Source organism: Enterobacter sp. 50588862, assembly GCF_001462935.1.
Taxonomy (GTDB): domain Bacteria; phylum Pseudomonadota; class Gammaproteobacteria; order Enterobacterales; family Enterobacteriaceae; genus Enterobacter; species Enterobacter bugandensis.
This window is the reverse complement of the sequence record NZ_LNHM01000021.1, coordinates 1-230,686: the sequence shown is the minus strand read 5'-3', so window position 1 is coordinate 230,686 and position 230,686 is coordinate 1. Positions and strand designations below refer to the sequence as shown.

The window sequence follows — 230,686 nt, the reverse complement described above, 5'->3', positions numbered from 1 at the left end:
ATGGCCTTACGGTGTTCTGCCAGGCGATCGACACCATCGACTTTCAGCACCATGTTGATGATGTCGATTTCGATGATCTCTTTGCCATCAATGGTCAGCTGGTAGTAGGCGCACTCGGTGGACATTTTGGTGGTGCCGCTCTCGCCCTGCTTGTTTTCACCGCCATCAAACTCTTTATGACGACCGCGCATGACGATTTCGACGGCGGAAATTTCGCCGGTGTCATCGCGCTGATAAGAGCCGGTAAAGCGCAGCGGCACGCTGTCCGCGCCCGGAGAGGCATACTGCGCCCACAGCGCGGCGTCCGGCAGACCGCCAACGGTCCACTCCAGCGCCAGGGCATCATCGTCCAGGCCGAGATCGACAGAGACCGAGCCGGGCATACCGCCGCCGCGATACTTCTCCAGCTTGCGGGTAAGCTTCGGCAAGGTGACGGACTCAACAACGCCCATGTAGCTCAGGCCATCGTTGAACATATTCAGATATTTCAGTTTGCGTGGTAACGCCATGCTTCAGCTCCTTAGCTATTAACCGAATCTGACAGGTCTGCCAGATAGGTATCGGTGATGCGCTGGCGCAGGGTCAGATTTTCCAGCGGCGGGACAGGGGTGTAGTCATAATCGATATACAGTTTCCCCGCTTTCAGGGTTGATGCGTCGTTCGACTCAGGGTCATACCAGCAGGAGCCGTCGACGATATAGCCGTTGGTTTTCAGCTCGCGGAACTTGGCATTAATACCGGACACGATGTCGCGGATAAGCGTTGGCGTGATGGGTTTATCCATCGCCCACGCGTGCGCTTCCGCCATGGTATCGGCCAGCACCTGCGCGGTACGGGTGTAGTTTTCAAAGACGAATAACGGATCGTCTGAGCAGGTGCGGTTACCCCAGAATTTGAAGCCGTCGTTGCGAATCAGCGTGGTGACGCCAGCCTGGTTAAGCAGGTTCGCGTCGGTGGCCTGTTCCTGCAGATCCCAGGAGACCGAAGCGCTTACGCCAGTGACGCCGTTAACGCCAACGTTTGACAGGGTTTTATGCCAGCCCATTGTCTGATCGATTTTGGCACGCAGGCCAAGCGCACGGGCGGTCGCCCAGGCCATTGTCGTCGCATTCGTAGTGGTATCCCACGCCAGAAAATCAGGGTGGATAACCATCAGCTCGCGCTGGCTAAAGTTTTTGCGGTAGTTGATCGCCTCAGAAATGGTTTTGCACCCCCATGCGCTGACATAGCCAAACGCGCGCAGGCTCTGGCACGTGGCGGCCAGAGCGGTCGCCACTTCCTGAGAGTCCAGCCCCGGTATGCCGAGAATGCGTGGCTTAACGCCGGTCACCGTTTTCGCCGTGAGAAGCGCCTTCAGACCGGTGTATTTACCGTTTTCATCAGTGGTACCGATGATGTTGGAAACGGTCTGTTTGCGGGCCTCTTCCGGGGTCTCTGCAGTGCCTTCAGCCACGCGAACAACCACAACAACCGGTTTACACTGGTCGGCGATCGCCTGCAGAGAAGCGGACAGCGTCCCCGCTTTGCCGGCTTTCGCAATCGCGCTTTGCACGTTGGTAATGAGCACGGGCTCGTTTAAAGGAAATGTCTTGTCGTCAGCATCGCTGGCCGTACAGACCATGCCGATGATTGCCGTCGAGACGGTGGAAATGGTGCGGGTGCCATCGTTGATTTCGATAACTTCCACGCCGTGGTGATAGTCGCCCATCCGGTTAACTCCTTCGTTTAGTGGTGAGGCTAGTTTCTCTTGGGCGGGGGAGTTATGAAACGTAATGACGTTGGAGGTAAGACAGCACAACGCACAGTGAGTGGTTGACCCGCGCGGGAAAGGTGACCGCTCATTTTGAGCGATCAATCATGAGTCATTGTTCGTCGATAACCATGATTAATGATTGAATATTATCGATATCGTTGCGCCAATAACGATGGTTATGACGATTTTACTGTGGTTAACAGATGGTCGGACTGCAAGGTGGATTTTTGGTTATTACTAGCTGCAATTCTTTGTCGGTGATGAAACAGAAGAATATGAGGAATGTCCCTATGAATAAGAAATAGCCCGCATGATGCGGACTATTTCTTTAAAATAACCAACCGATTAAACAGAAATCCACACAGGAGTTTTAGGCCAGTCAGGTGTACTGAGGTCAACCCCCGTCAGTTCAACAACGTATTTTTTCAGTTCTTCCAGTTGTATTCTTTCTTCCTCGGTGGCAATCCCCAAATCAACTGCAGACTGCAGCGGAAAAGCGCGAACCGCCGCCTCTCGTTGCCTGTTCAATAGCTCTCTGCGATTAGTCGCGAGGGTTTCTTCTGGTGTTCTGACCGGTGCGGTTACAGTGATCCATTCCATCTGTTTACTCTCGACGTTGTAACCGGGGGCGCAGTTAACGGGAGCAGCACCGACAAATTTTTCATGCTCTGAATCACTGACCCGAACAAGGTCATCCGGCAGAGCGTTAACAGACTTGTAATAGCGCAGACTTTTTATCGGATAGAAGCCGCGCGTTTTATTGCTGAATAACTGACTATGCATAAACTAATATCCTGTTACGACAAAAGAGAAATAACCGCTCATATTCCGCGTGTGAAGAGTGAAAGCACTTGCACTTAAAGGGTTAGCTGTCCAGTAAGAATCTCTGTCACTCCCCCCTGTTCCGCTGAAAGAGCCACCTATTGCGAGGATTCCGTTAGGAAAAGCAGCCGGAAGATAAACAGTGACATCCGGGTTGGAATTGGAGTTGGAAGCAACCCCGCCAATACACTGCATGAACACCTGACCGTTGCCGTGACGGTAATAGGCAGAGTTGTTTCCGGTGGTGGTCGACCCTGACTGGTTCGGTGGCGGGTTGTTCGAAGAATAAACCCTTACCTGCCCGCCGGATTCAAACACCCCCTGACCCGCAACGATATTGCCTCCGCTGTTAATTTGCCCAGCAGCAAGAATTGAGTCGCCGCTATAAAGCCGTTGGGGTGCATTGAATGTTCCGTTTGCATCAAAAGAATACAGGGCTCCACTGCCAGAATCCCCAATGATATGAACGACTGCGGAACCAAAATCATTTTTACCCGATCGTAATATGCCAAAACTAACAGAAGCGCCATATCCATGACCACTCGTTACAGACGTTCCTTTCACGATCGGAAGGTATACCGAATTATCTTTAGCGGTAGTGTATCCACCAACAAAAAACGGTGCTGAGCCATTAGTATATTGATGTGCAAATGCCCCACCTCCCTGCCAGTATTCCGGCTTAGTGGCGTAATACTTTGCACCATCGAGATAATCAACGCTTCCCCCGTAGTTTGTGAGAACTTTCGTCCAGCTCCCCCAGTATCCGTTATCTCCATTTAAGGTACGGAATTTTAGCTGTTTACCGCCATCACTATAAGACGCAGCATATTGCACCCGATAGTTACCACCCAGTCCTCCCACATCAAGAATTGTCGCCTCATAGCCAGGTGAATAGGCAGCACTGGCATAACAGAAACTTACGGAATTAGCAGGAAGACCGCTTGCGTCTTTAATCTCTCTGCTCGCTTCGGCAGCCGCAGACCGTATAGCAAGCGCACCACCGTTAACCACCACGCGCCCGGGCGTGATGTCGTCACGACTATCCTGGGCATTTTTACCAGCAGCAGTACCCAGACTGTTTTTCAGCTTTATGAGATCATCACTGACAGTCTTCACAGACTTTGATGTGGCCGCAAGCGTCTCTGAAGCACTATCGGTCGCACTGCTAAGCTGAACAATCCCCTTTTGTCCGGTAGTCGCATCCTGAGCCGTATACTTACCACGGGCAAGGTCGTAGGCAGCCTTAACCGCTTTCGGCGTTGCCGCCAGCGCTTCAGAGGAGCTATCAGTCGCACTACTAAGCTGAGTAAACCCTTTAGCCGTTAGCGTGGCATCAGGATGGCGACGAGACTGCTCATGCTCTTCAAGCTTCTCATCAACGTACTCCTGGGTCGCCATTACCGTAGACGTATCTATCGAGAGTTCGACTGACTCAATGTCGCTTACCATGATGACCATACGCACGGTCTGCGCACGTCCGGATCCTTCCGCCAACAACGGCTTATAGCTTTCAGCCATGTTCCCAACGGCAATTAGTGTCCCGGTGTCATCATAGAGGCCCATTTCTCGCATCCAGAAACCACCGGTTTCAGGCGGAATGAGCAGTTCCGCGATCACATAATTTTGATGCTTGTTATCCTGGCTGATTTTATTCAGCGCATGGCGCCAGACTTCATTAACCAGCTTCGTCTGCCCGGCATCAGGCACCGGCAACGTGCCACCACCGTCACCCACCGCCATCGCCGTAAAATTCACTTTATTGCCGTTCGGGACGGTCGCTGCAGCCAGTTTTTCGGCACCGGCTTTGGTGATAACCGTTTTATATTTCACTGTCATTGTGCTCTCACTTATCCGGGATAAACCGTGATGATGTCGCCGTCATAGCCCAAGGCGCCGGTATAGAGATAACCCGGAATGTCCTGGATGATATTCAGGCCAATAAGGTGGCGGCTGGCAGGCTTTGCATCAGCAACCAGCCTCTCCATTTCGTAATACATTTCCTCGTTAATACCGGTGTCCAGCACGCCAATATCAAGGCGGAAAGTGCCGGGCGGATCGTTGGTTTCCCACCACTCGGTGACGTTAATCAGATAGCCAAGCGGCTCCACCACGCGACGCACGGCGCCAATCGTCCCTTTGTGGGCATGGATAAACCACGCCGCGCGGATCACGTCCCGCTTGGTGGCTTCCGGCCAGCTCTCGTCCCAGCGGTCAACCGAAAATGCCCATGCCAGCCACGGCAGCAAATTCGCCGGGCAGGTATCCACATTCCAGAGGTGGCGCAACGGAACGGGCGTATTTTCGATGTCCGCACAGGCGCGCGCTGCCGCGACCTCAAGGGGCGATGAGCCAACCGGTAAAAGGCGGGTGTTACTCATCGTTCCCTCCCACGGTTACGCTGTAGTGGCTGCACCATGAGGCCTGGGTTTCATCAAGCACGATGTCAGCCGCGGGTGCGGTCAGTTCCACCCGCTGCACCCCTTCTACGTGAAGAGCGGCATAAATGGCGGACTTGCGAATATCGCGTCCAAGACGATGCTGAGCCGTGATATAGGCCTGTAACCGGGTTCTTGCCGCGTTGAGTACCGGCTCGCTTTCGGGGCCGGGAAAAAGGAAAAGCGATGCTTCGATGCTGTAATCAACTATTTTGGCCGACTGGACGGTAACGCGGTCGGCAACCGGCCTGATGTCTTCATCGTTTAGGGCGTTACGAACAATAGCGATCAGCTCTTCAGACGCTATGCCGTTATTCTCCCGGGAGAGAACGGAAATCGTGACGTTCGCCGGCTGCGGGCTGATGACGGAGATGTCCGCTACCCGGCCATCGGCACTGCGGCCATGGAACTGGTACGCGCCCGTCGAACCGGCCACGCTCAGCCCTTCCGGCGCCTGCTGGATGCGCAGACGAAAATCGGTATCGGACTCCATCACAGCCGGCGTGGGTGGGAACGTGGTGTCGTCGGCAGGGGCGATCACCAGACGCGCAAGGTTAGCGTTTGCCCCAATCTGGTCCAGATCGCTGCCCGCTGCATAGGCCAACATGACCGCACGCGCGGCCTCGTTAACCCGCTGACGCCACATGACTTCCCGGTAGGCATTCTCCTGCAGGAGCTTCACAATCGGCTCTGACTCCAGCGTCAGCGTCCGCGCAATCGCCTCTCGTTCCTCTTCGGGATAGAGCGAGACAAAGGTGGCCTTTCGTTCTGCCAACAGCGTTTCATAATCCACCTCTTCCACGACATCAGGCGCGGCGAGCTGGCTCAGATCAACAATAGCCATAGCGTTTAACTCAGTGAAATGGTGATAGAAAAGGATTGTCCGGAGGTCGGGCGCGTGCCGGTGATATCGACATACAACGTCCCGTCGTTCTCCGAACGCTCGAAAGTGATTGCCGTCAGGCTTATCCGCGGCTCCCATTTCTGGATGGCGGAATAGCATGCGGACATGATTTGCAGACGCAGCGCAGGGCTCTGCGGCCTGTCGATCATCGCCGCCAGCAGCGAGCCGTAATCCCTGCGCATGACCCGCGAGCCAATCGGCGTGACCAGAATGTCGCGCACGCTTTGCCGGATGTGTTCAGCTTCTGAAATGCTCAGCCCGGTCTGCCTGTTCATTCCCCTGTATCGCACCGTCATTGTGTCCCCTTAGTCCAGCTTCCGCCGCTTTGCACGCTGCCGTGCGCGTGGTTGTCCACCTGCACCCCGTTGGAGGTGAATTTACCGCCGGAATGCTCAATATTTCCGGCCATCACACCGCCCTGCTGCACTTCAAGAGAGGCGGTAATTAACTTGTTGGTACACACCACTTCAGGCGTATCCAGCGTGATGCGGGAAGTTGACGTCACCCGCACCTCCGGCACGGTGGCGGTCAGCGATTCCGAGGCGGTAATGTCGGCCGTTTTAATGCCAGTAACCGTCAGCGCCCCGCGTTCGGGTTCGTACTCGATCACCGCGCCGTCAGGGAACGATACATGGAGCGCGTCAGACGACCCGGACGGGGCCGGATGGTCGTCCGAGAAAATGCCGGGCAGCACAAAGGCGGTATCAAGCTCGCCTCCGATGGCCAGCAGCAGCACCTGCTCGCCCTCGGAAGGCGCCCACCAGACGCGCGAACGTCCCGCACGACAGGTTAGCCAGTTCAGCCAGGTAGTTTTCATCCCGCCGGTCTGGACACGACAAAGCCCTCTGTTGAGGTCAACCTCGGTCACAACACCGATACGAATCAGATTGCGGATCGCGCGAGCGATACCGTTCATGGAAGTTAATGTATTCATGAGAAGAGAATGCCGTTCAGGAGGAACGGCAGCAACGAGACGGGGTTTTATGCGGGATGAAACAACACGGCGCGGGGGAAATTACGCCTCCCACTGGCTGACCAGCTCACCGTTGATGTACAACGACGTCGGACGCGTGACGGGCTCCGGCAGCGGCGGTTCGGGGGAATACGTCGCGTACAGAGCGCTCTGATCCTGGGCAACAAGCATGCGCTCGGTTAATTGCAAACTGATGCTGATATCCATCGTATCGTCATCGTTTAAGACGATCGTGAAGGAACATCCGTTTTTACGGCCTTCATCAAGGGTAAAAATGTCCGGCTGGTTTTCCCGAAGCCAGGCCAGCACGGGAACGAACAATCCCTCGCTGTCGCCTTTGAAACCGCTGACCTTTGCATTCAGTTGATAGTGTTTTTCAAAGGAGAGCGAGGAGGCCAGGCGGGCGTCAATATGCCCGCTTCCGACCGACATCTGCAGGCGTTCCGGGCTAGCGTTCAGTTGGGGGATCGCGTCAATTAATGCCTGGCGCAGGCTCTTGAGTTTGTGCATCGAATTTATCCTGACAGTTTTTAATGGTTTCAACCTGCAGCGCGCAGGCGATAAGGGCATACTCAAGCCTGCGAATATCCGCGCTGAGATCGCCGTTAGTGGCGGGTTCGCTGCCCGGCATCGGGCAGAGGCTCACCTTCGGGCAGGCGTGGTAAACAATGGGCTGCGGAGGCGCAGGCGGTGCGGGTGTGCAACCTGCGGATAGCATCAGGCAGCCGAGCGTTATACCAACGGCGTAACGCTTCATTTTCATTAAGTAATCTCCCGATAGTCGCTTCCCGTTTCGCGCTCTCCTCACCCGCAGTGACAAGCGCCTCACGGAGCCTGACCTGGGCGTTTTCGTTTGATCGGGCAATCCGTTGCGACAGGGACAGCTGATGGTTAAGCGTGGCGAGGGCATTTTTTTGTTCGCTGGCGACCCGGTTAGCCGTAGCTAAGGAACGGGACAGGGTCAGGTTGTCGTGACGGAGCCACAGCGTGATGGCCAGCAGTCCGGCCAGCGCCAGCATGAGGGCTCTCATGGCAACCCCTTCGTGCACCATGCCTTCTCGCGGACACGGCGATTTTCGAGCCCGGTATTTTTAACGCCGTTGACGTACACCCAGCGGGTAAGCTGCTCGCACGCCTGTGACCACTGTTTACGCTTGATAAAGGACACCAGCGTCGAACGGCAGGCAGCGCCTGCGCCGACATTAAACGTGAAGCTCACCAGCGCGTCGTAGACCCGAGGCGGCATCTCCACCGGCGCGCACGCCGCCAGCCGCCGCTCCACGTTGAGCATATCAGCGACCAGGTTTGCCGCGACCTCGCGTTCGGTAATGTCCCGCGTGGGCACAACGTTTGCCGTGTGGCCAATGCCTGACGTCCACACCCCGGCACTACACCGGTAGGGCGTGAGGCGGCATCCTTCAAGATCGGCAATCAACGCCAGCCCCTCCGGAGACGTTTTCAGTAACCGAAAATCAGGCATCAGCACCGCCAGGGCCAGCACGCCGGCGACGCTGCAACGCTTAATGATTGAGTTCACGAATGCTCTTCTTATCGAGGCCAAGAGATTTGAGATAGCGCCAGGTTTTTCGCTTAAACCAGTAATTCGTCAGCGCGGTAAAAATGGCGCAAAGACTTCCCACGTACAGCGCGACTTTGTCAGGAGACATCGCCCCGAACCAGGCCAGCGCCACGGCCAGCCAGTAGGCGATAAACGTGGTGATTTTCTCCAGGCTCAGTCCCATAGGTTTACGGATTCTTTTGTGGGGGCGCTATCCACCTCCGGCATCTCTACCGGCGTTCCGTGAGGCAAGATAACCCCTAACTCCGCGAGGCCAGAGTTGGCCTTCAGAACGGCTTCAACGACGCCAGCCGTGCGCCCATAAAAGCGGGCGCAAACGGCATCAAGCGTGTCCCCCTGCATTGCATAGATCTTCATCAGTCGCTCCCAACATCCGGTTTCCAGGTACTGAAGAGTTTCCCGGGCCAGCAGGCTTTTCGCTATCGCTGACGGATGGACGCTCGCGGACACAACAAACCATCCGAGGGAAGCGAAGCGCGGTTCAATGGGAACGTAAAAATCTAATGAGGGTGTTCGGTCCGGGTAATAAAACCGGGTTTAGCGCCAGCTCTCGTCTTCCCAGACTTCCCGGAGAATAGTGTCCAGCGCCTCGCGATCGGCCTCTTTTTCAAGCCCCTGGAGCTCTACCCCCGTCACCGAGCCTACTCTCACGGTCACCCTCGTTGACGGAAACAGGGACCCTATTCTGCGGGTCAGTTCGCACTGAAAGGCTTCGGCGACGGACTGGCCAGCCAGCCGATCTTTATCGAGAGTAATGTTCACCCGAACGTTACTCTCTTTTTTGATTCGTTCCGGAACAGGCGATGCCGAGAAAACAACGGTAAAGGCGTTGTTCTTGATTAAGTTTCCCCGCGCAATCTCAGCAATCAAATTCAGGGCAATCTCACGATCTCTTTCCTGACACGTTCCTTCTGTCGTCAGCCGAGCAATCATCTCGACTCGTTCAATCATGACCTGCTCGTTCAACTCTCTGTCCACACAACCTCCACCACGAGATACTGTATAAACATACAGTATCATGTATTCATAAAAAGAGTGAAGCGAAAAATCAGAACCTTTAACGGTATGTACATGATATCGATAAAGATTAGCGTACTCGCCTGGTTAACAAATCCGTTAAATACCCAATACGTTCAAGGATTTTCCGCGCCTTTTCCTGATAAGAACACGCTGCAGGAAATAGCGTTCCGTCAGCTGCGCCCCTGCACCATTTGTCGTTAAAACGGCTAACGCCTCCGGCCATAAGATGCAGGGCCTCGCCCCGGCTGATGGCTATCCCGGTGGCGAGCCGTATCTCGTCAATCACCTTCTCTGGTACCCCGTTCTGCGGGTCGCTCGCGAAAACGATGGGCGACGTAGCGCCGGGGCGGATGAATTTGATGCGTTCGGTTAATGCCCGTCTCGCACGCCGGCTTAGGGGCTGAGACAGATCGTCCTGCGTACAGTTATTGACAGAACTCCGAGAGGGCTCAGGCGCATTCTTAATTTCCGAGGCTCTCTTCGGCACAATTTTCCACTGGGTGAGCCGGGTGACAATCGGGCTGCCCGCGCCGACGGCGGAGTCGTACACGCCACGAATACGGACCGTTTCCTCGCCGTACTGGTTAAACCCGGCGCGCGGTCCATACAGCGTGCGCACCTGTAAATCATCGCGACGGACAAACGGCCCTCCCTGCGCAGTAACGTAACCCGCCCAGTCACCGGCGTCGGCGGCATCATGGACGGCGGCAAACTCAACGCTCAAGCCGCGCGCGGCCTCAGTATCCGCCATACGTCGCAGCTCGCGGTAGACCGTTACCGGCGCGCCGCCGATGAACTGAAACTGACGAATGTGCCAGCGTCCCGCCCAGGCCGAAACGGCGGACGCCGTCTCCTTCAGAAGCCCGCCGCTTTCGTTATCGGTCTCGCCATCGAGCGCATAGCCGTCGATATTCTTTGAGATGTATTTGGCTATGTAACCGGTAGCACTGCCTTTCTTAGGATCGATCGCTTCCGCGTGAAAGCGCGCTCTTATGGCACTTTCGCTCTGCAGCTCAACAGCATCCTCCTGCCGCGCGTAATCCCCGATAATCTGGCGAACGCAGTCAACATCTTCCGGCAGCATAAACATCAGCATGTGCCAGTGGGGCGTACCGTCGTGATGGGGTTCCGCAACGCGGATACCAAAAATACGTCGCCCGTCCCGGTGGAGTTTTGCCCGGATACGTGCCCAGAGACGGGTAAAGTAGCCTTGCGTATCCGCCGGGCTGGCCCCGTTCCACTTAGCGTTGGGGTAGCCCGATTTCACGGTCGCGTGATACTGCGCGGGCGCGGTTAAGGTATAGAACTCGCCCACGTAGCCCAGCGCCTCACAGATATTTTCAAACCCGCGGATGCGGGTCATCAGTTCACAGCGGCGTATCGCCGGGTTAGACACCGAGGTATCGTATTTTTTAATCAGGCTGATGCGGTTGCCCTCTTCATCTTCAAGCTCCATGCCCTTGAGAAATTCGCGGGTGCGGCGCTTCTGCTCGCGCCACTCGGTCACGCAGCGCCTGCTCGCATACGCCGTTCTCTTTTTGCTGACGTTGCCGAGGGCAATCTGCAAATGCTCGCGCCAGGCCGCCGCGATACGGCGCAGGCGCCCGCGCCACCACACCTCGGAAAACATGCGGATCACCGCCGAGGCAACGTCATCTTTGTTGAAAAACGTCTTTGACACCCGTTCCCAGTGGGGAGGCGAAACGTTGAACTGCCGGGCGATCAGTCCGGCGCGCTGGTACCAGACGTAAAGCGTCCGGTATTCGCCCATCTCAGCATCGTTAATATTCGCCAGCTCGCCGCGAATAAAGCTGGCGATATCTGCGGCCAGCAGGTCGATGTCCGCGCGGGACATATCCGGAAGACGGTTATAGCGCATAACCAGCTCAACCATCCTCGAAGCGAGGTATTGCAGAATCTGGGTGTCGAAATGGTCATTAAACACGGCCCTGGAGACCGTATTGTGCAGGCCCTTGCAGGCATAGCGTTCAGAGACCAGACGCAGGCGGGGCAACATCCTTTTGCAGAAGCGGATCGAGAAAGCATTAGCCTTCAGGCTGCCCTGATGCTGCTCGAGGGCGTCAATCGTGCGCCAGACCTCGAAGCGCACGCAGTCAGGCTGCTGTGAGAGGGCAATTCTTGCCTGCTGCAGCGCCGCGAAGAGGCGATCGCGACGCTGCTGTTGGGTGTGCGTGAGGTAAGGGCTGGCAATGGCCGACCGTGGAGCGTTCCACGGATAAGCAAATGACGTCGCCAACTCATCCTCCCCGGACGTGTTTATTTTTCATCTCCGCGATCTCCTGGCATGTGATGCACAAGGCCACTCCAGGTACCGCCTTTCGACGCGCCTCAGGTATCGGCGCATCGCAGTCCTCGCACAGAATACGCGAAGGCGATGCGGGTCGCCTGCGGGCGCTGTTAATGTGGCGCTCTCTGTCTTCCTGCTCACGCGCCTGCGCAAGATCGATAAAATCGGCCATCAGTGCAGCTCCTGTGATTCACGCTCGTAGCGGGCTGCCTCGTGGCACAGCAGTTCGGCAACGTCCTCTCCGCTCATGCCGGTTTTGTAGATATGGCTCGCCAGCGCCTCCAGGTGCAGGGAGACCGCGAGGGCTCGCGCGCATCGTTCCTCTGTTTTAGCCTCCATCAGCAGGCGTTTCAGTTCTTCACTTCCGATCGGATAGGGGCGGTTTTCACTGTTTCGCATCACGCGTTCTCCTTAATTTCAGGCAATAGGCTGCCCGGCGGGTTTACGCCATTAGGTTTTTGGTTGGGTTATATCGGCATGGTCAGCCGTTCAGGAAATAAACTCACAACGGCACGAAAATGATTCATGGCGTTAATTAGCGCCCGTTTCTCTTGGGTCGTCAGCTCGCTGATATCGCACTCATGACGGGCAACAGGTAATCTCGCCAGGTAAAAGATGGCGGCCAGCGCCCTGCTGTTCTCCTCAAAACAGGGATCGCGCTTATCGCGCAGCTCGGCCATAAACCGTGCCAGCTCTTTTCCGCTATCGCTCCCGTATCGGGCGCGCAGTTCAGCGACGTGGTTAAGCCCGTTAAGACGTGCTCCCACGCTAAGTGGAACCCTTGCATGGGCAGCTTCTATCGCCATATCTCCCCTCGCATAAATTCACGCACGCTAATGTGCTGAAAACGCTCATAGCACGGCATTTTCCGCCGTTTGATGATTGCGATTTCACAAACCATGCTGCAAAATTCCCATTTTGATAATGTCTGCAATCATTAGCCTCTGTTTGCCAACTTCTGCCGCTGATTGCTCGAATTTGCAATGATATTAATACCCAATTGAGTATTAGTAAACACCCAAAGGAATATATTTTGATACTGGATTCTCAAGTGAATAATGAAGAGTTACTCGATAGAATCTGTCAGGTATATGGTTTCACGCAGAAAATCCAGCTGGCCCGGCACTTTAATATCGCCGCCAGCTCGCTTCAGAACCGCTACGCGCGCGGTACCATCTCTTACGACTTCGCGGTTCAGTGCGCGCTGGACACCGGTGCCAGCTTGCGCTGGCTGATGACCGGGCAAGGTGCGCAGTTTGAAGGTAACCCCGCATCGGGCGATCCGGTTTCAGTTTCGGCATTCACACTCAGTGATGGTAAGCTGGAAGAAAATACCATTTTGAGCATCGATGCCAGTTTCTTTAGCAAACCGCTGGCTCGCGGCATCGCTGTTCGGGCGGAGGGAAAGCTTCACTTTATCGAAAAAGAGGCGTCGTTAACCGACGGCCTTTGGCTGGTCGAGATTGAAGGCACCGCCAGCATCCGCGACTTAACGCTGTTACCGGGCAAAAAACTTCACGTAGCGGGCGGTAAAGTTCCATTTGAGTGCGGTATCAACGAGATAAAAACGGTGGGTCGCGTGGTGGGGATCTACAGCGAGGTTATTTAAGGGACAGAGCGGGAAACAGTGAAAACGAAGCCATTTTGCGTATTCGCTCTCCTGCTCATATCTCGTACCTCACAAACTGCAAATCTAAAGAAATCCCCCATCGCGCCGATCATCATCCGTGTGTATTATTTCCTGTAGCTTTTACAACAACTACCCTTAACTCAAATACTTAAGCGCCAAAGCGAAAGGCATCATGAGCACACCGATCAAACGGCTAGAAATCATTAAAAATGCCATTGAACTGGAAGATGACGACATCATCCAGAGCCAGCTGACACGCCTGAAAAATGAAGCGTTTGACGATGAGCTACAGGCAATCGTCGTTGCGCTTGAGGAGAAGAACTACACCTCTGCGATGGCGGCCATAACCGCCTGGCTGCAGGGCCAACGCGCCGTGACCCAGTGGCGTGACCCACAGGTAGCCGCCAGCAAGCTGGAGCTGAAGGCGCTGGAAGAGCGTCTGCGCGATCTGATTGACCGCCGCAACGCGCGCGTGCAGCAGCTTGATGAGTTCAACGATCTCTATTTCTCCCGCCTCGGACCGCTGATGCAGCAGATCCTCGCCCTGCGTAAAACGCTGGCGGAGCTGAACCTGCGTCGTCAGCAGGCGGAGGCACGTCGTCGCGAGGAGGATTACCGCCGCTGTCAGCGCTATATGGCGCAGGCGGTGGAGGTGCTGGCGACGCTTACCCAGCGCTGGCGCGATCTCCCGGCTGACTCCGTCCAGGCCGCTCAGGCGCGTAAGCATCTGGAGCAGCAAAGCAATCTGATTGCCAACCTGCTGGCCGAAGCGCTCGAACTGGAAAGCGGCTTAACGCGCGAAGAAGAGCCCGCGCGTCAGGCGCGCGACGAGGCCAACGAAGAGTACGAGAAGTATCGCGAACAGCATCACGATGCCGAAGTGCGGCTGCGCAAGGGCAAACATCTCTCGGAAGAAGATCAGAACGAACTCAAGCGCCTCTGGCGGCAGGCGAGCAAGCTCTGCCATCCGGATTTAGTCGCAGACGATCTGAAAGAGGAAGCCAACGCGATGATGGTGCAGCTCAACCAGGCCAAACAGCGCGGCGACGTCAAAACCATTCGCTCGCTGGTGGCCCGCCTGCAGCAGGGGTTCGAGCCATTGATGGCGAGCGACAGGCTGAACGATCTGGAGCGTATCCGCAAAAAAATGGCGCAGGTCCGCGAGCAAATCGACACCTTAGTGAACGAGCTGGCGGAGCTGGAAAAAGAGGAGTCCTGGCTGCTGGTATCGTCGCTGAGCAATATGGAAGCGTACTTTGCTCAGCAGGAGAAAGCGCTAAAAGAGGTATGCGCCTCGCTCGAACACCAGGTTAACGAAGCGCAAATGGATTCGGCAGCCTGATTATTTAGCGTGCCAGTATGCGCTGGCACGCACCAGATGCTGGTCAATCGCGTTGGTTTCAAACTGGCGGCTCAGGCTTTTTACCACCTTCCCTTCTCCGGTCAGCCAGATAAAGTAATCCTCCTCCGGCACGGCCAGCGCCGCCAGACGGTCAGCCACTGCCTGCTCGCTGTGGCCCACCACCCAGGTGATGTTGAAATCACTCAGGTGCGCCAGATAGTCCTTATAAGATTCGTCACCTACAGTCACCACCGCGTGAATCTCCGGACAAACCGGCAGTTTAGCAATGCTCTCTAAACGTCGACGCAGCGCCGGCATGCCGGACTCGTCGCACACGTACAGCTGCCAGGCGTAATCCTCCGGCACTACCAGCGAACCGCGCGGGCCGCCGATCGTCAACCTGTCGCCCACCTTCGCCTCGACTGCCCAGCCGCTGGCAATCCCGCCGTCATGAATGAAGAAATCGAGCGCCAGCTCATGATTTGCCTCATCGTACAGCGGCGTATAGTCACGCGCCTGTGGACGTACGCCGTCGCCCCAGTCGATGCCTTCATCAGTGACCTTCGGCGGGACAAACGTGGTGCCAGGTGCAGGGAAAAAGACTTTGGTGTGGTCGTCGAAGCCGCGGGAGCTAAAGCCCTCCAGCGCCTCGCCGCCTAAAACAATGCGCTGAAAGCCTGCGCTAACGCGTTCAACGCGGCGCACCGTCAGCTCGCGAAAGCGCAGGTCATTACGCACGCGCTGTGGGTAACGGGTAGATGCCATTTTTAGCCTCTTCTCTGGTAAATACGATATATCGGAATTGATTTTCAAATGATAATGATTACTAATCAGTAAAAAAGCAAGATTTTTTAGATTGCATCTGAATATATCTTAGATATAGTTTAGATATATCAAATTAAGAGACATAACATGCGACATGAACACGACGCCGGTGGACGCCGACCGCGCTTTTTCGGCCACGGCGACCTGCGACTGGTGATTCTGGATATCCTGACCCGCAGCGCCAGCCACGGCTATGAGCTGATCAAAGAGATCGAGAACCTGACCCAGGGGAACTACACGCCGAGCCCCGGTGTGATCTACCCGACGCTGGATTATCTGCAGGATCAAACCTTTATCACTATTACGGAAGAAGAGAGCGGTCGTAAGAAGATTGCGATTACCGCTGAAGGACAACGCTGGCTGGACGAAAACCGGGAACAGCTGGAACAGATCCAGGTGCGTATTAAGGCGCGCAGCGTCGGCTTTGAGCTGCGCAAAAACCCGCAGATGAAGCGGGCGCTGGATAACTTTAAAGCGGTGTTAGACCTGAAGGTAAATCAGGGAGAGCTCAGCGACGCGCAGCTCAAGCAGATTATCGGCATAATCGACCGCGCAGCGCTGGAGATCTCCCAGCTGGATTAAGCCGGCGCGTGCTCGCTCACTCGGAATACGCGTACCAGCTCTTTCAGGTGCATCGCCTGCTCGTTAAGGGATGCCGCCGCCGCGACGGACTCCTCCACCAGCGCAGAGTTCTGCTGGGTGGTGGCATCAATCAGGCCAATCGCGCTGTTGATCTGCGAGATCCCTTCCGTCTGCTCGTGGCTGGCCTGGCGGATCTCGCGCAGGATCGTGTCCATCTCCTCCACGTTGCCGACCATGCCATTGATCAACGCGCTCGCTTTTTCCACCAGATTCATCCCGTCCTGGGTCTGGCTGGTGGAGCTCTCGATCAGCTCGCGAATTTCACTGGCAGACGACGCGCTCTTCTGGGCAAGCTGGCGAACCTCACCGGCAACCACCGCGAAGCCGCGGCCGTGCTCGCCCGCACGCGCCGCTTCCACCGCCGCGTTCAGCGCCAGAATGTTGGTCTGGAACGCAATGGCGTCGATCAGGTCGATAATGTCGGACATCCGGTTCGACGTCTCGTTAATCAGGCGCATTTTGCTGGTCACCTGCTTCATCATATCCCCGTTGTTTTTGACCACCGTGGCGGCATCTGCCGAGAGATTAGTCGCTTCCCCGGTGTGCGAGGCGGTGTTTTTCACCGTCGCGGTGATCTGCTCCATCGAGGCGGCGGTCTGTTCAACGGAACTTGCCTGCTCCTCGGTGCGCGCGGCAAGATCCTGGTTACCGGCGACAATCTGCGCGGCTGCGCTGGAGATATTCTCCGAGCCTGTTTGCACCTGCTGCACAATATCCAGCAGGCGGTTTTTCATCTCCATCAGCGCGTGCAGCAATAGGCCCGTTTCGTCTTTGCCGTGCGGCGTGATGCTGCCCGTCAGGTCGCCCTCTGAAATGGCATTGGCAAAATTCACCGCCTCGCCGAGTGGGCGGGTAATAGCGCGCACGATAAACCAGCCAATCAGGCTGCCAGCGGCGACGCTAAAGAGGGTGATCAGGATCAGCAGCAGTCGGCTGGACCTGAAGTCTCCTTCCACCTGCGCCCCCGCGCTCTGCATCTCATGGTTCTGAATCGCAATCAGCTCCTGCACTTTAGCTTTATAGGCCTGCTGCACGGTGAGGGTATGGGTCATCATCTCCTGGATAGCACCCGCACGGTCATTATTCTGCACCGCCTGCAAAATGCGATAGCGCGAGTCCAGATACTGCTGACGAACGTCGCGGATCTCGGCAAGGACCTGCTGCGATTTCGGGTCCTGCAACACCGTATTCAGCTCGCCCAAAATCACCGTGATATGCTCGCTGATCTCTTTAAGATGCTGCTGCGACTGTGCCGTGTACGTTCCCTGTTCATCCAGCAGCATGAGCTGCTGAGTGCTAATAAATTCCTGGAAGTTGTCGATTAACTGGTTCGCTTTAACCGTGGTGGGATAATCATGGGTAATGATGGATTGCATCCCGTTGTTAGCCCGGTTCAGGCTCAGTAAGGACATACTGGCGCTGATCACCATCAGGACAATAAAGAATCCAAACGCCAGAAATAATTTCGTGCCGATCTTTACGTCATGTAAGAACATATTTACTCCATCGATGTGATTATTTCTCAGACGATCGCTGTTATCGGTAACGAATCCGCTAACTTTATGACTTTGATCGTTTTTTTATTTCATAACCATCACAATGGATAGGTAGAGACTATTAATTCCGCCCCATCGATCGTTACCAGACCACCAGAACAGGGTTTTGCAAAATAGCATCGGGGAAAACTGACTTAGGCAGGAATAAATAACTGAGGCAATTTCTTTAGTTACTTAATATCTCATTAACAATAAATAACATTAATAGTCACAATCACAAATAAAAAAGCCGTTTATTCCTTACGGTATAAACGACTTTTCCGGAACATTACTGGCTCAATGGAGCACCGTCACCGCATCCTTAAGACGCCCGGCGCGGTGTTTCACCATGGCAGAGATGTGCGCGCTCTCCTCGACCAGGTCGGCATTTTTTTGCGTAATGCTGTCCAGTTCCGCCACCGCGCGGGTTAGCTCTGACAACCCGGTCGCCTGTTCGGACGTCGAGTGGCTGATCTGCGCGATGAGCTGCGTGACGTTTTTCACCTGCTCGACAATGTCATCCATCGTGCGGCCTGCGGCGTGCACCTGCTCGGAGCCGGACTGTACCCTGCTGGCGCTGGCATCAATCAGCTTGCGGATATCGTTAGCCGCATTCGCGCTGCGGCTGGCAAGGTGGCGAACTTCCCCCGCGACCACGGCAAAGCCTTTCCCCTGCTCGCCGGCTCTTGCCGCTTCAACGGCCGCATTCAGCGCCAGGATATTGGTCTGGAAAGCGATGTCGTTAATCAGGGAGGTAATCGAGCCGATGCGCTGCGTGCTATCGGCGATGTCATCCATCGTTTTCACCACGGTCTGCATCGCGTTGCCGCCTTTCGTCGCCGCGCTGCTCGCGGCGACGGAGAGTTTGTCCACTTCGGCGGCGGTTTCTGAGTTGCTCTGAACGGAAGCGGCCATCTGGTTCATCGTTGCGACGGTCTGCTGCACGTTCGCCACGGTCTGACGCGTACGATCGTTCAGCGCTTCGTTCCCCTGCGCCAGCCTGTCGCTGCCGTCACGGACGCTCATCACCTGGCTTGAGACGTCATTGATGAGCCAGCGGCACATCAGCCCCAGTTGTCCTACCGCGCGCAGGGTCAGCCCCAGCTCGTCGCTGCGGTTCAGATGCTGCACGCTGTTGCGCTCGCCGGTCGCCACCTTCAGCGCCTGATGCGCGACGTTTTCGATCGGGCGGACAATTTGCTGCTCAAACAGCAGCGTTCCCAGCAGCGTTATCACGGCGGCCGCGGCGAGCGGCACCCAGCCTGCGGAGGTGGTCACCAGGGTAGCGGCAAGCGCGGCAAAGAGCACCGCCATCACGCTGCGTACGCGCCAGCGTAGCGGCATGGAAGGAAGTTTACCCAACCAGCCCTTACGCACCACCAGTCCTTTTTGGATGCGTTTTTTACAGCTCCCGTTATTCAGCGCCCGGTAGAGCGGCTCTACGGCAGCGATCTCTTCCTCCGTGGCTTTGGTGCGGATCGACATATACCCCGTCACCTGCCCATTCCGCACCATCGGTACCGCATTCGCGCGCACCCAGTAATGATCGCCATTCTTACGTCGGTTTTTGACAATGCCACTCCACGGCTCACCCTGCTGCAGGGTGTACCACATATCGGCAAACGCCGCTTTTGGCATGTCGGGATGGCGCACCAGATTGTGCGGCTGGCCCATCAACTCATCAAGCTGATAGCCGCTCACCTGCACAAAGGTGTCGTTCGCATGGGTCATATAGCTGTGGACGTCGGTGGTCGACATTAAGGTGGTGTCATCGTCCAGAGGATAATTATTCTGGGTGACACAGGAAGGAGAAGACATGACGGGCATTCCTTGCAGGTTATTCGAATGTTAATTTTGTGGTTTATTGTTTTTTCGGCGGTAAACAATTTATCTTTAGTTGTTAAACTTGATGGAGATCGCAGATTTCACTTAAACCGCACTTTTTGTGAGATTTTATAATTCATTGATTCCAAATACTTTCGCAAAGAAATTACCTATAAAGCATGACCTGTTAACGCCCACTTAAGCCGCAAGCCATGCACTCCTTTAGTGCAATTGCCTTTTTATGCACCTGAGAATGCGGGTTGCCCTGTACCCCTAAATCCCGTTTCGATTGCTCCGGCATGATTAAATATTGCGCAACATAATTTTAACCTGGCGTTTATCCCGATTTTCGTTAAGTCATCTGAAGTGGCGTAATCCCTGCAATACTTAACTCAGTATCATGTGATACGCGATCCCCGGGAGCATATTTTGAACAGGTTACCTTCCAGCGCCTCGGCTCTTGCCTGTACCGCGCACGCACTGAATCTCATTGAGAAGCGAACGCTCGATCATGAGGAGATGAAACAACTTAACCGAGAGGTCATTGATTACTTTAAAGAGCATGTGAATCCTGGTTTTCTGGAGTATCGCAAATCTGTTACCGCCGGCGGGGATTACGGAGCCGTAGAGTGGCAAGCGGGAAGTCTCAACACGCTTGTCGACACCCAGGGACAGGAGTTTATAGATTGCCTGGGTGGTTTCGGTATCTTTAACGTGGGGCACCGTAATCCAGTAGTGGTTTCCGCCGTACAGAATCAACTTGCGAAACAACCTCTCCATAGCCAGGAACTGCTCGACCCGCTTCGCGCCATGCTCGCGAAAACGCTGGCGGCCTTAACGCCCGGCAAGCTGAAATACAGCTTCTTCAGCAACAGCGGCACCGAGTCGGTCGAAGCGGCGATTAAGCTCGCCAAAGCGTACCAGTCGCCGCGCGGGAAATTTACCTTTATCGCCACCAGCGGCGCGTTCCACGGGAAATCCCTGGGCGCACTGTCGGCGACCGCCAAATCCACCTTCCGCAAACCGTTTATGCCGCTGCTGCCGGGCTTCCGCCACGTGCCGTTCGGTGACATTAACGCCATGCGCACCGTGCTGAGTGAATGCCGCAAAACCGGCGACGACGTGGCGGCGGTGATCCTGGAGCCGATTCAGGGCGAAGGCGGCGTCATCCTGCCTCCGCAGGGCTATCTGCCCGCCGTGCGACAGCTGTGCGATGAGTTTGGCGCGCTGCTGATCTTCGACGAGGTCCAGACCGGGATGGGGCGCACGGGCAAGATGTTTGCCTGCGAGCATGAGAACGTTCAGCCGGACATCCTGTGCCTGGCGAAAGCGTTGGGCGGCGGCGTGATGCCAATAGGTGCGACGGTGGCGACGGAAGAGGTCTTCTCTGTGCTGTTCGACAACCCGTTCCTGCATACCACCACCTTTGGCGGTAACCCGCTGGCCTGCGCGGCGGCGCTGGCGACCATCAACGTGCTGCTGGAGCAAAACCTGCCTGCGCAGGCGGAGCAGAAAGGCGACATGCTGCTGGACGGCTTCCGCCAGCTGGGCCGGGAATACCCGGACCTGGTGCAGGAGGCCCGCGGCAAAGGGATGCTGATGGCAATTGAATTTGTTGATAACGAAATCGGCTACAGCTTCGCGAGCGAGATGTTCCGCCAGCGGGTGCTGGTGGCCGGGACGCTCAACAACTCGAAAACCATCCGCATTGAGCCACCGCTGACGCTCACCGTTGAGCAGTGTGAGCAGGTGCTGAAAGCGGCGCGCAAAGCGCTGGCAGCCCTGCGCGTGAGCGTGGCAGAGGCGTAATAATGAGCCCCCCTATTTAGTGGGGGCTCCTGTTATTTCTTAACGTAATAAAATAATCATTACGGCAACATTTACCACAACCGTAAATAAATCAGGGACTGATAATAGTTATTCAAACGGTATTCGTATGCCTCGCTACTGATATCACCGATTTCACATATTATATATTCACATAAATTAATATAACTCCGGCAAATAGGTTCCCATAGATTAAGATTATTTTAATCATAAATTAAGAAGTTCTAATAAAAAACACCGAACAAATCGATTGCATTACCTTCGATACATTTCTACCATGTAAATATTAAATTATAAATTATAAATTTCGATATCAAAATATCTAATATAATATTTTTACTGTTGATATTTTTGGATGTATAGCAAGGCCCTTCTGGTATTCCAGATATTATTAACGTTAATTTTGTTTTAAAAGGATTTCTATGAAGAAGCAATTGTTGGGTATGGCTGTGACTACAGCGTTGTTGGGCGGCCTGGCGATGAACGCTCAGGCTGATACCGTAACCGTCTCCGGCGGTACGGTGAACTTCGTCGGTCAGGTGGTTAACGCCGCGTGTTCCGTTGCGGCTGATTCCGTCGATCAGACCGTCATTTTGAGCCAGGTTCGCACTGTCAAACTGACCGCTGCCGGTATGCAGGCAAATCAAAAAGAAGATTTCAGCATCGTGCTGGAAGATTGCGACACGACCGTCAGCCAAAACGCTGCGGTTATCTTTAACGGCCAACAGGATGCCGCTCAGGTTGGCTCCCTGGCGAATACCGCAGGCGCAGGTGCCGCCACCAACGTTGCTCTGCAACTGTTTGGCCCAGATGGCAACACGCTGAAGCTGGGTGAGACGTCCTCCTCCACAAAACTCATCAACGGCGAAAATATCATTCCTCTGAGCGTGGACTACATCGCGACGGGAGCCGCAACACCCGGTAACGTCTCATCCACGGCAACATTCCAGATGGTTTACTCCTGATTCGCTAACGTCTGTGACACCTCTCTGACGGAGAGGTGTTACGCGTTCAATGGAAATTTAGCGAATGATGAAGTATGCCACTCAATACGTATTACTCGCTCTGGGCCTGATAGCGTGTACTTCAGGGCATGCTTTGGCGAGTGAAGATGGGCAGGTCACCTTTATGGGTCAGGTCGTTAATGCCGCCTGTACCGTGAACACCGACAGCCAGGATCTGGTCGTTCACATGGGGCAGGTACGTAGCAGCCAGTTCATCTCGACCGGGGACTGGGCTATGCCGACGCCTTTTCAAATCAAACTTGAAGAGTGTGATGCCAGCGTAAGCCAACGTGCCGGCGTACTGTTTTACGGAGAGACGGCGTTAAAAGATCCCCAGATCTTTCATGCCGGTAAGGGTGCAGGGGCCGCGAAGGGTATTGGGATAGGTATTTTTGATGCGACAGGTCATCTGCTCATTCCGGGTACCACGCCCCTCTGGAAAGCTCCCCTCCGAGGGGGTGAGAACGTGCTGAGATTCATCGCGAAATATCGGTCGACAGCCCCTCACGTGCAGGCAGGAAATGCCGATGCGCAGATCTGGTTTAACGTCATCTATCAATAAAATGCATAAAGTCGTCTCATTGAGAGAATAAAGAGAAAATGAAAGGATTCATGATTAATCAATTACGTGCTGGCTTATTCATGGCCGCAACGTTTACGCTTACAGCAGGTATGACACCTGATGCAAATGCCGGCGGCATCGCCCTGGGAGCCACTCGTGTCATTTATCCTCAGGGTGATAAACAGGCATCACTACCTGTTATTAACTCGTCAAGTAATAATACATTCCTGATTCAGACTTGGGTGGCCAATGCTGATGGTGTAAAATCTTCTGATTTTATTATTACCCCACCGCTGTTTGTTATACACCCTAAAAAAGAAAATACGTTACGTATTATGTATGCGGGGCCGGACCTGCCCACCGATCGTGAAAGCGTATTTTATCTTAACAGTAAAGCAATTCCCTCTATTGATAAAAGTAAGCTGAATGGGAACACGCTGCAGATTGCCACGCAAAGCGTAATAAAACTGTTTGTCCGTCCGAAAAAATTGGCGTCTCTCTCCGCCGATGCGCCCAAAACACTCTCCTGCCAGACAGCCAACGGCCAGGTGTCCATTAAAAATCCGTCCCCCTATTACGTTTCGCTTGTGCAGTTTTTCGTCGGTGATACACAACTGCCAAATTCGATGGTGGCCCCCTTCAACACCCTTACCCTGCCTGTTCCAGGCGGCGGTGCCGGGCGCGTCAGGTTCCAGACGGTGAATGATTTTGGCGCTAATACGCCCGCACAAACGTGTTCTTGATAGCAGACTGGAAAACACGATCTGCATGCAGACAAAAAGTGCCTTGCCATGGATAGCAGGAAAAGTAGATGAAGCGTAACGATTCACCGGCTCCAGACACAGCCTATTTAACCTCGCTGACGCCCGTGGCAGTAGCCGTTACGGCACTCCTCGCACTTACCGAAGCGCGCGCTGAGTATTTTTTCAATCCTGCCTTCTTGTCAGGCGATCCTTCAGCAGTTGCCGATCTGTCGCGTTTTTCCACTAACGGTCAGGCGCCCGGCGTCTACCGCGTGGATATATGGCTGAATGAGCACTTTATCGCTACGCGCGATATCACCTTCGATGCCCGGAAAGTGGAAGACAGTGCCCCGGCAAAATCGACGGATGACACTGGCCTTGTCGCCTGCCTGTCGGCGAAGTCTCTTGAGAATATGGGGGTCAACCTTCAGGCTCTCTCTTTACAGGCATCGGCTCAAAAAGATAACTGTACTGATGTGGCGGGTGCCATTCCAGATGCCAGCACCACGTTTGATTTTGAAAAGCTCAGACTGGATATCAGCATCCCCCAGGTTGCCATGAGAAACAATGCGCGAGGCTATATTCCTCCCGACCAGTGGGATGAGGGGATTAACGCGCTCCTGCTTAATTATAATTTTTCCGGATCGCGCAGTCGCGATCGCGGAACCGATAATGGGACCAGCAACAACGCTTTTCTCGGCCTTAACAGCGGTTTAAATATCGGCCCGTGGCGTTTGCGTGACAATGTCTCCTGGAACCATTCCAGTAGCGCTCAGGGCAAAAGCGATAGCTGGCAGCATATCAGCACCTATGCGGAGCGTACGGTCGTCCCCCTTCAGGGAAGGCTAACGCTGGGAGACAGCTATACCCCCTCAGATGTCTTTGACAGCCTGCCCTTCCGCGGTGCGCAAATTGCCTCTGATGACAATATGCTGCCGGACAGCATGAAGGGCTTTGCGCCAACCATTCGCGGAATCGCGAAAAGTCATGCCCAGGTAACCATCAGGCAGAACGGCTACGTCATTTATCAAAGCTACGTGCCGCCCGGCGCATTCGCGATCAACGACCTTTTCCCCACCTCATCCAGCGGTGACTTGATGGTCGAAGTCAAAGAGGCAGACGGCAGCATCAATAGCTACTCCGTGCCCTATTCCGCCGTGCCCATTCTTCAGCGCGAAGGACGACTAAAATACGCCCTGACGGCGGCTGAATACCGTAGCAGCGGTAGCCAGCAGGATGACGTTGAGTTTATTCAGGGCTCTCTGATCTGGGGGCTTCCTCACGGTCTTACCGCGTACGGCGGATCGCAATTGACCCGGAACTACACTGCCGCCGCATTGGGCGCAGGGCTGAACATGGGCGAGGCGGGTGCCCTCTCTGTTGACGTGACGCACGCAAAAAGCCGCCTCGCCGATGATAGCAGTCACTCCGGACAGTCCATTCGTTTTCTGTACGCGAAATCCTTAAACGCCATTGGCACAAACTTTCAGCTGCTGGGCTATCGCTACTCCACCTCCGGGTTTTACACCCTGGATGAAACCGCCTACAGACAAATGCGGGGCTATAAAGGCGACGCTCAGGAGGAGGATAACGCGCAAACCCTCTGGATGGATTACTACAACCTTTACTACACCAAACGCGGCAAGGTGCAGTTCAATCTCTCTCAGCAATTGCCTGGTTCGGGCTCTGTTTATGTTACCGGTAGCCAGCAAAGCTACTGGCACACGGATGAGAAAAATACGCTATTGCAGATTGGATACAGCGGAACCTGGGCAGACGTCTCCTGGAGCCTCTCCTATAACTACAATAAGGCCCCCGGCATGACGGGAAGTGATGAAATCTACGCGCTGAATGTATCGCTGCCATTAAGCCAGTGGTTAGCCCCGCAGAATGAAGTGGGACAAAAACATAATTATGCCTATGCAACCTATAGCCTGAGCACGAACAAACAGGGTGACACGTCCCAGAACGCAGGCATAAACGGCACGCTGCTGGAGGACAACAACCTCAGCTACAGCGTGCAGCAAGGCTATACCCGCCATGGCTCGCACGCTCAGGGGGCGAGCAGCATGGAATACGACAGCGCATACGGTAATGCCAGCGTCGGGTATAACTATAGCCAAAACGGGGACTATCAGCAGGTCAACTACGGGTTAAAAGGCGGCGTTATCGCGCACCGCAACGGCATCACCCTGAGCCAGCCTCTGGGCGATACCAACGTACTCATTGCTGCGCCAGGAGCAAAAGAGGTCAAGATTGAAAATGAACCCGGCATCCACACGGACTGGCGTGGTTATGCCGTTGTTCCCTACGCCTCGTCCTATCGCCTCAATCGCATGGCACTGGATACCAACTCGCTGGCCGACGATGTGGATATTGACGATGCGGTGACGCACGTTGTGCCGACACGAGGTGCTGTTGTGCGCGCGACGTTCAAAGCGCGCCCCGGTACGCGCGCCTTAATGACCCTGCTCTATCGTGGAAAACCCGTTCCTTTCGGCGCCATGGTGACCCGCGACGACGGTGGCAGCAACACGATTGTCGGTGAAGAGGGTGAGACCTATCTGTCCGGCCTGAACCCAACAGGAACGCTGAATATTCAATGGGGAGAAGGTGCAAACCGGCAGTGTACGGCGAGATATCAACTACCGGAAAGCAAAGCGCCGCTGGTACGGCTGAAAATGGAGTGTTTATAAATGAAGCTATGGATAATGTTAATCAGCGTAGCGGGGCTGGCGTTTAGCGGTAATGGCCTCGCCAAAACCTGCGTTAACGCCAATGGCAGCATTTCCATCGTTAACTACGACCTGACCACTACACTCACGACCGATCAGAATCGCCCCGGTAGCGGTACAGAATTAGAGAAAAGTCAGGATGTTAATATCGGTGCAAGATGTCCGGCGGGGGACTGGGACAAACGAACCTATCGTACTTACCTGAGCCCGTATCCCGTCATCAAAACCGAAGGCGAATGGAAGTATCTGCAGCTTGATCCGGATTACATCATTGGGGCCATGAAAATTCACGATGCCACCATCGGCGATTTCTATCCGCCAGTTGAATATGTGCATATGGGCGGCCATGACGAAGTCGATACGGGAGGGGTATTCCCCGTCAACGACAATCATCTTGTGTTCAGGCTGCAAATTGTAAAACCCTTTATCGGCACCGTCGTGATCCCCTCAAGGCTCATGTTTAACGTCTATATCACCACAACGGATCATGAGCCGGTTAATACGGTTGTTTATAAAATCATCTACAGCGGGGTGATTAGCGTTCCGCAAAACTGCGTCATCAACGCCGGGCAAACCGTCACGGTGGATCTGGGTAAACTCTACCACGGTGATTTCAGACAGGCGGGGCAGATGCCCGATAATGTCCGTCCAAAAACCTTTAACGTTCCGGTCGAATGCAATGGGGACGTTGAATCTCCCGCGCAGTTAACGCTGCGCTTAACGGGCACGGCGGACAGTCGTTATCCACAGGCGCTGGCTACGGACAATCCGGACGTGGGGGTCGTCGTTACCCGTGAGGACGGCACGCCCCTTACGCCGAACGTCTTTTCAAGTAACGCGCCCTTCGAGACGGATATCTCTGGAAAAGCCAACGTGACGCTGCAAGCGTATCCAATCAGCACCACGGGTCTTTCTCCCGAGCTGGGTGTTTTCACCGCTCTGGCACTGTTACGCATTGATTTCGCCTGAGGATAAATGATGAATATTACCTGGAAAAAAGGGCTGTATCTGACAGCCCTGTTATTCACCCCGTTCGTCATGGCTGACGGCAGTTATAACCTTCACGTTTTCGGTACCATTGTGGGTGAATCCTGCAATGTCGATACGCAAAGCGTGGAGCAGACTGTCGACATGGGCGAGTTTTCCGTAGGCAATTTTCCCGTACCGGGCTCCACCACTCCCCCGAAAAAATTCGATATCAGTCTCAAAGGCTGTACCGCTGCGATTACCGATACTCAGGTGTGGTTTACCGGACAGGCGGATCGGGACAATCCCTCTCTGCTGGCGCTTTCAGATACCGGTAAAGGCCACCTCTCAACCATGGCGACCGGTCTGGGCGTAGAGCTTCTGGATAGCACTCTCACGCCCATCGATATTAACAACACCGAATCTGCCCACTATCCGCTCGCGCCGGGGGACAATCTGTTGACCTTCTTTTTACGCTACAAATCCACCTTGCCCACCGTCACATCAGGCGAAGCCACGGCGGTGATGTATTTCGATCTGCTGTATCAGTGAGGCACCGCGTGAAACCCTTCATCAGATTAGCTTTACTTAGCGTATCTCTGACACTGTTCCCGCTGGCCGAAGCAAGGTCGCATGACGGAACGATTTATATTACGGGAACGATAAAAAACAAAACCTGCGTCATTTCCCCCGACTCAGAACATCTGGTCGTTACCATGACGCAGGTTAATGCCACCCAGCTTGAGAAGGCTAAAAATGAGACACCGTATGAGCGGTTCACGATTAACGTCGAGCAGTGCGGGGCGGGGCTTAACACCATTACTACCCGTTTCGAAGGAACACCTGACGGACTGAACAACGCGCTTTTGGCGCTTACCGAGGCGCAAGATAGCGCCACTGGTGTCGCAATCGGCCTTTTCAACACCGATAAATCCTCGCTGCCGCTGAGCGGAGAGAGCCTACCCTTTGTGCTTACCGGAAATCAAACGACCGCCGAGCTCGTTTTCTTTGCCCGCTATCTCGCCGTCACGGATACCGTCACCCCAGGTACCGCAAACGCGGCAGCAACCTTTGTTTTGACTTATGCATAAATTTGTCATGTCGGCGAAAATATTCGCGATTTCACTGATGATTGTGTTGCTGGTCAACGCGCAGGGACATGCGGGCGTAGTTGTTGGTGGAACCCGGTTTATCATTCAGCAAAGAGATAAATCAACCACCGTCCCGGTGCGCAACAAGTCGGACATACCTTACCTTGTTACTGTCCGAATCTCTCCCGGTGGAAAATGGCCCGGCGCAGAAGCGCCCGGGTCTGCGGGCCGTTCGCTGGTGGTTATACCACCGCTGTTTGCCATAAAACCCGGACATGAACATATTATCCGCCTGCTGCAGGCAGAGGCTGACCTGCCAGCCGATCGCGAATCGCTCTTTACGCTTAACATCGCCAGTATTCCGTCAGCCCATGAGGGCAGTCGGGATGTGCAGATAGCGGTACGTTCGGCGTTTAAGCTGCTCTATCGCCCGGAGGGATTAAAAGGAAACCCCGATCGCGCCTATCGGGAAATACGCTGGTCTTACTCCGATGAGGGATTAATCGCGACGAATCCTACCCCGTATTACGTGACGCTTTTCCAGACCGTCATCAACGGCACGCCCGTTGTTAACGCTGGTGTTGTTGCTCCCTTCAGCCAACGAAAAACCGAATGGTGCCGTCGCGCACCGCGCTGCGAGATACGCTGGCAAACCCTCAATGACGCCGGGCGGGTGTTGCCCATGATGGTTCAGACGCTGCATTGATGAGCCCGGTGCAATCGAGATTGTCGACAACGAAATCGGCTACAGCTTCGCGGGCGTGATGTTCCGCCAGCGGGTGCTGGAGTCCGGGACGCTCAACAACTCGAAAACCATCCGCATTGAGCCACTACTGACACTAACGATTGAGCAGTGTGAGCAGGAGCTGGAAGCAGCGCTCAGGGTGAGTGTGGAAGAGGCGTAATATCGCCCCCCTCCGCAGGAGGGGGTGTTTAATGACCCGTCTGGCAGAATACGATATCATTCCTGCAATATCGGCTATCTTCTCCTGAGGGACCATGCGCTATTTTTTCCTGGAATGGGTCAATCCTTTCGAAATCATGATGCTTAACTCGCTTGCTAAGGATCATCCCGTAAAGCAAATTAATCGCATTATGCGACGCTACAAATCGATCAATGCCCTACTGCCAGGCGAGGCGTTAAAAAAATGGCATAAGCGCACGCACTGTGCCGTTAAATTATCGGCAATCAAGCGGGATGATATCGCGATTTGTAATGGCTACAGCGTCTTTCCGTTCCTGGATTATGTCGCCAGCATGCCATGTAAAAAAGTGTTGATTCTGCGCGACTCCGTTGATGCCCTGACGCGCAAACGTCGTCTTCTTGGGCAACTGGCGCAGGATGCGGATTACATCGAGACCGTTCGGCCCATATTTGATGCTATTTATAGCTTCGATCCTGCTGATTGCGAACGCTATAACTTGCGTGCTATAGAGCAGTTTTTGCCATTTAGCTGGCAAGAAATCCAGCAATTTCAAAAAGAGAGCGCAGCTGAAAATAAAAGCTGTTTTTTTGTCGGTGGCTATGAACCCATTCGGGCAGATGTTCTTCGTACCCTGACACCGGTACTTGAAAATAGCGGTTATGAGACAGATTTTTATCTGCTGGATAAGTACAATAATCAGGATAACTACCCCGGTAATTGTCAGAATAAAAAACTCAGCTATCTGGACAATATTAAAAAAGCCAAACACTGCTCAATTATGCTGGAAATAAACAAACCTGAGCAAAATGGTTTAACACTCCGCGCACTGGAAGCGCTGGTTCTGAATAAGAAGCTGATCACCACCAATGCGTCGATTAAAACGATGGCACTGTACGATCCTGCCCGTATTTTTATTTATAACGGTGCCAATACCGAGGGTCTGGACGCGTTTCTTCAAAGCGAGCTGCCTGCCAGAGATGAAAAACTCCTCAGACAATACAGTGCAGACAGTCTGCTCGCTACGTTGCAGAATCATCATTCCTGAAAGACGTTCGCCCGGTAGCGTAGCGCCACCGGGCTGTTTTTTAACGGTGAAACTCCGCCACAGTCATAGTGAAGCGCAGCACGCTCTCCCCTTCGTTCGCATAGCCGTGCGCCGCTTCGGTTTTCGCCACCGCCGACGCGCCAGCATTCACCTGTGTAACCGTCTCATCCACCGTCAGCGTCAATACGCCTTCGTTCACGTGCAGCAGCTCAAAGGTTCCCGCCGGATGCCCTGTCGAGGTGAAAGACTCCCCCGGATGCATCTCCCACTGCCACAGCTCAATCATGTCCGGGCCCGCGGTGCCCGCCAGGAGCCTGGCGTAACCGCCCTGTGCGCCCTGCCACAGAACCGGGATCGCCGCTTCTTCGATAATGTGCACCAGCGGCTCGCTGGAGACGTTAACGATATCCGCCACGGAGATGCCAAGCGCGGCGGCCAGCTTGCACAAAATGGCGATGCTGGGGTTGGCGGCCCCTTTCTCGATCTCCACCAGCATGCCTTTGCTGACGCTGGCGCGACGGGATAGCTCGTCGAGCGACAGCTTTTTCTCTTTCCGCCAGTTGCGGATGCGGTTCGCCACGGCCAGGCTTACCTGGGCAACATCGGAACCCAAATCAGTCATTATATTGACTTTATCTGTCATTGGTCACTACCATGGTATAAAACAGTCAATACAGGATTATTTATGTCTCTCGTTACGCCGTCAATAGATTCGCGTCTTGCCGGGATTGCCCCTGGCTTTCGGGCGCTGAGCATTCTGGTTGAAGCTGCGCCGATTACCTACCCGGAGGTTGCGCCCGCCGCGCTGGCGCAGGCCTGCCAGCAGATGTTGAATGATGATGTGCCGTGGGCTAATGCACACCTATCGGACTGGGATAACGTATTCAAAGCCTTCGGCGCGAAACCGAAACGTACGCCCTGCTCGGCCGCGGCCCTGCGCAAGCGGGTACTGAAAGACGGTTCGCTGCCGTCGCTGGATCCGGTCGTGGATATCTATAACGCGGTGAGCATTCGCTACGCCATTCCGGTGGGTGGGGAAAATCTCGCGGCGTACTCGGGCGCGCCGCGTCTGACGCTGGCCGACGGCAGCGAGCCGTTTGATACATTTAAAGAGGGAGAGCCGATGGTGGAACATCCGGAACCGGGCGAGGTTATCTGGCGTGACGATCTCGGCGTCACCTGCCGCCGCTGGAACTGGCGACAGGGGATACGGACCCGCCTGGACAGCCAGGCGCAATCGATGTGGTTTATCCTTGAAAGCCTGCCGTCGATGCCGCTTGCGGCACTGGAAGAGGCAGGGCAAGAGCTGGTCAACAATTTGCAGCAGTTGATGCCGGGGGCAACGGTGCAGGTGAAGCTGCTGGAGCTGGCCTGAACAGCGCCACCGGGCAAAGCCGCTACTCGGGCAACAATCCCACAAAGCTGCGTTTTTTGCGCGGCTCCGACATCAGCTCCTCGAGCTTATCCACGCACGCCTGATAGTGCGGCGTTTGCTTATGCGCCAGCACCGCCTCTTCGTCTTTATAGGCCTCGTAGATAAAGAAGCGGGTTTTCACCCGCGGGTCCTGCAATACGTCAAAGCGCAGGTTTCCCGGCTCCTTGATGGCCCCCTCGTGGTTGGCGCGAAACACCTCAAGAAACTCGTCCACCCGCTCGGGCTTGATGTTAATTTCAACCAGCGTCACGTTCATTTTGCTTCTCCCTGTTTCTCGTCCTGCCAGAACTGGAACGCCTCCCGGGCGCTCACGTTCTCGTGAACCACTTTTTTCACCGCTTTCAGCATGGCGAGCGGCGCGCTGGACTGGAAGATATTGCGTCCCATGTCCACGCCGGACGCCCCCTGATCAATCGCCCGCCAGCACATCTCCAGCGCCTCGAGCTCCGGCAGCTTTTTGCCCCCGGCGATGACGATCGGCACCGGGCAGCTGGCGGTCACTTTTTCAAAGCCCTCGTCCACGTAGTAGGTTTTGACGAACTGCGCCCCCATCTCGGCGGCGATGCGGCTGGCGAGCGAGAAGTAGCGCGCGTCACGCGCCATCTCCTTGCCGACGCCCGTTACCGCCAGCGTTGGCATGCCGTAGCGCGCCCCTGCATCGACAAGCTTGATGATGTTGTTGATAGATTGATGCTCAAACTCGCTTCCGATGTACACCTGCGCCGCCACCGCGCAGACGTTCAGGCGCAGGGCATCTTCCATCGCCACCGCCACGCACTCGTTCGACAGCTCGCCCAGAATGGAGTTACCGCCGGAGGCGCGCAGCACCACCGGTTTGTTTGTCGCGGCGGGCACCTGGCTTCGCAGAATGCCGCGGGTACACATCAGCACGTCTGTTTCACCGAACAGCGGCGCAATGGAGAGATCGATACGCTCAAGGCCGGTGGTCGGCCCCTGAAAGTAGCCGTGGTCAAAGGCCAGCATTACCGTGCGGTTGCTCTGCGGGTTAAAGATGCGCGCCAGGCGGGACTGCATGCCCCAGTCCAGCGAGCCGCAGCCCTTCAGCGTGAACGGCACATTCTGCTGCGGCGTGCCGATGCCAAAATCCTTGCCGTCTTTGATGTCGTCTAAATCAGCCATTTGCTCCCCCGTCAGAAATCGTATTTGCTGATGTTTTCTTTGGTGAACACCACCCGCTCCGGCAGCAGCACGATGCCGTTGCCCTTCGCCTCATACTGATAGCCCTGCACGCTGTTCGGCTCCACCTTCAGCGTCCCGATATCTTTCACGTCCACGCTGTCGCCGACGTTAAGATCGCCTTTTTTCAGCAGGCGATCGGCGACATTGACCGCAATTTTGCCCTGTTGCACCACGTCCCACAGGCCGAAGGCCTTCACCGTGCCGCGCTCAACGTACGGACGCATGACTTTCGGCGTGCTGAAGCCGACAATCGCCACCCCTTCCCGCTTCAGGTTTTCCGCCGCCTGCGCCGCCGCCGGCAGCGCGTTGGCGTCCGGGGCGATAATCGCATCCAGATCCGGATACGCTTTTAAGATCCCCTCGGCGGTTTGCAGGGATTTGGTGGCGTCGTTATAGCCAAACTGGGTGGTCACGATCTGCCACTGGGGGTGATCTTTCTCGATTTTGGCCTTCGCCTCTTTCACCCACTGGTTCTGGTCGGTGACGGTGGGGCTGGAGTAGAAGAACGCCACTTTCGCGTTCGGTTTGGTGACCTGCTTGCCCGCCATCTCTACCAGCAGGCCGCCCAGCTGTTCCGGCGTCCCCTGGTTGATATAAATGCTGCGGCACTCCGGTTTCGTGTCGGAATCCCAGGTCAGCACCTTCACGCCGCGCTGCATCGCGCGCTTCAGCGCCGGGCAGAGGCCGTCCGGCGACACGGCGGAGACGATAATGGCGTTATAGCCCTGGTTGACGAAGTTGTTGATGAGCTGCACCTGGCCGGAAACGCTCGGCTCTGTCGGGCCATCGTAGGTCACGTCCACGCCAAGATCTTTCCCCGCCTCTTTCGCGCCGTTGCCGCCGCTGGTGAAGAAACCCACGCCCACCAGCTTGGGGATAAAGGCAATGCGGTCCGCCGCCTGCGCCGAAGCGAAGCTGAGGGCCATTGCCAGGACGAGCAGTTTTGTTTTCATCTTACGCTCCGGATAGTTTTCTGAAGAGAGATCGCACCCATTCGCGGTGCAGACTTAGCGAACGTCCCATCACCACCACAACCAGCAGCGCCCCCGACAGCGCGCTCGACACCTGGTTGGGGATGCCGACCATCTGTAATCCCTGCTGGAGATACCCCACCAGCAGCGCCGCCAGCGCCGTACCCAGCACCGACCCTGAACCGCCGTAAATATTTGCCCCGCCGAGTACGGCGGCGGTGAGCGCGGGCATCAGCAAATCGCGCCCCAGATCCGAACGCGCAGAGCCGAAATAGGAGACCATCGCCAGCGCGGCCACCGCCGACGCCACGCCGACCAGACCGTACAGCGCGTAGGGCATGCCATTCACCGACAGCGCCGCATAGCGCGCCGCACGCGGGTTTTGCCCAATCAAAAACAGATGGCGGCCAAAGCGCCCGCGATGGGTAATCAGCCAGAAGAAGGCGGTAATCACCGCGAACAGCACCAGCGGGATCGGCAGCCCCAGCACCGTGAGGTTAGCAAAGGCGGTAAAGCTGTCCGGGAAGCCGCCGATGCCCTCATAGCCCGTCGCCCCCGCCATGCCGGAGAGCAGCAGCGCCCCGCCGCCGTAGAGGTAGAGCGTGCCGAGGGTAATGACTAAAGGGCTAATGCCGGTGTAGTGGATCAGCGCCGCATTCACCAGCCCACACAGCAGGCCAAGCAGCAGCGTCAGCGGAACGGCGATCGTCATGGGCCACCCCGCCTGCATCATCACCCCCAGCGCGATGGCGCACAGGCCGATGGTGGAGCCCAGCGAAATGTCGATCCCGCCGCTGATAATCACCAGCGTCAGCGGCAGCGCCACGATGCCGATGCAGATGAAATCGCTGGTGCTGAACAGCAGCATGTTGATATCAAGCATGCGCGGATTGATGGCGCCAAAGAGCAGGATCTCCAGCACCAGCAATATCAGCAGCGCGCTTTCCCAGTTAAGCCTCATTTACGCCACCTCTTTTTTGCGTTTGGGAAACGGGGTGACGTGCTTTCCCCCTTTGTTACCCGGCTGGAAGCGACCGTACTTCAGCGCCCGCTGATGCCTTGAAAGCGCCTGACGCAGGCGTCCGTCAAGTACCAGCACGCCCAGCAGCACCAGCCCGGCGATAAAGTCGTTCCACCATGCCGGGAGTCTGAACAGCACCAGCACGGTATCGATTTGGGTGAGGAAGAAAGCCCCAAGCAGAGCACCGATCAGCGTGCCGGTGCCACCCAAAAGCGAGATCCCCCCGAGGACGCAGGCGGCGATAGCCTTCATCTCCAGCCCGCTGCCGGTCTGGTTGGGCACAAAGCCAATCTGCGCGGCAAAGACGATCCCGGCGCAGGCCGCCAGCACGCCGTTCAGGGTAAAGGCAATCATGCGGGTGCGGTTCACCGCCACGCCCAGCTGTCGCGCGGCGGCGAGGTTATCCCCCACCGCGTAGAAATCACGCCCGAACGCGGTGCGCGACAGCGTCCACGCGCCGGTGGCCGCGATGATCAACACCACCATGCCGAGCGGCGAAATGCCGACGGCGGCAGGCTCAGAGAGAGATTTCAGTCCCGGCGGCAGCCCCTCAATCCACTTTCCGCCGGTCCAGAGCAGCATCGCCCCGCGGTAAAGCCCCAGCGTGCCGAGGGTGGCGACAATCGCAGGGATGCGCAGCCCCACCACCAGCACGCCGTTGAACGCCCCGGCCAGCGCGCCGATGGACAGCGCGAAGAGAATGGAAACGGGCAGGCTGTAGCCGCTATTAAGCGCCACGCCGACGGCAATGGCGGACAGCCCGACGGTTGAGCCCACAGAGACGTCAATATTGCGGGTCAGCATCACCAGCGCCGCGCCGATCGCCAGCAGGATCAGGATCTGCGCGCTGGCGAAGATCATCCCCAGCGTTTGCAGGCTGAAGTAGGACGGATTCAGCGCCACCAGCACGGCGAACAGCGCCAGAATGGCAAGAAACGCGCTCAGCTCGCGGTTTTTGAGTAAGATCTTCATGATTGTCCTCCAAACGCCAGCGCCATCATCCGATCGAGGCTGACGGCGTGGCGCGGCAGCTCGCCGCTGAGTACGCCCTGATGCATCACCAGCACGCGGTCCGCGAGGCCGGGGAATTCATCGAGATCGCTTGAGATCATCAGCACCGCAACATTCTGCGCCGCCACGCTTTTGATGAGCTGGTAGATATCGGCGCGCGCCGACACGTCCACGCCGCGCGTCGGTTCATCGACGATCAACAATAAAGGATTGGCCTCCAGACAGCGTGCCAGCAGCACCTTCTGCTGGTTGCCGCCGGAGAGCGTGCGCACGGTTTGATCTGCATGGTTGAGCTTGATCCCCAGCGCCCGGTGATAGCGCTCCACCACCGCAGACTCCCGCTTTCGCTGCTGCCAGAGCGACGGCTCGTTCAGCGCCACCGTGTTCCAGCGGACAGGCGCGTCGAGAAACAGGCCGGACACCTGCCTGTCTTCCGGCAGATAAACCAGGCCTTTTTGCAGGCGTGAATTTACCGGATCGTCGGTGATCTCCTGGTTCTCCAGCCAGACGCGCCCCCCGCGCACAGGCCGCAGGCCATAGAGCGTTTCGGCAAACTCGGTGCGCCCGGAGCCCACCAGCCCGGCCAGGCCGACAATCTCCCCGGGGTAGATCTCAAGGCTGAGATCGATAAACCCCTCCCCGGTAAGATCCTCCACCCGCAGCACCGGGAAATCCTGCGCCTGGGTGCGGCGGTTGCCCGGCAGCGCCAGCCACAGCTTTTGCGTATCGCTGAGGGATTTCTCACGGCTTATCGGCGTCATGGCGGCGATCAGGGCGCTGTCGTCAAACTGGGCGGTTTCGCCGCTGAGCACCACCGCGCCGTCGCGCATCACCGAAACGTGGCTCGACAGCGTGCGGATTTCCGGCAGCTTATGCGAGATAAAGACAATCCCGACGCCGAGCGCCTGTAAGGCGCGGATCTGGCGAAACAGCCGTTCGGTTTCGCCGGGCGTCAGCGAGGCCGTGGGCTCGTCGAGGATCAGAATTCTGGCGTTGCGCATCAGCCCGCGCAGGATCTCAACCATCTGCTGGTCCGCCACTTCCAGGGTGCTGGCCATTGCGTCGAGATTAAGCTGACATTGCAGCTGCTGGAGTTTCTCCGCCAGCCGCTTTTCCCGATCGCGCTCGCGCGGCAGGCGGAACAGGATGTTTTCCCTCACGGTCAGGTTGGGGAAAAGCAGAGGCTCCTGCGGCACCAGATAAATGCCTAACCGGTGCGCCTGCGCCGGGGTAAGCCGTGCAAAAGACTCGCCCGCAACCGAAAGTTCACCGCTATCCGGCGTTTCCACCCCAGCGATAATCTTCATTAGCGTCGATTTTCCCGCGCCGTTACCGCCCATCAGCGCGTGCACCTGCCCCGCAAGCAGCGTGAAATCAATGCCTTTTAAGACCGGCACGCCTGAGAACTGCTTGCTGATATTTCGCGCTTTGAGAAGTGGTGTCATCATCGCTCCGCTATTGAACAAATGATTTTTAGATTTAATAATGTTCAAAAGCGTAGACGGTGAACTATATTTACAACCGTGCAGGGATCACAGTTTTATCGATTGAGATTCAGATTAACCAGAAACGATCTAAAAGATCCGTTTTGCCGCGTGGCTCACATTTTCACGCCGCGCCATTACGAACATATGATCTAAATTTTTATAAGAGTTCAACTATGAGCGATAAACGCACTGCGGAAGAAGGACGGTTTGCCGGGCTGGCACTGGCGGAAGAGGAGCTGGTGGCGCGCGTGGCCTGGTGCTATTACCACGACGGATTGACCCAGAACGACATCGGTGAACGGCTCGGGCTACCGCGTTTGAAGATTTCCCGCCTGCTGGAGAAGGGCCGCCAGTCCGGGGTTATCCGCGTGCAGATCAACTCCCGCTACGAGGGCTGTCTGGCGCTGGAGACCGAGCTACAGCAGCGCTTTGGCCTGAAGCTGGTGCGCGTAATGCCCGCTCTGAATACCCCGCCGATGAACGTGCGGCTCGGCATTGGCGCGGCGCAGTCGCTGATGGGCGTGCTGGAGCCCGGCCAGCTGCTGGCGGTGGGGTTTGGTGAAACCACCATGAGCAGCCTGCAGCACCTGAGCGGCTTTATCAGCTCACAGCAGATCCGCCTGGTGACGCTCTCCGGCGGCGTCGGGCCATATATGACCGGTATCGGACAGCTGGACGCGGCCTGCAGCGTCAGCATGATCCCCGCCCCGCTTCGCGTGTCTTCCGCCGAAGTGGCCGGGATCTTAAAACGCGAAACCAGCGTGCGGGACGTGATCCTCGCCGCCACCGCCGCTGACGTGGCGGTGGTCGGTATTGGTTCAGTAAACCAGCGCCGTAACGCCACGATCCTGCGCTCCGGCTACATCAGCGAAGGTGAACAGCTGATGTATGCCCGCAAAGGCGCGGTCGGCGACATTCTCGGCTATTTCCTCAATGCCGATGGGGAGTGCGTCGAGGAGCTGGAGATCCACAAAGAATTACTCGGCGTCTCGCTTGATGAGCTGGCGCAACTGCCCACCATCGTCGGCGTGGCCGGAGGGGAAGAGAAAGCCGATGCGATTTATGCCGCACTGAAGGGTCGCCGTATTAATGGCCTGGTGACGGAAGAGACGACAGCCCGCGCGGTGCTGGCTCTGGCCGAATAAGAGTCGCCCTGCGCTAATAGCGAGGCAAGCTCATGAGTTACCTTTTAGCGTTAGATGCAGGGACAGGCAGCGTTCGCGCCGTGATTTTCGATTTACAGGGCAACCAGATTGCCGTCGGCCAGGCCGAATGGAAGCACCTGAGCGTGGAGAACGTGCCGGGGTCGATGGAGTTCGATCTCGACACCAACTGGCGGCTGGCCTGCCGGTGCATTCAGCAGGCGCTGGAGCGCGCGCGCCTGAGCGCGGCGGATATTCAGTCCGTCGCCTGCTGTTCGATGCGCGAAGGGATCGTGCTGTACGACCGCAGCGGCGAGGCCATCTGGGCCTGTGCCAACGTCGACGCCCGCGCCAGCCGCGAGGTGGCTGAACTCAAAGAGATCCATGACAACCGTTTTGAATCCGAAGTGTATGACGTCTCAGGGCAAACGCTGGCGCTGAGCGCCATGCCCCGCCTGCTGTGGCTGGCGCACCATCGCCCGGACATCTACCGCAAGGCCGCGACAATCACCATGATCAGCGACTGGCTGGCGGCGAAGCTTTCCGGCGAGCTGGCGGTCGACCCGTCGAACGCGGGCACGACGGGCATGCTGGATCTCTTCTCCCGCGACTGGCGTCCGGCGCTGCTCGACATGGCCGGGCTGCGCGCAGATATTCTCTCTCCGGTAAAAGAGACCGGCACCGTGCTGGGTGCCATTACCCATGAAGCCGCGCAGCAGAGCGGCCTGCGCGAAGGCACGCCGGTAGTGATGGGCGGCGGCGACGTGCAGCTGGGCTGTCTGGGGCTGGGCGTGGTTCGCGCCGGACAAACGGCGGTGCTGGGCGGCACCTTCTGGCAGCAGGTGGTCAATCTGCCACAGGTACGCACCGACCCCGACATGAACATCCGCGTGAATCCGCACGTCATCCCCGGCATGGCGCAGGCGGAGTCGATCAGCTTCTTTACCGGGCTGACCATGCGCTGGTTCCGCGACGCCTTCTGCGCGGAGGAAAAGCTGATTGCCGAACGAATGGGAATGGACACCTATTCCCTGCTGGAAGAGATGGCAAGCCGCGTACCGGCGGGCTCCCACGGGGTAATGCCGATATTCTCCGACGCGATGCATTTTAAGCAGTGGTACCACGCCGCACCGTCGTTTATTAACCTCTCCATCGACCCGGAAAAGTGCAACAAAGCGACGCTGTTCCGCGCCCTGGAGGAGAACGCGGCAATCGTCTCGGCCTGTAACCTGACGCAGATTTCGCGCTTCTCCGGCGTGACGTTTGATAGCCTGGTGTTTGCGGGCGGCGGCGCAAAGGGCGCCCTGTGGAGCCAGATTTTAAGCGACGTCACCGGCCTACCGGTGCGCGTGCCGGAAGTGAAAGAGGCGACGGCGCTCGGCTGCGCGATTGCGGCAGGTGCTGGCGCGGGGCTGTTTGCGGATATGGCCTCGACGGGCGAGCGGCTGGTGAAGTGGAGCCGGGAGTTTACGCCGAACCCGGCGCACCGCGAGCTGTATGACGGCATGATGCAGAAATGGCAGGCGGTGTACGCGGATCAGCTCGGGCTGGTGGACAGCGGGCTGACCACGTCGATGTGGCAGGCGCCGGGGTTAGCGCGGGCAGCGACGCCGTAAATAACGCCGGATGGCGCTTCGCTTATCCGTCCTGGGGTTTTGTAGCCCCGGTAAGCGTAGCGCCACCGGGGAAGTTCTTTGAGATCTATCACAATCATTCGATCCCGCTTTTACCTTTCTGCTGCCGCTGGCTAAATTAGTAACTCATCCGACCACATAACAATAATTTTACACTGGAAGAGACTATGAGCCGCTACCCGTCGCTATTCGCCCCCCTCGATCTGGGGTTTACCACCCTCAAAAACCGCGTGCTGATGGGCTCGATGCACACCGGGCTGGAAGAGCGTCCGGACGGAGCCGAGCGCCTGGCGGCCTTCTATGCCGAACGCGCCCGCCACGGGGTGGCGCTGATTGTCACCGGCGGCGTAGCCCCTGCCCCTTCAGGCGTGACGATGGAGGGCGGCGCAGTTCTGAATGATGCGACACAGCTGCCGCATCACCGCATTGTCACGGACGCGGTGCATAACGAAGGCGGCAAAATCGCCCTGCAAATTCTGCACACCGGGCGCTACAGCTATCAGCCAAAGCTGGTTGCGCCATCGGCTATTCAGGCGCCGATTAACCGCTTTACCCCTCACGCCCTCAGCCACGACGAGATCCTGGCGCTGATCGACGATTTTGCCCGCTGCGCCGCGCTGGCGCGTGAGGCGGGCTACGACGGCGTGGAGGTGATGGGCTCTGAAGGCTATCTGATTAACGAATTCCTCGCCGCACGCACCAACCAGCGCGACGACGAATGGGGCGGTGACTATGCCCGCCGGATGCGCTTTGCCGTGGAGGTGGTGCGCGCGGTGCGCGAACGTGCGGGCGCGGACTTTATAATTATCTTCCGCCTGTCGATGCTCGACCTGGTGGAGGGCGGCGGCACGTTCGACGAAACCGTGCAGCTGGCGCAGGCGATTGAAGCCGCAGGTGCCACCATCATCAACACCGGGATTGGCTGGCACGAAGCGCGCATCCCGACCATCGCCACGCCGGTGCCGCGCGCGGCGTTCAGCTGGGTAACGCGCAAGCTGAAGGGCAAAGTCTCCGTTCCGCTGGTCACCACTAACCGCATTAACGACCCGCAGGTGGCGGACGATGTGATCTCACGCGGCGACGCCGATATGGTATCGATGGCGCGTCCGTTCCTCGCGGACTCCGAACTGCTCTCCAAAGCGCAAAGCGGCCGTGCGGATGAGATCAACACCTGCATCGGCTGTAACCAGGCCTGTCTGGATCAAATATTCGCCGGCAAAGTCACCTCATGCCTGGTGAACCCCCGCGCCTGCCATGAAACCAAAATGCCGGTGGTTGCGACAGTCAATAAAAAACGCCTGGCCGTGGTGGGCGCTGGCCCCGCTGGGCTGGCGTTTGCGGTGAATGCCGCCTCGCGCGGGCACAGCGTGACGCTGTTTGATGCCGCCGGTGAAATTGGCGGGCAGTTTAATATCGCCAAACAGATCCCCGGCAAAGAGGAGTTCTATGAAACGCTGCGCTACTACCGCCGGATGATCGATCTGACGGGTGTTGATCTGCGGCTTAACCAGCTTGTCAGCGCGGCGGATCTGATCGGTTTCGACGAGGTGATCCTCGCGAGCGGGATCGCACCGCGCACGCCTGCAATCGAGGGTATCGATCATCCGAAGGTGTTGAGCTATCTGGACGTATTGCGTGACAAAGCGCCCGTTGGCGAGAAGGTCGCGATTATCGGCTGCGGCGGGATCGGCTTTGATACCGCGATGTATTTAAGCCAGCCGGGCGAGGCCACCAGCCAGAACATCGCCGAGTTTTGCGTAGAATGGGGCATTGATACCAGCCTGAGCCAGTCCGGCGGATTACGGCCGGAAGGGCCGCAGCTGCCGAAAAGCCCGCGCCAGATCGTGATGCTCCAGCGTAAGGCCAGCAAGCCGGGTGAAGGGCTGGGCAAAACCACGGGCTGGATCCACCGCGCCACCCTGCTCTCGCGCGGGGTGAAGATGATCCCGGGGGTGAGCTACCAGAAGATCGACGACGACGGGCTGCATGTGCTGATCGGTGGTGAACCGCAGCTGCTGCGCGTGGATCATGTGATTTTGTGCGCCGGACAGGAGCCAAAGCGCGATCTGGCCGATCCGCTGCGCGAAGCGGGTAAAACGGTGCATTTGATCGGCGGGTGCGACGTGGCGATGGAGCTGGATGCGCGGCGGGCGATTGCGCAGGGCACCCAGCTTGCACTGGTTATTTAGCGACGGCGACCCAGCTTCACCGCTTTCAGCACCACAAACTTGTTATTGGTCGCAATGGTGACGCAGTTGCCGAAAATCTTCTTCAGCTTGTGGAAGTAGTCCAGGTGGCGGTTCGCCACGATATACAGCTCGCCGTTGATTTTCAGGCAGCGGCGCGCGTGGTGGAACATCTCCCACGCGACGTTATCCGTCAGGGCGTGCTTCTGGTGGAACGGCGGGTTGCAGAACACTGCGTTGAAGCGGAACGGCTCTACGCCGGAGAGCGCGTTGTTGATCATAAACTCGCAGCGGTCCAGCGCGTCCGGCATGTTGGTTTCCACGTTCAGACGGCTGGAGGCCACCGCCATTGGCGACTCGTCGCTGAACACCACGCTGGCGTCCGGATTCTTCGCCAGCAGCGTCAGGCCAATCACGCCGTTGCCGCAGCCCAGGTCGACAATTTCACCTTCCAGATTTTCCGGCAGATGTTCGATAAAGAAACGTGCGCCAATATCCAGCCCGGTGCGGGAGAAGACGTTCGCATGGTTATGGATGGTCCAGTCGGTGCCTTCCAGTTTCCAGCTCAGCGTCTCAGGCGCGTCGGCCAGCTCCGGCGCGCTGAAAGTGCAGTTGATCAGGCGCGCTTTTTTCCAGGCCAGCGTCGTGGTGGTTGGGCCGAGCACTTTCTCGAACAGCTCCAGCGTCGAGGTGTGAATATCGCGCGCTTTGGCACCCGCGATAATGCGCGTATCCGGCGTGACGACCTTGCGCAGCGCGCGAAGCTGCTGCTCCAGCAGCGCCATGGTTTTTGGCACTTTGATCAGCACCACGCCCGGCGCCTGCGGGTAGTCCGCGGTGCTGTCGAGGAACTTCACGCTGGACTCGTCGATGTCGTTATGGCGCAGGTTTTCACGCGTCGCCAGCTCGCTTAAATAGGAATCGCCAATGCTGTACGGCGTGTGCTCTGCCAGGGCGCAGCCCAGGGCACCAAACGCGTCATTCAGGATCAGAACCGGGCCGCGGATTTCAGTCTCATCCAACTGCTGCAGCAGATATTCATCTGCCGCTTCCCACGCCTGAAGCGGGTTTACGTCGTCCGTTTCCGGGAAACGTTTAAGGTTGAGTGAACGGAAACCGTTGTCTAAGTGGCTCATCGGCCCTCCTGAATGGTAAAATTTGGCGTATCCCTGAAAAGGGTGCGTGAGTATACCCGTTTTCGCATTAATTTGGGCTTTTGATGAACCAACTTACTTATCTCCAGGGCTATCCGGAGCATTTACTGACTCAGGTTCGCAGCCTGATTGCCGAGCAGAAGCTCGGCGCGGTGCTGGAAAAACGCTATCCCGGCACGCACGATTTCGCGACTGATAAGGCCCTCTGGCAGTATACGCAGGATCTGAAAAGCCGGTATCTGAAGAGCGCGCCGCCGATCAACAAGGTGATGTACGACAACAAGATCCACGTGCTGAAAAACGCGCTCGGTCTGCACACCGCCATCTCCCGCGTGCAGGGCGGCAAGCTGAAGGCTAAGGCGGAGATCCGCGTGGCGACGGTGTTTCGTAACGCGCCGGAAGCCTTTCTGCGGATGATCGTGGTGCATGAGCTGGCGCACCTGAAAGAGATAGAGCACGACAAAGCGTTCTATTCCCTGTGCTGCCACATGGAGCCGCAGTATCACCAGCTGGAGTTTGATACCCGCCTGTGGCTTACGCATTTATCGTTAAATGGTAATGCGGAATAGCGCACTGGTTTTGCAATAATCCCGTGCTACAGTGGCTAAAGGTTCCCCGCTACGGAGTACGTAAACGTTTATGATACGTTTCGCAGTCATTGGAACGAACTGGATCACGCGCCAGTTCGTCGACGCCGCCCACGAAACCGGCAAACTTAAACTCACCGCAGTCTATTCCCGCAGCCTTGAGCAGGCGCAGAGCTTTGCTAACGACTACCTCGTCGAGCATCTCTTCACCTCCCTGGATGAAATGGCGCAAAGCGACGCCATTGACGCGGTTTATATCGCCAGCCCGAACTCCCTGCACTTCCCGCAAACGGCGCTGTTTCTCAGCCACAAAAAGCACGTGATTTGCGAGAAGCCGCTGGCCTCGAATATTGAGGAAGTGGAAGCGGCCATTGCGCTTGCCCGCGAAAACCAGGTGGTGCTGTTCGAAGCGTTCAAAACCGCCAGCCTGCCGAATTTCCTTCTGCTGCAGCAGTCCCTGCCGAAAATTGGCAAAGTGCGCAAAGCCTTTATCAACTACTGCCAGTATTCGTCGCGCTATCAGCGCTATCTGGACGGCGAGAATCCGAATACCTTTAACCCGGCCTTCTCAAACGGCTCGATTATGGATATCGGTTTTTACTGCCTGGCCTCTGCCGTAGCGCTGTGGGGCGAGCCGCACGGCGTTACGGCCACCGCCAGCCTGCTGGATAGCGGCGTGGATGCACACGGTTTGGTGGTGCTGGATTACGGTGATTTCAGCGTCACGCTGCAGCACTCCAAGGTGAGCGATTCCGTGTTGCCGAGCGAAATTCAGGGCGAAGCCGGGTCGCTGGTCATCGAGAAGATCTCCGAATGCCAGAAGGTGAGCTTCGTGCCGCGCGGCGGCAAAGCGCAGGAACTGACGCAGCCTCAGCATATTAACACTATGCTCTATGAGGCAGAGGTCTTCGCCCGTCTGGTGGAAGACAACGAAGTGAATCACCCAGGCCTTGCGGTAAGCCGCACCACGGCGAAGCTGCAAACCGAGATCCGCCGCCAGACCGGCGTGGTGTTCCCGGCAGACGGCGTCGGCGCGGAAGCGATCGCGTAAAGCTGTGTAATGAAACGGCGCAGGCCATTGACGAAACCGATGGTCTGACATATTTTGTTACCTGCAAAGGGGAGTAACTTCTTCGCCGGTGGATCGTCATTACGATGCGTAAAATATGCATCCGGTCGCCGGGCAACCTTCGTGGTTGTAAGTGAGACCTTGCCGGAAGGCGAGGTCTATGCATAAAAAGCTAACGGCTATCGTCTTCTGACCATGGCCGTTTTTGTTTTTTATGTGTAAGGAAAATAGTATGCATTCTGTCGGCACTCCAATGCTGTGGGGCGGATTCGCGGTTGTCGTGCTCATCATGCTGGCGATCGACCTCTTTTTGCAGGGTCGTCGCGGCGAGCACGGCATGAGCGTTAAGCAGGCCGCCGTCTGGTCGCTGGTCTGGGTTACCCTCTCGCTCCTCTTTTGCGCCGCCTTCTGGTGGTACCTGGCCTCGACTGAAGGCCGTGCGGTGGCCGATCCTCAGGCGCTCGCCTTCCTCACCGGTTATCTGATTGAAAAAGCCCTGGCGGTTGATAACGTCTTCGTCTGGCTGATGCTGTTCAGCTACTTTGCTGTGCCTGCAGCCTTGCAGCGCCGCGTGCTGGTCTACGGCGTGCTGGGTGCCATTGTCCTGCGTACCATCATGATCTTCGCCGGCAGCTGGCTAATTACCCAGTTCGAATGGCTGCTGTACGTGTTCGGCGCGTTCCTGCTGTTCACCGGGGTCAAGATGGCGCTGGCGAAAGAAGACGATACCGGTATCGGTGATAAGCCGCTGGTGAAGTGGATCCGCGGCCATCTGCGCATGACGGACAAGATCGAGAGCGAGCACTTCTTCGTGCGTAAGAACGGCCTGCTGTTTGCTACCCCGCTGCTGCTGGTGCTGATTCTGGTCGAGCTGAGCGACGTGATTTTCGCGGTAGACAGCATCCCGGCAATCTTCGCGGTGACGACTGATCCGTTCATCGTGCTGACCTCTAACCTGTTTGCGATCCTCGGCCTGCGTGCGATGTACTTCCTGCTGGCAGGCGCGGCAGAGCGCTTCTCGATGCTGAAGTACGGTCTGTCGGTGATCCTGGTGTTTATCGGTATCAAGATGCTGATCGTGGATTTCTACCACATCCCGATCGCCATTTCGCTTGGCGTGGTGTTCGGCATTCTGCTGGTGACGCTGGTTATCAATACCTGGGTTAACCGCCAGCACGATAAAAAGCAGCAGGCGGAGTAATCCCCTCACCCTAACCCTCTCCTCAAAGGGGAGAGGGTTAACACACTTTTGTGACTCAATAGTTAAAAAATATGATGTGATACGTAAAATCCAGCATTTTACGCTTCCCTCCGCAGACACTTTCCCTATACTCGACCAGGCAAACATTTACTTACATCCGGACATAAATGTGACTAAGAGCACAGCCGGGATGGAACGCAATTTCACTTAAGGAACACTCATGACGATATCCTCATCGGGCCTGCTTGCGCGCCTGTCGCGCGGCAGCCTTGTTAAGCAAATACTGATTGGACTGGTGCTCGGCGTCGCGCTGGCACTGATCTCAAAACCTGCCGCCGAAGCCACTGGCCTGCTCGGCACGCTGTTCGTCGGCGCGCTGAAAGCGGTCGCGCCGGTTCTGGTTTTAACGCTGGTGATGGCCTCAATCGCCAACCACCAGCAGGGGCAGAAAACCAATATTCGCCCGATTCTGTGGATGTATCTGCTGGGTACGTTCTCAGCCGCGCTGACGGCGGTTGTCGTTAGCTTTATCTTCCCGTCCACGCTGCAGTTGACCACCGGCGCCACCGACATCACGCCGCCCGCGGGTATTGTTGAGGTGATGCACGGCCTGCTGATGAGTATTGTCGCCAATCCGATCCATGCCCTGATTAACGCGAACTACATCGGGATCCTGGTATGGGCCGTCGGCCTCGGCTTCGCTCTGCGCCACAGCAACGACACGACCAAAAACCTGGTTAACGATCTTTCTCACGCCGTCACGTTTATCGTGACGGTGGTCATCCGCTTTGCGCCGATTGGTATTTTCGGTCTGGTAGCATCCACGCTGGCAACCACTGGTTTCGGCGCGCTGTGGGGCTATGCGCAGCTGCTGCTGGTGCTGATTGGCTGTATGGCCGTCGTGGCACTGGTGATTAATCCGCTGCTGGTGTTCCTGCAGACCCGACGTAATCCTTACCCGCTGGTGCTGATGTGCCTGCGCGAAAGCGGCGTGACCGCTTTCTTCACCCGCAGCTCGGCGGCAAACATTCCGGTCAACATGTCCCTGTGTGAGAAGCTGAATCTGGACCGAGATACTTACTCCGTATCCATTCCGCTGGGCGCGACCGTCAACATGGCGGGAGCGGCCATCACCATCACGGTGCTGACGCTGGCCGCGGTGAATACGCTGGGTATTCCGGTGGATCTGCCCACCGCGCTGCTGCTGAGCGTGGTGGCCTCGCTGTGTGCCTGCGGCGCATCCGGCGTGGCGGGCGGTTCGCTGCTGCTGATCCCGCTGGCGTGTAATATGTTCGGCATCCCGAACGAGATCGCCATGCAGGTGGTTGCGGTGGGCTTTATCATCGGCGTATTGCAGGACTCCTGCGAAACCGCGATCAACTCCTCCACCGACGTGATGTTTACCGCCGCCGTGTGCCAGGCGGAAGACGCGCGTTTAGCGAAGAACGCCCTGCGAGGTTAAAAAGAAAAAGCCCGGTGGCGGCTACGCCTTACCGGGCCTGCAGGGTTCAGTAGGTCGGGTAAGCGCTAGCGCCACCCGACAAAACACTTAAAGCGTCACACCACTCTTAAAGATCGCCAGCTCGCGGAAGTCGTTCTTCTCGTTACAGGTCTGCCTGCCGTTAGCAAACTCCACGATAGTGTCCACGAACTCCGTCAGCAGCTGCGGCATCGCTTTGCCGTGGATCAGCTGGCCTGCGTCGAAGTCGATCCAGTGCTTTTTCTTCGTCGCCAGCTCGCTGTTGGTGGCGATTTTCACCGTCGGCACAAAACCGCCGTACGGCGTACCGCGACCGGTGCTGAACAACACCATGTGACAACCCGCCCCCGCCAGCGCGCTGGTGGCGACCGCATCGTTGCCCGGTGCGCTCAGCAGGTTCAGGCCGTGGGTTTTCAGGCGTTCACCGTAGCGCAGAACGTCCACCACCTGGCTGGCCCCCGCTTTCTGGGTGCAGCCGAGGGATTTCTCCTCCAGCGTGGTGATTCCGCCCGCCTTGTTCCCCGGCGACGGGTTCTCGTAAATCGGCTGATTGTGGGCAATGAAGTACTGTTTGAAGTCGTTCACCATGGTGACGGTCTTCTCAAACGTCTCTTCGTCGCGGCAGTGGCTCATCAGAATGCGCTCCGCGCCAAACATTTCCGGCACTTCGGTCAGCACCGTGGTGCCGCCGTTGGCAATCACGTAATCCGAGAAGCGGCCCAGCATTGGGTTAGCGGTAATGCCGGAAAGACCGTCAGACCCGCCGCACTCCAGGCCAAACTTCAGTTCGCTCAGCCTCCCCGGCTCGCGCCTGTCGTGGCGCATCACCTCATACAATTGATGCAGCTGCTCAACGCCCGCTTCCACTTCGTCGTCCTGATGCTGGCACACCATGAAGTGCACGCGCGCAGGATCGAATTCTCCCAGCGTGTCGCGGAAGGCGTCGACCTGGTTGTTCTCGCAGCCGAGGCCGATCACCAGCACCGCGCCCGCATTCGGGTGGCGCACCATGTTTTGCAGCATGGTGCGGGTGTTAATGTGGTCGTCACCCAGCTGGGAGCAGCCGTAGGTGTGGCTGAACAGATGTACCCCGTCGATGCCCTCGGCATCGTGGGTCTCCTTCAGAAAGCGGGTCTGGATCTGACGCGCAATGCCGTTCACGCAGCCGACGGTCGGCAGGATCCACAGCTCGTTGCGGATCCCTACATCACCGTTTGCGCGACGGTAGATTTGCACCTCACGATCCCCCGCCTGCACGCCTGCCTTCGGTAGTTCAGGCTGATAGCTGTACTCGTCCAGATCGCTGAGATTGGTGCGGGTATTGTGGGAATGAATATATTCACCCGGCGCAATATCCGCCAGCGCATGGCCGATGGGCAAACCGTACTTCACCACGTTCTCCCCTTTTGCAATAGGGATCAGGGCAAACTTATGTCCACGTCCAATGGCCTGGCGCAACGTGACCGACTGGTTATCGAAGGCTACTTCCGTGCCTTCGGTTAAATCTGCCAGCGCGACGGCCACGTTATCCAGCGAATGGATTTTGATGTATTGCATATCAACCTCAGACGGCCTTAGTTCAGTTCAATGGCGAAGTAGTCACGTGCATTGTTAAAGCAGATGTTTTTCACCATGTCGCCCAGCAGCTGGAGATCCGCTGGCGCTTCGCCCGCATGCACCCAGCGGCCAATCATCTGGCACAGAATGCGGCGGAAATATTCATGACGGGTATAGGACAGGAAGCTGCGGCTGTCGGTCAGCATACCCACGAAGCGGCTTAACAGACCGAGCTGCGCCAGCTGCGTCATCTGACGCTCCATGCCGTCTTTCTGATCGTTGAACCACCAGCCGGATCCGAACTGCATCTTGCCCGGCATACCTTCGCCCTGGAAGTTGCCCACCATGGTGCCCAGCACTTCGTTATCGCGCGGGTTCAGGCAGTAGAGAATGGTTTTCGGCAGCAGGTTTTGCTCGTTCTGTTTGCTCAGCAGTTTTGACAGCTCTTCCGCCAGCGGGCGGTCGTTGATGGAGTCAAAGCCCACGTCCGCGCCCAGCAGTTTGAACTGGCGCTGGTTGTTATTGCGCAGCGCGCCGATGTGGTACTGCTGTACCCAGCCGCGACGCGCGTATTCCGCACCGAGGAATACCAGTACCGCCGTTTTGAACTGCGCCACTTCGTGCTCGCTAAGCGATTCACCGGAGAGGCGACGCGCCAGGATGCTGTCCAGTTCAGCTTCGTTGGATTCCGCGAACAGCACCACGTCCAGCGCATGGTCAGAGACTTTACAGCCGTGCGCCGCGAAGTGGTCCAGGCGTTTGGTCAGCGCGGTTTGCAGATCGGCGAAACGACGGATGTCGGTATCGGACACTTCCGCCAACTTCGCCATATAGTCGTTGAACGTGGCCTGCTCAATATTGAAGGCTTTGTCCGGGCGCCAGCTTGGCAGCACTTTAATGTCAAAAGAGGCGTCTTTGGCGACAACGGCATGATGCTCCAGGGAGTCAATCGGATCGTCGGTGGTGCCCACCATCTTCACGTTCATCTGCTTCATGATGCCGCGCGCGGAGAAGTTATCCTGCGCCAGCAGTTCGTTGCACTGGTCCCAGATTTCATCCGCCGTAGCGGGAGAAAGCAGCTTGCCGGTGATGCCAAACGGACGGCGTAGTTCGAGGTGCGTCCAGTGGTAAAGCGGGTTGCCGATAGTGTGCGGAACGGTCGCCGCCCAGGCGTCGAACTTCTCGCGATCGGTCGCGTCGCCGGTACACAGGCGCTCGGCCACGCCGTTGGTGCGCATTGCGCGCCATTTATAGTGGTCACCCTTCAGCCAGATATCATACAGGTTTTTGAAGCGGTAATTTTCGGCAACCTGCTGCGGCGGTAAGTGGCAGTGGTAGTCGAAAATCGGCTGGTCTTTAGCGTAGTCGTGGTACAGGCGGCGGGCAAATTCGGTATCTAACAGAAAATCGTCGGTCATAAACGGCGTCATTATCGTCTTCCTCATTACGGGAGCGTCAGAAAGCGTATGTTCATATGCTGCAAAGTTATCACACCAATTTCCACCCACCGAAGCTTTTTTCGTGAGTGAGATCAATAAACGCTAACAAATAAATTACCCTCAATGGAGTAAACCCTTCTACAGGCCGCGCCGTTTCTGGCTTTGCGCGCAGCGATTAATGTCCCTACAAAGAATCATACATTTGTGATGTCACTCACCTTTTAAAGTTGTATGACAAGTTATCGTTTCGCCGTCGCAAACACTAAGCCGACGGAATGCGTTACCGGTGTGAGACACATCGGATTTAACGGTACGGATACCGACTTATGCACGCTTACTTATGGCAAGGTTCGGGCCGTTCCGGGACATTCTCCCGGCTACGCCCCTCCCGTTACACAACTGCTCCCGGCAACGGTTGAGAGGTTGCCGTGCTCTGGCGCGGAAATAACATAACGATGAGGTTTTAGATGCGTAAAATTAAAGGGTTACGTTGGTATATGATCGCACTGGTGACGCTGGGCACCGTGCTGGGCTACCTGACACGTAACACCGTGGCAGCCGCGGCGCCGACGTTGATGGAAGAGCTGCATATCTCCACGCAGCAATACTCTTACATCATCGCGGCCTATTCTGCCGCTTACACCGTCATGCAGCCTGTTGCTGGGTATGTTCTCGATATTCTGGGTACCAAAATCGGCTATGCCTTCTTCGCCATCGCCTGGGCGGTATTCTGCGGTGCAACCGCACTGGCAGGCAGCTGGGGCGGCCTGGCGCTGGCCCGTGGCGCGGTCGGTGCGGCAGAAGCCGCAATGATCCCGGCGGGGCTGAAAGCCAGCTCTGAGTGGTTCCCGGCAAAAGAGCGTTCCATCGCGGTGGGCTACTTCAACGTGGGCTCGTCCATCGGCGCAATGATTGCGCCGCCGCTGGTGGTGTGGGCCATCGTGATGCACAGCTGGCAGATGGCATTCATTATCTCTGGCGTGCTGAGCTTCGCCTGGGCAATGGCGTGGCTGGTTTTCTATAAACACCCGCGCGATCAGAAAAAACTCTCCGAGGAAGAACGCGAATACATTATTGGTGGTCAGGAAGCGCAGCATCAGACCAACAATGGCAAGAAGATGTCCGTCTGGCAGATCCTGGGCACCCGTCAGTTCTGGGGTATCGCCCTGCCGCGCTTCCTGGCTGAACCGGCCTGGGGTACCTTTAACGCGTGGATCCCACTGTTTATGTTTAAAGTCTACGGCTTTAACCTGAAAGAGATCGCGATGTTCGCCTGGATGCCGATGCTGTTCGCTGACCTGGGCTGTATTGTAGGCGGCTACCTGCCGCCGCTGTTCCAGCGCTGGTTTGGGGTGAACCTGATTGTTTCCCGTAAGATGGTGGTGACCATGGGCGCCCTGCTGATGATTGGCCCGGGCATGATCGGCCTGTTCACCAGTCCGTATGTGGCTATCGCCCTGCTGTGCATCGGTGGGTTTGCGCACCAGTCCCTGTCCGGCGCGCTGATTACGCTCTCGTCTGACGTCTTCGGCCGTAACGAAGTGGCCACCGCCAACGGCCTGACCGGGATGGCCGCCTGGACCGCGAGTACGATGTTCGCGCTGGTCGTCGGCGCGCTGGCGGATACCATCGGCTTCAGCCCGCTGTTCGCGGTGCTGGCAATCTTCGACCTGATGGGCGCGGTGGTTATCTGGACGGTGCTGAAAAGCAAATCCGCAGAGGAGCTGGCGAAAGAGTCCCTCGGGCGACCGGCTACGCAGAGTTAGCGAAAATGCGTTTCACCGAAGCCGCCCCCGGGCGGCTTTTTTAATGGCAAAATCTGGAGAGTATTCCGTGAAAGTGGTATAACAAATCATCTGCCGTACCCTGCCTGGAGCGCATATGGAAATCACCGAACCACGTCGTTTATATCAACAACTTGCTGCCGAGCTGAAAGATCGCATCGAGCAAGGGGTCTATCTTGTCGGTGATAAACTTCCCGCCGAGCGCTTTATCGCGGATGAAAAAAGCGTAAGCCGAACCGTGGTGCGCGAAGCGATTATCATGCTGGAAGTGGAAGGCTACGTTGAGGTACGCAAAGGTTCCGGCATTCACGTTATTTCTAATCAGCCTAAACACTCTCCGGTGGCGGATGAAAGTCTAGAATTCGCCAGCTACGGTCCGTTTGAGCTGCTCCAGGCTCGCCAGCTGATCGAAAGCAATATTGCCGAATTTGCCGCCACGCAGGTGACCAAGCAGGACATCATGAAGCTGATGGAGATCCAGGAGAACGCTCGCAAGGAAAAATGTTTCCGTGATTCCGAGTGGGACCTGCAGTTTCACGTTCAGGTCGCCCTGGCAACCCAAAATACAGCGCTGGCGGCAATCGTTGAGAAAATGTGGACTCAGCGCGTTCACAACCCGTACTGGAAAAAACTGCACGATCATATTGATTCGCGTACCGTGGACAACTGGTGTGACGACCACGATCAAATTCTTAAGGCGCTGATTCGTAAAGATCCCCACGCCGCGAAGCTCGCCATGTGGCAGCACCTGGAAAACACCAAGCAGATGCTCTTCAATGAAACCAGTGACGACTTCGAATTTAACGCTGACCGTTATCTTTTTGCCGATAATCCTGTCGTTCATCTCGATACGGCCCCGAGCGGCGCAAAATAGGCGACCTTTCTACCGGCAGGCGCTTCGCTGCGCCTCCCCGCCTGAATGGGTAAGCAAAACATATATAGTGTCAGCCTTTGTAAAATCCCTCGCTCACTTTCAGGGCTTACGCCAAAATCACCTCACCCTGCAAATTCTGTGACGCAGAACGTTGGGCTTTGTTACAATTGGATTCACTTCGTTATTTTGAAAGTTAGTGCTTGCTAACCAGCCAATTAACAGGGAACAGTGTTGGCCACACCGCAATGTGTCCGCGAGCGACCATAATGAAATCACAACAATGTCGCCGTGCTGTTTGTCCCGGATAACAGGCGAGACGTTAACCGATTTCCAGGAACACTGAATGGAACTTTTGACCCAACTGCTGCATGCCCTTTGGGCGCAGGATTTTGAAACGCTGGCCAACCCTTCCATGATTGGCATGCTCTATTTTGTCTTGTTTATGATTCTGTTCCTTGAGAATGGTTTGCTGCCTGCAGCCTTCTTGCCGGGTGACAGTTTGCTGGTGCTTGTCGGCGTGCTGTGTGCCAAAGGCGCAATGGCGTTCCCGCAAACCATTTTATTACTGACCGTCGCGGCCAGCCTTGGCTGCTGGGTGAGCTATATCCAGGGAAGATGGCTGGGCAATACCCGAATAGTACAGAACTGGCTTTCCCATCTGCCTGCGCACTATCACCAGCGGGCACACCACCTGTTCCATAAGCATGGGCTTTCCGCGCTGCTGATTGGCCGCTTTATCGCCTTTGTGCGCACCCTGCTGCCCACCATTGCCGGGCTGTCCGGGTTGAGCAGCGCACGCTTCCAGTTCTTCAACTGGATGAGCGGCCTGTTATGGGTTCTGATCCTGACGACGCTGGGCTATGCGCTGGGTAAGACGCCGGTCTTCATGAAATATGAAGATCAGCTGATGTCCTGCCTGATGCTGCTGCCTGTTGTTCTGCTGGTCTTCGGCCTGATCGGCTCGCTGGTTGTCCTGTGGAAGAAAAAATACGGAGCGCGAGGTTAACGATGGTTATCTCACCGCTCGCCATGCGCCGCTTTGCCTGTGCCTTTATTGCACTGGTGATGCTCAGCGCCGTACTGCTGGCCTGGAACACGCTTTCACATCAGGACGCTACGCTGGCCATTCGCCCGGTAAACCAGGGGGGCGGTGTGCCTGACGGTTTTTCTGTCTGGCATCATCTGGATGCAAACGGCATCCGCTTTAAAAGCATCACCCCGCAGGACGATGTTTTACTGATTAAGTTTGATTCCCGTGCGCAGAGCGCTGCCGCGAAAGCGGTTCTTGACCGTACGCTGCCGCACGGCTATATCATTGCCCAGCAGGAAGATGACAACCCGCCAGCCGCGTGGTTATCATTGATTCGCGATACGTCGCATCGGTTTGGATAACTTCCTGGATTCCGAATCTTTTCACTCACTTTGGTGAATCCCCCGTTTACTTACTATGCTTAAGTACGCGGAGCACCCCTCAAATGTACTCCGCATCATTTTGGATAGCGGCTAACCCCGCAGCACAATGGAAGGTTTCGATAATGAAATTCCGCATGACCCTGGCTCTGGCCCTTTTTTCTTTAAGCACAACGACCTTCGCAAACTCTCTCTGTCAGGAGAAAGAACAGGATATTCAGCGTGAGATCGGTTATGCCGAAAAGCATAACAATCAGCACCGTGTTGATGGTCTCAAAAAAGCGCTGAGCGAAGTGAAAGCGAACTGTTCAGACAGCAAGCTGCGTGCCGATCACCAAAAGAAAATCGCTGAACAGAAGGACGAGATAGCCGAGCGCCGTCAAGACCTGCAGGAAGCGAAAGAGAAAGGGGATGCGGAAAAAATTGCTAAGCGCGAGAAGAAGTTGAAAGAGGCGCAGGACGACCTGAAAGCGCTGGAAGCTCGCGATTATTGAGTTAACGGAAATCTCAACAGGAGAGAATCATGTCAAAAGATACGACGTCTGAACATCTGCGCGCTGAACTGAAATCCCTGGCCGATACCCTTGAAGAGGTGCTGAACTCCTCTGCCGATAAGTCGAAAGAAGAAGTAAGCAAGCTGCGCAGTAAAGCGGAGCAGGCGCTGAAAGAGAGCCGCTACCGCCTGGGTGAAACCGGTGATGCACTGGCGAAACAGACCCGTGAAGCGGCTGCGCGTGCAGATGAATATGTGCGCGACAATCCATGGACGGGAGTTGGTATTGGTGCCGCAGTGGGTGTGGTACTGGGTGTCCTGCTGACGCGTCGTTGATATGGAAGATCCTCGTCACGCACAAGGGCCTGCTAATAACGTCCTCGGCATCGGCCAGCGTATTTTAACGACGCTGGTTGGGATTGCCGAAACGCGCGTCCGGCTGGCAGTGGTCGAACTGGAAGAGGAGAAAGCGAACCTCTTCCAGATGCTGCTGATGCTCGGGCTGACCATGCTCTTCGCCGCGTTTGGTCTGATGAGCCTGATGGTGTTAATCATCTGGGCCATTGACCCGCAGTATCGACTTAACGCGATGATTGCCACGACCGTCGTTCTGCTGGTCGCGGCGCTGATTGGCGGCATATGGACGATGCGTAAAGCGCGCAGGTCCACTTTCCTGCGCCACACGCGCCAGGAACTGGCTAACGATCGCGCCCTGCTGGAGGATGACAAGCCGTGAGCGATAAAGCGGAACGTCAGAAGCGAAAAGCGTACCTGTTAAGTCAGATCCAGCAGCAGCGGCTGGATCTGTCTGCCAGCCGCCGTGACTGGATCGACGCGACGCGACGGTTTGACCGAGGCTGGAATACCTTCCTGAGCCTGCGTTCGTGGGCGCTGGTCGGCAGCAGCGTGATGGCTATCTGGACGGTTCGTCATCCGAATATGCTCATCCGCTGGGCCCGACGCGGTTTTGGTGCCTGGAGCGCCTGGCGTCTGGTCAAGGCAACGTTGCGGCAACAACAGCTGCGGTGATAAACGCAAAACGGTAACTCAGGTTACCGTTTTTTGTTTTTGCCCTTCTCCCCGTGGGCTGAGGGCACCAGCGCGCACCTGCCCTTACTCAATATCTTTGAAGAAGATTGACAGTTTTCCTTGCTAACAATTGCTACCCGCCCCGTTTACACTCCTCTCCATCGACAGCAGAACCGCGGTATCTACCCGGAATTGCAGACAAATAATGTTCAGCCGCTTATGTGGTTTCCTGGAGAGTAAAATGAAAAAATTAGAAGATGTTGGTGTACTGGTCGCGCGTATTCTGATGCCTATTCTGTTTATCGTGGCAGGCTGGGGCAAAATCACGGGATATGCGGGTACCCAGCAGTATATGGAAGCCATGGGCGTTCCGGGGTTCCTGCTGCCGCTGACCATTCTGCTTGAGTTTGGCGGCGGCCTGGCGGTTCTGTTCGGCTTCCTGACCCGCACCACAGCGCTGTTTACCGCAGGCTTCACCCTGCTGACGGCGTTCATCTTCCACAGCAACTTTGCGGAAGGCGTGAACTCTCTGATGTTCATGAAAAACCTGACCATCGCGGGTGGCTTCCTGCTGCTGGCGATCACCGGCCCAGGCGCATACAGCATCGACCGCGTTCTGAATAAGAAATGGTAAGCACGCTATACTGAATAAACACAAAGCGAGGAGACATCTCCTCGCTTTTGCTATCTGACGGAGGAGTAAAAAATGGGACAACTCGTAGACGGCGTCTGGCAGGATGTCTGGTATGACACCAAATCCACCGGTGGACGCTTTAAGCGCTCTGTTTCGGCCTTCCGTAACTGGCTGACCGCCGACGGCGCACCCGGCCCGAGTGGCGAAGGGGGCTTCGCGGCTGAGAAAGATCGTTATCATCTTTATGTTTCCCTCGCCTGCCCGTGGGCGCACCGCACGCTGATCGTGCGCAAGCTAAAAGGCCTCGAATCCTTCATTCCGGTTTCAGTCGTCAACCCATTGATGCTGGAAAACGGCTGGACGTTCGACAGTGATTTCCCCGCCGCGACCGGTGATGACCTGTATCACCACGATTTCCTCTACCAGCTCTACCTGCGCGCCGATCCGCACTACACCGGACGCGTGACCGTACCGGTGCTGTGGGACAAGAAAAACCAGACGATCGTCAGCAATGAGTCCGCGGAAATCATCCGCATGTTCAATACCGCGTTTGATGCGCACGGCGCCCGCGCCGGGGATTACTACCCGGTTGAACTGCGGGATAAGATTGACGAGCTGAACAGCTGGATTTACGACAACGTCAACAACGGTGTCTATAAGGCCGGTTTCGCCACCAGCCAGGAAGCCTATGACGAAGCGGTCGGAAAGGTGTTTGAATCGCTGGAGCGCCTGGAGCAGATCCTGGGCCAGCATCGCTACCTGACGGGCAATCGCCTGACGGAAGCGGACATTCGCCTGTGGACCACGCTGGTTCGCTTTGACCCGGTCTATGTCACCCACTTTAAGTGCGATAAACACCGCATCAGCGACTACCTGAACCTGTATGGTTTCCTGCGAGACATCTACCAGATGCCGGGCATCGCGGAGACGGTCGACTTCGACCATATTCGCATCCACTATTTCCGCAGCCACAAGACCATCAACCCGACGGGCATCATCTCCATTGGCCCGTGGCAGGATCTGGATGAACCGCACGGGCGCGACGTGCGTTTCGGATAATTATTTAGGGAATCAATTGATTCCCTTTTTTAATTCACAGCATACATCTATCCTTACCTCGATCGCTTAGAAAACAAGTGATTGACTGATTAAGAGGCAAGGAAAATGGACTGGTATTTAAAAGTACTGCGCAACTACGTTGGATTTGGTGGCCGCGCCCGCCGCAAAGAGTACTGGATGTTCGTTCTGGTGAACTTCGTCCTGATTATGGTGCTGGGCATCGTAGATAAAATCCTCGGCTGGGAGCGCGCCGGCGGTGAAGGCGTACTCACTACGATTTATGGCTTGCTGGTTTTGCTGCCTTCATGGGCCGTGCTGTTTCGTCGTCTCCACGACACCGATCGTTCGGCGTGGTGGCTGCTGTTGCTGTTGATCCCGCTTGTCGGCTGGATCGTGATTTTAATTTTCAACTGTCAGAGCGGGACGCCGGGCGAAAACCGCTTTGGTCCGGATCCTAAGATCGGCGCGTAAATTACTGCCCGGTGGCGCTTACGCTTACCGGGCCTGCTCGCTTATTTGTTGTGATGCGCAAAGAGCTTTGGAATTTCGCGCAGGCACCACGATTTGGCTTCGCCCATGCTGTCGCGGCGCCACGCCATAATAATGTCCACTTCGCTGGTGTACTCCGGGCTCACCACCCTCAGTCGCCCTTCCGCAATATCTTTTTCGACAAACGGGTAGGGCATCGTCGCCACGCCCAAACCGGCCAGCAGCGCCTGCCGCTTGTTTTCCAGTGACGTGACCGTCAGACGCGGCTGTTTATCCAGCAGCTGAACCGTCAGCACCGGACGCTCGCGCGCGGTATCCGCCACCGCCACGCCGCGGTACTTCACGCGCGTCACTTCAGAGAGCGGCTCCGGCTCCTGGTGAATCGGGTGATCCGGCGCGGCGACGTAAACGTTCATGACGCTGTAGAGCTTGCGCGAGTTGATTTCTGACGATGAGCGGAAATGCATGTCAGGCGCAATGACGATATCCGCCCTGCCCGTCTCCAGACGCTCCCACGCCCCGGCCAGCACCTCGGTGATGATCGACAGCTGCGTATTGGCCTTCGCCGCCAGGCGGTCCACCAGCGGGAACAGCGCTTCGGTCGGCACCAGCGCTTCGGTGACTAACGTCAGGTGGGTTTCCCAACCTCGCGCCAGCGCTTCGGCATCCGTGGTGAGCTTGTCCGCCGCTTCCAGCAGCACACGACCTCGCTCCAGCAGCATCCGCCCCACGTTGGTGAATTTTGTTCGATGACCGGAGCGATCGAAGAGCACGACGTCCAGCTCTTCCTCCAGTTTTTGCATGGTGTAGCTTAGCGCAGACGGAACGCGCCCCAGTTCATCTGCCGCCGCGGCAAAGCTGCCGCGCCGGTCAATCGCGTCCATGACGCGAAGCGCCTCAAGCGTCAATGCTCTCTCTTTAGCCATCTCGTTCTCATTCAGGAAATTTGAACATACCAGGCAGAATATCTGGCTAACAATGCAGCGTCCATACCTTTACCATTGTTTTAGTGTAAAGAGAGGTCAAGTTTATGATTACGACAAGAACAGCGAAACAGTGCGGACAAGCCGATTTCGGTTGGCTGCAGGCCCGCTACACCTTTTCCTTTGGACACTACTTTGACCCTAAACTCCTCGGTTACGCTTCACTGCGCGTGTTGAACCAGGAAGTGCTCGCCCCGGGCGCCTCCTTCCAGCCGCGTACGTATCCGAAAGTCGATATCCTGAACCTGATCCTGGAAGGCGAGGCAGAATACCGCGATAGCGAGGGCAATCATATCCAGGCAAAGGCTGGCGAAGCGTTGTTAATTTCCACGCAGCCGGGCATCAGCTACAGCGAGCATAACCTCAGCAAAGACAAAACGCTGACGCGCATGCAGCTGTGGCTCGACGCCTGCCCTGAGCGAGAAAACCCGCTGGTGCAGAAAATAGATCTGAAGGGCGATAAACAGCAGCTGATTGCCTCGCCTGACGGCAGCAAGGACAGCTTGCAGCTGCGACAGCAGGTATGGCTGCACCATATCGAACTGAAAAAAGGTGAACAGGCAAGCTTCCAGCTGCACGGCCCGCGCGCCTATTTGCAGTCCATTCACGGTACGGTGCATGCGGTAACGCACGCGGAAGAGAAAGAAGCGCTCACCTGCGGCGACGGGGCGTTTATTCGTGACGAAGCGAATATCACCCTGGTGGCAGATACGCCGCTGCGCGCGCTGCTGATTGATTTGCCGGTGTAAGAGTTGCTCGATCGGTCCCTCTCCCCTTTGGGAAGAGGGACGAATGCCAATCGCTACACCTTACTCGCCATAATCTCAATAATCTGCCGGTCCGTTGCCTGCATTGAGCGGCACGCCAGCGCGCACAGGTTAGAGATAGACTGTTCCACGTCGTGGGCCACAATTCCTTCGTTACCCGTCACGCCCGACTCATCCAGCGCCATCATCACGGCTTTCCAGGCGCTGGTGACGCTGGTCGAGACTTTCATGGCGCAGCTGTTAGACGCCCCGTCGCAGATCATCCCGCTGATGTCACCGATCATACTGCCGATGGCCATTGCAATCGTCTGATAGCTTCCGCCCATCAGCCACGCCATCCCTGCTGCGGCCCCCATACCGGCCGTTGTCGCCGCACACAGCGCGGACAAACGTGGAAGCTGGTAATGAATGTAGATAGCCGACAGATGCGAGAGCATCAGCGCCCGCGCCAGCCGTTCGTCATCGGCCTGAACATGTTCAGCGGCCACGACAACCGGCATGGTGGCTGTAATTCCCTGATTCCCGGAGCCCGAGTTGCTCATCGCCGGCAGCGTCGCACCGCCCATGCGGGCATCCGAGGCCGCACTGGTGCGGATAACGATGTCTGAACCCAGATCCTGCGCCATCCATCCGCGTGCGCGCTGCTTAATGAGGGTCGCGCCAATGTGTAGCCCCCACTTCCCGCTAAGCCCTTCACGAGAGAGCGCGTCGTTCAGTTGCCCTGCTTCCAGGATAAAGCGGATCGCCTCGGACGGTACCTGCTCCACAAACTCCAGGATCTGCGAGAGCGTGGTGTTCGACAGTACCGCCAGCGGATCGTTACTTACCTCGGCCTGCCGCTCGTCAAGACTGAAGCGCGTTTCGCCGTGACAAACCACCTCCACCACGCGGGTATGTCCGCCCGCAATGGTCACCATGGCCGAGGCCTCACCGGCGTAGACGCAGGCACGTGAATAGAGGATCTCATCGCACGGCTCCTGCAATTTCACCTGCACCAGACCGGCGTTAAGCATTGCTTTGGCCCGCGCCAGCGCATCGGCGGTGACATCTTTCAGCACCTCCAGCCCCGCCTGCGCATTGCCACCAATGGCACCCAGCGCCGCCGCAATGGGCAACCCGACCATGCCGGTGCCCGGCACCGTTACGCCAAGCCCGTTCTTCATCAGATTCGGCGATACCCACGCCTCAATCTTCGTGACGTCGCCAGGCAGTTGCTCTGCGGCAATCGCACAGGCCAGCGCCAGAGAAATAGGTTCGGTACACCCAAGTGCAGGTTTCACTTCTTCCTGCACCGCGCGAATAAATTGGTTCCATAAAGTTTGAGTTTGCTCAGACATCGTTACGACCTTATTTGCCCTCAGGAGAACGCGAGGAAAGGAGAAACACAAAGCAGCAGTCCGGTGATGACGATAATCACCAGCGATACGCCCTTATATTTATGCAGCGCCGGTACCTTGTAGACCAGCCACGCAGGGATCAGGCAGCCCACCATGCCGAAGATGGGGCTACAGATAGAGGTGAAGCTCAGTACCGGCGCGTTTAACACGATCGCGCTCCAGGCCAGCAGGATAGCGAACAGCATGATCCCGCGCTGGACGATGCTTTCATTAATACGTTCAGCCGGCATTTTACGGCGCAGGATATTCATCACGATCCCCTGCGTGGCTTCGCGGAAGCCGAGATAGACGCCGAAGAAGGCGGTCATCACGGCAAAAATATTGAGGATCACGCTGACGATTTTGACCCAGCCCGCGCCGTCACCGCTGATAAACTGCGCCGCAATCGCCAGGGCGGAAATGTTCTGCTCGTAGGCTTTCACCGCTTCGTCGTGTCCCATCGCCATGGTGAAAGAGACGGCGTAGAAGAAGACCGTGACAAACAGTATGCCAAAGGCGATATTCATCGCCCGCAGCGCCTTATGACGCGCCACCTCAACGGATTTTTCCCGTGAACGATAGGAAATCACCATCGGGCTTAATGTCTGGATAAACAGAATGGAGGTTAAGGTAAAGGGCAGCGTAATAATGGCATTTTTTATCAGCAACCCCATCGGCGGCAGCATGCCCACGTTGGCTAAATGCCAGAGGCCGATCATCGAAAGCCCCAGCGCCGCCACCACAAATAATTTGGTCAGCACCATCAGACTGGAGACTTTAAACAGCAGCTTTTCACCGCGCGAAGAGATGGCGACCAGAATACAGATCAGGAATAAGCCGTAGAAGGGATTTTCCGACAGCAACCCCTCGGTGACACCGAAGGTGTGCAAATAGGATGCGCTGTCGTTGGTGATAGCCGTGGAATAGACAAACATCCAGATGACCAGCATCACGAAATAAAGTGCACCTAATAAGATGCCCCAGTTTTTACCTAAATAACCGCTAATCACGCTCGGGTAGTCTTTACATTCCGGGGATTCCGCCAGCGTATTAATAAATAATCGCTGGAAGAGGTACATGGCCGGATAGCCAATAATCGAGGAGAGCAAAAAGACCCACAGCCCCATTAATCCAACCTGCACCGGAAGAAAAACGATACCCGCGCCGATAGCCATCCCGATACTCATGATGACCCAGCCCGTGTCGGTGCTGTCGAATTTGATCGCCTCTCGCCATTCGCTTTCGCTCATTCCCGCCCGCCTTGCCGCAGGGGAATCACTCACAATCACACTGCTGTTTGTTGCCATATTCATTGGGCACTCGCTTATTTTGTAGGGTAAACAGTTGTTTTTATTAGGTTCCGATCGCCAGCGATTGCGAGTCAGAGAGTGCAGGTGTGTGTTGTTGGTGTGGGAAGATCATATCCGGAGAGAGGGAGAAAAAAGTCACATAATTAATATGGTTTTTCTGCATTTAGAGAAAAATTTTCTCCTTATTTTGGAAATATTAAAAATAAAACCCAAATGTGATTCAGCTCAAAGAAGTAAGTTATCCTGGGAATGGCGCTTTATCAGAATTTATAAAGGTGTACGTAACATCTCCACATCAGAGTTATTTTTGAATTTCCCGGATACTACCGATGAACAATTCGATGGATTAAAGTGAATCGCCATGGCGTGTCGGCGGTGTCAGTCCAGTCAGATTGAGCTACGTGAGCTGCGCCGATTTTATATCCTCGGCATTAGTGCCCTGAGGATAAAAAATATGACAACCATATGATACTTTATAAATTAAATATCATTAAAAAATATTAAACATCATCAATGCGGCACCATTTTTTATTTCTTCACAATTCAAAATAATATAACCATTAAAATACCAGTATTAAGTTTATTAAAATATGTAAATACTCTTGCTGTTTATTTTTGCATAACTACAATGCTTCCGTCTGCATTTCAAACATATTGTTGATGTTAGATGAATAAATTTTGATATTTACGCACAAGCTTAAACATGATAATTGTAAAGGAAATTCCTATGAAAAGATCTTACGTTCACGCATCTGTTCTTTGTGTATTATCTTTTATTATTTCACCAGTGGCATCTTATGCTCACAGCAGTCATAATTCTGATGGGATCAGCATCGAAACGTTACTGGAGACCGAGAAGTCCTGGGATGGAGTGGAATACGCGCCTTATCCAGCAGGTACACCGCAGCTTTCTGTGCTGAAAATCACTATTTCGCCGAATACAAGTCTTGACTGGCATGAACATCCCATGCCGAACGCCGCCTATGTAGAAAAAGGCGCTTTAACCGTTGAAAAACAGGCAACGGGTAAAACCCGTACTCTGCAGGCGGGAGAGGTGCTACCAGAGATGGTTGATAGTGCACACAGGGGCTACACAGGTCCGGAAGGAGCCACGCTGGTGGTATTCTATGCCGGGAAAAAAGGGCTTCCACTGTCAAAGCCCGTTAAATAAATTCTGTCTTTTAAATCGCCCATTTCTTCCGACATGACGAGAAGAAAACAGTCCCTCACTTGCACTTACTTGTACCGGAAGTGACGTGGGGGCTGTTGATTCGGACTTGACGCCATGCAATGGCCATACAAAATTACTATCAATTAATGAGATTTATCTGGCTGTATTGTTAATTCGCAGCCACAAATTATGCTCACGCCAAAAAGCGTAACTACAAACAAGAATGACCAGAGCAGAATCCAGGACATTCGCATTCCAGAACATTCTGACGATCTGAGTGCTCACAATATCCATGAATCCTTCAGAATAGAGGGGGGGCTTGCTTATTTTGAACGTAATAAGCCAAAGAACGCAAATCAGAGCAAAACGAAAAGCAATCCACGCGATGAGGGGCATCATGAAAGCATGACCTTTAGTGAATTTGCCCCGATGAGTCAGGAATAAAAAATATAATAGTGGAGTCAACGCGGGAAGAATTCCCATGGAATAGTGTACTATTTGCTCCCAGACAGGGATTTGCCATTGCTGCAATACTTTTAATGACAAAAAGATCTCTGAGGGAAATGCACGATAAAGTAATGAAAAACAAACCAGTCCCCATATCAGAGCAATCCTGTAACGATGAGTCATCGATGCATTACCTCCCGGATAAAGCTGGCGACTCAATAGTGCCAGCATGTATAAAAATGATATCAAACCTTAAGTATGACGAAAACCGGCCAAAAGAACCAATTTAGATATATACATCAATATAGCTGGTTATCTTCTTGATGTGATCTATCTGTTCTTCTCCGTTTTGTTTTGGTGTAGATTCTGCTTTTTTCTGCTGTGCTTCTTCAACTTGTTGTCTCTGGAGCTGGCCAAGCTGTTCATAAAGATGTGCTAGCTGCTGACTAAGCTCTGCCATTCTGCGTTCTTTTTCTTCAGTAGTCTCATCTATCTCACCACTGGCAATACCTTCAACATAATTCTGGATTTCTTTTGTTAAGGCCTCGATCTGCGCCTCTACCTGCTTGATTTTTGATGCTGAATTGTTCCTGCCCGGGCTGGCTTCAGCGTGTATGGCCTGCCTAAGTTGTTGTCCATTTGAGATCGCCGTCATAAGTTCTCCTTTATCTTAGAAAAGAGTGGTGGTCGTTTCTGAATTACATCGGCAACAACGACAACATCATAAATAATTCTATTGCTCCTTGTACCGAAGCGATTTTAAATGTTTTGTGGATTTATTTGATTTTTTATATTCAGCCAGAGGCAGCTTGTCGCTCGAACCATACCGACGCTTGCAGGTAAACGCTCACTGCTCATGGGTATGGGTTCCCCTGTTTAAGTCTTCTTAGATGACGCTGAGGTGCCTGTTAAATCCGTGGCGCTCCCGTTTTTCAAGACTGGATGAATATGTGTGAGTAATTACATAAACAATTTTGTATGTTTAGCGGGCAAAAAAATGCCCCCTGCGCTGAGGGGGCATGAGACCTGAATGTCGTCAGATTGCCTGCGTAAACGTCCTCGAAATCACGTCCTGCTGCTGCTCGCGCGTCAGAGCGTTAAACCGTACCGCATACCCCGAAACGCGGATGGTCAGGTTCGGGTAGTTCTCCGGATGGGCAATGGCATCCAGCAGCATCTCCCGGTTCATGACGTTGACGTTCAGGTGCTGCCCGCCCTCAATAGACGCTTCGTGATGGAAGTACCCATCCAGCAGCCCCACCAGGTTGGTTTTGCGCACCAGTTCATCCTTGCCCAGCGCCTGCGGCACAATGGAGAAGGTATAGGAAATCCCGTCTTTGGCGTAGGTAAACGGCAGCTTGGCGACCGACGTTAGCGAAGCCACCGCCCCTTTCCTGTCGCGACCGTGCATCGGGTTGGCGCCAGGCGCAAACGGCGTACCGCCGCGGCGTCCGTCCGGCGTGGTGCCCGTTTTCTGGCCGTAGACCACGTTGGAGGTGATAGTCAGGATCGACTGAGTCGGCACCGCGTTGCGATACGTCGGCAGCGCCTGGATCTTCTTCATAAATCGCTCCACCAGGTCGCAGGCGATGCTGTCCACGCGATCGTCATTATTACCGTACTGCGGATAGTCCCCTTCGATGACGAAGTCCACCGCCAGGCCGTTGTGGTCGCGCACTGGTTTCACCGTGGCGTACTTAATCGCCGACAGGGAATCCGCCGCCACCGACAGCCCGGCAATGCCGCAGGCCATGGTGCGATAGACGTCACGATCGTGCAGCGCCATCAGCGAGGCTTCGTAACTGTACTTATCATGCATGTAGTGAATGAGATTCAGCGCGCTGATGTACTGCACCGCCAGCCAGTCCATAAAGTGATCGAGGCTCGCCATCACGGTGTCGTAATCCAGCACCTCATCCAGCAGCGGCTCGGTTTTCGGGCCGACCTGGATCTTCAGCTTCTCGTCCACCCCGCCGTTGATCGCGTACAGCAGCGTTTTAGCAAGGTTGGCGCGTGCGCCAAAGAACTGCATCTGCTTGCCGATCACCATCGGGCTGACGCAGCAGGCAATGGCGTAGTCGTCGCTGTTGAAGTCGGCGCGCATAAGATCGTCGTTCTCATACTGCAGCGACGAGGTGACGATCGACACCTGCGCGGCGTATTTCTTAAACGCGATCGGCAGCTGTTCAGACCAGAGGATAGTCAGGTTCGGCTCCGGCGCGGGCCCCATGGTGTGCAGGGTATGCAGGTAGCGGAAGCTGTTTTTTGTCACCAGCGTACGGCCATCCAGCCCCATGCCGCCGATCACTTCCGTGGCCCAGATCGGATCGCCGGAGAAGAGCGTGTCGAACTCCGGCGTGCGCAGGAAGCGCACCATGCGGATCTTCATGATGAAGTGGTCGATCAGCTCCTGGGCCTGCACCTCGTTCAGCCTTCCTGCCTGCATGTCGCGCTCAATGTAGATATCAAGGAACGAGGCCGTGCGCCCCAGCGACATCGCCCCGCCGTTCTGGGATTTCACTGCGGCAAGGTAGGCAAAGTAGACCCACTGCACCGCTTCCTGCGCGTTCATCGCCGGACGTGAAATATCAAAGCCATAGTTCGCCGCCATCTGCTGGATCTGCAGCAACGCACGCTTATGCTCCGCCAGTTCCTCGCGCAGGCGGATCGTCGCCTCCAGATCTTCGCCGCGCTCCAGCCTCCCCTGCAGATCGGCAAACTGCAGTTCACGCTCGCGCACCAGATAGCTGATGCCGTACAGCGCCACGCGGCGGTAGTCGCCGATAATGCGCCCGCGCCCGTAGCCGTCCGGCAGACCGGTCAGCACGCCAGATTTACGGCAGCGCATCATCTCCGGGGAGTAAACGTCAAACACGCCCTGGTTGTGGGTTTTACGCAGGTCGGTAAACAGGTATTCGAACTGCGGATCCATTTCCCGCCCGTAGGCTTCGAAAGAGCTGCGGATCATGTTGATCCCGCCGTACGGATGCAGGGCACGCTTGAGCGGCTTGTCGGTTTGCAGGCCGACGATCGTCTCAAGATCCTGGTCGATATAGCCCGGTCCGTGGGCGGTAATGGTGGTGGCAATGTTGGTGTCGAAATCCACCGGGGCGTGGGTGGCATTCTCCTGGCGAATGCCGACCATCACCTTCTGCCACAGCGCCGTCGTTGCTGGCGTCGCCTGCGCGAGGAAAGCTTCATCGCCTTCATAAGGGGTGTAGTTATGCTGAATAAAATCGCGGACGTTAACGGCGTTTTTCCATTCTTCACCGCGAAACCCGGCCCATGCGTCGCTGTAGGGTGCGACGCCCGTATCGATTGTTACTTTCATCAGATTCTCGCTTTATCAGGCGTAAGCCGCAGCCGGGGTGACCTTCCCAAGACGGAGGGCGTCCAGCGCGATCATTTTTTCTTCGTTGGTAGGGATAACCGCGCAGGTCACGCGGGACGACTCGGTGGAGATGACGCGCTCACCCGCGCTGCCCGGCAGAGCGTTTTTCGCCTCGTCGAGCGCGATGCCAAACACCTTCAGATGTTCCGCCACCAGCGCGCGGATCAGCGTGGAGTTTTCACCGATGCCGCCAGTGAAGATCACGCCATCCAGACGGTGCAGAGACGCGGCGTGACCGGCGATATGCCGCGCTATGCGGTGGACAAAGGTCTTTATCGCCAGCTGCGCCCGGTCATTGCCGTCATGCCAGGCTTTCTCCAGCGCGCGTAAATCGGAGGAGATACCGGAGATGCCAAGCAACCCGGACTCTTTGTTGACCACGCGCTCCAGATCCTCGAACGACTGGCCGGTCTGCTGGGCAATCCACGCCATTGCGCCGAAGTCCACGTCGCCGCAGCGCGTGCCCATCACCAGCCCTTCCAGCGGCGTCATCCCCATCGAGGTATCGACGCTTTTACCGTTGCGCACCGCGCAGATGGACGCCCCGTTGCCGAGATGGGCAATCACCAGGCCGCTGTCATCGGGGGACAGCCCGAGGAGCGCGTGCGCCTGCCCGGACACGTAGCGGTGAGAGGTGCCGTGGAAGCCGTAGCGGCGCACGCCCAGCTCTTCAAAATAGCGGTACGGCAGACCGTACAGATACGCCTGCGGCGCCATGGTCTGATGGAAACTGGTGTCAAATACCGCCACCTGCTGCACGCCGGGGAACAGGCGCTCTGCGGCTTCCACGCCGCTCAGGTTGGCGTAGTTATGCAGCGGCGCCAGCGGGGAAACCAGGCGGATCTGCTCAATGACCTCTTCCGTGATCAGGGTCGACTCGCTGAAGAGATCGCCGCCGTGAGCGATGCGGTGGCCAATCAGGGCCACGCTGCTCATCAGGTCGCGTTTCTCCAGCTCGAGGGCGATGGCGGCCAGCGCCCCTTCGTAGTCCTGGTGAGCCAGTCTGACTGGCTCACCCCCGTTCACGGAAATAAAGGCTTTTTCAGTGTTGATGCCGTCCGCAATGCCCGTCAGCAGGGCATCGCAGCCTGCTGCGTCCAGCACCGAAAACTTAACGGAGGACGATCCGCAGTTAATAACCAGTACTACCGGAAATTCAGTCATGTGTTACTCCGCTCTTCCTGAGCTTTGGCTTAAAACAGTTTGTAGACGATGTTCAGAATGGTCAGCAGGCCGACCACGGTCACGAAGATGTTCTCGGTCCGGCCTTTGTATTTCGCCAGCGCTGGCGCCTTGCGGATAGCGTACATCGGCAGCAGACACAGCAGAGAGGCGATAATTGGCGCCCCCATGGCTTCAATAAGGTCGAGGATGTTCGGGTTGGCGTAGGCCACAATCCAGGTGGAGCCCATGATGAAAATCATGCTGATGGTGTTCAGTTTGCCGACGGAGACGCTCTTCTTATCGCCTTTGTAGCCGAACTTGAGGATCAGGCCATTCAGCCCCTCCAGCGTGCCCAGGTAGTGGCCGAAGAAGGATTTAAAGATAGCGACCAGCGCGATGATGGAGGCGCCGTATTCCAGCACCGTGGCGAACGTGGATTTACTGCCCGACATCGAGGCAAAGTGGTTCGCCAGGTAAGAGAGCACCGGAATGTTCTGCGCTTTGGCATCCGCCATGTTCTGCGGAGAGAGCGTAAACAGGCAGCTAAAGGCGAAGAACATCACCACCGCCACCATCAGCAGGCTGGCGCGACCGATGATTTTGGAACATTTCTGCTCGGTGAATTCTTTCCCGAACTTCGGCTCGTACTCTTCGCGCTTGGAGACTACAAACGAGGAGACGATGGGCGAGAAGTTAAAGGAGAAGACCATGATGGAGATCCCCAGCCACACCGTGACCAGAATGCCGTCATGACCGGTAAAAGCGATATCGCTCAGGTTGACCTGGTCGATCACCGCCGAGTTCCAGTACGGGATCAGCGACAGGGAAATCAGCACCAGGCTGGCAATGAACGGGAACACCAGGTAGCTCATCACCTTCACCATCAGGTCTTTCCCGAACCAGATCACAAAGGCCATCAGCAGCAGCAGGAGCAGCGCTACCACGCCGCGGTTCAGCGCAGGCATCTGGAGTTGGTTTTCCCAGAAGGTCATAAAGGTGTTAGTAATGGTGACGCCGTAAATCCACAGCAGCGGGCAAATGGCGAAGAAGTAGAGGAAGGTGATCACCACCCCACCGGTTTTCCCGAAGTGCTCTTCCACCGTCTCGGTGATGTTGCTGGAGACGTTGCTGCCGGACAAACAGAGGCGCGCCAGCGCGCGGTGGCAGTAAAACGCAATCGGGAAGGCGAGTACCAGCATCAGCAGGATGGGGATCAGTCCGCCAAAGCCTGCGCGAATGGGAAAGAACAGCACACCTGCGCCAATGGCGGTACCAAACAGGCCGAGCGTCCATGTGGTGTCAGACTTACGCCAGGAGGACGTTTTTGTCTGGCCAACGATAATGCTTTCTGTGTTGCTCATAGGTCACCTTTATGCGTCAACGAAGCCGGTAATTTGGGAAACACGGGAGAGATCGATATTGCCGCCGGAAATAATGCAGACGGATTTACGGCCCTGAATATAGTGGTCAAGCTTGCCGCTTAATAACGCCGCGCAGGCCAGCGCGCCCGCACCTTCCGTCACCACTTTATTTCGCTGAATAAGGGCAATCATGCTGTTGCGAATATCGTCTTCACTCACCAGCACAATGTCATCGACCAGTTCACGAACAATTTCGAAGGTTAATTTACCCGGACGAGACACGTCGCAGCCGTCGGCTAATGTGCCGGTAACGCGATGGTTGGTTATTTCTCCGGCCTGCCAGGAAGCCGCCATGCCGTGAACGTTTTCAGACTGTACGCCGATAATATTGATTGTCGGGTTGATGGATTTAATTGCTGTCGCAATACCGGCAATTAACCCGCCGCCGCCGATAGGAACAATCACGTTATCCACGTCGTATAAATCTTCGAGGATTTCCAGGCCGATGGTGCCCTGGCCGGCAATGACTTTCGCATCGTCATAAGGCGGGATAAAAATGCGCCCCTCCATCTCGACGATTTCGCTCACCTTAGCGATGGTGTCGTTGAAGTTCTCGCCGTGTAGCACCACTTCGGCGGAGTAGTCGCGGGTAGCGGCGACCTTGGATTTTGGCGCGCCCATCGGCATCACCACTTTGCCGTCGATACCGAGCATGGCGCAGGAGAGCGACACCCCCTGAGCGTGGTTTCCTGCGGAGCAGGCCACTACCCCTTTGCGTTTTTCTGCATCCGTCAACGAACTTAACTTATTAAACGCCCCGCGTATTTTAAACGAACCGGTACGCTGCATATTTTCAAACTTAAGAAATATCTCACCCTTACAGCGTTCGCTGAGATAATTTGAGCGCGGCATGCCGGTTTTATAAATTTTTCCCGCCAGGCGTTTTCTGGCGTCCTGAATATCTTCAATGGTCACCGGGAGATCGTAAGTAATGTGCATAATATCCTCGTTATAATAATTCATTGTTTTCAGGCAAAGTCAGGGTATCAGAGCGTTAAAAAGCGTCGCTCCGGGTGTTTTAAAACTTAATTATTTCTATCGTCGTTTATCGATATCCATCGACGAATATTGTTTTGCCAGTTCAACTAATACTGACGCCGATTTTTTAATACTGTAATTTTTCGACCACACGGCGGCATAGCGCGCCACGGGTAATTCATCTTCCACCGGCAGGACGATAAACTGGTCCGAGCCGAACGGCGCAATCATGTCGCGGGGGATCACCGTCAGATAATCGGCATTCAGGACAAGGTTATAAATGGTGACGACGGAATCGGTCTGGACGATGTTTTCAATGCTGATGTGGTTGTCTTGCAGGGTGGTCAGGAGTTCGTTGTAGTAGCCCATATCGGTTTGCGGCATCACCCACTGCTCATGCGTAAGTGATGCCAGTCTGGTCGGGCCGGTGCACGTTCGTGATTTACTCGCCACCAGCACAAACTCAGATTCAAACAGTGGCTCAACGTGAAGATCCTGAAGCAACATTCCGTCGCTCAGCGTGCCGATGGCAAAATCCAGCCGACCGTCGCGAATGGCGGGCAGGAATGAAGAGAGCTGCGCTTCATACATGGAGACGCGCGCTTTCGGGAACACTTCCCTGAATTTTTTGATCATCTCAGACAGGAAGGTGAAGCCTATCAGCGACGGATAACCAAAGGAGACGTCCATAACGGTACTAAAACTGAGGCTGTTAATCTCGCTCACCATGTTTTTCATTTCGCGGGTGATCGACTCAGCGTATGACAGCAGCACCTGACCAGCGGCAGTGAGTTTTACGCCGGTGTTTTTACGCACCATCACTTCCACCCCGAAGTAGGATTCGATGTCGCTGATGATTTTGCTGACGGCGGGTTGCGTCAGGCCTAGTTGTCTTGCGGCAGAACCTATGGAGCCACTTTTAATGACTTCCTGAAATACCACGAGGTGCTGAGTTTTCGGTAGAATAATAGTATTCATAATATTCTGCGCTTATTTCCCTATGACGCAGCGGATTCTACCCAATAATGTTTCAGGGGGTATGTGCTGTTACTCACAATTTGCTTCCCCGCGCATTTTACGGGCACAACAAGAACCTAAAAAACACTTTACAATCAATATCATAAAAAATTAAAAGCACACCATTACGCTGATATCGATCAATAAAATCAGCAGTAATAAATTTATTTTATGGCGATAACCTTGATAAATTTCTCTGCGTTAAATAAATCAATAAAGACGAACTTTCAGACAATTAAAGGCCAATAAATAACCGTTATTCCTTTTAAACATTCTTTCAAATTATCAAATTTTGCAGAGGATTTTTGGACAGCTTTTTATAAACAGTGGAATACGTCACACATTCATAGCCTGAATGTTTTTAATTTCAATATGTTTATATCAAATAAGAAAATATTTGCGATCGTTCAGTTAACATTCGCAACAAATTAACAATACTGTAAATTCACCATTTTTTAGGGTGAAATTTTGTGATAACGATCGTTTGCGGTAGGCATAGCGATGCCCGAAAGGGTCATGCAGTCAAATGTGCTTAATGTCGCAAATATGAGAATTGATGTCGTTTGTGCGAGTTGCCGGGTGGCGATGCGCATACCTGGGCTACAAAACTCTAAAAGCAAAAACCCCGCCGAAGCGGGGTTCTGTAAGAAGTTGAAGCTGACCGATAAGCCGGGTTCTGTCGTGGACAGTCATTCATCTAGGCCAGCAATCGCTCACTGGCTCAAGCAGCCTACCCGGGTTCAGTACGGGCCGTACCATGTGAACCCCTATTTGGCCTTGCTCCGGGTGGAGTTTACCGTGCCACGGACTGTTACCAGCCGCGCGGTGCGCTCTTACCGCACCCTTTCACCCTTACCTGATCCCGCTTGCGCGGGCCATCGGCGGTTTGCTCTCTGTTGCACTGGTCGTGGGTTTCCCCCCCAGGCGTTACCTGGCACCCTGCCCTATGGAGCCCGGACTTTCCTCCCCTCCGCCCGTCTCCCCCGAAAGGGACGACGACGAAGCGGCGACTGTCTGGTCAGCTTCGGCGCGCAGTATAGAGGGTTTGCGCGCCGCTGTCACCCTCAGGTGCGGGCAAGATGCTATTAACGCGCCACTTCCACCTTCGCCAGTTTTTCGTAGTAGCACGCAATCGCGCTGTGATCGGCCGTACCCAGGCCATCCGCACGCAGCGCCTGCATCATCTCCATAACCGCAGCGGTCAGCGGTAGCTGTGCACCCACGCCGTGAGACGTATCCAGCGCGTTCGCCAGATCTTTGATGTGCAGATCAATGCGGAAACCGGGTTTGAAATTACGATCCATCACCATCGGCGCTTTGGCATCCAGCACCGTACTGCCCGCCAGACCGCCACGGATTGCCTGATAAACCAAGTCCGGATTGACGCCCGCCTTCGTTGCCAGCGTCAGCGCTTCAGACATGGCGGCAATGTTCAGCGCCACAATCACCTGGTTCGCGAGCTTGGTAACGTTGCCCGCGCCAATGTCTCCGGTATGCACTACGGAGCCCGCCATCGCCTTCATCAGGTCATAGTATTTGTCGAACACGGCCTTATCGCCGCCCACCATCACCGACAGGGTACCGTCGATGGCTTTCGGCTCGCCGCCGCTGACGGGCGCATCCAGCATCTCTACGCCCTTCGCTTTTAACGCCTCGCTGATTTCACGGCTCGCGAGCGGGGCGATAGAGCTCATATCAATCAGCACCAGGCCCGGCTTCGCACCCTCGATGATGCCGTTCTCCCCAAGCGCGACCTCTTTGACGTGAGGGGAATTTGGCAGCATGGTGATGATGACATCGCACTGCTCAGCAATGGCTTTAGGGGTAGTAGCTGTTTCCGCGCCCGCCGCCATCACCTCAGCCACAGACTGTGGATTGTGATCGGATACCACCAGTGAGTAACCCGCTTTAATCAGGTTCTTACTCATTGGTTTACCCATGATCCCAAGACCAATAAAACCCACTTTCAGCGTCATAATCTGTTTCCTCAATGATGGTTATTTTTTAAAAGCGTCCGCTAATTTCTGCGTCGCTGAGCGGAACACGCCGAGGTCGCTGCCGACGGCAACGAACGTGGCTCCCCACTCCAGGTAGCGGCGGGCATCGGCTTCAACCGGCGCCAGAATGCCGCACGGTTTGCCGTGCGCTTTGGCGCGGGCAAAGATGTGCTGTATTGCGCGCTGTACGTCCGGGTGGCTGGCGTTACCCAGATGCCCAAACGCCGCAGCCAGATCGCTTGGACCGACGAAGATACCGTCCACGCCGTCTGTGGCTGCAATCGCATCGACGTTATCAACGCCCTGCTGGCTTTCAATCTGAACCAGAATAGTGATGTTGCTATTAGACTGGGCGAAATAGTCCGGCACGGTGCCAAACATGTTGGCGCGGTGTGATACCGAGACGCCGCGAATCCCTTCCGGCGGATAGCGCGTTGAGGCCACGGCCAGCGCCGCCTGTTCTTCCGTTTCCACAAACGGGATCAGGAAATTGTAGAAACCGATATCCAGCAGACGCTTGATAATCACCGGCTCGTTAGTTGGCACGCGCACCACCGGAGTGCTGGGGCTACCTTTCAGCGCCATCAGCTGCGGAATAAAGGTGCTGATATCGTTCGGCGCGTGTTCGCCGTCCAGCACCAGCCAGTCGAATCCGGCCAGGCCTAACACTTCGGTGCTGATAGGGTTTGCCAGCGCGGACCAACAGCCAATCTGAATCTGGTGCGCCGCGAGGGCAGCTTTAAACTTATTCGGGAAAATATCGTTATTCATCACTTAACCCTTTTTTAATTCCGCAGTTTTCGCCAGTAATATTTATTCCAGAACAGATTCTTTATATTTATTTATCTGACTGAATGGTGGCGTTATAAAATCGTCATTCAGTATAATCGGCTCTATACGTCAGCACATTGTTTTGATGCTCAAGTATTGCGTTACATCTCAATGCTATTTTGAGCATATGCACAAAGCAGTGGGCGCTAATGCACAGAATCAAGGATTAGTCCGCCTGAAACGATCGCGATCACATTTTCACTTTTCTTCTCCTGACATGCTTTATTTCTACGTTAAGAAAACGATTATCCAACGAGTTATTTTTCATAGCTGAAACTTTGCCGGAGAAGAGTGAATAATGACCGATATTGTAATTAGAGAGGCACCCCCGACGGCGTTTTATATTAAGGTTCACGATACGGATAACGTGGCGATTATTGTCAACGACAATGGCTTAAAAGCAGGCACCCGCTTCCCGGACGGGCTGGAGCTGATTGAGCATATTCCGCAGGGGCACAAGGTCGCGTTGGTCGATATTCCTGCCCACGGTGAAATCGTACGCTACGGCGAAGTCATCGGCTATGCGGTAAGCGCTATCCCGCAGGGTAGCTGGATTGAGGAGTCGCTGGTGGCGCTGCCAGAAGCACCGCCGCTGAATACGCTTCCGCTGGCGACCCGCGTTCCTGAAGCTTTGCCGCCGCTGGAGGGCTATACCTTTGAAGGCTACCGCAATGCGGACGGTAGCGTCGGCACCAAAAACCTGCTCGGCATTACCACCAGCGTGCACTGCGTGGCGGGCGTGGTGGATTACGTGGTGAAAATCATAGAACGCGATCTGCTGCCAAAGTACCCGAACGTCGACGGCGTAGTGGGTCTTAACCACCTGTACGGCTGCGGCGTAGCGATCAATGCGCCCGCGGCGGTCGTGCCGATCCGTACTATCCACAATATCGCCCTGAATCCGAACTTTGGCGGCGAGGTGATGGTTATTGGCCTCGGCTGTGAAAAATTGCAGCCAGAGCGCCTGCTGCAGGGCACCGAAGATGTCAAAGCCATCCCGGCTGACGGGGCCAGCATCGTGCGCCTGCAGGACGAGCGCCACGTTGGTTTTCGTTCAATGGTCGACGATATTTTGCAGGTAGCAGAGCATCATCTGGACAAACTCAACCGCCGCCAGCGCGAAACGTGTCCGGCGTCGGAACTGGTGGTGGGAACACAATGCGGCGGCAGCGATGCGTTTTCCGGCGTGACGGCCAACCCGGCAGTGGGCTATGCGTCCGATCTGCTGGTTCGCTGCGGCGCCACGGTGATGTTCTCCGAGGTAACCGAAGTGCGTGACGCCATCCATCTGCTGACGCCGCGCGCCGTCAACGAAGAGGTGGGCAAACGCCTGCTGGAAGAGATGGCCTGGTACGATAACTATCTCGATATGGGCCAAACAGACCGCAGCGCTAACCCGTCGCCGGGCAACAAAACAGGCGGCCTGGCCAACGTGGTGGAAAAAGCCCTCGGTTCGATTGCCAAATCCGGCCAGAGCGCGATTGTGGAAGTGCTCTCTCCGGGCCAGCGGCCAACCAGGCGCGGCCTTATTTATGCGGCAACACCTGCCAGCGATTTTGTGTGCGGCACCCAGCAGGTGGCGTCCGGCATTACGGTGCAGGTCTTTACCACCGGGCGCGGCACGCCGTACGGGCTGATGGCGGTCCCGGTGATCAAGATGGCGACCCGCACCGAGCTGGCAAACCGCTGGTATGACTTAATGGATATCAACGCGGGCACCATCGCCACCGGGGAAGAGAGTATTGAGGACGTGGGCTGGAATCTGTTCCATTTTATTCTGGACGTAGCGAGCGGGAGGAAGAAAACTTTCTCGGACCAGTGGGGATTGCATAACCAGCTGGCGGTGTTTAACCCGGCGCCGGTGACGTGATGGCCCCTCAGCCTTCCCTCTCCCCATAGGGGAGAGGGAAAAAAATCTTAAACCAGCACCACTTCAATCCCGCTTTTCCGTAATCCTTCCAGACTCTCCGCCGGAATGCCTTCATCGACGATAATCATATCAATCCGTTGTGTATCAATGATTTTATGCAGGCTTGAGCGGTTAAATTTGCTGGAGTCTGTGACCACAATAATGCGCTCTGCCACCTCGCACATTTTGCGGTTCAGACGGGCTTCGTCCTCGTTGTGCGTGCTCACGCCGCGATCGAGATCGATGGCGTCAACGCCCAGGAACAGCAGGTCGAAATGGTAATTCTGTAGCGACTGTTCTGCCTGGTCACCGTAGAAAGATTGCGACTGACGGCGCAGATGCCCGCCGGTCATCAGCAATTCCACCCCTTCCGCTTCCAGCAACGCATTCGCCACGTTCATCCCGTTGGTCATCGCAATCACGTCCGTGTGCTGGCGCAGCATGCGGGCGATTTCAAACGTTGTGGTGCCGGAATCCAGAATAATTCGGTGCCCGGGTTTGACCAGCGCGGCTGCGGCCTGCGCGATGCTGCGCTTCACCGCCGTATTCAGCGAGCTTTTATCCTCAACGGAAGGCTCGATGCCAGGCGCATTCCCTTCGCAGATCAGCGCCCCGCCGTAGGCACGAACGGCGATGCCCTGCTTTTCCAGGAAGGCCAGATCGTTACGGATCGTCACCGTCGATACGCCGTACAGATGTGAAAGATCGTTAACCTGCACGCTTCCCTGCGCCCGCAACCGCTGAATGATCTGCTCCCGCCTTTCACTGGTGCCGGTGATGCGCTTCTCTGCGGATGAATCGCTGCTGCTCATACGAGATCCTTAATCAATAAACTTTCATTTCATTTCGTTTTGTCTATTAACGCCTTTCTTTTTAGCGAATGCAAGCGCTGTCTGGAGGACATACGCAAGCCTGTGAACAGCTGAAACCTTTCATTATGTTTCTTTTGTGAAACAGATCGGAAAACCATTATCTTTCGTTTTATTTTTACACCGCCATAATGCAGGATTAAATGAAACAAAACGAAAGATAAAAATCATTACCATCCGAAATGGAGAGGAAAGTGAAACATCTGACAGAAATGGTGGAACAACATAAACGGGGGAATGCAAACGGGATTTACGCCGTCTGTTCCGCACATCCACTGGTACTTGAAGCTGCCATTCGTTACGCCCATTCACGCCAAACGCCACTGCTGATTGAAGCCACCTCAAACCAGGTGGATCAGTTTGGCGGCTATACCGGCATGACGCCCGCCGACTTTCACGGGTTTGTCTGCCAGTTGGCGGACTCGCTTGGTTTCCCGACGTCGCAGCTGATCCTCGGCGGCGATCATTTAGGGCCCAACCGCTGGCAAAACCTGCCGGCTTTGCAGGCGATGGCGAACGCCGACGATCTGATCAGGCACTACGTGGCAGCCGGATTTAAAAAAATTCACCTCGATTGCAGCATGTCCTGTGAAGACGATCCGGTTCCTTTAACCGATGCGATCGTTGCCGGGCGCGCCGCACGTCTGGCAAAAATTGCCGAAACAACCTGTCTTGAGCAATTTGGTGTAGCCGATCTGGTCTACGTTATCGGCACGGAAGTTCCGGTTCCCGGCGGCGCGCATGAAACGCTGACCGAGCTTGAGGTCACGACGCCAGAGGCGGCGCGCGCCACGCTTGAGGCACACCGCCACGCATTCGAGAAGGAAGGGTTAAGCGACATCTGGCCGCGCATTATTGGCCTGGTGGTTCAGCCCGGCGTTGAGTTCGATCATGCGCACGTTTGTGACTATCAGCCACATAAAGCCGTCGCGCTGAGCAAGATGGTTGAAGCCTATAACACGCTGGTATTTGAAGCACACTCTACCGATTACCAGACGCAACAGGCACTGCGCCAGCTGGTGAACGATCACTTCGCTATTTTAAAAGTCGGCCCTGCCCTGACCTTTGCCCTGCGTGAAGCGCTGTTCTCACTGGCCGCCATTGAAGAAGAACTGCTGCCGGCGAAAGCCAGCTCGGGCCTACGTCACGTTCTGGAAAACGTGATGCTCGATCGCCCGGAATACTGGCAAAGCCACTATCACGGTGACGGCAACGCCCGACGCCTGGCCCGCGGCTACAGCTACTCCGACCGCGTGCGCTATTACTGGCCGGACAGCCAGATTGACGATGCTTTTGAACGACTGGTGCGCAATCTGGCAGACGAACCCATTCCGCTGCCGCTTATCAGCCAGTATTTGCCGTTGCAGTACAGCAAAGTTCGCGAGGGCGCTCTCAAGTCAACGCCGCGGGAACTCATCATTGACCACATTCAGGACATACTCCAGCAGTACCATGCCGCCTGCGAAGGCGTAACGACTCCACACGCATAATTAAAAAGAGGAAAACGCTATGCCAAACATTGTCTTATGCCGCATTGATGAACGCCTGATCCACGGACAGGTGGGCGTGCAGTGGGTGGGGTTTGCGGGGGCAAACCTGGTGCTGGTGGCAAATGACGAGGTTGCAGACGATCCGGTTCAACAAAACCTGATGGAAATGGTGCTCGCGGAAGGGATCGCCGTGCGTTTCTGGTCGCTGCAAAAAGTGATCGACAATATTCACCGCGCCGCTGACCGTCAGAAAATTCTGCTGGTCTGCAAATCACCCGCCGATTTTCTGGAGCTGGTTGAAGGCGGCGTGCCCATCACCCGTATCAATGTCGGAAACATGCACTACGCCAGTGGCAAACAGCAAATTGCCAAAACGGTCTCTGTCGACGCGAACGATATCGCTGCGTTCAACGGCCTGAAAGCGGCCGGGGTGGAATGCTTTGTTCAGGGCGTCCCAACAGAGACCGCTTTGGATCTCTTTAAACTGCTTTGAGGGATTCACAATGGAAATCAGTCTGTTGCAGGCTTTCGCGCTGGGGCTTCTTGCCTTTATCGCGGGCCTGGATATGTTTAACGGCTTAACACACATGCACCGCCCGGTGGTGCTTGGTCCTCTGGTCGGCCTGATACTGGGCGATCTGCATACCGGGATCCTGACCGGCGGTACCTTAGAGCTGGTCTGGATGGGTCTGGCGCCGCTGGCGGGCGCGCAGCCGCCAAACGTGATTATCGGCACCATCGTCGGCACCACGTTTGCCATCACCACGGGCGTGAAGCCGGATGTCGCCGTTGGGGTCGCGGTGCCGTTTGCCGTGGCGGTGCAGATGGGTATCACCTTCCTCTTCTCCGTGATGTCCGGCGTAATGTCCCGCTGCGATCGCATGGCGGCCAACGCGGACACCGACGGCATAGAGCGAGTCAACTATCTGGCGCTGCTGGCGCTCGGCATTTTTTATTTTCTGTGCGCGTTTCTGCCCATCTACTTTGGCGCTGAACACGCGAAAACCGCCATTGCTATCCTGCCGGAGCGTCTGATTGACGGTCTCGGCGTCGCGGGCGGCATCATGCCAGCGATCGGCTTCGCCGTGCTGCTGAAAATCATGATGAAAAACGTTTACATCCCTTATTTCATTATCGGTTTTGTCGCCGCAGCCTGGCTGAAGCTTCCGGTACTGGCGATTGCCGCAGCGGCGCTGGCGATGGCGCTGATCGACCTGCTGCGTAAATCGCCTGAACCGACGGCGCCCGCGGCCCAGAAAGAGGAATTTGAAGATGGCATCTAATCAAACCACCCTGCCGGGCGCGTCTGTCAGTGAAGAGACGCTGCTGAGCGGCGTGAATGAAAACGTCTATGAAGACCAGACCATTGGCGCGGAGCTGACCAAAAAAGACATTAACCGCGTGGCCTGGCGCTCCATGCTGCTGCAGGCCTCGTTTAACTATGAACGTATGCAGGCCTCCGGCTGGCTGTACGGGCTGCTGCCCGCGCTGAAAAAGATCCACACCAATAAGCGGGACCTGGCGCGGGCGATGAAAGGTCATATGGGCTTCTTTAACACCCACCCGTTTCTGGTGACCTTCGTTATCGGCATTATTCTGGCAATGGAGCGTTCCAAGCAGGATGTAAACAGCATTCAGAGCACCAAAATTGCGGTCGGAGCCCCGCTCGGAGGCATTGGTGACGCCATGTTCTGGCTGACCCTGTTACCCATCTGCGGCGGTATTGGTGCCAGCCTGGCGCTGCAAGGCTCCATTCTTGGCGCGGTAGTTTTTATCGTGCTGTTCAACGTGGTACATCTCGGCTTGCGCTTTGGCCTGGCGCACTACGCATACCGAATGGGCGTTGCCGCCATTCCGCTGATCAAAGCCAACACCAAAAAGGTGGGCCATGCGGCCTCTATTGTCGGGATGACGGTGATCGGCGCGCTGGTGGCAACCTATGTACGCCTCAATACCACCCTTGAAATTAAGGCGGGTGATGCCGTCGTCAAACTGCAAACCGACGTGATCGACAAGCTGATGCCCGCGTTCCTGCCGCTGGTCTACACCCTGACCATGTTCTGGCTGGTACGCCGCGGCTGGAGCCCGCTGCGGCTGATCGGTATCACCGTGGTGCTGGGCGTTGTCGGTAAATTCTGTCACTTCCTGTAAAAGCAAAGAGGTTGCGATGTTAGGCATTATTTTGACGGGTCACGGCGGTTTTGCCAGCGGGCTTGAGCAGGCGATGAAGCAGATCCTCGGCGAGCAGCCGCAGCTTATCGCCATCGATTTTCCGGAAACCTCTACCACCGCGCGGCTGACCGCTCAGCTTGAGCAGGCGGTGAGCGAACTCGATGCAGAGCACGATGTTGTGTTTCTTACCGACCTGCTCGGCGGCACGCCGTTTCGCGTGGCGTCAACGCTCGCGATGCAAAGACCGGGCAGCGAAGTCATCACCGGCACTAACCTGCAGCTATTGCTGGAGATGGTGCTGGAGCGCGACGGATTAAGCAGCGAAGCGTTTCGTCTGCAGGCGCTGGAGTGCGGACACCGCGGCCTGACGAGCCTGGCGGACGAGCTGGGGCGCTGTCGCGAGGAAGCTCCGGCTGAGGAAGGGATATGAGCCAGCTGCTGCGCGCGCATCGTCTACTCACCGAACAGGGATGGCTGGATGACCACCAGCTACGCATTGAAAGCGGCGCGGTTGCGGCGATTGAACCCATCCCGGCGGGCGTTACGGCGCGCGATGCGGAGCTGCTTTGCCCGGCCTATATCGATACGCACGTCCACGGCGGCGCGGGTGTGGACGTCATGGATGATGCGCCCGACGCGCTGGATACCCTGGCGATGCATAAAGCGCGTGAAGGCGTGGGCGCATTTCTGCCCACCACCGTCACCGCGCCGCTGGAGATTATCCACGCCGCGCTGATGCGTATTGCCCGGCACAGTCACTCCGGAGGCCCCGGCGCGCAGATCCTGGGCAGTTATCTGGAAGGACCGTACTTTACGCCGCAGAACAAAGGAGCGCATCCGCCGGAGCTGTTCCGGGAGCTGGATATCGCCGAGCTGGATGCACTGATCGCGGTTTCTGATAACACGCTACGGGTAGTGGCGCTCGCGCCAGAAAAGCCCGGCGCGCTGCAGGCGATTCGCCATCTTAAACGGCGCGGTATACGCGTGATGCTGGGCCACAGCGCTGCCACGTACCAGCAAACTCTCGCCGCGTTTGACGCGGGTGCCGACGGGCTGGTGCACTGTTACAACGGCATGACGGGGCTGCACCACAGAGAGCCCGGCATGGTCGGCGCAGGGCTTACGGACCAACGGGCGTGGCTGGAGCTGATTGCCGACGGCCACCACGTCCATCCGGGGGCGATGCGCTTATGCTGCTGCTGCGCGCAGGATCGCGTGGTGCTGATTACCGATGCCATGCAGGCGGCAGGTATGCCGGACGGACGGTACACGCTCTGTGGTGAAGAGGTCTCGATGCAAAACGGCGTGGTTCGAACCCGCTCCGGCGGGCTGGCGGGTAGCACGCTGTCGCTGGATGCCGCGGTCAGGAATATGGTGGAGTATGCGGGCGTAACCGCCGAAGACGCTATCCATATGGCCTCGCTGCACCCTGCCCGCCTGCTGGGCGTTGATGGTCAGCTTGGATCCTTAGCCCCGGGTAAACGTGCCAATATCATTGCGCTGGACGGGGGTTTACATCTCCGGCAGATCTGGATTCAGGGCCAGGCTCTCCCCCTTTAGCCCTTTCATTGTGTCTCGTGTTGGCTTTACGGCAGCAAACCGTAAGGCCTTTCTTTTCCTTTCCTTAAATTTTCCCTTTCCTTTCACGATCACACTTTTCGTTTTATTTCTTTTCTTCCATTGAAGTTTCGATTTCTTTTCTATAGATTTTATTTAACTGCTTAAGTGAACAAGTGAAACGAAACGAAAGATAGCGACACGATTGCCAGCGTCTGATGTGGAATTCACACGACTAAGGACTGAGTTATGCCACAAACCACTACCGCCGCGACAACCGGCACCTGGACCGAGGAAGAGATCCGCCAGCAGCCTGCCAGCTGGATCCGCTCGCTCAACAACATCGATAGCCTGCGCGCTTCGATCGACAGTTTCCTGACGCCGCTGCTGCGCAAGCACGATCTGCGGATCGTCCTGACCGGCGCGGGCACGTCCGCGTTTATCGGCGATATCATTGCGCCATGGCTTGCGAGCCACACCGGGAAAAACTTTGCCGCCGTTCCAACGACCGATCTGGTTACTAATCCGATGGATTACTTCAGTCCGGCACATCCGCTGCTGCTGATATCGTTTGCCCGCTCCGGCAACAGCCCGGAAAGCGTCGCGGCCGTTGAGCTGGCAAACCAGTTCGTGCCGGAGTGCTACCACCTGTCGATTACCTGCAACGAGGCGGGGAGCCTGTACCAGAACGCCGTCGACAGCGATAACGCCTTTGCCCTGCTGATGCCTGCCGAAACGCACGATCGCGGGTTTGCGATGACCAGCAGCATCACCACCATGATGGCAAGCTGTCTGGCCGTGTTCGCCCCGGAAACGATCAATAGCCACACCTTCCGCGACATCGCCGATCGCTGTCAGGCGATCCTCACTACACTCGGCGATTTCAGCCACGGCGTCTTTGGCAATGAAGCATGGAAACGCGTTGTCTATCTGGGAAGCGGCGGCCTGCAGGGCGCGGCGCGCGAATCGGCGCTGAAGGTGCTGGAGCTGACGGCGGGCAAGCTGGCGGCATTTTACGACTCCCCGACGGGGTTCCGTCACGGGCCTAAGTCTCTGGTCGATAACGAAACGCTGGTGGTGGTGTTTATTTCCAGCCATCCATATACGCGTCAGTACGATCTGGATCTGCTTGCTGAGCTGCGCCGCGATCGCCAGGCCCTGCGCGTCGTCGCCATCGCCGCTGAAAACGATCCGGTCATTGAAGCGGGTCCGCACATTCTGCTGCCGCCTTCACGTCCGTTTATCGATATGGAACAGGCGTTCTGCTTCCTGATGTATGCCCAAGTCTTTGCACTCACCCAGTCGATCAGCGTAGGCAATACGCCCGATACGCCATCCGCCAGCGGGACGGTTAACCGCGTGGTGCAGGGCGTTGTTATTCACCCGTGGCAGGCTTAAGAGGATCTGATTATGAGTATTATCTCGACCAAATATCTTCTGCAGGACGCGCAGGCAAAAGGCTACGCCGTTCCGGCGTTCAACATCCACAACGCGGAGACGATCCAGGCGATCCTTGAAGTGTGCAGCGAAATGCGATCGCCGGTGATCCTCGCGGGCACGCCGGGCACCTTTAAACACATTGCGCTGGAAGAGATCTACGCCCTGTGCAGCGCGTATTCCCTCACTTATGACATGCCGCTGGCGTTGCATCTCGACCACCACGAATCACTGGACGATATTCGCCGCAAGGTCAACGCGGGCGTGCGGAGCGCGATGATCGACGGCAGCCATTATCCGTTTGAACAAAACGTGAAGCTGGTGAAGTCGGTGGTCGATTTCTGCCACCTCAACGACTGCAGCGTCGAAGCCGAGCTGGGCCGCCTGGGCGGTGTGGAAGATGACATGAGCGTGGACGCCGAAAGCGCGTTCCTCACCGATCCGCAGGAGGCGAAACGCTTCGTCGAACTAACCGGCGTCGATAGCCTTGCTGTCGCCATCGGCACCGCGCACGGCCTGTATACCAAACGCCCGAAAATCGACTTCCAGCGGCTGGCGGAAATCCGCGAAGTGGTCACCGTGCCGCTGGTGCTGCACGGCGCGAGCGATGTGCCGGATGAGGATGTGCGTCGCACCATCGAGCTGGGCGTGTGCAAAGTCAACGTGGCCACTGAACTGAAAATTGCCTTCTCTGACGCGGTTAAAGCCTGGTTTGCTGAAAACCCGCAGGGTAACGATCCGCGCTTCTACATGCGGGTCGGCATGGACGCCATGAAAGAGGTGGTCAGAAGCAAGATCGCCGTTTGCGGCTCGGCAAACCGGCTCCTGCTTCCGGCCGAAGCCTGATCCCATCGCGCATTACGTCAATACCTAAAAAATAACTATAAGCCTCGCAAATATGAAGGCGCGTCCTTAAGCCGGACAGCGCCTTCCATTATCCTAAAAATCCGAGGAGTCCCTACATGACACAGGAAAAGTCGTTTAAATCGAAAGCGTGGGAATTTTTCCAAAGCCTGGGAAAGACGTTTATGTTCCCGGTCTCTCTGCTGGCCTTCATGGGGTTGCTGCTGGGTATCGGTAGCTCCGTCACCAGCCCTTCCACTATTAAAAGTTTTCCCTTTCTGGGCGGTGAGTTAACGCAGCTGACCTTTGGCTTTATCGCCATGGTGGGCGGCTTCGCCTTTACCTATCTGCCGCTGATGTTTGCCATGGCGATCCCGATGGGCCTCGCTAAACGGAACAAGGCCGTGGGCGCCTTTGCCGGGTTTGTTGGCTATATGCTGATGAACATGAGCATCAACTACTACCTGACTGCCACCCACCAGCTTGCCGACGCCGCCACCATGAGACAGGTAGGTCAATCTATCGTGCTGGGGATCCAGACCCTGGAGATGGGTGTGCTGGGCGGCATTGTAGTTGGGGTGATTACCTATTTCCTGCACGAGCGTTTTCAGGACACGGTGCTGCATGACGCCTTTGCCTTCTTTAGCGGCATTCGTTTCGTGCCCATCATTACCGCGCTCACGCTGTCGCTGGTCGGACTGTTTATCCCGCTGCTGTGGGAATACGTGGCGCTGGGGATTGCCGGAATTGGCCATATCATTCAGAGCACCAGCGTTTTCGGACCGTTCCTGTACGGTGTAGGGGTGCTGCTGCTTAAACCCTTTGGTCTGCACCATATCCTGCTGGCCATGGTGCGCTTCACGCCAGCAGGCGGCATTGAAATGGTCAACGGTCACGAAGTGGCCGGCGCGCTGAATATCTTCTACGCCGAGCTGAAAGCCGGACTGCCGTTTAGCCCGCACGTGACCGCGTTTCTGTCACAAGGCTTTATGCCGACCTTTATCTTTGGCTTACCTGCCGTGGCGTACGCCATCTACCGCACCGCGCGCCCGGAAAACCGCCCGGTGATTAAGGGGCTACTGCTTTCCGGCGTGCTGGTTTCCGTCGTCACCGGTATTTCAGAGCCGATTGAGTTCCTGTTCCTGTTTATCGCCCCCGCGCTTTACGTCTTCCATATCGTGATGTCGGGCCTGGCGCTGATGGTGATGGCCCTGCTGGGGGTAACCATCGGCAACACCGACGGCGGGATTTTGGATCTGCTGATCTTCGGCGTCATGCAGGGGATGTCGACCAAATGGTACCTGCTGTTCCCGGTGGGCATTGCCTGGTTTGCTATCTACTTCTTCGTCTTTCGCTGGTACATCCTCAAACACGATATCAAGACGCCGGGACGTGAAGTGGACGCGCAGGGTGCGCAGCAGGCCGTCGAAGCCAACACCCGCGCGCGCGGAAAATCGAAATACGATCATGGGATTATCCTGCGCGCACTCGGTGGCAAAGAGAACATCGAGTCGCTCGATAACTGCATCACCCGCTTGCGTCTGGTGGTGAAAGAGATGGGCCTTATCGATCAGCTGGCGCTGAAAGCGGCTGGCGCCCTGTCAGTGGTAGTGCTGGATGCCCACAGCGTTCAGGTGATCATCGGCCCGCAGGTGCAGAGCGTCAAAACCGGCATTGAAGCCTTAATCTAACAGGGGGTTGTTGTGTTTGATTTCGACAAAATCATCGAGCGTAAAAGCGATAAGTGCCGCAAATGGGACCATGCGTTTGTCCGCTCGCGCTTTGGTGATGTCCCGGAGGGGTTTATCCCGCTGTGGATCGCAGATATGGATTTCACCTCGCCACCGGCCGTGATTGAAGGCTTCCAGCGCATCGTGGAGCACGGCACCTTTGGCTATACCTGGTGCTTCGACGAATTTTACGACGCGGTGATGGCCTTCCAGCGCACGCGTCATCAGGTTGAGGTGGAGAAGTCGTGGATCACCCTGACCTACGGCACCGTCTCCACGCTGCATTACACGGTCCAGGCGTTTTGTACGCCTGGCGATAGCGTGATGATGAACACACCGGTCTACGACCCGTTTGCGATGGCGGCACAGCGCCAGGGCGTGCGGGTGCTTGCTAACCCGCTGTGCGTGAAGGAAAACCGCTATCAGCTGGATTTTAATCTGATAGAAGATCAGCTCAAAACCCACCGTCCAAAACTGTGGTTCTTCTGCTCGCCGCATAACCCTTCGGGCAGGATCTGGCGCGCGGATGAGATACGCCAGGTGTCCGAGCTCTGTAAACGCTACGGCACGATTCTGGTAGTCGATGAGGTTCACGCCGAGCACATTCTGGACGGCACATTCGTCAGCTGTCTGACCTCTGGCTGTGCCGCGCTGGACAACCTGATCGTGCTGACGTCGCCAAATAAAGCCTTCAATCTGGGCGGGCTAAAAACGTCTTATTCGATGATCCCGGACGATTCGCTGCGCCAGCGCTTCCGCCAGCAGCTTGAGAAGAACTCGATTACCTCACCCAATATGTTCGGCGTTTGGGGAATTATCCTGGCCTACCAGCACGGCCTGCCGTGGCTCGACGCGCTGAACGAGTATCTGCATGGCAACGCCCGCTACCTTGCGGACGCTATTCAGACCCATTTTCCGGCGTGGAAGATGATGAACCCCGAATCGTCGTATCTGGCCTGGATAGACGTAAGCGCCGACGAGCGCAGCGCCACAGAGTTGACCCAACATTTCGCCCAACAGGCCGGTGTCGTGATTGAAGACGGCAGCCACTACGTGCAAAACGGCGAAAACTACCTGCGGATTAACTTCGGCACCCAGCGCTACTGGCTGGAGCAATCCATCAACCGAATGCTGAAGCATTACTGATTAGGATCTTAACTGATGAAAAAAGTGCTCACTCTCTCGCTGCTGGCTCTCTCTGTTTCTCATGGCGCTCTGGCCGCGAACTACGCGCTCAATAACGACAATATTGCCCTCTCGTTTGATGACGCAAACGCAACGGTCGTGGTTAAGGACAGCAAGGCTAACCATCCGCTCACGCCGCAGGAGCTGTTCTTTCTGACGCTGCCGGATGAGACAAAAATCCACACCGCGGATTTCACCATCAAGCACGTCGAAAAGCAGGACAACGCCATTGTCATCGACTTTACCCATCCGGACTTTAACGTAACGGTGAAGCTGAACCTGGTGAAGGGGAAATACGCCAGTATCGACTACACCGTTGCCGCCGTGGGCCAGCCGCGAGACGTGGCGAAAATTACCTTCTTCCCGACCAAAAAGCAGTCTCAGGCACCCTATGTTGACGGGGCGATCAACAGCTCGCCGATCGTTGCGGACTCATTCTTTATTATGCCGGACAAACCCATCGTTAACACTTACGCCTATGAAGCGACCACCAACCTCAACGTCGAGCTGAAAACGCCGATCCAGCCAGAGTCGCCGGTCAGCTTTACCACCTGGTTCGGCACCTTCCCGGAAATCAGCCAGCTACGACGCAGCGTGAACCAGTTTATTGATGCCGTACGTCCGCGACCGTACAAGCCTTATCTGCACTACAACAGCTGGATGGATATCGGCTTTTTCAATCCGTACACCGAACAGGATGTACTGGGGCGGATGGACGAGTGGAATAAGGAGTTTATTACCGGACGCGGCGTGGCGCTGGACGCCTTCCTGCTGGACGACGGCTGGGATGACCTAACCGGGCGCTGGCTGTTTGGCCCGGCATTCAGCAACGGTTTTGGCAAGGTACGGGAAAAAGCCGACAGCCTGCACAGCTCGGTCGGACTGTGGCTCTCGCCGTGGGGAGGCTACAACAAGCCGCGCGACGTTCGCGTCTCGCATGCAAAAGAGTATGGGTTCGAAACCGTCGACGGGAAGCTGGCGCTGTCAGGACCGAACTACTTTAAGAACTTCAATGAGCAGATCGTTAAGCTTATCAAAAACGAACACATTACCTCATTCAAGCTGGACGGGATGGGTAACGCAAATTCGCATATCAAGGGCAGCCCGTATGCCTCCGATTTTGACGCCTCTATCGCCCTGCTGCACAACATGCGCAGCGCCAACCCGAATCTGTTTATCAACCTGACGACAGGTACCAACGCCAGCCCGTCCTGGCTGTTCTACGCCGATTCTATCTGGCGCCAGGGCGATGACATCAACCTGTACGGCCCCGGCACGCCGGTTCAGCAGTGGATGACCTACCGCGATGCGGAAACGTACCGCTCCATTGTGCGCAAAGGCCCGCTGTTCCCGCTGAACTCGCTGATGTACCACGGGATCGTCAGCGCAGAAAATGCCTATTACGGGCTGGAAAAAGTACAAACGGACAGCGATTTTGCCGATCAGGTCTGGAGCTACTTCGCGACCGGCACGCAGCTGCAGGAGCTGTATATCACCCCGTCAATGCTGAACAAGGCGAAGTGGGATACCCTGGCGCAGGCGGCGAAGTGGTCGCGGGATAACGCCAGCGTGCTGGTGGATACGCACTGGATTGGTGGTGATCCAACAGCACTGCAGATTTACGGCTGGGCATCCTGGAGCAGGGACAAAGCGATTCTCGGCTTGCGTAACCCGTCGGATAAGCCGCAAAGCTACTTCCTGGATTTGGCGAAAGATTTCGAAATCCCGACAGGAAACGCGGCGCAATTTCGTCTGAGAGCGGTGTACGGCAGTAATTCAACCGTACCGGAGGAGTACAAAAACGCGGTGGTGATTACGCTGCAGCCGCTGGAAACGCTGGTGTTTGAGGCGATGCCTGGTAAATAAAACCTTTTCATCTGGCAGGTTAAGTCATGACCTGCCAGCTTCCCCCTTTCCTTGCCCCCAGGCGTTTTAATTTACCTTTTGTTTGCAAAGAATGGAGATAACGTTCCGCAGTGCGGGAAGCCACGCCCAGTGCAGAGGCCAACATTACCGCAGTCATTTGCGGCTGAACGGTAAGAAGCTCAAGGATGGACTTTTCCTTTTCCGACAGTTCTTCCGACATTTTTTCCGACATTTTTTCCGACATGATGGACGACATACCTATGCCTTCCCGCAAAGCTTCGGTCATATTTTGCAGCATAAATTCCACGAATGCCGTGCAATCACTGGCCCGATCGCATTGCCCTAAAATCTGGTAATAGCGCGCTTGCTGGAAGTGAATGAGCGTCTCAACGGGCAGCCATGCAAGTTCGGCGCGCCACTGGCTTAAGATCAACGTTTGCCACAGCCGCCCCATGCGGCCATTTCCATCCGAAAAGGGATGAATAAACTCAAACTCGTAATGAAATACCGAGCTGACAATCAGCGGGTGAAGATCGGTTTGCTTAAGCCAGGCAAGAAGATCGTCGATAAGACGGTTCATCTGTGAGGCTGGCGGAGCCATGTGGACTAACTGGTTTCCACGGTACACCCCTACGTCCCCATTTCTGAGCGTTCCGGGATGATCGACCAGACCCTTCATCAATAATCGGTGTGCACTGAGTAAGTCGTTGAGCTTCCAGGGCTTCCATTCGGGCAATTTCTCATATGCCAGGATAGCGTTGCGTACTTCCTGAATATCTTTTTCAGGAGCAAGTACGCGTTTGCCATCCATGATTGCCGTCACCTGCCCTGTCGTCAGCGAGTTGTGTTCAATGGCTAGCGAGGCCTGAATGGTTCGAATACGGTTCTCTTTACGGAGTAGCGGAGAAGTTCGACCTGAATGTGCCGCCCAATGTCCTAATAGCTCACCAATCTCAACCACCTGATTGAGGATAAAGGGTGTGATGGTGAAAGGAGGCTGATAGCGGCTCATCTGGCTTACTCCCCCTGCTGCTCCAGCGCATACTTATACAGCGCATTTTTCTTCACGCCGTGAATCTCTGCTGCTAATGCCGCCGCTTTCTTCAGCGGCAGTTCGGCCTGCAGCAAGGCCAGCGTGCGCAGCGCATCAGCAGGCAGGGCATCCTCTTCCGCCTTATGCCCTTCGACAATCAGCACCATTTCGCCTTTGCGGCGGTTTTCGTCTTCCTTCACCCACGCCAGCAGTTCACCGACTGGCGCGCCGTGAATGGTTTCCCAGGTTTTGGTCAGCTCACGCGCCAGCACCACGTAGCGGGATTCGCCCCAGACGGTGACCATATCTTCCAGGCTTTCCAGCAGGCGGTGAGTGGATTCGTAGAAGATCAGGGTACGCGGCTCGGCTTCCAGTTCCTTTAATACATCGCGACGGCCTTTGGATTTGGCAGGGAGGAAGCCTTCATAGCAGAAACGGTCAGACGGCAAACCTGCGGCGCTCAATGCAGCAATCGCGGCGCACGGCCCCGGCAGTGGCACAACGCGAATCCCGGCTTCGCGACAGGTGCGCACCAGATGGTAGCCAGGATCGTTAATCAGCGGCGTCCCGGCGTCAGAGACCAGCGCGATGTTCTGCCCCTCTTTGAGCTTCTCCACCAGCGTTTCGGCTTTTTGTTGCTCATTGTGATCGTGCAGGGCAAACAATCGGGCGTTAATCGCGAAATGTTGCAGCAGTAAACCGGTGTGTCGGGTGTCTTCAGCGGCAATTAAATCAACAGCTTGCAATACGGTCAGCGCACGTTGGGTAATATCAGACAAATTCCCGATAGGAGTAGGTACAATATAAAGCTGGCCTTGAGAATTATCTGCCGTTTCGTGTTGTTTCATTGTTTCGTCCGTATTGCCGATTTAATATTGAGCATTGCGTAAAAAAAATCACTGGATACAGTATGGTACCGTTAACGTTTCTTCGAAAAAAAGCCACGCGCAGCGTGCCGCTGCTGCTCGCAGCCCTGATTTTTGCAGGCTGTGGCACCCAGGCACCTGACCAGAGCACCGCCCATCTTCAGGGCTCCGCTCAGGCTGATTCTGGCTTTTATCTGCAACAAATGTCGCAGAGTACAAATGATACCAGGATCAACTGGCAATTACTCGCCATTCGTGCACTGCTGAAAGAGGGCAAAACCCAGCAGGCTGCCGAGCTGTTCGGCCAACTGCCGAAAGAGCTTAACGATACTCAGCAACTTGAGCAGAGCCTGCTCTCTGCTGAGCTGAAGGTCGCGCAGAAAGATTTTGATGGCGCGAAAAAGATCCTGGGGGGCATCGACCTGAGCGCGCTGGATAAAAACCAGCAGGCGCGCTTCTGGCAGGCGGGCATTACCGCTGAGCAGGGGCGCCCTTCCCTGACGCTCCTGCGTGCCTTGATTGCCCAGGAGCCGCTGCTCGCCGGTGCCGACAAGCAGAAAAATATTGATGCCACCTGGCAGGCGCTTGCCTCGATGACCCAGGATCAGGCAAAGGCGCTGGTCATTAACGCGGACGAAAACGTGCTTCAGGGCTGGCTTGATCTGCAGCAGATGTGGTTTAACAACCGCAGCGATCCAAAAATGCTGAAAGCCGGTATTACCGACTGGCAGACCCGTTACCCGCAGAACCCGGGCGCAAAAATGCTGCCAACCCAACTGGTGAATGTGCAGAACTTTAAGCCTGCGTCGACAAGCAAAATTGCGCTGCTTCTGCCGCTGAATGGCCAGGCGGCAGTGTTTGGCCGTACGATTCAACAGGGCTTTGAAGCGGCGAAAAACGGCACCACGCCGGTAACGGGCAGTGCGGTTCCGGTGCAGGCAGCGCAGGCGGCCAACGTGAACGACGTTGTCAGCCCCTCAGCCGCCGAGACCAGTGACCTGACCACCGCACAAACCCCGGCGCAGGGTACAATGCAAAATCCGGTTACCGCACCGACTACCCCTCCAGCGACGGCAGCACCAGCAGCACAGGCTCCGGCTGAGGCACAAGCGACGCCTGCACCAGAGGCAACGGCAGAACAGCCTCAACAGCAGCCGGCACAACCAGCATCACAACCTGCCGATCAGCCGCAGGCCGTGGCGACCGCCAGCGCGAACCCTGGCGCTGAGCTGAAAATCTACGACACCAGTTCGAAGCCGCTTGACCAGGTGCTGGCGCAGGTTCAGCAGGACGGGGCAAGCATCGTTGTCGGCCCGCTGCTGAAAAACAACGTGGAAGAGCTGATGAAGAGCAATACCACGCTGAACGTACTGGCGCTCAACCAGCCGGAACAGGTTCAGAACCGGGCCAATATTTGCTACTTCGCACTCTCTCCGGAAGATGAAGCCCGCGATGCGGCACGTCATATCCACGAGCAGGGTAAACAGGCCCCGCTGCTGCTGATCCCGCGCAGTACGCTGGGCGATCGCGTGGCTAATGCTTTTGCCGACGAGTGGCAGAAGCTGGGCGGCGGCATCGTGCTGCAGCAGAAATTCGGTTCCGTCCTTGAACTGCGTGCGGGCGTTAACGGTGGAGCGGGTATCGCGCTTAACGGCAGTCCGGTTTCCGCCAGCCTGCCGCAGCAGCAGAGCGTGACCATTGGCGGCCTGACCATCCCTGCCCCGCCAACCGACGCGCAGATAAGCGGTGGTGGTAAAGTGGATGCGGCCTATATCGTTGCCACGCCGCAGGAGATCGCCTTTATCAAGCCGATGATCGCGATGCGTAACGGCAGCCAGAGCGGCGCAACGCTCTACGCCAGCTCCCGCAGCGCACAGGGCACCGCAGGCCCGGATTTCCGTCTGGAAATGGACGGCCTGCAGTACAGCGAAATCCCGATGCTGGCGGGCAGCAACCCGGCGCTGATGCAGCAGGCGCTAAGCTCCGTACGTAACGACTACTCTCTGGCGCGTCTGTATGCGATGGGTGTTGATGCGTGGGCGCTGGCAAACCACTTTACCCAGATGCGTCAGGTACCGGGCTTTGAGCTTAACGGCAACACCGGCGATCTGACCGCCACTCAGGACTGTGTGATTAACAGGAAGTTATCATGGCTCAAATACCAGCAGGGGCAAATCGTCCCGGCCAGTTAAGCCGTAAAGAGACCGGCGATGCGTGGGAGTTAAAAGCGCGTCGCTGGCTCGAAGGCAAAGGACTGCGCTTTATCGCCGCCAACGTCCGCGGGCGCGGCGGCGAAATTGATCTGATCATGAAAGACGGTCAGGTGATTGTGTTTGTAGAAGTCCGCTTTCGACAGTCTTCCCGTTTTGGCGGTGCTGCCGCCAGCGTGACGCTCGCCAAACAACATAAATTATTACAGACTGCCCACTTGTGGCTTGCCCGCCATAATGGGAGCTTTGATACTGTGGATTGCCGTTTCGATGTGATAGCCTTCACCGGAAATGAGATCGAATGGCTTAAAAACGCTTTTGGCGAAGACGCATAATTAAGATTTAAAAGGGATAACGTGCTCGAAAGAATTAAAGTGTGCTTCACAGAAAGCATCCAGACTCAGATTGCCGCGGCGGAAGCCCTTCCGGACGCGATCTCTCGCGCTGCAATGACGCTGGTGCAATCCCTGCTTAACGGCAACAAAATCCTCTGTTGTGGCAACGGAACCTCAGCCGCCAACGCACAGCATTTTGCTGCCAGCATGATTAACCGTTTTGAAACCGAACGCCCGAGTTTACCTGCCATTGCACTTAATACCGATAATGTGGTCTTAACAGCGATTGCTAACGATCGTCTGCATGACGAAATTTACGCAAAGCAGGTGCGCGCCCTGGGGCATGCCGGCGATGTGCTGCTGGCGATCTCCACGCGCGGCAACAGCCGGGACATCGTCAAAGCCGTTGAAGCCGCCGTTACCCGCGACATGACCATCGTCGCCTTAACCGGCTATGACGGCGGTGAGCTGGCGGGTCTGCTCGGGCCGCAGGATGTGGAAATCCGCATTCCGTCTCACCGTAGCGCACGTATCCAGGAGATGCATATGCTCACGGTGAACTGCTTATGCGATTTGATCGATAACACGCTTTTCCCTCACCAGGATGATTAAGGAGTTTTTATGAAGGCTTTATCGACCCTCGCAGTCCTTATGTCTGCATTACTGCTTCAGGGATGTATCGCTGCGGCCGTTGTGGGTACTGCCGCAGTAGGCACCAAAGCGGCGACCGATCCGCGCTCAGTGGGAACGCAGGTGGATGACGGTACGCTGGAGCTGCGGGTCAACAGTGCGCTGTCGAAAGACGAACAAATCAAGAAAGAAGCGCGTATCAACGTGACGGCTTATCAGGGCAAAGTCCTGCTGACGGGTCAGGCACCGAATACCGAACTCTCCAGCCGCGCGAAGCAGATCGCAATGGGCGTTGAGGGCACCACGGAAGTCTTCAATGAAATCCGCCAGGGTCAGCCAATCAGCCTGGGCACCGCGTCGTCTGACACCTGGATCACCACCAAAGTCCGCTCCCAGCTGCTGGGTTCAGACCAGGTGAAATCCTCAAACGTGAAGGTAACGACCGAAAACGGTGAAGTGTTCCTGCTGGGTCTGGTGACCGATCGTGAAGGGAAAGCGGCGGCCGATATCGCCAGCCGGGTGAGCGGCGTGAAGCACGTCACCACCGCGTTTACCTACATTAAGTAATCCACGTCTGACTAAAGGCCCGGTAGGCGCGAGCGCCACCGGGCTTTTTTTACATCAACGCAATACTCCCCACCATCACTCCGCTCAACGCCACCAGCCCCGCCGTCAGCCACAGCGCTTTCGCCGGGAAAGACTTACGCAGCATGATGAGCGACGGCAGGCTGATTGCCGGCAAGGTGATAAGCAGCGCCAGCGCCGGTGCGATACCCATACCGGCCAGCATCATGGTCTGGACAATCGGAATTTCTGCCGCCGTGGGGATCACAAACAGGCAGCCTGCAACGGCCATCGCAATCACCCACATCAGCGTGTTATCGATCGCGCCATCCGCATGCGGGAATAGCCAGACGCGCGCCGCGCCCAGAACCAATACCGCCAGGATATAGACCGGAATGGTGCTCCAGAAAAGCTGCCACAACGCCTTACCCCAGCGAGTGAAGAAACCGCCCTGCGGTTCGCTGACGTCCAGTTCAACGGCTGCGGGTTCGACGGCAGTATCCTTCACCAGTTTTTGTACCAGCGTCGCCACCACCAGCACCGTCAGCAGCCCGGCAACCAGACGGATAGCGGCAAAATGCCAGCCGAGCACAAAGCCCATAAACACCAGCGTCGCCGGGTTGAGCAGCGGGTTCCCCATCCAGAATGCCAGCGCACCGCCCATGGATACGCGCTGGCGGCGCATACCCGCCGCTACCGGTGCGGCACAGCAGGAGCACATCATGCCCGGCAGAGAGAAAATCGTCCCCAGCAGCGTGCCCTGAAAGCGCGGCTGCCCGAGTGTTTTCACCAGCCAGTTTCGTGGAATAAGTACCTGAATCAGCGATCCCAGGATTACCCCTAAGAGGGCAGCTTTCCACACCGCCAGGAAGTAGACCATGGCGTAATCCCATGCCGCCTTCAGCGGGCTGGCATCAGCCTGAGCGAGTATAGATTTACCGATGCTGTGCGTTTCGGCGGCGGTGAAAGCTTTGCCGTAGTACGGCTGCCATTTCACATACCAGAGGCCAATGATGACCACGAGAAAGAAGAGTGCGGGCTTCCACCATTGGACAGGTGTTGCCGCCTGAGATGAAGACTGACCAGTCATACCATTCCCCGGAGAGTGTTATTTAATAAGCCGGAGAAGTTTACGCCTCGCCCTGCGCGATTTCACGCAGTTTTGCCGAAGGGATGATATTGACGCCCTCCTGCGACGGTGCCAGCGCCTCTTTCAGCATCGCCTGCGCGACGTCCCGTGCCTCGATGGACTTCCAGTTACCCGGCAGGATGCGAAACAGCGGGGCGAAGAAGGATTCGTTAAAACGCCGTTCGTCGCGGTGGCCCATCAGCATGGAAGGCCGCACGATAGTCAGGCGCTCCCACTTCTGCGCAATCAGCGCCTCTTCCATTTTGCCCTTCACCTGATTGTAAAAAAACGGTGAGCCGGTGCTGGCGCCGTGCGAGCTCACCACCAGGAAATGTTTTGCCCCCAGCTTTTTCGCCGTCAGGGCGGTATCCACCACCAGCGTGTAGTCCGCATGGATGAACGCTTCTTTACTGCCCGCCTCACGCCGCGTCGTGCCCAGGCAGCAAAAGGCGATATCTATAGGATCCTGCACCTGCGCCAGCGCGTCGGTGAGCTGGGGATCGTGCGGGTTATAGACGCCAGTGATATCCAACAGCGGGCGGCGCGTCGGGGCGGCAATATAGTTGATATGCCGGTCCTGGATCAGCAACCGCAGCAGATGTCCCCCCACCAGCCCGGTTGCGCCGGTAATCAGTACCTGACTCATCTTATCCCCTTTACAGAATTGTCCGTTTGCGATCTGGACCTGCTCTACCACACTTAAAAGTCTGTTACCGGTAAGTATTTACCACAAACGGGAAAAAAACAGTCTGAAGCGAAAACAACGGAGGAAGCATGGGTAAAAAAATCGCAGTCTTGATTACCGACGAGTTTGAAGATTCAGAATTTACGTCGCCAGCTGAGGCATTCCGCAAGGCAGGCCACGAGGTCATCACCATTGAGAAAGAAGCGGGTAAAACCGTGAAGGGCCACAAGGGCGAAGCCAGCGTGACCATCGATGAGTCCATCGATAACGTCAGCCCGTCAGATTTCGACGCCCTGCTGTTACCGGGCGGCCATTCACCGGATTCCCTGCGCGGGGACGAGCGTTTCGTCACCTTTACCCGTGACTTCGTCGGCACCGGCAAGCCGGTCTTTGCCATCTGCCACGGCCCGCAGCTGCTGATCAGCGCTGAAGTGGTCCGCGGGCGTAAGCTTACGGCGGTGAAACCGATCGTTATCGATCTGAAAAACGCAGGGGCCGAGTTTTACGATCAGGAGGTGGTCAACGATAACGACCAGCTGATCACCAGCCGGACCCCGGACGATCTCCCGGCGTTTAACCGCGAAGCGCTACGCCTGCTCGGCGCGTAGCCAGTGAAGCTTTTTGCCAAAGCCCAGGGTGTTGTCGGTAAATTTCAGCTCATCAACGCGGATTTCCCACACCGGGGCTTTTAGCGCAGCAGCAACCGGGAAGCGGCGCGTGTAGCGTTTACGCTGTGCGTCGCTTTCTTCACCTTCCAGACGACGAATCTCACCTTTGAACTGCACGCCGCGGATCAGCGCGACGGTTTTGGGCTGGCCGTTGACCGTGCCCGCCACTTTTGCCTGCTGGCCGGTCATCTGGGCATGCCGCGTTTTGTCCTCACTCATGACGTAAAAAGCGACGCGTTCAGGATCGTAGTAGTAAAAGGCGTTGGCGCACCACATTTCGCCCTCGCTATATACGCACCAGGTCACGACGTGCTGCTTTGCCAGCCAGCGGTTAATGGCGGCCAGTGTTTCCATTTTCGTTCTCTCTCATGCTATGGTGCGTTCACCTTAACATACTGAATCTGTTTACCGTGTGCTGGTTTCTCTATCTTGTCCGAACCGCTGATAACGCACTCTACACCGGGATCACCACCGATGTGGCGCGGCGTTTTTTACAACATCAAACGGGGAAAGGGGCAAAAGCGCTGCGGGGGAAAGGCGAACTGCAACTGGTTTTTTCTGCCGCCGTGGGGGACAGATCGCTGGCACTCAGGCTGGAGTACCGTATTAAGCAACTAACGAAGCGCCAGAAGGAGCGCCTCGTGACCGGAGACGGCTCCTTTGAGGCGCTACGCGAGAGCCTGATTAAAAGCGATTAAAATGGTCGTGGTAGTCCACCAGACCATTTACGCCGTTCAGGGCATCATCCGCCAGGCGATGCACCTGGAAGGCGGATTCGGTACCCGGCCAGCGGCAGCGAAGATCGTAATGCGCGGCCTGCTCGAAGCCTAAACGGCCATAGAACGCCGGATCGCCCAGCGTGACCACGGCGGCATAACCAAACTCATTCAGCGAGTCCAGCCCTTCATAGACCAGCTGGCGCGCCAGGCCCTGCCCGCGGTAGTTTTCATCTACCGCCAGCGGTGCCATGCCCACCCACTGAAGATCTTCACCCTGAACGATCACCGGGCTGAAGGCAACATAGCCGACAACCTGACCTTCGTCATCGGTGGCAACCAGCCCCAGCGTGATCAGGCCGTCTTCACGGAGATCGTGGACCAGTTGGGCTTCCGCATCGCTCTCAAAAGAGCGGCGTAATAACGCATCGATACCCGGTGCATCAATCCCTATTTCGACTCGAATCAGCATGGCTCACCTACTGAAGTGTGTTTACTGTCCGGCGGGGATTTCAGCCCCGCCTCAACAAAATCTGCCATTTGCATCAACATCACGCGCAGCGCTTTCGGCATCTGCTCCAGCTCAATGGCATCCATTAAATTCTTAACGTACAGGCCAAGCTCCGTGTCGCCCTCAATCACCAGACGGCGCTGGAAGAAGAGCGTATCCGGATCCTGCTTGCGCGCGGCGATCATCAGCAGATCGCTGGCGTTGGCGCTAAAGCTCACGTCCGCCTCGGCGATTTCACGGACGATCAGCTGGTCATTCTCAACGGAGGTAAACCAGCGCAGCCCGATGTCACGCACCTCAATGCTCAACCAGCGGCCTTCCAGGAATTCCAGCTCGCCATCCTGCAGCGCCTGGCGGAACTGCCAGCTCAGGACCTGCTCCAGCACCTGACGTTTAAGCGCGAACGGCGCCAGCCTGACCGGCACGCTCAGCATTGATGGACCGAATTGTACGAGACGTGAACGCAGTTTATCCAGCACGAGCTTTACTCCCTGATAGCTATAGTCCCGCTATTTTGCCACATCCGTTCCAGAACATAGCGGCGTAAATCAACAAACCATCGTCGGACGTACCCCATTATTGGTGCCATCAATACGCCATTAGCTGCCTTAAATCAAAAATTGTCGCGTATGGGTTAATTAAAATCCCAGCTCGTTAACAATTTTGCTATCGACTACATCAGGATAATTTATGGAGCTGCTCTGCCCTGCCGGAAACCTTCCGGCGCTTAAGGCGGCCATCGAGAATGGGGCCGATGCGGTCTATATCGGGCTGAAGGATGACACCAACGCCCGCCATTTTGCTGGCCTTAACTTTACGGAGAAAAAGCTTCAGGAAGCCGTTAACTTCGTTCATCAGCACCGCCGCAAGCTGCATATTGCCATCAACACGTTTGCCCATCCTGACGGTTACGCCCGCTGGCAGCGCGCGGTGGATATGGCAGCACAGCTGGGCGCCGATGCGTTAATCCTGGCCGACCTCGCCATGCTTGAGTATGCAGCAGAACGCTATCCGCATATTGAGCGCCACGTCTCTGTTCAGGCATCTGCCACCAACGAAGAGGCGGTGCGTTTTTACCATCAACACTTTGACGTCGCCCGCGTGGTGCTGCCGCGCGTGCTCTCTATTCATCAGGTTAAGCAACTCGCGCGCGTCACGCCAGTGCCGCTGGAGGTTTTTGCCTTTGGTAGTCTGTGCATCATGGCCGAAGGCCGTTGCTATCTTTCTTCTTACTTAACCGGTGAATCGCCGAATACCGTCGGGGCCTGCTCCCCTGCCCGCTTCGTCCGCTGGCAGCAGACCCCACAGGGGCTGGAGTCGCGTCTGAATGAAGTTCTGATCGACCGCTATCAGGACGGTGAAAACGCGGGTTATCCGACACTGTGCAAAGGCCGCTACCTGGTCGACGGCGAGCGCTACCACGCGCTGGAAGAGCCCACCAGCCTTAACACGCTGGAGCTGCTGCCGGAACTACTGGCCGCCAATATTGCCTCGGTGAAAATTGAAGGTCGCCAGCGCAGTCCGGCCTATGTGAGCCAGGTGGCGAAAGTGTGGCGTCAGGCCATCGACCGCTGCATGGCGGACCCGCAGAACTACACCCCACAGGCGGCGTGGATGGAGACGCTCGGATCGATGTCCGAAGGCACGCAAACCACGCTGGGCGCGTATCACCGTAAATGGCAGTGAGATAACCATGAAATATTCATTAGGGCCGGTGCTCTACTACTGGCCAAAAGAGACGCTGGAAGATTTTTATCAACAGGCCGCCACCAGCAGCGCCGATGTGATTTACCTCGGTGAGGCAGTGTGCAGCAAACGCCGCGCCACCAAAGTGGGCGACTGGCTGGAGATGGCGAAAAGCCTGGCCGGGAGCGGCAAGCAGGTGGTGCTGTCAACGCTCGCGCTGGTGCAGGCTTCGTCCGAACTGGGCGAGCTGAAGCGCTACGTCGAAAACGGTGAGTTTCTGCTGGAGGCGAGCGACCTGGGGGTAGTGAACATGTGCGCCGAACGCAGGCTGCCGTTTGTCGCAGGCCATGCGCTGAACTGCTATAACGCCGTCACCCTGCGCCTGCTGCTCAAACAGGGAATGACCCGCTGGTGCATGCCGGTAGAGCTCTCCCGTGACTGGCTGGCAAACCTGCTGAATCAGTGCGACGAACTGGGCATTCGCCATCAGTTCGAAGTGGAAGTGCTGAGCTACGGTCATCTGCCGCTGGCCTACTCTGCCCGCTGCTTCACCGCGCGATCGGAAGACCGCCCGAAAGATGAATGTGAAACCTGCTGCATCAAGTACCCGAACGGGCGCAGCATGCTGTCGCAGGAGAACCAGCAGGTATTCGTCCTGAACGGCATTCAGACCATGAGCGGTTACGTCTATAACCTCGGCAACGAACTGGCGTCGATGGACGGACTGGTGGACATGGTGCGCCTGTCGCCGCTGGATACCAGCGTTTTCGCGATGCTGGACGCCTTCCGCGCCAACGAAAACGGCGCGTCGCCGCTGCCGCTGACGGCAAACAGCGACTGCAACGGTTACTGGAAACGTCTGGCCGGGCTGGAACTTCAGGCCTAAAAAAGGCTCACTTTGTTAACAACGGTTATCATTTTTTAATGCAGTATTAAAGATTGACCGTCGACAAAGTGAGCTGTTATGACTGACAAAACCCTTCCGTTTTCGGTGCTGGATCTGGCGCCGATCCCACAAGGCTCCTCGGCAAGAGAAGCCTTCACGCACTCTCTCGATCTGGCTCAGCTGGCCGAAAAGCGTGGCTATCGCCGCTACTGGCTGGCAGAACATCACAACATGGTCGGCATTGCCAGCGCCGCTACATCGGTGCTGATTGGCTACCTGGCAGCGAATACCACCACTTTGCACCTTGGCTCCGGTGGCGTGATGCTGCCGAACCACGCCCCGCTGGTGATTGCCGAGCAGTTCGGGACACTGAACACCCTCTATCCGGGCCGTATTGACCTGGGGCTTGGCCGCGCGCCGGGCAGCGACCAGCCGACCATGCGCGCCCTGCGCCGCCATATGAGCGGCGATATCGATAACTTCCCGCGCGACGTGGCGGAACTGGTGGACTGGTTCGACGCGCGCGATCCGAACCCGCACGTGCGCCCGGTGCCGGGCTATGGCGAGAAGATCCCGGTGTGGCTGTTAGGCTCGAGCCTGTATAGCGCGCAGCTCGCCGCGCAGCTGGGGCTGCCGTTCGCGTTCGCCTCCCACTTCGCGCCGGATATGCTGCATCAGGCGCTGCACCTCTACCGTACGAACTTCAAACCGTCCGAGCGTCTGGAGAAGCCGTACGCAATGGTGTGTATCAACATCATTGCCGCTGACAGCAATCGCGACGCGGAATTCCTGTTTACCTCTATGCAGCAGGCGTTTGTGAAGCTGCGCCGCGGCGAGACGGGCCAGTTGCCGCCTCCGGTGGAAAATATGCATCAGCTGTGGTCGGCCTCCGAGCAGTATGGCGTGCAGCAGGCGTTGAGCATGTCGCTGGTGGGTGATAAGGCAAAAGTGCGTCACGGGCTGGAAGCAGTGCTGCGTGAAACGCAGGCGGATGAAATTATGGTCAACGGCCAGATTTTCGATCACCAGGCGCGTTTGCATTCGTTTGACCTGGCGATGCAGGTGAAAGAAGAATTGGTGGGGTAGTTTTTTGCCGGATGGCGGCTTCGCCTTATCCGGCCTACGCGATCCCTGTAGGCCCGGTAAGCGTAGCGCCACCGGGCAATGTGTTTACTGGTACACAGGCAACAGGTTAAAGCTCGACAGCACGTGGACCAGCGCGTTACCCACCCCAAATACCAGGATCAGCGCAATCATCGGTTTATCGCCCCAGACACGGAATTTCGGGCTGCCGAAGCGTTTACGTGATTTACGTGCAAGCAGCGCTGGCACAATCGCCGCCCAGATGGTGGCCGCCAGCCCTGCATAGCCGATGGCATAGAGGAACCCGTTCGGCCACAGCAGACCGCCGACAATCGGCGGCAGGAAGGTCAGAAGCGCCGTCTTGAAACGTCCCATCGCAGAATCGTCAAAGCCAAACAGATCCGCCAGGTAGTCAAACAGGCCCAGCGTCACACCGAGGAAAGAGCTCGCCACCGCGAAGTTAGAGAAGATCACCAGCAGCAGATCCAGGCTGCGGCTGTTCAGCACGCCGCTCAGCGCCTGCACCAGCACATCAATGTTACCGCCCTTTTGCGCAATGCCGATAAACTCCGGGCGCGGGATGTTGCCCATCGTCCCCAGCAGCCAAATCACATACAGCCCAAGCGCCAGCAGCGTGCCGTAGACCAGGCACTTCACGATGGTGCGCGGATCTTTGCCGTAGTACTTCATCAGGCTCGGCACGTTACCGTGGTAGCCAAACGACGCCAGGCAGAACGGCAGGGTCATCAGCAGGTACGGCGTATAGGAGGTATTCACTTCGGCAACGTTAAACAGCGTGGCGGGCGTCACGTGCCCCAGCAGGCTGCCGAAGGTCAGGAAGAAGGTGATGACCTTAGCGCCCAGCACAATCGCCGTCATGCGGCTCACCGCTTTGGTGCTCATCCAGACGATAAACGCCACGCCCAGCGCAAAGCAGAGTCCCGTCAGACGCGCCGGAACGTTCAGCGACATCTCCGAAAAGGTGTGATGCAGAATCGAGCCGCTTGCTGAGATGTACGCGTAGGTCAGGATGTAGAGCACAAATGCGATGGAAAGGCCGTTCACCAGGTTCCAGCCTTTGCCCAGCAGATCTTTGGTGATGGTGTCGAAGCTGGAGCCAATGCGGTAGTTCAGGTTCGCTTCAAGGATCATCAGGCCGGAATGCAGCATGCAGAACCAGGTGAACACCAGCGCGGCCAGCGACCAGAAGAACCACGCACCGGACATGACCACGGGCAGGGAAAACATCCCGGCACCTATAATGGTTCCGCCGATGATCACCACGCCGCCAAGCAGCGAAGGTGACGTTTGGGTGGTGGTTAGTGTCGCCATACAGCCTTTTCTCCAGTTAATTATGCGGTTCTGCATTTTAGTGCGATGCACTGTACCAGTACGAGAGTACAAAGGGAATAAAAAAAGCCCCGATAGCGTGTATCGGGGCTGTATATTTTACTTTACGTCAGAAGTGAAAGGCTTACGCGTCACCGAAACGACGACGGCTGGTGCCTTCTTCACGACGTGGGCCACGGCTTTCGCGGCGCTCGCCGGAGAAACGACGACCTTCACTACCGCGACCTTCACTGCGACCGCCTTCACGACGCTCGCCGCCGAAACCGCGACCACCGCCACGACGTTCGCCACCGCGGTCAGGACGTGGCTGTGCATCGCCCAGCAGCTGCATGTTCATCGGCTTGTTCAGGATGCGGGTGCGAGTAAAGTGCTGCAGTACTTCGCCCGGCATGCCTTTTGGCAGTTCGATGGTAGAGTGGGATGCAAACAGCTTGATGTTACCAATGTAACGGCTGCTGATGTCGCCTTCGTTAGCAATCGCGCCAACGATGTGACGAACTTCAACACCATCATCACGGCCCACTTCAATGCGGTACAGTTCCATATCGCCTGCGTCACGACGTTCACGACGTGGACGGTCTTCACCACCACGCTCTGGACGGTCACCACGTGGGCCACGGTCATTACGGTCGCCACGACGTTCGAAACGATCGTCACGGTCACGGAATTCACGCTTAGGACGCATTGGCGCATCAGGTGGCACGATCAGGCTACGTTCGCCCTGAGCCATTTTCAGCAGTGCTGCAGCCAGAGTTTCCATGTCCAGCTCTTCGCCTTCAGCGACAGGCTGGATCTGCGACAGCAGCGCGCGGTACTGATCCAGATCGCTGCTTTCCAGCTGCTGCTGTACTTTCGCGGCAAATTTTTCCAGACGGCGTTTGCCCAGCAGATCTGCGTTTGGCAGGTCGGCTTCTGGAATGGTCAGCTTCATGGTGCGTTCAATGTTGCGCAGCAGACGACGCTCGCGGTTCTCAACGAACAGCAGCGCACGGCCCGCACGACCCGCACGACCGGTACGACCGATACGGTGAACGTAAGACTCGGAATCCATCGGGATGTCGTAGTTCACAACCAGGCTGATACGCTCAACGTCCAGACCACGTGCTGCCACGTCGGTTGCAATCAGGATATCCAGACGACCGTCTTTCAGACGCTCCAGCGTCTGCTCACGCAGGGCCTGGTTCATGTCGCCGTTCAGCGCTGCGCTGTTGTAGCCGTTACGCTCCAGCGCTTCAGCCACTTCCAGGGTCGCATTTTTGGTACGCACGAAGATAATCGCCGCATCAAAATCTTCCGCTTCCAGGAAACGGACCAGCGCTTCGTTTTTGCGCATGCCGTACACGGACCAGTAGCTCTGGCTGATGTCCGGGCGAGTGGTCACGCTGGACTGAATACGCACTTCCTGCGGCTCTTTCATGAAGCGGCGGGTAATGCGACGGATCGCTTCTGGCATGGTTGCAGAGAACAGAGCGGTCTGGTGACCTTCCGGGATCTGCGCCATGATGGTTTCTACGTCTTCAATGAAGCCCATACGCAGCATTTCATCTGCTTCATCCAGTACCAGGCCGCTCAGTTTAGAGAGGTCCAAAGTACCGCGCTTCAGGTGATCCAGCAGACGGCCCGGCGTACCGACGACAATCTGTGGGCCCTGGCGCAGGGCGCGTAACTGCACGTCATAACGCTGGCCGCCGTACAGGGCTACCACGTTTACGCCGCGCATATGTTTAGAGAATTCCGTCATTGCTTCAGCAACCTGAACAGCCAGTTCACGAGTTGGAGCCAGGACGAGGATCTGCGGTGCACGCAGGTCCGGATCGATGTTGTTCAGCAGCGGCAGCGAGAACGCTGCAGTTTTACCGCTACCAGTCTGGGCCATGCCCAGCACGTCACGACCAGAAAGCAGATGCGGGATACATTCTGCCTGGATCGGAGATGGTTTTTCGTAACCCAGATCGTTAAGGGCTTCAAGGATAGGAGCCTTCAGGCCCAGATCTGCAAAAGTGGTTTCGAATTCAGCCATGTAGTACGAGTGCCTCAATGTCAATAGCGGCCAGTCTACTTAGCTCATCGTGAAAATGATTAGCAATTTTCATTGAAAAGTGTGAACCGGCTCAAAGTAGGTGTATTGACGAACAACAACGCCCTCACCAGTGAAGGTGATGGCAATCAAAAGATTACGGGCTGATGTTTATGTCGTCAGCTATTGCTGGTCCGATTCTGCCAGGTCGTCTTGCTCCTGGCCCAAGAGCGATAATTCCAACAATGCATAACGGTGCTCAACGAAGTTATGTACGTTGTTAGCAACCGCTAATTTGAACAGTGCCGTAGCGCTGTCCATATCCCCCAGACTTAGGTAGTACTTACCTAAATAGAAGTTGGTTTCACTGAGATGCTCAGCGAGCGAGGTGTTATCCGTTGCGTCCGCCTTGAGGCGTTCCATCAGCGTTGCTTCGCTAATGTTGCCCAGGTAGAACTCGACAATGTTCCATCCCCACTGTTCCTTATCCGATTTCTCGAAGCGCTGTTGTAGTGCTTCTTTTGCCTGCTTCTCATCGAGCTTCCGCTCAACAATGTAAAGCCACAGGCTACGGAAAGGATCATTAGGATCGTCTTGATAAAACGCCAGCAGATCATCTTGCGCTAACTTATCACGACCGCCGTAATACAATGCGATACCGCGATTCAAGTGCGCGTAGTTGTAAGTTGGATCAAGCTCAAGTACAGAATCAAACGCTTCATAGGCAGCATCAAAATTGCCTGCCTGCGTTAAATAAATGCCTAAGTAATTGAATACTTCAGGCATATCAGGTCGGATAGCCAGCGCTTGTGAAAAATCATTTCGCGCTAATGCCCTCAGACCGAGACTATCATACAACACTCCGCGCTCATATAAAAGCTGTGCGCGTTCGTCATCGGTTAAAGCCCGACTGGCAAGTATTTGTTCCATGCGTGCCAGAATCACTTCCTGCTGCAAAGTCGGTTGCAATGGCACTGCGAGGACTTCGCTCTTACGCCAGGCAGAGTTGCTGCATCCTGCCAGCGTTAAAGCTGTCGCAACGAAACACCAGCGCAAAAAAGGCTTCATTTCCCACTCCCGAAGACAACTATTGGATGAACGTCCTGTCCCCCGGCGGCTTAACAAGGCGTCCTGCCTGATAACAGGCCCTCCGCAAAGCGGAGGGCAAATGGCAACTTACTCGCCTTGCTGTTCAGCAGCCGGAGCTTCCGGTGCCGCAGCAGGTTGAGACTGCTCGGTTGCTTCTTTAATGCTCAGACGGATACGGCCCTGACGGTCAACTTCCAGAACCTTAACCGGCACTTCCTGACCCATCTGCAGGTAATCGGTCACTTTCTCAACGCGCTTGTCAGCGATCTGAGAGATGTGAACCAGACCTTCTTTACCGCCGCCGATGGCAACGAATGCGCCAAAGTCAACGATACGGGTCACTTTACCTGCATAGATACGGCCCACTTCGATTTCAGCAGTGATTTCTTCGATGCGACGGATAGCGAATTTCGCTTTCTCGCCGTCGGTTGCTGCGATCTTCACAGTACCGTCATCTTCGATTTCGATGGTGGTGCCGGTCTCTTCGGTCAGCGCGCGGATAACAGAACCGCCCTTACCGATAACATCTTTGATCTTGTCTGGATTGATCTTGATGGTGTGAATACGCGGAGCGAATTCAGAGATATCACCGCGTGGCGCGTTGATAGCCTGTTCCATCACGCCCAGGATGTGCAGACGCGCACCTTTAGCCTGGTTCAGAGCAACCTGCATGATCTCTTTGGTGATACCTTCAATTTTGATATCCATCTGCAGGGCAGAGATACCGTCGCGGGAACCCGCTACTTTGAAGTCCATATCGCCCAGGTGGTCTTCGTCACCCAGAATGTCAGACAGAACAACGAAGTTGTCGCCTTCTTTCACCAGACCCATTGCGATACCCGCAACGGCGGCTTTGATCGGCACGCCCGCATCCATCAGCGCCAGAGAGGCACCACATACGGAAGCCATGGAAGAAGAACCGTTGGATTCGGTGATTTCAGAAACCACACGAACGGTGTACGGGAATTTGTCAGCTTCCGGCATCACTGCCAGCACGCCGCGCTTCGCCAGACGACCGTGACCAATTTCACGACGCTTCGGTGAGCCAACCATACCGGTTTCGCCCACAGAGTACGGAGGGAAGTTGTAGTGGAACAGGAAGTTGTCAGTACGCTCGCCCATCAGTTCATCGATGATCTGCGCGTCACGTGCGGTACCCAGGGTTGCGGTAACCAGCGCCTGCGTTTCACCACGGGTGAACAGCGCAGAACCGTGAGTACGCGGCAGTACGCCAGTGCGTACGTCCAGACCACGAATCATGTCTTTTTCACGGCCATCGATACGCGGCTCGCCTGCCAGTACGCGGCTACGAACAACGTTTTTCTCGATAGCGTGCAGAATTTCGCCAATTTCGTTAGCGTCCAGCGTTTCGTCTTCGGCAACCAGGGTCGCGGTTACTTCAGATTTGATCGCGTCAACCTGAGCGTAACGCTCCTGTTTGTCGGTGATGCGGTAAGCGTCGCTCAGACGAGATTCTGCCAGTGCCGCAACGCGTGCGTTCAGCGCGTCGTTTGCTGCTTCTGGCTGCCAGTCCCAACGTGGCTTACCGGCTTCTTTCACCAGGTCGTTGATGTTCTGGATAACAATCTGCTGCTGCTCGTGACCGAACACCACAGCGCCCAGCATCTGGTCTTCGCTCAGCAGTTCAGCTTCGGATTCAACCATCAGCACAGCCGCTTCAGTACCGGCAACAACCAGGTCCAGCTTACTTTCTTTCAGCTCTTCCTGAGTTGGGTTCAGCACGTACTGGTCGTTGATGTAACCGACGCGCGCGGCACCGATTGGGCCATTGAATGGAATACCAGACAGTGACAGGGCAGCGGAGGCACCGATCATCGCAACGATGTCCGGGTTAACCTGTGGGTTAACGGAAACAACGGTCGCAATAACCTGCACTTCGTTAACGAAGCCTTCCGGGAACAGCGGACGAACCGGGCGGTCAATCAGACGCGCGATAAGGGTTTCGCCTTCGCTTGGACGGCCTTCACGACGGAAGAAGCCACCCGGGATTTTACCGGCAGCGTAAGTACGCTCCTGGTAGTTAACGGTCAGCGGGAAGAAGTCCTGACCTGGTTTAGCTTTTTTCTGGCCCACAACGGTCACGAATACCGCGGTGTCATCCATGCTTACCATAACGGCAGCAGTCGCCTGGCGTGCCATCATGCCGGTTTCCAGCGTGACGGTATGTTGACCATACTGGAATTTACGAACGATCGGATTCAGCAAAATTCTATCCTTTCTTAAATGTATGACAGCACACCGCCGGCGTGCTGTCGATTTAACCCGACCTTCTTCGCATCCTCGCGACTAATGACAACCGACACCCCCATGGGTGAAGCCTCTCATTAGCCGCGCGAACCTCTGCAATGAAGATCATTTATAGCAACAATACAATAGTTTCCATTGAATTGCTGCCGTCTGGTTGAAAAAAGGGGCCATCAGGCCCCCTTTTCTGAAACTCGCAAGACTTAGCGACGCAGACCCAGACGCTCGATCAGCGCGGTGTAGCGTGCAACATCTTTACGCTTCAGGTAGTCGAGCAGTTTACGACGCTGAGAAACCATGCGCAGCAGACCACGACGGCTGTGGTGATCTTTTTTGTGCTCTGCAAAGTGACCCTGCAGGTGGTTAATCTGTGCAGTCAGCAGTGCAACCTGAACTTCGGTAGAACCGCTGTCGTTAGTACCACGACCAAACTCAGAAACGATTTTAGCTTTAGCTTCAACGCTTAGAGACATTTTCAAACTCCAAAGTATAAAAAATGTAAGGGTGCCGATCTCTAATTCAGCGACCCCATGTACGCCCCGCAGATTGTTAAACAATTTACCGGGCGTTAAGCGGCGATATTCTACTCGTCTCCCCTGCTTATCGCAAGGTGAGGCGTAATCACCGTCACGCGTCGACCGGATATTCGACGACCAGACGACGCGGCGCAACGCGCCCTTCACCGTCCATTTCGCCCATACCGATGAATTTCCCTTCGTCACCTTCCGTCACGCGTACCAGTCCATCCAGCGGCGCATCCGTCGTACGAACCGGGTTTCCGTTCTTAAAGTAAACGGACGATGTTAAAGGAAGATTAACGATCGGGAAGTCCGCTGCCGGACTGTCCATTGGCATCAGCAGTGGATCCAGCAAATCTGCTGGTTCCACTCCCTGCGCTTGTGCCTGCTCAGCCAGCGCGCGCAGCTGCTCAAGCGTCACCATGCGTTCCACCGGATATTTACTGACCGCCAGACGACGCAGATAAATCACATGCGCACCGCAGCCCAGCTTTTCACCCAGGTCGTCGATGATGGTGCGAATATAGGTCCCCTTCGAACAGTGGACTTCCAGCTCCAGCTCGTCACCTTCGTGGCGAATGAACAGCAGCTCATACACGGTTATCGGACGCGCTTCGCGCGGGACGTCAATTCCCTGGCGCGCATATTCGTAAAGCTTTTTGCCCTGATATTTCAGCGCCGAATACATCGACGGCACCTGCATCGTGTCCCCGCGGAAGCTCTCCAGCACCGCATCAAGCTGTTCGGCGCTGAAGGTCACCGGGCGCTCTTCCACCACCTGACCATCCGCGTCGGAGGTATCCGTACGCTGGCCCAGCTTAGCGATAACGCGGTAGCGTTTATCGGAATCGAGCAGGTACTGGGAAAACTTTGTTGCTTCACCCAGGCAAATCGGCAGCATGCCGGTCGCCAGCGGATCCAGCGCGCCGGTGTGGCCCGCACGGTTAGCGTTATAAATACGCTTCACTTTTTGCAGCACGTCGTTGCTGGATGCACCCTGCGGTTTATCCAGCAGCAGCACGCCATGCACGTCGCGACCGCGACGACGAGGACGACTCATCAGTCCTCCTTGCTGTCGTCCGTCGGGTTAACACGACGTTCGTCGTCATGTTTCACCACGCTGGTCACCAGGTTGGACATGCGCATACCTTCGACCAGCGAGTTGTCGTAGAAGAAGGTCAGCTCGGGAACAATACGCAGGCGCATCGCTTTGCCGAGCAGAGAGCGGATGAAACCAGAGGCTTCCTGCAGTGCTTTAATGCCGTTTTTAACCGCCGCTTCGTCCTGATCGTTCAGGAAGGTCACGAACACTTTGGCATAGGCCAGATCACGAGACATTTCCACGCCAGAGACGGTGGTCATCATACCGATACGCGGGTCTTTGATTTCGCGTTGCAGGATAAGCGCAATCTCTTTCTGCATCTCCTGCGCCACGCGCTGTGGGCGACCAAATTCTTTCGCCATAATAAATTCTCCAGACAAAAAAGGGGCTAAAAGCCCCTTTTAAAATTATTGCCGGGTGGCACGAGGCGATCCCGGCCTACATATGGACTTATCCCTAAGGATTAGTCGATGCTGCGTTGGATCTCGATGATTTCGAACACTTCGATCATATCGCCAACGCGAACGTCGTTGTAGTTCTTAACGCCGATACCACATTCCATGCCGTTACGGACTTCGTTAACGTCATCTTTGAAGCGGCGCAGGGATTCCAGCTCGCCTTCGTAGATAACCACGTTGTCACGCAGTACGCGGATTGGGTTGTGACGCTTGATGGTACCTTCGGTAACCATACAGCCCGCGATCGCACCGAATTTCGGTGATTTGAACACGTCACGCACTTCAGCCAGACCGATGATCTGCTGTTTCAGCTCAGGAGACAGCATACCGCTCATCGCGGCTTTCACTTCGTCGATCAGGTTATAGATGACGGAGTAGTAGCGCAGATCCAGGCTTTCCGCTTCGATCACGCGGCGAGCAGATGCATCAGCACGCACGTTGAAGCCAACCAGGATAGCGTTGGATGCCGCAGCCAGGGTTGCGTCGGTTTCGGTGATACCACCTACGCCAGAACCGATGATCTTCACTTTCACTTCGTCGGTAGACAGTTTCAGCAAGGAGTCGGAGATCGCTTCCACAGAACCCTGAACGTCCGCTTTCAGAACGACGTTCACTTCGTGAACTTCGCCTTCAGCCATGTTCGCAAACATGTTCTCAAGTTTAGATTTCTGCTGACGCGCCAGCTTAACTTCACGGAATTTGCCCTGACGATACAGTGCCACTTCACGCGCTTTCTTCTCGTCACGTACAACGGTCACTTCATCACCGGCAGCCGGAACACCGGACAGACCCAGGATTTCCACTGGAATGGACGGACCTGCTTCCAGCACTTCCTGACCCAGTTCGTTACGCATCGCACGAACGCGACCGTATTCGAAGCCACACAGAACGATGTCGCCCTTGTTCAGCGTACCTTCGCGAACCAGAACCGTTGCAACCGGACCACGACCTTTATCCAGGAAGGATTCGATTACCGCACCGCTCGCCATACCTTTACGAACGGCTTTCAGCTCCAGAACTTCGGCCTGAAGCAGGATAGCGTTCAGCAGGTCGTCGATACCAGTACCCGCTTTTGCAGATACAGGGATGAACTGCGCTTCGCCGCCCCACTCTTCCGGCATAACGCCGTATTGAGACAGTTCGTTCTTCACGCGGTCCAGATCGGCTTCTGGCTTATCGATTTTGTTGACCGCAACAACCAGAGGCACCTGCGCCGCTTTCGCGTGCTGGATAGCTTCAATGGTCTGTGGCATAACGCCATCGTCTGCTGCAACAACCAGTACAACGATATCCGTAGCCTGAGCACCACGAGCACGCATTGAGGTGAACGCTGCGTGGCCTGGGGTATCCAGGAAGGTGATCATGCCGTTTTCAGTTTCTACGTGGTAAGCACCGATGTGCTGGGTAATACCACCCGCTTCGCCGGAGGCAACTTTCGTAGAACGAATGTAGTCGAGCAGAGAGGTTTTACCGTGGTCAACGTGACCCATGATGGTCACAACCGGTGCACGCGGTTCAGCCGCAGCGCCAGTGTCACGGTCGCTCATTACTGCTTCTTCCAGCTCGTTTTCACGACGCAGGATAACTTTGTGGCCCATCTCTTCGGCAACCAGCTGTGCGGTTTCCTGGTCGATAACCTGGTTGATGGTCGCCATTGCGCCCAGCTTCATCATCGCTTTGATGACCTGAGAGCCTTTAACCGCCATCTTGTTCGCCAGATCGCCAACGGTGATGGTTTCGCCAATCACGACGTCACGGTTAACCGCCTGAGCTGGCTTCTGGAAGCCCTGCTGCAGAGAGGAACCTTTACGCTTACCGCCTTTACCACCGCGAACCGCTGCACGAGCTTCTTCGCGGTCAGCTTTAGATTCAGCGTGTTTGTTACCTTTCTTAGCCGGACGCGCGGCTTTTGCATTACGACCACGGCCACGGCCGCCTTCTACTTCACGGTCGTTATCATCTTCAGCCTGACGCGCATGCTGAGAAGTGGTCACGTGATAGTCGCTGGTGTCTTCAGTCGGTTCAGCGGTATTCACGCCATTCTTCTCGTTTTCTTCTGCCATACGGCGCGCTTCTTCAGCGACGCGGCGAGCTTCTTCTTCCAGCTTACGGCGGGCTTCTTCTTCCGCTTTACGCTTCAGCTCGGCAGCTTCATTTTCACGGCGGGCTTTTTCAGCCTGGGCGGTTTTGGTCATTTCGTCTGTCTGTTGATTGCTCACTTTGTCTTTTTCCGCAGCGTCACGCTTCACTTTATCACTGGCGTCGCGTTTCGCTTTTTCTGCGGCCTCACGTTCAGCTTTTAATTCTGCTTCACGTTTGGCGGCTGCTTCCGCCTCACGCTGAGCTTGTTCTTCCGCTTCACGCTGTGCCTGCTCTTCCGCGGCAAGGCGTTCTGCCTCTTGCGGATCACGTTTTACAAAGGTGCGCGTCTTGCGGACTTCAATTTGTACCGATTTGCTTTTGCCACCGGTACCAGGAATGTTTAACGTGCTGCGCGTTTTGCGCTGCAGCGTTAACTTGTCAGGCGTAGAACCGTGTTCGCGGTTCAGGTGCGTTAACAAGGTTTGTTTTTCTTGCGCGGTCACCGAGTCATCAGCGGACTTCGGGATCCCTGCATCAGCAAATTGCTGTACCAGGCGGTCCACGGAGGTCTGAATCTCAGCAGCCAGCGATTTTACAGTTACATCAGTCATGCTGTTCCTTCCTGCTACAGTTTATTACGCTTCGTCGCCGAACCAGCAAATATTACGTGCGGCCATGATGAGTTCGCCGGCTTTCTCGTCGGTTAAACCTTCGATATCGGCCAGGTCATCAACGCCTTGCTCAGCGAGATCTTCCAGCGTACAAACACCACGGGCAGCCAGCTTGAACGCAATCGCACGATCAAGACCTTCCAGATTCAGCAGGTCATCAGCAGGCTTCTTATCGCCAAGGCTTTCTTCCTGAGCCAGTGCCAGGGTGGTCAGTGCGTTTTTAGCGCGTTCACGCAGGGCTTCAACGGTTGGCTCATCCAGACCGTCAATTTCCAGCAGCTCTTTCATTGGCACATAGGCCAGTTCTTCCAGCGTAGAGAAACCTTCTTCTACCAGAACAGTGGCGAAGTCTTCGTCAATGTCGAGGTATTTGGTGAAGGTATCGATCGCCGCATGGGCTTCAGCCTGATGCTTAGCCTGCAGGTCATCAACGGTCATGACGTTGAGTTCCCAGCCGCTCAGCTGTGACGCCAGGCGTACGTTCTGACCGTTACGGCCAATCGCCTGCGCCAGGTTGCCCGCTTCAACAGCGATATCCATGGTGTGTTTGTCTTCGTCAACAACGATAGACGCGACATCAGCCGGAGCCATTGCGTTGATCACGAACTGCGCCGGGTTGTCGTCCCACAGAACGATATCAATACGCTCGCCGCCCAGTTCGGTAGAAACCGCCTGAACGCGCGCACCGCGCATACCGACGCAAGCACCGACCGGGTCGATACGCTTGTCGTTGGTTTTCACCGCAATTTTCGCACGAGAGCCTGGATCGCGAGCTGCTGCTTTGATCTCAATAACTTCTTCGCCGATTTCCGGCACTTCGATGCGGAACAGTTCAACCAGCATTTCTGGTTTAGAACGGGTCACGAACAGCTGTGCACCACGCGCTTCAGGGCGCACGGCGTACAGAACACCACGAATACGGTCGCCCGGGCGGAAGTTTTCACGCGGCAGCATGTCTTCACGCAGGATCACGGCTTCAGCGTTGCCCGGCATCCCTTCGGATTTAATTTCCAGAGAGATGTTGTCACGGTTCACTTTCTTCACCACGCCAGTGATGATTTCGCCTTCCTGATCGCGGAACTGATCGACAACCAGCGCGCGCTCGGCTTCGCGCACTTTCTGCACGATAACCTGCTTAGCGGTCTGGGTGGTGATACGGTCGAAGGTCACAGATTCAATCTGATCTTCAACGTAGTCACCCACGTTCAGACTTTCGTCTTCAAAACGTGCCGCTTCCAGGGTGATCTCTTTGGTCGGCTGGGTCACTTCTTCAACGATTACCCAACGACGGAATGTATCGAAGTCACCGCTTTTACGATCGATTTCTACGCGAACATCGATCTCTTGTTCGTATTTTTTCTTGGTTGCTGTAGCCAGTGCACTTTCCAGCGCTTCGAAAATTTTCTCACGCGGCAGTGATTTCTCGTTGGAGACGGCTTCAACAACAGCCAAAATTTCTTTGTTCATCGCGGGCTTTTCACCTCAATCCAGACTGTTAAAAGTGGGGAACCAGGTTCGCCTTCTGGATATTACTCAGCGCGAACACTTCATCTTTGCCTTCGACTGTTACCGTGATCATTTCACCATCAACGGCTTTGATAATTCCCTGCCATTTACGGCGGTTCTGTACGGCCATACGCAGAACGAGAGCCACTTCTTCACCGGTAAAGCGCACATAGTGCTCGGCCGTGAACATCGGGCGATCCAGGCCAGGTGAGGAAACTTCCAGGTTGTACGCAACGGTAATCGGGTCTTCAACATCAAGAACCGCACTCACCTGGTGGCTGACATCAGCACAATCATCAACATTGATGCCATCTTCACTATCAATATAGATGCGCAGCGTCGATGTACGGCCGCGAACGAATTCGATGCCGACCAGTTCGTAGCCCAGTGCTTCGACCGGTGCAGTAATCATCTCTGTTAATTTTTGCTCTAATGTGGACAAGCCCACCCCCAAGACATAAAAAAAGGGCGTAAAGCCCAGTTATTCTGTAGTCAGATAACAAAAAACCCCGATAAATCGGGGCTTTAGATAACTGAACCCTATAGCCACAACTGTGGCCTGGAGCACTCTCCGAAAGAATTTTTTCAAATCCAGCTACGAAGGCTCTAAGTCTTCACAGTATATTTGAAAAAGAACTTTATGGGAAAGTGGTTGCGGGGGCCGGATTTGAACCGACGACCTTCGGGTTATGAGCCCGACGAGCTACCAGGCTGCTCCACCCCGCGCCTGAAACGTGGCAAATTCTACGCGTTTTGGACAGAATTTGCAAATAATGCTGGGATTTGGTACCGAAGACGGGACGTAAAATCGGCGTTTAGTATATTGATAGTTGACCCCACCTGTCAACCCAGCTTCCGCCAGAGAGAACAGACCAAATTTTTTACAAAAAACGCATGAGTCTCTTCCGGTCTTCGACAAAAGATGATTAAATGAATACTCACTTATTTTGCATAAAAATGCACAAGAGAGCGAAAGCGGTCTCTAATCAGTCAATCAAGCAGGGTTTTATTCTATGACGACGATTCTCAAGCATCTTCCGGTAGGACAACGTATTGGCATCGCTTTCTCAGGCGGCCTGGATACCAGCGCTGCACTGCTGTGGATGCGCCAGAAGGGAGCGGTTCCGTATGCATATACTGCGAACCTGGGTCAGCCGGATGAGGACGATTACGATGCTATTCCTCGTCGCGCTAAAGAGTATGGCGCAGAAAACGCGCGACTGATTGACTGCCGTAAGCAACTGGTTGCTGAAGGTATCGCCGCTATTCAGTGCGGTGCGTTCCATAACACCACGGGCGGCCTGACCTATTTCAACACCACCCCGCTGGGTCGTGCCGTCACCGGCACCATGCTGGTTGCCGCCATGAAAGAAGATGGCGTAAACATCTGGGGTGACGGCAGCACCTATAAAGGCAACGATATCGAACGTTTCTATCGTTATGGCCTGCTGACCAACGCGGAACTGCAGATCTACAAGCCGTGGCTGGACACCGACTTCATCGACGAGCTGGGCGGTCGTCATGAAATGTCCGAGTTTATGATCGCCTGCGGTTTTGACTATAAGATGTCCGTCGAGAAAGCCTACTCCACCGACTCCAACATGCTGGGCGCGACGCACGAAGCGAAGGACCTGGAATTCCTGAACTCCAGCGTGAAGATCGTTAACCCGATCATGGGCGTGAAGTTCTGGGACGAGAGCGTGAAGATCCCGGCAGAAGAAGTGACCGTGCGTTTCGAACGTGGTCATCCGGTTGCCCTGAACGGTAAGACCTTCTCTGGCGACGTTGAACTGATGCTGGAAGCAAACCGCATCGGCGGCCGTCACGGTCTGGGCATGAGCGATCAGATTGAAAACCGTATCATCGAAGCGAAAAGCCGCGGTATCTATGAAGCTCCGGGGATGGCGCTGCTGCACATCGCTTACGAGCGTCTGCTGACCGGTATTCACAACGAAGATACCATCGAGCAGTATCATTCTCATGGTCGTCAACTGGGCAAACTGCTGTATCAGGGTCGCTGGTTCGATCCGCAGGCGCTGATGCTGCGTGACGCGCTGCAGCGTTGGGTAGCGAGCGCGATCACCGGTGAAGTGACCCTGGAACTGCGTCGTGGTAACGACTACTCCATTCTTAACACCGTGTCGGACAACCTGACCTATAAAGCCGAGCGTCTGACCATGGAAAAAGGTGAGTCTGTGTTTTCTCCGGACGACCGTATTGGTCAGTTGACCATGCGTAACCTGGACATCACCGATACCCGTGAGAAACTGTTCAACTACGTTGAGAATGGTCTGCTCTCTGCGAATTCCGGTAACGGCCTGCCGCAGGTTGAAAACCTGGAGAATAACGATAAGAAGTAATCGCTGATGTAACATGCAAAAGGCGCCCAATGGGCGCCTTTTTGTTTGGTTTTTGTAGGGCGGGTAAGCGCAGCGCCACCCGCCATTTTGCCCGGTGGCGCTGCGCTTAACGGGCCTACGAAAGGCAAAAGCTACAGACGAAAAAAAAGACGTCTTGCGACGTCTTTCTTCTGGAATATTGGTACCGAGGATGGGACTCGAACCCACAAGCCCGTTAGGGCACTACCACCTCAAGGTAGCGTGTCTACCAATTCCACCACCTCGGTACGGAATACTTACTGCGGGATATCGCTGGTTGGCTTAGCCGGTGCAGCTGGCTGAGTCTGCTCAGTTTTTGCTGGCGCGCTCAGGTTTTCCCACTCGCTTCCTTTGCTGGTCTTGTTGCTGTTGATATTGCCCAGCACCAGACTGATGATGAAGAACAGCGTAGCCAGAATCGCCGTCGTGCGGGTCATGAAGTTCGCAGAACCACTTGAACCGAACAGCGTACCGGAAGCGCCTGCTCCGAAGGAGGCTCCCATATCAGCGCCTTTACCTTGCTGCAGCATAATCAGCGCTACGAGAGCGATGGCTACAATAAGGAAAATAACTAAAAGAGCTTCGTACATAATCAACCTGTTCCTTGCGGATTTGCCGCATACCAATGCTTCGACCAATTAGCAGGATTTTTGTTTCCCACTGAAGCGGGTGTGAATACTAACCAAAGCGAATCACCTTCGCAAGGGCATTTTCGACGCATTGTATCAACTGCGGAAAAAAACAGCAAAAAGCCATTAATTGCTTAAAACAAAGGCGGCAAACGCCGCCTTTTTAAACATTTAGCATGCAAGATTATGCAGCTTTTACGGCATCAGCAATACGGTGCGCAAATTCGGTGACCTGCGCTTCGTCTTCGCCTTCCACCATCACGCGGATCAGTGGTTCGGTACCGGACTTACGCAGCAGCACGCGTCCACGGCTGCCCAGGGCCGCTTCAACCTCAGCCATCACCGCTTTCACGTTGTCATTTTCCAGCGGATCGCCTTTACCCGCAGTGAAACGCACGTTCACCAGGATCTGCGGGAACATTTTCATCCCGCTGCACAGATCGTGCAGGCTCATATGGTTGCGCGCCATCGCGGCAACCACCTGAAGCGCGGCAACAATGCCGTCACCGGTAGTGGTTTTGTCGAGCAGGATCACGTGGCCGGAGTTCTCAGCACCAATGCGCCAGCCCTTCTCCTGCAGCTTTTCCAGCACGTAGCGGTCGCCCACTTTCGCGCGAACAAACGGAATACCGAGCTGTTTCAGCGCCAGCTCCAGACCCATGTTGCTCATCAACGTCCCAACCGCGCCGCCGCGCAGCTGCCCCTGGCGCAGGCCTTCACGGGCAATGATGTAGAGGATCTGATCGCCGTCGACTTTATTACCTTCGTGGTCAACCATGATCACGCGGTCACCGTCGCCGTCCAGGGCAATACCCAGATCGGCTTTTTCCGCCAGCACGCGCGCCTGCAGGGCGCGCACGTCCGTCGCCCCGACTTCTTCGTTAATATTCAGACCATCCGGCTCGCAGCCGATGGCGATCACTTTCGCACCCAGCTCGCGGAAGACATTCGGCGCGATGTGATAGGTCGCACCGTTCGCACAGTCCACCACAATTTTAAGATGCGCCAGGCTCAGCTCGTTCGGGAAGGTGCCTTTGCAGAATTCGATATAACGACCCGCCGCATCGACGATACGGTTCGCTTTACCCAGCTCGGCGGAATCAACACAGGTGATCTCTTTTTCCATTTCGGCTTCAATGGCCTCTTCCACTTCGTCCGGCAGCTTAGTGCCGTCAATGGAGAAGAACTTGATGCCGTTGTCGTAGAACGGGTTATGAGACGCCGAGATCACAATTCCCGCTTCCGCGCGGAAGGTGCGCGTAAGGTAGGCAACAGCAGGCGTTGGCATTGGGCCAGTAAAAGAGGCTGAAAGCCCTGCAGCCGCCAGACCCGCTTCCAACGCAGATTCCAGCATATAGCCCGAAATACGGGTATCTTTACCAATAATGATCTTACGTGAGCCATGACGCGCCAGCACCTTGCCGGCAGCCCAGCCGAGCTTCAGAACAAAATCAGGGGTAATTGGAGCATCGCCTACGCGCCCACGGATACCATCGGTACCAAAATACTTACGATTACTCATAGCGTTTGTTTTCCTTCGCTGCCAGTGTGGCTTCCACCACACGCATGGCTTCTACTGTTTCTTTGACGTCATGGACACGGATAATGTGCGCGCCTTGCATCGCCGCAATTACCGCGCAGGCCAGGCTGCCACTCAGGCGCTCGCTCGGTCCTACATTCAGCAATTGACCAATCATCGACTTTCTCGACATACCCACCAGCAGCGGCAGACCAAAGTGATGAAATTCCGATAAGCGAGCAAGCAACGCATAATTGTGTGAGAGATTTTTACCGAAACCGAACCCCGGGTCGAGCAGCAATTTCTCTTTTGCGATACCTGCACGCTCACAGCGTTCAATATGCTCAATAAAGAAGCGATTCACGTCGGCAAAGACATCATCATACTTCGGCGCTTCCTGCATGGTTTTCGGTTGCCCCTGCATGTGCATCAGGCATACCGGCAGGCCGGTTTCTGCAGCGGCCTCGATCGCACCCGGTTCGGTCAGCGAGCGGATATCATTGATAATGTGAGCGCCCACTCTCGCCACTTCACGGATCACTTCTGGTTTGGACGTGTCGACGGAGATCCACACCTCGAAACGTTGCGCGATTGCCTCAACCACCGGCACCACGCGCGCCAGCTCTTCTTCCACCGAAACATCTGCCGCGCCGGGACGCGTCGATTCACCGCCCACATCAATGATGGTGGCACCCGCGTTGATCATTAGATTTGCGTGCTTAACCGCGTCGATAAGCGTGTTATGCGTGCCGCCGTCAGAGAAGGAGTCAGGGGTAACATTCAGGATCCCCATCACGTGCGGATGTGAAAGATCGAGATGCGTGTCCTGGGCGAAGAGTTTCATGGTTAAATCCCTGGTTTTAGTATGGTTTAACGGAAAAGAAAAACCCCGGAGCAAGCTCCAGGGTTTGGGGTACAGACAAACGCTTCAACAGCAGTGACTTACTTGTCGCCCAACTGCTCTGACATGGTGTTGCCCGGGTTTGGCGTACGCGGTTCATCGACCGGACGAGGCGCGCGCGGGGTACCATTGTTGTCAGAATTGTTGGAAGCGCCTGGGTCTTCCCAGCCTGCTGGCGGACGCACTTCGCGGCGAGCCATCAGGTCGTCAATCTGCGGTGCATCGATGGTCTCATATTTCATGAGCGCATCTTTCATCGAATGCAGAATGTCCATATTGTCGTTCAGGATCTGACGCGCGCGACCGTAGTTACGTTCAATCAGCGCTTTCACTTCCTGGTCGATGATACGTGCCGTCTCATCGGACATATGTTTTGCTTTCGCCACGGAGCGGCCCAGGAATACTTCACCCTCTTCCTCTGCATACAGCAGCGGACCGAGTTTGTCGGAGAAGCCCCATTGAGTCACCATGTTACGCGCCAGGTTTGTCGCCACTTTAATGTCGTTCGACGCACCGGTAGAAACATGTTCCGGACCGTAGATGATCTCTTCTGCCAGACGACCGCCGTACAGGGTCGAAATCTGGCTTTCCAGCTTCTGACGGCTGGCGCTGATCGCGTCGCCCTCAGGCAGGAAGAAGGTCACACCCAGCGCACGGCCGCGCGGAATAATCGTTACCTTGTGTACCGGATCGTGTTCCGGCACCAGGCGACCGATAATCGCGTGACCCGCTTCGTGATAAGCCGTGGACTCTTTCTGCGCTTCCGTCATCACCATGGAGCGACGTTCCGCACCCATCATGATTTTGTCTTTCGCTTTCTCGAACTCCACCATGGAGACCACGCGCTTGTTACCGCGAGCGGCAAACAGTGCAGCTTCGTTGACCAGGTTAGCCAGGTCCGCACCGGAGAAGCCCGGGGTACCGCGCGCAATGATTGCCGCGTCGATATCTGGCGCCAGCGGTACGCGACGCATGTGCACTTTCAGAATCTGTTCACGACCTCGAACATCCGGCAGACCGACAACAACCTGACGGTCGAAACGGCCTGGACGCAGCAGCGCAGGGTCAAGTACGTCCGGACGGTTAGTCGCCGCGATAACGATAATGCCTTCGTTACCTTCGAAGCCGTCCATCTCAACCAGCATCTGGTTCAGGGTCTGCTCACGCTCATCGTGACCACCGCCCAGGCCCGCGCCACGCTGGCGGCCTACGGCGTCGATTTCATCGATAAAGATGATGCACGGTGCTGCCTTCTTGGCCTGCTCGAACATGTCACGCACACGAGATGCACCGACACCCACGAACATTTCAACGAAGTCAGAACCTGAAATAGTAAAGAACGGCACCTTCGCTTCACCCGCGATGGCTTTCGCCAGCAGGGTTTTACCGGTACCCGGAGGGCCTACCATCAAGACGCCTTTCGGGATCTTACCGCCCAGTTTCTGGAAACGGCTCGGCTCGCGCAGGTATTCAACCAGTTCACCCACTTCTTCTTTTGCTTCGTCACAACCGGCGACGTCAGCAAACGTGGTCTTGATCTGGTCTTCCGTCAGCATACGCGCCTTGCTCTTACCGAACGACATGGCACCTTTGCCACCGCCGCCCTGCATCTGGCGCATAAAGAAGATCCAGACGCCGATAAGAAGTAGCATCGGGAACCAGGAAATGAAGATAGAAGCCAGCAGGCTTGGTTCTTCTGGCGGCTCGCCTACCACTTTGACGTTTTTGGTCAGAAGGTTATCAAGCAGCTTAGGATCGTTCACCGGGATGTAAGTCGTGTAACGGTTACTATCTTTCTTGGTAACGTTGATCTCACGTCCGTTGATACGCGCTTCGCGAACCTGGTCCTGATTGACCTCTTGCAGGAAGGTAGAATAATCCACCTTGCGGCCATTCGACTCGCTGGGCCCAAAGCTCTGGAATACTGACATCAGCACAACGGCAATGACCAGCCAGAGTATTAGGTTTTTCGCCATGTCACTCAAGGGATTAACCTCATATTACAACTGTGTTAAAAACAGCGTCAGGATACTCTATATCCAGTTTCATTCAAACTTTCGTCTGAAATCTCCCGGTTATCATTTTCGCCCGGTCGCTACAATATACACTTCACGGGAACGGGCCCGGGAAGAGTCCGGCTTACGAACTTTGACCTTCGCAAACAGGGAGCGAATTTCCTTAAGATACTCCTCGAAACCTTCGCCCTGAAACACCTTCACAACAAAACTACCACCAGGCGCTAGTACATCACGACACATTTCTAACGCTAGCTCCACCAGATACATGGCGCGGGGGATATCCACCGCCGGTGTTCCGCACATATTTGGTGCCATATCCGACATGACAACCTGGACCTTACTGTCACCAACACGATCAAGTAACGCTTTCAGCACTAATTCATCACGAAAGTCGCCCTGAAGGAAGTCGACACCAACGATGGGATCCATTGGTAAAAGATCGCACGCAATGATTCGGCCCGTTCCGCCGATCTGCGTTACCGCATACTGGGACCATCCGCCAGGTGCCGCACCGAGGTCGACAACCGTCATCCCCGGCTTAAAAAGTTTGTCACTTTGCTGTATTTCATCAAGTTTAAACCAGGCACGGGAACGTAACCCCTTTTTCTGTGCCTGTTGAACATATTTATCGCTAAAGTGTTCCTGAAGCCAGCGGCTGGAACTGGCAGAACGCTTTTTACCTGTCATTTAACATTTCCGTCCTGGTTCATCGTTGCTTGCCTGTGACGTAAATTTCTACGCAGCTATTTGGCGATATAAGGGAGATGGCGGTAGAATGAACCGTTTTCAATCCCAACGTAAGCAAAAATATACGATGAATCTGAGTACTAAACAAAAACAGCACCTTAAAGGTCTGGCACATCCGCTCAAGCCTGTAGTCATGCTTGGCAACAATGGTTTGACCGAAGGGGTGCTTGCCGAGATTGAACAAGCGCTGGAACACCACGAGCTGATCAAGGTGAAAATCGCCTCTGAAGACAGAGACACTAAAAACCTGATCGTGGAAGCCATCGTGCGCGAAACCGGCGCCTGTAATGTACAGGTCATCGGTAAAACGCTGGTGCTCTATCGCCCATCTAAAGAGCGTAAAATCTCGCTGCCACGCTAAGGATATCCTGAATCAATCACATTTTCTGTGTGAAACGAGGGATTTCTTTCAGCAGGCTCAGCAAAATGCCATGCTCCTTGAGTTGATAAAAGGCCGCTATGCGGCCTTTTTCTTTTCTTTACAATGTATCAACATCTTAGTAGAGAAGCGAATTACAGGTATTCAACCTTGATAATTTCGTATTCCACTTCACCGCCAGGGGTGCGGATGGTGACAACATCGTCCTGCTCTTTGCCAATCAGGCCGCGAGCTATGGGTGAGTTCACCGAAATCAGGTTCTGTTTGAAGTCTGCTTCATCATCGCCCACGATGCGATAGGTTTGCTCTTCATCGTTGTCGAGGTTCAGAACGCTGACGGTAGAACCAAAGATCACGCGACCGTTGTTAGGCATTTTGGTGATATCGATAACCTGCGCATTAGACAGTTTCGCTTCGATATCTTTAATGCGCCCTTCACAGAAACCCTGCTGCTCGCGCGCCGCATGGTATTCAGCATTCTCTTTCAGGTCGCCATGCTCACGGGCTTCCGCGATAGCGGCGATGATTTCAGGGCGACGCACGGATTTCAGGAAATCCAGCTCTTCGCGCAATTTTTCGGCACCACGTAAGGTCATCGGAATAGCTTGCATTTGTTATACCTCTTAAACATTCCTGTTGGGAGCAGTGTTCCCTGCTCCTGCCCCCCGAAGCGGGCAAGAAGCAAAAAGAAAACCGACCCGGGAGCGACGCCCCAGGTCAGCAGCAATTTTTCAATTTGATACGCATTTTACCGCGAAGTTCACTATGGGTCATCGTTTACTTTGCAGTGCCATGCACCGTAGTATGACGGTTTGTTTTCGGGTTGTTAGCGCGAGATTATGCGATTTTCCAGTTTTATCATCGGATTGACTACCAGTATAACGTTCACCGCCCAGGCCGCGAATGTTGATGAGTACATTAATCAGCTCCCCGCAGGCGCGAACCTCGCCCTGATGGTGCAGAAGGTTGGCGCACAGGCTCCCGAGATTGACTATCACAGTCAACAGATGGCGCTGCCTGCCAGTACCCAGAAGGTGATCACTGCCCTCGCCGCCCTGCTCCAACTCGGGCCTGACTTCCGTTTTACCACCACGCTTGAAACCAAAGGTAACGTCGACGGTGGCGAACTGAAAGGCGATCTTATCGCCCGTTTCGGTGGCGATCCCACCTTTAAGCGCCAGGATATCCGCAACATGGTAGCGGTGTTGAAAAAATCCGGCGTGACAAAAATCGATGGCAACGTGCTGATCGATACCTCCATTTTTGCCAGCCACGATAAAGCACCAGGCTGGCCGTGGAACGACATGACGCAGTGCTTTAGCGCCCCGCCAGCCGCCGCGATTGTTGACCGCAACTGCTTCTCGATTTCCCTTTACAGCGCGCCCAAGCCGGATGATTTAGCGTTCATTCGCGTGGCATCTTACTATCCGGTGACCATGTTTAGCCAGGTGCGAACGCTGGCTAAAGGCTCCCCTGATGCCCAGTACTGCGAACTGGACGTGGTGCCTGGCGATCTTAACCGCTACACCCTCACCGGCTGCCTGACGCAGCGCGCCGATCCCCTGCCGCTGGCCTTCGCGATTCAGGATGGCGCAAGCTATGCGGGTGCGATTCTCAAGGATGAGCTGAAGCAGGCGGGAATAACCTACTCCGGCACGCTGCTACGCCAGACGCAGGTCAACCAGCCCGGAACGGTCATTGCCAGCAAACAGTCGCCACCGCTGCACGATTTGCTGCGAATTATGCTGAAAAAGTCTGACAACATGATTGCCGACACCGTGTTCCGCATGATTGGCCACGCGCGTTTCGGCGTGCCGGGAACCTGGCGCGCGGGCTCAGACGCTGTTCGTCAGATCCTGCGCCAGCAGGCGGGAATCGATCTGGGTAACACTATCGCCGTTGATGGTTCAGGATTATCGCGTCATAACCTGATTGCCCCGGCCACCATGATGCAGGTGCTTCAGTACATTGCACAACATGACACTGAGCTAAACTTTATCTCAATGCTGCCGCTTGCCGGACACGACGGTTCGCTGCAGTACCGCGCCGGGCTTCACGCGGCGGGTGTGGATGGCAAAGTCTCCGCGAAAACAGGTTCACTGCAGGGGGTGTATAACCTGGCAGGGTTCATCACGACCGCCAGCGGACAGCGCATGGCATTCGTGCAGTATCTTTCCGGCTATGCCGTCGAACCGACCGACCAGCGCAACCGCCGTATTCCACTGGTTCGCTTCGAAAGCAGGCTTTATAAAGACATCTACCAGAATAACTAGCGATGAAACTACTTATAGTTGAAGACGATCTGTTATTACAGGAAGGACTGGCTCTGGGACTCGCCAATGAAGGCTATGCCCTGGACTGTGCCGGCACCGCGGCAGAAGCAGATGCCCTGATCCAGAGCGGCGAATACAGCCTGGTGATCCTTGACCTGGGCTTGCCGGACAAAGACGGCGCGACGCTGCTTACCCAGTGGCGTCGCCGGGGCATCGCCAATCCGGTGTTAATCCTGACGGCACGCGACGCCATTGAAGATCGTATTACCGGCCTTGATGCTGGCGCCGATGATTACCTGGTGAAGCCCTTTGCGCTTGCAGAACTTCAGGCTCGGGTGCGAGCGTTAATACGCCGTTATCAGGGCCATAGTGATAACTTACTAACCGACGGGGACATTACCCTGAATCTGCAAACCCAGCAGGTATTGCGCCAGTCCCAGCCCGTTGAAGTCACACCAAAAGAGTTCGCCTTGCTGACGCGTCTGATCATGCGAAGCGGACAAACGGTACACAGAGAAACCCTTCAGCAGGATATCTATTCCTGGCAGGACGATCCGGGGTCAAATACCCTGGAAGTCCACATCCACAACCTGCGTCGTAAGCTCGGCAAAGACCGGATTAAAACCGTCCGCGGCGTTGGCTACCGCCTGGAGAGCCAGAAATGAACAGCATGCGTCGGCGATTAATGGTGTTGCTGGCGGTCATTCTGTTATTTTTCCAGCTGATAAGCGTCATTTGGTTGTGGCACGAAAGCCGAGAGCAGATTGGCTTTCTGGTGAACGAAACGCTGTCGGCAAAATCGCGTAACAACCACGTCGAGAAAGAGATCCGCGAAGCGATTGCCTCGCTGCTGGTTCCTTCTCTGGTGATGGTTGGGTTTACGTTATTTTTCTCGTTCTGGGCGGTCACCTGGATAACCCGACCGCTGAACAAACTGCGCGTGAGCCTGGCTAACCGTTCGGCGGATAACCTAACCCCACTTCCTATGTATTCCGACATGGAAGAAATCGGCGCCGTTACCACCTCGCTCAATCAGCTACTCGCCAGGCTGGACAGTACCATTCAGCAGGAGCGTCTCTTCACGGCTGACGCCGCCCATGAACTGCGAACGCCTCTTGCCGGAATCAGGCTCCATCTGGAGCTCATGGCCCAGTCAGGCTCTACGCAGGCCACGACGCTCATCAGCCGTATTGACCAGCTAATGCACACCGTTGAGCAACTGCTGATGCTGGCCCGTGCAGGACAGGCAATGGCGAGCGGCCACTATGAAACCATCAACTGGACGGACACCATTATCACGCCTCTTGGTCTTGAGCATGAAGCCAAAGAGCATACGGTGATTTGGCCTGCTAAAAGCGCGCTCACGGTTCAGGGAGACGCGGTACTGCTGCGGCTGATGCTGCGCAACCTGCTGGAGAATGCCGGGCGCTACAGCCCGACAGGCACCACGATTACCGTGACGCTTACCGAGGTCGAAGGCGGTACGCAGCTCAGCGTTATCGATCAGGGGCCTGGTATTGACGAAGCGCATCGACAGTCGATCACGGAGCCGTTCCGTCGCCTCGATCAGCGTTACGGCGGCAGCGGCCTGGGCCTGAGTATCGTACAGCGCATCCTGCAGCTTCATCACGGTAAGCTGATGCTGGAGAATGGTGCTGAAGGCGGCCTGATAGCAAGCTGCTGGCTGCCCTCAACGCTGGAATGAAAAAAGCCCCCTGATGGGGGCTTTGGACAGATATTAGTGCTTGTAGATGAACTCGACACCTTCTTCGTCGTCTTCATCCCAGTCATCGTCCCAGTCGTCTTCCTCTTCCGCTTCCAGCTCTTCGAGCTGCTGGCGGTGGTAGTCATCCCACATGAATTCGACTTTTTCTGGCTGTTTCGCTTCTTCAGCCTGAACGACAGGGTTCTCGATGATGAAGGTCATCACATCCCAGCAGAGATCTTTCACGCCAACCTGGCTTGCCGCGGAGATAAGGTAGTATTTATCTTCCCAGCCCATTGCTTCGGCAATCGCTTTGGCTTTCGCTTCGGCTTCCGCTTTATCCATCAGGTCGATCTTGTTGAAGACCAGCCAGCGTGGCTTACTCGCCAGTTTTTCGCTGTATTTTTCCAGCTCACCGATAATAATACGGGCGTTTTCAACCGGATCGGAACCGTCGATCGGATCGATGTCGATGAGGTGCAACAGTACGCGGCAACGCTCAAGGTGCTTCAGGAAGCGAATACCCAGGCCAGCCCCTTCCGCGGCGCCTTCAATCAGGCCCGGAATATCGGCGACCACAAAGCTCTTCTCGTTATCCATACGGACAACGCCGAGGCTTGGTACCAGCGTGGTAAACGGATAGTCCGCTACTTTTGGCTTGGCCGCAGAGACGGCGCGAATAAAGGTCGATTTACCTGCGTTTGGCATACCCAGCATGCCCACGTCAGCCAGCAGCATCAGTTCAAGTTGCAGGTCGCGCTTATCACCCGGGGTACCCATCGTTTTCTGACGCGGGGTACGGTTAACGGAAGATTTGAAACGGCTGTTACCCAGACCGTGCCAGCCGCCTTTCGCCACCATCAGGCGCTGACCGTGTTTGGTCATATCGCCCATGGTTTCACCGGTGCCCTGATCGATAACGCGCGTACCAACCGGAACCTTAATGGTCACGTCTTTACCGCGTTTACCGGTACAGTCACGGCTCTGGCCGTTCTGTCCGCGTTCTGCGCGGAAGGATTTTTCAAAGCGGTAGTCGATCAGCGTGTTGAGGTTTTCATCCGCCTCCAGCCACACGTCACCACCATCGCCACCGTCACCGCCGTCAGGGCCGCCACGAGGAATATATTTTTCACGGCGGAAGCTTACACAACCGTTACCGCCATCACCTGCCACGACCAGAATCGTCGCTTCATCAACAAACTTCATTTTACTCTCCGTAACTCATTCGCCTGAGCGGGGGACTACTACGACCGCTTCATTTTTGCGCCAACGTCCCCAAAGACGATGACCAATGGCGGAATACATCGCGCCCGCAACCACGACAAACGCACCGAGATAACCCAACAGGTTGAGCATCGGTCTGACGAAGACATCGGGCCAGGCCATTGATAACAAATCTGAAAATAACAGCGTAAACAGCGGGGTAAGCGTGATCAATGCGCTCACCTGTGCTGCCTGCCAGCGCGCCATCGCTTCCGCCAGCGCGCCATAACCGACCAGCGTGTTAAGCCCACAAAAAATGAGGCACGCCAGTTGCCAGTCGCTCAGCTGGGTAATGACGCCCGGCTTCGCTAACGGCAATAATGCCACTGTACACAAAGTGTACAGCAAAAAAAGGATCTGCTGTGAGGCCAGGCGACGCAATAACACCTTTTGCGCGACGCCATAGCTCACCCAGACCGTTGCTGCACCCACGCCGAAGATCACGCCCCAGGTGTAGTCCGTAAGCCGGGTAAAAATCTCGATCAGGCTGGTGTTGAAGAACATCACCAGGCCGCATAGCAGCATGCTTGCCCCGATAATCTGCGTCCCGCGCATCTTCTCTTTGAGGATGAACACGCTCGCGACCATCATGCCCACAGGCGAAAGCTGACCAATCACCTGAGACGCCGTAGGGCTCAAATACTGCAGGGAAGAGCTGAACAGGATAAAGTTACCGAACAGACCGCCCGTCGCAATGGCCAGTAACACCAGCCATCGAGGTTTGCGGAAGAGCCGTAGCGGTGGAAGCTTGCCTTTAACTGCAAGGATGGTCCCGAGACCAATGCTTGCCATCAGGAAGCGATAAAAGACCACCGTAGGCGGCTCCATCACTTCCAGTACCTGCTTCATTGCAATTGGCAGCGCACCCCAGCACATTGCGGTCGTGAGCGCCAAAAGAATACCAATGCCGGCCTGCTGCTTCATGCCCGTTTTCCCTACAGAAAATTTTCCGGGTTTCCAATGTAAAAAGCCCCGCAACACGTTGCGGGGCTTTAATCCGTTACCGGACCGAGAAAACCTTACTCAGCAACGATGCTGATGTATTTACGGTTGTTCGGGCCTTTAACTTCAAATTTCACTTTACCGTCTGCTTTAGCAAACAGAGTGTGGTCACGACCGCAACCTACGTTGTTGCCAGCGTGGAATTTAGTACCACGTTGACGAACGATGATGCTACCCGCCAGAACGGATTCGCCACCGAAACGCTTAACGCCCAGGCGTTTAGCTTCTGAATCGCGACCGTTACGTGTGGAGCCGCCAGCCTTTTTATGTGCCATTTAAATCTCTCCTCAGGTCTTAGGCGCTGATGCCAGTAATTTTCACATCAGTGAACCACTGACGGTGGCCCTGCTGCTTACGGTAGTGTTTACGACGACGAAACTTAACGATTTTAACTTTCTCGCCACGACCGTGTGCAACAACTTCAGCTTTGATAACGCCGCCATCAACGAAAGGAACGCCGATTTTGACTTCTTCACCGTTTGCGATCATCAGAACTTCTGCGAACTCAACAGATTCGCCAGTTGCGATGTCCAGCTTTTCCAGGCGAACGGTCTGACCTTCGCTTACTCGGTGTTGTTTACCACCACTTTGGAAAACCGCGTACATATAAACTCCGCTTCCGCGCACGTCCTCGTATGAATCAGAGTGCGCTATAAATATTCACAATAGGGCGCGAATATTACGCAAAACGCGAGCCTTTGACAAGTGCTACCGTCAATACATGAAGAAAAAAAACACAACACGTACGGTAACGTTTATCTGAGCCGTTTTTTCAGTACAATCAGCACTACTATTGATAAACCGAAACCCTTCGTTACCCCATTTAAGATGGGATCAACAGGATAAAAAGCCCGGCTTTTGCGATGAATTTAGAAAAAATCAACGAGTTAACCGCGCAAGATATGGCGGGTGTAAATGCAGCAATCCTGGAGCAACTCAACTCTGACGTTCAGCTGATCAATCAGTTGGGCTATTACATTGTCAGCGGCGGCGGTAAACGCATTCGCCCGATGATTGCCATTCTGGCTGCCAGAGCCGTTGGCTATCAGGGAAATGCCCACGTGACGATCGCCGCGCTGATCGAATTTATTCACACCGCGACGCTTCTGCATGACGATGTTGTGGATGAATCCGATATGCGTCGTGGCAAAGCCACGGCAAACGCTGCCTTCGGGAACGCCGCCAGCGTTCTGGTCGGGGACTTTATCTATACCCGCGCCTTCCAGATGATGACCAGCCTGGGCTCTCTGAAAGTGCTCGAGGTGATGTCCGAAGCCGTTAACGTCATCGCTGAAGGCGAAGTGCTGCAGCTGATGAACGTCAACGACCCGGACATCACTGAAGAAAACTACATGCGCGTTATCTACAGCAAAACAGCGCGCCTGTTTGAAGCGGCCGCCCAGTGTTCCGGCATCCTGGCTGGCTGTTCCGAGGCGCAGGAGAAAGGACTGCAGGATTATGGACGCTATCTGGGTACGGCATTCCAGCTGATTGATGATTTGCTGGACTACAGCGCAGACGGCGAAACGCTTGGCAAAAACGTTGGCGATGACCTGAACGAAGGCAAACCGACCCTGCCACTGCTTCACGCGATGCGTAACGGAACGGCCGACCAGGCGAAAATGATCCGTGAGGCGATCGAACAGGGAAATGGCCGCCATCTTCTGGAACCTGTACTGGAAACGATGGCCATCTGCGGCTCGCTGGAATGGACGCGTCAGCGTGCTGAAGAAGAGGCTGACAAAGCCATCGAAGCTCTCCAGGTTATTCCAGACAGCCCATGGCGCGATGCTCTGATTGGTCTTGCCCATATCGCTGTTCAACGCGACCGTTAATCTTGCACCCACCTCCCCGTATCCATCGCGGGGAGGTTCAAAAACGCACCAGTAAATTCCGCATTCATGTAAATGAATCGGGTTAAAGCCCGCATGAATAAAGCCATGTCTTATTCTGAATATCCCTTCAAGTAACGCGAACTTTTTAGAACAAGAAGTCGAAATGAGTATAGTAAGCCAGTCGTTTCAGAAGAAACGGCGTAGGTGAATCCGAACTTAAGGACAGCGTTATGGATACGAAATTTATCGACTGGCATACGGCAGATATCATTGCGGCACTGCGCAAAAGAGGTACGTCACTTGCAGCAGAGTCCCGCCGCCATGGTCTGAGTTCTTCCACCCTGGCCAACGCCCTGACCCGCCCCTGGCCAAAGGGAGAATTGATTATCGCGACGGCGCTGGAAACGCACCCGTGGGTGATCTGGCCTTCACGTTATCACGATCCTGTTACTCATGAATTTATCGACAGAACGCGCATGATGCGCCAGAGAAAAGCAAAAACAGAACCGCAGGGATAACGGTTTTTTTGACAGGAATAGCAACCCCCCGGTCATTTCTGGCAGGGGGCTGCCGGAACGATTACTCGCCCTTCACACGCTCGATATTGGCACCCAGCGCGCGCAGTTTGTCTTCAATACGTTCATAGCCACGATCGATGTGATAAATACGATCCACCACCGTTGTGCCTTCCGCGATACAGCCCGCCAGCACCAGGCTTGCAGACGCACGCAGATCCGTTGCCATTACCTGAGCACCGGACAGTTTCTCAACGCCATGGCAAATCACGGTGTTACTTTCGATCTCAGCATGTGCACCCATACGGATCAGTTCCGGTACGTGCATAAAACGGTTCTCGAAAATCGTCTCGGTAATCACACCGGTTCCTTCGGCCACCAGGTTCAGCAGAGTGAACTGTGCCTGCATATCGGTCGGGAATGCCGGATGCGGAGCCGTACGCACGGTCACCGCTTTAGGACGCTTGCCGTGCATGTCGAGGCTGATCCAGTCTTCACCGGTTTCAACATCGGCACCCGCTTCACGCAGCTTCGCCAGAACGGCATCCAGAGTGTCTGGCTGTGCATTACGGCAGACAATCTTACCGCCAGAGATCGCCGCAGCCACCAGGAAGGTGCCGGTTTCGATACGGTCCGGCAGAACGCGATACACACCACCGCCCAGACGCTCAACGCCTTCAATGGTGATGCGGTCAGTACCCTGGCCGGAAATCTTCGCGCCCAGCGCCACGAGGAAATTGGCGGTATCCACGATCTCCGGTTCGCGCGCGGCGTTTTCGATGATGGTGGTACCTTCTGCCAGCGTTGCCGCAGACATGATGGTGACGGTAGCGCCTACGCTCACTTTGTCCATGACAATGTGCGCGCCTTTCAGACGACCGTTGACGGAGGCCTTAACGTAACCCTCTTCCAGCTTGATCTCTGCGCCCAGTTTCTCCAGGCCAAAAATATGCAGGTCAACCGGACGCGCGCCGATGGCGCAACCGCCCGGCAGCGAAACCTGACCCTGACCGAAACGTGCCACCAGCGGGCCAAGCGCCCAGATAGATGCACGCATGGTTTTAACCAGATCGTAAGGCGCAGAGAAGTTGTTCACGTTGCTGGCGTCGATCCAGACGGAACCGTTGCGCTCAACTTTAGTGCCCAACTGGGTGAGCAACTTCATGGTCGTGTCGATATCTTTCAGCTTCGGTACGTTCTGAATTTCTACCGGCTCTTCCGCGAGCAGCGCAGCGAAGAGGATTGGCAGCGCGGCGTTCTTCGCGCCAGAAATTGTGACTTCGCCCTGGAGACGCGTTGGCCCCTGTACACGAAATTTATCCATTGTGTGCTCTCTTATAAATTCAACCGTGCTGCGGGCCTGTCGCCCTCAGCTCAAAAACCGTTTAGTTTGCGATCGCGTGCCCACTCTTGCGGGGTGAACGCTTTAATCGACAGGGCGTGGATGCGGTTATCCGCAATATATTCCATCAGCGGCGCGTACACAGCCTGCTGCTTCTTCACACGGCTCATACCGTCGAACATCTCACCCACAGCAATAACCTGGAAGTGACTGCCATCGCCAGTGACGTGGGCTTCCTGAAGGGAGAGTGCATTCATCAGCACTGTCTGGATTTCATGATTTTCCATGGGCTCTTAATCATCTGATAGTGAAAACAAGCCCAACATCTTAGAGCAAAGTGGCGTCGTCTTAAACAAGCAAAAAGCCCCGACGATGAAACTGTCAGGGCTTTCGGAAGTAACGCACTGAAAATATTAACGAGGCAGTACGTCCTGAGGCAGATTGTAGAGTTGCGCAAGGGTAACGACATTGTCACTCGCGCCATGAAGCATGACGCTTGTTCCCTGCTTTTTGCCCACGGCAACCAAATGGGCGAGCAGCGCAACGCCTGCCGTATCCACCCGCGTGACGTCGGTTAAGTCGATAAGCGTCACGCCCTGCATCGCCTCATGGCGTTTATCCCACAGTGGGTTCAGCAGATCCTGGTCCAGCTCACCGGACAGCCTTAACGTCTCACCTTCACGCGACCAGCGGAGTTGCTGCGCCATTACTTCTTCTCGTCCAGGGTAATTTTCTGACGAGCAATGGACTGTAGCTGTGCGGTCAGGCCATCAATGCCCTTGGTGCGCAGCAGGTCGCTCCACTCGTTTTGTTTAGTGGTGATCATGCTCACCCCTTCGGCGATCATGTCATACGCCTGCCAGTGGCCGGTCTGGCTATTTTTACGCCACTGGAAATCCAGGCGCACCGGCGGACGGCCGTTAGGATCGATGATCGTTACGCGAATAGGCACGATGGTCGCATCACCCAGCGGCTGCTCCGGGGCGATCTGATAGGTCTGACCGTGGTACATCGCCAGCGCCTGACCATACGCCTGCTTCAGGTATTCACGGAATGCGGCAAAATAGGCCTCACGCTGCGCCGGGGTGGCGTCTTTGTAATAGCGGCCCAGCACCAGCGCTCCCGCATATTTGATCTGCACATACGGCAGCAGTTCCTGGTCAACCACGTCACGCAGATAGTCAGGATTCGCGCGAATTTTTGGCTGTTCGTTTTTGAGACGGTCGAAGGTTTTCTTCGCAGCTTCGTCCATCAGTTTGTACGGGTTGCTCTGATCCGCAGCATGTGCCGCAGTGAGAGGGGCAATGACCAGCATGGCAACCATTAACAGTCGTTTAAACATGAATGACTTCTCCTGAATTAATTCGCAGCACCAGGGGTCGGCGCAACGTTGGTATGGTCTTCACTCTGCGCAGGGGCATCGTCAGACTTTTTATCATCCCCTTTACTGTTGTAAAGGAACTGACCAATCATGTCCTCCAGCACCATCGCGGACTTCGTATCCTGGATAACGCTACCGTCTTTAAGGATAGTCGTTCCCAGCTCGGGATCTTCAAAGCCGACGTTAAGTGCCAGATATTGTTCACCCAGCAGGCCGGAAGTACGGATAGAAAGGGAGCTGGTGTCCGGAATGTGGTTGTAACGTTCTTCGATATCCATCGCAACGCGCGGCAGATACGTTTTCTCATCGAGCGTAATGTCAGATACGCGGCCGATCACCACACCGCCAATGCGGACCGGTGAACGCGCCTTCAGCCCGCCGATGTTATCGAACGTGGCATAGATGCGATACGTCGGCTCGGTGCGTACTGAGGTGATATCCGCCGCTCTCAGGCAGATAAACAGCGCCGCCAGCAGCGCCAGCAGCAGGAAAACGCCGACCCAAATTTCATTTTTTCTCGTTTGCATGAACTCAATTCCCAAACATCAGTGCGGTGAGCACAAAATCCAGGCCCAGTACGGCCAGCGACGAATGTACGACAGTACGTGTAGTTGCACGGCTAATGCCCGCCGACGTCGGGATGGCATCGTAACCATTGAACAATGCAATCCAGGTGACCGTAATGGCAAACACCACGCTTTTAATCAGGCAGTTAACCAGATCCATTCGCAGGTCGATGGCGTCCTGCATCGCAGACCAGAAGAAGCCGGCATCGATGCCTTTCCAGTTGACCCCAACCAGCGAACCGCCCCAGATCCCCACGGCGACAAACAGAATAGTCAGTAGCGGGAGCGAGATCACCCCCGCCCAGAAACGCGGCGAGATCACGCGACGCAGCGGATCGACCGCCATCATCTCCATGCTGGATAGCTGCTCGGTCGCACGCATCAGGCCAATCTCAGCCGTTAATGCCGACCCAGCGCGTCCGGCAAACAGCAGTGCCGCCACAACCGGACCCAATTCGCGCAGCAGCGAAAGCGCCACCAGCATTCCGAGGCTGGTTTCCGCACTGTAGGTTGTCAGAACAAGGTAGCCCTGCAGCCCCAGCACCATGCCGATAAACAGACCGGAAACAATAATGATGAGCATCGACAGCACGCCGACATTATAAAGCTGACGCACCAGCAGAGGGGCGTGCTTGCTAAACTCCGGCTTGCCGACCAGCGCGTTGAATAACATCAATCCGGCACGCCCGAACGTCCTGATGGTTTTTATGCCACGGTGTCCGAGAGCGGCCAACGCATTTAACAGCATGAGTGGCTTAACTCCCTATTCCCAGTAAATCGTCACGATAATCGCCCGCCGGGTAGCGGAACGGTACGGGTCCGTCAGCAATACCGTCGAGGAACTGCCGTACGCGTGGATCGCAATTTTCCTGCAGCGCCTGGGCGCTGCCGTGTGCAACGATCTTTTTGTCCGCCACGATATAGGCGTAATCGGCAATGCTCAACACTTCCGGTACATCGTGAGACACCACGATACAGGTGACGCCGAGCGCGCTGTTCAGTTCAGAGATGAGCTTTACCAGCACGCCCATCGTGATGGGATCCTGCCCGACGAACGGTTCGTCGAACATGATTAAATCGGGCTCTAATGCAATAGCTCGCGCCAGCGCGGCGCGGCGCGCCATCCCGCCGGACAGCTCCGAAGGCATTAGCTTCGCGGCTCCTCGCAACCCCACAGCTTCAAGCTTCATCATCACCGTGCTTTTCAGCAGCTCAGGCGGCAGGCTGGTATGCTCGCGCAGCGGATAGGCCACGTTATCAAAGACGTTCATGTCGGTGAACAACGCCCCCGACTGAAAGAGCATACTCATACGTTTGCGGACAGTATACAGGCGCGAGCGCGACATCTCCGGGACGTTTTCGCCATCGAAGAGGATTTCACCGCTATCCGGTGGGATCTGACCACCAATTAGGCGCAGGAGGGTCGTTTTACCGATCCCGGACGGCCCCATGATGGCGGTGATTTTGCCACGCGGTACGGTCAACGAAATATCATCGAATATCAGTCGATTGCCGCGAGAAAAACTCACACCGCGGACATCGACGATATTCGCCATCGTTTGGCTCATTTATAGTTCCTTTCTTACCCTGCTCACGTTAAGACGTGCAGCCTGAATCAGCCCTTAACCCCGCATTTTTACAGAATATTAGCCGTTGAGGTTAGCGAAAGCTGGCATTTGTTTTACTTTTCCGGCGCATAAAGTCAAAATTAGGAATTCGTTACGCCTCAGACCGTATGCAGTCCAGCCATTCCCGCGCGATGGACCGACAAGTATACCTGAAGAAAGGACTTTTGATGCTTTTAGCAACAGCACTGTTAATCATTGGTTTACTGTTAGTGGTCTACAGTGCTGACCGTTTAGTCTTTGCTGCATCTATCCTGTGTCGCCTGACGGGTGTACCGCCTGTAGTCATCGGGATGACCGTGGTCAGCGTTGGCACGTCACTTCCTGAAATCATCGTCTCCGTCTCGGCGTCGCTGCATGGTCAGTTAGACCTGGCAATTGGCACCGCGATTGGCTCTAACATCGTTAATATATTACTGATTTTGGGCCTTGCGGCACTGCTCCATCCATTTCGCGTGCATTCTGATGTTCTGCGCCGTGAATTGCCGCTAATGTTAGTCGTAAGCCTGCTGGCAGGGTGCGTATTTTATGATGGCGTACTGAGCTATAGCGACGGCATTTTCCTGCTGGCGTTGGCCGTCATCTGGTTACTGTATAGTGTTAAAATTGCCCGCCAGGCGGAAAAACAGGGTCAGGATAGCCTGACGCGTGAACAGGTTGCCGAACTCCCGCGGGAAGGCACGCTGCCGGTCGCCCTCCTCTGGCTTGGCGTTGCGCTGATCATCATGCCGATGGCAACGCGCATGGTCGTGGATAACGCGACGGTACTGGCGAACTATTTCGCCATGAGCGAACTGACGATTGGCCTGACGGTTATTGCTATCGGCACCAGCCTGCCGGAGCTGGCCACCGCCATTGCGGGGGCACGTAAAGGGGAAGATGACATCGCCATTGGTAATATCATCGGCTCCAACATATTTAATATCGCGATTGTCATGGGCCTGCCGGCTCTGATTACGCCGGGGCCGTTTAATCCTCTGGTGTTTTCACGCGATTACGGGGTGATGTTGCTGGTCAGCGTGATATTTGCCCTGCTCTGCTGGCGGCGGCAACGCCAGATCGGCAAAGGCGCAGGCGCGCTGCTGACGGGTGGATTTATCGTATGGATGGCGATGCTGTACTGGCTCTCGCCTCTTCTCTCTGGGTAAACGGAAACGCATTATGTCGCAAATAGAATTGCAGCCGGGTTTTGACTTTCAGAAAGCAGGCAAAGAGGTTCTGGAGATTGAACGTGAAGGTCTGGCGCAGTTAGATCAGTACATTAATCAGGATTTTAGTCTGGCATGTGAGAAGATATTCTACTGTGCCGGGAAAGTCGTGGTGATGGGGATGGGCAAGTCCGGCCACATTGGGCGCAAAATGGCGGCAACGTTTGCCAGCACCGGAACCTCGTCCTTCTTTGTACACCCGGGGGAAGCCGCGCACGGCGACCTGGGGATGGTCACGCCGCAGGATGTCGTTATCGCGCTGTCCAACTCCGGTGAGTCCAATGAAATTCTGGCATTGATCCCCGTACTGAAGCGTCTGCAGGTGCCGCTGATTTGCATGACCAGCCGTCCGGAAAGTAGCATGGCGCGTGCGGCCGATATTCATCTGTGCGTTAAAGTACCGAAAGAGGCCTGCCCGCTCGGCCTGGCACCAACGTCCAGCACCACCGCCGCGCTGGTCATGGGCGATGCGCTTGCCGTCGCGCTGCTTGAAGCCCGCGGTTTTACGCCGGAAGATTTCGCGCTCTCCCATCCGGGCGGCGCGCTGGGGCGCAAGCTGCTGCTGCGGGTAAACGATATTATGCACACCGGGGATGAGATCCCTCACGTCAGCAAAGAAGCCTCCCTGCGTGATGCGCTGCTGGAAATCACCCGTAAGAATTTGGGTATGACGGTCGTGTGCGACGATCTGATGAAAATTCAGGGGATCTTCACCGATGGCGACCTGCGTCGCGTGTTCGACATGGGTGTAGATGTCCGCACGCTCGGCATTGCCGATGTGATGACGCCCGGCGGCATTCGCGTGCGTCCGGGAACGCTGGCCGTGGATGTGCTGAACCTGATGCAGTCCCGCCATATCACCTCCGTTATGGTTGCCGATGGCGACCAGTTGCTGGGTGTGGTACATATGCATGATCTGCTGCGCGCTGGCGTAGTGTAATAAAGGATAAGACAATGAGTAATGCGGGTGCATCCCTTGCAACCTGTTATGGTCCGGTCAGTACCCAGATGATGGCAAAGGCGGAAAATATTCGTCTGCTCATTCTGGATGTGGATGGCGTACTTTCCGATGGCCTGATTTACATGGGCAATAATGGTGAAGAGCTGAAAGCGTTTAACGTTCGCGACGGCTACGGTATCCGCTGTGCGCTCACCTCGGGTATCGAGGTTGCTATCATCACCGGACGAAAAGCTAAACTGGTAGAAGACCGCTGTGAAACCTTAGGCATTACCCATCTTTACCAGGGTCAATCCGATAAGATGGCAGCGTTCAATGATTTACTGGGTAAACTGGCTATCGCACCGGAAAACGTGGCCTACGTTGGAGACGACCTGATTGACTGGCCGGTGATGGCTGAAGTCGGTCTCAGCATCGCGGTTGCTGATGCTCATCCGCTGTTGATCCCGCGCGCTGACTACGTTACCCACATCAACGGTGGCCGGGGTGCCGTCCGTGAAGTCTGCGATCTGCTTCTGCTGGCGCAGGGCAAGCTTGATGAAGCCAAAGGGCAATCGATATGAGTAAAACCAGACGTTGGGTTATCATTCTGCTTTCGCTTGTCGCACTGGTATTGATTGGCGTGAACCTTGCCGATCGCGACGATACGCAAACGGAAGTCGTCAACAATAACGATCCAACCTATAAAAGCGATCACAGCGACACCGTGGTCTATAGCCCGGAAGGTGCGCTGAATTATCGCCTGATTGCCCAGCACGTTGAATACTTTTCCGATGACGGCGTTTCGTGGTTTACCCAACCTGTCATGACCACTTTCGATAAAGACAAAGTGCCGACGTGGTCAATTAAGTCAGATCGGGCCAAACTGACAAATGATCGTATGCTTTATCTGTATGGCCACGTTGAAGTCAACGCCCTGACCGCTGACTCGCAACTGCGAAAAATTACGACGGATAATGCCCAGATCAACCTGGTAACCCAGGACGTGACGTCGCAGGATCTGGTCACACTGTATGGCACAACATTTAATTCCAGCGGTTTAAGAATGCGCGGGAACTTACGCAGCAAGAACGCCGAGCTGATTGAAAAGGTTAGAACCTCCTATGAAATTCAAAACAAACAAACTCAGCCTTAAAGTAATTATCGCCAGCGCGATGCTGGCGGCCAGTCTCCCCGCGCTTGCTGTAACGGGCGATACCGACCAGCCGATCCATATCGAGTCCGACACTCAGTCTCTCGATATGCAGGGTAACGTCGTCACCTTCACGGGTAACGTCGTCATGACTCAGGGGACCATCAAAATTAACGCCGATAAAGTGGTCGTTACCCGTCCGGGCGGCGAGCAGGGCAAAGAGATCATTGATGGTTACGGCAACCCGGCCACCTTCTACCAGATGCAGGACAACGGCAAGCCGGTGAAGGGCCACGCCTCGCATATGCACTATGAGCTGGCGAAGGACCTGGTCATCCTGACCGGAAACGCGTATCTGGAACAGCTGGACAGCAATATTACCGGTGACCAGATTACCTATCTGGTGAAAGAGCAAAAAATGCAGGCCTCCAGCGAGAAAGGCAAACGCGTAACCACCGTGCTGGTTCCGTCGCAGCTGCAGGACAAAGGCAAGGGCCAGGCCCCGGCACAGAAGAAGAGTAACTAATTCGCTATGGCAACATTAACTGCAAAAAATCTCGCGAAGGCCTATAAGGGCCGCCGTGTCGTAGAAGATGTCAGTCTGACCGTCAACTCCGGCGAAATTGTGGGCCTGCTTGGCCCGAACGGTGCGGGTAAAACCACCACCTTCTACATGGTGGTTGGCATTGTGCCGCGCGATGCCGGCAACATTATTATTGACGATGAAGATATCAGCCTGCTGCCGCTGCACGCGCGCGCGCGCCGTGGCATCGGCTATCTGCCGCAGGAAGCCTCTATTTTCCGTCGTCTGAGCGTCTTTGATAACCTGATGGCGGTCCTGCAAATTCGCGACGACCTGACCAACGAACAGCGTCAGGATCGCGCCAACGAGCTGATGGAAGAGTTTCATATCGAACACCTGCGCGACAGCCTGGGCCAGGCCTTGTCCGGGGGGGAACGCCGTCGTGTTGAGATTGCGCGCGCGCTGGCCGCCAATCCGAAGTTTATCCTTCTGGATGAACCGTTTGCGGGCGTTGACCCGATCTCCGTTATCGACATTAAACGCATTATCGAGCATCTGCGTGACAGCGGACTTGGCGTGCTGATCACAGACCACAACGTTCGTGAAACGCTGGCGGTATGTGAACGCGCGTATATCGTGAGCCAGGGCAATCTGATCGCTCACGGTACGCCGCAGCAGATCCTCGAAGACGATCATGTTAAGCGCGTCTATCTTGGGGAAGACTTCAGACTCTGATAGGGTAGAGGTAACGTAACGCCGAACCGGAGAAAAATGCTCTGAACATGAAGCAAGGTTTGCAATTAAGGCTCAGCCAACAGCTGGCGATGACGCCGCAGTTACAGCAGGCAATTCGTCTGTTGCAACTGTCCACCTTAGAACTCCAGCAGGAGCTCCAGCAGGCGCTGGACAGCAATCCCCTGCTGGAGCAAGCCGATCTTCATGACGAGGTAGATACCCAGCAGTCACAGGACACAGAAGCGCTCGACACCGCGGATGCACTCGAACAAAAAGAGATGCCGGACGAGCTTCCGCTGGATGCCAGCTGGGATGAAATCTATACTGCCGGGACCCCTTCCGGCACGCGTGCAGACTACCAGGACGACGAGCTACCGGTCTACCAGGGCGAAACCACCCAGTCGCTGCAGGATTACCTGATGTGGCAGGTAGAGCTTACCCCCTTCTCCGATACCGACCGCGCCATTGCCACCTCGATTGTCGACGCCGTTGATGACACCGGTTATTTGACCGTCACGCTGGACGACATTCTGGAAAGCATGGGCGATGAAGAGATTGAGATTGAGGAGATTGAAGCGGTACTGAAACGCATTCAGCGCTTCGATCCGGTCGGGGTGGCCGCTAAAGACCTGCGCGACTGTTTGCTGATCCAGCTTTCTCAGTTCAGCAAAGAGACGCCGTGGCTCGACGAGGCACGCTTAATCATCAGCGATCATCTGGATCTTCTGGCTAACCACGATTTCCGCACCCTGATGCGCGTGACGCGCCTGAAGGAAGAGGTGCTGAAAGAGGCGGTAAATCTGATCCAGTCCCTCGATCCGCGTCCCGGTCAGTCGATCCAGACCAGCGAACCCGAGTACGTTATCCCGGACGTGCTGGTCAGAAAACACAATGACCGCTGGGTCGTTGAACTGAACTCTGACAGCATCCCTCGCCTGCAAATCAACCAGCAGTACGCCTCCATGTGTACCAGCGCGCGCAACGACTCCGACAATCAATATATTCGCAGCAATCTTCAGGAAGCGCGATGGTTGATCAAGAGCCTGGAGAGCCGGAATGATACCCTGCTTCGCGTGAGCCGCTGCATCGTCGAACAGCAGCAGGCATTCTTTGAGCAGGGCGAAGAGTATATGAAACCGATGGTGCTGGCGGATATCGCCCAGGCCGTCGAGATGCATGAATCCACTATTTCCCGCGTTACTACGCAGAAGTATCTGCACAGTCCGCGCGGTATTTTTGAGCTTAAGTATTTCTTCTCCAGCCACGTGAACACCGAGGGTGGCGGCGAAGCCTCCTCAACGGCGATTCGCGCCCTGGTGAAGAAGTTGATCGCCGCGGAGAATCCCGCGAAGCCACTAAGTGACAGTAAGTTGACCACCATGCTGTCCGATCAGGGTATTATGGTGGCACGTCGTACTGTTGCGAAGTATCGAGAGTCTTTATCCATTCCGCCGTCTAACCAGCGTAAACAACTGGTCTGACACAACCGATAAGGAAGACACTATGCAGCTCAATATCACAGGACATAACGTCGAGATTACTGAGGCTTTACGTGACTTCGTGAACGCTAAGTTCGCGAAACTCGAGCAGTATTTCGAAAGGATCAATCAGGTCTACGTTGTGTTAAAAGTGGAGAAAGTGACTCATATCTCGGATGCAACCCTGCATGTTAACGGGGGTGAACTCCATGCCAGTGCGGAAGGGCAAGACATGTACGCGGCTATCGACGGCTTGATTGACAAGCTTGCGCGACAGCTCAATAAACATAAAGATAAACTGAAACAACACTAATTGTCCGGGCAGTTAACGGGTGCAGGACGGCCTGTTGTGAAACACAACGGGCCATTTGTACAGTTAGCGCTTAGGTGAAATTATGATGAACAACGATTCCGCTCTTCAACTGAGCAATGTCCTTAACCAGGAATGTACCCGCAGTGCCGTTCACTGCCAGAGCAAAAAACGTGCGCTGGAGATCATCAGTGAATTGGCTGCAAAACAGCTGGGCTTGCCGCCGCAGGTGGTGTTCGAAGCCATTCTGACCCGTGAAAAGATGGGCAGTACCGGTATCGGCAACGGCATCGCGATCCCGCACGGCAAGCTGGAAGAGGACACCCTGCGTGCCGTCGGTGTGTTTGTGCAGCTGGAAACCCCAATCGCTTTTGACGCCATTGATAACCAGCCCGTCGATCTCCTCTTCGCGCTGTTGGTGCCTGCCGACCAGACCAAGACCCACCTGCATACGCTTTCGCTGGTTGCTAAACGTCTGGCGGATAAAACCATCTGCCGTCGACTGCGCTCAGCCCAAAGTGATGAAGAGCTTTATCAAATTATCACTGAAGCAGAAGGCAATCAGGATGACGCATAACCAGGTGATGGCCTTCACATCTGTTGTCCTGAGGAGAAACGGAACATGGTGCTGATGATTGTCAGCGGTCGTTCAGGGTCGGGGAAATCCGTTGCCCTGCGCGCGCTGGAAGACATGGGTTTTTACTGCGTCGATAACCTGCCGGTCGTGTTATTGCCCGATCTGGCACGCACGTTAGCGGAGAGACAAACCTCCGCCGCCGTCAGTATCGACGTTCGTAACATGCCGGAATCGCCAGAGATCTTCGAACAGGCCATGAGTAACCTGCCTGACGCGTTCTCGCCTCAGCTGCTGTTCCTTGATGCCGACCGCAATACCCTGATCCGCCGCTACAGCGACACCCGTCGTCTGCACCCGCTTTCCAGCAAGAATCTCTCGCTGGAGAGCGCCATCGACGAAGAGAGCGATCTGCTTGAGCCGCTGCGCTCTCGTGCCGATCTGATTGTCGACACCTCAGAGATGTCCGTTCACGAGCTGGCGGAAATGCTGCGAACCCGGCTGCTGGGCAAACGCGAGCGCGAGCTGACGATGGTGTTCGAATCTTTCGGCTTTAAGCACGGTATTCCGATTGATGCGGACTATGTTTTCGACGTGCGCTTCCTGCCGAACCCACACTGGGATCCCAAACTGCGTCCAATGACCGGTCTGGATAAGCCCGTGGCGGCGTTCCTCGACCGACACACAGAAGTTCACAATTTTATCTACCAGACGCGAAGCTACCTTGAGCTATGGTTACCTATGCTGGAGACAAACAATCGTAGCTACCTGACGGTGGCGATTGGCTGTACCGGCGGTAAACATCGTTCGGTCTACATCGCCGAACAGCTGGCCGACTATTTCCGCTCGCGCGGTAAGAACGTTCAGTCCCGTCATCGCACGCTGGAAAAACGTAAAACATGACCGTAAAACAAACCGTTGAGATCACCAATAAGCTGGGCATGCATGCACGCCCGGCGATGAAGCTGTTTGAGCTGATGCAGGGTTTCGATGCAGAAGTGCTGCTGCGTAATGACGAAGGCACCGAAGCGGAAGCCAACAGCGTTATTGCGCTGCTGATGCTGGACTCCGCGAAAGGGCGTCAGATTGAGGTTGAAGCCACCGGTCCTCAGGAAGAGGAAGCTCTGGCAGCGGTAGTTGCGCTGTTTAACGCCGGGTTCGACGAAGATTAGGCCTGCTATTCTGGCGGGTGGCGCTGCGCTTACCCGCCCTACATTAACGCATTTCTCTCCATAAACCCTTCCCCACCCAGCTGGCGCATCTGGCGCATGATCCACGCCTGACGGCTTCGCACGTACCCTGACGGGGCGCTGGCCTTGAAGCGGACAGGATTAGGCAGAACAGCCGCGAGCAGCGCCGCCTCCGACATGCTCAGCCTGCTGGCAGGTTTATTAAAATAGCGTTGTGATGCAGCTTCGACACCAAATACCCCGTCGCCGAACTCGGCGATATTAAGGTAAACGGTCAGAATACGCTTTTTGCTCCAGACCGTTTCCATTCCCAGGGTCAGACCCGCTTCCAGCCCTTTTCGCACCCAGCTTCGCCCATCCCACAGGAACAGGTTTTTAGCCGTCTGCTGCGACAGCGTTGACGCACCGCGCACGCGGTTTTCGTGACGTTCGTTATGGGCCAGCGCCTTTTCAATCGCAGCCACATCGAACCCCCAGTGCTCCGGGAATTTTTGATCTTCCGCCGCGATAACCGCCAGCCCCATGAACGGAGAAATTTCATCCATGCTCACCCAGTCAGAATGGGCAACATAGCCGAAATCACCGGAGAACCACGCGCTAAGCTGGCGCTCAACCATGACCGCTGAAAACGGTACCGGCAAAATGCTGAACACGGCCAGCCCACCTCCCCAGAACACCGCCAGGACGAGTACGATGCGGAAAAGAAGGCGTTTCACCCATGCGCCTGCGGAAAACTGACGTCTCATTCCGTCAGCACCAGCACCCGGGCGACCAGCTTTTCAATGCCCACGGCGGCTTCCGCAATATTCTTCGCCAGCATATACGCGGGCGTGGTGACAACTTTGTTGTCCTCATCCACCACAATGTCATCGACCGGGCACGGAACGTGTTCGCCCCCCATATCCTCGACGACCTCTGCGGTATCAATATCGGTTCCGATCGTCAGCCGTAACGGAAAATCGAAAATATTTGGCAGCATGGCCGGTGCAATACAGATAAAGCCCAGCGGCTTGCCCGCGGCATGCATCGCCAGCGTCAGCGCTTTGAGATCAGGGTCCACCGTGCATGCGGCACCTTCGGCTGCAAAGGTGCTGAGATTTTTCGCGGCGCCGAAGCCGCCCGGCACAATGAGCGCATCCAGTTCAGCGGCATCTGCCTTCGCCAGCGGATGAATCTCTCCCCGGGCAATACGCGCGGCTTCAATCAGCACGTTACGCGTTTCGGCCATCGGCTCGCCGGTCAGATGGTTAATCACATCCGACTGATTTTTGTCGGGTGCAAAACAGATTACCTCTGCTCCCTGTTTTGTCAGGGCCAGCAGCGTGATTACGGCTTCATGTATTTCTGAACCATCAAAAACACCGCATCCGCTCAGGACAACACCAATTTTTTTCATCTTGACGATCCTTCTTTGCAACTCGCTGAAGCACATTAATAATTTTGATTAAAACGCTATGCTTCACACATTTCACTGATTCATGTAACAAACCATTTAAGATTTGCTATCTTATCTGCGTGCGGCCTAAATTTTTACGGCGGCGCCCATTAGAAAATTACTTTAAAAAACAGGCGCAGCCACGATTTCCCTGGTGTTGGCGCAGTATTCGCGCACCCCGGTCTAGCCGGGGTCATTTTTTTCTGGCATCCACCCAGGCTTTAAGCACCGCAACATCGTTCTGCCACTCTTGTTTCATCTCTTCAACCCAATCACCAACGTTATCTTCCCAAGCTGGTAAATCAGGCGACTGAATCTGTTGACCCAGCTGCTGCAGATGGCGTAACCCGACCGAGCCGGCTGCGCCTTTGATTTTATGCCCTTCTTCCACGATGCCCTTCTGGTCACGCGCCGTCAGGTTTGACTCCAGCACGCTCAGATAACCCGGCATCATTTTTTCAAACACCGCCAGGCCGTCGGTAATCAGTTTCGGGCCGACCAGATCGATATACTGCTCCAGCATCGCGGTATCGAGTATCGTTTGGGCTTTTGCGCTATCAACAGACGTCATGGTGCTCTCCTCTTCATCGTGGGTATCCCAGAACTTCTTGATCATGGCGGTCAGAGCAGGCACCGCCAGAGGCTTGCTGAGTACATCGTCCATACCGGCGTCGAGATACTCTTTTTTATCTTTCAGCACGTTCGCCGTCAGCGCCACCAGCGGCGGCAGTTCATCAGCCGCGTACTGACGCGTCAGTTCACGCGAGATATCCAGCCCGGTCATATCCGGCAACTGGATATCCAGCAGAACGAGGTCATATTCACCCGGTGTAAACATCTCCAGCGCGGCTTTACCGGTCATCGCGACATCCACGCTGTTGCCCAGTTTTTCCAGCACCGAGCGCGCTACAATCACGTTAAGCTCAATATCCTCCACCAGCAGGACGTGCAGCGCAGGCAGCGGCATATCGTCGTTTTCAAAGGTATCCTCTACCTCTTCCGCCACCGCCGGCGCATGCACCGTCAGCGTGAAGGTTGACCCTTTGCCCGCCTGACTGGCAACGGTGATGTCACCGCCCATGCTCTTCGCCAGCCGCTTAGACACCGCCAGGCCGATTCCGGTACCAGTGGCCGGTTTTCCACCGTTGCTGTCCTTCACCTGGTAGTACATGGCGAAAATCTTGTCCTGCTCCTCCTGCGGAATACCAATCCCGGAGTCCTCCACCTCGAAGTGCAGCATGTCGCCGTCGTCATAGCGAATACGCACCGCCACCTGCCCCTTCTGGGTAAATTTCACCGCGTTGCTGATGAGGTTCCACAGGATCTGACGCAGCCGCGTGCCGTCGGTAATCACTTTATGCGGCAGCGGCAGGGTGGGCTCCATGACAAAATTCAGCCCCTTCTGCTGCGCCTGCAGACCAGACAAGTTTTCCAGATCGGCAAGGAAGCTGGTGAAATCAACCGGCTGGTTATCAAGCTGAACCTTTCGGCGCTCCATCTTATCCATGTCAATAATATCGTTGAAGATATTACCCAGCGTGACCGCCGAGACGTGAATCGTTTTGAGGTATTTTTCCTGCTCCGCGGTCAGGTCGGTATCCAGCAGTATGCGGCTCAGCCCCACAATGCCGTTAAGCGGCGTACGAAGCTCATGGCTGATGGTGGAGATGAAGGTGGTCTTGTCGCGGCTGGCGCGCTCCAGCGCATCCTGATAGCGCTTACGCTCGGTAATATCACGGCCGAAGCCCATCAGGCCGTGACGCTTCCCGACGCGGTCATAGTACGGCACCTTACGGATCTCAAAGCAGGCTTTGCGCCCGTCCGGGTAATCCAGCCACTGTTCGTAGGTCAGCGAGACGTTATGGCGGAACACTTTTTCGTCCGTCTCCATGACCTTGGCGGCCGCCTCTTCGGAGTAAACGTCCTGCGGCTTGAGGTGAATCAGCTGCTTCTCGCTTTTCCCGGTCAGGAGCTCCATCGCCCGGTTACAGCCGGAAAACTCTTTATCTTCGTTACGGTAGAATACCAGATCCGGCGAAGCGTCCAGGAACGAACGCAGGAAGGAGGATTGCTGCTCAAGCTGGATCTGCGTCACCTCGCGCTCTTTCATTTCGATTTTCAGCTGTTCCAGCGTGGCCTGACGCTCTGCCTCCGCCTTCTCACGATCTGAAATTTCCTGATTCAACTGAGCAATGTTGTCTTTAAGCTGAACGTTGAGCTTCAGGTCGCGCTCGCGCATCTCCTCCAGCTTATCGACCAGTTTTGATAAGCGCTGACGGGACTCCTCCAGCTGTTCGACCACCACGGAAAGAAAATAGACCGCCCAGGGGGTAATGAGCAGGCCGAAGAAGATAGAGCGGATAACGTCGATACTCTCGACCTGACCATGCAGAACCATCGTAACGGCCATCTGCACGACAATCGCCAGAACGACCAGCGCCAGCGCCAGCAGCATGGAGAAACGCACCAGCCCAAGCTTCATCATCAGGTCGACGTAGTACTGGGCTAGCATTCGAATTTGCTTCATAGAGGATCCCTTCACGACTTTATCGCTCAATAATACTCAAATTCGAGGCGGGACGTTGAAGGTTGTGAGAAAAAGTGCGGGGTGAAACAGGAGATTAGCCTCGCCTCCGGTTCACCGGAAGCGAGGAGAGGTCAATCAGGAGCGTTTCAGCAGCAGCCACAGGCTGATCAGGAAGAAGCTGGCGCTCGGCAGCAGCGCACCGATAATCGGCGGGATGCCATAAACCAGCGTCAGCGGACCGAAGATCTGATCGAGTACATAGAAGACAAAGCCGAAGCTAATACCGGTCACGACGCGCACGCCCATCGGCACGCTACGCAGCGGGCCGAAGATAAACGACAGCGCCATCAGCATCATCACCGCCACGGACATCGGCTGGAAGATTTTGCTCCACATATTGAGCTGATAGCGTCCGGCATCCTGCCCGCTCGACTTCAGGTACTTCACATAGTTGTGCAAGCCGCTGATAGAGAGCGCGTCAGGATCCAGCGCAACAACCCCGAGCTTATCCGGCGTGAGGTTGGTCTTCCAGGTGCCGGTCACCGTCTGTGACCCGGTAATCTGTTTTGGATCGGTCAGGTCAGATTCATCAACCTGCGACAAACGCCACTGCTTATGTTCAGCGTCAAACTTCGCGGAAGAGGCGTGTCGGACAGACTCCAGACGGCGCTGGTCGTTGAACGCGTAGATGCTCACCCCGCCCAGTTCATCATTACCCTTTACCCGTTCGATGTAGACGAAGTTTTTCCCGTCTTTCGCCCATAAACCTTGCTGAGTCGAGAGCAGTGAACCACCGTACATTGCCTGAGCACGATAGTTACGCGCCATCTGCTCGCCCTGCGGTGCCACCCACTCGCCAATCGCCATGGTCAACAGCACCAGCGGGATTGCGGTTTTCATTACCGACAGCGCAACCTGCATACGGGTAAAGCCTGAGGCCTGCATCACAACCAGCTCGCTGCGCTGAGCCAGCATCCCCAGCCCCAGCAGCGCGCCCAGCAGAGCCGCCATCGGGAAGAAGATCTGCACATCTTTTGGCACGCTGAGCAGGGTGTACATCCCCGCCCCCATCGCGTCATAGCTGCCCTGCCCGGCTTTTTTCAGCTGATCGACAAATTTGATAATGCCGGAGAGCGACACCAGCATGAACAACGTCATCATGATGGTAGTGAAAATGGTTTTACCAATATAGCGATCAAGAACGCCAAACGCCTGCATTAGATGGCTCCTTTACGCGAGAATCGGGCACGTATGCGGCGCACAGGCACCGTATCCCACAGGTTTAATCCCAGCGCCAGTAAGATGTACAGGCTGTTAACGAACCACGTCCAGACCATCGGATCCAGCTTACCCTTCGCGCCGTTAGAGCGAATCGAGGTTTGCAGCAGGAAGTAGATCAGGTAAAGCAGCATCGCTGGCAGCATAGAGAGCACGCGGCCCTGGCGCGGGTTCACCACGCTCAGCGGCACGACAATCAGTGCCATCATAAAGACGGTGAATACGAGCGTAATACGCCAGTGGAACTCAGCACGCGCTCTGTCGGTATCGGTATTCCACAGCGTGCGCATATCCATTTGCTCGGTATCCGTCGGATCGAGCGCCACCGCCTGATGACCAATAATGGCCTGATAGTTCTGGAAATCCGTAATACGGAAGTCACGCAGCATCGCGGTGCCTTCGAAACGGGTGCCTTTATTCAGCGTGACGACCTGAGAACCGTCTTTGCGCTGAGAAAGCTGGCCAGAATCGGCAACCACCACGGACGGACGCGCGTTACCTTTAGGACGCAGCTGCGCCAGAAATACATCGTTAAATTTACTGCCGTCAACGCTCTCAATAAACAGCACGGAGTTTCCGTCAGTCGCCTGCTGGAACTGCCCCTGCGCGAGCGCCGCCAAGCCGGGGTTTGCTTTCGCCTCGGCCAGCACTTCGTCCTGATGACGGGAAGACATAGGGCCCGCCCACATCACATTCACCGCCGCAACAATGCCCGTGAACAGCGCCAGTATCATCGCCGCTTTCACCAGTACGGCTTTACTCAGGCCGCAGGCATGCATCACCGTAATTTCACTCTCGGTGTACAGCTTACCGAGGGTCATCAACAGGCCGAGGAATAGACTCAGCGGTAGAATAAGCTGCGCCATTTCCGGGATCCCCAGCCCAAGCAGGGAAAGCACCAGATTCGTTGGAATTTCGCCGTCAACGGCCGCACCGAGGATCTTAACCAGCTTCTGACAGAAAAAAATCAGCAGCAGGATGAAGAGGATCGCCAGTTGGCTTTTGAGCGTCTCCCGCACCAGATATCTTATGATTATCACTTTAAATACGCCCGTAAAAACCCGTCTCTTTGCTGGAAAATCGCTTGTTTCATGGCTTAAACGTCATTTATTCTCTTGAGTCGTCGAAATCGTCGCTAAGATTAAAACATCCGGCGGATTCACGCTTCAGGACTTTTTCTGACGTGTCGAAACCGTAGTAACGTAAGATTAACACGAAGTCACCACAACAGCGGACATGAGTTACGAAAGGTTTCAATTCTATCCGTAGCAGCCGCCGTTGTCTTTAAGATTCAGGAGCGTAGTGCATGGAGTTCAGTGTAAAAAGCGGTAGCCCGGAGAAACAGCGGAGTGCCTGCATCGTTGTGGGCGTCTTTGAACCGCGCCGACTCTCCCCGATCGCCGAGCAACTCGATAAAATCAGTGACGGCTATATCAGCGCCCTGCTGCGCCGTGGCGAACTGGAAGGCAAACCTGGGCAGACGCTGTTACTGCACCATGTTCCGAACGTCCTGTCAGAGCGTATTCTGCTGATTGGCTGCGGCAAAGAGCGCGAGCTGGATGAACGTCAGTATAAGCAGGTTATTCAGAAAACCATTAATACGCTGAATGACACCGGTTCAATGGAAGCCGTCTGCTTCCTGACCGAGCTGCACGTCAAAGGCCGTAACACCTACTGGAAAGTGCGTCAGGCCGTCGAAACGGCAAAAGAGAGCCTTTACAGCTTCGATCAGCTTAAGACCAACAAAAGCGAGCCGCGTCGCCCGCTGCGCAAAATGGTCTTTAACGTGCCAACCCGTCGCGAACTGACCAGCGGCGAGCGCGCCATCCAGCATGGTCTGGCGATTGCCGCCGGTATTAAAGCGGCAAAAGATCTCGGCAACATGCCGCCAAACATCTGTAACGCCGCCTACCTCGCCTCTCAGGCGCGCCAGCTGGCTGACTCCTACAGCAAAAACGTCATCACCCGCGTCATCGGCGAACAGCAGATGAAAGAGCTGGGGATGCACTCTTATCTGGCGGTGGGTAACGGCTCGCAGAACGAATCCCTGATGTCGGTCATCGAATACAAAGGCAATCCGTCTGAAGACGCGCGTCCGATCGTGCTCGTCGGTAAAGGGCTGACCTTTGACTCCGGCGGTATCTCCATCAAGCCTTCAGAAGGCATGGACGAGATGAAGTACGACATGTGCGGCGCGGCGGCGGTTTACGGCGTCATGCGCATGGTTGCGGAGCTTCAGCTGCCCATCAACGTAATCGGCGTGCTGGCAGGCTGCGAAAACATGCCTGGCGGTCGCGCGTATCGTCCGGGCGACGTCCTGACCACCATGTCCGGCCAGACCGTTGAAGTGCTGAATACCGACGCCGAAGGCCGTCTGGTACTCTGTGACGTGTTGACCTACGTTGAGCGCTTCGAGCCAGAAGCGGTTATCGACGTGGCCACCCTGACCGGTGCCTGCGTGATTGCCCTGGGCCATCACATCACCGGCCTGATGTCGAACCACAACCCGCTGGCGCACGAGCTTATCGGCGCGTCCGAGCAGGCCGGTGACCGCGCATGGCGTCTGCCGCTGGGTGACGAGTATCAGGAACAGCTGGAGTCTAACTTTGCGGACATGGCTAACATTGGTGGTCGTCCTGGCGGGGCTATCACCGCAGGCTGCTTCCTGGCGCGCTTTACCCGCAAGTACAACTGGGCGCACCTGGATATCGCGGGGACCGCATGGCGCTCCGGTAAAGCCAAAGGCGCTACCGGACGTCCGGTGGCCCTGCTGTCGCAGTTCCTGCTTAATCGTGCGGGTTTTAACGGCGACGAGTGATGTAATGTGCCGGGTGGCGGCTTCGCCTTACCCGGCCTACACGCCACTCAACCGTAGGCCGGGTAAGCGAAGCGCCACCCGGCTTTGCATTTAAATCCACGACAAGAAGCCCCATATATGAAGAATGCAACGTTCTACCTTCTGGACAACGACACCCATCAGGATGGCCTCAGCGCCGTTGAACAGCTGGTGTGTGAAATTGCCGCAGAACGTTGGCGCGCAGGTAAACGCGTACTGATTGCCTGTGAAGATGAGTTGCAGGCGATTCGCCTGGATGAAGCGCTATGGGCGCGCCCGCCGGAAAGTTTTGTTCCGCATAACCTGTCGGGCGAAGGTCCACGCGGCGGGGCACCGGTCGAAATTGCCTGGCCGCAAAAGCGCAACAGCAGCGCGCGCGATATTCTCATTAGCCTGCGGACAGACTTTGCAGATTTTGCCACCGCTTTCACAGAAGTGGTAGACTTTGTCCCTTACGAAGAATCCTTGAAACAACTGGCGCGCGAACGCTATAAAGCGTACCGCCTGGCCGGTTTTAACCTGAATACGGCAACCTGGAAATAATGGAAAAGACATATAACCCACGCGATATCGAACAGCCGCTTTACGAGCACTGGGAACAGCAGGGCTATTTCAAGCCTAACGGCGACGAAAGCAAAGAGTCCTTCTGCATCATGATCCCGCCGCCGAACGTCACCGGCAGTTTGCATATGGGGCATGCTTTCCAGCAGACCATCATGGACACCATGATCCGCTACCAGCGCATGCAGGGCAAAAACACCCTGTGGCAGGCGGGGACTGACCACGCGGGTATCGCGACCCAGATGGTGGTTGAGCGTAAAATTGCCGCTGAAGAAGGTAAAACTCGTCACGACTACGGTCGCGATGCGTTCATCGACAAAATCTGGCAGTGGAAGGCAGAATCCGGCGGCACCATTACCCGTCAGATGCGCCGTCTCGGCAACTCCGTGGACTGGGAGCGCGAGCGCTTCACCATGGACGAAGGCCTGTCCAACGCCGTAAAAGAAGTGTTCGTCCGTCTGTACAAAGAAGACCTGATTTACCGCGGCAAACGCCTGGTAAACTGGGACCCGAAACTGCGCACCGCAATTTCTGACCTGGAAGTGGAAAACCGCGAGTCCAAAGGCTCCATGTGGCACATCCGCTATCCGCTGGCCGATGGCGCAAAAACCGCAGACGGTAAAGATTACCTGGTGGTGGCGACCACCCGTCCGGAAACCCTGCTGGGCGATACCGGCGTGGCCGTTAACCCGGAAGATCCGCGCTATAAAGATCTGATCGGCAAATTTGTGGTGCTGCCGCTGGTGAACCGCCGCATTCCGATTGTGGGCGACGAACACGCCGACATGGAAAAAGGCACCGGCTGCGTGAAAATCACCCCGGCGCACGACTTCAACGACTATGAAGTGGGTCGTCGTCACGCCCTGCCAATGATCAACATTCTGACCTTCGACGGCGATATCCGCGAAAGCGCAGAGGTGTACGACACCAAAGGCAACGAATCCGACGTTTACTCCAGCGAGATCCCGGCGGAGTTCCAGAAGCTGGAGCGCTTTGCCGCACGTAAAGCCATCGTAGCCGCCGTTGATGCCCTCGGCCTGCTGGAAGAGATTAAGCCTCACGATCTGACCGTGCCGTACGGCGACCGTGGCGGCGTGGTTATTGAGCCAATGCTGACCGACCAGTGGTACGTCCGTGCCGACGTGCTGGCAAAACCGGCTGTGGAAGCGGTTGAGAACGGCAGCATTCAGTTCGTGCCGAAGCAGTACGAAAACATGTACTTCTCCTGGATGCGAGACATTCAGGACTGGTGTATCTCCCGTCAGCTGTGGTGGGGTCACCGCATCCCGGCATGGTACGACAACGAAGGCAACGTCTACGTTGGCCGTAGCGAAGACGAAGTGCGTCAGGAAAATAACCTGAGCGCTGACGTGGCCCTGCGCCAGGATGAAGACGTTCTGGATACCTGGTTCTCCTCCGCGCTGTGGACCTTCTCTACCCTCGGCTGGCCGGAAAACACCGACGCGCTGCGTCAGTTCCACCCTACCAGCGTAATGGTGTCCGGCTTCGACATCATCTTCTTCTGGATTGCCCGCATGATCATGATGACCATGCACTTCATCAAAGACGAAGACGGCAAGCCGCAGGTTCCGTTCCATACCGTCTACATGACCGGCCTTATCCGCGACGACGAAGGGCAGAAGATGTCCAAGTCCAAGGGCAACGTGATTGACCCGCTGGACATGGTTGACGGGATCTCCCTGGAAGACCTGCTGGAAAAACGTACCGGCAACATGATGCAGCCGCAGCTGGCTGAGAAAATCCGCAAGCGTACCGAGAAGCAGTTCCCGAACGGGATCGAATCTCACGGTACCGACGCCCTGCGCTTCACCCTGGCGGCGCTGGCCTCTACCGGCCGCGACATCAACTGGGACATGAAGCGTCTGGAAGGTTACCGTAACTTCTGTAACAAGCTGTGGAACGCCAGCCGCTTCGTGCTGATGAACACCGAAGATCAGGATTGCGGCTTCAACGGCGGCGAGATGACCCTGTCTCTGGCGGACCGCTGGATCCTGGCGGAATTTAACCAGACGGTGAAAGCCTTCCGCGAGGCGCTGGACAGCTACCGCTTTGATATCGCGGCGGGCATTCTGTATGAATTCACCTGGAACCAGTTCTGTGACTGGTATCTGGAGCTGGCGAAGCCGGTCATGAACGGCGGTTCTGAAGCGGAGCTGCGCGGCACGCGCAACACGCTGATTACCGTCCTGGAAGGACTGCTGCGCCTGGCGCATCCGGTTATTCCATTCATCACCGAGACCATCTGGCAGCGCGTGAAGGTCATTGCGGGCATCAACGCCGATACCATCATGCTGCAGCCGTTCCCGGAATTCGATGCGGCTAAGGTTGATGAAGCCGCGTCTGCGGATACCGAGTGGCTGAAGCAGGCGATCGTTGCGGTACGTAACATCCGTGCCGAAATGAACATCGCCCCGGGTAAACCACTGGAGCTGCTGCTGCGCGGCTGCAGCGACGCTGCCGTTCGTCGCGTCACCGAGAACAACACCTTCCTGAAAACCATGGCGCGTCTGGAAAGCATCACCGTGCTGCCTGCCGATGACAAAGGTCCGGTTTCCGTGACTAAAATCATCGACGGTGCGGAGCTGCTGATCCCGATGGCGGGCCTGGTCGACAAAGACGCAGAGCTGGCGCGTCTGGCGAAAGAAGTGGCGAAAGTCGACGTGGAAATTGGCAAAATCGAAAGCAAGCTGGCGAACGAAGGCTTTGTTGCCCGCGCGCCGGAAGCGGTCATTGCCAAAGAGCGTGAGCGTCTGGTTGCCTTCGCCGATGCGAAGACCAAACTGATCGAGCAGCAGGCCGTTATCGCGGCCCTGTAATGCTTTTACCCCTTACGCTTCAGGGCGTAAGGGGTAACCTTCCTGAAAACTCCTCGCTTGCACTCCCTTTTCTGCAGTGCTATTAACAGCAACTGTGTGTCAATTTTTGTAATGAGTAATGCTATGAGCGTGATTACCCCCGTCGCGACGACGATGCGTCGGATCACTGAGCAGGACAATCCGGCTATCGCCGCCGTTATCCGCACCGTTTCTGCAGAGTTTGGGCTGACGGCGGATAAAGGTTACACCGTTGCCGACCCGAATCTTGACGAACTGTTTAAGCTGTACAGCCAGCCGGGCCACGCCTACTGGGTCATTGAGCAGGACGGCCAGGTTGTGGGCGGCGGCGGCGTTGCACCGCTGAGCTGCAGCGAGCCGGATATCTGTGAGCTGCAGAAAATGTATTTCCTGCCGTCGGTTCGTGGACAGGGTCTGGCGAAAAAGCTGGCGCTGGTCGCCCTGGAGCACGCGCGCAATCAAGGTTTTAAACGCTGTTACCTCGAAACCACCGCCTTCCTCAAAGAGGCCATCGGCCTGTATGAACATCTGGGCTTTGAGCATATCGATGCGCCGCTGGGCTGCACGGGCCACGTCGACTGCGAAGTCAGAATGCTGAAAAGTCTGTAAGTTTCGTTCCTGCCCCCTTCTGTTAAGCGGCTGTAAACTGAATGCTCTACACTCTCAGTTCACACCACAACGGGGGAAACACGATGTCGAAGATAAAAAGCTACGCCGCACCGCAGGCGGGTGCAGAACTTGAGCTGTACGAGTACGATGCGGGCGAACTAAAAGCAGAAGACGTCGAAGTACAGGTTGATTACTGCGGGGTCTGCCACTCAGATCTCTCGATGATCGACAACGAATGGGGCTTCTCCAGCTATCCGCTGGTTGCCGGGCACGAAGTGATTGGCCGCGTCGTCGCGCTCGGCAGCGCCGCGCAGGACAAAGGGCTGAAGGTTGGCCAGCGCGTGGGCATTGGCTGGACAGCACGCAGCTGCGGCCACTGCGACGCCTGTATCAGCGGCAACCAGATCAACTGCCTTGAAGGTGCAGTGCCCACCATCCTGAACAAGGGCGGTTTCGCCGATAAGCTGCGCGCCGACTGGCAATGGGTCATCCCGCTGCCGGACAGCATTGATATTGAATCTGCTGGTCCACTGCTGTGCGGCGGGATCACCGTCTTTAAACCGCTGCTGATGCACCACGTCACCGCCACCAGCCGCGTGGGCGTGATCGGTATCGGCGGTCTGGGCCATATCGCCATCAAGCTGCTGCACGCGATGGGCTGTGAAGTGACAGCGTTTAGCTCGAACCCGGCGAAGGAGAAAGAAGTGCTGGCAATGGGCGCGGACAAAGTCGTGAACAGCCGCGATCCGGACGCGCTGAACGCGCTGGCTGGGCAGTTTGACCTGATCATCAACACCGTGAACGTCGATCTCAACTGGCAGCCGTACTTTGAAGCGCTGGCCTACGGCGGTAACTTCCACACCGTGGGTGCGGTGATGAAGCCGCTGCCGGTTCCGGCCTTTACCCTGATCGGCGGGGATCGCAGCGTGTCAGGCTCCGCGACCGGTACGCCATACGAGCTGCGCAAGCTGATGAAGTTAGCCGGCCGCACCAAAGTGACACCGACCACCGAGCTGTATCCAATGTCGAAAATTAACGAAGCCATCCAGCACGTGCGCGACGGCAAAGCCCGCTATCGCGTGGTGTTGAAAGCGGATTTCTGATGTGAGTTTGCCGGGTGGCGGCTTCGCCTGACCCGGCCTACTTTTGCTACTGCGCCAATGTATTAAACACTTCCGCCACCGCGACCGCCCCCGGGTCCATTACCCCATCCAGATTCTCTTTATTCACATACGATGAGCGCCCTGCTCCGGCTTTCGCCATTTTCGCCGTTGCCTCCGCTCCCTGCTGCGCAGCCTGCGCTGCCGCCTGAAGATCTTTTTTCTTCAAGGCTTCCAGCGCTGGTTGCAGCGCATCGATCAGCGTACGATCGCCGAGATCTGCCCCGCCATACTGCTTCATCTGCGCCAGTCCGCTCAGCAATGCTTCAGGTAGCGGCTGTCCATCGTGAAGCTTTTGCCCCGCCGCCGTGAAGAAGATCGACATGAGTACACCGCTCGATCCGCCCATCACCGTGGCCAGTCGTTCCCCCACCAGCAACAGCAGCTTAGGCACGTCATTCAGCGGGAGAGTGTTTTCTTCCAGGCGCTGCGCAATATCCCGTGCACCTTGCGCAAACGTAGAGCCGGTATCGCCATCGCCCACTTTGGCATCCAGCGCATTCAGGCGGTTTTCAAGCTGTATGAGCGTCTTCGTCACCTGTGAAACAGACTCCTTCACCTGCGGATTGTCGGACGCGTCATATTCCACGCTATCGTGAATAGCGCTTTGCGGAACGGTACGCAGAGGGGCAAACGCCACAGGCTTCTGCCAGCCCAGCGTCTCGACCTCGGCGTGAATCGCCTTTTCAAAGTAATCGTTGAGCTTTAGCAGCGTCAGAGAAAAGCCCTTCATATCCAGCGCGCTCACCAGCGGCGCAGGGCCAATCAGGTACGCAATATTCTCTTTCAGCGCTGAATGTGCCAGCTCTTTGGTGAGCAGAGCCATCTCCAGCGCGGACACGCCGCCGAGGTTGTTGATCAACACCGCGAAACGCCCCTCGCCCGCCTGCGCTTTGAGCGGCGTCACCAGCGTGTCGATAATCACTTTACTGTTTTGCGTATCAACCACCGAGGCACCCGGCTCCCCGTGGATCCCCAGCCCCAGCTCGACATGGCCCTGTTTGATGCGCCCCTCTTCATCGTCGCTGCCCGGCAGGTTGCAGGTTTGCATCGCAACGCCCAGGCTCCAGAGGTTATCGCAGGCCTGCTGCGCAATATCCCGCACCTCGCTCAGCGATTTTCCTTGCTCCGCTGCATAGCCCGCAATCTTGTGCACCAGCGCCGTGCCGGCAATGCCGCGCGGCTGCTTGTTGTCGGGCAGCGCGATATCGTCCGCCACAATCACCATCTCGACCTTCAGGCCGTAGCGTTTGGCCTTTTCTGCCGCCAGGCCAAAGTTAAGCCGGTCACCGGTATAGTTTTTGACGATCAGCAGGCAGCCGCGATCGCCCGTCACCGCCACAATAGCGTTCAGCACCGCATCCACGCTCGGGGAGGCGAACAGATCGCCACACACTGCCGCCGTCAGCATGCCTTTACCGACAAATCCGGCGTGCGCCGGTTCGTGCCCGGAGCCACCGCCGGAGATCACCGCCACGCGGCTTTTATCCCAGTCGCCGCGGGCGACAACCCTGATAGCTGGATCGATATCAAGTTTGACGAGATTCGCATGTGGCGCAGAAAGCAGTATGCCTTCAATGGCGTCATTGACCAGCTGTTTGCGATCGTTAAAGAAGAATCTGGACATTGTTTTCCACTATTTTATGAACCGTATGCAAAAGCATAGTCCGCGCTGGACAATGCGCCGCAAAGTCAGCAATTTACTCAACCATTTTGCCGTCAGGTTGCCTATACTCCACCCAGGACTAAGAGAGGAAGCGCATCATGAGTACACCATTGTTAATTGCCCGGACGCTGGAAAAAGAGCTGTATCTACTGCCCGCGATGGCGAACCGCCACGGTCTGATTACCGGCGCCACTGGCACAGGGAAAACAGTCACTCTCCAGAAGCTGGCGGAGTCACTTTCAGAGATTGGCGTGCCGGTCTTTATGGCTGACGTGAAGGGCGATTTAACCGGTGTGGCTCAGGAAGGTACAGCGTCAGAAAAACTGCTCGAGCGTCTGAAAAATATCGGTATCACGGACTGGACGCCACACGGCAACCCGGTGGTGGTCTGGGACATCTTCGGTGAGAAAGGCCACCCGGTACGCGCCACCGTTTCCGATCTCGGCCCGCTGCTGCTGGCCCGCCTGCTCAACCTCAACGACGTGCAGTCCGGGGTGCTGAATATTATCTTCCGTATCGCCGACGATCAGGGGTTGCTGCTGCTTGATTTCAAAGATCTGCGCACCATCACCCAGTACATCGGCGATAGCGCCAAATCTTTCCAGAACCAGTACGGCAATATCAGCAGCGCCTCTGTCGGTGCCATTCAGCGTGGGCTACTGACGCTGGAGCAGCAGGGCGCCGAACACTTCTTCGGCGAGCCGATGCTGGATATTAAAGACTGGATGCGCACCGACAGCAGCGGCAAAGGCATCATCAACATTCTGAGTTCAGAGAAGCTCTACCAGATGCCAAAGCTTTACGCCGCCAGCCTGCTGTGGATGCTCTCCGAACTGTACGAGCAGTTACCGGAAGCGGGCGATCTGGAAAAACCCAAACTGGTCTTCTTCTTTGACGAAGCACACCTGCTGTTTAACGACGCGCCGCAGGTGCTGCTGGATAAAATTGAACAGGTTATCCGCCTGATCCGCTCCAAAGGGGTCGGCGTCTGGTTTGTGTCGCAAAACCCGTCGGATATTCCTGACAATGTGCTGGGCCAGCTTGGTAACCGCGTGCAGCACGCCCTGCGCGCCTTTACGCCGAAGGATCAGAAAGCGGTGAAAGCCGCCGCGCAAACCATGCGTGCCAATCCGGCCTTTGATACCGAAGCCGCGATTCAGGCGCTGGGCACCGGTGAAGCGCTGATTTCGTTCCTTGATGCCAAGGGCAGCCCGTCCGTAGTGGAACGCGCAATGGTGATCGCGCCCTGCTCGCGCATGGGGCCGGTTACCGACGATGAACGTAACAGCCTGATTAATCACTCCCCGGTGTACGGCAAGTATGAAGACGAGGTGGATCGGGAGTCTGCGTTCGAGATGCTGCAAAAAGGGGTACAGGCAACCACCGAATCGCAGGATGCTCCACCCGCTAAGGGCCAGTCAGTCGCAGTGGATGACGGCATTCTCGGCGGGCTAAAAGACATTTTGTTTGGCACAACCGGACCGCGCGGCGGCAAGCGCGACGGCGTGGTACAGACCATGGCGAAAAGCGCCGCGAGGCAGGTTACTAATCAGATTGTGCGCGGCATGCTGGGGAGTCTGCTAGGCGGCCGTCGTCGGTAGACGGGGAACCCACGGGCGGCCCAGCGCCGAACCCTGTACGCCGTTTTCCTGAAGATAGCGGTCGATTTCCACCATCCCCGTCCACCGGTTCTCGCACCAGAGCGGTGCCAGAAGCGTTGGACGGCGGGCGCTGGCGGAGATGCGGTGGTAGACAATCTCCGGCGGCGTGTGGCGAATCATCTCTCCCGCCGTCACCGTATAGTCGTCGAGCTCGATACTGCTTAACCGCCCGGCTTCCCAGGCTTTCGCCATTATGCTTCCCTTCACGATATGCAGCGGGTGCAGCTTAATGCCGTCTACGCCGGTTTCCACGACTTTTTCCAGCGTCTCCAGGCCATGCTGCTGCCCTTCTCCGGGCAAGCCGACAATCAAATGCGAACAGACTTTCAGGCCACGCTCGCGGGCGAGACGCGTGGTGCGCTGGTAGCAGGCGAAATCATGCCCACGATTGATACGGTGCAGGGTTTTATCGTGCGCGGTCTGCAGGCCCAGCTCCAGCCAGATCTCATAGCCCTTCTCTCTGTACTCGCTAAGTAAATCCAGCACCGCCTCCGGTACGCAGTCCGGGCGCGTACCCACGCACAGCCCGACAATGTTCGCCTGAGCGACCGCCTGCTGATACATCGAGCGTAATACCTGAACCTCCGCCCACGTACTGGTGTAGGCCTGGAAATAGGCCAGATACTGCTTCGCGCGGTTCACCAGGCTGGCCTGATGGGCGAGCTGTTCTGCGATGGATTTATGCTGCTGGGCTTCGTCAGCAAACGACGCAACGTTACAGAAGGTGCAGCCGCCGCGCCCGATGGTGCCGTCGCGATTCGGGCAGCTAAAGCCGCCGTGCAGCGTCAGCTTATGCACCTTTTGACCGTACCGCTGCAAAAGATCCCCACCAAACATATTGACTAATTTCTGTAACTGCATAATCTGATAGACCGTCCCGAAGAAAGGGGACAAGCCTGCCATTTTTAGCCTCTGTCGGCGATGACCTGGATCAATCGCCCTGGACGGCCTTTATCCATTTGAATAAATAATCAAGATTACCGAGATTTCATTCACCCGCCACGTAATTACTTTTCCTTATGTTCTGATGGTTTTTTTCATTTATAGCGCCAGGACTTAAAAACAGTGATTTTATGCGGGTTCGAACAATGCACCAGATTATTATTCTGCCATAAATCCGCATTTCAGCACGCTGCATCAATAATACCGCTTTCATATAGTGAGTCAGATCACACTCCCCTGCACCTTCCTGGCGCTTTCAGTGGTTGTAAAATTAGTCAAATAACCAATAAAAACAAAATGATAATTACGCTTTAGCACATTTTTGTATAAATAAGATTGCCATTTGACCTGTGTACCAATTCCCGATAAGTTGGAAATCCGCTGGAAGCTTTCTGGATGAGCGGCCTGCTCATCATATTTATGCAGTAATTGAGATTCCCTCTGAAGCAAGTCCTCAAACTTGTTTACCTGCGCGAAAGGATGAAAAAGAGGGCGAATGCGAGGTCCGCGTATGAAACGCTAACCCCGTCGCCATGCTCTTTCTGCGCCTGTGCGCCACGGTAAAGTTCAGTGGGAAGCCCGACGAGCCTGGGGAGGTTCACTGATATGTTGTACGATAAATCCCTTGAGAAGGATAACTGTGGTTTCGGCCTGATCGCCCACATAGAAGGCGAACCTAGCCACAAGGTAGTGCGTACCGCTATTCACGCACTGGCCCGTATGCAGCACCGTGGCGCCATCCTGGCCGATGGTAAAACCGGCGACGGTTGCGGCCTGCTGCTGCAAAAACCGGATCGTTTCTTCCGCATCGTGGCGGAAGAGCGCGGCTGGCGTTTAGCCAAAAACTACGCTGTCGGCATGCTGTTCCTGAATCAGGATCCTGAAAAGGCTGCCGCCTCACGCCGCATCGTTGAAGAAGAACTTCAGCGCGAAACCCTGTCGATTGTCGGCTGGCGCGATGTGCCAACCAACGAAGGGGTACTCGGTGAAATCGCCCTCTCCTCGCTGCCTCGTATTGAGCAGATTTTCGTTAACGCGCCTGCGGGCTGGCGTCCGCGCGATATGGAACGCCGTCTGTTTATTGCCCGTCGCCGCATTGAAAAACGTCTCCAGGACGATAAAGAGTTCTACGTCTGTAGCCTCTCTAACCTGGTGAACATCTATAAAGGTCTGTGTATGCCGGCTGACCTGCCGCGCTTCTACCTGGACCTGGCGGACCTGCGTCTGGAATCGGCCATTTGCCTGTTCCACCAGCGCTTCTCCACCAACACCGTGCCGCGCTGGCCGCTGGCGCAGCCGTTCCGCTACCTGGCGCACAACGGCGAGATCAACACCATCACCGGTAACCGCCAGTGGGCGCGTGCTCGTACCTATAAGTTCCAGACCCCGCTGATCCCTGACCTGCACGATGCCGCACCGTTCGTGAACGAAACCGGCTCTGACTCCAGCTCCATGGATAACATGCTGGAACTGCTGCTGGCAGGCGGGATGGATATCGTGCGCGCCATGCGTCTGCTCGTGCCACCGGCCTGGCAGAACAACCCGGATATGGATCCGGAGCTGCGCGCGTTCTTCGACTTTAACTCCATGCACATGGAGCCGTGGGACGGTCCGGCAGGTATCGTGATGTCCGACGGTCGCTTCGCTGCGTGTAACCTGGACCGTAACGGTCTGCGTCCGGCGCGCTACGTCATCACCAAAGATAAACTCATCACCTGCGCCTCTGAAGTGGGGATCTGGGATTACCAGCCTGACGAAGTGGTCGAGAAAGGCCGCGTCGGTCCGGGCGAGCTGATGGTGATCGATACCCGCGGCGGCCGTATTCTGCACTCTGCGGAAACCGATAACGATCTGAAAAGCCGCCATCCGTATAAAGAGTGGATGGCGAAAAACGTCCGTCGCCTGGTACCCTTCGAAGATCTGTCTGACGACGAAGTGGGCAGCCGCGAGATGGACGACGATACCCTCGCAAGCTTCCAGAAGCAGTTTAACTACAGCGCGGAAGAGCTGGACTCGGTTATTCGCGTGCTCGGCGAAAACGGCCAGGAAGCGGTCGGCTCGATGGGTGACGATACCCCGTTCGCCGTGCTCTCCAGCCAGCCGCGCATTATTTACGACTATTTCCGTCAGCAGTTTGCGCAGGTGACCAACCCGCCAATCGATCCGCTGCGTGAAGCCCACGTGATGTCGCTGGCCACCAGCATCGGTCGCGAGATGAACGTCTTCTGCGAAGCCGAAGGCCAGGCGCACCGTCTGACCTTTAAATCGCCGATCCTGCTGTACTCTGATTTTAAACAGCTCACCACCATGACCGAGGAGCACTACCGCGCCGACACGCTCGATATCACCTTCGACGTGACCGAAACGAGCCTCGAAGAGACGGTGAATGCGCTGTGCGACAAAGCCGAGCAGATGGTGCGTAACGGCACCGTTCTGCTGGTGCTGTCTGACCGTAACATTGCGAAAAACCGTCTGCCAGTGCCTGCGCCAATGGCGGTGGGGGCTATCCAGACGCGTCTGGTCGACAAGAGCCTGCGCTGCGATGCCAACATCATTGTGGAAACCGCGAGCGCCCGCGATCCGCACCACTTTGCCGTGCTGTTAGGCTTTGGTGCGACGGCGATCTACCCTTACCTGGCCTACGAAACGCTGGCCCGCCTGGTAGACACCCGCGCCATCGACAAAGATTACCGCACGGTGATGCTGAACTACCGTAACGGCATCAACAAAGGCCTGTACAAGATCATGTCCAAAATGGGCATCTCGACTATTGCCTCTTACCGCTGCTCGAAGCTGTTTGAAGCGGTCGGCCTGCACGACGACGTCGCCAACCTCTGCTTCCAGGGCGTTGTCAGCCGCATCGGCGGGGCCGGTTTTGCTGACTTCCAGCAGGATCTGGTGAACCTGTCGAAGCGCGCCTGGCTGGCACGTAAGCCGCTGGAACAGGGCGGCCTGCTGAAATACGTTCACGGCGGCGAATATCACGCCTACAACCCGGACGTGGTGCGCACGCTGCAACAGGCGGTACAGAGCGGCGAATACAGCGATTATCAGCAGTATGCCGAGCTGGTGAACAACCGTCCGGCAGCGACGCTGCGCGACCTTATTGCCCTCAATCCGGGCGATGAAGCGGTCAGCGTTGACGAAGTTGAGCCTGCATCCGAACTGTTCAAACGCTTCGATACCGCGGCGATGTCCATCGGCGCGCTGAGCCCGGAAGCGCACGAAGCGCTGGCGGAAGCCATGAACAGCATCGGCGGCAACTCCAACTCCGGCGAGGGCGGTGAAGATCCGGCCCGTTACGGCACCAACAAAGTGTCGCGCATCAAGCAGGTGGCGTCCGGCCGCTTTGGCGTAACCCCTGCCTACCTGGTTAACGCCGATGTGATCCAGATTAAGGTCGCTCAGGGTGCAAAACCGGGCGAAGGCGGTCAGCTGCCGGGTGATAAAGTCACCCCGTACATCGCCAAACTGCGCTACTCGGTGCCGGGCGTGACGCTGATTTCCCCGCCGCCGCACCACGATATCTACTCTATCGAGGATCTGGCGCAGCTCATTTTCGACCTGAAGCAGGTCAACCCGAAAGCGATGATCTCCGTGAAGCTGGTTTCCGAGCCGGGCGTCGGCACCATCGCCACCGGCGTGGCGAAAGCCTATGCGGATCTGATCACCATTGCCGGCTACGACGGCGGTACCGGCGCAAGCCCGCTCTCCTCCGTGAAATACGCGGGCTGCCCGTGGGAGCTTGGCCTGGTGGAAACCCAGCAGGCGCTGGTGGCTAACGGTCTGCGTCACAAGATCCGTTTGCAGGTAGACGGAGGTCTGAAAACCGGCCTCGACATCATCAAAGCGGCGATTCTGGGTGCGGAAAGCTTCGGCTTCGGTACCGGCCCGATGGTTGCGCTCGGCTGTAAATACCTGCGTATTTGCCACCTGAACAACTGCGCAACCGGCGTTGCAACCCAGGACGAGAAGCTGCGTAAGAATCACTATCACGGCCTGCCGTTCAAAGTGACCAACTACTTTGACTTCATCGCCCGTGAAACCCGCGAGCTGATGGCGCAGCTGGGCGTGAAGCGTCTGGTGGATCTGATTGGCCGTACCGACCTGCTGAAAGAGCTGGAAGGCTTCACCGCCAAGCAGCAGAAGCTGGAGCTGTCTAAGCTGCTGGAAACGGCTGAGCCGCATCCTGGCAAAGCGGTTTACTGCACCGAGAACAACCCGCCGTTCGACAACGGCGTGCTGAACGCGCAGCTGCTGCAACAGGCGAAGCCGTACGTGGACGAGAAGCAGAGCAAAACGTTCTGGTTTGATATCCGCAACACCGACCGTTCTGTCGGCGCGTCCCTCTCCGGCTACATCGCGCAAACGCACGGTGACCAGGGGCTGGCGTCGGATCCGATTACCGCGCACTTCAGCGGTACCGCGGGCCAGAGCTTCGGCGTGTGGAATGCCGGCGGCGTTGAGTTATACCTGACCGGCGATGCCAACGACTACGTCGGCAAAGGCATGGCGGGCGGTCTGCTGGCGGTGCGTCCTCCGGTCGGTTCAGCCTTCCGCAGTCATGAAGCCAGCATCATCGGCAACACCTGTCTGTACGGTGCGACCGGCGGTCGTCTGTTTGCCGCGGGCCGTGCGGGCGAGCGTTTTGCGGTGCGTAACTCCGGTGCCATCACCGTGGTGGAAGGCATCGGCGATAACGGCTGCGAATACATGACGGGCGGAATTGTGTGCGTCCTGGGTAAAACCGGCGTGAACTTTGGCGCCGGCATGACGGGCGGTTTTGCCTACGTGCTGGATGAAGACGGTGAGTTCCGCAAGCGCGTGAACCCGGAACTGGTGGAAGTGCTGGACGTTGATTCGCTGGCCATTCATGAAGAACACCTGCGCGGTTTGATTACCGAACACGTGCAGCATACCGGTTCTTCGCGCGGCGAAGAGATCCTGGCGAACTGGCCAGCGTTCTCTGCGAAATTCGCGCTGGTTAAGCCGAAGTCCAGCGATGTTAAAGCCCTGTTGGGTCACCGTAGTCGTAGCGCAGCAGAGCTGCGCGTGCAGGCGCAGTAAGGAATTCAGATGAGCCAGAACGTATACCAGTTTATCGACCTGCAGCGTGTTGATCCGCCAAAGAAACCGCTGAAGATCCGCAAAATTGAATTTGTTGAAATCTACGAGCCGTTTTCAGAAGGCCAGGCCAAAGCACAGGCAGACCGCTGCCTGTCCTGCGGTAACCCTTACTGCGAATGGAAATGTCCGGTACACAACTACATCCCTAACTGGCTGAAGCTGGCCAACGAAGGACGTATTTTTGAAGCCGCCGAGCTGTCTCACCAGACCAACACCCTGCCGGAAGTGTGCGGTCGCGTGTGTCCTCAGGATCGTCTGTGCGAAGGTTCCTGTACGCTGAACGACGAGTTTGGCGCGGTGACCATCGGCAACATCGAGCGCTATATCAACGATAAAGCGTTTGAGATGGGCTGGCGTCCGGACATGACCGGCGTGAAGCAAACCGACAAGCGCGTGGCGATCATCGGCGCGGGCCCGGCAGGCCTGGCCTGTGCGGACGTGCTGACCCGTAACGGCGTGAAGGCGGTGGTCTTTGACCGTCATCCGGAGATCGGCGGTCTGCTGACCTTCGGGATCCCGGCCTTTAAGCTGGAAAAAGAGGTCATGACCCGCCGCCGCGAAATCTTCACCGGCATGGGCATTGAGTTCAAACTCAATACCGAAGTGGGCCGCGACGTGCAGCTCGACGACCTGCTGAAGGATTACGACGCCGTGTTCCTGGGCGTGGGTACCTATCAGTCCATGCGCGGTGGTCTGGAGAACGAAGATGCGCCGGGCGTTTATGACGCGCTGCCGTTCCTGATTGCCAACACCAAACAGCTGATGGGCTACGGCGAAACCGCCGAGGAGCCTTTCGTCAGCATGGAAGGCAAACGCGTGGTGGTGCTGGGCGGCGGTGATACCGCGATGGACTGCGTGCGCACCTCCATTCGTCAGAATGCGGCGCACGTGATCTGCGCCTACCGTCGTGACGAAGAGAACATGCCGGGCTCTAAGCGCGAAGTGAAAAACGCGCGTGAAGAGGGCGTGGAGTTCCAGTTCAACATCCAGCCTCTGGGTATTGAAGTGAATGCCAACGGTAAAGTAAGCGGCGTGAAGATGGCGCGTACCGAGATGGGTGCGCCGGATGCGAAAGGCCGTCGCCGCGCGGAGATCGTGGCCGGTTCCGAGCACGTGATCCCGGCTGACGCCGTGGTGATGGCGTTTGGTTTCCGTCCTCACAGCATGGAGTGGCTGGCGAAGCACAGCGTAGAGCTGGACTCACAGGGCCGCGTGATTGCGCCGGAAGGCAGCGACAACGCCTTCCAGACCAGCAACCCGAAAATCTTCGCCGGTGGTGATATCGTTCGCGGTTCCGACCTGGTGGTTACCGCGATTGCCGAAGGACGTAAAGCGGCTGACGGGATCATGAACTTCCTGGAAGTGTAAGCCCCTCTGACTCCCCGGCAGAAGCATAAAGCGGAACGCCGGGGAGCCTGTTTTCAGTTACCTCCCCTTCAGTTAACGATACCCATTTCCCCACAAATGCAGTGTAAACCCCGGACGTAAACGTTTGCATTGATGAAAAAAATGGATATTATGCGGCGGATTTTTTGGCCAAAATTCAAGGAGGCGTTGTGTCGCAAGATAACAATTATAGCCAGGGCCCCGTCCCTCTGGCGGCGCGGAAAGGCGTGGTTCCACTCACTTTTGTGATGTTAGGGTTAACGTTTTTTTCCGCCAGTATGTGGACCGGAGGCACGCTCGGTACCGGTCTTTCCTATAATGATTTCTTCCTCGCAGTTCTCTTCGGCAATCTCCTCCTCGGTATTTACACTGCTTTTCTTGGCTACATTGGCGCAAAAACCGGCCTCTCAACCCATCTTCTTGCGCGTTACTCGTTCGGTATAAAAGGTTCCTGGCTTCCCTCCATGCTTTTAGGCGGTACGCAGGTAGGATGGTTTGGCGTCGGCGTAGCGATGTTTGCCATCCCGGTGAGTAAAGCCACGGGCATCGACGTGAACGTCCTGATTGCGGTTTCCGGCCTGTTGATGACGTTGACCATTTTTTTTGGCATCTCAGCACTGACGATTTTATCCATCATCGCCGTACCCGCTATCGTCATCCTGGGTAGCTACTCCGTCTGGCTGGCGGTGGACGGCGTGGGAGGGTTGGACCACCTCAAATCCATTGTGCCGCAGACGCCGCTCAACTTTTCCAGCGCGCTGGCGCTGGTTGTAGGTTCGTTTATCAGCGCAGGCACGCTGACCGCCGACTTCGTCCGCTTTGGCCGTAATGCCAAAGGGGCCGTTCTGGTGGCGATGGTGGCATTTTTCCTTGGCAACTCGCTGATGTTTATCTTCGGTGCGGCAGGCGCTGCCGCCGTAGGACAGGCCGATATTTCTGACGTGATGATCGCCCAGGGACTGCTGCTGCCGGCGATTATCGTTCTCGGCCTGAATATCTGGACCACCAATGACAATGCGCTATACGCCTCTGGTCTGGGTTTCGCCAATATTACTGGCCTTTCCAGCCGTACGCTGTCGGTGGTGAATGGCATTATCGGTACGCTGTGCGCGCTGTGGCTATACAACAACTTCGTTGGCTGGCTGACCTTTCTGTCGGCAGCGATTCCGCCGATTGGCGGGGTGATTATCGCCGACTACCTGATTAATCGCCGCCGCTATGCCAGCTTCGCCCCCGCAAATTTTGTGTCTGTTAACTGGATTGCCATTTTCTCGGTCGCCCTGGGCGTTGCTGCCGGGCATTATATTCCGGGAATTGTCCCCGTTAACGCAGTATTGGGTGGCGTCTTCAGCTATTTGGTGTTAAACCCATTCGCCAAACGTACCCTTGCCAATCCTTCGGAGGCTTCCCATGCAGAATAATTCCCTCACTATCCGTCAGGCCCGTTTGCAGGGGCAGGAGGGTTTATGGCAGATCACGATTGAGGACGGACGCTTCAGCCGTATCGATCCTCAGGAAACCGCCTCTGCGCCAGTCGGTCAGGTGTTGGACGCCGAATGCGGGCTGGTTATCCCTCCTTTCATCGAACCGCATATCCATCTGGATACAACGCAAACGGCGGGTGAACCGAACTGGAACCAGTCAGGCACCCTTTTCGAGGGAATCGAGCGCTGGGCCGAACGTAAGGCGATGCTCACCCACGAAGACGTTAAAGCTCGCGCGATGCAAACCCTGAAGTGGCAGATCGCCAACGGCATTCAGTACGTACGTACACATGTTGACGTCTCGGACCCCACGCTTACGGCACTGAAAGCCATGCTGGAGGTGAAGCAGGAAGTCGCCCCGTGGGTCGATATGCAAATTGTGGCATTCCCGCAGGAAGGCATTCTTTCTTATCCGAACGGTGAAGCACTGCTTGAGGAAGCCGTGCGTTTAGGGGCGGATGTCATCGGCGCAATTCCGCACTTTGAATTTACGCGTGAATATGGCGTGGAGTCGCTGCATAAAACGTTTTCCCTGGCCAGAAAGTACGACCGCCTGATCGATGTCCACTGTGACGAAATTGATGATGAACAATCGCGCTTCGTTGAAACCGTTGCCGCCCTGGCACATCATGACGGAATGGGTTCGCGCGTGACCGCCAGCCATACCACGGCAATGCACTCCTATAATGGCGCGTATACGTCCCGGCTGTTCCGCCTTTTAAAAATGTCAGGCATTAACTTCGTGGCAAACCCGCTGGTTAACACGCATTTGCAGGGCCGTTTCGATACCTATCCCAAACGCCGCGGCATTACACGCGTCAAAGAAATGCTGGAAGCGGAAATCAACGTCTGCTTCGGCCATGACGACGTTTTCGATCCGTGGTATCCGCTGGGAACCGCGAATATGCTTCAGGTTCTGCATATGGGGCTGCACGTCTGCCAACTGATGGGCTACGGGCAGATAAACGATGGGCTTAACCTGATCACTACCCACAGCGCGAAAACGCTCAATTTGCAGGACTATGGAGTGCGCGTTGGGAATTCAGCAAACCTGGTGATTCTCCCGGCAGAGAATGGGTTTGATGCCGTTCGTCGCCAGACGCCGGCACGATACTCTGTTCGCCACGGCAAGGTGATTGCCGAGACGGTGCCCAGCCAGACAACCTTGCACCTGACGCAGCCGGAAGCGGTGACGTTTAAGCGCTAATTCTGGGTTGGAAACCGCGTGGCAAACGTCATCGCGTACATAAAGATATCCTCACGGCGGAGCTAACGCCCTGCCGCTTTTTCCAGCGGATTAACTTTTGCTTTTGGCTAAAGCGTTTTTATCGCCGCCAAACGGGACGGCTCCGCTGAGAGGTTTACCGTCGATGGCGTCGTGGGTTCGAATCGCCTCCGGCCGCAGCCAGCGCTGAACGCGGGACGGCATATCCAGTCCAATCAGCAGGATCACCACAAAGGTCAGGCCGAAGGAGAGCGATCCCAGGGCTGTGCCCAGCGCCATATTCTGCGACAGCAGCGCGCCAATCACCGGGGCGATCGCCCCGCCCAGCGCCCCGACGTTATAGGTAAAGCCCAGACCCGCCGCACGCTGGTCGGTGTCGAAATAACCGCCGATAAGTTTCGGTAAGATCCCCGAGATCCCCTGCCCCAGCATCTGCTGGAAAAAGAGCAGCAGGCCCAGCACCCAGACATTTGCGCCACCGATCGCAAAGACGGGAACGATCAGCAGCTGTGAGGCCAGCAGGCTACAGACGTAGGCCTTCCGGGTGCCCAACCAGTCGCCGAGAAAACCACCCACGCAGCAGCCTACAGCCGCGCCGAAGCCGCTAAAGAACAGCACCTTCGCCACCGTTGACGGATCATAGGCCAGGTCGGTTTTCAGATACGTGGGTAATAGCGCCTGAATCGGCCAGGAGTAGAGGAACGCGAAGAGCACGACAACCATCAGCGTGACGCCCGTAGGCCAGCGTTTACCGCTGCTTTGCACCATAAAGCTGATAAACACAATGGCGCACAGCAGGCCGAGAATAACCACCAGCCCGGCGTTGTTGAGTTCGCCGGCAAAGCAGAACCACAGCGCCGTGCCGGCAAACAGCGTCATCGCCATATTGATCAAGCGGTATTTGCCGCGATAAAGAATATCAACCATTGTACGTACCGGCGCCTGACCTTCGTGCTTCGCTTTCCAGTCTTCAGCCTCCGGAATATTTTTCCGCAGCCACAGGGCAAAGACGATGGGCAGGATGCCGATAAAGAACAGCGCTCGCCAGCCCCAGACGGGCACGACAAGGCTGTAGACCTGGGCCGCAACCACGGCACCGACGGAGAAGCCAGAAATCAGAAAACCACTCGCCTTATTGCGCAGGTGTTTCGGCCAGCTTTCGATGACGTAGGTTGCGCTGGAGCCGTATTCCCCCGCCATCCCCATACCAATCACCATGCGGGCGATAAACAGGGTGACGTAACCCGGCGCAAAACCGCAGGCCAGCGTACCGCAGGAGAAGAGCACGATGCTGGTTATCATTGCCAGCTTGCGGCCATAGCGGTCGCCCATGGCGCCCAGCAGCAGGCCGCCGAACCAGCGCGAAATAAAGGCCGCCGAAATGAGGCTCGCCGCTTCAACGGTCGTGAGGCCAAATTCACTTTTAATTTCTGTCAGGACTAAGGCAATCAGAACAAAATCGAAGCCATCAAGCAGATATCCCAGCCAGGCGGCAGAGAAGGCGCGCCACTGAGGGCGGCTTAGATGGCAGTACCACGGGATGCTTTGGGTAGACTTACTCATTTCACTCTCCCGACGATTTCTCTGTCGTTTTGCCGGAGGACTGCTGCGCCTTATCCGGCCTACGTATCGCGTTTTTGTAGGCCGGATAAGCGACGCGCCATCCGGCAGTGCGTTAGCGTTTTTCCGCCATTAACTGCTCTGCCAGCGCCTTCAGCGCCGGCACGAATTTCTCGTCTACAGGGGCAAACGGTTTACGGCACAGCGGCACGGACACCACGTCCATGTAGTGCAGAACCGTTTTCAGACCACGGAAGACCCCGGCTTTAATCAGCAGGTCGATAACCTTGTTGCATTCGCTTTGCAGGCGCTGTGCGGTGGCGTTATCCCCCTCACGAACCGCGTTGGCGATAGCCCGGTAGCGCCAGCCCATAATGTTGTAGGTGCTGCCGATCCCCCCGTCAGCGCCGGCCAGCAGGCCGGAGGCAAAGATTTCGTCATAGCCGTTGTAGAGCACCAGATCCGGATGCTCACGGCGGATCTGCTCCATCTGGAACAGATCGCCGGAGGTTTGTTTTAACGCGCCGACGCCGGGCAGCGTCACCAGGGTGTTGATCTGATCCAGGCTTAACTTCACGCCGCTCAGCGCCGGAATGTTGTAGACCACCATCGGCAGACCATCCGCCGAATCAATAATTGCACGGTAGTGATCGCAATGTTCTTCAAAGCTAAAGGGGTAATAAAACGGCGTGACGGCGGACACGGCGTCAAAGCCCTGGCGGGCAGCGGCGGTGGCCAGCTGCTGGCTTTCCGCGGTGCTCACGCAGCCAACGTGAGCAATGAGCGTGATTTTTCCTTTCGCCTCCTCCGCCACGATCTCCATCACCTGCTCGCGTTCAGAAAGGCTTTGGACAAAGGCTTCCCCCGTTGAACCGCCGACATAAAGCCCGTCGATGCCCTGCGCAATATTGAACTGCACCAGACGGCGCAGGCTCTCCTTATCCAGCGCCTGCTGTAGGGTAAACGGAGTCAGAAGTGCGGCCATTACGCCGCGGAGTTGCGTTGCCATAGATACCTCAATCATTCGTGTGTTTGTTATAGCGATATACCTTTATACCTGTTATACCAGATCAATTAAGCAGCAGTGGAATACAGAACGCTTATAGTGCGATCTGCTTCACTAAAGGATCGTTACTTTTTAGCTTTTGAATGCTGGCCGAAGGCGTGCCAGGTAGCGGAAACGCTGTTGAGGTGAGTTTGCAACGCCCGATCGGCTTCATCTGGATCGCGGCGGCGGATCGCGTCAACGATCGCGATATGCTGGCGATAGCTGGCTGCGTTATGTTGATAAAGCTCTGCATCCGGCACTTTAGGACGCGCCGCGATTAGCCAGTCAAGCAGCGCAACGTGGATCGCGTTGAAGATTGGGTTGCCGGGGATCTCCGCCAGCACGCGATGAAAATCGACGTCGGAACGAATGAACAGCGCGTTGTCATCCAGGGACTGGCTGTTGATCTCCAGCGCTTTCGTCAGCCGCGCAATCTGATCCTCCGTGGCGTACTCTGCGGCATAACGCACGAGGCTGGATTCAAAGAACAGACGGAGCTGCTCAAAATGGGCAATACCACCGGGCTGGGTCAGAAAATCTTTCGCCATCCCCGACAGCTCGCTGATGATGGTATCGGCAGACGGCAGAGTGACGCGGGCGCGTTCACCGTTGTTAATCTGCACCAGACCTTTACGCTTCAGCGCCGCCAGCGCTTCGCGCACCGAGGGGCGGCCCACGTTGAAGAACGCCATCAGCTCGCGCTCGGAGGGCAGCTGCTCTCCCTGCGCAAATTCCTTCCGACGGATCATCTGCTCCAACTCTTCTTCCACCATATCCGACAGCTTTTTGCGCGTCAGCGGACGGCGACGCAGGCTGCGGCCAAGGGTTTCATCTGAGTTTTCAGCGTTACTATCGGTCGGTTTCATTGCAGTCCTGTGCCATTGAAGGAAAACGCTGCATCATAACACAGGAAATTAGAGGGGGCGAAAAGGGGCAGAAAGCAAAACAGGCCCGTCGGGCCTGTTTGTTTATTTCACAACGCGCAGTGCGGGACGACCACCGCGCGGTGGCGGTTCATCATCCGGCCCCTCGTCGTCGTCCTGACGATCGGGCTTGTCGCCATCAATCACAGACATTACCGGGTCGCTTTCGCGTTCATCGGATGCCTCATCGTCATTCAGGCTGGCAACCTCTTCATCATACGCCGCTTCCGGCTCGAACATGGTGCCTGCACCGTTTTCACGGGCGTAGATAGCCAGAACCGCAGCCAGCGGAACGGAAACCTGACGCGGCACGCCGCCAAAACGCGCATTAAAGCGCACTTCGTCGTTTGCCAGCTCCAGGTTACCCACTGCACGTGGCGCAATATTCAGTACAATCTGTCCGTCGCGTGCGTATTCCATTGGAACCTGCACGCCCGGCAACGTCACATCCACAACCAGGTGCGGCGTGAGCTGGTTATCCAGCAGCCATTCATAGAAGGCGCGCAGCAGATACGGACGGCGTGGGGTAAGTTGTGACATTTCCACAGTCATTAGCCTCGGCCGAGACGCATTTCGCGCTCCGGTTCAGTTAAGGATGCCAGGAAAGAGTCGCGCTCAAAGACGCGCGTCATATAGCCTTTCAGCTCTTTCGCACCCGGGCCGCTGAACTCCACGCCCAGGGTTGGCAGACGCCACAGCAGCGGGGCCAGATAGCAATCCACCAGGCTGAACTCGTCGCTCAGGAAGAACGGTTTTTGACCAAATACCGGCGCAATGGCCAGCAGCTCTTCACGCAGCTGTTTACGCGCAGCATCTGCTTCTGAAGAGGAACCGTTGACGATGACGTTCATCAGTGTGTACCAGTCTTTCTCGATACGCTGCATGTACAGGCGGCTTTCACCACGCGCAACAGGATAAACAGGCATCAGTGGCGGATGCGGGAAACGCTCATCCAGATATTCCATAATGATACGGGATTCCCACAGGGTCAGCTCGCGATCCACCAGCGTCGGTACGCTTTGGCTCGGGTTGAGATCGATCAGATCCTGAGGCGGGTTATCCTTTTCCACATGCTCGATCTCAAAACTGACACCCTTCTCGGCCAGCACGATACGAACCTGATGGCTATAAATGTCAGTAGGACCAGAAAACAGCGTCATTACCGAACGTTTGTTGGCAGCGACAGCCATGAAAACCTCCAGGTATATTCAGAATTTTTACTGCTACCAGCCCAACGGGGCCAGCCAGATGAAGTATCGCCCATCCCAGAGAAGACACATTGTTCAAGAATCGAACAAAAATCGAGTATTCACCGATATTTGGGCAGAAAATTGGATGATAGTTTACCAGATTTTGATGGCTTTGTGGTGAGGGGATGCCGGAAATGTGGAAAAAGAGAAGATATATGAAATGTTACTGTGGATAACCTGCGCATTATCCATAAAAAAACCCGCCGAAGCGGGTTTTTCGCCAATCGTTCTGCGTAAGCAGAATGGATTAACGTTTGGAGAACTGTGGACGACGACGTGCTTTACGCAGACCCACTTTCTTACGTTCAACCTGACGAGCGTCACGAGTAACGAAGCCAGCTTTACGCAGTTCAGAACGCAGGGATTCGTCGTACTCCATCAGAGCGCGGGTGATACCGTGACGGATCGCACCTGCCTGACCGGAGATACCACCACCTTTAACGGTGATGTACAGATCCAGTTTTTCTACCATATCAACCAGTTCCAGCGGCTGGCGAACTACCATGCGGGCAGTTTCGCGACCGAAGTACTGTTCCAGAGAACGCTGGTTGATTACGATTTTACCACTACCCGGTTTGATGAAAACGCGAGCTGCGGAACTTTTGCGGCGACCAGTGCCGTAGTATTGATTTTCAGCCATTGCCTATAATCCCGATTAGATGTCAAGAACTTGCGGTTGCTGTGCCGCGTGGTTGTGCTCGTTGCCTGCGTAAACTTTCAGTTTACGGAACATAGCACGACCCAGCGGGCCTTTTGGCAGCATGCCTTTAACCGCGATTTCAATCACACGCTCAGGACGGCGGGCAATCATCTCTTCAAAGGTCGCTTCTTTGATACCACCGATGTGGCCGGTGTGGTGGTAGTACACTTTGTCAGTACGCTTGTTGCCGGTAACAGCAACTTTGTCAGCGTTCAGAACGATGATGTAATCACCGGTATCAACGTGCGGAGTGTATTCCGCTTTATGCTTACCGCGCAGGCGACGAGCCAGTTCAGTAGCCAGACGGCCCAGAGTTTTACCGGTCGCGTCAACAACATACCAGTCGCGCTGTACGGTTTCTGGTTTAGCTGTAAAAGTTTTCATTAAAAGCTTACCCAAATAATAAGTTACACGTTGGTGAACACCCAAACGTTTAGTCAGTTGAGGTTCACACGACAAAGTCCGGCAAACCTACCCCTTCGAATAGCACATGCCGACACATAGAAAGTTTCGGGAAAAAAACCTTCTCGTAACGTGGGGTCGCAAGATTATAGAGAAGTTGAGGTCAAAGATCGACCCTTAAATGTGATTTGGAATGGGTTTTTCGGGGGGCGCGTTTGTGCGGTCTGGTGCCCTCACTCCCAGCCCCTCTCCCAGTGGGAGAGAGGAGCATTGATTAGGGCATATGCTCACGCTTGAGATACTCTTCGCTCTGCATCTCTTGCAGGCGCGAGAGGCAGCGCTGGAACTCAAACTTCAGCCGCTCGCCCTGGTAGATCTCATATAAAGGCACCTCGGCGCTGACGACAAGCTTGACGTGGCGCTCGTAAAACTCGTCCACCAGCGCAATGAAGCGCCGCGCTTCGCTCTCCATCAGCCGCGTCATCACCGGCACATCCAGCATCATCACGGTGTGGAACAGGCGCGAAAGTGCAATATAGTCATGCTGGCTGCGGGCATCCACGCAGAGCGTCGCAAAAGAGACCGCCAGCGTCTGGTTTTCTACGCCAAGGGTGGGTAACGGGCGATGGTTAATCTCCAGCGTCGGTGCGTTTTCGCGTTTTGCGCCCGCCAGCGCCAGCCAGAGTTTATCCATCTCGCGAGCGGTATCGGCGTTTAACGGCGAAAGCCACAGGTGCGCCTGCGTTAACATACGCAGACGATAATCGACACCGGCATCGACATTCATGATGTCGCAATGCTGTTTGATAGCATCAATGGCCGGCAGGAAACGCGCCCGCTGCAGGCCGTTGCGATAGAGTTCATCCGGCGGGATATTCGACGTGGCAACGAGCGTGATCCCGCGGGCAAACAGCGCTTTCATCAGCCCGCCTAACAGCATGGCGTCGGTAATGTCAGAAACAAAAAACTCATCGAAGCAGAGCACGTCCGTTTCCGCCTTGAACCTGTCAGCCACAATCTCCAGCGGATCGCTTTTGCCCTGCAGCGCTGTCAGCTCTTCATGCACCCGCAGCATAAAGCGATGGAAGTGGAGGCGCTGTTTACGCTCCCCCGGCAGGCTGAGATAAAACAGATCCATAAGCCAGGTTTTTCCGCGACCGACGCCGCCCCACATATATAAACCGCGCACCGGAGCCTGAGCCTGCGGCGCTTTTTTGCCGAGCAGTCGGCCAAACGCCGCTTTGAGCCCACCACTCTGTTCTACTTCAGCAGGTTTTGCCGTGAGCGCCTGATAAATCATCTCCAGACGGTTTACCGCCTCACGTTGAACGTCATCAGGCTGATGAGTACCCTCATTCAGGGCCAGTTGATATCGCGATGCAGGGGACAGGATTTGCATAATCTTATTGTTATTCCTTCAATTAATGCTCATCAGCAGGCGTGACTGATGAAAAAAAGGCCGTTCTACACTACGCGATGATACGTCAGGATTCCACTTCTGCGGAAATAGCGGTTATAGTGGCATTATCAGGCACAGGCAGGAGCCGAGCCAACACCCTACGGAACAACAAGACAACGGGAGAAGTTCATGACCTGGGAATATGCGCTAATCGGTTTAGTCGTCGGCATCGTGATCGGTGCTGTGGCCATGCGTTTCGGCAACCGCAAATTGCGTCAGCAGCAGTCACTGCAGTACGAACTGGAAAAGAATAAAGCAGAGCTGGAAGAGTATCGCGAAGAGCTGGTCAGCCACTTTGCCCGTAGCGCTGAGCTGCTGGACAACATGGCGACCGACTACCGTCAGCTGTATCAGCATATGGCGAAAAGCTCCAGCAGCCTGCTGCCGGAAATGACCGCTGAGACTAACCCGTTCCGCAACCGTCTGGCCGACTCAGAAGCGGGTAACGATCAGGCTCCGGTTCAGATGCCACGCGACTACTCTGACGGCGCGTCCGGCCTGCTGCGCGGTGGCGCAAAACGCGATTAATCGCACAACATAAATATATTTTACGGGCGCATCTCTTGCGCCCGTCCTTTCTTCCCGTCCCCAGCTATTATTTAGTCAAACACCTCATTGTTCAGCGGTATAAAATTCAATAACATCATCATGATTTTGGGCCGTTCTTCTTTCATTCCAGGATACGAGAGTCAGCATCAATGAAGAAAAAAAACCAGCTGTTGAGCGCTATAGCGTTAAGTGTCGGGTTATCTCTCTCGGCGTCCTTCCCTGCCGGTGCGGCGCTGCCTTCGCAGGTGCCGGGACAGGCAGCCACTCCCAGCCTCGCGCCGATGCTGGAAAAAGTGTTGCCCGCGGTCGTGAGCGTTCAGGTAGAAGGCACGGCGGTTCAAAGCCAGCGCGTACCGGAAGAACTGAAAAAATATTTTGGCGATGAGTCCCCCAACCAGCAGGCTCAGCCTTTTGAAGGTCTGGGCTCTGGCGTCATCATTGATGCGGCTAAAGGCTATATCCTGACTAACAATCATGTCATCAGCCAGGCCGATAAAATCAGCGTCCAGCTGAACGATGGTCGTGAATTTGATGCCAAACTGATTGGCGGCGATGATCAGAGCGACATCGCGCTATTGCAGGTGCAGAACCCGAGCAACCTGACCCAGATTGCCATTGCGGATTCCGACAAGCTGCGCGTCGGTGATTTTGCCGTCGCCGTGGGCAATCCCTTTGGTTTAGGTCAAACCGCCACCTCCGGCATAGTCTCGGCGCTGGGACGCAGTGGCCTGAATCTGGAAGGTCTGGAAAACTTCATCCAGACCGATGCCTCAATCAACCGGGGCAACTCCGGCGGGGCATTACTCAACCTTAACGGCGAGCTGATTGGCATTAACACGGCAATTCTGGCTCCGGGCGGCGGCAGCATTGGGATTGGCTTTGCGATCCCGAGCAATATGGCTAAAACGCTGGCGCAGCAGCTAATCCAGTTCGGCGAAGTCAAACGTGGACTGCTGGGTATTAAAGGCATGGAGATGAGCGCGGATATCGCGAAAGCGTTCAATATCAACGTGCAGCGCGGTGCGTTTGTCAGTGAAGTGCTGCCAAACTCCGGCTCGGCAAAAGCAGGCATCAAATCGGGCGATGTGATCGTCAGCCTTAACGACAAGCCGCTGAGTAGCTTTGCTGAACTGCGTTCGCGTATCGCCACCACCGAACCGGGGGCCAAAGTGAAGCTGGGCCTGATCCGTGACGGTAAGCCGCTGAACGTCGAAGTGACGCTGGATAAAAGCACCTCGTCCTCTGCCAGCGCGGAGCTTATCGCCCCGGCGCTGCAGGGGGCAACGCTAAGCGATGGGCAGTTGAAAGACGGTACGAAAGGCATTCGCCTGGACACCGTCGAGAAGAGCAGCCCTGCCGCGCAGGCCGGATTGCATCAGGAAGATGTCATCATTGGCGTGAACCGCAATCGCGTGCAGTCCATTGCCGAACTGCGCAAGGTGCTGGAGAGCAAACCGGCGGTCATTGCCCTGCAGGTCATGCGTGGCAATGAGTCTATCTACATTCTGTTGCGCTAAGCATTTGCGATCCCGGACATCACCGCTGCGTGTGATGTCCGGATAACTCATGTTATGCTGCAAATCGTTCCTTTTTTCACGACACGCGCATCATGCTTTTAAAGCTCTTACGTTCCATTGTCATCGGTTTGATTGTCGCAGGCCTGCTGCTACTGGCGATGCCGTCTTTGCGTCAGTTTAATAAGCTGTCTGCCCCCCAGTTCGACAGCACGGATGAAACGCCGGCGACCTATAACCAGGCCGTTCGCCGTGCCGCCCCTGCCGTGGTTAACGTTTATAACCGCGGCCTCAACAGCTCAGCACATAACCAGCTTGAGATCCGCACCCTTGGCTCCGGGGTGATTATGGACGAGCGCGGCTACATTATTACGAACAAACACGTGATCAACGATGCCGACCAGATCATCGTCGCCCTGCAGGATGGCCGCGTGTTTGAGGCGTTGCTTGTGGGTTCAGACAGCCTGACCGATCTGGCCGTGCTGAAGATTAACGCCACGGGCGGATTGCCGGTCATTCCGATCAACCGTAAACGTACGCCGCACATCGGCGATGTGGTGCTGGCGATCGGTAACCCGTACAACCTGGGCCAGACCATCACGCAGGGAATTATCAGCGCGACCGGTCGAATCGGCCTCAACCCGTCAGGACGGCAGAACTTCCTGCAGACGGATGCATCAATCAACCACGGCAACTCCGGCGGCGCGCTGGTCAACTCGCTGGGCGAACTGATGGGCATCAACACCCTCTCGTTCGATAAAAGCAACGACGGCGAGACGCCGGAAGGGATCGGCTTTGCTATTCCGTTCCAGCTGGCGACCAAGATTATGGATAAGCTGATCCGCGACGGACGCGTGATCCGCGGCTATATCGGTATCGGCGGGCGCGAAATTGCGCCAATGCATACTCAGGGCGGCGGTATCGATCAGATTCAGGGCATCGTCGTCAACGAGGTGGCACCGGGTGGCCCGGCGGCTAACGCGGGGATTCAGGTTAATGATGTCATCGTGTCGGTTAACGGCACGCCGGCAGTCTCTGCCCTGGAGACGATGGACCAGGTGGCCGAAATTCGCCCTGGCTCGATCATCCCTGTGGAAATCATGCGCAACGATAAGAAAATGACGCTGCACGTGACGATTCAGGAATACCCGGCAACAAATTAGCCCATAAAAAAACCGAAGCACTTACTGGCTTCGGTTTTTTTGCCGGGTGGCGCTAACGCTTACCCGGCCTACGGGAGACACTTCGTTTTACTTGTTAACGAACTCTTCACCCAGAGTGATATCTTTCTTCAGCGTGTCCAGCATGCCTTCCATCGCGTTTTGCTCAAACGCGCTCAGCGTACCGATAGGCTTACGCTCTTCAATACCGTTTTTGCCCAGCAGCAGCGGCTGAGAGAAGAAGCGAGCATGTTCGCCGTCGCCTTCAACGTAAGCGCATTCAACAACGCCTTTCTCGCCCTGCAGGGCGCGAACCAGTGACAGACCGAAACGTGCAGCCGCCTGGCCCATAGACAGGGTTGCAGAACCGCCACCCGCCTTCGCTTCCACCACTTCGGTGCCCGCGTTCTGGATTCGTTTGGTCAGGTCAGCCACTTCCTGCTCGGTGAAGCTCACGCCCGGGATCTGGGACAGCAGAGGCAGAATAGTCACGCCAGAGTGGCCGCCGATAACCGGCACTTCCACTTCTGTTGGCTGTTTGCCTTTCAGCTCAGCAACGAAGGTGTTGGAACGGATGATATCCAGCGTGGTCACGCCGAACAGTTTGTTTTTGTCGTACACACCCGCTTTCTTCAGCACTTCGGCTGCGATAGCAACGGTGGTGTTCACCGGGTTAGTGATGATACCGATGCATGCTTTCGGGCACACTTCAGCGATCTGCTGCACCAGGTTTTTCACGATGCCCGCGTTGACGTTGAACAGGTCTGAACGATCCATGCCTGGCTTACGCGCCACGCCTGCAGAAATCAGGACCACGTCAGCACCCTGCAGCGCAGGACGCGCATCTTCACCGGAGAAGCCTTTGATTTTTACAGCGGTCGGGATGTGGCTCAGGTCAACCGCCACGCCTGGGGTTACCGGAGCAATATCGTACAGGGAGAGTTCTGAGCCTGAAGGCAGTTGGGTTTTCAGTAGTAGGGCAAGCGCCTGGCCGATACCACCAGCAGCGCCGAGGACTGCGACTTTCATCCTAAACTCCTTATTATGGTTAACTTAAGTATCTGTAAATCCGTTGCCGCGACCTTAAATCAGCATGTCTTTAATTACAATTTTCGAAGCTAAAGAATTTGAGGTCACACGACTTTATCTCTCACCAGAAAGCTATCTGACGACAGATGGCAACGAATTAAGAGGTGGTTACAATACACCCTGCCACGCCACCAAAACAACATCATTTTGATAACATTTAATTTACTTTTAAGCTTATTTGCGCGGCGTGACCCAGGCATGTTTTCTGATAACGAAATCTGATAAAATCACTCCCTTTCATAACATTATTTCAGCCTGCCGTTGAGCAGATAATTTGCATAAAAATTCATCCACATGCATAATAATGTTGTTTCTTTCGTCATATTCCGGGTGACTTATGCGAAGCTCGTCTAAGCAAGAAGAATTGGTAAAAGCGTTTAAGGCGCTACTTAAAGAAGAGAAATTCAGTTCTCAGGGAGAAATTGTTCAGGCGCTGCAGGAACAAGGCTTCGATAACATCAACCAGTCGAAAGTCTCCCGCATGTTAACCAAGTTTGGCGCGGTGCGTACCCGCAACGCCAAGATGGAGATGGTCTATTGCCTGCCGGCTGAACTTGGCGTGCCGACCACCTCCAGCCCGCTCAAGAATTTGGTTCTGGATATCGACTATAACGACGCCGTTGTGGTCATCCACACAAGCCCGGGTGCCGCGCAGCTGATTGCCCGCATGCTGGACTCGTTAGGTAAAACAGAGGGTATTCTCGGCACCATTGCCGGTGATGACACCATCTTTACCACCCCGGCTAGCGGTTTCTCCGTGAAGGATCTCCACGAAGCGATTCTGGTTCTGTTCGAACAGGAACTGTAATGCGCCATCCCCCGTAGCGCCGCTGCGGGGATCATTCTGCTCTCGCATCATTTCCCCCTTTATTTCACTGCTCTTGCTTTGACAATTAGTGCTTTTTACCACTCATTAACATTCACCCAGTGAATAACAATCCCGCAAATCGCACAAAAAATCAAAAAGCATTATCCCTATGATTTTCTTATAAATACCAGCACAAATTGCTCATAAAACACCCAACATTATGCAATTAGGTTATAAAAAAAAGCGTGTTTAACACGTAATAACAAGGGAAACCATTAGTCTGGTATTAATTTTTTACGTTATTAGTGTATACTTGATTTTGTGATGAGGGTCACGAAACAAGACCCCACTAAAAAATTCGACGAGGTAAGAATCATGAAAATCAAAACTACTGTAGCGGCGCTGAGCGTCCTGTCTGTCCTGTCCTTCGGTGCTTTCGCGGCTGACGCTATTAATGCTGACCAGGCGCAATCCCGTGAGGCAATCGGTACGGTTTCTGTCGGCGCTGTTGGCACGTCTCCAATGGACATGCATGAGATGCTGAACAAAAAAGCGGAAGAAAAAGGTGCGTCATCCTATCGCATTATCGAAGCGCGTTCCGGTGACCACTGGCACGCTACCGCCGAGCTGTACAAATAAGTTTAAGTAATCACTGAAGACATAACTCTCCACTCAACGGCACCAGGCATAAAAATAGCAGTTCAACCCTTCTCGCCGTTGAGCAAAAAACCTGTTCAGGAGTAAAGACTATGAAAACCAAACTGATCATCGCAACCCTGGGTCTGGCATCCGCTCTCTCTTTCGGCGCAAGCGCAGCCGTACAGCAAGTGAATGCCGATCAGGCACAAAATCTGCAGCCAATGGGCAGCGTCTCCGTGACGTCAGTCACCGGCTCCCCGATGGACATTCGTCAGGAACTTGCCGCCAAAGCTGAAAAAGCAGGCGCCAGCAGCTATCGCGTCACCGAACTGAATCAGGGTGACCACTGGCACGCCACGGCTGAACTGTATAAATAAACCCTCGTCGTATCTCATCATACGACTTGCCCCTGGCCTCGTGGTCAGGGGCTTTTTTCATTTAATGCCGCGCGTTAAAGCGAAGCTGTCCTTCAAGCTCTTCCTCCGCTTCATCGAAGAGTAATATCAGCGCGCCGAAACGTCTGCGCAGCTTATCGGGCAGATGGATAAACTCAATCTCCAGCGGTAGCGGCAGCATGCTGCCGGTGACCACGTCCCACAGCGTATCCAGATTGGTCACGCTTTCCCGTTCAAGATCAAACGCCCGGATAAATTCCCGATAAAAGTCTTCCTGACTGTCGATTTCGTCAAAATCAAAAGTATAGGTTTTCATTGCCAGCCACCCAGTCCAGGCGGGCGGCAGATGCCGCCCAGTCTATTATAATCCCCCGATATGCAGGGTTTTAACTTCCAGATACTCTTCCAGCCCCAGCACGGATCCCTCACGTCCAAGACCGGACTCTTTTACGCCGCCGAAAGGCCCCAGCTCGGTGGAAACGGCGCACTCGTTAATGCCAATCATCCCGCTCTCGATGGCCTGTGAAACGCGGAAAACCCGGGAAAGGTTCTGGGTGTAGAAGTAAGCCGCCAGCCCATAAGGCGTGTTATTCGCACGCTGGATAACTTCATCTTCCGAGGTGAAGCGGAAACACGCCGCAACCGGACCAAACGTCTCTTCTTCTGCCAGCTTCATGCCTTCGTGACAGTCGCCCAGCACGGTTGGCATCCAGAAATTACCGCCCAGCGGATGGGGTTTGCCGCCCGCCAGCACGGTCGCCCCTCGTGTGACAGCATCTTCAACATGCTCACGGACCTTGTCGACCGCGGCGGATTCAATCAGCGGCCCGACGACGACGCCGTCCTCAAGGCCATTCCCCACCTTAAGGGCATTAACCGCATCTGCGAGCTTATTCACAAACTTGTCGTAGACGGTTTCCTGAATGTAGAAGCGGTTCACGCTGACGCAGACCTGCCCGGCATTGCGGAATTTATTGGCAATTGCGCCTTTTACCGCAGCCTCGATGTCGGCATCCTCAAAGACGATATACGGAGCATTTCCCCCCAGCTCCATCGAGACTTTTTTCATGGTTTCTGCGGCGTTGCGCACCAGCGTTTTGCCGACGGAGGTCGAACCGGTAAAGGAGATTTTACGCACGTCGTGGCTGGCCATGATCGCATCGCTGATTTCATGGGTATTTCCGGCCACCGCGTTGAGCACACCGTCGGGCACGCCCGCCTGTTTTGCCAGCGTCAGCAGCGCAAAGGCGCTGAGCGGCGTGTTATTGGCCGGTTTGATGACACCGGTACACCCGGCTGCCAGCGCCGGGCCTAGCTTGCGGGTGAGCATCGCCATCGGGAAGTTCCACGGCGTGATGGCCGCGACGACGCCGATGGGCTCACGGGTCGCCAGAATGCGCGAGCCGGGCTTGATTGGCGGAATAATTTCACCGTTCGCGCGCTTGGCCTCTTCGGCGAACCACTGGATAAAGCTGGCGGCATACTCCACTTCCCCTTCCGCCTCTTTCAGGGGCTTGCCCTGCTCGGTGGTCATTAACCGCCCGAGCCAGCTTTTATTTTCAATAATCAGTTCGTACCAGCGGTACAGAATCGCCGAACGCTCTTTCGCGGTTTTGGCACGCCATGCCGGGAAGGCTTTGGTGGCCGCTGCGATCGCTTCTTCGGTTTGCGCTTTCCCCGCTTTCGCAACTTTAGCGATGACCTCACCGGTCGCGGGGTTCAGCACATCAAACGTTGTGTCCAGCGTTTTCCAGATGCCGTCGACCAGATAGCCGGTCTGAAAAAGGGTGTTGTCCTGAAGCGCCTGAGTCGTCATGTGTCCTCCCTTCCTGAATGTAAGTACGTGCTGGAATAAGTATAGCCACAAAAAAACCGGCGCTTTTGGCGTCGGTTTTTTTACTTCAGTCAGTTATCCGTGAGGGCATTCTGGTAGCGATGCAGCATAAACACCAGCCGCCCTACCGGCTCGGTCACCTGTGGCGGCGCTTGCCAGTGCTTGAGCTTTTCCTGATAAATATCCAGTTCTTCAAGCAGTTGGGTAAAGTAACGACGGCGTTTGTCGTCACTGCTGGCGGAAAGCACATGGTCGGCGGTACGACGCAGCTGACGGTGGAATGCCGAGAGATCGTCGTTGATCGGCACCGGCGCGTTGCGCAGACGCTGGTGCGCGATGATCATGGTTAACGCCAGGCGGAACTTCGCTATGTCGCCCGGGAACTTGTTCAGCAGTAAAAACAGCTGCTGGTAGAGCGCGGGCAGGTGGTTCTCTTTACGACGCGCGGTATTGGTAGTCATCGACGACACGGCAGCCGATACAAACTGGTTCAGCAATACGCGCCCCGTCCGCGCCTGCGAGTTATCCCGGACCAGCAGAATCACCATCATCGCCAGGAAGCAGCCCACCAGCTGACCCAGCGCGCTGTCGAGGAACTGGCTGAAGTGGAAGGTCATTGGGTTATCCAGCACGATGATGTTAATCGTACTCGCCAGCGCCCCCAGCGATCCCAGGCGGCGCTTTTGCACTTCAATGCCGATAAAGAACGCCATCACCGCCAGGCTAATACAGAGCAGCAGCATGCTCTGCTGCGTCGACGGGATGATGACCAGGAAATAGAGCGCGCCTATCGGCAGCGCGGCGATGGTGCCGTAGAGGAAATCAATGGCGACCATGCGCGGGTTAGGCAGACGCATCGCCAGTGCGGTCACGACGGCAATCATCACCATCGCGCCGCTGCCGGACGTCCAGCCCGTCCACAGCCAGAACAGCGTGCCGAGCATACAGGCAAGCGTGGTACGCCAGAAGTTGACCATCGCGTGATGGCGCTCGGCAGACTCCGCCTTGATCACCACTTCGCCCTGGAGCACCTCTTCTTCCGCCGCGCTGATTTTGGTGTTACCGATCACGCCGCGCTTAAGCAGCAGATAGCGCGTTGCGGCCCCAACCCAGGTGTAGATCGTCACCGGCGTCTCGCGCTCCCCGGTCCAGGCAATCACCCGGCGCATGCGCTTAAGCTGCTTATGCACGTCCTGTACAGTCTCTACCGGCTCGGCAAACAGTTCGCGGAACGTATCGGTGACCACTTCCGGCCGGGTGTTCTGGATGAGATAGGTTTCGCAGGCCTGGGTAATCAGCGTTAAGGAGACGGTATTGAGGGCTTTAAGGCGACGATTCGCCCGCGCCCAGCGAGACGACTCCATATTGAGGTTGCTGCGCATCCCTTCCAGCGCCTGCGTACGACGAACCAGCCCGCTCCAGGCTTTATCCACCTCTTCGCTGTCGCCGTGTTTAATGCACAGCTGCATCAGCTGGTACTGGGCAACGATCAGCGCGTCCAGCTCGCGATCCACCTCTTGCTTGATCGAGCGCGGGGAGAAAAGCAGGTCAGCCACGATCGCGCAGACAATACCAATCACAATCTCGCTGCAGCGCTCCACGGCAAACTGCGGCGCGAGCAGCGGTTCGCTTTGGATGGTGATGACAATGATCAGCGCGGTATAGCCCGCCAGCCCCCAGGCGTAGGAGTTCTCCACTTTTACCAGAGACGAGACCCAGGTGCAGAAGCCTGCCCAGATGCAGCACACCATTAGCATCAGCAGCGGCGTGCGGATCATCAGAATAATAATGGTCAGCGCCGCGAAACAGCCGATAAACGTCCCGATGATACGCAGCATCCCGCGATAGCGGATCGCACCAGAGTAGGGTTCTCCACCCGCGGCGAAGGCAGGGCCCGCCGCGACAATCGCGGCGGTCAGCACCGCCCAGCGAGGGGTTTCAAGCTGGAAGTGGAAGCCAACGAACAGCGCCAGCACGATGGCGCACGCCAGCTTCACGGCGAAGCGAATGTGCTGGCTGGCGATGGAAAAGATACCCATGGCGATTAACCAAACTCGCGCAGGCGATGGGCAATTTTACGGAAGAGGGAGTCCTGGCTGGCATCCCGATCTTTTTCTCCGGTGATCACCACCGTCGCCGTGGTACCCGCTGGCCACAGGTTGCCCTGCTGCTCATCCAGATGAATACGTACCGGCACGCGCTGCGCCAGACGCACCCACTCCAGGTTAGAATCTACCGTCGCCATCCCTTTGGCATCGTTAGAGCTGCTGGAGTTGGTTACCCCTGCGGCAACGCTATCGACGGTACCTTTAAAGACGCGGTTGCTGCCAAGCGGCGTGACTTCTGCGCGATAACCCGGACGAACGCCCTCCAGCTTGGTCTCTTCCATATAGGCGAGCACGTAGAAGGAGTTCTGTTTAACCAGCGCCACGGCGGTTGAGCCACGGGTGATAAACTCCCCGGCATAGACGTTCAGGTTGGTCACCCAGCCATCGGCCGGCGCGCGGATCACGGTACGCTCCAGGTCGAGCTTCGCTAGATCGCGCGTTGCCTGCGCTTTCGCTAACTGGTGCAGCACGGTTTGCAGCACGTTGTTGGACTGGTCAATCTCTTCGCGGGACATGGCCTGAACGCCCAGCTGGTTACGACGGCCTGCCTCTCGGCGTTTCTCTGCGGCCAGCGCCTGGTAATAGGCCACGTCTGCTTCTGCTTCCTCCAGCGCCTTCTGGTAACGAGGCTGGTCGATGGTGAACAGGACCTGATCTTTCTTCACCAGCTGGTTATCGTGAACGTTAACCGCCGTGATAAGGCCGGCCACGTCGGGGGCAATTGCCACCACATCGGCGCTAAAGCGCGCGTCACGCGTCCACGGTGATTCGGTGTAATAAACCCAGGCGCGAAAAATAGCGATGAACGCGAGGATAACCAGCGCCATGGTAATGGCGGTGCGGGAGATTTTTCTTGTTAGCGTTTTCACATCAACCTCAGACAAACATGCGCGATATCAGGTAAAACAGGCAGCAATACAGCGCGGTATTGAACAATGCAGGGTGCCAGACGAAATCGTAGATCCCAGTCGGGACCAGCACCTTGCGCACCAGCCAGAAGATCGCCAGTGATAAAAGTAGCTCGAAAAATATCGGTGGGAACGACAGACCGAACACCACGATAACGGGAAACAGACTCATGTTGACCTTGATAAGAGAGAGTGCAGGCTTCAGAATTTTTTAGCGCACGCCATCGCAGGAGAGCTAGAAACGCAGGGCGAGAATGGCGCAGCCGTTATGTAATTAATAATATATTAACGTAACTGTTATGCTGTTATCTATCATATGTGATCTAAATCACTTTTAAGCCAGAGTGAACAATGGAACGTTTAAAACGCATGTCCGTCTTCGCCAAAGTGGTTGAACTCGGCTCATTTACCGCCGCTGCGCGCCAGCTTCAGATGAGCGTCTCATCCATCAGCCAGACGGTGTCCAAACTGGAAGATGAGCTTCAGGTTAAGCTGCTCAACCGCAGCACCCGCAGCATCGGGTTGACGGAAGCCGGTAAAATTTACTATCAGGGCTGTCGCCGCATGCTGCATGAAGTGCAGGATGTTCACGAACAACTCTATGCCTTTAACAACACGCCCATCGGCACGCTGCGTATTGGGTGTTCTTCAACTATGGCACAAAATGTTCTCGCTGCCATGACGGCGGACATGCTGAAAGAGTACCCTGGGCTTACCGTCAATCTGGTGACGGGCATCCCTGCCCCAGACCTGATCGCCGATGGATTAGACGTGGTGATCCGCGTTGGCGCGTTGCAGGACTCCAGCCTGTTCTCGCGTCGCCTCGGGAGCATGCCGATGGTGGTCTGTGCCTCGAAGAGCTATCTGGCGCAGTACGGTGTGCCGGAGAAACCTGCCGATCTCGCTAACCACTCCTGGCTGGAGTACAGCGTCCGCCCCGATAATGAATTTGAACTGATTGCTCCGGAAGGGATCTCCACCAGGCTGCTGCCGGAAGGCCGGTTCGTCACCAACGATCCGATGACCATTTCGCGCTGGCTGGTGGCCGGCGCCGGGATCGCCTACGTGCCGCTGATGTGGGTGATCAATGAGATCAACAGCGGCGTGCTGGAGATCCTCTTCCCGCGCTATCAGTCCGATCCACGCCCGGTCTACGCTCTGTATACCGAGAAGGACAAGCTGCCCCTCAAAGTACAGGTGTGTATTAACTATCTGACCGACTATTTTGTCGACGTAGCAGAGCTGTTTCAGGGAATGCGCGGAAGAAGAAAGGAATAAGTAATTAATTTCTGAAATATCCGCGCCATTAATATTTCAGGATGAAGCCGGCCTTCATCCAGGAATATTCTTTAGCTTCTATCAGGAATAGCGAATTGACACTGCCGCCGCCTGCCCTTTACCTTATAAACAGTCTGGCATTCAGACTGTTATTATTTTGTTGCTGATTTGAATAATAAAATGTATTTCGCAGGATGACGTTAAACAAGGAAACGAAATGAATCTATTTGAACAAACACCGCCGTCACGCAGGCGCTACGGACTCGCCGCGTTCATTGGCTTAATTGCAGGAATTGTCTCCGCGTTTGTCAAATGGGGAGCCGAGGTACCACTCCCGCCACGCAGTCCCACCGATTTATTTACCGGCGCATGCGGCCCTGAGCAATTAATAAGAGCCGCAGGCCAAATAGATTGCTCCCGCAATTTTTTAAATCCACCCTATGTTTTTTTACGCGACTGGCTGGGCGTAGTTGATCCTAACGCAGCAGTTTATACCTTTGCCGGACATATATTTAACTGGGTCGGCGTCACGCATATTATTTTCTCAATCGTCTTCGCGGTTGGGTATTGTGTCGTTGCTGAAGTCTTCCCGAAAATTAAACTCTGGCAGGGTTTGCTGGCGGGTGCATTGGCACAGCTTTTTGTTCACATGCTCTCCTTCCCGCTGATGGGGCTGACGCCACCGCTGTTTGATCTGCCCTGGTATGAACATGTGTCAGAGATCGTGGGTCATCTGGTCTGGTTCTGGTCGATCGAAATCATTCGACGTGACTTGCGTAACCGCATTACTCACGAGCCGGATCCGGAGATCCCGCTGGGTAACTTACGTTAAAAAAATGGCGCTACATCTGTAGCGCCATTTTTTATGTTTGCTCAGGTCAGGCCGTGCCGCCCACCGTCAGATTATCCACTTTCAGCGTTGGCTGACCCACGCCAACCGGCAGGCTCTGGCCTTCTTTACCGCAAACACCCACGCCGTTATCCAGCTTCAGATCGTTACCGACCATGGAAATCTGCTGCATCGCTTCAATGCCGGAGCCAATCAGCGTCGCGCCCTTCACCGCTTTGGTCACTTTGCCCTTCTCAATCAGGTACGCTTCTGAAGTCGAGAAGACAAACTTACCGGAGGTGATATCCACCTGACCGCCGCCAAAGTTTGGCGCAAAGATACCGTAATCCACGGATTCGATAATCTCCTGCGGCGTGGATTTGCCCGGCAGCATATAAGTGTTGGTCATGCGCGGCATCGGCAGGTGCGCGTAAGATTCACGGCGGCCGTTACCCGTTGGCGCTACGCCCATCAGGCGCGCGTTGAGTTTGTCCTGCATGTAGCCTTTCAGAACGCCGTTTTCGATCAGCACGTTGTACTGGCCTGGCGTACCTTCATCGTCGATAGAAATCGAGCCGCGGCGGTCAAGCATGGTGCCATCATCTACTACGGTGCAAAGCTCAGAGGAGACGAGCTGTCCGATCTGGCCGCTGAACACGGACGTCCCACGACGGTTAAAATCGCCTTCCAGACCGTGGCCCACCGCTTCGTGCAGCAGCACGCCCGGCCAGCCTGCGCCCAGCACCACCGGGAATGTCCCGGCCGGCGCCGCAACAGCATTAAGATTCACCAGCGCCATGCGCACGGCTTCTTTAGCCCACGCGTCAGCGCGCGCTTCGCCGTCAACATCACCCAGGAACCAGTCATAGCCGAAACGACCGCCGCCGCCGCTTGAGCCGCGCTCGCGTTTGCCGTTGTCATCGACCTGCACGCTGATGGAGAGACGCACCAGCGGACGCACATCGGCCGCCAGCGTACCGTCCGTTGCCGCCACCAGAATCAGTTCATACACACCGCTCAGGCTGGCGGAGACTTCCTGAACACGTTTGTCGGCGGCGCGGGCCACTTTGTCCACGCGGCGCAGGATGTCCAGCTTCTCTTCACGGCTCATGCTCTGCAGCGGGTCGATGCTGGTATAAAGCGCGGAGTGCTGCACTTCACCCAGGGTTTTCACGCGACCGTCGCCGGCATCGCGCACAATGGTACGCGCGGCCTGAGCGCTCTGCTCAAGCGCGGCCAGGCTAATCTGGTCGGCATAGGCAAAACCGGTTTTTTCGCCGCTGATGGCGCGCACGCCGACGCCCTGGTCAATGTTATATGAGCCATCTTTGATGATGCTGTCTTCTAAAACCCAGGATTCGTGATAGCTCGACTGGAAATAGAGATCGCCGTAGTCGAGACGGCGTTCGGTCAGTTGACCAAGAATGGAGAACAGGTCCTGATGGCTCAGGCCGTTCGCTGCGAGCAAATGTTCACTTACCAGGTTCAGACTCATCGTATTGCTACTCGTTCGTTGCCGCCCGTGGCGGTATAAAGATCGTATTTATTGAGAGTGAGGCAATTACCTGCCCACGTCAAATCATTGCTGTGCATCTTTGCGCGGCTGGCGCAGCACCTCGTTAATCTGCGGTTTATCGACCGGACCGGTAATGCGATAGCGCAGAATGGAGACCTTGCTCCAGAGTGGCCCCAGCACTTTACTGGCGGCAAACACCGCCGCACCGACAATCGGGTTAACCACAAAGGCCGCCGCCACGCCCACGCTGGCGGAAATTTCCGGCGCCACCACGGCTTCCATATCCAGCTCGCGACGCACGAGGTTGACTGAGCCTTTCATGGCGATGTCCGCTTCCAGCCCATCCACCAGCGTGTCGTCCGTGTGCATAACGCCGTCCTTGATCCACGCCGTACTGCGGATGGAATCGTAATAGAAACCTTCGCTGAAGGTGTCGCTGAAATCGAAGCGCAGCTTGCGCAGCAGCGCATCAAAGCTGAGGAGGCGCAGGATCTGCCCGGCGCGCCCCGTGCTCACGTCGGCGATTTCACCTTTGCCAAAGTGTGTTTTCAGAATACCGTTCAGTGACGCTTCGTCCGGTGTCCACGGCGCGGCACGCCAGTGAAGATCGTAATTAACGTTAAACGAGGAGCCGCGCAGCGGCGTGCTGATGCCAAAGAAGTTGGCTGCCGCATCCAGCTTGTTGCCTTTAATGTCGCCCTTCAGAGACGTGCGCTGCTCGCCCGGGTTATTCACCCACTCTCCACCCGCCGTCATGCGGCCAAAGCCGGTGTCGATCAATCCGCCGGAGAGCTTGAGCGTATTCCCCTGGATGGCAAAATCACCGTCGATACGGCCATATTTTTGCCCCCACAGCCAGCACTCCGCGCAGCGCAGTTGCAGATCGGGCCAGCCGCTAAAATCGACGCGGGTAGTATTACTCAGCGGCGATGTATTCGCCGGTTTATCTTTACTCGCAGCAGCCGGGTTGTAGTAGAGATAGCGGATCGCTGCCTGCCACGGCGCGTTATTGCGCATGGTCAGCGTGCCGTTGATCTCCCGGCCCTGCGCCTCCACTTTTGAGCCGTTAGCGGTTGGCTGGGAGACAATGCTCAGATTGTTCCACTGCTGTCCGCCCAGCATCAGCGACGGCGTGCGTACGGTAATGGTCTGCGGGAACTGGGCGGCCTCATCAACGTTTTGCCCAACGCCTTTCTGGAACAGCGCCAGCCACTCCGCGCCGTCCATCGGCGGGAGATTCAGCTCAACGCCCGCATGCTCAGGCAACGGCGGCGTGGTTTTGCTGTCCGTCGTCCAGATGGCTTTGTCGAGGGTAAGCTTGCGGTTAAGCAGCCAGCGGCTGTTAAAGTGGTTTGTTCCGCCCGCGCTTCCGGTCAGCGCGAAGCTGTCCAGATTGCCATCAACGTTAAGCTTCACCGGCAGCGGCTGTCCCGCCTGTTTATCCAGCGGCGCAGGCAGTTGGCTTTGAAGATTCTTCAGGTCACCCGTAATGTCGACCTTATAGTGTGCACCTGCGTGATACGGCAGGTCGATTGCCACTTTGCCCTGCCAGGCGACCGCGCCCGCTACTGACGCCTCAATCGGCTTCGGCAGGACATCCATACGCGACGGCTGCCAGTTGCCGTCCAGATTAACGGCCACCTGATAAGCCTTTTGCCCCTCGGCTGTTGAGAAGTCGATATTCACCGGCTGATTAAACCAGCTGGCGGTCAGCGGCTCGCTTTTCAAATTACCGTTCACAAAGCTGAACTGTCCGCTGAGGTCTTTCAGGGTGCTATCAAGCGGTTTAATGTACAGGCTGTTGTTCTTCAGACGGACGTCACCTTTGGCGGTGGTCATTTCACCGTCCAGCGGGATATCCAGATGTAAGCGAGCATTCACATCGCCATCGAGCTGGAGCTGCTGAAGGGTCGCCGCCAGCGACTCTTTGAGTGGCGTCTCCTCAAAGTACGGCCCCACCGCTTTCCCCGGGCCGTTGATGTCGGCATCAATCAGCAGCTTCTCTTTTGAGTAGTCCGGGATGTTGGCCGTCAGGTTGCTGGCCGTTACGCCTCCCAGCGCAACGCTGTCCGCCTTCATCCATAATCCGTCGTTGAGGAAGTTAAGCTCGATATCCAGGTTTTTCAGCGCGGGCCAGCCCGGCTGGAACGCGAAGGTGGCGTCGTGCAGCGGCACCAGCACCTGGAACTGCCCCTCATTATGTTTGTACGGGAAAAGATGCGGGTTACCGCCGTAGACCAGCGTGGCGTTTTCCGCCTGACCGCCCTGAATTGCGCCGCTCAGATAGTCGACCAGCGCTTTACCCATCAGATTTTCCGGGAAATAGCGCCAGGCCTGAGAACCGTCATCGGTACTGATCCCGGCCAGAATGCCCAGCCACGGTTCGTCACCCTGCGGCTGTAGATAGCGGAAGTCACCCCGCGCGTGTACCGCTTTGGCTTTGACGTCGATATGGCGACCATCAAGCTGGAAGCCCTTATCGTTACGGAGCCAGTTAAGCACCGCGCTGCCCTGCTCAATTTCCAGCGGCGCGCGGAAGACCGTCTCGTAAGGCATTTTAGCGTTGTGCATATCGGCCGTGAGCCTGCCGTTCTCCACGCTGCCTTCCAGCTTGCCGCTGAAATGCTCCGCGCCCGGCAGCATCTTCCACTGCTTCCAGGCAAGATCTTTCCATGTTGCCTGGAAACGGGTTTTTTCCGTCGCCTGAAGCGGGATATCCAGCGCCAGAGAATCAATTTTTCCGCTCGGCTGCGTTGCCAGCCAGATCTCGCCCAGGTCCGGAGAGAGCTTTGCCGCCATGGAGCGCAGGCCTTCAATGGCCGCCAGATCCAGGTTACTGGCGCGGATGCGCAGCTCATCGCTGCGTTTACTCGCCGCGCCGCCCACCTCCTGCTCCGGCATCCAGGCCAGCGTCAACGCACCGCGCGGCCAGGGCTTGCCGTCCATCGTGATGCGCGTATCCGGGATGGCGAACTGCCAGCCCTCTTTTTCCTGCGTCACGTGCGCGGTGAGGTTATCAACGGAAAGCTGATGCTGCTGTCTTTCACCCTTCCAGCTCGCGCCCCCTTGCTTCAGCCAGATATCGCCGCTGGCAAATTTCCCTTTCGTCAGGGTCATCCAGCCCTCAAGGCTGAAACGGGCGGTTTCCAGCTGCATGTTTTGCTGCAGCCAGTCGCCGAGCCAGGGCTTTACATCCACATCGTCGGCCTGCAGCCAGACTTTGCCGTTGTTTAACAGGCCGTCATCGTCACGCAAGTCCATACGCACCTGCATGACGCCGTGCTGGCCGTTCAGGCTGGAAAGATTGACCTGCCCCTCGGCGCGGTGTCGATCCTTGCCGTTAAGCCAGGTCAGCTGCGGGATCGCCAGTTCGGCGCGCTGGCCAGAAAGGGTAATAAAGCTCACTTCGCTGTCGCGCAGATCGAAATGATCGAACTGGCGGAGGAAGAGATCGCTGAAGCGGTTGGCTTCCAGGCCCTGATTGTTATCACCGCCCGTCAGCGGCGTATTGGTCAGAAACTGGAGTTGATAAAAGGTGAGATCGCGAAACTGCCAGCGCAGATGCAGCAGGCTTTGCCAGACGTCCAGCGCCAGGGTTACGCGTTTGATTTTGAGATGACCGCCATCTTTCAGGCTGGCGTTGATGTCACGGACATCCAGCGTCGGGCCAAAATTCTGCCAGCTGGCGCTAACCTGGCTTACGTCGACCGGCACGCCGGTGGTGGATTCGATTTTCGCCAGCAGCTGCGGACGCCAGCTGTCCAGATGCGGTAAAACGAGGCGTAGCCCGCTCACGAGCAACGCGACAATCACGACCAGCGTTGCCCCTGTAAGCACTAAAATCCCCGGCAATCGCCTCACGCATCTCTCCTTGTCAGCTTTCGTCACGCAGCGTACTGCGTTTTACATCATTACGACGTCAAACTGCTCCTGGTTATAGAGCGGTTCAATTTGTACTTTTACCTGTTTGCCGACAAAGATTTCCACTTCCGCCAGCGCGTGCGACTCTTCGCCTTTCAGGGCTTCAGCCACCGCAGGGGAAGCATAGACCAGAAAACGGTCTGAGTCGTAGGCATGATGGACACGGACAATTTCACGCATGATCTCGTAGCAGACCGTCTCCACCGTCTTTACCGTTCCGCGTCCATGGCAGGTTGGACACTCATTACACAGGACATGTTCCACGCTTTCGCGGGTCCGTTTCCGGGTCATTTCCACCAGGCCGAGCTGCGAGAAGCCGTTGATGCTGGTCTTCACGCGATCTTTACTCAGCGCCTGTTCCAGCGAGTGCAGCACGCGACGACGATGGTCTTCATTACTCATATCGATAAAGTCGATGATGATAATGCCGCCGAGGTTGCGCAAACGAAGCTGACGCGCAATCGCCTGCGTGGCTTCGATGTTGGTGTTGAAGATGGTGTCGTCCAGATTGCGATGACCGACAAACGCGCCGGTGTTGATATCGACGGTGGTCATCGCTTCGGTCTGATCGATGATCAGATAGCCGCCGGACTTCAGTTCGACCTTACGCTCCAGGGCTCGCTGGATCTCGTTTTCGACATCATAGAGATCGAAGATCGGCTGACGCCCGGTGTAATGCTCCAGCAGGCCCGGCATTTCCGGGATGTATTCAGCGGTAAACTCCAGCAGCGCTTCATACGTCAGGCGAGAGTCCACGCGAATGCGGTCGAGTTGGGCATCGGCAAAGTCACGCAGCACGCGCTGCGCAAGCGCCAGCTCACCGTACAGCTGGTAGCGAGTCTGGTTGCGTTTTTTACGCTCCATCACTTTGGTCCAGACGCGTTTCAGGTAAGCCGCATCCGACGCCAGGTCTTCTTCGCTGATCCCTTCTGCAGCGGTACGGATAATAAACCCGCCCTGTTCATCGCAGTAGGCGCTGACCACTTTCTTCAGCCGCTCGCGCTCGCTTTCGCTCTCAATACGCTGCGAAACGCCCACATGTGACGCGCCGGGCATAAAGACCAGATAGCGGGAAGGTAAGGTAATGTCGGTGGTCAGACGGGCACCTTTGGTGCCAAGGGGATCTTTCACCACCTGCACCATTAAGTCCTGGCCCTGACGCACCAACTCGGAAATGTCGCGCACGGCAAACTGCTTTTGCTCTTCGCCCGCGACGCACTCGGTGTGCGGCATGATGTCGGAGGCATGTAAAAATGCCGCCTTATCCAGTCCAATATCTACAAAAGCCGCCTGCATACCCGGCAGTACACGACTGACACGACCTTTGTAGATATTGCCTACTATTCCGCGCCGCGCTTCACGCTCAATATGAATTTCCTGAAGAATGCCACCGTCAATATAGGCCACACGGGTTTCCGATGGCGTTACGTTTACCAACAATTCAGCCGTCATAATTATCCCTTCCCTCACGCAGTGAGTTAAAATTGCTCAGCAACTCATACGTTTCCACCAGCGGTAAGCCGACTACGGCGTGATAGCTGCCATTTATCTTCCTGACAAAACAGCCACCCAACCCTTGAATACCGTATGCACCTGCTTTATCCATCGGTTCACCGCTGGCAATATAAGCGGCGATCTCGTCGTCGGTAATCACTCTGAACGTGACATCCGTAACCACCAGGCAATCCAGCACGTGCTGGCTGTCCGCCAGCGCGACGGCCGTCATCACCTGGTGCGTTTGCCCGGACATCTTGCGCAGCATGCGCGCCGCATGGCCGGCGTCATGCGGTTTCTCGAGGACTTCACCGTTAAGGATAACGATGGTATCTGCTCCCAGCACGGGCAGATCGCGCGGCACACAGGCCACGCCCGCCTGCGCTTTCTCGCGTGCCAGGCGAGACACGTACTGCTGAGCACTTTCGCCCTCAGCACGTTTTTCTTCAATGCCGGTCACGATGCGTTCAAAAGAGACCCCTAACTGCGTCAGGAGTTCCTGACGGCGCGGGGAGCCGGAAGCAAGATACAGAGACGTCATAGAAACCTTTTATTGCACAGCAAACTGCTGGCGAACCTTACGCATCAGCAGGAATAGCCACGGCCAGAGCACACCGTTTACTACACTACTCCAGAACACTTCCGGTCGGAAAGAGACGTTGATCACTAAAAACTCTGCCCAGAAAACAACGATATCCGCAGCAAGCGACAACAGCATCACGACCAGGGCCTGTTGCCAGAGCGCGAGGTTACGGAAGAGCTGGAATTTCAGTGCGACGAGGTACGCAATAATGCTCATGGACAGGGCGCGCACGCCCAGCGTAGAGCCACTAATGAGATCCAGTATGGCACCCATCACAAAACCCGTGCCGACATTTACGCGATGCGGCAGGGCAAGGATCCAGTAAAGTAAAATGAGCAAGACCCAGTTTGGCCGGAAAACGAGAATGTTATCCGGCCAGGGCATAATCTGCAGCAACAGTGCAATGAGGAACGAGAGCCAGATGACCCAGCGTCCCTGGCTACGATAGCTTGCCACTACTGCCCTCCCGAAGAGAGTTTAGGCGGTGGCGGCGCATCAGGCTGCGGCTGCGTTAACCCGGTTGCCGGCGCAGGCACGGGCGCAGGCGGCCCCATAGAGTCCGCTGGCGGAAGAACCTGCGGCATCATCTGCATCAGGCGTTCGTTCGCCACGCGATGCACCTCTTCAGGCGTCATCGGGTTAGCACCGTTACGATCGGCCCCCCAGAGCAGCAGCAGGTAGCGCAGACGCTGTAAACCGGCGGTTGGACGGGCCTGAATCACGGTGTATGCACGCTGCGTATCCAGCTTAACCGAAGAGACCACCGCAACCGGGTAACCTTCAGGGAAGCGTCCACCGAGACCGGACGTCACCAGCACGTCGCCGACACGGATGTCCGTGTTAGCAGGCAGATGTTCCAGCTGCAGATCGTCCGTGCAGCCGTTACCGGCCGCAATCACGCGGATATCGTTACGCAGGACCTGGATCGGCAGTGCGTGGGTGGCGTCGCAAATCAGCAGCACGCGGCTGGTCAGTTTGGCGACGGCAACGACCTGGCCTACTACGCCCTTATCACTAATGACGGGCTGACCTTCATACACCCCGTTCACGCTCCCTTTGTCGATCACAACCTGATCGCTGTAAGGGTCGTTCACGGTGGAGATCACCTGGGTAACCATCTTCTGCTCGTCCTGACGCAGCGGCGAGCCGAGCAGTTCACGCAGACGCGCGTTTTCCTGCTTGTATTGCCCCAGCATCAGCAGTTCGCTGTTTTTCAGCAGCAATTCCTGGCGTAATGCCCGGTTTTCAAGTTCGAGCTGGTCTCGTGAAGACAGCGTTTGAGAAACGGAGTCGAGCAGTTCACGGGGACCATTTGATATAAAGTAGAAAGGACTGACGGCGGTATCCATGTACGTTCGGATCTGGCTGAACGTACCGAGGCGGCTATCGGCAATTATGACGCCAAGCGCAACCAGAACCGCCAGAATGAGGCGAAACTGTAGCGATGGGCCACGGCTAAAAATTGGCTTCATAGGCTATGCGTATTCTCGTGTCAGAGAGAAAGGGTAGCGATTCGCTACCCTTTCACCATGACTACTCTTCGCTGAACAAGTCGCCGCCGTGCATGTCGATCATTTCCAGCGCCTTGCCACCACCGCGGGCGACGCAAGTCAGTGGATCTTCTGCAACTACGACAGGAATACCTGTCTCTTCCATCAACAGGCGGTCGAGGTTACGCAGCAGCGCACCACCACCGGTCAGAACCATACCGCGCTCGGAGATGTCAGACGCCAGCTCTGGTGGGCACTGTTCCAGCGCAACCATTACCGCGCTCACGATGCCCGTCAGTGGTTCCTGCAGTGCTTCCAGAATTTCGTTGGAGTTCAGGGTAAAGCCGCGTGGAACACCTTCCGCCAGGTTACGGCCACGCACTTCGATCTCACGCACTTCATCGCCCGGATACGCAGAACCGATTTCGTGTTTGATACGCTCTGCGGTGGCTTCACCGATCAGAGAGCCGTAGTTACGGCGCACGTAATTGATGATGGCTTCATCGAAGCGGTCACCACCGATACGTACGGAGGAGGAGTACACCACGCCGTTCAGTGAGATAACGGCCACTTCAGTGGTACCACCACCGATATCCACCACCATAGAACCGGTGGCTTCAGAAACTGGCAGACCTGCACCGATTGCCGCAGCCATTGGCTCTTCAATCAGGAACACTTCACGTGCGCCTGCACCCTGGGCAGATTCACGGATTGCGCGACGTTCTACCTGGGTTGCGCCAACCGGCACACACACCAGAACACGCGGGCTTGGGCGCATGAAGCTGTTGCTGTGAACCTGCTTGATGAAGTGCTGAAGCATTTTTTCAGTCACGAAGAAATCAGCGATAACGCCGTCTTTCATTGGGCGAATAGCGGCGATGTTGCCAGGGGTACGACCCAGCATCTGCTTCGCGTCATGACCCACTGCGGCCACGCTTTTCGGCGAGCCTGCACGATCCTGACGAATGGCCACAACAGAAGGCTCATTCAATACGATGCCTTGTCCTTTTACATAAATAAGGGTATTCGCGGTACCCAGGTCAATGGACAGGTCATTGGAAAACATGCCACGAAATTTTTTCAACATACTAAGGGATAATCCTGAAAGCTGGGGCGGAAAACAAAATCCGCTTACTTTACCAACCACACGCAGCAGCGACAAGGCGCAAAAATCATCTGCAACGGTGAAAATTTGTGCAGTACGTTTCCTGTTGTTACAAATTCATCCCCTGACTCCCTCAGGGCTGAGTAAACAGTCGTGTTCCTCACTGATATTTGTAACCCATTAAAGGTCGTTCACTGGCTTTTTGCTCGACATACTCAAAGCTACAGGCGCGATATTCTACGTGAAAACAACGTAAACGGCAGGTCAAACAGAGTATCTTTGCAAATATTTTTTCACGTTGGTGTCAAGCGGCTGAGAGGCGGCAAAAAAATCGCCCTGACCGCCCGTCACTCCGCGCTCTGTTAACATCTGCCATTCGCCTCTGGAGCGCACGCCTGCGGCAAATACCTGTGTTCGCGTTCCCTTACACGCTTCAACCAGACTCTGAACCAGCAGCTGGTTTTCCGTGCGCTTCTCAATATTCCTTACCAGCCCCGGATGTAGCTTTAATAGCTCCACATCCAGCTCCTTGATCCAGCTGGTACTGACCAGCGTTAAACCCGCCTGCGTTACCGCGACACGGGCACCGAGCGCGTTGATCAAACGGACCACCGGACGCAACCGGCTGATGTGTTGACCCACATCCGCCTCAGCAAGTTCAAAAATAATGCGTTTGCGTTGCGATTTTTCGCATTGCATTAATGTATCACGCAGCCAGCGCTGAAAACGCGGGCGTATTAATGACTCAACGGTAACCTGTAACGCCAGATTCTCTTCAGGCCAGAATGATAAAAATGGAATCAAGCGTGTAATTTGCTGGCGGTCATACTCTTCGGAGAGCCCAAATTGCAGAACCATCGGCAGATATTCCGCAGAAATAACCTCTTCCGTCCCGTCGAAAATACGGCACATCAATTCCCGGTGGTGGACAAAACCGTTCTTCATGACCGCCGGTTTTTGATAAATACGCGGCCCGCCGCGACTCAGCATTTGCTCAATCAAAGTACGCCAGCGCACGTTTCCACGCCCTTTTTCAGGCAGCGAATCATCATAGACCGCCCATCCGTTCGCCCCTTGCAATACCGCGTTGCGGGTGGCCGCTTCCGCATGCTCCATCACCTGCTCTGTCGACTGTCCGCCGCGCCAGGCGCAAATCCCCATATGGACCATATCGTCTCTGTCGAGCATTTTGCTCTGCGGCAGCGCGTCGACGGCCTTAAGTAGCTGGCTGGCAATGCTTTCTGATTCCTTCAACGTGCGATGCGGAAGCAATACGGCAAAGTCGCTGCGGTGGTAGCGGGCCAGCAGCGCCCCCGGATAGCGCATAATAAAGGTGGAGAGCAGGTTGATCAGCGTAAAGAGATTTTCTTCCGCCGCCCGCTGCCCCCATGTGTCGCGCAGCAGATCGAAATCGGGCAGGCGAATCATCATCACCACCCCGTGCGTGCCCACTTTTTCCGGATCGTCGAGCAGCGTGGCGAGTTGATTGTCAAAGAAAAGGCGGTTGTTAAGGCCGGTTTTATTATCCTGCGCGGCATAAGAGCGGATCAGCGTATCCATTCGGCTGCGCTGGTCGCTGGCAAACTGGATCTCTGAGAGCAGCGTATCCAGCGCGCTGCTGGCGCGTGAGGGCCATTCATGGACCGAGCCGCGAACCTGCGGGCCGCGTTCACCGTTCAGGATACGCACGGAACGGATCTCCAGCAGTTCCTGGCCTGAAAGCTGGCGGCGCAGCCAGCGGACCGCGAGAAAAATCAGCAAAATAATGAAGGCGACGGCAACAGTGAGCGGCGCGGTGGTCATCATAGAACGGAAATAGCTGGCCATCGGATCGAGGTAGACCATGTGTATGGTCATCCCCGGATTTTTGAGGGAGTGCACCGTTACTTCCCGATACTGGCTCACCACGCCCGCAGGTCGATAGCTGTCCTGTCGTTCATGGCTTAAAACCGGATGCTTTCCCTGCTGGATGTCGACCTGAATAATATCAACCGGCACCATCAACTCATCCAGCTCCCGGGATAGCTCAGGAAGTGGAGTGGTCAACAGACGCGTATCAATGACCGACGCAACGGACTGCACCCGGTTGACCAGTTTGTCCTGAATGGCGTTATAAAAGCTCAGAGAGCAACCAAGAAGCGTGACAAAGATGGTAAGCCCCGTCAGCAGGGTGATAAAAGCCGAGAACTTCGTCGTTAATCGCATCCTTGAGATTACTCCGTGGGTTGATGGGGTAGCGAGTAAGCGCTAACTTGCATTTCAAATGCGGCATACTACCAAACCTGGCGTATCTGGCAATTTATTGCGTTAAATCGGCATTGCTTTACCCTGAGCGAGTATAGTCTTCAGGAACTCTTTTCCAATCATCTGAGCCGTGAGGACCCCGTATGCAGGCTTTAATCTTAGAACAGCAGGACGGCAAAACGCTTGCCTCAGTACAGGCCGTAGAAGAGACTCGCCTGCCGGAAGGCGACGTCACCGTCGACATCGACTGGTCCAGTTTAAATTATAAAGATGCGCTGGCGATCACCGGCAAGGGTAAAATCATCCGAAATTTCCCTATGGTGCCGGGTATTGATTTTGCTGGCCGGGTTCATAGCAGCGAAGATCCCCGTTTTCATGCGGGCCAGCAGGTGCTGCTCACCGGCTGGGGCGTGGGCGAAAATCACTGGGGCGGGCTGGCAACGCAGGCGCGCGTGAAGGGCGACTGGCTGGTGCCTATGCCGAAAGGCATAGATGGCCGCAAAGCGATGATCGTTGGTACCGCAGGCTTTACCGCCATGCTGTGCGTGATGGCGCTGGAAGAGGCGGGTGTTCGCCCCGAGTCGGGTGAAATTGTTGTGACCGGGGCCAGCGGTGGCGTGGGCAGCACGGCGGTCACGCTGCTGCACAAGCTGGGTTATCAGGTTGCGGCGGTTTCCGGCCGTGAAAGCACGCATGATTATCTGCGCCAGCTCGGCGCCAGCCGCATTCTTGGCCGCGATGAGTTTGCCGAGACCCGCCCGCTGGAAAAACAGGTCTGGGCAGGTGCGGTGGATACCGTCGGTGATAAAGTGCTGGCAAAAGTCCTGGCGCAGATGAACTACGGCGGCTGCGTGGCAGCCTGCGGCCTGGCGGGCGGATTTGCCCTGCCAACGACCGTCATGCCATTTATTCTGCGTAACGTCCGCCTGCAGGGCGTGGATTCCGTGATGACGCCTGCGGCTCGCCGCGCAGAGGCATGGGAGCGTCTGGTGCGCGATTTGCCGGAATCGTTCTATACCCAGAGCGCTACCGAAATTACGCTCAGCCAGGCACCTGAATATGCCAGTAAGATCATGGATAACCAGTTCCACGGCCGCGCGCTGGTGAAAATCGCCTAATCTTCAAATTTTCGTGACATATTCGCGCTAACGCTTCTCCTCCGTCATGCTTAGAAAAACGCATGACGGAGGATGCCATGAAAAACCGAAAACTGACGGAAGCCGACGTAACGTCTGAATCTGTCTTTATGTTACAGCGCCGCCAGATCCTGAAAATGCTTGGCATCAGCGCCACGGCACTGACGCTCTCTCCAGCGGCACACGCCGACCTGCTCGGCTGGTTTAAAGGCAACGATCGCCCTAAGGCGCCTTCCGGTGCCCCGCTTACCTTTACCAAACCCGCCGAATGGCAAAACACGCTGGCGCTCACGCCGGAAGATAAAGTCACCGGCTACAACAACTTCTACGAATTTGGTCTGGATAAAGCCGATCCTGCCGCCAATGCCGGCAGCATGAAAACCGATCCGTGGACGCTGAAAATCGACGGTGAAGTGGCAAAACCTCTGACGCTGGACCATCACGATCTGACCACCCGCTTCCCGCTTGAGGAGCGTATCTATCGCATGCGCTGCGTAGAGGCCTGGTCGATGGTGGTCCCCTGGGTAGGCTTCCCGCTGCATAAGCTGCTGGCGATGGTTGAACCCACCAGCAACGCAAAATACGTCGCCTTCCAGACGCGCTACGCCCCGGACGAGATGCCGGGCCAGAAAGACCGGTTCATCGGCGGCGGGCTGGAGTATCCATACGTTGAAGGGTTACGTCTTGACGAAGCCATGCATCCCCTTACCCTCCTGACCGTCGGCGTTTACGGCAAGGCGCTTCCGCCGCAGAACGGTGCCCCCATCCGTTTAACCGTGCCGTGGAAATACGGTTTCAAAGGGATTAAATCGATCGTCAGCATTAAGTTGACCCGCGAACGTCCGCCGACGACATGGAACCTGGCGGCGCCGGGTGAATACGGCTTCTTCGCCAACGTGAACCCGCATGTGGATCATCCCCGCTGGTCGCAGGCGACGGAACGCTTTATTGGCTCCGGCGGCGCGCTGGACGTGAAGCGCCAGCCCACGCTGCTGTTTAACGGGTATGCGGATGAAGTGGCGTCCCTTTACCGTGGCCTCAATTTACGGGAGAACTTCTGAGTGCGTTTAACGGCAAAGCAGATTACCTGGCTGAAAGTGCTGCTGCATTTAGCCGGGATACTTCCTTTTATCTGGCTGTTCTGGGCGGCCAGCCAGGGCCTCTTTAGCGCCGATCCGGCAAAGGATATCCAGCATTTTACCGGTCGGATGGCTCTGAAATTTTTGCTGGCCACCTTGCTCGTCTCGCCGCTGGCGCGCTACGCTAAACAGCCATTATTGATACGCACCCGTCGGCTTTTGGGGCTATGGTGTTTTGCCTGGGCGAGCCTGCACCTCACCAGTTACGCCCTGCTGGAACTGGGAATTAACAATCTGACACTGCTTGGCCGCGAGCTGGTAACACGCCCTTACCTGATGCTGGGCATTGTTAGCTGGCTGATCCTGCTGGCGTTAGCGCTGACATCCACGCAATATGCGCAGCGAAAGCTGGGCCGTCGCTGGCAGTTGCTGCACAACTTCGTCTATCTTGTCGCGATCCTCGCCCCCATTCATTATCTGTGGTCGGTGAAGATCCTCTCTCCGCAGCCGGTCCTTTACGCGCTGGCAGCCGTGGCGCTTTTAGCATGGCGTTACAAGAAGTTCCGCCAGTGGTTGCGATAGTTCGCGAAACTGTGCGTTTTCCCGCAGATTACCTCTCAACCGCAAATCTTTTTTGGATTGCGGTTGATAATCTTCCCTGATAAGACCAGTATTTAGCTGCCAAATGCTACGAAATCGTTATAATGTGCGACCTTGGTTCGCCTGACAGCGGTTTTAGGCCTCTGAAAAGGTGACATTTGCGCTTCGAGGGTATATTTTGTTTTTTACCCGAAAATCGCAGGAGATAGCGGCATAATGACTGATAAGTTCCACATCTTAGTTTTAAACGGACCGAACCTGAACATGCTCGGCACCCGTGAGCCAGAGAAGTACGGCACGCTGACATTGAGCGAAATTGTTAACCGTCTGAGCACGGAAGCAGCCTCGCTGAATGTGGATTTGGATCATTTTCAGTCAAACGCGGAGTACGCAATCATCGACCGTATTCATCAGGCTAAAGACACTGTGGACTATATCCTGATCAATCCGGCCGCGTTTACGCACACCAGTGTTGCTATCCGCGACGCACTGCTCGCGGTGAGTATCCCGTTTATCGAGATCCACCTGAGTAACGTGCACGCCCGAGAGCCGTTCCGCCACCATTCGTATCTGTCGGATATCGCTGCTGGCGTTATCTGCGGACTGGGCGCAGACGGCTATTCATACGCTTTACAGACAGCGGTAAAACGCTTGTCACAATCACACTAAACAAGAGTACGGAACCCACTCATGGATATTCGTAAGATAAAAAAACTGATCGAGCTGGTTGAAGAATCAGGCATCTCCGAACTGGAAATTTCTGAAGGCGAAGAGTCTGTACGCATCAGCCGTGCAGCCCCAGCCGCTAGCTTCCCGGTAATGCAGCAAGCTTACGCTGCGCCAGTGCAGCAGCCTGCGCTTTCCGCAGCCGTTGCGCCAGCAGCAGCTGAAGCCGCACCTGCCGCTGCAGCAGAAATCAGTGGTCACATCGTACGTTCCCCAATGGTTGGTACTTTCTACCGCACCCCGAGCCCGGACGCGAAGGCGTTCATCGAAGTGGGTCAGAAAGTCAACGTAGGCGATACCCTGTGCATCGTTGAAGCGATGAAAATGATGAACCAGATCGAAGCTGACAAGTCAGGTACTGTGAAAGCGATTCTGGTCGAAAGTGGTCAGCCGGTTGAATTTGACGAGCCGCTGGTCGTCATCGAGTAACGAGGCGAACATGCTGGATAAAATTGTTATCGCCAACCGTGGCGAGATTGCACTGCGTATTCTTCGTGCCTGTAAAGAACTGGGCATCAAGACCGTGGCCGTGCACTCAAGCGCGGATCGCGATTTAAAACACGTATTGCTGGCGGATGAGACGGTCTGTATTGGCCCGGCTCCGTCCGTAAAAAGCTATCTGAACATCCCGGCTATCATCAGCGCCGCTGAAATCACCGGCGCGGTGGCAATTCATCCGGGTTACGGCTTCCTCTCTGAGAACGCCAACTTTGCTGAGCAGGTTGAACGCTCTGGCTTTATCTTCATCGGTCCGAAAGCCGACACCATTCGCCTGATGGGCGACAAAGTGTCTGCAATCACCGCAATGAAAAAAGCCGGTGTTCCAACCGTGCCAGGCTCTGACGGTCCTCTGACCGACGACATGGATGCTAACCGTGCTCATGCTAAACGCATTGGCTACCCGGTTATCATCAAGGCGTCCGGCGGCGGCGGCGGTCGCGGTATGCGCGTTGTGCGCAGCGATGCTGAACTGGCGCAGTCCATCTCCATGACCAAAGCGGAAGCGAAAGCGGCTTTCAGCAATGACATGGTGTACATGGAAAAATACCTGGAAAACCCACGCCACATCGAAATTCAGGTGCTGGCTGACGGTCAGGGTAACGCGATCTATCTGGCAGAACGTGACTGCTCCATGCAGCGTCGTCACCAGAAAGTGGTCGAAGAAGCGCCAGCGCCGGGCATTACCCCGGAACTGCGTCGCTACATCGGCGAGCGTTGCGCCAAAGCGTGCGTCGATATCGGCTATCGCGGGGCGGGTACCTTTGAGTTCCTGTTCGAAAACGGCGAGTTCTACTTCATTGAGATGAACACCCGTATTCAGGTTGAACACCCGGTTACCGAAATGATCACCGGCGTTGACCTGATCAAAGAGCAGCTGCGTATCGCAGCCGGTCAGCCTCTGTCCATCAAGCAGGAAGAAGTTGTGGTGAAAGGCCATGCGGTAGAGTGCCGTATCAACGCCGAAGACCCGAACACCTTCCTGCCAAGCCCGGGTAAAATCACGCGTTTCCACGCGCCGGGTGGCTTTGGTGTGCGCTGGGAGTCTCATATCTACGCTGGCTACACCGTACCTCCGTACTATGACTCAATGATCGGTAAGCTGATCTGCTACGGCGAAAACCGTGACGTGGCGATTGCCCGCATGAAGAACGCCCTGCAGGAGCTGATCATCGACGGTATTAAAACCAACGTTGATCTGCAGATGCGTATCATGAGCGACGAGCACTTCCAGAATGGTGGAACGAATATCCACTACCTGGAGAAAAAACTCGGCCTGAACGAGAAGTAAGAGAGCTGTGTTGCTAAAAGGCCGGATTATCCGGCCTTTTTTTATTTCTGGGGATCGCAAAGCCCCATCATGTACAATCCCTGCTTTCTGCATCCACAAGGGACAAAAAATGGACAAACGTTTTGTTCAGGCCCATAAAGAAGCGCGCTGGGCGCTGTGGCTGACCCTTCTCTATCTTGCCGCATGGTTAGTAACTGCTTACTTACCTGACTCCGCTATTGGCATCACCGGCCTGCCGCACTGGTTCGAAATGGCCTGCCTGCTGGTACCGCTAGTGTTTATTCTGCTGTGCTGGGCAATGGTGAAATTCATCTATCGCGATATTCCGCTGGAGGACGATGATGCAGCTTGAAGTCATTCTGCCGCTTGTCGCATACCTGCTGGTCGTGTTTGGTTTATCCATTTACGCCGTGCGCAAAAGAACGACCGGTGCTTTTCTGAACGAGTATTTCCTCGGCAGCCGTTCGATGGGCGGCGTTGTGCTGGCAATGACGCTGACCGCGACCTATATCAGCGCCAGCTCGTTTATTGGCGGCCCCGGTGCGGCCTACAAATACGGGTTAGGCTGGGTACTGCTTGCTATGATCCAGCTGCCTGCCGTCTGGCTCTCCCTCGGTATTCTTGGTAAGAAATTTGCCATTCTGGCGCGCCGCTATAATGCCGTCACGCTCAACGACATGCTGTTTGCCCGTTACCAGAGCCGCTTACTGGTGTGGCTGGCGAGCTTAAGCCTGCTGGTGGCCTTTATTGGCGCGATGACGGTACAGTTTATCGGCGGGGCACGCCTGCTGGAAACGGCGGCCGGGATCCCTTACGAGACAGGCCTGCTTATCTTCGGGGTAAGCATCGCGCTCTATACCGCGTTTGGCGGGTTCCGCGCCAGCGTGCTGAACGATACGCTGCAGGGAATGGTCATGCTCATCGGCACGATTGTTCTGCTGGTGGGGATTGTTCATGCCGCGGGTGGACTCACTCATGCGGTGGAAACCCTGGAAGCGATTGACCCGAAACTGATTTCACCGCAGGGCGCGGATGATATCCTCTCGCCGACCTTTATGACCTCGTTCTGGGTGTTAGTCTGCTTCGGGGTGATTGGTCTGCCGCATACCGCCGTGCGCTGTATCTCCTATAAAGACAGTAAAGCCGTTCACAAGGGCATCATCATCGGGACGATTGTGGTCGCGGTCCTGATGTTTGGTATGCATCTGGCAGGTGCGTTAGGGCGCGCGGTGATCCCCGACCTTACCGTGCCGGATCTGGTGATCCCGACGCTGATGGTAAAAGTGCTGCCGCCCTTCGCCGCCGGAATTTTCCTCGCAGCGCCAATGGCCGCCATTATGTCGACCATTAACGCCCAGTTACTGCAAAGTTCCGCTACGATCATTAAAGATCTCTATCTGAACCTGCGCCCTGAGCAGGTTGAAAATGAACGTCGCCTGAAGCGGATGTCTGCCGTCATTACGCTGGTGTTAGGAGCTTTGCTGATGTTAGCTGCATGGCGTCCGCCGGAGATGATCATCTGGCTGAACCTGCTGGCGTTTGGTGGGCTTGAAGCCGTTTTCCTGTGGCCGCTGGTATTAGGTCTTTACTGGGAACGCGCGAACGCTGCAGGCGCGCTGAGCGCGATGATTGTTGGCGGTGTGCTGTATGCCATCCTTGCGACATTTAAGATTCAGTATCTGGGCTTCCATCCGATTGTGCCTTCGTTACTGCTAAGTTTACTGGCGTTTGTGGTGGGGAACCGTTTCGGTCAGCCCGCCCCACAACCCGCTATGATTTCTACTGATAAATAAAGAGTTTTGCCATGCCGTGGATCCAACTAAAACTGAACACAACCGGCGCGAACGCCGAAGAGCTAAGCGATGCGCTGATGGAAGCCGGCTCTGTCTCCATCACCTTTCAGGACACGCACGACACGCCGGTCTTTGAACCGCTGCCGGGCGAAACGCGCCTGTGGGGTGATACCGACGTGATCGGCCTGTTCGATGCCGAAACCGACATGAAAGAGGTGGTGGCGATTCTGGAAAACCATCCGCTGCTGGGTGCAGGCTTCGCGCATAAAATCGAACAGCTGGAAGACAAAGACTGGGAACGCGAGTGGATGGACAATTTCCATCCGATGCAGTTCGGCAAACGTCTGTGGATCTGCCCAAGCTGGCGCGAGGTTCCCGATGAAAACGCGGTGAACGTGATGCTTGACCCAGGCCTGGCGTTTGGCACCGGCACCCATCCAACCACGTCTCTGTGCCTGCAGTGGCTGGATGGTCTCGATCTGGATGGTAAGACGGTGATCGACTTCGGCTGCGGTTCCGGGATCCTCGCGATTGCCGCTCTGAAACTGGGCGCGGCGAAAGCCATCGGGATCGATATCGATCCGCAGGCCATTCAGGCCAGCCGCGATAATGCCGAGCGTAACGGCGTGTCCGATCGTCTGGAGCTCTACCTGCCGGAAGCGCAGCCAGAAGCCATGAAAGCCGATGTGGTGGTCGCAAACATTCTCGCGGGCCCACTGCGTGAACTGGCGCCATTAATCAGCGTGCTGCCGGTTGAGGGCGGTCTGCTGGGACTTTCCGGCATTCTGGCAAGCCAGGCGGAGAGCGTTTGCGAAGCCTACGCCGATCTCTTTGCGCTCGACCCGGTCGTCGAGAAAGAAGAGTGGTGCCGCATAACCGGTCGTAAAAAATAAGTATTTGGCGTGGTCCTCTGACCACGCCTTTTCTCCTCGAATATTCCTCCCGCCCCTGGCCTGCCTCCGGTAAAATAACCCCACAAATCATATTGATAAATTTTGATTTGGATAATAAAAATTCACGGGAAGAATATTATGAAACACGTTTATAGCAAGGCAGCGCTGTTAGCGCTGAGCATGATCTCGGCTTCAGCATGCGCATCACACTGGAGCTACAAAGGAGAAAGTTCACCTGAGCACTGGGGCGAACTGGATGAGGCCTACAAGACCTGCCAAAGCGGGATGAACCAGTCCCCGATTGATATCGATTCCACCGTTAACGCCCATCTTTCCCCGCTGCAAACGCACTACGTTGACGGCCCTGTGACGCTGACAAACAATGGCCATACTATTCAGGCAAGCGAGCAGGCCGACACTCGCGACACTATTACGCTGGATAAGCAAACCTGGACATTACAGCAGTTCCACTTCCACGCGCCGAGCGAAAACACCGTGCACGGCAAGCATTACGCGATGGAGATGCACCTTGTGCATAAAAATGCGAAGGGGGAACTGGCGGTGGTCGCGGTCATGTTCGACAAAGGGGCAGAGAACCGTGAGCTTGATAAACTGTGGGACGTTATGCCTCAGCAGGCTGAGCTGAACGTCTCCATCAAGCAGGAGCTCAACCTGAATAAGCTGCTGCCGGAAGATAAAACGTACTGGCGCTTTAGCGGCTCGCTGACAACGCCACCGTGTTCAGAAGGCGTCACCTGGATCGTGCTTAAGCATCCTCTGACGGTGTCCGCCGGGCAGCTCGAGAAATTCACCCACACAATGCATCACGATAATAACCGGCCGGTACAGTCCCTCCATGGTCGTGTTATCCTCGAATAACGTCTATTTTTTGCCCTGAGATCATGTTCTAAAATGCGACGCAGATCGCAAAGAAGTGGGGAAATCTGCTGTTAAAAACAGCAGATTATCCCGCTCATCTGTCGCATTTATTCAGAAATGATGAGAAGTTACGGGAAATTGTAAGCGCACATAAAATAGCCATCATCGCATAACTCAATGATTTAAATAATGAATAATTTTAAACGAAAAGATTGCGCGGCGATTCCTTGATCTACAACAGTGGATTGTTCAAAGTTTGGCCTTTCATCTCGTGCAAAAAATGCGTAATATACGCCGCCTTGCAGTCACAGTATGGTCATTTCTTAACTCATGCGCATCGGACACCACCAGCTTAGAAATCGCCTGATCGCAGCCCCAATGGCAGGTATTACCGACCGGCCGTTCAGGACGCTGTGCTATGAGATGGGAGCCGGTTTAACCGTATCCGAGATGATGTCGTCTAACCCGCAGGTTTGGGAAAGCGATAAATCCCGCCTTCGGATGGTGCACATTGATGAACCAGGTATTCGCACCGTGCAAATTGCCGGAAGCGTGCCTGAAGAGATGGCAGATGCCGCGCGTATTAACGTGGAAAGTGGTGCCCAGATTATTGATATCAATATGGGTTGCCCGGCCAAAAAGGTGAATCGCAAGCTTGCAGGTTCAGCCCTTCTGCAATACCCCGACCAGGTGAAAGCTATCCTGACGGCGGTTGTCAGCGCAGTGGACGTTCCTGTTACGTTGAAGATTCGCACGGGTTGGTCGCCGGAACACCGTAACTGTGTAGAGATTGCCCAACTGGCCGAAGATTGTGGTATTCAGGCCCTGACCATCCACGGACGCACTCGCGCCTGTTTGTTCAATGGTGAAGCTGAATACGACAGCATTCGGGCAGTTAAGCAGAAGGTTTCCATTCCGATTATCGCGAATGGCGACATAACTGACCCGCTTAAAGCCAGGGCTGTACTCGACTATACGGGAGCTGATGCTCTGATGATAGGACGTGCAGCTCAGGGAAGACCCTGGATCTTCCGGGAAATCCAGCATTATCTGGACACTGGGGAGCTGCTTGCCCCACTGCCTCTGGCAGAGGTAAAGCGCTTGCTTTGTTCGCATGTTCGGGAACTGCATGACCACTACGGTCAGGCAAAAGGGTACCGAATTGCGCGTAAACACGTCTCCTGGTATCTCCAGGAGCACGCTCCAGATGACCAGTTTCGGCGCACATTCAACGCCATTGAGGATGCCAGCGAACAGCTGGAGGCGTTGGAGGCATACTTCGAAAATCTTGCGTAATGAAATAAAGAGCTGACAGAACTATGTTCGAACAACGCGTAAATTCTGACGTACTGACCGTTTCTACCGTTAACTCTCAGGATCAGGTAACTCAAAAGCCCCTGCGTGACTCGGTTAAACAGGCACTGAAGAACTATTTTGCTCAACTGAATGGTCAGGATGTTAATGACCTGTATGAGCTGGTACTGGCTGAAGTTGAACAGCCACTGTTGGACATGGTGATGCAATACACCCGCGGTAACCAGACCCGCGCTGCGCTGATGATGGGTATCAACCGTGGTACTCTGCGTAAGAAACTGAAAAAATACGGCATGAACTGATACTAATCAGTTAAATGCTTGTTTAAAAAGGCGCTACCTGGCATGGGGATGCGCCTTTTTTATTGTCTTATTCTTTCACCGTCAACGCTTTGTAAACCTTTGCTTATCCCGCTTTTAAACCGCTTCTTTTCGTGTATATTTCCACCACTTCAGTGGCTCTCTTCTCGCGGAATGACACAATGATTCGTAAATACTGGTGGCTGGTCGTCTTTGCAATCTCCGTTTTCCTTTTCGATGCCCTCCTGATGCAGTGGATTGAACTGATGAGCACCGAAACCGACAAGTGCCGCAATATGAACTCCGTCAATCCGCTGAAATTAGTGAACTGTTCAGAACTCGATTAACACCCTGCCGTCATCGGCCTCCCCGTATTGCCCACTAAAAACGGGGATTTAAATCCCTTTGAGCCGTTACCTGACGGTGATAATGTCTCGCCCTTCTCAACCTCTCCTGCGTAACGTCATACTCGAGTAGAACCGACCATGCTGGTTAGCCAATATAACCCTATCCTAGTAGCCCTCTCCTTTGCTGTTGCTATCCTTGCTGCTTACACCGCGCTGAATATGGCTGCACGCGTCGCCGGGAGTCAGGGTGTCGCAGCGCGCGTCTGGCTGGCGGGAGGCGGTGTTGCGATGGGCATTGGCGTATGGGCCATGCACTTTATCGGCATGCTGGCGATGGATCTCTCCATGAGCATGAGCTACAACGCGACCCTGACGATTTTATCTATGGTCATCGCCGTGGGGTCGTCACTGTTTGCGCTATGGCTCGTCAGCTGTGAACAACTGCGCATGCGCCGCCTGCTCCCCGGCGCTCTGGTGATGGGAATCGGCATTGTTGCCATGCATTACACCGGTATGGCGGCGCTGGAGGTGAGGCCGGGGATCGTTTGGGACACGCTGTGGGTGGCCATTTCGGTCGTGATTGCGCTTGTCGCTTCGCTTGCAGCATTGTGGCTGACCTTCCGCCTGCGCCACGAAGCCGCTCAGGTGGTGCTGATGCGCCTGGGTGCCGCCATCACGATGGGAATTGCTATCGCCGGTATGCACTACGCCAGGATGAAGGCCGCGCAGTTTCCAATGTCCACCATGGTTCACCATCAGGGTATTAACGGCAGCTGGCTGGCCGTGCTGGTCAGCGTCGTCGCGCTCTCTATTCTTGGGATCACCCTGCTGGTGTCGATGCTGGATGCCCGCCTGCAGGCACGAACCGCCCTTCTGGCCTCGTCGCTGGCAGAAGCGAACCGGGAACTTGCGCAGCTGGCGCTGCACGATACGCTGACGCGTCTGCCCAACCGTATCCTGCTGGAGGACCGGCTCGATCAGGCCATCAGCAAAGCTGACCGTGAAGGTACCCATTTCGCCCTGATGTTCATGGATCTCGACGGTTTTAAAGCCATCAATGACGCCTACGGCCATGATGTCGGTGACAGGCTGCTGGTCGCCGTTACGCAGCGTCTGCTGCATCTCCTGAAGGGCCAGTTTACCCTTGCACGCATTGGCGGCGATGAGTTTGTTCTGCTGGCTGAGGGAGAAGGTCCGGACGATGCGGCCTCGCTGGCAAATTCGCTGGTGCGGGCGATCGATAGCCCGTTCACTCTCGACCCCTACGAACTGGTGGTAACGCTTAGCATTGGTATCGCCCTGTACCCTCACGACGGCAAAACCGAACGTGAGCTGATGTTTAACGCCGACGCGGCGATGTATCACACCAAGCATATGGGCCGAAACGGCTATCACTTTTTCCAGCCCTCCATGAACACTCTGGCGCAGACCCATCTTCAGTTAATGAACGATCTGTGGATGGCCGTCGATCGTAATGAACTGCGCCTGCTTTATCAGCCAAAGTTTCACGCGCCCGCGGGCCCTCTCCTCGGGTTTGAAGCGCTGCTGCGCTGGCAGCATCCGAAGCAGGGTTTACTGACGCCGGATCTTTTCCTGCCGCTGGCGGAAAAAACCGGGCTTATCATCCCTATTGGTAACTGGGTGCTCAATGAAGCCTGTCGCCAGCTGAGAGAATGGCATCTGCAGGGGCATCGAAACTGGTCAATGGCAGTAAACCTGTCGACGCTGCAGTTCGAACAGCCCTCGCTGGTTAAAACAGTGCTCGACTGCCTGGAGCGTCATCACGTCCCGCCGGAAATGTTGATCCTGGAAGTCACGGAAACTACGGCGATGAGCAACCCCGATGAGAGCGTGCGGGTGCTGACAGAGCTGACGGATGCTGGGGTGAAAGCCTCGATTGATGATTTTGGGACCGGATATTCGAGCCTGCTGTATCTCAAGCGTTTACCGGCCTGTGAACTGAAGATAGACAGAGCGTTTGTGAAAGAGTTAAGCGGTGAAAGCGAGGATGCCACCATTGTCTCTGCGATTGTGGCCCTCGCGAAAACGCTCAACCTGAAAGTCGTGGCCGAAGGTGTGGAAACCGAAGCGCAGCAAGCCTTTTTGACGGAGCTGGGCTGTAATACCTTACAGGGTTATCTGTTAGGTAAACCCGCCAGCGCGCAGACCATCGAGGCGCTTTGTGCACGGGGTGAAATGTTGCCAGGCGCTGAGCCGTAATCATTATGAGGCGACACGCGCAAGAGAGGGAGTGTCGCCAGAATACTGTCGACCAGGGCTGGCGCCTGCTGATAAAGATTAAAACTGTCGGTATTCATTAACCAGTTTTTAATGATGCCGCTAAAAAAACCGTGGAATACTATCATGGTCAGCTCAACGTTCACCTGCGACGAAATGATGTTTCGAGAAATACATTTTTCCAGCGTAACGCGCAAAGAATCATAATTGAACCCAATACGTTTCCGAATTTCATCCTCTGAAATCATATCGCTAGTAAATTCACATTTATGATACAAAATTTGTAATAGCGCACATTGACGGGGTTCGCATGCGATATACTGAAGCGCAGTAATGAATTGCTCACGAAGTATTAACAACGGATCATCATTTTCGGAGAGAGAAAGCCTGTCGCGAATGATTTCACGTAGCGGTAATTGCTGTTCCCAAATGGCATTAAATATCTCTGCTTTACTGGTAAAGTGCCAGTAGATAGCACCACGCGTAACCTTTGCGGCATCGGCGATATCCGTCAGCGTCGTGCTGGCTACGCCTCGCGTCGCAAACTGCCCGATAGCCGCCTCAATCAACTGCTGTCGGGTTTGTTGAGCCTCTTCTTTCTTTTTACGCGCCATTGACAGCTACTCTTTACTCGCAGGGTATATACATAACATCAGGTTCGGATGGCTGGAAGTATTCACTAAAAGCCGTTTTAATTTTGCACAAAAAAAGTCAATTTACTTAATCTATAAACAATCTAAATACATGCCCGGAATTAAATTCACGAAATGAATAAATTTACCGGTTAAGCTCTATTAGCCTGATTTAGCGGGCAGAAGTATAGCCGTATTTTCTACGGGACTGATTCTGATTTTCCTCTCAGGCCTCGTCATTCGCACTTATAAATTAAAAAACATTAAATACCCTCATTATTATACGCAGCTACATTTTATTTTTTCCCTCTGCCCCACTACCGATCTACGGCAAACATCGGTTAATGGGTATTTAAAGGAACAGTCATGACGAATCATTTCAGATGTTTACCCTTAGCCGGTTTCATTGTCTGCGCTGTACTGCTCACTGGATGCGATGGCCAGGAAAAACAACAACAACATGCACAGGCGCCTCAGGTCAGCGTCCATATCGTGAAAAGTGCGCCGCTGGCCGTCACAACTGAACTCCCGGGCAGAACAGATGCGTTCCGCGTTGCGGAGGTTCGTCCACAGGTTAGCGGTATCATTCTCCGTCGCAACTTCACGGAAGGTAGCGATGTAAAAGCTGGGGAATCACTTTATCAAATTGATCCTGCGACCTATCAGGCGGCTTACGACAGCGCGAAAGGCGAGCTGGCAAAGGCGCAGGCGGCGGCCAATATTGCACACCTGACGGTGAAACGTTATCTCCCACTGGTGGGAACACAGTATGTCAGCAAACAAGAGTATGACCAGGCCGTGGCCACGGCCCAGCAGGCAGATGCCGGCGTTGTCGCCGCAAAAGCGGGCGTTGAAAGCGCACGTATCAACCTTGCGTATACCAAAGTAACGTCCCCTGTCGATGGCCGCATCGGCAAATCCAGCGTGACGGAAGGGGCGCTCGTGACGAACGGGCAGGCCGCAGCGCTGGCCACGGTCCAGCAGCTTGATCCGATTTATGTCGATGTGACCCAGTCGAGCAATGAATTTATGCGCCTGAAGCAGACGAGCCTGCAAAAAGGCGACACGGCCAGCAGCGTTGAGCTGCTGATGGAGAATGGTCAGCCCTATCCGCTGAAAGGCACCCTGCAGTTCTCCGACGTTACGGTGGATGAAAGCACCGGCTCAATCACGCTGCGCGCCATTTTCCCGAACCCTCAACACCTGCTGTTACCGGGGATGTTCGTTCGCGCCCGCATTGATGAAGGCACACAGCCAGATGCCATTCTGGTTCCGCAGCAGGGCGTGACCCGAACGCCGCGTGGCGACGCAACCGTGCTGGTGGTTAATGATAAAAACCAGGTTGAATCACGTACCGTCGTTGCGCCTCAGGCCATTGGCGACCGCTGGCTGGTGACGGAAGGGCTGAAAAACGGTGACCGCGTGATTGTCAGCGGATTACAAAAAGTCAGACCAGGGGCTACCGTCGTCGCCACGCCAGATACCACCACGACTCCCGCCAGTTAAGGAACGACGACATGGCTAATTTCTTTATTCAAAGGCCAGTTTTCGCCTGGGTACTTGCCATCATTTTGATGATTGCAGGCGGGCTGGCCATTCTCAAACTGCCCGTCGCCCAGTATCCGACGATTGCTCCGCCAGCCGTGGCGATTTCTGCGACCTACCCCGGCGCTGATGCCCAGACGGTGCAGGATACCGTGACCCAGGTTATCGAACAGAACATGAACGGTATCGACAACCTGATGTACATGTCTTCCACCAGCGATTCAGCAGGTAATGTCACCATCACACTGACCTTCGAGTCAGGAACGGATCCGGACATCGCCCAGGTGCAGGTGCAGAACAAACTGCAGCTCGCCATGCCGCTGCTGCCGCAAGAGGTACAGCAGCAGGGGATTGGCGTTGAGAAATCCAGCAGCAGCTTCCTGCTGGTCGCCGGTTTTGTTTCGGACAACAAAAACCTCACTCAGGATGATATCTCCGACTATGTCGCCTCGAACGTCAAAGATGCTATCAGCCGAACGACGGGTGTCGGCGACGTTCAGCTGTTTGGCGCCCAGTATGCGATGCGCATCTGGCTCGACAGCAACGCGATGAATAAATACCAGCTGACGCCGCTGGATATTATCAACCAGCTGAAAACGCAGAACGACCAGATAGCGGCAGGTCAGTTGGGCGGTACGCCATCGGTTCCTGGACAGCAGTTGAATGCCTCCATCATCGCGCAAACTCGCCTGAAATCACCGGAAGAGTTTGGCCGCGTGACGCTCAAGGTGAACCAGGACGGCTCGATGGTTCACCTGAAGGATGTCGCTCGCATTGAGCTCGGCGGCGAAAACTACAATATGGTGACCAAAATCAACGGGCAGGCCGCAACCGGCCTGGGGATTAAGCTGGCAACCGGGGCAAACGCGCTGGATACCGCGGCAGCCATCAAGAGCAAACTGGCGCAACTGCAACAGTTCTTCCCGCAGGGGTTGAAGGTCGTCTATCCCTATGACACCACGCCTTTTGTGAAAATTTCTATTCATGAAGTGGTGAAGACCCTGTTTGAAGCGATCGTTCTGGTCTTCCTGGTCATGTATCTGTTCCTGCAAAACCTGCGCGCGACGCTCATTCCGACTATCGCGGTGCCGGTGGTTCTGCTGGGTACCTTCGCGGTTCTTGCGGCGTTCGGTTTCTCCATCAACACCCTGACGATGTTCGGGATGGTACTGGCGATAGGGCTACTCGTTGATGACGCCATCGTGGTGGTCGAGAACGTTGAGCGCGTGATGGTAGAGGACAAGCTGCCGCCCAAAGAGGCCACGCAGAAGTCGATGGAGCAGATCCAGGGCGCGCTGGTGGGGATCGCGATGGTTCTCTCGGCGGTCTTTGTCCCGATGGCCTTTTTTGGTGGCTCGACGGGCGCCATCTATCGCCAGTTCTCGCTGACTATCGTTTCCGCCATGGCCCTCTCCGTGCTGGTTGCGCTGATCCTGACGCCCGCACTCTGCGCAACGCTGCTTAAGCCCGTTTCTGGCGATCATCATGAGAAGAAAGGGGGGTTCTTTGGCTGGTTCAATGCGCTCTTTGATAAGAGCGTGGAGCACTACAGCAACAGCGTAAGCGGTATTTTGCGTAAGACCGGCCGCTATCTGGTGGTGTACGTCCTTATTGTCGGTGGGATGGCGGTGCTGTTCCTGCGCTTACCTACTTCCTTCCTGCCTGAAGAGGATCAGGGGGTATTTATGACGATGGTTCAACTCCCGGCGGGTGCGACCCAGACGCGTACTCAGCAGGTTCTCGACCAGGTTCAGGACTACTATCTGACCCAAGAGAAAGCGAACGTTGAATCCGTCTTTACCGTTAACGGCTTTAGCTTTAGCGGTCAGGGCCAGAACTCCGGTATCGCCTTCGTCAGCCTGAAGCCCTGGGAAGAACGTTCTGGGGAGAAAAATAGCGTTGAGGCCATCGTGGGCCGAGCGACAAAAGCGTTCAGCCAGATTAAAGACGGCCTTGTATTTCCGTTTAACCTGCCTGCCATTATCGAACTGGGAACCGCAACGGGCTTCGACTTTGAACTTATCGATCAGGCAAACCTGGGGCATACCCAGCTGACGCAGGCGCGTAATCAGCTGCTCGGCATGGTGAAAGAGCACCCTGACCTGCTGGTTCGCGTGCGTCCTAACGGCCTGGAGGATACACCGCAGTTCAAACTGGATGTCGATCAGGAGAAAGCGCAGGCGCTGGGTATTAGCATTTCTGACGTCAACCAGACGATATCGACGGCGTTGGGTGGTACCTATGTGAATGACTTTATCGATCATGGCCGTGTGAAAAAAGTTTACGTCCAGGCGGATGCGAAATTCCGAATGTTGCCGGGGGACATCAACAATCTCTACGTGCGCAGCGCGAATGGGGAAATGGTGCCGTTCTCATCCTTTAGCAGCGCTCACTGGGTTTACGGTTCTCCTCGTCTGGAACGCTATAACGGCATGCCGTCCATGGAGATCCTCGGTGAGTCAGCCCCAGGGAAAAGTACCGGTGAGGCCATGGTGATGATGGAAAGCCTGGCGGCAAAACTGCCTTCCGGCATCGGCTATGACTGGACGGGAATGTCTTATCAGGAACGCCTTTCCGGTAACCAGGCGCCTGCACTGTACGCCATTTCACTGATCGTGGTGTTCCTGTGCCTGGCTGCACTGTATGAAAGCTGGTCCATACCCTTCTCTGTCATGCTGGTTGTGCCGTTAGGCGTCATCGGGGCTCTTTTCGCAGCGTCGCTGCGCGGGTTAAACAATGACGTCTATTTCCAGGTCGGCCTGCTGACAACGATTGGGTTATCGGCGAAAAACGCCATCCTGATCGTCGAATTTGCTAAGGATCTGATGGATAAAGAAGGTAAAGGTATCATTGAGGCCACGCTGGAAGCCTCAAGAATGCGCCTTCGCCCGATCCTGATGACCTCCCTGGCCTTCATTCTTGGCGTCATGCCGCTGGTAATTAGCACCGGAGCCGGGAGCGGAGCGCAAAACGCCGTCGGTACGGGTGTGATGGGAGGCATGCTTTCCGCAACGCTTCTGGCTATTTTCTTTGTGCCCGTTTTCTTTGTGGTTGTCCGGAGACGGTTTACCAACCATAAGGATTAACGTATCCCTGAAGGCACCGTTTGGTGCCTTTTTTATTTTAATATAAACAATGGATTAGTCATTATTGAATCGCATATAAAAAATTCATGAGTTTGCATTAAGTAAAAGCGCCCTGTTGCGACTCCATAATTTCTCCATGAATTTATCCAGAAAACGCTTTTTCTCCATGATTTTTACAAACTACATAATTTGAGATTATTCCACGTGTAACGGGAACTTACCCTGGTGGTAAAATAATCTCTAGTTCGTTAATAGCCCTCCTGGCTTTGCAGCGAATAAGAAATAATACTGAGGTAACATCATGAAAAGATTCATTTCCGTTGCACTTCTCGCTGCGCTGCTTGCTGGTTGCGCGCACGACTCTCCTTGTGTACCGGTTTACGATGATCAGGGCCGACTGGTTCATACCAATACCTGTATGAAAGGCACCACCCAGGACAACTGGGAAACAGCGGGTGCCATCGCCGGCGGCGCTGCCGCAGTAGCGGGTTTAACGTTAGGTATTGTTGCCCTGACGAAGTAACATCTGTTCAGAAAGCGCGGCTCCAGCCGCGCTTTTGCTTTTAATGAGTGCACCATTTTCTAATAAATAAAAAAGTTCCGCATTTATTCTTATATTTCATTTCAACCAACCGCTATCAACACCTTTTTCTTATCTCTGATGATTTTCATACATTAATACTATTGAATACTCTGCCAATATTCACCTGAGAAACTATCTCTTCTTTTTATCTCATCCCGGTTAAAACTTTTGCTCCAATTTGTGGCACAGGTTGTAATTTCGCACTGTTTCGGGGCGCTCATTTTATTTAAGCCTGTCTACACTCTGCATTAAGCGTTCAGTTTTCTCTTATCTCGCTGAACTCAAAACTGGCATTACGTTTGCTTTATAAACGTTGGCCAATGCCACAGACAGGTTAAGCGCTTAAAAACGCTTCTATAACAATAAATTTCGCCACACAGGATCCATTATGAAAAAGACGATGATAGCCAGCCTGACCGCTGCAGGCATGTTGTTTGCCATAGTCGGTCAAGCCCATGCGGGAACGACGCTGGATGCCGTTAAAAAGAAAGGTTTTGTTCAATGCGGTATCAGCGACGGTCTACCTGGCTTCTCTTATGCCGATGCGAACGGCAAATTTACCGGTATTGATGTGGATGTCTGCCGTGGCGTCGCAGCAGCGGTTTTTGGTGATGACAGCAAAGTAAAGTACACCCCGCTGACGGCGAAAGAGCGCTTTACGGCGCTGCAGTCCGGCGAAGTTGACATGCTCTCGCGTAATACCACCTGGACCTCCTCCCGCGATGCAGGTATGGGGATGTCATTTACGGGCGTGACCTATTATGACGGCATCGGCTTCCTGACCCACAATAAAGCGGGCCTGAAAAGCGCCAAAGAACTGGATGGCGCCACCGTGTGTATCCAGGCGGGTACCGATACCGAGCTGAACGTCGCGGATTATTTCAAAGCAAATAAGATGAAATACACCCCTGTGACTTTCGACCGCTCGGATGAATCAGCCAAAGCGCTGGAATCCGGTCGCTGCGACACCCTGGCCTCTGACCAGTCACAGCTGTATGCCTTACGCATTAAGCTGAGCAATCCGGCGGAATGGATTGTCCTGCCTGAAGTGATCTCCAAAGAACCTCTCGGACCGGTTGTGCGTCGTGGCGATGAAGACTGGTTCTCTATCGTTCGCTGGACGCTGTTTGCCATGCTGAATGCAGAAGAGATGGGCATCAACTCGAAAAACGTTGATGAGAAAGCGGCGAATCCTTCCACCCCGGATATGGCGCACCTGCTCGGTAAAGAAGGTGATTTCGGCAAGGATCTGAAGCTGGATAACAAGTGGGCTTACAACATCATCAAACAGGTGGGTAACTACGCAGAGATCTTCGAGCGTAACGTGGGATCGGAAAGCCCGCTGAAGATCAAACGCGGCCAGAACAATCTCTGGAATAACGGCGGTATTCAGTACGCGCCACCAGTACGTTAAGTCATAGCTGTAACGGGCACTGCTCGGGCAGTGCCCACTCCAGAGTCATGGTTACTGAGGTTTCTTTATGTCCCATCGCCGCTCAGCCGTAAAAGGATCGCTATCCTTTTCTCATCCCGCGGTCCGCGCCTGGCTATTCCAGATTATTGCTATTGTTGCGGTTGTTCTTATCGCCGTGTATCTCATCCATAACACCATCACTAACCTGAATAATCGCGGTATCACCTCCGGTTTTGCGTTTCTGGATCGCAGCGCGGGCTTTGGGATTGTTCAGCACCTTATCGACTATCAGGAGGGTGACACGTACGGACGCGTGTTTGTGGTCGGTTTACTGAATACGCTTTTGGTATCGGCACTTTGTATTGTCTTCGCGTCCATCCTGGGCTTCTTTATTGGGCTGGCGCGTCTTTCTGAAAACTGGCTGCTGCGAAAGCTTTCCACCATCTATATTGAGACGTTTCGCAACATCCCACCGCTGCTGCAGATCTTCTTCTGGTATTTCGCGGTGCTGCGTAATCTTCCCGGTCCCCGCCAGGCCGTCGATGCGTTTGAGCTGTTTTTCCTGAGTAATCGTGGGTTATACATTCCCTCTCCGCAGGTGGCCGAAGGGATTTACGCCTTTATCGTCGCCATTATTGTTGCGCTCGCGATTTCCGTCGGCCTGTTCCGCTATAACCGTAAGCATCAGATTAAAACCGGACAGCTTCGTAAAACATGGCCAGTTGCCGCTGCGCTGATTGTTGGCTTACCGTTAGTTGCTCACTGGCTTTTTGGTGCAGCCTTGCACTGGGATATTCCTCACCTACGCGGGTTCAACTTCCAGGGTGGTATGGTGTTAATTCCTGAACTGGCAGCACTCACGCTGGCGCTTTCAATTTATACCTCCGCGTTTATTGCGGAAATCATCCGCTCCGGGATCCAGGCCGTGCCTTACGGGCAGCACGAGGCGGCACGTTCACTCGGTTTGCCGAATACCGTGACGCTTCGCCAGGTCATTATTCCGCAGGCTTTACGGGTGATCATTCCGCCCCTGACCAGCCAGTATCTCAACATTGTCAAAAACTCATCGCTAGCAGCTGCCATTGGTTATCCGGATATGGTGTCTCTCTTCGCCGGAACCGTGCTTAACCAGACCGGACAGGCCATAGAAACCATTGCCATCACCATGTCCGTCTATCTATTCATCAGTCTGGCCATTTCGTTGCTGATGAACCTTTATAACCGTCGTATAGCACTGGTCGAGCGCTAAGGATCTATGATGACAAAAGCGATACTGTCGCACTCCTCGCGCCCTGCCAGCTCGACGGGTGGACGTTTTATTCTCTGGGCGCGTAAGAATCTCTTCTCCAGCTGGAGTAATAGCCTGCTGACGATTGTCTGCCTGTGGCTAATGTGGGAATTGATTCCTCCCCTGCTGAACTGGGCGGTTATACAGGCCAACTGGGTCGGTACAACTCGGGCAGATTGCACAAAAGCCGGCGCTTGCTGGGTGTTTATTCATGAGCGCTTCGGTCAGTTCATGTATGGATTGTATCCGCATGAACAGCGCTGGCGGATTAATCTGGCGCTGGTCATCGGCCTGCTCTCTGTTGCAGTCATGTTCTGGAAAAAGCTGCCTCATCGCGGGCGCTATATTGCTGGCTGGGCGGTGATTTATCCGATTATTGTCTGGGTGCTGCTGTATGGCGGTTTTCTGGGGCTGGAACGCGTTGAAACACGCCAGTGGGGTGGCCTGACGCTGACATTGATTATCGCTTCTGTAGGGATCGCCGGCGCGCTACCGTTGGGCATTTTACTCGCCCTGGGTCGCCGTTCAAAAATGCCGGTCGTACGCGTGCTCTCCGTTATCTTTATTGAGTTCTGGCGCGGCGTACCGCTTATCACCGTACTGTTTATGTCGTCGGTCATGCTGCCACTGTTTATGGCGGAAGGTACAACGATCGACAAGCTGATCCGTGCCCTGGTCGGGGTGATTCTCTTCCAGTCCGCCTATGTCGCTGAAGTTGTACGCGGTGGCCTGCAGGCATTGCCTAAAGGCCAGTACGAAGCGGCGGAATCGCTGGCGCTCGGTTACTGGAAAACGCAGGGGCTGGTGATCCTTCCGCAAGCGCTCAAGCTGGTTATCCCTGGTCTGGTCAATACGATCATTGCTCTCTTTAAAGATACCAGCCTGGTGATCATCATCGGATTGTTCGATCTCTTTAGCAGCGTGCAGCAGGCAACCGTTGACCCTGTCTGGCTGGGTATGTCCACCGAGGGATATGTCTTTGCCGCTCTGATCTACTGGATCTTTTGTTTTAGCATGTCGCGCTATAGCCAGCATCTGGAAAAGCGCTTTAACACCGGGCGTACACCGCACTGAGGAAATTATGAGCCAAATGACTATGACAACCGCCAACGCGATGATTACGCTGGAAAACGTCAATAAATGGTATGGACAGTTTCATGTCCTGAAGGACATCAATCTTAAGGTAAAGCAGGGCGAACGCATCGTCCTTTGCGGCCCTTCCGGTTCAGGTAAATCCACAACCATTCGCTGTATTAACCATCTTGAAGAGCATCAACAAGGGCGCATTGTGGTTGATGGTATTGAACTGAATGAAGATATCCGCAATATCGAACGCGTGCGGCAGGAAGTGGGAATGGTATTTCAGCACTTTAATCTGTTTCCACACCTGACCGTTCTGCAGAACTGTACGCTTGCGCCGATTTGGGTCCGAAAGATGCCGAAACAGGAGGCGGAGGCGCTGGCGATGCACTACCTTGAACGCGTACGCATCGCGGAGCATGCCAATAAGTTTCCTGGTCAGATCTCGGGCGGGCAACAGCAGCGCGTGGCTATCGCCCGTTCGCTGTGCATGAAACCCAAAATCATGCTGTTTGACGAACCGACATCTGCGCTGGATCCCGAAATGGTGAAAGAAGTACTGGATACCATGATTGGGCTGGCCCAATCCGGCATGACGATGCTGTGCGTCACGCATGAGATGGGATTCGCGAGAACCGTGGCCGACCGGGTGATCTTTATGGACCGCGGCGAGATTGTTGAGCAGGCACCGCCGGATGAGTTCTTTGCGCATCCGAAGTCAGAACGTACGCGAGCATTTTTATCGCAGGTAATTCATTAGTCGTTTGCTCTGCCGGGTGGCGGCTTCGCCTTACCCGGCCTACGGTTTGTGCAGCGCAGAAACGCAAAAAGGCCATCCTTTCGGATGGCCTTTTCACTTATTTGATGTCTGGCAGTTCCCTACTCTCACATGGGGAGACCCCACACTACCATCGGCGCTACGGCGTTTCACTTCTGAGTTCGGCATGGGGTCAGGTGGGACCACCGCGCTAAAGCCGCCAGACAAATTCTTTTACTTCTTGCCGAACTTTAACCTAAGTATAAAGTGGTGCTGATACCCAGAGTCGAACTGGGGACCTCACCCTTACCAAGGGTGCGCTCTACCAACTGAGCCATATCAGCACGCTAAATTTGATGCCTGGCAGTTCCCTACTCTCACATGGGGAGACCCCACACTACCATCGGCGCTACGGCGTTTCACTTCTGAGTTCGGCATGGGGTCAGGTGGGACCACCGCGCTAAAGCCGCCAGGCAAATTCTGTTTAATCTGTATCAGGCTGAAAATCTGTCTCTCACCGCCAAAACACCTTCGGCGTTGTAAGGTTAAGCCTCACGGTTCATTAGTACCGGTTAGCTCAACGCATCGCTGCGCTTACACACCCGGCCTATCAACGTCATCGTCTTCAACGTTCCTTCAGGAGACTTAAAGTCTCA

The 230,686-nt window shown here is 55.6% G+C and carries 223 protein-coding genes, 3 tRNA genes, 3 rRNA genes, 1 other RNA gene and 1 pseudogene (1 of these 231 cut by a window edge); 114 read left to right on the top strand and 117 right to left on the bottom strand.

Features of this window, described 5'->3' with window-relative positions; all coding sequences use genetic code 11:
* From APT89_RS08970 to APT89_RS08880, 19 genes are all read right to left on the bottom strand, one after another.
* On the bottom strand, window positions 1-509 hold the 5' portion of the coding sequence (locus APT89_RS08970; protein WP_023309235.1) for a phage major tail tube protein. The gene continues 10 nt to the left of window position 1, outside the view; only the first 509 of its 519 coding nucleotides appear in the window; it begins with the start codon at window positions 507-509; the stop codon falls past the left edge of the window.
* Window positions 510-520: 11 nt separating this feature from the next.
* The gene (locus APT89_RS08965) at window positions 521-1,708 is read right to left on the bottom strand and encodes a phage tail sheath protein (protein ID WP_060572090.1); all 1,188 of its coding nucleotides are present in this window, start codon (window positions 1,706-1,708) and stop codon (window positions 521-523) included.
* Window positions 1,709-2,098: 390 nt separating this feature from the next.
* Window positions 2,099-2,536 carry a tail fiber assembly protein gene (locus tag APT89_RS08960; RefSeq protein ID WP_041908046.1) on the bottom strand — a complete coding sequence of 146 codons (438 nt, stop codon included), beginning with the start codon at window positions 2,534-2,536 and terminating at the stop codon, window positions 2,099-2,101.
* Between the two features lie 3 nt (window positions 2,537-2,539).
* Window positions 2,540-4,411, bottom strand: a complete 1,872-nt coding sequence (locus APT89_RS23305; RefSeq protein WP_072201714.1) for a phage tail protein — start codon at window positions 4,409-4,411, stop codon at window positions 2,540-2,542.
* 11 nt (window positions 4,412-4,422) lie between these two features.
* Window positions 4,423-4,953 (bottom strand): phage tail protein I, encoded by a 531-nt coding sequence (locus tag APT89_RS08950; RefSeq protein ID WP_041908042.1) that lies wholly within the window; start codon window positions 4,951-4,953, stop codon window positions 4,423-4,425.
* A complete protein-coding gene (locus APT89_RS08945) occupies window positions 4,946-5,854 on the bottom strand; it encodes a baseplate assembly protein (RefSeq protein ID WP_041908040.1) in 909 nt (302 codons plus the stop codon). Before APT89_RS08945 ends, APT89_RS08950 begins: the two co-directional genes overlap by 8 nt.
* Before the next feature lie 5 nt (window positions 5,855-5,859).
* Window positions 5,860-6,210, bottom strand: coding sequence for a GPW/gp25 family protein (locus tag APT89_RS08940; protein ID WP_041908038.1), 351 nt, complete (start codon window positions 6,208-6,210; stop codon window positions 5,860-5,862).
* A complete protein-coding gene (locus APT89_RS08935; protein WP_041908037.1) occupies window positions 6,207-6,848 on the bottom strand; it encodes a phage baseplate assembly protein V in 642 nt (213 codons plus the stop codon). The genes APT89_RS08940 and APT89_RS08935 overlap by 4 nt, the downstream gene beginning before the upstream one ends.
* A gap of 81 nt (window positions 6,849-6,929) precedes the next feature.
* Window positions 6,930-7,397: a phage tail protein gene (locus APT89_RS08930; protein ID WP_060572089.1), complete on the bottom strand. Its 468-nt coding sequence runs from the start codon at window positions 7,395-7,397 to the stop codon at window positions 6,930-6,932.
* Window positions 7,360-7,605 carry an Rz1-like lysis system protein LysC gene (gene lysC, locus APT89_RS24575; protein ID WP_075202980.1) on the bottom strand — a complete coding sequence of 82 codons (246 nt, stop codon included), beginning with the start codon at window positions 7,603-7,605 and terminating at the stop codon, window positions 7,360-7,362. The genes APT89_RS08930 and lysC overlap by 38 nt, the downstream gene beginning before the upstream one ends.
* Window positions 7,493-7,918 carry an Rz-like lysis system protein LysB gene (gene lysB / locus APT89_RS08920; protein ID WP_045631363.1) on the bottom strand — a complete coding sequence of 142 codons (426 nt, stop codon included), beginning with the start codon at window positions 7,916-7,918 and terminating at the stop codon, window positions 7,493-7,495. Before lysB ends, lysC begins: the two co-directional genes overlap by 113 nt.
* The gene (locus APT89_RS08915) at window positions 7,915-8,424 is read right to left on the bottom strand and encodes a lysozyme (protein WP_060572088.1); all 510 of its coding nucleotides are present in this window, start codon (window positions 8,422-8,424) and stop codon (window positions 7,915-7,917) included. The genes lysB and APT89_RS08915 overlap by 4 nt, the downstream gene beginning before the upstream one ends.
* The gene (locus tag APT89_RS08910; protein WP_045260131.1) at window positions 8,408-8,629 is read right to left on the bottom strand and encodes an HP1 family phage holin; all 222 of its coding nucleotides are present in this window, start codon (window positions 8,627-8,629) and stop codon (window positions 8,408-8,410) included. Before APT89_RS08910 ends, APT89_RS08915 begins: the two co-directional genes overlap by 17 nt.
* Window positions 8,620-8,823: a tail protein X gene (locus APT89_RS08905; protein ID WP_042715252.1), complete on the bottom strand. Its 204-nt coding sequence runs from the start codon at window positions 8,821-8,823 to the stop codon at window positions 8,620-8,622. Before APT89_RS08905 ends, APT89_RS08910 begins: the two co-directional genes overlap by 10 nt.
* A 180-nt stretch (window positions 8,824-9,003) precedes the next feature.
* Complete coding sequence (locus APT89_RS08900; protein ID WP_041908026.1) at window positions 9,004-9,444, bottom strand: DinI-like family protein; 441 nt, start codon at window positions 9,442-9,444, stop codon at window positions 9,004-9,006.
* Window positions 9,445-9,553: 109 nt separating this feature from the next.
* Complete coding sequence (locus tag APT89_RS08895) at window positions 9,554-11,743, bottom strand: replication endonuclease (protein ID WP_060572087.1); 2,190 nt, start codon at window positions 11,741-11,743, stop codon at window positions 9,554-9,556.
* Between the two features lies 1 nt (window position 11,744).
* On the bottom strand, window positions 11,745-11,966 hold the full coding sequence (locus APT89_RS08890; RefSeq protein ID WP_060572086.1) for a TraR/DksA family transcriptional regulator: 222 nt from the start codon (window positions 11,964-11,966) through the stop codon (window positions 11,745-11,747).
* On the bottom strand, window positions 11,966-12,193 hold the full coding sequence (locus tag APT89_RS08885; RefSeq protein ID WP_060572084.1) for a DUF2732 family protein: 228 nt from the start codon (window positions 12,191-12,193) through the stop codon (window positions 11,966-11,968). The genes APT89_RS08890 and APT89_RS08885 overlap by 1 nt, the downstream gene beginning before the upstream one ends.
* A 68-nt stretch (window positions 12,194-12,261) precedes the next feature.
* Window positions 12,262-12,600 (bottom strand): DUF5347 domain-containing protein, encoded by a 339-nt coding sequence (locus APT89_RS08880; protein WP_060572083.1) that lies wholly within the window; start codon window positions 12,598-12,600, stop codon window positions 12,262-12,264.
* Window positions 12,601-12,827: 227 nt separating this feature from the next.
* Here APT89_RS08880 and APT89_RS08875 point away from each other — a divergent pair, with 227 nt between their 5' ends.
* A complete protein-coding gene (locus APT89_RS08875) occupies window positions 12,828-13,403 on the top strand; it encodes a phage repressor protein CI (protein ID WP_041908019.1) in 576 nt (191 codons plus the stop codon).
* A gap of 193 nt (window positions 13,404-13,596) precedes the next feature.
* Complete coding sequence (locus tag APT89_RS08870) at window positions 13,597-14,766, top strand: DNA repair protein (protein ID WP_041908017.1); 1,170 nt, start codon at window positions 13,597-13,599, stop codon at window positions 14,764-14,766.
* Here APT89_RS08870 and APT89_RS08865 read toward each other — a convergent pair whose 3' ends face one another.
* Window positions 14,767-15,531 carry a siderophore-interacting protein gene (locus tag APT89_RS08865; protein WP_041908015.1) on the bottom strand — a complete coding sequence of 255 codons (765 nt, stop codon included), beginning with the start codon at window positions 15,529-15,531 and terminating at the stop codon, window positions 14,767-14,769.
* Window positions 15,532-15,678: 147 nt separating this feature from the next.
* Between APT89_RS08865 and APT89_RS08860 the strand changes: the two genes are divergently transcribed.
* Window positions 15,679-16,173, top strand: coding sequence for a PadR family transcriptional regulator (locus tag APT89_RS08860; RefSeq protein ID WP_048957237.1), 495 nt, complete (start codon window positions 15,679-15,681; stop codon window positions 16,171-16,173).
* Here APT89_RS08860 and APT89_RS08855 read toward each other — a convergent pair.
* Window positions 16,170-17,729 carry a methyl-accepting chemotaxis protein gene (locus APT89_RS08855; protein ID WP_060572081.1) on the bottom strand — a complete coding sequence of 520 codons (1,560 nt, stop codon included), beginning with the start codon at window positions 17,727-17,729 and terminating at the stop codon, window positions 16,170-16,172. The two genes, APT89_RS08860 and APT89_RS08855, sit on opposite strands and share 4 nt — an antisense overlap.
* 336 nt (window positions 17,730-18,065) lie before the next feature.
* Complete coding sequence (locus tag APT89_RS08850) at window positions 18,066-19,586, bottom strand: methyl-accepting chemotaxis protein (protein ID WP_060572079.1); 1,521 nt, start codon at window positions 19,584-19,586, stop codon at window positions 18,066-18,068.
* A gap of 435 nt (window positions 19,587-20,021) precedes the next feature.
* On the opposite strand from APT89_RS08850, the gene ygjG reads away from it, so the two are divergent.
* From ygjG to APT89_RS08800, 11 genes and pseudogenes are all read left to right on the top strand, one after another.
* Window positions 20,022-21,401, top strand: coding sequence for a putrescine aminotransferase (ygjG, locus tag APT89_RS08845; protein ID WP_048339182.1), 1,380 nt, complete (start codon window positions 20,022-20,024; stop codon window positions 21,399-21,401).
* 440 nt (window positions 21,402-21,841) lie between these two features.
* Window positions 21,842-22,384 (top strand): fimbrial protein BcfA, encoded by a 543-nt coding sequence (locus APT89_RS08840; protein WP_041908007.1) that lies wholly within the window; start codon window positions 21,842-21,844, stop codon window positions 22,382-22,384.
* Window positions 22,385-22,448: 64 nt separating this feature from the next.
* Window positions 22,449-22,985 (top strand): fimbrial protein, encoded by a 537-nt coding sequence (locus APT89_RS08835; protein WP_227008546.1) that lies wholly within the window; start codon window positions 22,449-22,451, stop codon window positions 22,983-22,985.
* A gap of 80 nt (window positions 22,986-23,065) precedes the next feature.
* Window positions 23,066-23,728, top strand: a complete 663-nt coding sequence (locus APT89_RS08830) for a fimbria/pilus periplasmic chaperone (protein WP_181013178.1) — start codon at window positions 23,066-23,068, stop codon at window positions 23,726-23,728.
* A 68-nt stretch (window positions 23,729-23,796) separates the two neighbouring features.
* A complete protein-coding gene (locus tag APT89_RS08825; protein ID WP_060572078.1) occupies window positions 23,797-26,424 on the top strand; it encodes a fimbrial biogenesis usher protein in 2,628 nt (875 codons plus the stop codon).
* Window positions 26,425-27,432 carry a fimbrial protein gene (locus tag APT89_RS08820; protein WP_060572076.1) on the top strand — a complete coding sequence of 336 codons (1,008 nt, stop codon included), beginning with the start codon at window positions 26,425-26,427 and terminating at the stop codon, window positions 27,430-27,432. It begins immediately after the preceding gene.
* 9 nt (window positions 27,433-27,441) lie between these two features.
* On the top strand, window positions 27,442-27,981 hold the full coding sequence (locus APT89_RS08815) for a fimbrial protein (RefSeq protein WP_072201711.1): 540 nt from the start codon (window positions 27,442-27,444) through the stop codon (window positions 27,979-27,981).
* 8 nt (window positions 27,982-27,989) lie between these two features.
* Complete coding sequence (locus tag APT89_RS08810) at window positions 27,990-28,520, top strand: fimbrial protein (RefSeq protein WP_060572074.1); 531 nt, start codon at window positions 27,990-27,992, stop codon at window positions 28,518-28,520.
* A 7-nt stretch (window positions 28,521-28,527) separates the two neighbouring features.
* On the top strand, window positions 28,528-29,226 hold the full coding sequence (locus APT89_RS08805; RefSeq protein ID WP_060572358.1) for a fimbria/pilus periplasmic chaperone: 699 nt from the start codon (window positions 28,528-28,530) through the stop codon (window positions 29,224-29,226).
* 10 nt (window positions 29,227-29,236) lie between these two features.
* Window positions 29,237-29,425 (top strand): annotated as a pseudogene (locus APT89_RS23295) (putrescine aminotransferase); the annotation flags it as partial.
* 94 nt (window positions 29,426-29,519) lie between these two features.
* Window positions 29,520-30,491, top strand: a complete 972-nt coding sequence (locus APT89_RS08800) for a hypothetical protein (RefSeq protein WP_041907996.1) — start codon at window positions 29,520-29,522, stop codon at window positions 30,489-30,491.
* Between the two features lie 40 nt (window positions 30,492-30,531).
* On the opposite strand, the gene APT89_RS08795 is transcribed toward APT89_RS08800, so the two are convergent.
* Window positions 30,532-31,134 carry a helix-turn-helix domain-containing protein gene (locus tag APT89_RS08795; RefSeq protein WP_060572073.1) on the bottom strand — a complete coding sequence of 201 codons (603 nt, stop codon included), beginning with the start codon at window positions 31,132-31,134 and terminating at the stop codon, window positions 30,532-30,534.
* A gap of 42 nt (window positions 31,135-31,176) precedes the next feature.
* Between APT89_RS08795 and APT89_RS08790 the strand changes: the two genes are divergently transcribed.
* Entirely contained in the window at window positions 31,177-31,866 is a 690-nt protein-coding gene (locus APT89_RS08790; RefSeq protein WP_060572072.1) for a B3/B4 domain-containing protein, read from the top strand.
* Between the two features lie 22 nt (window positions 31,867-31,888).
* Here APT89_RS08790 and lsrG read toward each other — a convergent pair whose 3' ends face one another.
* From lsrG to lsrA, 6 genes are read right to left on the bottom strand one after another with little or no spacing between them, the layout of a single operon-like run.
* Complete coding sequence (lsrG, locus tag APT89_RS08785; RefSeq protein WP_060572071.1) at window positions 31,889-32,182, bottom strand: (4S)-4-hydroxy-5-phosphonooxypentane-2,3-dione isomerase; 294 nt, start codon at window positions 32,180-32,182, stop codon at window positions 31,889-31,891.
* Window positions 32,179-33,066: a 3-hydroxy-5-phosphonooxypentane-2,4-dione thiolase gene (gene lsrF, locus APT89_RS08780; RefSeq protein ID WP_048957229.1), complete on the bottom strand. Its 888-nt coding sequence runs from the start codon at window positions 33,064-33,066 to the stop codon at window positions 32,179-32,181. The genes lsrG and lsrF overlap by 4 nt, the downstream gene beginning before the upstream one ends.
* Before the next feature lie 11 nt (window positions 33,067-33,077).
* On the bottom strand, window positions 33,078-34,079 hold the full coding sequence (gene lsrB, locus APT89_RS08775; protein ID WP_060572070.1) for an autoinducer 2 ABC transporter substrate-binding protein LsrB: 1,002 nt from the start codon (window positions 34,077-34,079) through the stop codon (window positions 33,078-33,080).
* Window position 34,080: 1 nt separating this feature from the next.
* Window positions 34,081-35,058, bottom strand: a complete 978-nt coding sequence (gene lsrD / locus APT89_RS08770; RefSeq protein WP_060572069.1) for an autoinducer 2 ABC transporter permease LsrD — start codon at window positions 35,056-35,058, stop codon at window positions 34,081-34,083.
* Entirely contained in the window at window positions 35,059-36,090 is a 1,032-nt protein-coding gene (gene lsrC, locus APT89_RS08765; RefSeq protein ID WP_047364658.1) for an autoinducer 2 ABC transporter permease LsrC, read from the bottom strand.
* Window positions 36,087-37,574 carry an autoinducer 2 ABC transporter ATP-binding protein LsrA gene (lsrA, locus tag APT89_RS08760; protein ID WP_060572068.1) on the bottom strand — a complete coding sequence of 496 codons (1,488 nt, stop codon included), beginning with the start codon at window positions 37,572-37,574 and terminating at the stop codon, window positions 36,087-36,089. The genes lsrC and lsrA overlap by 4 nt, the downstream gene beginning before the upstream one ends.
* A 215-nt stretch (window positions 37,575-37,789) precedes the next feature.
* Here lsrA and lsrR point away from each other — a divergent pair, with 215 nt between their 5' ends.
* The 3 genes from lsrR (at window position 37,790) to APT89_RS08745 (ending at window position 42,581) form a co-directional block, all read left to right on the top strand.
* The gene (gene lsrR, locus APT89_RS08755) at window positions 37,790-38,761 is read left to right on the top strand and encodes a transcriptional regulator LsrR (RefSeq protein ID WP_060572067.1); all 972 of its coding nucleotides are present in this window, start codon (window positions 37,790-37,792) and stop codon (window positions 38,759-38,761) included.
* A 32-nt stretch (window positions 38,762-38,793) separates the two neighbouring features.
* Entirely contained in the window at window positions 38,794-40,374 is a 1,581-nt protein-coding gene (gene lsrK, locus APT89_RS08750) for an autoinducer-2 kinase (RefSeq protein WP_060572066.1), read from the top strand.
* A 185-nt stretch (window positions 40,375-40,559) separates the two neighbouring features.
* Window positions 40,560-42,581: an NADPH-dependent 2,4-dienoyl-CoA reductase gene (locus APT89_RS08745; protein ID WP_060572065.1), complete on the top strand. Its 2,022-nt coding sequence runs from the start codon at window positions 40,560-40,562 to the stop codon at window positions 42,579-42,581.
* Here APT89_RS08745 and rlmG read toward each other — a convergent pair.
* Complete coding sequence (rlmG, locus tag APT89_RS08740) at window positions 42,578-43,714, bottom strand: 23S rRNA (guanine(1835)-N(2))-methyltransferase RlmG (RefSeq protein ID WP_060572064.1); 1,137 nt, start codon at window positions 43,712-43,714, stop codon at window positions 42,578-42,580. The genes APT89_RS08745 and rlmG overlap by 4 nt on opposite strands.
* An 83-nt stretch (window positions 43,715-43,797) precedes the next feature.
* On the opposite strand from rlmG, the gene APT89_RS08735 reads away from it, so the two are divergent.
* From APT89_RS08735 to sstT, 4 genes are all read left to right on the top strand, one after another.
* Window positions 43,798-44,301: a YgjP-like metallopeptidase domain-containing protein gene (locus APT89_RS08735; RefSeq protein WP_060572063.1), complete on the top strand. Its 504-nt coding sequence runs from the start codon at window positions 43,798-43,800 to the stop codon at window positions 44,299-44,301.
* Between the two features lie 70 nt (window positions 44,302-44,371).
* On the top strand, window positions 44,372-45,370 hold the full coding sequence (locus APT89_RS08730) for a Gfo/Idh/MocA family protein (protein ID WP_045631609.1): 999 nt from the start codon (window positions 44,372-44,374) through the stop codon (window positions 45,368-45,370).
* 250 nt (window positions 45,371-45,620) lie between these two features.
* On the top strand, window positions 45,621-46,589 hold the full coding sequence (locus APT89_RS08725) for a TerC family protein (RefSeq protein ID WP_047367080.1): 969 nt from the start codon (window positions 45,621-45,623) through the stop codon (window positions 46,587-46,589).
* A 220-nt stretch (window positions 46,590-46,809) separates the two neighbouring features.
* Complete coding sequence (gene sstT / locus APT89_RS08720) at window positions 46,810-48,051, top strand: serine/threonine transporter SstT (protein ID WP_060572062.1); 1,242 nt, start codon at window positions 46,810-46,812, stop codon at window positions 48,049-48,051.
* 87 nt (window positions 48,052-48,138) lie between these two features.
* On the opposite strand, the gene APT89_RS08715 is transcribed toward sstT, so the two are convergent.
* Entirely contained in the window at window positions 48,139-49,626 is a 1,488-nt protein-coding gene (locus APT89_RS08715; protein ID WP_060572061.1) for a UxaA family hydrolase, read from the bottom strand.
* Between the two features lie 17 nt (window positions 49,627-49,643).
* Window positions 49,644-51,056: a glucuronate isomerase gene (gene uxaC / locus APT89_RS08710; RefSeq protein WP_041907965.1), complete on the bottom strand. Its 1,413-nt coding sequence runs from the start codon at window positions 51,054-51,056 to the stop codon at window positions 49,644-49,646.
* A gap of 476 nt (window positions 51,057-51,532) precedes the next feature.
* Here uxaC and APT89_RS08705 point away from each other — a divergent pair, with 476 nt between their 5' ends.
* The 11 genes from APT89_RS08705 to APT89_RS08655 all read left to right on the top strand — a co-directional run bounded on the left by APT89_RS08705 (window position 51,533) and on the right by APT89_RS08655 (window position 58,819).
* Window positions 51,533-52,831 carry an MFS transporter gene (locus tag APT89_RS08705; RefSeq protein WP_028014505.1) on the top strand — a complete coding sequence of 433 codons (1,299 nt, stop codon included), beginning with the start codon at window positions 51,533-51,535 and terminating at the stop codon, window positions 52,829-52,831.
* Window positions 52,832-52,946: 115 nt separating this feature from the next.
* The gene (exuR, locus tag APT89_RS08700) at window positions 52,947-53,723 is read left to right on the top strand and encodes a transcriptional regulator ExuR (RefSeq protein WP_028014506.1); all 777 of its coding nucleotides are present in this window, start codon (window positions 52,947-52,949) and stop codon (window positions 53,721-53,723) included.
* Window positions 53,724-54,066: 343 nt separating this feature from the next.
* Window positions 54,067-54,729 (top strand): DedA family general envelope maintenance protein YqjA, encoded by a 663-nt coding sequence (yqjA, locus tag APT89_RS08695; RefSeq protein ID WP_008503144.1) that lies wholly within the window; start codon window positions 54,067-54,069, stop codon window positions 54,727-54,729.
* Window positions 54,730-54,731: 2 nt separating this feature from the next.
* Window positions 54,732-55,115: an EnvZ/OmpR regulon moderator MzrA gene (mzrA, locus tag APT89_RS08690; RefSeq protein ID WP_028014507.1), complete on the top strand. Its 384-nt coding sequence runs from the start codon at window positions 54,732-54,734 to the stop codon at window positions 55,113-55,115.
* Window positions 55,116-55,258: 143 nt separating this feature from the next.
* Window positions 55,259-55,627, top strand: coding sequence for a DUF1090 domain-containing protein (locus APT89_RS08685; RefSeq protein ID WP_028014508.1), 369 nt, complete (start codon window positions 55,259-55,261; stop codon window positions 55,625-55,627).
* A 29-nt stretch (window positions 55,628-55,656) separates the two neighbouring features.
* Window positions 55,657-55,962 (top strand): DUF883 family protein, encoded by a 306-nt coding sequence (locus APT89_RS08680; protein WP_008503141.1) that lies wholly within the window; start codon window positions 55,657-55,659, stop codon window positions 55,960-55,962.
* 1 nt (window position 55,963) lies between these two features.
* The gene (locus APT89_RS08675; RefSeq protein WP_041907961.1) at window positions 55,964-56,362 is read left to right on the top strand and encodes a phage holin family protein; all 399 of its coding nucleotides are present in this window, start codon (window positions 55,964-55,966) and stop codon (window positions 56,360-56,362) included.
* The gene (locus APT89_RS08670) at window positions 56,359-56,655 is read left to right on the top strand and encodes a YqjK-like family protein (protein ID WP_014885330.1); all 297 of its coding nucleotides are present in this window, start codon (window positions 56,359-56,361) and stop codon (window positions 56,653-56,655) included. Before APT89_RS08675 ends, APT89_RS08670 begins: the two co-directional genes overlap by 4 nt.
* A 241-nt stretch (window positions 56,656-56,896) precedes the next feature.
* A complete protein-coding gene (locus APT89_RS08665) occupies window positions 56,897-57,289 on the top strand; it encodes a DoxX family protein (RefSeq protein WP_014833394.1) in 393 nt (130 codons plus the stop codon).
* 72 nt (window positions 57,290-57,361) lie between these two features.
* On the top strand, window positions 57,362-58,348 hold the full coding sequence (locus APT89_RS08660; protein ID WP_060572060.1) for a glutathione S-transferase family protein: 987 nt from the start codon (window positions 57,362-57,364) through the stop codon (window positions 58,346-58,348).
* Between the two features lie 105 nt (window positions 58,349-58,453).
* A complete protein-coding gene (locus APT89_RS08655; protein WP_028014511.1) occupies window positions 58,454-58,819 on the top strand; it encodes a DUF805 domain-containing protein in 366 nt (121 codons plus the stop codon).
* Between the two features lie 41 nt (window positions 58,820-58,860).
* On the opposite strand, the gene yhaJ is transcribed toward APT89_RS08655, so the two are convergent.
* The gene (gene yhaJ / locus APT89_RS08650) at window positions 58,861-59,763 is read right to left on the bottom strand and encodes a DNA-binding transcriptional regulator YhaJ (protein WP_041907956.1); all 903 of its coding nucleotides are present in this window, start codon (window positions 59,761-59,763) and stop codon (window positions 58,861-58,863) included.
* A 104-nt stretch (window positions 59,764-59,867) separates the two neighbouring features.
* Here yhaJ and APT89_RS08645 point away from each other — a divergent pair, with 104 nt between their 5' ends.
* A complete protein-coding gene (locus APT89_RS08645) occupies window positions 59,868-60,569 on the top strand; it encodes a pirin family protein (RefSeq protein ID WP_048956675.1) in 702 nt (233 codons plus the stop codon).
* Between the two features lie 53 nt (window positions 60,570-60,622).
* Here APT89_RS08645 and APT89_RS08640 read toward each other — a convergent pair whose 3' ends face one another.
* Window positions 60,623-61,924 (bottom strand): L-cysteine desulfidase family protein, encoded by a 1,302-nt coding sequence (locus APT89_RS08640; protein WP_060572059.1) that lies wholly within the window; start codon window positions 61,922-61,924, stop codon window positions 60,623-60,625.
* 20 nt (window positions 61,925-61,944) lie between these two features.
* Window positions 61,945-63,276, bottom strand: coding sequence for an amino acid permease (locus APT89_RS08635; protein WP_060572058.1), 1,332 nt, complete (start codon window positions 63,274-63,276; stop codon window positions 61,945-61,947).
* 724 nt (window positions 63,277-64,000) lie between these two features.
* Here APT89_RS08635 and APT89_RS08630 point away from each other — a divergent pair.
* A complete protein-coding gene (locus APT89_RS08630) occupies window positions 64,001-64,444 on the top strand; it encodes a cupin domain-containing protein (protein WP_041907948.1) in 444 nt (147 codons plus the stop codon).
* A gap of 189 nt (window positions 64,445-64,633) precedes the next feature.
* A complete protein-coding gene (locus APT89_RS24345) occupies window positions 64,634-64,888 on the top strand; it encodes a hypothetical protein (protein WP_131728591.1) in 255 nt (84 codons plus the stop codon).
* Between the two features lie 289 nt (window positions 64,889-65,177).
* On the opposite strand, the gene APT89_RS08620 is transcribed toward APT89_RS24345, so the two are convergent.
* From APT89_RS08620 to garL, 9 genes are all read right to left on the bottom strand, one after another.
* Window positions 65,178-65,546: a FlxA-like family protein gene (locus APT89_RS08620; protein ID WP_060572056.1), complete on the bottom strand. Its 369-nt coding sequence runs from the start codon at window positions 65,544-65,546 to the stop codon at window positions 65,178-65,180.
* 381 nt (window positions 65,547-65,927) lie between these two features.
* Entirely contained in the window at window positions 65,928-68,222 is a 2,295-nt protein-coding gene (pflB, locus tag APT89_RS08615; protein WP_060572055.1) for a formate C-acetyltransferase, read from the bottom strand.
* A 15-nt stretch (window positions 68,223-68,237) separates the two neighbouring features.
* Window positions 68,238-69,446, bottom strand: coding sequence for a propionate kinase (gene tdcD, locus APT89_RS08610; RefSeq protein WP_048961044.1), 1,209 nt, complete (start codon window positions 69,444-69,446; stop codon window positions 68,238-68,240).
* A 29-nt stretch (window positions 69,447-69,475) separates the two neighbouring features.
* The gene (tdcC, locus tag APT89_RS08605; protein ID WP_060572054.1) at window positions 69,476-70,807 is read right to left on the bottom strand and encodes a threonine/serine transporter TdcC; all 1,332 of its coding nucleotides are present in this window, start codon (window positions 70,805-70,807) and stop codon (window positions 69,476-69,478) included.
* Between the two features lie 9 nt (window positions 70,808-70,816).
* The gene (gene tdcB, locus APT89_RS08600; RefSeq protein WP_041911948.1) at window positions 70,817-71,806 is read right to left on the bottom strand and encodes a bifunctional threonine ammonia-lyase/L-serine ammonia-lyase TdcB; all 990 of its coding nucleotides are present in this window, start codon (window positions 71,804-71,806) and stop codon (window positions 70,817-70,819) included.
* Window positions 71,807-71,902: 96 nt separating this feature from the next.
* Window positions 71,903-72,823 carry a transcriptional regulator TdcA gene (gene tdcA, locus APT89_RS08595; RefSeq protein ID WP_028014518.1) on the bottom strand — a complete coding sequence of 307 codons (921 nt, stop codon included), beginning with the start codon at window positions 72,821-72,823 and terminating at the stop codon, window positions 71,903-71,905.
* 688 nt (window positions 72,824-73,511) lie between these two features.
* Window positions 73,512-73,888, bottom strand: an RNA gene (rnpB, locus tag APT89_RS08590) — RNase P RNA component class A.
* Between the two features lie 59 nt (window positions 73,889-73,947).
* Entirely contained in the window at window positions 73,948-74,838 is an 891-nt protein-coding gene (gene garR, locus APT89_RS08585) for a 2-hydroxy-3-oxopropionate reductase (protein ID WP_041907938.1), read from the bottom strand.
* Window positions 74,839-74,859: 21 nt separating this feature from the next.
* Window positions 74,860-75,630: a 2-dehydro-3-deoxyglucarate aldolase gene (gene garL / locus APT89_RS08580; protein WP_028014520.1), complete on the bottom strand. Its 771-nt coding sequence runs from the start codon at window positions 75,628-75,630 to the stop codon at window positions 74,860-74,862.
* A 358-nt stretch (window positions 75,631-75,988) separates the two neighbouring features.
* Here garL and garD point away from each other — a divergent pair, with 358 nt between their 5' ends.
* Window positions 75,989-77,560 carry a galactarate dehydratase gene (gene garD / locus APT89_RS08575; RefSeq protein WP_060572053.1) on the top strand — a complete coding sequence of 524 codons (1,572 nt, stop codon included), beginning with the start codon at window positions 75,989-75,991 and terminating at the stop codon, window positions 77,558-77,560.
* 47 nt (window positions 77,561-77,607) lie between these two features.
* Here garD and APT89_RS08570 read toward each other — a convergent pair whose 3' ends face one another.
* Window positions 77,608-78,411, bottom strand: a complete 804-nt coding sequence (locus APT89_RS08570; RefSeq protein ID WP_048999518.1) for a DeoR family transcriptional regulator — start codon at window positions 78,409-78,411, stop codon at window positions 77,608-77,610.
* Window positions 78,412-78,650: 239 nt separating this feature from the next.
* On the opposite strand from APT89_RS08570, the gene kbaZ reads away from it, so the two are divergent.
* The 11 genes from kbaZ to APT89_RS08515 all read left to right on the top strand — a co-directional run bounded on the left by kbaZ (window position 78,651) and on the right by APT89_RS08515 (window position 90,748).
* Entirely contained in the window at window positions 78,651-79,958 is a 1,308-nt protein-coding gene (kbaZ, locus tag APT89_RS08565; protein WP_060572052.1) for a tagatose-bisphosphate aldolase subunit KbaZ, read from the top strand.
* 19 nt (window positions 79,959-79,977) lie between these two features.
* The gene (gene agaV / locus APT89_RS08560; protein ID WP_060572051.1) at window positions 79,978-80,451 is read left to right on the top strand and encodes a PTS N-acetylgalactosamine transporter subunit IIB; all 474 of its coding nucleotides are present in this window, start codon (window positions 79,978-79,980) and stop codon (window positions 80,449-80,451) included.
* Window positions 80,452-80,461: 10 nt separating this feature from the next.
* Entirely contained in the window at window positions 80,462-81,241 is a 780-nt protein-coding gene (gene agaW / locus APT89_RS08555) for a PTS N-acetylgalactosamine transporter subunit IIC (protein WP_028014525.1), read from the top strand.
* Window positions 81,231-82,109, top strand: a complete 879-nt coding sequence (agaE, locus tag APT89_RS08550) for a PTS N-acetylgalactosamine transporter subunit IID (RefSeq protein ID WP_047367066.1) — start codon at window positions 81,231-81,233, stop codon at window positions 82,107-82,109. The genes agaW and agaE overlap by 11 nt, the downstream gene beginning before the upstream one ends.
* A 16-nt stretch (window positions 82,110-82,125) precedes the next feature.
* Window positions 82,126-82,560 carry a PTS galactosamine/N-acetylgalactosamine transporter subunit IIA gene (gene agaF, locus APT89_RS08545; RefSeq protein WP_060572050.1) on the top strand — a complete coding sequence of 145 codons (435 nt, stop codon included), beginning with the start codon at window positions 82,126-82,128 and terminating at the stop codon, window positions 82,558-82,560.
* Complete coding sequence (gene nagA / locus APT89_RS08540) at window positions 82,557-83,690, top strand: N-acetylglucosamine-6-phosphate deacetylase (protein WP_041907921.1); 1,134 nt, start codon at window positions 82,557-82,559, stop codon at window positions 83,688-83,690. The genes agaF and nagA overlap by 4 nt, the downstream gene beginning before the upstream one ends.
* A 246-nt stretch (window positions 83,691-83,936) precedes the next feature.
* A complete protein-coding gene (locus tag APT89_RS08535; RefSeq protein ID WP_041907919.1) occupies window positions 83,937-85,085 on the top strand; it encodes an SIS domain-containing protein in 1,149 nt (382 codons plus the stop codon).
* A gap of 12 nt (window positions 85,086-85,097) precedes the next feature.
* Window positions 85,098-85,970, top strand: a complete 873-nt coding sequence (gene kbaY / locus APT89_RS08530) for a tagatose-bisphosphate aldolase subunit KbaY (RefSeq protein WP_045630715.1) — start codon at window positions 85,098-85,100, stop codon at window positions 85,968-85,970.
* Between the two features lie 116 nt (window positions 85,971-86,086).
* Window positions 86,087-87,658 carry a maltose/glucose-specific PTS transporter subunit IIBC gene (gene malX / locus APT89_RS08525; RefSeq protein WP_060572049.1) on the top strand — a complete coding sequence of 524 codons (1,572 nt, stop codon included), beginning with the start codon at window positions 86,087-86,089 and terminating at the stop codon, window positions 87,656-87,658.
* A 12-nt stretch (window positions 87,659-87,670) separates the two neighbouring features.
* Window positions 87,671-88,843, top strand: coding sequence for a MalY/PatB family protein (locus tag APT89_RS08520; protein ID WP_060572048.1), 1,173 nt, complete (start codon window positions 87,671-87,673; stop codon window positions 88,841-88,843).
* Between the two features lie 15 nt (window positions 88,844-88,858).
* Complete coding sequence (locus APT89_RS08515) at window positions 88,859-90,748, top strand: hypothetical protein (protein WP_060572047.1); 1,890 nt, start codon at window positions 88,859-88,861, stop codon at window positions 90,746-90,748.
* Window positions 90,749-90,767: 19 nt separating this feature from the next.
* Here APT89_RS08515 and APT89_RS08510 read toward each other — a convergent pair whose 3' ends face one another.
* Both APT89_RS08510 and rsmI read right to left on the bottom strand, forming a co-directional pair.
* Window positions 90,768-91,760, bottom strand: coding sequence for a Fic family protein (locus APT89_RS08510; RefSeq protein ID WP_060572046.1), 993 nt, complete (start codon window positions 91,758-91,760; stop codon window positions 90,768-90,770).
* A 5-nt stretch (window positions 91,761-91,765) separates the two neighbouring features.
* On the bottom strand, window positions 91,766-92,629 hold the full coding sequence (gene rsmI, locus APT89_RS08505; RefSeq protein WP_060572045.1) for a 16S rRNA (cytidine(1402)-2'-O)-methyltransferase: 864 nt from the start codon (window positions 92,627-92,629) through the stop codon (window positions 91,766-91,768).
* A gap of 62 nt (window positions 92,630-92,691) precedes the next feature.
* On the opposite strand from rsmI, the gene APT89_RS08500 reads away from it, so the two are divergent.
* From APT89_RS08500 to dolP, 4 genes are read left to right on the top strand one after another with little or no spacing between them, the layout of a single operon-like run.
* The gene (locus APT89_RS08500; protein WP_060572044.1) at window positions 92,692-94,839 is read left to right on the top strand and encodes a penicillin-binding protein activator; all 2,148 of its coding nucleotides are present in this window, start codon (window positions 92,692-92,694) and stop codon (window positions 94,837-94,839) included.
* Complete coding sequence (locus APT89_RS24030; protein WP_028014533.1) at window positions 94,797-95,192, top strand: YraN family protein; 396 nt, start codon at window positions 94,797-94,799, stop codon at window positions 95,190-95,192. The genes APT89_RS08500 and APT89_RS24030 overlap by 43 nt, the downstream gene beginning before the upstream one ends.
* A 21-nt stretch (window positions 95,193-95,213) precedes the next feature.
* Window positions 95,214-95,804 (top strand): DnaA initiator-associating protein DiaA, encoded by a 591-nt coding sequence (gene diaA, locus APT89_RS24025; RefSeq protein WP_003861754.1) that lies wholly within the window; start codon window positions 95,214-95,216, stop codon window positions 95,802-95,804.
* Between the two features lie 9 nt (window positions 95,805-95,813).
* Entirely contained in the window at window positions 95,814-96,389 is a 576-nt protein-coding gene (dolP, locus tag APT89_RS08485) for a division/outer membrane stress-associated lipid-binding lipoprotein (RefSeq protein WP_028014534.1), read from the top strand.
* A gap of 49 nt (window positions 96,390-96,438) precedes the next feature.
* On the opposite strand, the gene APT89_RS08480 is transcribed toward dolP, so the two are convergent.
* Window positions 96,439-97,476, bottom strand: coding sequence for a permease (locus tag APT89_RS08480; RefSeq protein WP_060572043.1), 1,038 nt, complete (start codon window positions 97,474-97,476; stop codon window positions 96,439-96,441).
* 40 nt (window positions 97,477-97,516) lie between these two features.
* Window positions 97,517-98,161, bottom strand: coding sequence for an NAD(P)H-binding protein (locus APT89_RS08475; RefSeq protein WP_041907904.1), 645 nt, complete (start codon window positions 98,159-98,161; stop codon window positions 97,517-97,519).
* A 128-nt stretch (window positions 98,162-98,289) separates the two neighbouring features.
* Between APT89_RS08475 and APT89_RS08470 the strand changes: the two genes are divergently transcribed.
* Window positions 98,290-98,808 (top strand): type 1 glutamine amidotransferase domain-containing protein, encoded by a 519-nt coding sequence (locus tag APT89_RS08470; protein WP_028014537.1) that lies wholly within the window; start codon window positions 98,290-98,292, stop codon window positions 98,806-98,808.
* Here the strand turns inward: APT89_RS08470 and APT89_RS08465 are convergent.
* Window positions 98,788-99,222, bottom strand: coding sequence for a YhbP family protein (locus tag APT89_RS08465; RefSeq protein ID WP_047364709.1), 435 nt, complete (start codon window positions 99,220-99,222; stop codon window positions 98,788-98,790). The genes APT89_RS08470 and APT89_RS08465 overlap by 21 nt on opposite strands.
* Window positions 99,223-99,236: 14 nt before the next feature.
* Between APT89_RS08465 and APT89_RS08460 the strand changes: the two genes are divergently transcribed.
* Window positions 99,237-99,566 carry a GIY-YIG nuclease family protein gene (locus APT89_RS08460; protein WP_060572042.1) on the top strand — a complete coding sequence of 110 codons (330 nt, stop codon included), beginning with the start codon at window positions 99,237-99,239 and terminating at the stop codon, window positions 99,564-99,566.
* Here the strand turns inward: APT89_RS08460 and APT89_RS08455 are convergent.
* Both APT89_RS08455 and ubiT read right to left on the bottom strand, forming a co-directional pair.
* The gene (locus APT89_RS08455; RefSeq protein ID WP_041907900.1) at window positions 99,553-100,056 is read right to left on the bottom strand and encodes a GNAT family N-acetyltransferase; all 504 of its coding nucleotides are present in this window, start codon (window positions 100,054-100,056) and stop codon (window positions 99,553-99,555) included. The genes APT89_RS08460 and APT89_RS08455 overlap by 14 nt on opposite strands.
* On the bottom strand, window positions 100,050-100,574 hold the full coding sequence (gene ubiT / locus APT89_RS08450) for a ubiquinone anaerobic biosynthesis accessory factor UbiT (protein WP_041907898.1): 525 nt from the start codon (window positions 100,572-100,574) through the stop codon (window positions 100,050-100,052). Before ubiT ends, APT89_RS08455 begins: the two co-directional genes overlap by 7 nt.
* Before the next feature lie 211 nt (window positions 100,575-100,785).
* Between ubiT and ubiU the strand changes: the two genes are divergently transcribed.
* From ubiU to APT89_RS08435, 3 genes are all read left to right on the top strand, one after another.
* A complete protein-coding gene (gene ubiU / locus APT89_RS08445) occupies window positions 100,786-101,781 on the top strand; it encodes a ubiquinone anaerobic biosynthesis protein UbiU (protein ID WP_060572041.1) in 996 nt (331 codons plus the stop codon).
* A 7-nt stretch (window positions 101,782-101,788) separates the two neighbouring features.
* Window positions 101,789-102,667: a U32 family peptidase gene (locus APT89_RS08440; RefSeq protein WP_028014542.1), complete on the top strand. Its 879-nt coding sequence runs from the start codon at window positions 101,789-101,791 to the stop codon at window positions 102,665-102,667.
* Between the two features lie 78 nt (window positions 102,668-102,745).
* Window positions 102,746-103,753 carry a luciferase-like monooxygenase gene (locus APT89_RS08435; protein ID WP_041907895.1) on the top strand — a complete coding sequence of 336 codons (1,008 nt, stop codon included), beginning with the start codon at window positions 102,746-102,748 and terminating at the stop codon, window positions 103,751-103,753.
* A gap of 84 nt (window positions 103,754-103,837) precedes the next feature.
* On the opposite strand, the gene mtr is transcribed toward APT89_RS08435, so the two are convergent.
* The 12 genes from mtr to APT89_RS08380 form a co-directional block, all read right to left on the bottom strand.
* Window positions 103,838-105,082, bottom strand: a complete 1,245-nt coding sequence (gene mtr / locus APT89_RS08430; protein ID WP_060572040.1) for a tryptophan permease — start codon at window positions 105,080-105,082, stop codon at window positions 103,838-103,840.
* Between the two features lie 142 nt (window positions 105,083-105,224).
* Entirely contained in the window at window positions 105,225-107,120 is a 1,896-nt protein-coding gene (locus APT89_RS08425) for a DEAD/DEAH family ATP-dependent RNA helicase (protein ID WP_048956700.1), read from the bottom strand.
* On the bottom strand, window positions 107,113-107,193 hold the full coding sequence (yrbN, locus tag APT89_RS24785) for a protein YrbN (RefSeq protein ID WP_100122156.1): 81 nt from the start codon (window positions 107,191-107,193) through the stop codon (window positions 107,113-107,115). Before yrbN ends, APT89_RS08425 begins: the two co-directional genes overlap by 8 nt.
* A gap of 107 nt (window positions 107,194-107,300) precedes the next feature.
* Entirely contained in the window at window positions 107,301-108,185 is an 885-nt protein-coding gene (gene nlpI, locus APT89_RS08420) for a lipoprotein NlpI (RefSeq protein ID WP_028014546.1), read from the bottom strand.
* A 108-nt stretch (window positions 108,186-108,293) separates the two neighbouring features.
* Window positions 108,294-110,432: a polyribonucleotide nucleotidyltransferase gene (pnp, locus tag APT89_RS08415; RefSeq protein ID WP_059354213.1), complete on the bottom strand. Its 2,139-nt coding sequence runs from the start codon at window positions 110,430-110,432 to the stop codon at window positions 108,294-108,296.
* Window positions 110,433-110,674: 242 nt separating this feature from the next.
* A complete protein-coding gene (rpsO, locus tag APT89_RS08410; RefSeq protein ID WP_003861789.1) occupies window positions 110,675-110,944 on the bottom strand; it encodes a 30S ribosomal protein S15 in 270 nt (89 codons plus the stop codon).
* A gap of 154 nt (window positions 110,945-111,098) precedes the next feature.
* Window positions 111,099-112,049, bottom strand: a complete 951-nt coding sequence (gene truB / locus APT89_RS08405) for a tRNA pseudouridine(55) synthase TruB (protein ID WP_049137015.1) — start codon at window positions 112,047-112,049, stop codon at window positions 111,099-111,101.
* Complete coding sequence (gene rbfA / locus APT89_RS08400) at window positions 112,049-112,453, bottom strand: 30S ribosome-binding factor RbfA (protein ID WP_041907887.1); 405 nt, start codon at window positions 112,451-112,453, stop codon at window positions 112,049-112,051. Before rbfA ends, truB begins: the two co-directional genes overlap by 1 nt.
* A 101-nt stretch (window positions 112,454-112,554) precedes the next feature.
* Window positions 112,555-115,242, bottom strand: a complete 2,688-nt coding sequence (gene infB / locus APT89_RS08395; protein ID WP_041907885.1) for a translation initiation factor IF-2 — start codon at window positions 115,240-115,242, stop codon at window positions 112,555-112,557.
* A 24-nt stretch (window positions 115,243-115,266) separates the two neighbouring features.
* Window positions 115,267-116,769 (bottom strand): transcription termination factor NusA, encoded by a 1,503-nt coding sequence (nusA, locus tag APT89_RS08390; RefSeq protein WP_014885374.1) that lies wholly within the window; start codon window positions 116,767-116,769, stop codon window positions 115,267-115,269.
* Between the two features lie 28 nt (window positions 116,770-116,797).
* A complete protein-coding gene (gene rimP / locus APT89_RS08385; RefSeq protein ID WP_014833432.1) occupies window positions 116,798-117,250 on the bottom strand; it encodes a ribosome maturation factor RimP in 453 nt (150 codons plus the stop codon).
* A 207-nt stretch (window positions 117,251-117,457) separates the two neighbouring features.
* Window positions 117,458-117,534, bottom strand: a tRNA-Met gene (locus APT89_RS08380).
* Between the two features lie 287 nt (window positions 117,535-117,821).
* On the opposite strand from APT89_RS08380, the gene argG reads away from it, so the two are divergent.
* Window positions 117,822-119,168 carry an argininosuccinate synthase gene (gene argG, locus APT89_RS08375; RefSeq protein ID WP_041907883.1) on the top strand — a complete coding sequence of 449 codons (1,347 nt, stop codon included), beginning with the start codon at window positions 117,822-117,824 and terminating at the stop codon, window positions 119,166-119,168.
* A 179-nt stretch (window positions 119,169-119,347) separates the two neighbouring features.
* Here the strand turns inward: argG and APT89_RS08370 are convergent.
* From APT89_RS08370 to rlmE, 6 genes are all read right to left on the bottom strand, one after another.
* Window positions 119,348-119,434 (bottom strand) — tRNA-Leu (locus tag APT89_RS08370).
* 9 nt (window positions 119,435-119,443) lie between these two features.
* On the bottom strand, window positions 119,444-119,776 hold the full coding sequence (secG, locus tag APT89_RS08365) for a preprotein translocase subunit SecG (protein ID WP_003861803.1): 333 nt from the start codon (window positions 119,774-119,776) through the stop codon (window positions 119,444-119,446).
* A 223-nt stretch (window positions 119,777-119,999) separates the two neighbouring features.
* Window positions 120,000-121,337: a phosphoglucosamine mutase gene (gene glmM, locus APT89_RS08360; protein ID WP_041907881.1), complete on the bottom strand. Its 1,338-nt coding sequence runs from the start codon at window positions 121,335-121,337 to the stop codon at window positions 120,000-120,002.
* A complete protein-coding gene (gene folP / locus APT89_RS08355) occupies window positions 121,330-122,178 on the bottom strand; it encodes a dihydropteroate synthase (protein ID WP_045630725.1) in 849 nt (282 codons plus the stop codon). Before folP ends, glmM begins: the two co-directional genes overlap by 8 nt.
* A gap of 98 nt (window positions 122,179-122,276) precedes the next feature.
* Window positions 122,277-124,211 carry an ATP-dependent zinc metalloprotease FtsH gene (gene ftsH, locus APT89_RS08350; RefSeq protein WP_013098921.1) on the bottom strand — a complete coding sequence of 645 codons (1,935 nt, stop codon included), beginning with the start codon at window positions 124,209-124,211 and terminating at the stop codon, window positions 122,277-122,279.
* A 102-nt stretch (window positions 124,212-124,313) separates the two neighbouring features.
* Window positions 124,314-124,940: a 23S rRNA (uridine(2552)-2'-O)-methyltransferase RlmE gene (gene rlmE / locus APT89_RS08345; RefSeq protein WP_003861812.1), complete on the bottom strand. Its 627-nt coding sequence runs from the start codon at window positions 124,938-124,940 to the stop codon at window positions 124,314-124,316.
* Window positions 124,941-125,067: 127 nt separating this feature from the next.
* Here rlmE and yhbY point away from each other — a divergent pair, with 127 nt between their 5' ends.
* Entirely contained in the window at window positions 125,068-125,361 is a 294-nt protein-coding gene (gene yhbY / locus APT89_RS08340) for a ribosome assembly RNA-binding protein YhbY (protein WP_003861814.1), read from the top strand.
* A 152-nt stretch (window positions 125,362-125,513) separates the two neighbouring features.
* Here yhbY and greA read toward each other — a convergent pair whose 3' ends face one another.
* Complete coding sequence (gene greA, locus APT89_RS08335; protein WP_006812122.1) at window positions 125,514-125,990, bottom strand: transcription elongation factor GreA; 477 nt, start codon at window positions 125,988-125,990, stop codon at window positions 125,514-125,516.
* 228 nt (window positions 125,991-126,218) lie between these two features.
* Between greA and dacB the strand changes: the two genes are divergently transcribed.
* From dacB to pmrB, 3 genes are read left to right on the top strand one after another with little or no spacing between them, the layout of a single operon-like run.
* Window positions 126,219-127,652: a serine-type D-Ala-D-Ala carboxypeptidase gene (gene dacB / locus APT89_RS08330; protein ID WP_028014554.1), complete on the top strand. Its 1,434-nt coding sequence runs from the start codon at window positions 126,219-126,221 to the stop codon at window positions 127,650-127,652.
* A 2-nt stretch (window positions 127,653-127,654) separates the two neighbouring features.
* Window positions 127,655-128,317, top strand: coding sequence for a two-component system response regulator PmrA (pmrA, locus tag APT89_RS08325; RefSeq protein ID WP_028014555.1), 663 nt, complete (start codon window positions 127,655-127,657; stop codon window positions 128,315-128,317).
* Entirely contained in the window at window positions 128,314-129,357 is a 1,044-nt protein-coding gene (gene pmrB, locus APT89_RS08320; RefSeq protein WP_041907874.1) for a two-component system sensor histidine kinase PmrB, read from the top strand. Before pmrA ends, pmrB begins: the two co-directional genes overlap by 4 nt.
* Window positions 129,358-129,390: 33 nt before the next feature.
* Here pmrB and cgtA read toward each other — a convergent pair whose 3' ends face one another.
* From cgtA to rplU, 4 genes are all read right to left on the bottom strand, one after another.
* Window positions 129,391-130,563, bottom strand: a complete 1,173-nt coding sequence (cgtA, locus tag APT89_RS08315) for an Obg family GTPase CgtA (protein ID WP_014885381.1) — start codon at window positions 130,561-130,563, stop codon at window positions 129,391-129,393.
* 15 nt (window positions 130,564-130,578) lie between these two features.
* Window positions 130,579-131,544, bottom strand: coding sequence for a DMT family transporter (locus APT89_RS08310; protein WP_028014557.1), 966 nt, complete (start codon window positions 131,542-131,544; stop codon window positions 130,579-130,581).
* 95 nt (window positions 131,545-131,639) lie between these two features.
* Window positions 131,640-131,897, bottom strand: coding sequence for a 50S ribosomal protein L27 (gene rpmA, locus APT89_RS08305; RefSeq protein WP_004385076.1), 258 nt, complete (start codon window positions 131,895-131,897; stop codon window positions 131,640-131,642).
* Between the two features lie 19 nt (window positions 131,898-131,916).
* On the bottom strand, window positions 131,917-132,228 hold the full coding sequence (gene rplU / locus APT89_RS08300; RefSeq protein ID WP_003025032.1) for a 50S ribosomal protein L21: 312 nt from the start codon (window positions 132,226-132,228) through the stop codon (window positions 131,917-131,919).
* Between the two features lie 257 nt (window positions 132,229-132,485).
* Between rplU and ispB the strand changes: the two genes are divergently transcribed.
* Both ispB and sfsB read left to right on the top strand, forming a co-directional pair.
* Entirely contained in the window at window positions 132,486-133,457 is a 972-nt protein-coding gene (gene ispB / locus APT89_RS08295; protein ID WP_028014558.1) for an octaprenyl diphosphate synthase, read from the top strand.
* A gap of 230 nt (window positions 133,458-133,687) precedes the next feature.
* Window positions 133,688-133,975, top strand: a complete 288-nt coding sequence (gene sfsB / locus APT89_RS08290) for a DNA-binding transcriptional regulator SfsB (RefSeq protein WP_028014559.1) — start codon at window positions 133,688-133,690, stop codon at window positions 133,973-133,975.
* Between the two features lie 61 nt (window positions 133,976-134,036).
* Here sfsB and murA read toward each other — a convergent pair whose 3' ends face one another.
* The 7 genes from murA to mlaF all read right to left on the bottom strand — a co-directional run bounded on the left by murA (window position 134,037) and on the right by mlaF (window position 138,829).
* Entirely contained in the window at window positions 134,037-135,296 is a 1,260-nt protein-coding gene (gene murA, locus APT89_RS08285; RefSeq protein ID WP_028014560.1) for a UDP-N-acetylglucosamine 1-carboxyvinyltransferase, read from the bottom strand.
* Window positions 135,297-135,346: 50 nt separating this feature from the next.
* Window positions 135,347-135,601: a BolA family iron metabolism protein IbaG gene (gene ibaG, locus APT89_RS08280; protein ID WP_008501458.1), complete on the bottom strand. Its 255-nt coding sequence runs from the start codon at window positions 135,599-135,601 to the stop codon at window positions 135,347-135,349.
* Between the two features lie 126 nt (window positions 135,602-135,727).
* Window positions 135,728-136,021: a lipid asymmetry maintenance protein MlaB gene (mlaB, locus tag APT89_RS08275; RefSeq protein ID WP_060572039.1), complete on the bottom strand. Its 294-nt coding sequence runs from the start codon at window positions 136,019-136,021 to the stop codon at window positions 135,728-135,730.
* Window positions 136,021-136,656: a phospholipid-binding protein MlaC gene (gene mlaC / locus APT89_RS08270; RefSeq protein WP_028014562.1), complete on the bottom strand. Its 636-nt coding sequence runs from the start codon at window positions 136,654-136,656 to the stop codon at window positions 136,021-136,023. The genes mlaB and mlaC overlap by 1 nt, the downstream gene beginning before the upstream one ends.
* A 17-nt stretch (window positions 136,657-136,673) precedes the next feature.
* Complete coding sequence (mlaD, locus tag APT89_RS08265) at window positions 136,674-137,222, bottom strand: outer membrane lipid asymmetry maintenance protein MlaD (RefSeq protein ID WP_041911946.1); 549 nt, start codon at window positions 137,220-137,222, stop codon at window positions 136,674-136,676.
* A 4-nt stretch (window positions 137,223-137,226) separates the two neighbouring features.
* Entirely contained in the window at window positions 137,227-138,009 is a 783-nt protein-coding gene (gene mlaE / locus APT89_RS08260; RefSeq protein WP_045630729.1) for a lipid asymmetry maintenance ABC transporter permease subunit MlaE, read from the bottom strand.
* Window positions 138,010-138,016: 7 nt separating this feature from the next.
* On the bottom strand, window positions 138,017-138,829 hold the full coding sequence (gene mlaF / locus APT89_RS08255; protein WP_028014565.1) for a phospholipid ABC transporter ATP-binding protein MlaF: 813 nt from the start codon (window positions 138,827-138,829) through the stop codon (window positions 138,017-138,019).
* A gap of 227 nt (window positions 138,830-139,056) precedes the next feature.
* Between mlaF and APT89_RS08250 the strand changes: the two genes are divergently transcribed.
* The 11 genes from APT89_RS08250 (at window position 139,057) to npr (ending at window position 146,976) form a co-directional block, all read left to right on the top strand.
* Window positions 139,057-140,034: a calcium/sodium antiporter gene (locus tag APT89_RS08250; protein ID WP_045630730.1), complete on the top strand. Its 978-nt coding sequence runs from the start codon at window positions 139,057-139,059 to the stop codon at window positions 140,032-140,034.
* A 13-nt stretch (window positions 140,035-140,047) separates the two neighbouring features.
* Entirely contained in the window at window positions 140,048-141,034 is a 987-nt protein-coding gene (kdsD, locus tag APT89_RS08245; protein WP_028014567.1) for an arabinose-5-phosphate isomerase KdsD, read from the top strand.
* A gap of 14 nt (window positions 141,035-141,048) precedes the next feature.
* Entirely contained in the window at window positions 141,049-141,615 is a 567-nt protein-coding gene (gene kdsC / locus APT89_RS08240) for a 3-deoxy-manno-octulosonate-8-phosphatase KdsC (protein ID WP_025756695.1), read from the top strand.
* Window positions 141,612-142,187, top strand: a complete 576-nt coding sequence (lptC, locus tag APT89_RS08235) for an LPS export ABC transporter periplasmic protein LptC (RefSeq protein ID WP_028014568.1) — start codon at window positions 141,612-141,614, stop codon at window positions 142,185-142,187. The genes kdsC and lptC overlap by 4 nt, the downstream gene beginning before the upstream one ends.
* On the top strand, window positions 142,156-142,710 hold the full coding sequence (lptA, locus tag APT89_RS08230; protein WP_028014569.1) for a lipopolysaccharide ABC transporter substrate-binding protein LptA: 555 nt from the start codon (window positions 142,156-142,158) through the stop codon (window positions 142,708-142,710). The genes lptC and lptA overlap by 32 nt, the downstream gene beginning before the upstream one ends.
* A 6-nt stretch (window positions 142,711-142,716) precedes the next feature.
* Window positions 142,717-143,442 (top strand): LPS export ABC transporter ATP-binding protein, encoded by a 726-nt coding sequence (lptB, locus tag APT89_RS08225; RefSeq protein WP_028014570.1) that lies wholly within the window; start codon window positions 142,717-142,719, stop codon window positions 143,440-143,442.
* A gap of 47 nt (window positions 143,443-143,489) precedes the next feature.
* Window positions 143,490-144,923, top strand: a complete 1,434-nt coding sequence (gene rpoN / locus APT89_RS08220; protein ID WP_028014571.1) for an RNA polymerase factor sigma-54 — start codon at window positions 143,490-143,492, stop codon at window positions 144,921-144,923.
* A gap of 22 nt (window positions 144,924-144,945) precedes the next feature.
* Window positions 144,946-145,233, top strand: a complete 288-nt coding sequence (gene hpf / locus APT89_RS08215) for a ribosome hibernation promoting factor (protein WP_014171818.1) — start codon at window positions 144,946-144,948, stop codon at window positions 145,231-145,233.
* Window positions 145,234-145,315: 82 nt separating this feature from the next.
* Complete coding sequence (gene ptsN, locus APT89_RS08210; protein WP_008501443.1) at window positions 145,316-145,807, top strand: PTS IIA-like nitrogen regulatory protein PtsN; 492 nt, start codon at window positions 145,316-145,318, stop codon at window positions 145,805-145,807.
* Between the two features lie 45 nt (window positions 145,808-145,852).
* Complete coding sequence (gene rapZ / locus APT89_RS08205; protein WP_014885397.1) at window positions 145,853-146,707, top strand: RNase adapter RapZ; 855 nt, start codon at window positions 145,853-145,855, stop codon at window positions 146,705-146,707.
* Window positions 146,704-146,976 carry a PTS phosphocarrier protein NPr gene (gene npr, locus APT89_RS08200; protein ID WP_025756690.1) on the top strand — a complete coding sequence of 91 codons (273 nt, stop codon included), beginning with the start codon at window positions 146,704-146,706 and terminating at the stop codon, window positions 146,974-146,976. The genes rapZ and npr overlap by 4 nt, the downstream gene beginning before the upstream one ends.
* A gap of 38 nt (window positions 146,977-147,014) precedes the next feature.
* Here the strand turns inward: npr and mtgA are convergent, their stop codons facing one another.
* From mtgA to APT89_RS24570, 6 genes are all read right to left on the bottom strand, one after another.
* Complete coding sequence (mtgA, locus tag APT89_RS08195; RefSeq protein ID WP_028014572.1) at window positions 147,015-147,740, bottom strand: monofunctional biosynthetic peptidoglycan transglycosylase; 726 nt, start codon at window positions 147,738-147,740, stop codon at window positions 147,015-147,017.
* Window positions 147,737-148,390 (bottom strand): isoprenoid biosynthesis glyoxalase ElbB, encoded by a 654-nt coding sequence (gene elbB / locus APT89_RS08190; protein WP_047364720.1) that lies wholly within the window; start codon window positions 148,388-148,390, stop codon window positions 147,737-147,739. The genes mtgA and elbB overlap by 4 nt, the downstream gene beginning before the upstream one ends.
* A 232-nt stretch (window positions 148,391-148,622) precedes the next feature.
* Window positions 148,623-150,956: an aerobic respiration two-component sensor histidine kinase ArcB gene (gene arcB / locus APT89_RS08185; RefSeq protein ID WP_028014574.1), complete on the bottom strand. Its 2,334-nt coding sequence runs from the start codon at window positions 150,954-150,956 to the stop codon at window positions 148,623-148,625.
* A 135-nt stretch (window positions 150,957-151,091) separates the two neighbouring features.
* Entirely contained in the window at window positions 151,092-152,174 is a 1,083-nt protein-coding gene (gene lptG / locus APT89_RS08180; RefSeq protein WP_028014575.1) for an LPS export ABC transporter permease LptG, read from the bottom strand.
* Complete coding sequence (gene lptF, locus APT89_RS08175) at window positions 152,174-153,274, bottom strand: LPS export ABC transporter permease LptF (protein WP_048999210.1); 1,101 nt, start codon at window positions 153,272-153,274, stop codon at window positions 152,174-152,176. Before lptF ends, lptG begins: the two co-directional genes overlap by 1 nt.
* Window positions 153,275-153,337: 63 nt before the next feature.
* The gene (locus APT89_RS24570; RefSeq protein ID WP_213743486.1) at window positions 153,338-153,397 is read right to left on the bottom strand and encodes a hypothetical protein; all 60 of its coding nucleotides are present in this window, start codon (window positions 153,395-153,397) and stop codon (window positions 153,338-153,340) included.
* A 143-nt stretch (window positions 153,398-153,540) separates the two neighbouring features.
* Here APT89_RS24570 and pepA point away from each other — a divergent pair, with 143 nt between their 5' ends.
* From pepA to ahr, 5 genes are all read left to right on the top strand, one after another.
* A complete protein-coding gene (gene pepA, locus APT89_RS08170; RefSeq protein WP_028014577.1) occupies window positions 153,541-155,052 on the top strand; it encodes a leucyl aminopeptidase in 1,512 nt (503 codons plus the stop codon).
* 117 nt (window positions 155,053-155,169) lie between these two features.
* Entirely contained in the window at window positions 155,170-155,613 is a 444-nt protein-coding gene (gene holC / locus APT89_RS08165; RefSeq protein WP_045630734.1) for a DNA polymerase III subunit chi, read from the top strand.
* A complete protein-coding gene (locus APT89_RS08160; RefSeq protein ID WP_045630735.1) occupies window positions 155,613-158,468 on the top strand; it encodes a valine--tRNA ligase in 2,856 nt (951 codons plus the stop codon). The genes holC and APT89_RS08160 overlap by 1 nt, the downstream gene beginning before the upstream one ends.
* A gap of 123 nt (window positions 158,469-158,591) precedes the next feature.
* Window positions 158,592-159,095: a GNAT family N-acetyltransferase gene (locus APT89_RS08155; protein ID WP_028014579.1), complete on the top strand. Its 504-nt coding sequence runs from the start codon at window positions 158,592-158,594 to the stop codon at window positions 159,093-159,095.
* Window positions 159,096-159,178: 83 nt separating this feature from the next.
* Entirely contained in the window at window positions 159,179-160,198 is a 1,020-nt protein-coding gene (ahr, locus tag APT89_RS08150; protein WP_060572038.1) for an NADPH-dependent aldehyde reductase Ahr, read from the top strand.
* Window positions 160,199-160,244: 46 nt separating this feature from the next.
* On the opposite strand, the gene APT89_RS08145 is transcribed toward ahr, so the two are convergent.
* Window positions 160,245-161,882 carry a dihydroxyacetone kinase subunit DhaK gene (locus APT89_RS08145; protein ID WP_060572037.1) on the bottom strand — a complete coding sequence of 546 codons (1,638 nt, stop codon included), beginning with the start codon at window positions 161,880-161,882 and terminating at the stop codon, window positions 160,245-160,247.
* Window positions 161,883-162,019: 137 nt separating this feature from the next.
* On the opposite strand from APT89_RS08145, the gene APT89_RS08140 reads away from it, so the two are divergent.
* A complete protein-coding gene (locus tag APT89_RS08140; RefSeq protein WP_060572036.1) occupies window positions 162,020-163,522 on the top strand; it encodes a helicase HerA-like C-terminal domain-containing protein in 1,503 nt (500 codons plus the stop codon).
* Here APT89_RS08140 and APT89_RS08135 read toward each other — a convergent pair.
* Complete coding sequence (locus tag APT89_RS08135; RefSeq protein WP_120787289.1) at window positions 163,502-164,443, bottom strand: TIGR01212 family radical SAM protein; 942 nt, start codon at window positions 164,441-164,443, stop codon at window positions 163,502-163,504. The genes APT89_RS08140 and APT89_RS08135 overlap by 21 nt on opposite strands.
* 687 nt (window positions 164,444-165,130) lie before the next feature.
* Between APT89_RS08135 and gltB the strand changes: the two genes are divergently transcribed.
* From gltB to codA, 4 genes are all read left to right on the top strand, one after another.
* Entirely contained in the window at window positions 165,131-169,591 is a 4,461-nt protein-coding gene (gene gltB / locus APT89_RS08130) for a glutamate synthase large subunit (protein WP_047367043.1), read from the top strand.
* A gap of 9 nt (window positions 169,592-169,600) precedes the next feature.
* A complete protein-coding gene (gene gltD / locus APT89_RS08125; protein WP_060572034.1) occupies window positions 169,601-171,019 on the top strand; it encodes a glutamate synthase subunit GltD in 1,419 nt (472 codons plus the stop codon).
* 188 nt (window positions 171,020-171,207) lie between these two features.
* Window positions 171,208-172,458 (top strand): cytosine permease, encoded by a 1,251-nt coding sequence (codB, locus tag APT89_RS08120; RefSeq protein ID WP_060572033.1) that lies wholly within the window; start codon window positions 171,208-171,210, stop codon window positions 172,456-172,458.
* Complete coding sequence (codA, locus tag APT89_RS08115; RefSeq protein ID WP_047364729.1) at window positions 172,448-173,728, top strand: cytosine/isoguanine deaminase; 1,281 nt, start codon at window positions 172,448-172,450, stop codon at window positions 173,726-173,728. Before codB ends, codA begins: the two co-directional genes overlap by 11 nt.
* 90 nt (window positions 173,729-173,818) lie before the next feature.
* Here the strand turns inward: codA and APT89_RS08110 are convergent, their stop codons facing one another.
* The 8 genes from APT89_RS08110 to zapE all read right to left on the bottom strand — a co-directional run bounded on the left by APT89_RS08110 (window position 173,819) and on the right by zapE (window position 181,028).
* Window positions 173,819-175,309 carry an MFS transporter gene (locus tag APT89_RS08110; protein WP_060572032.1) on the bottom strand — a complete coding sequence of 497 codons (1,491 nt, stop codon included), beginning with the start codon at window positions 175,307-175,309 and terminating at the stop codon, window positions 173,819-173,821.
* Between the two features lie 112 nt (window positions 175,310-175,421).
* On the bottom strand, window positions 175,422-176,315 hold the full coding sequence (gene nanA / locus APT89_RS08105) for an N-acetylneuraminate lyase (RefSeq protein ID WP_060572354.1): 894 nt from the start codon (window positions 176,313-176,315) through the stop codon (window positions 175,422-175,424).
* Between the two features lie 122 nt (window positions 176,316-176,437).
* Window positions 176,438-177,220, bottom strand: coding sequence for a transcriptional regulator NanR (nanR, locus tag APT89_RS08100; protein ID WP_045630742.1), 783 nt, complete (start codon window positions 177,218-177,220; stop codon window positions 176,438-176,440).
* A 102-nt stretch (window positions 177,221-177,322) separates the two neighbouring features.
* Complete coding sequence (gene sspB / locus APT89_RS08095; RefSeq protein ID WP_028014588.1) at window positions 177,323-177,823, bottom strand: ClpXP protease specificity-enhancing factor; 501 nt, start codon at window positions 177,821-177,823, stop codon at window positions 177,323-177,325.
* Between the two features lie 5 nt (window positions 177,824-177,828).
* Complete coding sequence (gene sspA, locus APT89_RS08090; protein ID WP_014071978.1) at window positions 177,829-178,467, bottom strand: stringent starvation protein SspA; 639 nt, start codon at window positions 178,465-178,467, stop codon at window positions 177,829-177,831.
* Window positions 178,468-178,774: 307 nt separating this feature from the next.
* A complete protein-coding gene (rpsI, locus tag APT89_RS08080; RefSeq protein ID WP_003860436.1) occupies window positions 178,775-179,167 on the bottom strand; it encodes a 30S ribosomal protein S9 in 393 nt (130 codons plus the stop codon).
* A 15-nt stretch (window positions 179,168-179,182) separates the two neighbouring features.
* Entirely contained in the window at window positions 179,183-179,611 is a 429-nt protein-coding gene (gene rplM / locus APT89_RS08075) for a 50S ribosomal protein L13 (RefSeq protein ID WP_006178824.1), read from the bottom strand.
* 292 nt (window positions 179,612-179,903) lie between these two features.
* Window positions 179,904-181,028, bottom strand: a complete 1,125-nt coding sequence (zapE, locus tag APT89_RS08070) for a cell division protein ZapE (protein ID WP_060572031.1) — start codon at window positions 181,026-181,028, stop codon at window positions 179,904-179,906.
* 189 nt (window positions 181,029-181,217) lie between these two features.
* Here zapE and zapG point away from each other — a divergent pair, with 189 nt between their 5' ends.
* The 3 genes from zapG to degS all read left to right on the top strand — a co-directional run bounded on the left by zapG (window position 181,218) and on the right by degS (window position 184,314).
* The gene (gene zapG / locus APT89_RS08065) at window positions 181,218-181,616 is read left to right on the top strand and encodes a Z-ring associated protein ZapG (protein ID WP_010436126.1); all 399 of its coding nucleotides are present in this window, start codon (window positions 181,218-181,220) and stop codon (window positions 181,614-181,616) included.
* Window positions 181,617-181,786: 170 nt separating this feature from the next.
* On the top strand, window positions 181,787-183,154 hold the full coding sequence (gene degQ / locus APT89_RS08060) for a serine endoprotease DegQ (protein WP_041907839.1): 1,368 nt from the start codon (window positions 181,787-181,789) through the stop codon (window positions 183,152-183,154).
* A 92-nt stretch (window positions 183,155-183,246) separates the two neighbouring features.
* Window positions 183,247-184,314: an outer membrane-stress sensor serine endopeptidase DegS gene (degS, locus tag APT89_RS08055; protein WP_028014593.1), complete on the top strand. Its 1,068-nt coding sequence runs from the start codon at window positions 183,247-183,249 to the stop codon at window positions 184,312-184,314.
* 87 nt (window positions 184,315-184,401) lie between these two features.
* Here degS and mdh read toward each other — a convergent pair whose 3' ends face one another.
* Window positions 184,402-185,340 carry a malate dehydrogenase gene (gene mdh / locus APT89_RS08050; RefSeq protein ID WP_028014594.1) on the bottom strand — a complete coding sequence of 313 codons (939 nt, stop codon included), beginning with the start codon at window positions 185,338-185,340 and terminating at the stop codon, window positions 184,402-184,404.
* A gap of 397 nt (window positions 185,341-185,737) precedes the next feature.
* Here mdh and argR point away from each other — a divergent pair, with 397 nt between their 5' ends.
* The 3 genes from argR (at window position 185,738) to yhcN (APT89_RS08035) (ending at window position 187,224) form a co-directional block, all read left to right on the top strand.
* A complete protein-coding gene (gene argR / locus APT89_RS08045; RefSeq protein WP_008502836.1) occupies window positions 185,738-186,208 on the top strand; it encodes a transcriptional regulator ArgR in 471 nt (156 codons plus the stop codon).
* Between the two features lie 375 nt (window positions 186,209-186,583).
* On the top strand, window positions 186,584-186,847 hold the full coding sequence (gene yhcN, locus APT89_RS08040; protein ID WP_014885423.1) for a peroxide/acid stress response protein YhcN: 264 nt from the start codon (window positions 186,584-186,586) through the stop codon (window positions 186,845-186,847).
* A 110-nt stretch (window positions 186,848-186,957) separates the two neighbouring features.
* Window positions 186,958-187,224: a peroxide/acid stress response protein YhcN gene (gene yhcN, locus APT89_RS08035; RefSeq protein ID WP_028014595.1), complete on the top strand. Its 267-nt coding sequence runs from the start codon at window positions 186,958-186,960 to the stop codon at window positions 187,222-187,224.
* A 61-nt stretch (window positions 187,225-187,285) separates the two neighbouring features.
* Here the strand turns inward: yhcN (APT89_RS08035) and APT89_RS08030 are convergent, their stop codons facing one another.
* From APT89_RS08030 to aaeX, 5 genes are all read right to left on the bottom strand, one after another.
* A complete protein-coding gene (locus tag APT89_RS08030) occupies window positions 187,286-187,558 on the bottom strand; it encodes a barstar family protein (RefSeq protein WP_028014596.1) in 273 nt (90 codons plus the stop codon).
* 45 nt (window positions 187,559-187,603) lie between these two features.
* A complete protein-coding gene (locus tag APT89_RS08025) occupies window positions 187,604-189,058 on the bottom strand; it encodes an NAD-dependent succinate-semialdehyde dehydrogenase (protein ID WP_028014597.1) in 1,455 nt (484 codons plus the stop codon).
* Between the two features lie 89 nt (window positions 189,059-189,147).
* A complete protein-coding gene (aaeB, locus tag APT89_RS08020; protein WP_041907837.1) occupies window positions 189,148-191,115 on the bottom strand; it encodes a p-hydroxybenzoic acid efflux pump subunit AaeB in 1,968 nt (655 codons plus the stop codon).
* A gap of 5 nt (window positions 191,116-191,120) precedes the next feature.
* A complete protein-coding gene (gene aaeA / locus APT89_RS08015) occupies window positions 191,121-192,053 on the bottom strand; it encodes a p-hydroxybenzoic acid efflux pump subunit AaeA (RefSeq protein WP_028014599.1) in 933 nt (310 codons plus the stop codon).
* A gap of 7 nt (window positions 192,054-192,060) precedes the next feature.
* Window positions 192,061-192,264: a p-hydroxybenzoic acid efflux pump operon protein AaeX gene (gene aaeX / locus APT89_RS08010; RefSeq protein WP_003860416.1), complete on the bottom strand. Its 204-nt coding sequence runs from the start codon at window positions 192,262-192,264 to the stop codon at window positions 192,061-192,063.
* A gap of 179 nt (window positions 192,265-192,443) precedes the next feature.
* On the opposite strand from aaeX, the gene aaeR reads away from it, so the two are divergent.
* Both aaeR and APT89_RS08000 read left to right on the top strand, forming a co-directional pair.
* Entirely contained in the window at window positions 192,444-193,370 is a 927-nt protein-coding gene (aaeR, locus tag APT89_RS08005) for an HTH-type transcriptional activator AaeR (RefSeq protein ID WP_028014600.1), read from the top strand.
* A 217-nt stretch (window positions 193,371-193,587) separates the two neighbouring features.
* Window positions 193,588-194,202 carry a YagU family protein gene (locus tag APT89_RS08000; RefSeq protein WP_032644925.1) on the top strand — a complete coding sequence of 205 codons (615 nt, stop codon included), beginning with the start codon at window positions 193,588-193,590 and terminating at the stop codon, window positions 194,200-194,202.
* A 46-nt stretch (window positions 194,203-194,248) separates the two neighbouring features.
* On the opposite strand, the gene tldD is transcribed toward APT89_RS08000, so the two are convergent.
* The 8 genes from tldD to csrD all read right to left on the bottom strand — a co-directional run bounded on the left by tldD (window position 194,249) and on the right by csrD (window position 206,513).
* On the bottom strand, window positions 194,249-195,694 hold the full coding sequence (tldD, locus tag APT89_RS07995) for a metalloprotease TldD (RefSeq protein ID WP_028014602.1): 1,446 nt from the start codon (window positions 195,692-195,694) through the stop codon (window positions 194,249-194,251).
* Between the two features lie 84 nt (window positions 195,695-195,778).
* Entirely contained in the window at window positions 195,779-199,576 is a 3,798-nt protein-coding gene (gene yhdP, locus APT89_RS07990) for an AsmA2 domain-containing protein YhdP (protein ID WP_060572030.1), read from the bottom strand.
* A 42-nt stretch (window positions 199,577-199,618) separates the two neighbouring features.
* The gene (gene rng / locus APT89_RS07985) at window positions 199,619-201,088 is read right to left on the bottom strand and encodes a ribonuclease G (RefSeq protein WP_008502847.1); all 1,470 of its coding nucleotides are present in this window, start codon (window positions 201,086-201,088) and stop codon (window positions 199,619-199,621) included.
* Window positions 201,078-201,671, bottom strand: a complete 594-nt coding sequence (locus tag APT89_RS07980) for a Maf family protein (RefSeq protein ID WP_041907832.1) — start codon at window positions 201,669-201,671, stop codon at window positions 201,078-201,080. The genes rng and APT89_RS07980 overlap by 11 nt, the downstream gene beginning before the upstream one ends.
* A gap of 9 nt (window positions 201,672-201,680) precedes the next feature.
* On the bottom strand, window positions 201,681-202,169 hold the full coding sequence (gene mreD, locus APT89_RS07975; protein ID WP_008502849.1) for a rod shape-determining protein MreD: 489 nt from the start codon (window positions 202,167-202,169) through the stop codon (window positions 201,681-201,683).
* Complete coding sequence (gene mreC, locus APT89_RS07970) at window positions 202,169-203,185, bottom strand: rod shape-determining protein MreC (RefSeq protein WP_028014605.1); 1,017 nt, start codon at window positions 203,183-203,185, stop codon at window positions 202,169-202,171. The genes mreD and mreC overlap by 1 nt, the downstream gene beginning before the upstream one ends.
* A gap of 61 nt (window positions 203,186-203,246) precedes the next feature.
* A complete protein-coding gene (gene mreB / locus APT89_RS07965; protein WP_000913396.1) occupies window positions 203,247-204,290 on the bottom strand; it encodes a rod shape-determining protein MreB in 1,044 nt (347 codons plus the stop codon).
* Window positions 204,291-204,572: 282 nt separating this feature from the next.
* Window positions 204,573-206,513 (bottom strand): RNase E specificity factor CsrD, encoded by a 1,941-nt coding sequence (csrD, locus tag APT89_RS07960; RefSeq protein WP_041907831.1) that lies wholly within the window; start codon window positions 206,511-206,513, stop codon window positions 204,573-204,575.
* A gap of 182 nt (window positions 206,514-206,695) precedes the next feature.
* Here csrD and acuI point away from each other — a divergent pair, with 182 nt between their 5' ends.
* The 14 genes from acuI to APT89_RS07890 all read left to right on the top strand — a co-directional run bounded on the left by acuI (window position 206,696) and on the right by APT89_RS07890 (window position 219,627).
* Window positions 206,696-207,670: an acrylyl-CoA reductase (NADPH) gene (gene acuI, locus APT89_RS07955; protein ID WP_041907830.1), complete on the top strand. Its 975-nt coding sequence runs from the start codon at window positions 206,696-206,698 to the stop codon at window positions 207,668-207,670.
* 77 nt (window positions 207,671-207,747) lie between these two features.
* Window positions 207,748-208,749, top strand: coding sequence for a protein-methionine-sulfoxide reductase catalytic subunit MsrP (msrP, locus tag APT89_RS07950; protein ID WP_060572029.1), 1,002 nt, complete (start codon window positions 207,748-207,750; stop codon window positions 208,747-208,749).
* Entirely contained in the window at window positions 208,750-209,349 is a 600-nt protein-coding gene (msrQ, locus tag APT89_RS07945; protein ID WP_059354997.1) for a protein-methionine-sulfoxide reductase heme-binding subunit MsrQ, read from the top strand.
* Between the two features lie 234 nt (window positions 209,350-209,583).
* On the top strand, window positions 209,584-210,036 hold the full coding sequence (gene aroQ / locus APT89_RS07940; RefSeq protein ID WP_028014610.1) for a type II 3-dehydroquinate dehydratase: 453 nt from the start codon (window positions 209,584-209,586) through the stop codon (window positions 210,034-210,036).
* A 21-nt stretch (window positions 210,037-210,057) separates the two neighbouring features.
* On the top strand, window positions 210,058-210,522 hold the full coding sequence (gene accB / locus APT89_RS07935) for an acetyl-CoA carboxylase biotin carboxyl carrier protein (protein ID WP_008502856.1): 465 nt from the start codon (window positions 210,058-210,060) through the stop codon (window positions 210,520-210,522).
* 10 nt (window positions 210,523-210,532) lie between these two features.
* Complete coding sequence (accC, locus tag APT89_RS07930) at window positions 210,533-211,882, top strand: acetyl-CoA carboxylase biotin carboxylase subunit (RefSeq protein ID WP_003860388.1); 1,350 nt, start codon at window positions 210,533-210,535, stop codon at window positions 211,880-211,882.
* Window positions 211,883-211,991: 109 nt separating this feature from the next.
* Window positions 211,992-212,234: a YhdT family protein gene (locus APT89_RS07925; RefSeq protein ID WP_006178860.1), complete on the top strand. Its 243-nt coding sequence runs from the start codon at window positions 211,992-211,994 to the stop codon at window positions 212,232-212,234.
* The gene (panF, locus tag APT89_RS07920) at window positions 212,224-213,675 is read left to right on the top strand and encodes a sodium/pantothenate symporter (protein ID WP_060572028.1); all 1,452 of its coding nucleotides are present in this window, start codon (window positions 212,224-212,226) and stop codon (window positions 213,673-213,675) included. The genes APT89_RS07925 and panF overlap by 11 nt, the downstream gene beginning before the upstream one ends.
* An 11-nt stretch (window positions 213,676-213,686) precedes the next feature.
* Window positions 213,687-214,568, top strand: coding sequence for a 50S ribosomal protein L11 methyltransferase (gene prmA, locus APT89_RS07915; protein ID WP_041907816.1), 882 nt, complete (start codon window positions 213,687-213,689; stop codon window positions 214,566-214,568).
* Between the two features lie 138 nt (window positions 214,569-214,706).
* Window positions 214,707-215,447, top strand: a complete 741-nt coding sequence (locus tag APT89_RS07910) for a carbonic anhydrase (RefSeq protein ID WP_047364752.1) — start codon at window positions 214,707-214,709, stop codon at window positions 215,445-215,447.
* Between the two features lie 330 nt (window positions 215,448-215,777).
* Entirely contained in the window at window positions 215,778-216,743 is a 966-nt protein-coding gene (gene dusB, locus APT89_RS07905; RefSeq protein ID WP_008502861.1) for a tRNA dihydrouridine synthase DusB, read from the top strand.
* A 23-nt stretch (window positions 216,744-216,766) separates the two neighbouring features.
* A complete protein-coding gene (fis, locus tag APT89_RS07900) occupies window positions 216,767-217,063 on the top strand; it encodes a DNA-binding transcriptional regulator Fis (RefSeq protein WP_000462905.1) in 297 nt (98 codons plus the stop codon).
* A 179-nt stretch (window positions 217,064-217,242) separates the two neighbouring features.
* Window positions 217,243-217,407, top strand: a complete 165-nt coding sequence (locus tag APT89_RS07895) for a DUF2556 family protein (RefSeq protein ID WP_014885446.1) — start codon at window positions 217,243-217,245, stop codon at window positions 217,405-217,407.
* A gap of 138 nt (window positions 217,408-217,545) precedes the next feature.
* Window positions 217,546-219,627 carry a putative bifunctional diguanylate cyclase/phosphodiesterase gene (locus tag APT89_RS07890; RefSeq protein WP_060572027.1) on the top strand — a complete coding sequence of 694 codons (2,082 nt, stop codon included), beginning with the start codon at window positions 217,546-217,548 and terminating at the stop codon, window positions 219,625-219,627.
* On the opposite strand, the gene envR is transcribed toward APT89_RS07890, so the two are convergent.
* Window positions 219,543-220,259: an acrEF/envCD operon transcriptional regulator gene (gene envR / locus APT89_RS07885; RefSeq protein ID WP_060572026.1), complete on the bottom strand. Its 717-nt coding sequence runs from the start codon at window positions 220,257-220,259 to the stop codon at window positions 219,543-219,545. The genes APT89_RS07890 and envR overlap by 85 nt on opposite strands.
* Before the next feature lie 384 nt (window positions 220,260-220,643).
* Between envR and APT89_RS07880 the strand changes: the two genes are divergently transcribed.
* From APT89_RS07880 to APT89_RS07850, 7 genes are all read left to right on the top strand, one after another.
* Window positions 220,644-221,783, top strand: coding sequence for an efflux RND transporter periplasmic adaptor subunit (locus APT89_RS07880; RefSeq protein WP_060572025.1), 1,140 nt, complete (start codon window positions 220,644-220,646; stop codon window positions 221,781-221,783).
* Window positions 221,784-221,794: 11 nt separating this feature from the next.
* Window positions 221,795-224,908 carry an efflux RND transporter permease subunit gene (locus tag APT89_RS07875; RefSeq protein WP_049136867.1) on the top strand — a complete coding sequence of 1,038 codons (3,114 nt, stop codon included), beginning with the start codon at window positions 221,795-221,797 and terminating at the stop codon, window positions 224,906-224,908.
* Window positions 224,909-225,209: 301 nt separating this feature from the next.
* Window positions 225,210-225,431: a lipoprotein gene (locus tag APT89_RS07870; RefSeq protein ID WP_008502867.1), complete on the top strand. Its 222-nt coding sequence runs from the start codon at window positions 225,210-225,212 to the stop codon at window positions 225,429-225,431.
* Between the two features lie 448 nt (window positions 225,432-225,879).
* Window positions 225,880-226,905 (top strand): amino acid ABC transporter substrate-binding protein, encoded by a 1,026-nt coding sequence (locus APT89_RS07865; protein WP_060572024.1) that lies wholly within the window; start codon window positions 225,880-225,882, stop codon window positions 226,903-226,905.
* 67 nt (window positions 226,906-226,972) lie between these two features.
* Complete coding sequence (locus tag APT89_RS07860; protein ID WP_045630751.1) at window positions 226,973-228,154, top strand: amino acid ABC transporter permease; 1,182 nt, start codon at window positions 226,973-226,975, stop codon at window positions 228,152-228,154.
* Window positions 228,155-228,163: 9 nt separating this feature from the next.
* Window positions 228,164-229,267, top strand: a complete 1,104-nt coding sequence (locus tag APT89_RS07855) for an amino acid ABC transporter permease (protein ID WP_060572023.1) — start codon at window positions 228,164-228,166, stop codon at window positions 229,265-229,267.
* A gap of 7 nt (window positions 229,268-229,274) precedes the next feature.
* Entirely contained in the window at window positions 229,275-230,033 is a 759-nt protein-coding gene (locus tag APT89_RS07850) for an amino acid ABC transporter ATP-binding protein (RefSeq protein WP_041907797.1), read from the top strand.
* A 106-nt stretch (window positions 230,034-230,139) separates the two neighbouring features.
* On the opposite strand, the gene rrf (APT89_RS07845) is transcribed toward APT89_RS07850, so the two are convergent.
* The 4 genes from rrf (APT89_RS07845) to APT89_RS07830 all read right to left on the bottom strand — a co-directional run.
* Window positions 230,140-230,255 (bottom strand): 5S ribosomal RNA (rrf, locus tag APT89_RS07845).
* 43 nt (window positions 230,256-230,298) lie between these two features.
* Window positions 230,299-230,374, bottom strand: a tRNA-Thr gene (locus APT89_RS07840).
* A gap of 14 nt (window positions 230,375-230,388) precedes the next feature.
* Window positions 230,389-230,504 (bottom strand): 5S ribosomal RNA (gene rrf / locus APT89_RS07835).
* A 67-nt stretch (window positions 230,505-230,571) separates the two neighbouring features.
* Window positions 230,572-230,686, bottom strand: a 23S ribosomal RNA gene (locus tag APT89_RS07830); the annotation flags it as partial.

Coding starts and splice junctions, on each gene's coding strand:
- APT89_RS08965 (WP_060572090.1), bottom strand. CDS start 1,708: ATGGGCGACTATCACCACGGCGTGGAAGTTATCGAAATCAACGATGGC.
- APT89_RS08960 (WP_041908046.1), bottom strand. CDS start 2,536: ATGCATAGTCAGTTATTCAGCAATAAAACGCGCGGCTTCTATCCGATA.
- APT89_RS23305 (WP_072201714.1), bottom strand. CDS start 4,411: ATGACAGTGAAATATAAAACGGTTATCACCAAAGCCGGTGCCGAAAAA.
- APT89_RS08950 (WP_041908042.1), bottom strand. CDS start 4,953: ATGAGTAACACCCGCCTTTTACCGGTTGGCTCATCGCCCCTTGAGGTC.
- APT89_RS08945 (WP_041908040.1), bottom strand. CDS start 5,854: ATGGCTATTGTTGATCTGAGCCAGCTCGCCGCGCCTGATGTCGTGGAA.
- APT89_RS08940 (WP_041908038.1), bottom strand. CDS start 6,210: ATGACGGTGCGATACAGGGGAATGAACAGGCAGACCGGGCTGAGCATT.
- APT89_RS08935 (WP_041908037.1), bottom strand. CDS start 6,848: ATGAATACATTAACTTCCATGAACGGTATCGCTCGCGCGATCCGCAAT.
- APT89_RS08930 (WP_060572089.1), bottom strand. CDS start 7,397: ATGCACAAACTCAAGAGCCTGCGCCAGGCATTAATTGACGCGATCCCC.
- lysC (WP_075202980.1), bottom strand. CDS start 7,605: ATGCTATCCGCAGGTTGCACACCCGCACCGCCTGCGCCTCCGCAGCCC.
- lysB (WP_045631363.1), bottom strand. CDS start 7,918: ATGAGAGCCCTCATGCTGGCGCTGGCCGGACTGCTGGCCATCACGCTG.
- APT89_RS08910 (WP_045260131.1), bottom strand. CDS start 8,629: ATGGGACTGAGCCTGGAGAAAATCACCACGTTTATCGCCTACTGGCTG.
- APT89_RS08905 (WP_042715252.1), bottom strand. CDS start 8,823: ATGAAGATCTATGCAATGCAGGGGGACACGCTTGATGCCGTTTGCGCC.
- APT89_RS08890 (WP_060572086.1), bottom strand. CDS start 11,966: ATGGCCGATTTTATCGATCTTGCGCAGGCGCGTGAGCAGGAAGACAGA.
- APT89_RS08885 (WP_060572084.1), bottom strand. CDS start 12,193: ATGCGAAACAGTGAAAACCGCCCCTATCCGATCGGAAGTGAAGAACTG.
- APT89_RS08880 (WP_060572083.1), bottom strand. CDS start 12,600: ATGGCGATAGAAGCTGCCCATGCAAGGGTTCCACTTAGCGTGGGAGCA.
- APT89_RS08870 (WP_041908017.1), top strand. CDS start 13,597: ATGAGCACACCGATCAAACGGCTAGAAATCATTAAAAATGCCATTGAA.
- APT89_RS08865 (WP_041908015.1), bottom strand. CDS start 15,531: ATGGCATCTACCCGTTACCCACAGCGCGTGCGTAATGACCTGCGCTTT.
- APT89_RS08860 (WP_048957237.1), top strand. CDS start 15,679: ATGCGACATGAACACGACGCCGGTGGACGCCGACCGCGCTTTTTCGGC.
- APT89_RS08855 (WP_060572081.1), bottom strand. CDS start 17,729: ATGTTCTTACATGACGTAAAGATCGGCACGAAATTATTTCTGGCGTTT.
- APT89_RS08850 (WP_060572079.1), bottom strand. CDS start 19,586: ATGTCTTCTCCTTCCTGTGTCACCCAGAATAATTATCCTCTGGACGAT.
- APT89_RS08840 (WP_041908007.1), top strand. CDS start 21,842: ATGAAGAAGCAATTGTTGGGTATGGCTGTGACTACAGCGTTGTTGGGC.
- APT89_RS08835 (WP_227008546.1), top strand. CDS start 22,449: ATGATGAAGTATGCCACTCAATACGTATTACTCGCTCTGGGCCTGATA.
- APT89_RS08830 (WP_181013178.1), top strand. CDS start 23,066: ATGGCCGCAACGTTTACGCTTACAGCAGGTATGACACCTGATGCAAAT.
- APT89_RS08825 (WP_060572078.1), top strand. CDS start 23,797: ATGAAGCGTAACGATTCACCGGCTCCAGACACAGCCTATTTAACCTCG.
- APT89_RS08820 (WP_060572076.1), top strand. CDS start 26,425: ATGAAGCTATGGATAATGTTAATCAGCGTAGCGGGGCTGGCGTTTAGC.
- APT89_RS08815 (WP_072201711.1), top strand. CDS start 27,442: ATGAATATTACCTGGAAAAAAGGGCTGTATCTGACAGCCCTGTTATTC.
- APT89_RS08805 (WP_060572358.1), top strand. CDS start 28,528: ATGTCGGCGAAAATATTCGCGATTTCACTGATGATTGTGTTGCTGGTC.
- APT89_RS08800 (WP_041907996.1), top strand. CDS start 29,520: ATGCGCTATTTTTTCCTGGAATGGGTCAATCCTTTCGAAATCATGATG.
- APT89_RS08795 (WP_060572073.1), bottom strand. CDS start 31,134: ATGACAGATAAAGTCAATATAATGACTGATTTGGGTTCCGATGTTGCC.
- APT89_RS08790 (WP_060572072.1), top strand. CDS start 31,177: ATGTCTCTCGTTACGCCGTCAATAGATTCGCGTCTTGCCGGGATTGCC.
- lsrG (WP_060572071.1), bottom strand. CDS start 32,182: ATGAACGTGACGCTGGTTGAAATTAACATCAAGCCCGAGCGGGTGGAC.
- lsrF (WP_048957229.1), bottom strand. CDS start 33,066: ATGGCTGATTTAGACGACATCAAAGACGGCAAGGATTTTGGCATCGGC.
- lsrB (WP_060572070.1), bottom strand. CDS start 34,079: ATGAAAACAAAACTGCTCGTCCTGGCAATGGCCCTCAGCTTCGCTTCG.
- lsrD (WP_060572069.1), bottom strand. CDS start 35,058: ATGAGGCTTAACTGGGAAAGCGCGCTGCTGATATTGCTGGTGCTGGAG.
- lsrC (WP_047364658.1), bottom strand. CDS start 36,090: ATGAAGATCTTACTCAAAAACCGCGAGCTGAGCGCGTTTCTTGCCATT.
- lsrA (WP_060572068.1), bottom strand. CDS start 37,574: ATGACACCACTTCTCAAAGCGCGAAATATCAGCAAGCAGTTCTCAGGC.
- lsrR (WP_060572067.1), top strand. CDS start 37,790: ATGAGCGATAAACGCACTGCGGAAGAAGGACGGTTTGCCGGGCTGGCA.
- lsrK (WP_060572066.1), top strand. CDS start 38,794: ATGAGTTACCTTTTAGCGTTAGATGCAGGGACAGGCAGCGTTCGCGCC.
- APT89_RS08745 (WP_060572065.1), top strand. CDS start 40,560: ATGAGCCGCTACCCGTCGCTATTCGCCCCCCTCGATCTGGGGTTTACC.
- rlmG (WP_060572064.1), bottom strand. CDS start 43,714: ATGAGCCACTTAGACAACGGTTTCCGTTCACTCAACCTTAAACGTTTC.
- APT89_RS08735 (WP_060572063.1), top strand. CDS start 43,798: ATGAACCAACTTACTTATCTCCAGGGCTATCCGGAGCATTTACTGACT.
- APT89_RS08730 (WP_045631609.1), top strand. CDS start 44,372: ATGATACGTTTCGCAGTCATTGGAACGAACTGGATCACGCGCCAGTTC.
- APT89_RS08725 (WP_047367080.1), top strand. CDS start 45,621: ATGCATTCTGTCGGCACTCCAATGCTGTGGGGCGGATTCGCGGTTGTC.
- sstT (WP_060572062.1), top strand. CDS start 46,810: ATGACGATATCCTCATCGGGCCTGCTTGCGCGCCTGTCGCGCGGCAGC.
- APT89_RS08715 (WP_060572061.1), bottom strand. CDS start 49,626: ATGCAATACATCAAAATCCATTCGCTGGATAACGTGGCCGTCGCGCTG.
- uxaC (WP_041907965.1), bottom strand. CDS start 51,056: ATGACGCCGTTTATGACCGACGATTTTCTGTTAGATACCGAATTTGCC.
- APT89_RS08705 (WP_028014505.1), top strand. CDS start 51,533: ATGCGTAAAATTAAAGGGTTACGTTGGTATATGATCGCACTGGTGACG.
- exuR (WP_028014506.1), top strand. CDS start 52,947: ATGGAAATCACCGAACCACGTCGTTTATATCAACAACTTGCTGCCGAG.
- yqjA (WP_008503144.1), top strand. CDS start 54,067: ATGGAACTTTTGACCCAACTGCTGCATGCCCTTTGGGCGCAGGATTTT.
- mzrA (WP_028014507.1), top strand. CDS start 54,732: ATGGTTATCTCACCGCTCGCCATGCGCCGCTTTGCCTGTGCCTTTATT.
- APT89_RS08685 (WP_028014508.1), top strand. CDS start 55,259: ATGAAATTCCGCATGACCCTGGCTCTGGCCCTTTTTTCTTTAAGCACA.
- APT89_RS08680 (WP_008503141.1), top strand. CDS start 55,657: ATGTCAAAAGATACGACGTCTGAACATCTGCGCGCTGAACTGAAATCC.
- APT89_RS08675 (WP_041907961.1), top strand. CDS start 55,964: ATGGAAGATCCTCGTCACGCACAAGGGCCTGCTAATAACGTCCTCGGC.
- APT89_RS08665 (WP_014833394.1), top strand. CDS start 56,897: ATGAAAAAATTAGAAGATGTTGGTGTACTGGTCGCGCGTATTCTGATG.
- APT89_RS08660 (WP_060572060.1), top strand. CDS start 57,362: ATGGGACAACTCGTAGACGGCGTCTGGCAGGATGTCTGGTATGACACC.
- APT89_RS08655 (WP_028014511.1), top strand. CDS start 58,454: ATGGACTGGTATTTAAAAGTACTGCGCAACTACGTTGGATTTGGTGGC.
- yhaJ (WP_041907956.1), bottom strand. CDS start 59,763: ATGGCTAAAGAGAGAGCATTGACGCTTGAGGCGCTTCGCGTCATGGAC.
- APT89_RS08645 (WP_048956675.1), top strand. CDS start 59,868: ATGATTACGACAAGAACAGCGAAACAGTGCGGACAAGCCGATTTCGGT.
- APT89_RS08640 (WP_060572059.1), bottom strand. CDS start 61,924: ATGTCTGAGCAAACTCAAACTTTATGGAACCAATTTATTCGCGCGGTG.
- APT89_RS08635 (WP_060572058.1), bottom strand. CDS start 63,276: ATGAATATGGCAACAAACAGCAGTGTGATTGTGAGTGATTCCCCTGCG.
- APT89_RS08630 (WP_041907948.1), top strand. CDS start 64,001: ATGAAAAGATCTTACGTTCACGCATCTGTTCTTTGTGTATTATCTTTT.
- APT89_RS24345 (WP_131728591.1), top strand. CDS start 64,634: ATGCTCACGCCAAAAAGCGTAACTACAAACAAGAATGACCAGAGCAGA.
- APT89_RS08620 (WP_060572056.1), bottom strand. CDS start 65,546: ATGACGGCGATCTCAAATGGACAACAACTTAGGCAGGCCATACACGCT.
- pflB (WP_060572055.1), bottom strand. CDS start 68,222: ATGAAAGTAACAATCGATACGGGCGTCGCACCCTACAGCGACGCATGG.
- tdcD (WP_048961044.1), bottom strand. CDS start 69,446: ATGACTGAATTTCCGGTAGTACTGGTTATTAACTGCGGATCGTCCTCC.
- tdcC (WP_060572054.1), bottom strand. CDS start 70,807: ATGAGCAACACAGAAAGCATTATCGTTGGCCAGACAAAAACGTCCTCC.
- tdcB (WP_041911948.1), bottom strand. CDS start 71,806: ATGCACATTACTTACGATCTCCCGGTGACCATTGAAGATATTCAGGAC.
- tdcA (WP_028014518.1), bottom strand. CDS start 72,823: ATGAATACTATTATTCTACCGAAAACTCAGCACCTCGTGGTATTTCAG.
- garR (WP_041907938.1), bottom strand. CDS start 74,838: ATGACGCTGAAAGTGGGTTTTATTGGTCTTGGGATCATGGGTAAACCA.
- garL (WP_028014520.1), bottom strand. CDS start 75,630: ATGAATAACGATATTTTCCCGAATAAGTTTAAAGCTGCCCTCGCGGCG.
- garD (WP_060572053.1), top strand. CDS start 75,989: ATGACCGATATTGTAATTAGAGAGGCACCCCCGACGGCGTTTTATATT.
- APT89_RS08570 (WP_048999518.1), bottom strand. CDS start 78,411: ATGAGCAGCAGCGATTCATCCGCAGAGAAGCGCATCACCGGCACCAGT.
- kbaZ (WP_060572052.1), top strand. CDS start 78,651: ATGGAGAGGAAAGTGAAACATCTGACAGAAATGGTGGAACAACATAAA.
- agaV (WP_060572051.1), top strand. CDS start 79,978: ATGCCAAACATTGTCTTATGCCGCATTGATGAACGCCTGATCCACGGA.
- agaW (WP_028014525.1), top strand. CDS start 80,462: ATGGAAATCAGTCTGTTGCAGGCTTTCGCGCTGGGGCTTCTTGCCTTT.
- agaE (WP_047367066.1), top strand. CDS start 81,231: ATGGCATCTAATCAAACCACCCTGCCGGGCGCGTCTGTCAGTGAAGAG.
- agaF (WP_060572050.1), top strand. CDS start 82,126: ATGTTAGGCATTATTTTGACGGGTCACGGCGGTTTTGCCAGCGGGCTT.
- nagA (WP_041907921.1), top strand. CDS start 82,557: ATGAGCCAGCTGCTGCGCGCGCATCGTCTACTCACCGAACAGGGATGG.
- APT89_RS08535 (WP_041907919.1), top strand. CDS start 83,937: ATGCCACAAACCACTACCGCCGCGACAACCGGCACCTGGACCGAGGAA.
- kbaY (WP_045630715.1), top strand. CDS start 85,098: ATGAGTATTATCTCGACCAAATATCTTCTGCAGGACGCGCAGGCAAAA.
- malX (WP_060572049.1), top strand. CDS start 86,087: ATGACACAGGAAAAGTCGTTTAAATCGAAAGCGTGGGAATTTTTCCAA.
- APT89_RS08515 (WP_060572047.1), top strand. CDS start 88,859: ATGAAAAAAGTGCTCACTCTCTCGCTGCTGGCTCTCTCTGTTTCTCAT.
- APT89_RS08510 (WP_060572046.1), bottom strand. CDS start 91,760: ATGAGCCGCTATCAGCCTCCTTTCACCATCACACCCTTTATCCTCAAT.
- rsmI (WP_060572045.1), bottom strand. CDS start 92,629: ATGAAACAACACGAAACGGCAGATAATTCTCAAGGCCAGCTTTATATT.
- APT89_RS08500 (WP_060572044.1), top strand. CDS start 92,692: ATGGTACCGTTAACGTTTCTTCGAAAAAAAGCCACGCGCAGCGTGCCG.
- APT89_RS24030 (WP_028014533.1), top strand. CDS start 94,797: ATGGCTCAAATACCAGCAGGGGCAAATCGTCCCGGCCAGTTAAGCCGT.
- dolP (WP_028014534.1), top strand. CDS start 95,814: ATGAAGGCTTTATCGACCCTCGCAGTCCTTATGTCTGCATTACTGCTT.
- APT89_RS08480 (WP_060572043.1), bottom strand. CDS start 97,476: ATGACTGGTCAGTCTTCATCTCAGGCGGCAACACCTGTCCAATGGTGG.
- APT89_RS08475 (WP_041907904.1), bottom strand. CDS start 98,161: ATGAGTCAGGTACTGATTACCGGCGCAACCGGGCTGGTGGGGGGACAT.
- APT89_RS08470 (WP_028014537.1), top strand. CDS start 98,290: ATGGGTAAAAAAATCGCAGTCTTGATTACCGACGAGTTTGAAGATTCA.
- APT89_RS08465 (WP_047364709.1), bottom strand. CDS start 99,222: ATGGAAACACTGGCCGCCATTAACCGCTGGCTGGCAAAGCAGCACGTC.
- APT89_RS08460 (WP_060572042.1), top strand. CDS start 99,237: ATGCTATGGTGCGTTCACCTTAACATACTGAATCTGTTTACCGTGTGC.
- APT89_RS08455 (WP_041907900.1), bottom strand. CDS start 100,056: ATGCTGATTCGAGTCGAAATAGGGATTGATGCACCGGGTATCGATGCG.
- ubiU (WP_060572041.1), top strand. CDS start 100,786: ATGGAGCTGCTCTGCCCTGCCGGAAACCTTCCGGCGCTTAAGGCGGCC.
- APT89_RS08440 (WP_028014542.1), top strand. CDS start 101,789: ATGAAATATTCATTAGGGCCGGTGCTCTACTACTGGCCAAAAGAGACG.
- APT89_RS08435 (WP_041907895.1), top strand. CDS start 102,746: ATGACTGACAAAACCCTTCCGTTTTCGGTGCTGGATCTGGCGCCGATC.
- mtr (WP_060572040.1), bottom strand. CDS start 105,082: ATGGCGACACTAACCACCACCCAAACGTCACCTTCGCTGCTTGGCGGC.
- APT89_RS08425 (WP_048956700.1), bottom strand. CDS start 107,120: ATGGCTGAATTCGAAACCACTTTTGCAGATCTGGGCCTGAAGGCTCCT.
- yrbN (WP_100122156.1), bottom strand. CDS start 107,193: ATGAAAATTGCTAATCATTTTCACGATGAGCTAAGTAGACTGGCCGCT.
- nlpI (WP_028014546.1), bottom strand. CDS start 108,185: ATGAAGCCTTTTTTGCGCTGGTGTTTCGTTGCGACAGCTTTAACGCTG.
- rpsO (WP_003861789.1), bottom strand. CDS start 110,944: ATGTCTCTAAGCGTTGAAGCTAAAGCTAAAATCGTTTCTGAGTTTGGT.
- truB (WP_049137015.1), bottom strand. CDS start 112,049: ATGAGTCGTCCTCGTCGTCGCGGTCGCGACGTGCATGGCGTGCTGCTG.
- rbfA (WP_041907887.1), bottom strand. CDS start 112,453: ATGGCGAAAGAATTTGGTCGCCCACAGCGCGTGGCGCAGGAGATGCAG.
- infB (WP_041907885.1), bottom strand. CDS start 115,242: ATGACTGATGTAACTGTAAAATCGCTGGCTGCTGAGATTCAGACCTCC.
- nusA (WP_014885374.1), bottom strand. CDS start 116,769: ATGAACAAAGAAATTTTGGCTGTTGTTGAAGCCGTCTCCAACGAGAAA.
- argG (WP_041907883.1), top strand. CDS start 117,822: ATGACGACGATTCTCAAGCATCTTCCGGTAGGACAACGTATTGGCATC.
- secG (WP_003861803.1), bottom strand. CDS start 119,776: ATGTACGAAGCTCTTTTAGTTATTTTCCTTATTGTAGCCATCGCTCTC.
- glmM (WP_041907881.1), bottom strand. CDS start 121,337: ATGAGTAATCGTAAGTATTTTGGTACCGATGGTATCCGTGGGCGCGTA.
- folP (WP_045630725.1), bottom strand. CDS start 122,178: ATGAAACTCTTCGCCCAGGACACGCATCTCGATCTTTCACATCCGCAC.
- ftsH (WP_013098921.1), bottom strand. CDS start 124,211: ATGGCGAAAAACCTAATACTCTGGCTGGTCATTGCCGTTGTGCTGATG.
- rlmE (WP_003861812.1), bottom strand. CDS start 124,940: ATGACAGGTAAAAAGCGTTCTGCCAGTTCCAGCCGCTGGCTTCAGGAA.
- yhbY (WP_003861814.1), top strand. CDS start 125,068: ATGAATCTGAGTACTAAACAAAAACAGCACCTTAAAGGTCTGGCACAT.
- greA (WP_006812122.1), bottom strand. CDS start 125,990: ATGCAAGCTATTCCGATGACCTTACGTGGTGCCGAAAAATTGCGCGAA.
- dacB (WP_028014554.1), top strand. CDS start 126,219: ATGCGATTTTCCAGTTTTATCATCGGATTGACTACCAGTATAACGTTC.
- pmrA (WP_028014555.1), top strand. CDS start 127,655: ATGAAACTACTTATAGTTGAAGACGATCTGTTATTACAGGAAGGACTG.
- pmrB (WP_041907874.1), top strand. CDS start 128,314: ATGAACAGCATGCGTCGGCGATTAATGGTGTTGCTGGCGGTCATTCTG.
- cgtA (WP_014885381.1), bottom strand. CDS start 130,563: ATGAAGTTTGTTGATGAAGCGACGATTCTGGTCGTGGCAGGTGATGGC.
- APT89_RS08310 (WP_028014557.1), bottom strand. CDS start 131,544: ATGAAGCAGCAGGCCGGCATTGGTATTCTTTTGGCGCTCACGACCGCA.
- rpmA (WP_004385076.1), bottom strand. CDS start 131,897: ATGGCACATAAAAAGGCTGGCGGCTCCACACGTAACGGTCGCGATTCA.
- rplU (WP_003025032.1), bottom strand. CDS start 132,228: ATGTACGCGGTTTTCCAAAGTGGTGGTAAACAACACCGAGTAAGCGAA.
- ispB (WP_028014558.1), top strand. CDS start 132,486: ATGAATTTAGAAAAAATCAACGAGTTAACCGCGCAAGATATGGCGGGT.
- sfsB (WP_028014559.1), top strand. CDS start 133,688: ATGGATACGAAATTTATCGACTGGCATACGGCAGATATCATTGCGGCA.
- murA (WP_028014560.1), bottom strand. CDS start 135,296: ATGGATAAATTTCGTGTACAGGGGCCAACGCGTCTCCAGGGCGAAGTC.
- ibaG (WP_008501458.1), bottom strand. CDS start 135,601: ATGGAAAATCATGAAATCCAGACAGTGCTGATGAATGCACTCTCCCTT.
- mlaB (WP_060572039.1), bottom strand. CDS start 136,021: ATGGCGCAGCAACTCCGCTGGTCGCGTGAAGGTGAGACGTTAAGGCTG.
- mlaC (WP_028014562.1), bottom strand. CDS start 136,656: ATGTTTAAACGACTGTTAATGGTTGCCATGCTGGTCATTGCCCCTCTC.
- mlaD (WP_041911946.1), bottom strand. CDS start 137,222: ATGCAAACGAGAAAAAATGAAATTTGGGTCGGCGTTTTCCTGCTGCTG.
- mlaE (WP_045630729.1), bottom strand. CDS start 138,009: ATGCTGTTAAATGCGTTGGCCGCTCTCGGACACCGTGGCATAAAAACC.
- mlaF (WP_028014565.1), bottom strand. CDS start 138,829: ATGAGCCAAACGATGGCGAATATCGTCGATGTCCGCGGTGTGAGTTTT.
- APT89_RS08250 (WP_045630730.1), top strand. CDS start 139,057: ATGCTTTTAGCAACAGCACTGTTAATCATTGGTTTACTGTTAGTGGTC.
- kdsD (WP_028014567.1), top strand. CDS start 140,048: ATGTCGCAAATAGAATTGCAGCCGGGTTTTGACTTTCAGAAAGCAGGC.
- kdsC (WP_025756695.1), top strand. CDS start 141,049: ATGAGTAATGCGGGTGCATCCCTTGCAACCTGTTATGGTCCGGTCAGT.
- lptC (WP_028014568.1), top strand. CDS start 141,612: ATGAGTAAAACCAGACGTTGGGTTATCATTCTGCTTTCGCTTGTCGCA.
- lptA (WP_028014569.1), top strand. CDS start 142,156: ATGAAATTCAAAACAAACAAACTCAGCCTTAAAGTAATTATCGCCAGC.
- lptB (WP_028014570.1), top strand. CDS start 142,717: ATGGCAACATTAACTGCAAAAAATCTCGCGAAGGCCTATAAGGGCCGC.
- rpoN (WP_028014571.1), top strand. CDS start 143,490: ATGAAGCAAGGTTTGCAATTAAGGCTCAGCCAACAGCTGGCGATGACG.
- hpf (WP_014171818.1), top strand. CDS start 144,946: ATGCAGCTCAATATCACAGGACATAACGTCGAGATTACTGAGGCTTTA.
- ptsN (WP_008501443.1), top strand. CDS start 145,316: ATGATGAACAACGATTCCGCTCTTCAACTGAGCAATGTCCTTAACCAG.
- rapZ (WP_014885397.1), top strand. CDS start 145,853: ATGGTGCTGATGATTGTCAGCGGTCGTTCAGGGTCGGGGAAATCCGTT.
- npr (WP_025756690.1), top strand. CDS start 146,704: ATGACCGTAAAACAAACCGTTGAGATCACCAATAAGCTGGGCATGCAT.
- mtgA (WP_028014572.1), bottom strand. CDS start 147,740: ATGAGACGTCAGTTTTCCGCAGGCGCATGGGTGAAACGCCTTCTTTTC.
- elbB (WP_047364720.1), bottom strand. CDS start 148,390: ATGAAAAAAATTGGTGTTGTCCTGAGCGGATGCGGTGTTTTTGATGGT.
- arcB (WP_028014574.1), bottom strand. CDS start 150,956: ATGAAGCAAATTCGAATGCTAGCCCAGTACTACGTCGACCTGATGATG.
- lptG (WP_028014575.1), bottom strand. CDS start 152,174: ATGCAGGCGTTTGGCGTTCTTGATCGCTATATTGGTAAAACCATTTTC.
- pepA (WP_028014577.1), top strand. CDS start 153,541: ATGGAGTTCAGTGTAAAAAGCGGTAGCCCGGAGAAACAGCGGAGTGCC.
- holC (WP_045630734.1), top strand. CDS start 155,170: ATGAAGAATGCAACGTTCTACCTTCTGGACAACGACACCCATCAGGAT.
- APT89_RS08160 (WP_045630735.1), top strand. CDS start 155,613: ATGGAAAAGACATATAACCCACGCGATATCGAACAGCCGCTTTACGAG.
- APT89_RS08155 (WP_028014579.1), top strand. CDS start 158,592: ATGAGCGTGATTACCCCCGTCGCGACGACGATGCGTCGGATCACTGAG.
- ahr (WP_060572038.1), top strand. CDS start 159,179: ATGTCGAAGATAAAAAGCTACGCCGCACCGCAGGCGGGTGCAGAACTT.
- APT89_RS08145 (WP_060572037.1), bottom strand. CDS start 161,882: ATGTCCAGATTCTTCTTTAACGATCGCAAACAGCTGGTCAATGACGCC.
- APT89_RS08140 (WP_060572036.1), top strand. CDS start 162,020: ATGAGTACACCATTGTTAATTGCCCGGACGCTGGAAAAAGAGCTGTAT.
- APT89_RS08135 (WP_120787289.1), bottom strand. CDS start 164,443: ATGCAGTTACAGAAATTAGTCAATATGTTTGGTGGGGATCTTTTGCAG.
- gltB (WP_047367043.1), top strand. CDS start 165,131: ATGTTGTACGATAAATCCCTTGAGAAGGATAACTGTGGTTTCGGCCTG.
- gltD (WP_060572034.1), top strand. CDS start 169,601: ATGAGCCAGAACGTATACCAGTTTATCGACCTGCAGCGTGTTGATCCG.
- codA (WP_047364729.1), top strand. CDS start 172,448: ATGCAGAATAATTCCCTCACTATCCGTCAGGCCCGTTTGCAGGGGCAG.
- APT89_RS08110 (WP_060572032.1), bottom strand. CDS start 175,309: ATGAGTAAGTCTACCCAAAGCATCCCGTGGTACTGCCATCTAAGCCGC.
- nanA (WP_060572354.1), bottom strand. CDS start 176,315: ATGGCAACGCAACTCCGCGGCGTAATGGCCGCACTTCTGACTCCGTTT.
- nanR (WP_045630742.1), bottom strand. CDS start 177,220: ATGAAACCGACCGATAGTAACGCTGAAAACTCAGATGAAACCCTTGGC.
- sspA (WP_014071978.1), bottom strand. CDS start 178,467: ATGGCTGTCGCTGCCAACAAACGTTCGGTAATGACGCTGTTTTCTGGT.
- rpsI (WP_003860436.1), bottom strand. CDS start 179,167: ATGGCTGAAAATCAATACTACGGCACTGGTCGCCGCAAAAGTTCCGCA.
- rplM (WP_006178824.1), bottom strand. CDS start 179,611: ATGAAAACTTTTACAGCTAAACCAGAAACCGTACAGCGCGACTGGTAT.
- zapE (WP_060572031.1), bottom strand. CDS start 181,028: ATGCAAATCCTGTCCCCTGCATCGCGATATCAACTGGCCCTGAATGAG.
- zapG (WP_010436126.1), top strand. CDS start 181,218: ATGACCTGGGAATATGCGCTAATCGGTTTAGTCGTCGGCATCGTGATC.
- degQ (WP_041907839.1), top strand. CDS start 181,787: ATGAAGAAAAAAAACCAGCTGTTGAGCGCTATAGCGTTAAGTGTCGGG.
- degS (WP_028014593.1), top strand. CDS start 183,247: ATGCTTTTAAAGCTCTTACGTTCCATTGTCATCGGTTTGATTGTCGCA.
- mdh (WP_028014594.1), bottom strand. CDS start 185,340: ATGAAAGTCGCAGTCCTCGGCGCTGCTGGTGGTATCGGCCAGGCGCTT.
- argR (WP_008502836.1), top strand. CDS start 185,738: ATGCGAAGCTCGTCTAAGCAAGAAGAATTGGTAAAAGCGTTTAAGGCG.
- yhcN (WP_014885423.1), top strand. CDS start 186,584: ATGAAAATCAAAACTACTGTAGCGGCGCTGAGCGTCCTGTCTGTCCTG.
- yhcN (WP_028014595.1), top strand. CDS start 186,958: ATGAAAACCAAACTGATCATCGCAACCCTGGGTCTGGCATCCGCTCTC.
- APT89_RS08030 (WP_028014596.1), bottom strand. CDS start 187,558: ATGAAAACCTATACTTTTGATTTTGACGAAATCGACAGTCAGGAAGAC.
- APT89_RS08025 (WP_028014597.1), bottom strand. CDS start 189,058: ATGACGACTCAGGCGCTTCAGGACAACACCCTTTTTCAGACCGGCTAT.
- aaeB (WP_041907837.1), bottom strand. CDS start 191,115: ATGGGTATCTTTTCCATCGCCAGCCAGCACATTCGCTTCGCCGTGAAG.
- aaeX (WP_003860416.1), bottom strand. CDS start 192,264: ATGAGTCTGTTTCCCGTTATCGTGGTGTTCGGTCTGTCGTTCCCACCG.
- aaeR (WP_028014600.1), top strand. CDS start 192,444: ATGGAACGTTTAAAACGCATGTCCGTCTTCGCCAAAGTGGTTGAACTC.
- APT89_RS08000 (WP_032644925.1), top strand. CDS start 193,588: ATGAATCTATTTGAACAAACACCGCCGTCACGCAGGCGCTACGGACTC.
- tldD (WP_028014602.1), bottom strand. CDS start 195,694: ATGAGTCTGAACCTGGTAAGTGAACATTTGCTCGCAGCGAACGGCCTG.
- rng (WP_008502847.1), bottom strand. CDS start 201,088: ATGACGGCTGAATTGTTGGTAAACGTAACGCCATCGGAAACCCGTGTG.
- APT89_RS07980 (WP_041907832.1), bottom strand. CDS start 201,671: ATGACGTCTCTGTATCTTGCTTCCGGCTCCCCGCGCCGTCAGGAACTC.
- mreC (WP_028014605.1), bottom strand. CDS start 203,185: ATGAAGCCAATTTTTAGCCGTGGCCCATCGCTACAGTTTCGCCTCATT.
- mreB (WP_000913396.1), bottom strand. CDS start 204,290: ATGTTGAAAAAATTTCGTGGCATGTTTTCCAATGACCTGTCCATTGAC.
- csrD (WP_041907831.1), bottom strand. CDS start 206,513: ATGCGATTAACGACGAAGTTCTCGGCTTTTATCACCCTGCTGACGGGG.
- acuI (WP_041907830.1), top strand. CDS start 206,696: ATGCAGGCTTTAATCTTAGAACAGCAGGACGGCAAAACGCTTGCCTCA.
- msrP (WP_060572029.1), top strand. CDS start 207,748: ATGAAAAACCGAAAACTGACGGAAGCCGACGTAACGTCTGAATCTGTC.
- aroQ (WP_028014610.1), top strand. CDS start 209,584: ATGACTGATAAGTTCCACATCTTAGTTTTAAACGGACCGAACCTGAAC.
- accB (WP_008502856.1), top strand. CDS start 210,058: ATGGATATTCGTAAGATAAAAAAACTGATCGAGCTGGTTGAAGAATCA.
- accC (WP_003860388.1), top strand. CDS start 210,533: ATGCTGGATAAAATTGTTATCGCCAACCGTGGCGAGATTGCACTGCGT.
- APT89_RS07925 (WP_006178860.1), top strand. CDS start 211,992: ATGGACAAACGTTTTGTTCAGGCCCATAAAGAAGCGCGCTGGGCGCTG.
- panF (WP_060572028.1), top strand. CDS start 212,224: ATGCAGCTTGAAGTCATTCTGCCGCTTGTCGCATACCTGCTGGTCGTG.
- prmA (WP_041907816.1), top strand. CDS start 213,687: ATGCCGTGGATCCAACTAAAACTGAACACAACCGGCGCGAACGCCGAA.
- APT89_RS07910 (WP_047364752.1), top strand. CDS start 214,707: ATGAAACACGTTTATAGCAAGGCAGCGCTGTTAGCGCTGAGCATGATC.
- dusB (WP_008502861.1), top strand. CDS start 215,778: ATGCGCATCGGACACCACCAGCTTAGAAATCGCCTGATCGCAGCCCCA.
- fis (WP_000462905.1), top strand. CDS start 216,767: ATGTTCGAACAACGCGTAAATTCTGACGTACTGACCGTTTCTACCGTT.
- APT89_RS07895 (WP_014885446.1), top strand. CDS start 217,243: ATGATTCGTAAATACTGGTGGCTGGTCGTCTTTGCAATCTCCGTTTTC.
- APT89_RS07890 (WP_060572027.1), top strand. CDS start 217,546: ATGCTGGTTAGCCAATATAACCCTATCCTAGTAGCCCTCTCCTTTGCT.
- envR (WP_060572026.1), bottom strand. CDS start 220,259: ATGGCGCGTAAAAAGAAAGAAGAGGCTCAACAAACCCGACAGCAGTTG.
- APT89_RS07880 (WP_060572025.1), top strand. CDS start 220,644: ATGACGAATCATTTCAGATGTTTACCCTTAGCCGGTTTCATTGTCTGC.
- APT89_RS07875 (WP_049136867.1), top strand. CDS start 221,795: ATGGCTAATTTCTTTATTCAAAGGCCAGTTTTCGCCTGGGTACTTGCC.
- APT89_RS07870 (WP_008502867.1), top strand. CDS start 225,210: ATGAAAAGATTCATTTCCGTTGCACTTCTCGCTGCGCTGCTTGCTGGT.
- APT89_RS07865 (WP_060572024.1), top strand. CDS start 225,880: ATGAAAAAGACGATGATAGCCAGCCTGACCGCTGCAGGCATGTTGTTT.
- APT89_RS07860 (WP_045630751.1), top strand. CDS start 226,973: ATGTCCCATCGCCGCTCAGCCGTAAAAGGATCGCTATCCTTTTCTCAT.
- APT89_RS07855 (WP_060572023.1), top strand. CDS start 228,164: ATGACAAAAGCGATACTGTCGCACTCCTCGCGCCCTGCCAGCTCGACG.
- APT89_RS07850 (WP_041907797.1), top strand. CDS start 229,275: ATGAGCCAAATGACTATGACAACCGCCAACGCGATGATTACGCTGGAA.